Here is a 230,139-nt window from a genome sequence, read left to right on the forward strand (position 1 = left end):
CGGGGGGGGGGGGGGGGGCGCCCGCGCGGGGGGGGGGGGGGGGGGCGGGCGCCCCCCCCCCCCCCCCCCCCCCCACCTTGCGTGGTCTCGGGCTGCGGGTTCGTGGTGGTCGCTCACTTGTGCGTGCGTGGCGGGCTTCGCGGTCACCGTGCGGTGGGTGGTCTGGCTGCCGCGCTGGGGTTGCTGTTCGTCGGCGCGTCGGGCAGGCCTGGGTTCGTCGTGGTCAGGCGGACGAACCGCGCCGGTTGCTTTGTTGGGGTCTTCCTTGCTCAGCGGGCGGCGCAGAAGGTTTCGAGGGCTGCTTTGTCGGAGGGGGTGAGCCATTCGTAGGTGCCTCGGAGGTGGTCGGCTCTTTGGTCCACTGTGGTGATTGTTGCTGTCATGTCGCCCCACGGCATGGAGATGTGCAGGAGGGTTCGGACGATGTTCGGGGGGAGGTGGACGCTGGTCGCGGGGGTGGCTCGCAAGAGCAGGCCGGTGGTGGATACGTCTTCGACGTGGCCGGAGAGGGCTACGAGGCGGCGGCCCGGTTCGGTGTTCAGCTGGGCGGTGCCGGTGGCGGCGTACGTGCCGGGGCGGCGGGTGGCGCCCCGGCGCTGGACCACGTCGGTGGGCGGGTCGCCGGTGAGGGTGAGGGTGCCGTCGCGCAGTTCCGCCTCGACCCAGGTGACGCCGGCGCTGCTGACCAGCTCGAGGATGCCGAAGCGCCGGGTGCCCGGGCCGTCCGGGTCGAGCACCGGGATCGGCGGGAGCTCGGCCAGGAATGCCGCGCTGACCTCGGCCAGCACGATCAGTGCGAGCGGCTGCTCGCCCGGGCATCGCAGCAGGAGGGTGCTGCCCGCCGGGACCGTGACCATCGGATCTCCCCGCCTGTAGGGTCGGCTGTCCTCCGGACGGTCTCACGGGCGGGTCACGGCCGGTGGGCCCGTTGCGGACCCGTCATGCTTCCGGCGTACGCACCAGGGCCTCCGTGACGGTTCTCGTCCAGACGTCGGGGTGGGTGAACCAGAAGTCGTGCGGTACGGCCGGCACGGTGGAGAACCGCCCGTGCGGGACGAGTTCCGCGAGCTGGGCCAGGGGCCAGGACGGGCGGATGTCGTCGCCGGCGGCGATGAAGTGCATCGGCACCTCGCAGCCGGCCAGTCGGCGCCACAGGTCGGGCCGGTGGATCCATTCGGTGAATGACTCGCCGAGCGCCCTGTGAACGTCGCTCACCCACTCGATGCCGACGGCGGGCTCCGACGCCTTGCCGGCTTCGTACGCCTCGGACCAGGTGCGGTCACGGTGGGGACCCCTGCCGGCGATGCCGACCACCGCCGTCACCACCTCCGGATGCTCGAGCGCGTAGCGCACCGCGAGGTCGCAGCCCCACGAGTGGCCGAGCACGAGCCAGGTGGACGCTCCTACCGCCGTACGGATGCTCTCGAGGTCTTCTATCGCCTCGTCCATGGTGTGCGGGCCGCCGGTCGAGCGGCCGACTCCGCGAGGCTCGGGATACCAGGCGCGGTGACCTCGCGGGGAGATGTCGTCCCGTTCCAGGTACTGCACGCAACCGGGGCCGCCGCTCAGGACGACGACATCAGGACCTTCGCCCGTCACTCCCACATGCAACACGGCAGATCCAACCCGGACGGTGCGAGGCTGCATGGCCGTGAACGCTACCAACCACAGGCGGGCGCGACGAGGCGCGGAAGCAGAATCTGACCGGGCGTCCTCGGCTCCGGACGGCTAGATGTACGTCAGCGGGCAGCCATGGCGCAGCGAGTGCTCCGCGGCTTGCCGGAAGAGTGCCACGGAGAAGGTGAGCGGATCGTCGATCGCGAGGGTCAGCGCCAACGGCCCGCTCGGCAGGTCGGCGGTCAGCCCGATCTCGGCGGCGACCGGGGCGATGGCCGTGCGCAGCCGCTGGGCGCTGAACACGGTTGTCACGTCGTCGTAGGAGCTCTCCACCGGGAGTTCGATCAGGCCGGGAAAGTCCACCGGCACGATCAGGGTGGCGTCGAGAAACTCCGCGACGCCGTGGCGTGCACACATGTCGGCGAACTCGTCCATGCCGAGGATGAACTTCTCCTCGAAGCCCTGGCGGGCTGTGGTCGGCGGCCCCGGATAGGGCGGCAGACCTCGTGCCACGAGTGCGTCGTTCAGAAGAGGTGCGTACTCCTTCTCCGCCCAGCTCGCGGCGCTGACGTCGACCAGGTACAGGCCCACGTCGGGAACGTTACCGTCGGCCGCCGGGTCAGCCGGCGGCGGGGAAGCGGGCGGAGAACGCCGACCGCACCGGGGTTCCCTTCTTGTCGTCCATCACGGCGAAGACCACGTCGTCGAACCAGCCGGCGGTGTCGAGCAGCGCCCCGGCGAACGCGTCGGCCACCATCGCCGGGTCGTTGCGGAAGACACCGCAACCCCATGCGCCGAGTACGAGGCGCCGGTGGCCGTGGGCGGCTGCGACGGCGAGGACGCGGCGGGCCCGTTTGGCGAGGATCGCCGCGACCTGGTCGGCGCGGTTGCGGGGTACCGCCCCGCGGTTGGGTGCCGCCGCGGTCAGGAACGACACCTGATAGGCCGTCTCCAGGAGGTGGCCGTCGTCGTCGCGGAAGACCGGCACGCCGGGCGAATGGATCACCCGGTCGCTGTAGAGGTTGTCGCTGCTGGCGCGGTGGACCGCGTAGAACTGGGGTACGGCGGTGAGGCAGCGGTACAGGGCCGACGATCGCGCGAGGCTCTCCTCCTGCGCCTGGGCTCCCGTGCGGAAGCCGCCGCCGGGGTTCTTGGCGGACGCGAACACCAGGGCGGCCACCGGACCGTCGGCGGCCATCCGGCGGGTGGCCGCCAGGGTGCTTTCCGCCGTGACCGACACCGCGGGGGCGGGGCCGGCCGGTGCGGGGGCCGGCAGCGGTTCGTCCGGCTGGTACACCGATGTGCCCGCGACCGCGGCTTGCATCGCCGGCGCCAGGTCGACCTTCTGCCCGCGGGGCGTACGGTAGGCGCCGTCCTGAAGGATCTGCAGGGTGTCGCGGGCGATCTCCCGCAGGTGGGTACTCACGCCGACCGATTCTGTCCGACGCCGGCTGCTACGGCGACTCGTTATCGGGTGAACGGCCGGCGGCCGACCGGAACATCGCGAGCAGGTGCCGGGCCGGTTCGCTGTCGGGGTCGAACGTGAACCAGGGGGCGACCACGAAGTCCGGCGGGAACGACAATGCCCGGCCGTTGCGGCATCGGAAGCAGAAGGCGATCTCGGCGAGGGCCGTCGGGCCGTTGCGGAGTCGCATCGCATAGTGCGGCAGGAAGCACCGCATCGGCTGCGCCTCGGGCAGCGTCGCGGCGAGGGCGAGGGCCGCTTCGGCTTGCTCGCCGTGCCAGACCTCGAGGACCACGCCGCGTACGGGCGTCCGTCCGTCCCAGCCGCGGGAGTGGTCGGGTCCGACCCGGATGACGTCGATCTCCCGGACCCGCCGGGGGTCTGCGATCACTGGCACGGCACCAGCCTGCCATGCCCGCGTGACCCGCATCGATACGATCCCGGCATGCCGCGGAAGTACCTGGGCCCCGTCCCCGACGCCGAATGGCGATCCCTGTTGAGCGAACACCTCGACCGTGCGGACGAGTTCCGGGTGCACATGCCGGACGGCGACGGGCCGCTCAGCTACGGCCGTAGCGAATTCCTGGGGTTGCCCGCCGTGCAGGTCGGGCCGTGGAGCGGGATGCGCGACGCCATCGAGATCAGGGGTGCGATGACGCCGGACGCGAGGGCGCTGTTCCGGCGGATCGAGGTGTCGATCGAGTCGTTCGACCCGGAAGGCAAGCTGTGGGACTACGAGCTCGTGGAGAACGGGACCGTGGTGCTCTCGATCGGCGACTACCACGACCTCCAGATCGACGTTCCCAACTAGGAGATGACCCCGCACGATGGGGGGATGTCGCTCACCACGCCCGCGCCCCGCCACGCCGTCGTCATCGGGGGCAGCCTCGCCGGGCTCTGTGCCGCCCGTGTTCTCGCCGACCACGTGGAGAGTGTCACCGTCGTCGACCGTGATGATTTTCCGGCCGGGCCGGCCGTACGGAAAGGGCTTCCGCAGGCCCACCACCTGCATGTCCTGATCCCGGCCGGCCAGAGCGCGCTCGACCTGCTCTTCCCCGGTGTGATCGCAGGCCTTCACGAGTACGGTGCGGTGCCGGTCGCGGCGCCCACGGAGGTGCTGTACCTCAGCCCCACCGGCTGGCGGGACAGGTTCCCCGCCACTCACCGGCTCGTCGGCGCCAGCCGGGAACTGATCGACTGGGCGCTGCGCCGGCGTCTGGTGCAGGACGGACGGGTTCGGTTCCGCACCGGGCACGAGGTCGTGGGTTTGGTACCGGCTCGAGGGGCGCAGGCTGTCGGAGGCGTGCTGCTGCGCGGCCGGTCCCCGGGCTCGGCGCCGGAGGAACTGGCGGCGGATCTGGTGGTCGATGCCAGCGGGCGCGCCTCGCATGCCACGGAGTGGCTCGACCAGCTCGGGTACGGGCGGCCCGAGGAGAGCCGGGTCGAGTCCGGTCTGGCCTATGCCAGCCGCCGCTACTCGCTGCCCGAGGGGGCGACCGGCGGGTGGAAGAACATCCTCCTGATGCCCAAGGCGCCGGAGGTCCGGCGGGGCGGGGTGCTGTTCCCCATCGAGAACGGGAGGTGGATGGTGACGCTCGGCGGGCTCGGCGGCGACGTCCCGCCCACCGACGAGCAGGGCTTCCTGGAGTTCGCGCGCGGATTGCGCAGCACGGTGCTCTACGAAGCGATCCGGAACGGGACCCCGGATTCCCCGGTTCACGGCTACCGGCGTACGGCCAACCACCGCCGTCACTACGAGGCCATGCCGCGCTGGCCGGACGGTTTCCTGGTGACGGGCGATGCCGCCTGCACCTTCAACCCGGTGTACGGCCAGGGAATGACGGTCGCCGCCCAGGCCGCCGTGCTGCTGGACAGGCACCTGCGCGCCCACCCGGGCACCTTCGGCCGCGCCGCGCAGGCGGCGGTCGCGCGGTGCAGCGAGGCCCCCTGGCGGATCGCCACCGGGGCGGACCTGCGGTTCCCGACCACCGTCGGACCCCGGCTGGGCCGGGCGGCGCAGCTGGCCAACCGGTACCTCGACCGCACGTCCGATGTGGCCAACCGCGACGGGTACGTCGCCCGGGCGCTCGCCGACGTGCTGTACCTCGTCGCACCGCCGGCGGCGTTGTTCCGCCCCGGGGTCGCCCTGCGGGTCCTCCGCGGCAGGCGCGGCCCGGTTCTTCAGTCCCCGCCGGCGGCCTAGGGACGGGCAGGCGGGTGAGCGCTGAGATAGGCGGCCGCCCGGCGCGCCGAGGCGCGGGACATCCACGCGTCCTGGATCAGCTCGGCGAGCTCCCCACGTGTGACCTCGCCGACCCGGCACGTCCGGAGCAGCACCGACGGATGGCCGTCGAAGTGGGCCGTGGTGAAGAACGGCGACGTCTCGTCCTGGACGAGAGCGTGCTTGTCCGCCTCCGACTCGACCCAGAAGACGACGACGTCCGTGTAGCGCTCCCCCGTCTCCGGGTCCACCGCGTCGGGCCGGGGATTGCGGAAGAAGATGAACGACTTCCCGCCCACCTGGTAGACCGGGTTGTCGCGGCTGCCGTACTCCACCTTCACGTGCGGCATGGTCATCGCGAGCTCGTGGATGTCGTCGACCCGAGCCGGCCGGTCGTTGTCCCGGGACACGCCTCACCGTAACCGATGCAGTCCTTCTTGACCGACCAGTCAAGCACCTCTAGGGTGCTGTTGACTGATCGGTCAAGAACTGGGAGAGACGCCGTGCTACACACGACCCGGGTGGCCGCCGTGCCGGTCACCGGCCGGCACACCATCAACACCTACCTGCTGCTCGGACGACGTCCCGTCCTCGTCGACGCCGGCACACCCGGCAAGGCCGGCACGATCGTCGAAGGCCTCGCCCGGCACGGCGTCGACCCGGCGGACCTCGCGCTGATCGTCCTGACCCACGCCCATCTCGACCATTTCGGATCGGCGGCCGAGCTGCAGCGGCTCACCGGCGCACCCATCGCCGCGCACGCCGCCGACGCCGGGCCGTACCGGAGTGGACGGTCGCGCCGGCCGTACCGGCCCACCGGGCCGATGGGCCGGCTCATGGCCCGCGCCCGGCCGCTGTACGCCCGGATCGAGCCGGTCGAGCCGGACATCCTGCTCGACGGCCCCACCTCGCTCGCCGACTTCGGCGTCGACGGCCGCATCATGCCCACCCCCGGGCACACGGCCGGGTCGGTGTCCGTCCTGACCGACGAGGGCGACCTGGTCGCCGGCGACCTCATCGCCGGCTCCTTCATGGGGCTCATCCCCCGCCGCCCGGCCAACCCGCCGTTCCACGACGATCCGGCACGCAACCTCGCCAGCCTGCAGGCGATGCTGGCGCTGCGGCCGCGCGCCCTGCACGTGGGGCACGGCGGCCCGCTCGACCCCGGCCGCGTCGCCCGATGGGCGGCCCGCGAGCAACGGCGCCTCACCTGACCGGCGCCTTGCTACCTTTGCCGGGTTGCGCGAAGGAGGCGGCTACATGGCGAAGGACACGCGCGAGCGCATCGTGACCGTCGCCCGCGACCTGGTGCACGGCGCGTCGCTCGCGCAGGTGAGCACGGAAGACGTGTGCAAGGCCGCGGGCGTACACAAAGGCAGCCTCTATCACTTCTTCCCGTCCAAGAACGCTCTCGGCGCGGCGGTCCTGGAACGGAACTGGGACATGATGAACGCGGTCCTGGAGGCGGCGTTCGCCGACGACGTCGGACCGCTCGAGCGCATCGACCGATTCGTCGACAGCTTCGCCGAACTGCTCGCCGAGATGCGCGGGCGGATGGGAGCCACGCCCGGCTGCCCGCTGGGCGGCCTGGCCGCGGAGATGGCCGGGTACGGCGACGACGCCCGCACCCAGGTCACCCGCATCCTGGCGGGCTGGACCCGCTACTTCACGGTGGCGATCACCGAGGCCAAGGGGCGCGGCGAGATCGACCCGGCCCTGGACGCGGGCGATGCGGCGATGCGGCTGCTGGCCCATCTGCAGGGGCACGCTCTGATGGCGAAGGCGTACGACGACCCGGAGGCGCTCCGCCGCGCCAAGCCCGGCCTGCGCATGCTGCTGGGCGCAGGTTCGGCCCGCGGCTGACGGCCCGGACCTTAGGACACGGTCCCGGACCAGACGATCAGGAGCTTGCGGATTCCGGTCTGGCGGGTCACCGCCTCGGCAACCCCGTCGAAGGTCGTGCGCTCGAACCTGGGTCCTGCGATGACGCAGACGGTCCAGCCCCGGGCGTGGCGGTGCGCCACCGCCAGGGGCCGGTCGGCCAGGGGCCGGGGCTGACCGGCGTCGCGGAAGGTGGCCATGACGTCGGAGCGGGGGCCGGGCAAGCTCATGCGATCGAGGATCACCCCGCCGGCCACGTAGGCGCAGCGGCGGCCGGGACGTCAATGCGGCGATATCAGGGGCGTCATTTCGGCGACATTCGACTACCCTGTCGACCGTGACCACCAACGCCACCCTCCGCGCCGTCCGCATGGGGATGCTGATGAGCCAGGACGACTTCGCCCGCGCTCTGCGCGCGGCCGGGGACCGCGCCGGGGTGCCGAACGACGCGAGCAAGCGGCTGGTCCAGCGCTGGGAGGCCGGCCAGATCGTCGCTCCCCGGCCGGTGTACGCCCGCGCCCTCGAGGCCGTCACAGGGCTGCCGATCGCCTCGCTGGGTTTCAGCGTGCCGGTCCCCCAGGCTCGCGTGTCCGGCGACGGCCACGGCGGTCACGACGTGGCAGCAACGCCGACCAGCCCCGCACCGGTTCGTTCCACGGCGGCCGCCGCCGTCCCGGCTCCCAACTACTCGGGCGTGTGGCTCAGCAGGTACGACTTCTACTCCTCGAGCCGGGACAGCACGTACACGGGCGAGCACTTCGTCGTGGTCCTGCAGCACGGGGACCGCCTGACGGTACGCAGCCTCCCCAGCTCCGCCACATCCTCCCTGACGATGGACCTGACCGTGGACGGGCCGGTCGTCACCGGCACCTGGGTGGAGCAGACCGAGGCGGACGGCTACTACCGGGGCGCTCGCTACCACGGGGCCATCCAGATGCTGGCCGAGCCGACGGGGCGCCGGATCCGCGGCAAGTGGGTGGGCTTCGGCAAGGACATGGACGTCAACACGGGCCCCTGGGAGCTGGTCTTCCAGGATGCGTCCACCGGCCAGGCCACACTGGCCGCGTACAACCGTCCCACGGCCGAGTAACACGCGTCAGCCGGCGGCGAGCCGTTCCAGGGTGGGAACCACCGCGGCCGGGGCGGGCATCGCGGCGATCTCCGCCGCGACCTCCTGGGCGGCGCGCCGCAGCCCGTCGTCCGTCACCAGCCGGTTCAGGTCGGCCGCGCCGATGGCCTTCGCCTTGACGGCGAGGCCGGCTCCGCGCTGGGCCAGCAGTTCGGCGTTGTGCCTGCGGTCGCCCGCTCCGGGCGTGGTCAATTGAGGTACGCCCGCAGCCAGCCCGCCCAGCACGCTTCCGGCACCGGAATGGTGAACGAAGCCGGCGGCGTACGGCAGCACCTCGTTCAGCGGCACCCGGCCCACCGCCCGCACGTTCGGTGGGAGGTTGCGGGTGACCGCCGGGCGGACCAGCACGAACTCGGCGTCCACCCGTGCGGCTGCGGCGATGACCGCGGGGCCCGGGTCGCCGTCGTTCGGGCCCTCGAGGGTGCTGCGGCTGACCAGCACGCGGGGCCGGTCGCCGGGGGTACGCAGCCAGTCCGGGACCGGGCCGCCGCCCGAGAACGGGACCGGCCGCATCGCCACGGCGTCCGGGGACGGGGTGACGCGCAGGCTCGGCGGGGTCACCGCGATGGTCAGCGCCGGGGCGGGGAGGTCGTGGCCGGCGAGGGCCGTGCTGCCGGCCACTGCCCGGAAGAGGTCGGTGGCCGGCCACAGCGTGTTCTCCTGCAGCACCGACGGGACGGACAGGCGTCCGGCCACGACGGCGCCGGCCTCGCCCAGCGACTCGTACACGATCAGGTCCGGGCGTTCGCGCGCGGCGAGCGCCAGCAGCGGGGCGACCAGGGCGAGGTTGGCGCGGCCGAAGAGTTCGCCGACCATGGCGTAGCCCGCCGTGCCTCTCATCTCGGCGCGGGCGATGCCCGGGTGGCGCAGGGCGACCCGGATCGCGCTCCGCGGCAGGCTGAAGCGGGCGCCGATGTCGGCCGTACGCAGCCCCAGGACGTCGGGCGGGAAGCCGCCACCGGCCAGGGTCACCTCGTGCCCGGCGTCCCGGCACGCTGCGGCGAGCGGGATCAGGGGCAGCAGGTGGCCCTGGAGCGGCGCCGCGACGAACAGGATGCGCATGAGCCGCGTTATAGCACGTGCGACCTCAGGCGCCGCTGGTGACCAGGGGCTTGAGCGCCGCACCGACCTGGGTGACGAAGCCCGGCCGGTGACCGTTACGGATCAGGTTGATGGTGATTCCGTCGATGCCGGCGCCCAGCACCTTCTCCTGGAGCTGCTCGGCGACCTGGTCGGGCGTGCCGAGGAAGGTGCGGTTGCGGCGGTCCTCGGGCACGGTCTCGGCGAGCTCCTTCACCTCCTGCCCGGTCTCGCCCACGATGCCCATGACCAGGTAGCTGGTCGCGAGCGTGGCCGGGTCGCGGCCGATCTCCTCGCACCGCTGCCGGAGCACGGCGACCTTGTGGGGCAGGTCGGCGACGTCGCAGATGATGTTCATGTGGTCGGCGAAGCGGGCGGCCAGCCGGAACGTCTTCTGCTCACCACTGCCGCCGAGCATGATCGGGATCGTCGGGCGCAGCCGGGGATTGTTCATGGCGCCGCGGGCGGTGTACCACTTGCCGTCGAGGACGGCCGGCTCGCCCTTCAGCATCGGCGCGATGATGGTCAGCGCCTCCTCGAGCCGCTCGAAGCGCTGCCCGAACGTGCCGAACTCGAAGCCGTAGTCGTGATGCTCACGCTCGAACCAGCCGGCGCCGATCCCCAGGATCGCGCGGCCCTTCGAGACCACGTCGAGGGTGGTCACCGTCTTCGCCAGGAGCGCAGGATTACGGTACGTGTTCCCGGTGACCAGTGTGGACAGCTGGATCGTCGAGGTGGCCGAGGCGAGCGCGCCGAGCGTCGTGTACGCCTCCAGCATCGCGTTCTCAGGCGCACCGATGCCCGGCAGCTGGTAGAAGTGGTCCATCACCAGGACGGTGTCGAATCCCACCGCCTCGGCCTCGCGGGCCTGAGCGGCGACCGTGTCGAAGAGGTCCTCGACCGGCACGCCGGGGTAGGTGAAGTTGGGGATCTGGTACCCGAGCCGGATGCTCACAGTGCCTCCGCTATGTAAGAGGGCTATCACTTGCTAATGTAAGACGTCACTTACATCTTCGGCAAGCGGAGGCGGGCGTGTCGGCGGACCGGGGATACCACCACGGCGACCTCCGCGCGGCGCTGATCGAGGCCAGCTTCGCCCAGCTCGCCGAGGGCGGCGGACTCCCGCGCTTCTCGGTCGCCGCCGTCGCCCGCCGGCTGGGTGTGAGCACGGCCGCGCCGTACCGTCATTTCCCGGACCGGACCCACCTGCTCGGCGCCGTCTCGGGCGCCGCCGCCCACGACCTGGCCGCGGCGATCGCCGCCGCCGCCGACGCGGCCGGCACCGACCCGGCCGACCGCCTGGCCGCAGCGGCCGGCGCCTACGTCAGGTACGTCGCCCGCACCGGCGCCGGCTTCCACGTCATCTACGCCGGCGAGTTGCACGCCCTGCCGGACGAGACCCGGCGCGACCGGACCCGAGCCCTGATGACCACCCTGCTCGACCTCGCCGCCGCGACCGGCTGCCCGTCGTATCAGGAGGCGGTCCAGCTGGTCGAGGCGACGATCGCGGTGGCGCACGGCTACACCTCGCTGTACGCGGACGGCTTCTTCGCCCGGAAATCGATCTCCGTCGACGCGATCGCCGCCCGGGCCACCACGGCAGCGCGCGCCCTCATGACCGTCGACTAGGTTGACCCGGTGGATACCCAGGTCTGGGAACGTTCCCCGGCCCTCAGGGTGAACCGGTCTCGTACCCGTTCGGGTGGAGGACCGGCGGCGAGCACCATGTCGCCACGATGTCGATCGGGCTCGGGGTCCGGCACGGCGTGCATCCGGACGCCGGAGGCCGCTGAGCGCCGCGAGCCCGTCCTGCTGGTGACACACGGCGCCGACGACGAGCGCGACACGGACCCTGGGAACGCCGCCGGCCGTAGGCGCCTACAGAGCCTGCGGGTGCCGGGCCAGCGGGTGACCCAGGAGGCGGTTGAATCCTCTGTGGAGCTTGGTGCCCGGGCGGCCGGCCGCCTCGTAGGTGACGGTGCCGCCGTTGTGGAAGGTGAAGGTCACCGCCACGGCGTTGCCCCGGGTCTCGAGCCACGCCCCGGTGACGCCGTTCGCCGGCACCCAGATCGGCGGGCCGGCGTCCGTCTCGATCGTGTACTCCAGTGAGCGCTGGAAGGCGGGGAACAGCAGCAGCGGCGAGATCACCACGGCGGTCAGGACGTACAGGATGCCGCCGAAGAGCTCGTAGGCGTCCGTCAGCAGCATGCCGAGGCCGAGGACCGCCATCACCGCGCCGACGGCGGTGATCCAGCCGGTGACCGCCGCCGCCGGTCGCAGGCCGGCCCAGGCGATGAGCAGCCAGAAGGGGCAGCAGGTCAGGGCCGCCACGAAGCCCCGCCACGCGCCCCATTCCGCGAGGCCGTACAGCTCGGCGAGCCGGCTCTTCACCTCCGGACGCAGGTGGGTGACCCGCCAGCCGCCCCCTTCGCGTGGCAGGTCGAGCCGTACGGAACCGCCCGGCGTCGCCCGGACGTTCGTGATCCTCCCCATGGCGGTGAGGATAGGGAGAACGGGGCCCGGGCCACGTCAGTAAGTTCACGGAGGTGACGCACGTATTGGTGACCGGGATGTCGGGCGCGGGCAAGAGTACGGTGCTCGAGGAGCTGGCGCGGCGGGGCCACGACGTCGTCGACACCGACTACGGCGGATGGGTGCGCCCGGACGGCGACTGGGACGAGCCGCGGATGGCCGCTCTGCTCGCCGATCGCCCGGAGGTCGTCGTGTCGGGAACGGTGGCCAACCAGGGACGGTTCTACGACCGCTTCGACCATGTCGTCCTGCTGAGCGCTCCGCTCGACGTCCTCCTCGATCGGGTCGCGACCAGGCCGGCCAACCCGTACGGGAGAACGGCGCAGGATCGGGCCGAGATCGAGCGGTACGTCCGGGAGGTCGAGCCGTTGCTGCGCGCCGGTGCCACTGTGGAGCTCGACGGCCGGCTGCCGGTGGCCGAGCTGGCCGACCTCGTCGAGCAGCTCATCCGGCGACCGTCACGGCGGCGGTGATGTCCTTGCGGGTGTCGCCGGGCCGGAGCGCTCCCCCGTAGAGCAGTCGGATCAGTTTCTCGTCGAGGCCGGAATACTTCGTCGGCATCGCCCAGTACTCGCCGTAGAAGACGCTGTCCGGGTGGTCGTCGGCGTCTCGCATGAGACCCATGCTCTGCGTCAGTTCCTCACGGATCAGGTGGCAGCGGACCCGGTCGCCGATGCCCGTGGTCCTGATCAGCACCGTGCCGTTGCTGATGGTGTGGTCGCCGCGCCAGGCGACGGTGAAGAAGCCGTCGTTGCCGGGGACGTAACTGGGTTCGACGGAGCGGAAGCGGCTGACAGGGCCGAAGTACATGCGGATGTCGGCGGTCGAGTCCGTGGTGAGCCGCAGCCGCGTGGTGGCCGACAGCTCGTTGAAGTCGGCGACGACGCGCTGCAGACAGGTACGGGCGGGAGCGTCCGGCTTGCCCTCGAGGCGGACCGTCACGACCGGCTGGGACCACTTGATGACGACCTTGACGTCGTCGCCGTACTCGGCGCCCAGCGCGATCTTGAAGAAGTAGGCGAGCGTGGCCTTGCTGACCCGGGGCTTCGGTGGGGCGGGCGGCGAGGCGGGTGCCGGCGCGGACGCCGACGCCGCGGGGCCGGAGGTCGCCGGGGCGCCGGCCGCACGGGTGGGGCCGGCGTCGCAGCCGGCCGTCGCGAGGACGGCGGCCAGCAGCGCCGGGGACAGGAGGCGGAGCAGCGCCGGACGCAAGCGGGTCCTCCGGGGTCGCAGTGCCAGGATCCCGGCATCCTACGGTTTCCCCGCCACCGCGTGGAGTCAGGCGGGAAGCCACCGTTTGCGGTCCGCCGGAATGCCGCGCGGTGGCGCCTTCGGCAGGAACCAGACCGGGTTGGAGGCGGCGACGAGCCGGTTGTCGGCGAGCCGGACCTGGGTGCGGACGTACGCCCCGGAACCGGGCTTCACGGTGAGCCGGTAGCGGCCCGACGCCAGGGATGCCGCCGGGAGGCGCTGCACCTTCACCGCCGGGGTCAGCCGGCGGGCGCCGGCCAGATCGGTCACCCCGGTGACGACCTCGAGAACCGAGCCGGCCGGGAGGTCCGTCGCCACGGCGTCGACCTTCACCTTGGCCGCCTTGGTGAGGTGGACGGCGCCCATGGCGTCGCGGTCGCCGACCTGCAGATCGAGTGAGCCGCGGTAGTACAGCGGGTCGGCGAACCAGGCGGCGCCGCGGCGCAACGCCGGCAGGACGTCGCCGCGCCGGCGGGTGGGAGCCCAGGCGTACGTGAGGAACCGCTCGGTCTGCGCCAGCCAGTCGTCGCCGTCGTGGTCGTCGCTCGCGCCCACGGCCGTGAAGAAGAGCGCGTTGCGGGCCGCCACGTCGTACACCCACAGCAGGTCCTCCTGCGGGTCGCGGCCGATCTCGATCAGGTCGGCGCCGAGCTTGTCGCGGTCGATCATGAGTTTGGCGAGGCTCTCGCGGGTCTCCACGTCCATCGGGTGGTTCCAGCAGACGATGCCGCCGTGGGCGTGCAGGAACTTGATCATCGCCGCGGTGGCCGCCGGGTCGTCGTCGCGCTCCGGCGGGGACGGGAAGGCCGGCAGCGTCTCGTCGCCGCCGTACCAGTTGAGGTGGCGGACCAGGGAGATCTCGTACGCGCGGTAGTGCTTGACGTCGGCGTACTCCTGGTCGTAGTTCGCCAGGACCTCCTCGCGCAGGTCCTCGCCCGCCTGCCCGGCGCGCCGTTCGCGGGTGAAGGTGAGCCGGTCGACGACGAAGCCGGCCTCGAGGCCCGCGCCGGCGGCGGCACCCACCCGCAGTTCGCGGATGCTGTTGTCCACCGCGACCAGGTCGGGCCAGAGCCGCCGGATGTCGTCGGCGAGCCGCAGCGTGAGCCGGTTCCACAGGCCGGAGGCCACGGGTACGTCCACGACGCCGAGCAGGTCGGTCGTGGTGTATCCGGGCTCCGCGGCGGCACCGATGCGGTACTGCAGGATGTACTCGCCGGCGGGCCGGCCGCCGCGCGCGGGGTGGTAGGACAGCCTCATCTCCAGCAGCAGCGCGGCGCCGGGACCCGCGCGTTCCGGCAACACGTCCAGGCCCAGGACCGTGTCCGCGATGCAGGTCGAGTACGTGGAGTTCCACGCCGACCCGACCTCCCACAGGATGCCGCCTTCGGGCGCCGCGCCGACCGCCGAGAGCCGCAGCGCGCCGTCCCCGAAACCGGCGGTCGCGATGGACAGCGCGCCGTCGGTGCGCTGGGTCCAGGTCCAGGCGAGGCCCTTCTCGAGCTCCGTCACGTCGTCGAACCGCACCACGCGCCGATAGTCGTGGGCGGCGATGCGCCAGTCGTGGTCGGTCCACCACACCAGGTCCACGCCGTGCTGCCGGGCCTGCTGCAGGTGCGCCTCGTAGCTGGCCATGCCCTCGCTGAACGGGCCGTGGATGTGCATGGCCATGCTGACCGGTCGCAGGGGCGGCCCGGCCGCGAGCGACGGGCCGCCGCCGACGGCCGCCAGCCCGGCGCCGGTCGCGGCCGCCGCGAGGACGGTACGGCGGGAGACGGGGCGGTTCTCGGACATGACACGACTGTGCCGACCGGGCCCGCGGGCCGAAGGAGATCCGCCGAAATCGAGTCAGCCGGCCCGGGGCCTGCTAGGCGGGCAGCCCGTCGAGGCGGGCGAGCACCTGCAGCATCACCTCGTCGGCACCGGCGCCGATCGACGTGAGCCGGCTGTCGCGCAGCAGCCGGGCCGTCCAGGTGTCCTCGAGGTAGCCCATGCCGCCGTGGAACTGCAGACACCAGGTGGCCACCTCGCGGACCAGCCGCCCCGCCTTGAGCTTCGCCACCGTGGCGAGGCGGGTGATGTCCTCCCCCGCCATCAGCGCCTCGCAGGTGATCAGGTTGTGGCTGCGCAGCAGGTCCACCTCCGCCTGCAGTTCGGTGAGGCGGAACGCGACGTATTGGCGGTCGGCCAGCGGGGTGCCGAAGACCGTACGGTCGCGGATGAACTCCCGGGTGCGGTCGAGGGCGTACTGGCACTGGCCCACGGTGGTGTACGCGGCGAACACCCGCTCGGTGACGAACTGCCGCATCTGCTGCTGGAAACCGCGCCCGGCCTCGCCGATGGTGTTGGCGACCGGTACGCGCACCCCGTCGAACGCCAGCTCGGCGGTGTCCGAGCAGCGGTTGCCGAGCTTGTCGAAGGTCCGGACGACGCTGAACCCGGGCAGGTCGGTCGGCACGACGATCTGCGACATCCCGCGGTAGCCGCCCTCGTCGGAGGTGCGCGCGAGCAGGCAGAGCCAGTCGGCCTGGGCCCCGTTGGTGATGTACGCCTTGCGGCCGGTGATGACCCAGTCGTCGCCGTCGCGCACGGCCCGGGTCCGCAGCCGCGCGACGTCCGAGCCGGTGTCCGGTTCGGTGACGGCGATCGCGGTGACCGCGGTGCCGGCGACGGCGGGTGCGAGGTAGCGCTGCTTCAGCTCCTCGGACCCGTACTCGTGCAGCGAGGGGGTGGCCATCATCGCCTGGACGCCGAGGGCCATGCCGACGCCGCTCGCGTGCATCCGCCCGTACGCCTCGGCGGCGACCAGCTGGAAGCTGTGGTCGGCGCCCTCGCCGCCGTACGCCGGGTCGTACTCCAGCCCGAGCAGGCCGAGCGCCGCGGCCTTGGGGAACAGGTCGTGCAGCGGCACCTGCCCGGCCGCCTCCCACCCGTCGACGTGCGGGTTGACCTCGGTGTCGACGAACCGGTGGACGCTGTCGGAGAAGGCGCGATGGTCCTCGTTGAGCCGCATCCGCCGACCGTAGCGAAGCGCCGCGGCCAAAAACAAGCACGCTTGCTTGTTTTCGCCCGCTGTGCCAATGTCACCCCCATGAGCCTGCGCGTCGGCAACTGTTCCGGCTTCTACGGCGACCGGCTCGCCGCGATGCGCGAGATGCTCGAGGGCGGCGAGCTGGACGTCCTCACCGGCGACTACCTCGCCGAGCTCACGATGCTGATCCTCGGCCGGGACCGGGCCGCCGACCCGGCAGCCGGCTACGCGCGGACGTTCCTCGCCCAGCTGCGCGACTGCCTGCGGCTGGCCCTGGACCGCGGCGTCCGCATCGTCAGCAACGCCGGCGGCGTCAACCCGCCCGGGCTGGTCGCCGCCATCCGCGGCCTGGACCTGCCCGCGAAGGTGGCGATGGTGCGCGGCGACGACCTCACCGCGCGGGCCGGGGCGCTGGGGCTCGGGTCGCCGCTCGGTGCGCACGCGTACCTCGGCGCCTTCGGGATCGCCCGCGCGCTCGCCTCGGGCGCCGACGTCGTCGTCACCGGGCGGGTCACCGACGCCTCGCTGGTGGTCGGGCCGGCGATCGCCCACTTCGGCTGGGACCGTACGGATCTCGACGCGCTCGCCGGGGCCACCGTGGCCGGTCACGTGATCGAGTGCGGCACCCAGGCCACCGGCGGCAACTACCCGTTCCTCGGGGAGATCGCCGATCCCGTCCACCCGGGCTTCCCCGTCGCCGAGATCCGGCGCGACGGGTCCAGCGTCATCACCAAACACCCGGGCTCCGGCGGCGCCGTCACCGTCGGCACGGTCACCGCCCAGCTCGTGTACGAGGTGGGCGACGCCCGCTACGCCGGCCCCGACGTCACCACCCGCCTCGACACGGTGTCGCTGCGGCAGGCCGGTCCCGACCGGGTCGAGATCACCGGCGTACGCGGTGAGCCCCCGCCCCCGGATCTCAAGGTCTGCCGCACCTCGATCGGCGGCTACCGCAACGAGATGACCGTGGTGCTGACCGGGCTGGACGTCGAGGCGAAGGCCGCGCTGTTCCGCCGCCAGTTCGAGGCCGCCCGCACCGCCGAGCCGGCCGAGCTCACCTGGCACCTGGCCCGGCTCGACCGTCCGGACGCGCCCACCCAGCAGCAGGCGTCCGCGCTGCTCACCGTCGTCGCCCGCGACCCCGACGAGAAGCTGGTCGGCCGGGCGTTCAGCAAGAGCGGCGTCGAACTGGCGCTGGCGTCGTACCCGGGCTTCTTCAGCACGGCACCACCCGGGCGCGCCCACCCGTACGGAATCTTCACCGCGGGTTTCGTGCCGCAGAGCGTCGCGGAGCACGAGGTGGTCCTGGACGACGGGAGCGTCGTGCGGATCGATCCGCCGTCGGTGACCCGGCCGCTGGAGCCCCTGCCCGGCCCGCCGCCCGGCCCCGCACCGTACGAGGCGCAACCGTCACGGCGGCTGCCGCTGGGAACCGTGGCCGGGGCACGCTCGGGCGACAAGGGCGGCGACGCCAACGTGGGCGTCTGGGTACGCGACGACGCCGCGTACCCCTGGCTCGCCGCGCTGATCACCGAGCGCAAGGTCCGGGAACTGCTGCCGGAGGCGGCGCGGCTGCCGGTGCGGATCACCCGGCTGCCGGGCATCCGGGCTGTCAACATCGTCATCGAGGGGCTGCTCGGACGCGGCGTGGCCGACCAGGCCCGGTTCGACCCGCAGGCCAAGGGGCTGGGCGAGTGGCTGCGGTCGCGGCACGTGGACATCCCCGCATCGCTGCTGGCCGCGGCCGGCGAGGAGGAACAGTGACGATCCTGCGGTCCGCCGTCGAGCCGGACACCGAGGAGGCCCGCGCCGCGCGGCAGGCCATGCTCGACGCTCTCGAGCAGATCGCCGCCGAGACCGCCACGGCCGTCGCGGGCGGGGGCGAGAAGGCGGCCGCCCGGCACCGGGCACGCGGCAAGCTAACCGCCCGGGAGCGCATCGAGCTGCTGCTCGACCCCGACTCACCGTTCCTGGAGCTGGCCGCGCTGGCCGGCTACGGCTCGCCGTTCACCGTGGGCGGCAGCGTGGTGGCCGGCATCGGCCTGGTCAGCGGCGCCGAGTGCCTGCTGATCGCCAACGATCCGACGGTCAAGGGCGGCGCGAGCAACCCCTGGTCGCTGCGCAAGACGTTGCGGATGCACGAGATCGCGCTGCAGAACCGGCTGCCGGTGATCAGCCTGGTCGAGTCCGGCGGCGCGGACCTGCCCACGCAGAAGGAGGTCTTCATCCCCGGCGGGGCGGTGTTCCGCAACCTCACCCGGCTGTCCGCCGCCGGGATCCCGACCATCGCGCTGGTCTTCGGCAACTCGACGGCCGGCGGCGCGTACCTGCCGGGCATGAGCGACCACGTGGTGATGATCGAGAACCGGTCCAAGGTGTTCCTGGCCGGGCCGCCGCTGGTCAAGGCGGCCACCGGCGAGGAGTCCGACGACGAGTCCCTGGGCGGCGCGGCGATGCACGCGAGCGTCTCGGGCCTGGCGGACCACTACGCGGTGGACGAGCAGGACGCCATCCGCCTCGGCCGGCGGATCGTCGCCCGGCTCAACTGGCGCAAGGCCGCCGGCCCGGTCACGGCCACGCCCCGACCGCCCCGGTACGCCGCCGACGACCTGCTCACGATCGTGCCGCCCGACCTGAAGTCCCCGTTCGACCCCCGCGAGATCATCGCCCGGATCGTCGACGACAGCGACTTCGACGAGTTCAAGCCCCGCTACGGCAGCTCGCTGGTCACCGGCTGGGCCGAGCTGCACGGCTTCCCGGTCGGCATCCTGGCCAACGCCCGCGGCGTGCTGTTCAGCGCCGAGGCGCAGAAGGCGGCCCAGTTCATCCAGCTGGCCAACCGGTCGCACACTCCCCTGCTGTTCCTGCACAACACCACCGGCTACATGGTCGGCAAGGAGTACGAGCAGGGCGGCATCATCAAGCACGGCGCCATGATGATCAACGCGGTGTCGAACTCCACCGTGCCGCACATCTCGCTGCTGGTCGGCAACTCGTACGGCGCCGGGCACTACGGCATGTGCGGCCGGGCGTACGATCCGCGGTTCGTCTTCTCCTGGCCCAGCGCGCGGTCGTCGGTGATGGGCGCCCAGCAGCTCGCCGATGTCACCTACCTGGTGTCGAAGGCGTCCGCGCTGGCCCAGGGCAAGCCCTTCGACGAGGACGGTGCGCAGGTGGTCCGGCACGCGATCGAACAGCAGATCTCCGCGGAGGCGATGCCGATGGTGCTCTCCGGCCTCGTCTACGACGACGGCATCATCGACCCCCGCGACACCCGCGACGTCCTCGGCGTCGCCATGTCCGCCGTCCACACCGCGCCGGTCCGCGGGACCGACGCCTTCGGCGTCTTCCGGATGTGAGCCTCGCCATGACCGTTACGAGTGTGCTGGTGGCCAACCGCGGCGAGATCGCCCGCCGCATCTTCGCGACCTGCCGGCGCCGGGGCCTGGCCACCGTGGCCGTCTTCTCCGACGCCGACGCGGGCAGCCCGCACGTCCGGGAGGCGGACAGCGCGGTGCGTCTCCCCGGTGTCACCGCGGCCGAGACGTACCTGCGCGGCGACCTCGTCATCGACGCCGCCCTGCGTGCCGGCGCCGACGCCGTCCACCCCGGATACGGCTTCCTGTCCGAGAACGCGGACTTCGCCCGTGCCGTGCAGGACGCGGGGCTGACCTGGATCGGCCCCGGTCCGTCCGCCATCGCGGCGATGGCGTCCAAGGTGGAGGCCAAGCGGCGGATGGCCGTCGCCGGCGTACCGGTGCTGGAGCTGCTGGACCCGGCGACGATCACCGAGGCCGAACTGCCGGTGCTGGTCAAGGCCGCGGCGGGCGGCGGCGGGCGGGGCATGCGCATCGTTCGTACCCTCGACGACCTGAAGGACGCCGTGGCGTCCGCCGCCCGCGAAGCCGCCGCCGCCTTCGGCGATCCGGAGGTCTTCTGCGAGCGCTATCTGGACTCGGGGCACCACATCGAGGTGCAGGTCCTGGCCGACGCGCACGGCACGGTGTGGGCGCTGGGCGAGCGCGAGTGCTCGCTGCAGCGCCGCCACCAGAAGGTCATCGAGGAGGCCCCGGCCCCGCTCGTCGACCGGATCGGCGGCGACCTGCGCGACCGCCTGCTCACCGCGGGCCGCGAGGCCGCGGCGGCGGTCGGCTACCTCGGCGCCGGCACGGTGGAATTCCTCGCCGACGACGCCGGCAACTTCTGGTTCCTCGAGATGAACACCCGCCTGCAGGTGGAGCACCCGGTCACCGAGTGCGTCACCGGCACCGACCTGGTCGCCCTCCAGATCGACATCGCCGAGGGGCGCCCGCTCACCGGTCCGGAGCCGGCCATGACCGGCCACGCCGTCGAGGCCCGCCTGTACGCCGAAAGCCCCGCCGACGACTGGCGGCCCCAGACCGGCACCGTCGTCACGTTCGACGTCCCCGGCGTCACGGCGCGGTTCGGGCGTACCGGCGCCGACGGCATCCGCCTGGACTCCGGCGTCGAGGAGGGCAGCGTGGTGGGCCCGCACTACGACGCCATGCTCGCCAAGGTCGTGGCGTACGCGCCGACCCGCGAGGCCGCGACCCGGCAGCTCGCCGCCGCCCTGCGCCGCGCCCGCGTGCACGGCGTGACCACCAACCGCGACCTGCTGGTCGCGAGCCTGCTCCACCCGGAGTTCCGGGCCGGCACCGCCGGCACGAGCTTCTACAGCGACCACCCGCCGGCCGCGCTGACCGACGGCAAGGGGCCTGACCTGGACCTGGCGGCCCTGGTGGCGGCGCTCTCCGACGCCGCCCGGGAGCGCGGGCCGCTGCTGAGCGCCGTGCGCAGCGGATTCCGCAACATCCCGGTCGGCTACCGCAGCCGCACGTACGCCGCGGGCGAGCAGGAGCTCGAGGTCCGCTACCGCTTCGGCCGCGACGGCCTGGAGGTGCCCGGCACCGCCGGCGTCACCCTGGTCGACGCCACCGCCGAGGCAGTCGTGCTGGACCAGGACGGCATCCGCCGGCGCTGGACGGTGGGCCGCTTCGACGACCGCGTGGTGGTGGACGGGCCGCAGGGCACCGCCGAGCTGCGCCGGGTCCCCCGCTTCGTCGACCCGTCGGCGCAGCCGCCGGCCGGGGCGCTGGTCGCGCCGATGCCGGGTACGGTGGTCCGCGTCGACGTCAGCGTCGGCGACACCGTCACGGCCGGGCAGCCGTTGCTGCGGCTGGAGGCCATGAAGATGGAACACGTGGTGCACGCCCCCGAGGCGGGCACGGTGACGGAGCTGCCGGTCCGCGTCGGCCAGCAGGTCAGCCAGGACACGCCCCTCGCCGTGCTGGCCGCCGATGGCTGACGACTCCGCCCCCAAGCAGGACCGGTCCCGGGCGACACGCCGGCGCCTGCTCGAGACGACGATCCGCTGCCTCGCACAGCACGGCTGGGAAATCTCGACGGTCGCCTTCGTCGCCGCGGAGGCCGGCATCAGCCGCGGGGCGGTCCAGCATCATTTCCGTACGCGCGAAGCCCTCATCCTCGCCGCGCTGGAGCACATGTTCGAGGAGCGGGCGGCCCTGCTCGACGCCCTCGACGACCCCGGCGGCACCGGCCCCGACCGGGTGCACGCGATCGTCACCGGCCTGGTCGACGCCATCGGCGGCGAACTCTTCCGGGCGGCCCTGCAGGTCTGGACGGTGGCCGCCGCCGACCCCGAACTCCGGTCCGCGGTCGTACCCCTCGAACGCCGCTTCGCCCGCGGGGTGCACCAGCGCGCCGTACGCCTGCTGCGGGTCGACGACAGCGACCCGGGCGTACGCGGCCTCATCCAGGTGACCCTCGACCTGGCCCGCGGCCTGGCCCTGGCCGACGTCCTCACCGACGACTCCCGCCGCCGCGCCCGCGTGGTCCGCGCCTGGTCCGACCAGCTCGCGGCCGCGTTGCCGGCCGGTTCCCTCCGGTCAGGCAACCAGCCGGGTTGACGTCGTGTCGCCCCACACGGCCAGCTCGCCGCGCGCCAGGCACACCATGAGCACACCCTCGGGGCCGACCAGCGCCCACGACTCGACGTCGGCGTCGGCGCCGACCGACAGCTCCGCCCCGCTGCAGAAGACGATCCGCAGCTCGCCCCCGTCGAGCGTCCACGCGGCCCGGACAGTGTCGCCAAGCAGCACGGCGAGCACGTCGGACGGGTGTTCGCCCGGCTCGACGTCGACCCGCCCGCCCGGCGCGTCCAGGTGCGCGACGGTCTCGACCAGCACCTGAGGGCCGCCGGAGAAGCTGAGGACGACGGCATGGCCGAGCCGCACGTACTCCACCTTGCGCCCGATCAGCACGTCGATCGACCGCGGACGTCGCGGACGCCGCCCGGCCCGCATATCGGCCACCATGACTGGCAACATGAGAAAGCCTCCGTCGGCTCGTCGAACTGGTGACGGGACCGTAGCGGGGGGTTTCATAAGAGAGCCTTAACGGCTCCGGAGAGATTCGTGAAGCGCCGGCTCGCGTGGCCTTCCGGAGTGGCTACACGCCGTACGACTGCCAGTGTCCGGGCGTGCCGTGCTCCCCGGCCGCGTGCTGCGGGTAGCCCTCGTAGGTGCCGGGCGCGGGGTACTGGTTCGCGGCGTGCGTGGGCTCGTAGGTCGCGGACACGGGCGCCGGGGGTACCGCCCCCGGGAGCCCGGACGGAAGATCCTGGTACGACCCGTAGGGCGCGACGGGGGCGGGACCGGCGGACTCCGCACCGGGATACGGCGCCGCCATCCCGTGAACGGGATATGCACCGTCGGCAGCAACAGGCTGCTGCGCCGCCGGCGGCGGCGGGAAGCCGGCACCGTACCCGACCGGCTGCGAACCCTCCGGTGCGAAGCCGGCACCGTACCCACCCGCCTGCGCCGCCGCCGGCGGCGGTGGGAAACCCGTGCCGTACCCGACCGGCTGCGCCGCCGCCGGCGGCGGTGGGAAACCCGTGCCGTACCCACCCGCCTGCGCCGCCGCCGGCGGCGGTGGGAAACCCGTGCCGTACCCACCCGCCTGCGCCGCCGCCTGCGGGAAGCCGGCGCTGTGCCTGGCCGGCTGGGCCGTGAACGCCGCGAATCGGGCGGCTCGCGCGGCCTTGTGGGAGCGCCGGACATGAACGACCGCCCAGATCGGCGCCGCGAACGCGTAGTAGAAGACCCAGAATTCGTCCGGCTCCGCCACCACGAGGTACACCGCGTAGCCCAGGAACCCGACGCTGAACAGTCCGTCCACGACCCGGGCGCCCGTGGACAACCCGAACCCGCGAACGGCGAGCACGGAGAGCACCAGGCCGCTGATGAAGAGCAGGCCGATGTAGGCGTGGAACTCGCCTTCTGACATGCACAACTCCGATCACGAGGACGGGCTGTCCACCTTCTGATCGTTTGAGTGCATCGCGGGTGCATTCCGGGTGCAGCGAGGTAGCGGAGCCGAGACTCAGTGCAGAAGTGGACGGCGACCCGCGAGCAGCCGATCGCGGCGAGCCAGTCGAGCAGCGGCTGCGTCGTCGTCCGTACGGCGTCGGGGTTGAAGGAACGGATGCCCCATTCGGCCGCGGTGCCGATGGGCCGTCGTGCTCCCGCACGCCGGAGGTGCGGGCGCCCTGCCATGGGGGCCGAAGGAGCCGCAGGGTGGTTCCGGCCATGACGCCTCCTCGGTCCCGCTCAGGAGCACGGTACTGTCGTCACTCATCGATACACCTGATCATCACGGGGGCGGGACGTCTTGCGAAGCACGCGCACCACAGTCGCTCTGATCGCGCTGGCCCTCGCGGCCACCACGCTCGCCGGCTGCGAGGACGACACCGGAACGGCCGCGCCGGCCGCCGGGTCCGCCGCGGCCCCGGCCCCCACGGGTACGGGCGTCGCGGCGCTGAGCGCGGACGAGATCCTGCGGCGGGCCAAGGCCGCGCTCGCCGGCGCGAAGTCGTACCGGGCGAAGGGCAAGCTCGACCAGGGCGGCCAGCAGACCGCGATCGACCTCAAGGTGGACGGGCCGGACTTCACCAGCGTCATGTCCTTCGGCAAGGCCAAGGTCGAACTTCTGGCCGTCGGAGGCAAGAAGTACATCCGGCCCAACGAGCAGTTCTGGACCATGTCGACCGATGCCCGGCAAGGCAAGGTCCTGGCCCGCAGCTTCGGTGACCGCTGGGTCGCCGGGGCGGACCAGGACCGCTCGTTCGCGGACCTGTTCGCCATCGGTTCCGCCGACGAGTTCCTCGAGCCCACGGGGGCGCTCAGCAAGGGACCACAGAAGAGGGTCGGCGGCGTTCCGGCCATCGGCCTCACGGACGCCGGCGATCCCGACTCCGTGTTCTACGTCGCGACGACCGGCGAGCCGTACCCGCTGCAGCTGACCGGCAAGGGTGGCTCCGTTCTGGTGTTCAGCGACTTCGGCAGGTCCTTCCCCGACATCCAGGCACCGGCGGCGGACAAGATCGTCGACCTCGGCAAGGTCGCGGGCAAGTAGGAGGAGTAAGGACCGTGCCCGAGGTGAGCGTCCGCGAGATGCAAGAACGCGAATTCGACGACTGGTACGAGGAGTCCACTCGTTTCCTGGCCGCGTCGCAGGTGGCCGGCGGTAACTGGCCCGCGGAGGAAGCGCTCGAACGGGCGCACGAATCTCGCCGCGCCCTGTTGCCGCAGGGCCGGGCCACGGCCGGCATGGTGTTCCTGCGGGCTCTCCGGCCGGACGGCACACCCGTGGGCGCGGTGTGGCTGGGGCTCACGCATCCCCGGGGCGTACCGGACTGCGCTTTTCTGTATTTCCTCGAGGTCGGGGAAGCCCATCGTGGAGCGGGCTACGGACGGGCGCTGCTGGAGGCAGCTGAGGAATTGGCACGGTCGCGAGGAGCGAACTCGCTGGAGCTGAACGTCTTCGGTTACAACGACCCGGCGGTCCGCCTGTACGAGACCGCGGGATACCGCGTGGTCACTCAGCAGATGAGGAAGTCCTGGGACGGTCACCGGACCTGACCTCGTCGCGTCCGGCGGCTGCCGCACGGCGATGACGCCGGGGCGTCCGGCGTTCGGCGTGGTCTTCGCCCGCGGGCCGGGTCTGCTGGCCGGCCTCGCCGCGGCCGGGCTCGCCGGGAGGCGGGTGCCTGTCACGCGCCTCCGATCGGCGGGATCAGCCGTTCTCCTCGAGAATCTCGCGGACCTCGGCGAGCATCCGGAAGATCTCGATGCGGCCGTCGAGGAAGCCGGTCCGGTAGTCCGGGCCCGTCTGCGGGTCCTCCGCCTTCCCGGCGTCCCGGAGCCCCGCGAAGGCGTCCTCGCGGCCGGCGCCGTACGCCCGCAACGCGTCGTCCATCTGACACCTCCTCGCCGATCCGCGCGCCAATCTCGCACGCCGCCGAGGAGTCCGGCACCGGCCGACCATCCGACCCCGGGCCGACCGATCCGCCAACCACTCGACGGACAGTGATCAGGCGCTGACGCAGGCACGACATCAGCCCGCCGAGGCGGGTGAGACAGGATGTGAGCGCCAACTGCTTTTGTAGGATCCCTACAACAGAGACGCTCAGCCATGCGCGTTCGGGACATTGGTGTACCCGGTGGTTATCCGAGAGGGTGTAGGCAGAGCAGGCGACTCCGCGACCCGGATGTCGCCTTCTGCGCGTGCCTAGTGGGGGGACTCAGCCGGTGTTCAGTCGTGTCGCCATCGTCAACCGTGGAGAGGCCGCGATGCGGCTCATCCACGCCGTCCGGGACCTTTCCGCACAAACCGGTACGCACATCGAGACGGTGGCGCTCTACACCGACGAGGATCGCACCGCTACTTTCGTGCGCGAGGCCGACCTCACGTACCCGCTCGGGCCCGCCTCCGCCCGGCCGTACCTCGACCATGCGGTCCTGGAGCGGGCCCTGGTGGAGAGCGGGGCCGACGCCGCCTGGGTCGGGTGGGGTTTCGTGGCCGAGGACCCCGCCTTCGCCGAGCTCTGCGAGAAGATCGGCGTCACGTTCGTCGGGCCGAGCGCCGAGGCGATGCGCAAGCTCGGCGACAAGATCGGTTCCAAGCTGATCGCCGAGGAGGTCGGCGTACCCGTCGCGCCGTGGAGCCGCGGCGAGGTCGCCACCCTCGAGGACGCGCTGCGCCTCGGCGACGAGATCGGCTACCCGCTCATGCTCAAGGCGACGGCGGGCGGCGGCGGGCGCGGCATCCGCAAGGTCTCCTCGGGCGAGGAGCTGGCCGACGCGTACGAACGGACCAGCCAGGAGGCGCTGCGCGCCTTCGGCTCCGGGGTGGTCTTCCTGGAGCGCCTCGTCTCCGGCGCCCGGCACGTCGAGGTGCAGATGATCGCCGACGGCCAGGGCACGGCGTGGGCGCTGGGTGTCCGCGACTGCTCGGTGCAGCGCCGCAACCAGAAGATCATCGAGGAGTCCGCCTCCGCGGTGCTGAGCCAGGAGCAGGCCGCCGAGCTGAAGGCCGCCGCGGTGCGCCTCGCCCTGGCCGTCGACTACCGGGGCGCCGGCACCGTGGAGTTCTTGTACCACCCCGGCGAGAAGCTGTTCGCCTTCCTCGAGGTGAACACCCGCCTGCAGGTGGAGCACCCGATCACCGAGATCACCACCGGCACCGACCTGGTCCGGCTCCAGCTGCACGTCGCGGCGGGCGGCCGGCTCGAGGGCGAGCAGCCGGCCGAGCTCGGTCACGCCGTCGAGGCCCGGCTCAACGCCGAGGACCCGGACCGCGACTTCGCGCCGTCGCCGGGCCGCATCGCCCGGCTGGTGCTGCCCGCCGGCCCCGGCATCCGCGTGGACACCGGCGTCAGCGAGGGCGACACCATCCCCGCGTCCTTCGACTCGATGATCGCCAAGATCATTGCGTACGGCCGGGACCGGGACGAGGCGCTGGGCCGCCTGCGCCGCGCGATGGCCGAGACCACCGTGATCATCGAGGGCGGCGCCACCAACAAGAGTTTCGTGCTCGACCTGCTCGACCAGCCCGAGGTGATCGACGCGAGCGCCGACACCGGCTGGATCGACCGGGTGCGGGCGGAGGGGCGCCTGGTCAACCACCGGCACTCCGCGATCGCCCTGGCCGCCGCCGCCATCGAGGCGTATCAGGACGAGGAGGAGGTCAGCCGGCAGCGGCTGCTGGCCACCGCGCACGGCGGCCGCCCGCAGGTGCAGCACGAGAGCGGCCGTCCGCTGGACCTCAAGCTGCGCGGCGCGAGCTACCGGGTGAACGTCGCCCGCATCGGCCAGAAACGCTTCCGCGTCGGCGTCTCGGCCGGCGGCGACCTGCACTGCGTCGACGTGGAGATCGAGCGGTTCGACGAGCACAGCGGCCAGATGCTCGTCAACGGGCATCGCTTCCGCCTGGTGTCCGCGACGCACGGCCCGATCCACCTGGTCGAGGTCGACGGCGTCACCCACCGGATCAGCCGCGATGAGGGCGGCGTCGTGCGCTCCCCCGCGCCCGCGCTCGTGGTGGCGACGCCCCTGGCCGTGGGCGACGAGGTCGAGGCCGGCGCGCCGATCCTCGTCCTGGAAAGCATGAAGATGGAGAACGTGCTGCGGGCGCCCTTCCGCGCACGGGTCCGGGAGTGCCCCGTCTCGGTGGGAAGCCAGGTCGAGACCGGTACGCCGCTGCTGCGCCTGGAGCCCCTCTCCGACGGCGACGACGAGGCGGCGGCCGGTCCCGCCGGCGAGGCGGGCGTCATCGACCTGCCCGCGGAGCCGGCCGGCGTACCCGCGGCCGACCGGGTCGCTCGCGGCCTGCAGGACCTGCGCAGCCTGCTGCTCGGCTTCGACGTCGATCCGCAGGACCGCAAGCGCGTGCTGTCCGGCTACCTGGCGGCCCGCACCGAGCTCGGCGGCCGGCCGCTGCCGGGCGAGATCGATCTGCTGACCGTCTTCGCCGACCTGCTCGAGCTGAGCCGCAACAAGCCCGGCGGCGACTTCGAGGTCGAGCCGGGCAGCCCGGTGCACAGCCCTCGCGAGTATTTCCACAGCTACCTGCAGAGCCTCGACGTCGAGCGGGCGGGCGTCACCGGCAGCTTCCAGGCCAAGCTGCACCGGGTGCTCGCCCACTACGGCATCACGGCCCTGGACCGTACGCCGGAGCTGGAGTCGGCGGTCTTCCGGATCTTCCTGGCGCAGCAGCGGGTGTCGGCCGACGTCGCCGTCGTCTCGGAACTGCTGCGCGAGTGGCTCGCCGGGCCGCAGCCGCCCGAGGAGCTGAGCGAGCGTGCCGGCCTGACCCTGGAGCACCTCATCGAGGCCACCCAGGTGCGCTTCCCCGCGGTGTCCGACCTGGCCCGGGGCGTGGTCTTCCGCTGGTTCGCCCAGCCGCTGCTGCGCCGCAACCGGGCCAAGGTGTACGCCGAGGTCCGCGAACACCTGCGCCACCTCGACGCGCACCCGGACGCGCCGGACCGCACCGAGCGGATCCAGTCCATGGTGGCCAGCTCCGAGCCGCTGGTACGGCTGATCGGCCAGCGCATCGGGCGGCCCGGCTGCGACCACGCGCCGCTGCTGGAGGTGCTGACCCGGCGCTACTACGGCAACCGCGGGCTGTCCGAGGTGACCGTCCACGAGACGGCCGGGTGCCGGTTCGTCGTGGCCGACCACACCGGCTCGAACGGCGTGACGCGCGTGGTCACCACCGCCGTCGACATCGCCGCGGTGCCCGACGCGGTGGGTGCGGTCGGCACGCTGGCCGCCGGCGTCACCGATCGCGGGCTGGTGGCCGATCTCTACGTCACCTGGGCCGCCCAGCCCGACGCCGACGCGATGGCCGTGCGGCTCGCCGGGCTGCTCGCCGAGCACCCGCTTCCCGCCGCCGTCCGCCGGATCACCGTCACCGTCGTCGGCAGCCGCGGTGCGATGCACCACCACTTCACCTTCCGCCCCGACGGCACGGGCTTCGCCGAGGACCGCCTGATCCGCGGCCTGCACCCGCAGATCGCCCAGCGCCTGCAGCTGCACCGGCTGCGCGAGTTCGACCTCACCCGGCTGCCCTCGGTGGACGAGGAGATCTACCTGTTCAAGGCGGTGGCCCGCAGCAACCCCGCCGACGAGCGGCTCATCGTCATGGGCCAGGTCCGCGACCTCACCCCGCTGCGCGAGGCCGACGGCCGGCTCGTCGCGCTGCCGGCGGTGGAGGACGCGATCACCACCGCCGTCGACGCGATCCGCAACATCCAGGCGCAGCGCCCGCAGAACAAGCGGTTCGACACCAACCGGATCATGATGTACGTCTGGCCGGCGACCGAGCTGTCCATGGACGAGCTCAACGCGCTGGTCCAGCGCATCCTGCCGACCGCGGCGGGCGCCGGCCTGGAGGAGGTGCAGTTCCTGGCCCGGCAGCGGCGGGCGTCCGGGGAGCTGACCGAGGTCGCCGTACGGATCACCCTCGAGCCCGGCGGCGCCCAGCTGCACGTCGGCGAGCCGTCCACCGAGCTGGTGCAGCCGCTGGACGACTACCGCCAGAAGGTGTTGCGGGCGGCCCGGCGCGGGAACGTCTATCCGTACGAGCTGACGGGCCTACTCGGCGACTTCCGCGAGTACGACCTGAACGACGAGCGCGTGCTGGTTCCGGTGGATCGGCCGAAGGGCAGGAACACCGCGGCGATCGTGGCGGGCGTGGTGACGACCCCGACCGCACGACACCCCGAGGGCGTGACCCGGGTGGTGCTGCTCGGCGACCCGACCAAGGCGCTGGGCGCGCTGGCCGAGCCGGAGTGCGCGCGGGTCATCGCGGCGCTGGACCTGGCCGAGCAGATGCGGGTGCCGCTGGAGTGGTTCGCGCTGTCGGCCGGGGCGAAGATCTCGATGAGCTCCGGTACGGAGAACATGGACTGGGTCGCGGCAGCGCTCAAGCGCATCGTCACGTTCACCCAGTCCGGCGGTGAGATCAACATCGTGGTCGCCGGGATCACCGTGGGCGCCCAGCCGTACTGGAACGCCGAGGCGACGATGCTCATGCACACCAAGGGCATCCTGGTGATGACGCCGGACTCCGCGATGGTGCTCACCGGCAAGCAGTCGCTGGACTTCTCCGGCGGCGTCTCGGCCGAGGACAACTTCGGTATCGGCGGCTACGACCGGGTGATGGGCCCCAACGGGCAGGCGCAGTACTGGGCGCCGGACCTGCCGGCCGCCCGCGACGTACTGATGGCGCACTACGACCACACCTATGTGGTGCCGGGCGAGGCGGGGCCGCGGCGGGCGGTCACGAGCGACCCGGCCGACCGCGACGTGTCGGACTTCCCGCACACGATCGCGGGCAGCGACTTCGCCACCGTCGGGGAGATCTTCTCCGCCCGGCACAACCCGGACCGCAAGAAGCCGTTCGACATCCGTACGGTGATGCGCGCCCTGTCCGATCAGGACCACCCGGTCCTCGAACGCTGGGCGGGCATGGCCGATGCGGACACCTCGGCGGTGCAGGACGTCCACATCGGCGGGTGGCCCGTCTGCCTGATCGGTATCGAGTCGCGGCCGGTGCCCCGGCGGGGCTTCCCGCCCGCGGACGGCCCCGACACCTACACCGCGGGCACGTTGTTCCCGCGCTCGTCGAAGAAGACCGCGCGGGCCATCAACGCGGCATCCGGTAACCGGCCGCTGGTGGTCCTGGCCAACCTCTCCGGGTTCGACGGTTCGCCGGAGTCGATGCGCAAGCTGCAGCTGGAGTACGGCGCCGAGATCGGCCGGGCGATCGTCAACTTCCAGGGCCCGATCGTGTTCTGTGTGATCTCGCGCTATCACGGCGGCGCGTTCGTGGTCTTCTCCAAGGCGCTCAACCCGGCCATGACGGTGCTCGCGCTGGAAGGCTCGTTCGCCTCGGTGCTGGGCGGCGCCCCGGCCGCGGCGGTGGTGTTCTCCGGCGACGTGAACAACCGCACCGCGACCGACCCCCGGGTCACCGAGCTGCAGGCCCAGGTCGCGGCGGCCAGCGGCGCCGAGCGCGCGGCGCTCAACGCCCGCCTCGCCGAGGTGCAGTCCTCGGTGCGCGCGGAGAAGCTCGGCGAGGTCGCGGCCGAGTTCGACCGCGTTCACAACATCCAGCGCGCGGTCGAGGTCGGGTCGGTGGACGCGATCATCAGCGCCGCCGAGCTGCGTCCGAAGATCATCGAAGCCATCGAGCGCGGCATGGGCAGCTGACGCCCGAGGCGTACGGAAGGGGCGGGGCCGTTCGGTCCCGCCCCTTCTTGCATTCCCCATCGGTAAGTTGTAGCTTACCGTTCGTGCCTACTTACCAAGCAGACGACGGCTGGGACGCGCTGGGCGACCCGACCAGGCGCGCCATCGTGGCATGCCTCGCCGAGCGTCCCCGCGCGGTCGGCGAGCTCGCCGACGAGCTGCCGATCAGCCGGCCGGCCGTGTCCCAGCACCTGCGGGTGCTCAAGGACGCCGGACTGGTCAGCGATCGCGCGGAGGGCACGCGCCGGGTCTACCGGCTCAACCCCGCAGGCGTGGCGGCGCTGCGCGATCAGCTCGACATGTTCTGGAACCGCGCGCTGAGCAGCTATCAGGACGTCGCCGGAGAAGCGAACGAGGAGAAACCATGACCGAGACGTCAGCCCCGGTGGTGCACCGGCAGATCGTCGTACAGGCACCGATCGACCGGGCCTTCACCGTGTTCACCGAGCGGTTCGGCGACTTCAAGCCCCCGGAACACAACCTGCTGCGGGCCCCGCTCGCCGAGACCGTGTTCGAGCCCAGGGTGGGAGGCCACATCTACGACCGGGCGACGGACGGCAGCGAGTGCCACTGGGCCCGGGTGCTCGTCTACGAACCCCCGAACCGGGTGGTCTTCAGCTGGGACATCAACCCGCAATGGCAGGTCGAGACCGAGCCGGAGAACACCAGCGAGGTCGAGGTCCGCTTCGTGGCCGAGACGCCGGACCGCACCCGCGTCGAGCTCGAGCACCGCCACCTCGACCGGCACGGCCCGGGCTGGCAGTCCATCAGCGATGGTGTGTCGCACGAGGAAGGCTGGCCGCTCTACCTCGCCCGCTACGCCGCCCTCTTCCCCGCCGGCTGACGACCTCGCGGGCCGGCCGGGTCCACGGCGTCAGTCGTCGTAGCCCTCGTCGGCCCGCTCCCGGCGCAGGTGGGCCTCCGCGCGGCGGGCCTGGTCGCCCTCCTCGGCGGCGAGTCCGGCGTACATGCCCTTCACCTTCTCGAACGGCTGGCCGGGCGGCAGGAGCGGGACCGCCGGGTCCACAGTGGCGTCGATGACGACCGGGCGGTCCGCGGCGAGGGCGGTCTCCCACGCCGCGGCCATCTCGCCGGGTGACGACACGCGCAGGCCCTGCAGGCCCAGCAGTTCCGCATAGCCCGCGTACGGCACGTCGGGGAGCTGCTGCGAGGTGGTGAAGCGCGGCTCGCCCTCCATCTCGCGCTGCTCCCAGCTGACCTCGGCGAGATCCCGGTTGTTCAGCACGCAGATCACGAAGCGGGGATCGGCCCAGTCCCGCCAGCGGGCGGCCACGGTCACCAGCTCGGCCAGGCCGGTCATCTGCATCGCGCCGTCGCCGGTAAGGACCAGGACCGGGCGCTCCGGCGCCGACAGCTTGGCGGCGATCCCGTACGGCAGACCGCACCCCATCGACGCGAGCGTGCTGGACAGGTGCGCCGGCACGCCGCGGGGCAGGCGCAGGTGACGGGCGTACCAGTAGACGACCGATCCGACGTCCACCGCGATGCGGGCGTCGTCCGGCACGCGGCCGGTGAGCGTACGGACGACGTACTGCGGGTTCATCGGCTCCGCCGGGGCATCCGCGCGTGCCTGGGCGATCTCGTTCCAGCGGCGCACCCACCCCTCCACCCGGTCCCGCCATGCGCGGTCGTCGCGGGCGGGAACCATGCCGAGCAGCGCCCGTACGGTCTCCCCCGCATCCCCCACCAGCGGCACCTCGACCGGATACCGGACGCCCAGCTGCCGGCCGTCGATGTCGATCTGCACCGCGCGCGCCTGGCCCGGCGCCGGGTAGAACTCCGTCCACGGGTCGTTGGTGCCGATCAGCAGCAGCGTGTCGCAGCCCCGCATCAGCTCCGCGCTGGCGGTCGTCCCGAGGTGACCCATCACCCCGGTGTGGTACGGCAGCGCCTCGTCGAGCACCGGCTTGCCCAGCAGCGAGGTCGTGATGCCCGCGCCGAGGCGGCCGGCCAGCTCGACGATCTCGTCCGCGGCGCCGTACGCACCCTGCCCGACCATGATCGCGACGCGCTCCCCCGCGGACAGGACCTCGGCCGCGGCCCGCAGGTCGTCCTCGTGCGGGACGACCCGCGCCGGGCGCAGACCGGGGCTGGTCATCATCACGCCGTGGCGGTGCGTCTGCGGGTCCGGGGCCGGTGCGGTCTGCACGTCGTGCGGCAGGATCACACACGTGGGGCTGCGGGTCGCCAGCGCCGTACGGAACGCACGGTCGATGAGCATCGGCAGCTGTTCCGGGGCATGCGCCGCCTGCACGAACTGCGCGCACACGTCGCCGAAGAGCCGGACCAGGTCGATCTCCTGCTGATAGGCGCTGCCCAGCACCGTCGACGCCTGCTGGCCCACGATCGCGACCACCGGCTTGCCGTCGAGCTTGGCGTCGTAGAGGCCGTTGAGCAGGTGGACCGCACCCGGGCCCTGGGTGGACAGGCAGACGCCGGGGCCGCCGGCGTACTTCGCGTGCCCCACGGCCATGAACGCCGCGGCCTCCTCGTGGCGCGCCTGGACGAACTCCGGCTTCCCGGCCCGCCGCAACGCGCCCATCACGGCGTCGATCCCGTCCCCCGAATAGCCGAAGACCCGGTCGACGCCCCACGCCGACAGGCGCTCCACCAGCAGATCCGACACCGTACGGCCCGCCATGCCCGCTCCCCCTCCGCAGAATCCCCTCCCCCGCTTTCCCCGTATTCGCCACGGCAAGCTTCCCGGGCCCCTGCTGGTGGTCGACGGCTGCAAGAATGGCGGCCCGTAGCACACGGGAGGGGGGCCGCCGTGGAGCAGACGATGATCGGCCGGGACGCCGAGTGGCGCACCGCGACCGAGGCGCTGCGCTGCGCCGGGGACGGCGCCCAGGTGATCGAGGTCGTCGGCGAGCCGGGTATCGGCAAGACCCGGCTGCTCGCCGAGCTGGCCGCGCACGCGCGCGAGCGCAAGCTGGTCACGCTCACCGGCCGGGCCACCGAGTTCGAATCCGAGATCCCGTTCGCCGTGCTCACCGAGGCGCTGGACGACCACGTACGACGCCACGGCGAGAGCCTGCGGGCCCGGCTCGCCGAGGACGACGTGCGCCGGCTGGGTGAGATCCTCGACGGACTCCGGAGCGGGCCGGCGCTGGGGCCCGCGTCCCCGGGTGGCGCCGCCGAGCGCTACCGGACCCTGCGCGCGCTGCGCCGGCTCCTGGAGATCAGTGCCGAGCCGGAGGGGCTGGTGCTGATCCTCGACGACGTGCACTGGTGCGATCCCGCCACCACGGATCTCGTCGACTACCTGGTGCGCCGGCCGCCCGCGGGGCCGGTGGTGCTGGCGCTCGCGTACCGGCCGGCGCAGGCACCCGCCCGGCTGGCCGCCGCGCTCGCGACCGGCCACGCCGCCGGCCGGGTCCACCGCCGGCTCGCCCTGAAACCGCTGCGCGAGGCGGATGTGACGCGTCTGCTCGGCCCCGGCGCCGACCCGCGCGACGCGGCGTACCTGTTCCGGCTCAGCGGTGGCAACCCGCTGTATCTGGACGCGCTGCGCCGCTGCGGTACGACGGCGGTCGGCGCCGCCCGTACCCGTGACGACCTTGACCCGGCGCTGGCGGCCCTGCCCCCGGAGGTGCGGGCGGCGCTCGGCGCGGAGTGGGAGAGCGTCGGGCCGGACAGCCGCCTGCTGGCCTCCGCCGCGGCCGTGGCCGGCGACGAGTGCGAGCCGGTCCTGCTCTCCGAGGTGGCCGAGCTGCCGCCACCGGCGGTGCTGCGCTGCCTCGACGAGCTGGTGGGACGCGACCTGGTCCACGTGGTGCCGGGCACCGGGCGGTTCCGGTTCCGCCACCCGCTGGTGCGGCACGTCGTGTACGCGTCGGCCGCCGCCGGGTGGCGCCTCGGCGCGCACGCGCGGGCGGCCGCGTACCTGGAAAGGGTGGGCGCGCCGCCGCAGGCCCGCGCGCACCACGTGGCGCGGTCCGCGGCCAGCGGCGACACCGGGGCGGCCATCACGCTGATCTCGGCGGCGCGGGCGGTCGGCGCCCAGGCCCCCGCCACCGCGGCCGAATGGACGCAGACCGCGCTGCGCCTGCTGCCCGGTGACACCGCCCGCGCCGGCCTGCCGGACCGCGCCGAGCTGGTCACCTACCTGGCAGAACGGCAGGCGGCGAGCGGATGCCTCGCCGAGGCGCGGCAGACCATGGGCGTCGTCCTCGACGAGCTGCTGCCCACCGGCCATCCCGCCCGTCCCGGCGCGGTCGCGTTCACCGGGATCCTCATCCGGCTGATCGGCCGCCACGAGGAGGCGCAGGCGCTGCTCACCGCCGAGCTCGAGCGCCGGCCCGACGCCGACAACTCCGACGTGCTGCTCCAGATCGCCACCTACGCGCTGATGCGCGGCCAGCTGCGCGAGGCCGACGAACGCCTGCGCCAGGTGATCGCGCTGGTCCCGGAGAGTGCGGCGGCCGCGATCGCGCGGGCCATGCGGCCGATGGCCGGATACGCGGCCGGGCCGGCGGACCGGGCCGGCGAGCAGCCGGGGCCCGCGACGGCGCTGCTCGACACCCTCGAGGACCACGACATCGGCCGCCAGCTCGACGTCTTCGCCTGGCTGTGCTGGACGGGGCTGGAGATCGAGGGGCCGCGCGACTCGCTGCGGCGGCTGCTGCGCTGCCGGCGGATCGCGGTCCGGGTGGGCCACAGCTTCGTGCTGCCCTACCTGCTCGCCATGCAGGCGCTGATGCAGGCCCGGCTGGGCCGCATCGGTGACGCGATGCGCGCCGCCGAGGAGGCCATCGGCATCGCCCGGCTGCTCGCCGCCGCCGAGCCCTTGGCCCTGGCCCTGCTGACCCAGTGCTGGCTGCTGCGCTGCGCCGGCGACTACGCGGCGGCGGTCGCCACGGGCGAGCAGGCGGTCGCGGCGGCGGCGGAGAGCCGCGGCTGGCTCGCCACCGCCCGGGCGATGCTGGCCTTCAGCCGCATCTCCGCCGGGGAGACGCGGCGCGGGGCGGCCGACCTGGTGGCCGCCGGCGGCGGACCCGAGCTGTCGGCGCTGTACCCGCACAACCGGCTGATCGCCTGCAGCGTGCTCAGCGAGATCGCCACCCAGCTGGGTGAGCCCGAGTCCGCGGAGCACTGGGCGGATCTGGCCGACCGCGTCGCGGATCCGCGGCACCGGATGTCGCGAGGGCTGGCGCTGCTGGCGAGCGTGTTCCCGGCGGCCGCCACCGATCCGGGCCGCGCCGCGAAGGTCGCCGAGGAGTCCGGCGAGCTGCTGGCCGGGGCGGAGCTGCTCCTCGCGGCCGGACGCGCCTGGCTCACCGCGGCGGGCCTGAGGCTGCGCCTCGGCGACGAACCGGCGGCGCTGGACGACCTCGCGCGGGCCGAGGAGATCGCCGGGCGTACCGACGCGGAGGATCTGCACGCGGCGGTGCGGCGGCTGGCCCGGCGGCTGCGCCCGGACGCGCGGCCCGCCGTGTCGGGTGCCGCGGACCTGACCCCGCGGGAGGCCGAGATCGCCGCGCTGATCGCCGGCGGTCTGTCCAATGCCGAGATCGCGGGCCGGCTCTATCTGAGCATCCGTACGGTGGAGACGCACGTGTCGCGCATCTACACGAAGCTGGGCGTCACCACCCGCGCCGCCGCGGTCAGCCTGCTGGCGCGCTGAGCGTACGTACGGGTCTTCGCGTACGGGTGCACACGGATGTGCCCGCGGAACCCGCCTGGCAGCCTGATCCACGGGCCGCGCCGGGCGGTCCGGCGGGGGGACGACCATGCGGCAGACCGAGACGGGCACGTTGCGACAGGCGCTCGCGCGGTGCCGCGGCGAGGAGCGCTGGTCGGTCGTCGAGATCGCGGGCGATCCCGGCATGGGAAAGTCCACTCTGGTCGCCGGGTTCGCCCGCCACGCGGCCCGGGCCGGGTGGCAGGTCGAGCTGTGCCGGGCCGGGAGCGACGGACCGCCGGCGTCGACGGTCACCCGCGTCACCGCCAAGCCCCGCCTGCTGGTCCTCGACGACGTGCATCAGGCCGGCCCGGCGTCCGCGGCCTTCATCGCGGAGGTGCTGCGCCGGCCGCCGGCGGGCTGCGCGCTGCTCGTCCTGACGCACCGGCCCCGGCAGCTCACCGGCACGCTCGCCGCCGAGCTGGCGACCGCCGTGGCCGCCGGGATCGCGCAGCGCATCACCCTCGGGCCGCTGACCGCGGCCGAGGCGGCGGTGCTCGTGCCGGCGACGCGCCGGCGGCCCGAGCTGCTCGAGGCGGCCGGCGGCAATCCGCTCTACCTGCTCGGCGCCACGGGTACGCCGGTGCCGGAACGCGTACGGGCCGCCCTGGTGCCGGAGCTGCTCGCGGGCTCCGCGACCGAGCGCCTGGTCGTACGGGCCACGGCGGTCGCCGGCGACCCGGCCGACGCGGAGCTGATCGCCGCCGTCGCGGGCTGCGAACCGGCGGCCGTGCACCGGGCGCTGGACCGGCTCACCGCGGACGACGTGCTGCGTACCGCTGCGGACGGCGCGGGATTCCGCTTCCGCCATCCGGTGGTCCGGGCGGTCGCGTACGAGTCGGCCCCCGCGGGCTGGCGGCTGGCGGCGCACGCGCGGGCCGCCGGGGCGCTGCGCGTGCGCGGGGGGTCGCCTGCCGCGCAGGCCCGCCACCTCGAACACTGTGCCGCGCCGGGTGACGAGGCTGCCGTCGAGACGCTGAGCCGGGCCGCGGACGAGGCCGCGTACCGGGCGCCCGCCGACGCGGCGCGCTGGCTCACGGCGGCGCTGCGGCTGCTGCCGGACGGGCCCCGCACCGCGGACCGGCGTGCCGGCCTGCGCCTGAGGTGCGCGCGGGAGCTGGGCCTCGCCGGCCGGCTCAAGGAGAGCCGTACGCACCTGCACCGCCTGCTCGCCGAACTCCCCGCCGCCGACCAGGTACGCCGCGCGGAGGCCACCGTGCTCGCCGCCCGTACCGAACAGCTCCTGGGCCGGCATGCCGAGGCGGACGCGTTGTTGCGCCGCCAGTTCCGGGAGCCGCACGCCGAGCCGGCGAGCGCACTGGCCGGTGCCGCCATCCTGCGCAGCGACCCCGCCGCGGCATTGCGCTGGTCCACGGTGGTCCTCGGGCACACCGCCGACGGGATCCACCGGGCCGCGGCGTCCGCCATCCGCCTCCTGGCCGGGCGCATGGGTGACGGCGTCGCGGACGACTCCGGCCTCGACGAGGCCGCGGACGTGCTGGATGCGATGCCCGACGACGAGCTCGTCACCGTGCTGCATCTCGCCGGCTGGGTGGCCGAGGCGGAGCTGGCGGCCGAGCGGCTGGGCGCCGCGCTGCGGCACACCGACCGGATGCTCGCCGTCGCCGCCGCCGCGGACCGCTCCGACGCGCTCGCCGCCCTGCACGGGATCGCCGCGCGCGCCCGGGTGCTGACGGGTGACCTCCGCGGTGCCGCCGGCGCGCTCGACCGGGCGGACGACGCCGCACGCCGCAGCGGCAGCCCGGCAAGGCTGGCCGAGGCGACGGCGGCCCGCGCGTGGCTGCACCTGTGGCAGGGAAACGCGTCGGCGGCCCGGTTCGCCGCGCTGGCGCACGAGCAGGACGGCGCGGTGGCCCGCCGCCTGGCCGGCGACGAGGCCATGCTGCGGGCGTGGCAGCGGCTCGGCGACGACCCGGCCGCCGCCGGCAGCATGTGCCGCGCCGTCGCCGCGCCCGGCACCGATCCGCTGGTGCGGATGCGATGGCTGCAGCTGGCCGCGTCCACCTGCGCGGACCGCAAGCTTCCCGCCGCCGCCTCGCTCTGCGCCGAATCCGCGCGGCGGCTCGCGGCCCGGGCGTCCGGGGCGCGGCTGCGGGGGTACGCGGACCTCGCGCTGAGCGATTCGCTGCTGGCCACCGACCCGCGGGCGGCGGCCGCGGCGGCCGGGCGAGCGGCGGAGGTGCTGACCCGGGCCGGCGACCCGCTCGGCGCGGCGCAGGCTCGGCAGCGTCAGGACACCGCAGGGGCGGCCGGCGAGGAACCGGCCGGGCTGGCCGCCCTGACGGAACGCGAGACCGAGGTCGTCACCCTGGTCGCCGAGGGGCTGACCAACAAGGAGATCGCCCGCCGGTTGTTCCTCAGCCCCGGGACGGTGTCCATCCACGTCGGACGCGCCTACGCCAAGCTGGGCGTGTCCCGCCGGGCCGCGGCCGCCGCACGGCTCGCGGGCGCGGGGCTCACCGCTACGCGGACGCCGGACGAACGTCCCTAGACCCGGCGCAGCACCGAGACCACCTTGCCGAGCACGACCGCCCGGTCACCGTCGATGGGCTCGTACGCGGGATTGCACGGCTCGAGCAGGACGTGGCCGGAACGGCGCCGGTACACCTTGACGGTGGCCTCCTCGTCGATCATCGCCGCGACGATGTCGCCGTTGTACGCCTCGGACTGCTGCCGGACCACCACCACGTCCCCGTCGCAGATGGCCGCGTCGATCATCGAGTCGCCGCGTACCCGGAGGCAGAAGAGGGTGCCGCGGCCGACCAGGTCGCGCGGCAGCGTGAGGGTCTCCTCCGGTGTCTCCTCGGCCAGGATGGGGTTGCCGGCGGCGATGACGCCGACCAGCGGCACCGCGACCGTCGCCGGGTCCCGCTCGGTGCGGGTCTCGCTCGCCAGGAACATGCGGACGTCCAGCTGGCGGGTCGCCGTCCGGCCCCGGCGCAGGAGTCCGCGCTCCTCGAGGGCGCGCAGGTGCCGGCTGACCGACGAGGTCGACGCCAGGCCGACCCGGTCGGCGATCTCGCGGCTGGACGGCGCGTAGCCGTACCGGACCACCCAGTCGCGGATGGCGGTCAGCACCGCCCGTTGCCGGGACGTCAGCCCGGACGTGTCGAAGTCTTCACCGGCTAGCACCTGGCGATCTTCGCCCATCCGCCGCCCGCGCGGGCCGCGGCACGCCGCCGCGGGTCACGGGTCGCGCACCTGCACGATGCGCTGCAGCTCGTCGGCGAGGACCCAGATCCGCGAGACCCGGCCGGATCCGTCCAGGGTGAGGACGTCGATGCCCAGGCCGCTGACCGTACGCCCGGTCGGCGGCAGATCACCCAGGGGCGTCCGCCACAGGCCGGTGTGCCGCGCCCGGTGGCGGAACGCCACGGTCAGTTTCCCCGGCGCCGCCATCCGGTCCACGATCTCGATGACGTGCTCGGTGAACGCGGCGTGCAACGCGGCCGCCCGCGCGACGAGGTCGGCGACCGGCATGGGTGCGTCGTTGATGATGACGGGGTCGGTGTAGACGCGGGCGAACGCCCGGACCGGGTCGTCCCGCTCCGACGGCGGCACCCGCCACAGGTCGAACAGCTGCTGCTCGAGTTCCACGGTCTCCACCGGCCCAGCGTCCCGCGCGCCGCCGCCGCCCGGCAAGAGGCGGTGGCGGCTACGGCACGGTCTCGGGCACCAGCCGGAAGATGCGGATCTCGCGGCCCTGGGCGCGCTCGGCGTAGGCGTCGTAGCCCGGCCAGATCCGGCGCACCTGCCGCCAGAGCCGGTCGCGTTCCGCACCGGTCGCCAGGGTGGCGCGTACGGCCACCTCGCGGTCGCCGACCGTGACCCGGGCGGCCGGGTTCGCGAGCAGGTTCGACGACCAGGCGGGGTGGTGCGCCTGCCCCCAGTTCGAGCCCACGACGACGTAGGCCTCCGCGTCGGTGTCGTACAGCAGCTGCTGGGTGCGGGGCAGCCCCGACGTGCGGCCGGTCGTGGTGATGAGCAACGTCGGCAGCTCGTGGCGGCCCAGCACCGACCAGCGGCCGCCGGTGAGCCGGTAGATCCGGCGGTCCAGGGGTGACAGCCGGCGGCCGAGCGCGGCGAACCAGCGCCGCTTGCCGAGGCGCCGCAGGAGGGAGGTGTAACGCGACATCCGCTCAGTATCGCCGAGACGAGGCGATTGCCAAGATCAGCGGCCGGCCACCGAGATGTCACCGTCCGCCACGTCGGCCGGGCGGGCGCTGCTGGCACCGCTGAGCACGAGCCGGGCCGGGTCGCGGTAGCCGTCGACGACCTCGATGCGCTGCACCGCACGGGCCACCGGGATCGTCGTCTCGTCGCGCCAGATCCGGCCGGCGTGCAGCAGGTGGGTGGAGACCGCCGTGACCGCCGGGTCGGTGCTGGTGGCGTACACCCGCCAGGTGAGGGGATCGACCCGCTCCATGTCGCGGACCCGGAGGCCGGCGGCGACCTCCCGGCGCTGCCAGCCGGAGGGCGTCCGCACGGCTGTGTACGTGTGCACCGCGCCCGCCTCGTCGAGCTGCATCCACACCACGAACGGGGTCAGGCCGCCGGCGGTCGAGCCGACGAGCTGGATGTAGTCCGGCGACCGCGGGTTGGTCGCCTGCAGCGGCGTCTCCACGACCCGCAGATGCTGTTCCTGGTCGGCGTCGTCGATGCCGACTCCCAGGTCCGCACCGTCGGCCGAGCGGAAATGCAGATCTCCGGGGCTGAACCGGACGTGGTAGAGGTTGCGGTGGTAGCGGTCGTGCAGGTGTCCCTCCGGGCCGCCGCCGGCCAGCGTGTAGACGATGTCCACCCGTTCCGGGCGGCCGGGCGCAGCCGGTTCGTGGCGCAGCTGGCCGATGTAGACCTCGTTCATGTTGTCGGTACGCGTCTGCGGCGCGATCGCCCACCGCTGTCCCGTCAGCTGCTCGCAGCTCTGCCACGTCCGCCCGTCGTCGGTGGAGCGGACGTACTTCATCGGCCGGAAGTCGGTCGGGTACCGGTCGTCCAGGTCGCCCGCGGTCTCCCGGACGAAGACGAAGATCGCGCCGGCGTCGGTCCGGAACACCATCGGGTACGTGGCGCCGAGCCCTTCAGGGATCTGCGTGTCGGTCCAGGCGCCCTCGATGGAGTGCGGTTGCGGGGAGCGGGCGTACCAGAGCTCGCGGTTGTGCATGCCGCGGAAGACGAGCAGGTGGCCGTCGGCGGCCTGGATGAGCGTCGGGTAGTTGTGGGTGTCGTTGCCCCCGTCGGCCACCTTGACCGGCGCCGACCAGGTCGCGGTGCGGTGGTCGTACGCCTGGACGTAGTTGTCCTCGTACTGCCCGGCCCAGGAGATGAAGGTCTTGCGGGCCTGCGGGTCGTACACGCCGCCGTTGGTGGGCCGGCGGTCGGTGCGGGCCGCGACGCCGGTGGCGACCGTCGTGACGGACATCGGCGGCCGGCGCGCGCCGTGGTCGGCGCGGGCGGGGGCGGGAAGGGCCGCCAGCACGAGGACGGTCACGGCGCAGGTGGCGGGCAGACGGTTCATCGGACCTCTTCTCGGATGCGGGCGGGCAGGCGCTGGACGCCGTCGACCCGGCGCGGGATGCGTAGCGGGTCGTCCTCGCGCAGGACGGGCGGCAGGAACGCGTCCGGCACGTCCTGGTACGTCACCGGGCGCAGCCACCGGCGGATCCCGGTGGCTCCGACCGAGGTGTGCAGCGCGTTGGTGGTGGCGGGCCAGGGACCGCCGTGCTGCTGGGCCCAGGTGACCGCCACGCCGGTGGGCCAGCCGCCGAAGACGATCCGCCCGGCCCGGCCGGCGAGCGCGGTCACCAGCGCGGCGATCAGGTCCGCCTCGGTGTCCGGGTCGGCGTGGACGGTCGCCGTCAGGGCACCCGGCAGCAGGCCGAGCGTCGTGGTCAGCTCGGCGGTGGAGCCGTACTCGACCACCAGTGCGGCCGGGCCGAAGCATTCCTCCAGCAGCTCCCCCGGCCGGTCCGCGAGATCGTGCGCCGCGACGGCGAGCACGACGGGGTGCACGCGGTAGCCGTCCCCGGCGGCGCCGGCCGGCGCGATGATCGGGCGTACGCCGGGCACCCGGGCCAGGGCGGCCGCGACCGTGGCGTAGCCCTGCCGGATGCGGTCGTTGAGCAGCGGGCCGAGGTGAACCGCGGAGACGGCCGCGGCCAGCGCATCGTCCAGGCCGTGACCCTTGGGCAGCAGGATCAGGCCGGGCTTGGTGCAGAACTGGCCCGCGCCCAGCGTGAGGGAGCCGGCGAAGCCGTCCACCAGGGCCGGGCCGCGGGCCGCCAGGGCGCCGGCGGTGATCACCACCGGGTTCAGCGAGCCCAGTTCGCCGTAGAACGGGATCGGGTCGGGGCGGGAGTTCGCCAGGTCGTACAGCGCCCGGCCGCCGCCGAGCGATCCGGTGAAGCCGGCCGCCCGGATCGCCGGGTGCCGCACCAGGCGCCGGCCGGCCTCGGTGCCGTGCACCAGCGCGAACGTGCCCGGGGGCGCGCCGGCGCCGAGCAGGGCCGCGCCCACGATCTCGCCGGTACGCCGGGACAGGCCGGGATGGCCCGAGTGCGCCTTGACGACCACCGGGCAGCCGGCCGCGAGAGCGCTGGCGGTGTCCCCGCCCGCGACCGAGAAGGCGAAGGGGAAGTTGCTGGCGGCGTACACCGCGACCGGTCCCAGCGGGATCAGCATCCGGCGCAGGTCGGGGCGGGGCGCCGGGGCGTACCCGGGATCGGCGTGGTCGACGATCGCCTCGTGGAAGGCCCCGTCGCGCACCACGGCCGCGAACATCTCGAGCTGCACCCGGGTGCGGGTCAGCTCGCCGCCGAGGCGGTCCGCGCCCAGCCCGGTCTCCGCGTCGGCGAGTTCCACCAGCTCGGCACGGTGGTCCTCGAGGGCGGCGGCAGCGGCGTCCAGCAGGCCGGCGCGCCGGTCCGGCGATAGTGCCGCCAGCGCCTCCGCGGCGGCCCCGGCCGCGCACCCGGTGGCGTCGACCTCGGCGTCGGCGGTGTGCGGCACCGGAGCGCCGACCGGTTCCCCGGTGTAAGGGCTCCGGCCCTGATCGGCCGCGTCGCTCATGCATCACTCCCCATGTGTGTTCACATATGTGGACGGCAACCAGCAAGTTGTCATCTGTTCACGCATAGGATGATGACGATATGCTGGCCATCGATCAATAGCCATCCCTGAAGTGAGGCGATCGATGCACCCCCAGCGCATCCTGATGACCGGAAGCTCGGGCAAGGTGGGCACGCTGCTGCGCACGCGGCTGGCCCGCCCGGACCGCGTCCTGCGCCTGCTGGACGTCCGCGAGCCGGAGGACCTGCCCGGCACCGGGCCCGAGGAGCGTGTCACCGCCTCGATCGACGATCTCGGTGCGGTCGTCGCGGCCTGCGCGGACGTGGACGCGATCCTGCATCTCGGCGGGCAGAGCCGCGAGGCCGGCGCCGAGGAGGTGTTGCGCCTCAACGCGTACGGCACGTATTGCGTGCTGGAGGCGGCGCGCCGCACCGGCGTGCGCCGCGTGGTGCTCGCCTCGTCGAACCACGTCGCCGGATTCCACGATCTGAACGAGCACCCCGACGACGTGCCGGCCGACGCACCCGCGCGCCCGGACACGCTCTACGGCTGGAGCAAGGCCGCGGTCGAGGCGGCCGGCAGCCTCTACCACGACCGGTACGGCATCGACGTGGTCTGCCTGCGGATCGGCATGTGCGCGCCGGAGCCGCCAGGGCTGCGCGGCCTGGCCATGTGGCTGTCCCCGGACGACTGCGCGCGGCTGGCCGAGGCGGCGCTCAGCACGCCGGAGCCGGGATTCCGGCAGGTGTGGGGCATCAGCCGCAACACCCGCCGCTGGCTGTCCCTGCGCGAGGGCGAGGAGATCGGCTACCTGCCGCAGGACGACGCCGAGCAGTACGCGGACAAGCTCGTGGCCGAATTCGGCGAGCCGGACTTCGCGGGGGACCCCACCCTCTCGCGGATCGGCGGCTTCTGGTGTGACACCCCGATCGGTGAGCGGATGTGAGTCAGCGGATGCCCTCGCGGCGCAGCGTGGCCGCGAGGGCCTGGGTCCGCGCGGTGAGGGCGGCGGTGACCCGCTTGAGCTCGGCGCCCTTGGCGAGCCGCGCCGGCATCGAGCAGGAGATCGCATCGGTGGCCGGGATGCGGTAGTCCACAGTGGCCGCTACGCACGCCACACCCTCGGTGCCCTGCTCGCGTTCGAAGGCCCAGCGGCGCCGGCGCACCTCGTCCAGCTCGGTCAGCAGCGCGTCGAGGTCGGTGATGGTGTGCGGGGTGTAGCGCTCCAGCGTGCTCGGCAGCAGCGCCTTCACCTCGTCGGTGGTCAGGTCGGCGAGCAGCGCCTGACCGAGGGCGGTGAGGTGGGCCGGGAGCCGGCGACCGACCCGCGACACCACGTGCACCGAGTCGCGCGACTCCCGGCTGGCCAGGTAGAGCACGTGGGCGTCGTCGCGGCGGGCGTAGTGGATCGTGTAGCCCAGCTCGGCGCGCAGGTCCTCGAGCGCCTCGTACGCGTACATCAGCGCGGGGTCGCGGTCCAGGTACGCCGTACCGGACAGCAGGGCGTGCGGGCCCACCCCGAACGCGGAGCCGCCGTCGTCGGTCTCCACCCACTTGAGCTCGCGCAGGGTGCGCACCAGCGCGTGCAGGCTGGAGCGCGGATAGCCGGTGCGTTCCTGCAGCTGCGACAACGTCAGCCGGGTCGGCGAGGCGGCCAGCGTCTCGAGGATCTTCACCGTCCGCTCGGCCGACTTCACCGGCGACAGGTCGCCCGCCTCTGGCATGGTGCCCGCCTCCGCTTCCATCGATGACCGCTGTTGACCGCCATGCTACCGGACGCTAACTTGACGGTGATTCGCAATCACACTTACGAATGCCATCCACATACATGGACAGGAGGCAGAAGCGTGCCCGACCGCACCGCTCCCCGCCGCGTCGGCGCTCTGCTCGCCCTCGCCCTCGTCGCCGGCACCGTCACCGCTTGCGGCGGCGACGGCACCGAGCAGGACCCGAAGGGCGCTCTGCAGATCTGGATCCGCAAGCCCCCGGGCTCCGCGACCGAGCAGACCACCAAGGACCTGGCCGCCCGGTTCACCTCGGCGAGCGGCGTACCGACCCGGGTCACCGCGCTCTTCGAGGACTTCGAGACGAAGCTGCAGCAGGCGGCCGCCCAGAAGCAGCTCCCCGACATCGTCATCAACGACACCGCCCAGCTCGGCACCCTCGTCAAGCAGGGCCTGGTCCGCGAGGTCGACCCCGGCATCGCCGGGGGCGCCGACCTCACCCCGATCTCCTGGGACGCCGCGAAGGGCGCCGACGGCAAGCGCTACGCGGTGCCCTTCTCCGCACAGTCCTTCGCGTTGTTCATCCGCAAGGACTGGCGCGAAAAGGTGGGCGCGCCGGTGCCGGCGTCCTGGGACCAGCTCGAGGAACTCGGGCGCAAGTTCACCACCGGCGACCCGGACGGCAACGGCAAGGCCGACACGTACGGCTTCGTCATCCCCGGCTCCACCAAGCGGGGCTACACCTCCTGGTACGCCACGAGCTTCCTCTGGTCCGCCGGCGGCGACTTCCTCACCGCCGCCGGCGGCAAGTACCGGGCCGCGGTGAACAGCCCGCGGTCGGTCGCGGCGATCGACTACCTCAAGAAGGAGTTCTGCACCGACAAGACCGTCGTACCGGGCGCCGTCACGCTCGAGACCACCCAGGCCCACCAGGTCTTCGAGAGCGGCAAGGGCGGCATCTACTTCACCGGGCCCTACAACATGGCCCGCTTCGACAAGAGCCTCGGCAAGGACAAGTACGAGGTGGTGCCCCTGCCGGCGGGCCCGGGCGGCAAGGCGGTGTCGCTGGCCGAGGGCGAGAACCTCTACCTGATGGCGGGCTCGGCCCACGAGGACGGCCAGCGCAAGTTCGCCGAGTACGCGATCTCCCCCGAGGGCCAGGCGCTGGGCATGGCCGGCGACACCGACGGCACCATCGTGCGGCTGCCGGTGAACGCCAAGGTGCAGCTCGCCTCGGTGCGCAAGGACGCCCGCTGGAAGACGTTCGAGCAGATCTACAAGACGGCGGGCCGCTACACCCCGGCCGTACCCGACTGGACGCCGCTGCGCCAGGCCTCGGCCGACTCCTTCAACGCGATCTTCGCCGACTGCGCCGGCGACACCCGGGGCGCCCTGGACAAGCTCGCCACCACGCTCGACGAGGAGCTCGCCAAGCAAGAGGTCAAGGGGTGACCACCCTGACCCCGGCACCAGCGCGACCGGAGGCCCCGGCCTCCGGCGTGCCGGCCCGCCCCCGGCGCCGGCGCCGGCGCGGTCTCGTGCTGCCGTGGCTGTTCCTGCTCCCCGCCCTGATCCTGTTCTCCGTCTTCAAGTTCGTCCCGATGGCCCGGGCCGTCGACATGAGCTTCCACGAGGTACGCCCGTACCTCGGCGACCGGTGGACCGGCGCGGACAACTACAGCACCATCGTCACCGACGCGGCGTTCCGCGACGCCGTCCGCCACACCGTCGTCCTGGCCGCCGGGCAGACCGCCGGTTCATTGATCGTGGGGCTGGTGCTGGCCCTGCTGCTCGAGGGCACCGCGCGGCACCTGTGGTTCGTACGGACCGCGGTGTTCCTGCCGACGGTGGCCGCCATGGCGGTGGTCGCCGAGGTGTGGCGGGTGCTCTACTACCCGGCGCCCGAGGGGCTGCTGAACTCGGTGCTGGGGATGTTCGGCGCGGGCCCCTCCGCGTTCCTCAACGCCGAGGACACCTCGCTGTGGTCGGTGATGGCGGTCGGGATCTGGCGCGGCGCACCGTACGACATGATGATCTTCCTCGCCGGTCTGGCCGGCGTCGACCGCGCGCTGTACGAGGCCGCCGGCGCCGACGGTGCCGGGCCGCTGCGGCGGCTGTGGCACGTCACGCTGCCCGCCCTGCGCCCCGTCCTCGTCATCCTGCTCACCCTCGCCGCGATCCGCGGCCTGCGGGTCTTCACCGAGATCTTCCTGCTCACCAACGGCGGGCCGAACGGCTCCACGGAGGTGCTCATGACCCTGATCTACAAGCTCGGGCTGGAACGCAACGAGCTCGGCGTCGCCGCCGCCGGCTCCATGGTCCTGCTCGGCGCGAGCGTGATCCTCACCCTCGCGGTCCAGGCCGCCCGCGGCAGGGGTACGCGATGAGCTCCCGGTTCGACTCGGCGCTGGGCTTCAGCAGCCTGCGCGGACCGCTGGCACGCCTGGTCCAGGTGCTGCTGTACGCGGTTCTCGTGATGATCTTCGCCGGTCCCCTCCTCGCGATCCTGATCGGCGCCTTCAGCCCGGTGGCCGACCCGAGCCGGCTGACCCTGTGGCCCCGGCACCTGACGCTGGCCAACTTCTCCGCCGCCGTCGACCGCGGCGTGCTGGGCTACCTGCTCAACTCGTTCATCGTCGTGGGCTTCGGCCTGCTGCTGCAGATCCTGGTCAGCGTCTCCGCCGCGTACGCCCTGGCTCGGCACCGATTCCCCGGCCTGCGGCTCGTCACCCTGCTGATCCTGTCCACGATGATGCTGCCCGAGGAGATCCTGGCGATCCCGTTGTCGCTGGTGCTGGCGGACGTACCGGTCGTGCACGTGAACCTGATCGGCACCCTGGCCGGGATGATCATCCCGGTCGCCGCCTGGGCGTTCTCGATCCTCGTGATGACCGAGTTCATGAAGGACATCCCGCTCGAGCTCGAGGAGGCGGCCCGCCTCGACGGCGCCGGCGACCTGCGGATCCTGGTGACCGTCGTGCTGCCGCTGTGCCGCCCGGCGCTCGGCGTCATCGGCATCTTCGGCTTCACCATGATCTGGGACCAGTACATGCTCCCGCTGCTGGTGGCCCGCGACGCCGCCCAGTTCACCCTGCCTTTGGCCCTGCGCACGCTGCGAACCGACGAGCAGGCCGGCCTCGGAGTGCTGCTCGCCGCCTCGCTGCTCGCCCTGCTGCCCTCGGTGCTCGCCTTCCTGGCGCTGCAGCGGCAGTTCCTGAGAGGCCTGACCTCCGGTGCCGTCAAGGGCTGACGCCCGCCCTGCGAACAGATCAAGGATGCCCATGCGCCTGCACGGCCTGCTCTCCTTCCCGCTCACCCCGTTCACCGCCGGCGACACCGTCGACGCCGGCGTGCTCGCCGAGCACGTAGCCCAGCAGATCGCGGCCGGGCCCGCGGCCCTCTTCGTGGCCTGCGGCACCGGCGAGTTCACCGCGCTCGGCATGGACGAGTACCGCACCGTCGTCCGGACCGCCGTACGCGAGGCGGGCGGGCGGCTGCCCGTGTTCGCCGGGGCGGGCGGGGGTCCGCGGGCGGCCCGTGAGTTCGCCCGGGCCGCCGCGGAGGCCGGCGCGGACGGGTTGCTGCTGCTGCCGCCGTACCTGGTCGCCTCGCCGCCGGCCGGGCTGGTGCGCCACATCGCGTACGTGGCCGCGGCGACCGGGCTGCCCACGGTGGTCTACCAGCGGGCGAACGCGGTCCTCGACCCGGCCGCGGCGGTCGCCCTGCTGGAGGTGCCGACGGTGATCGGGATCAAGGACGGGCGCGGCGACGTGGACGCGATGACCCGGCTGGTCACCACGGTGCGGGCCAGCGGCCATCCGCGCGCCGCCGACATGGTGTTCCTCAACGGGCTGCCCACCGCCGAGGTGACCGCCGCCGCGTACCGCGCGATCGGGGTGCCGAGCTACTCGTCGGCCGCGCTGAGCTTCGTGCCCGACCTCGCCGTGGCCTTCCACCAGGCCGTCGAACGCGGCGACGAGGCGGCCTGCCGCACCCTGCTCAGCGAGTTCTTCCTCCCGCTGGTGGCCCTGCGCGAGCAGGTGCCCGGGTACGCGGTCGCACTGCCCAAGGCCGGCGCACGGCTGGGCGGCCTCGCCGTGGGCCCGGTCCGGCCGCCGCTGGTCGACCTGTCCGCCGAGCACGTGGAGCGGCTGGCCGCCCTGATCGGCGACGGCCGGGCGGCACTGCGGCGGCTGCGGACCGCCCCGGCGGTGGCGGCATGAGCGTCCTCGGTGTCACCGGGGTCACCATCACACCGATCGCCTTCCCCGATCCCCCGCTGCTGAACGCGGCCGGCATCCATCAGCCGTGGGCGCTGCGGGCCGTCGTCGAGGTCCGCGCCGCCGACGGCTCGGTCGGCCTGGGCGAGACGTACGGCGACGCCCCGCACCTGGCCCTGCTGGACCGCGTAGCGCCGCTGCTGGACGGCCTGGACGTATTCGACCTCCACGGTTTGCGCGCCCGCGCCACGGCGGCACTCGGCGGCACGGATGCTCCCGACCGGCACGGGCTCACCGGCGCGTCCAGCGCCGGCAAGACGGTGGCGCGGGTCGTGTCGCCGTTCGAGGTCGCCCTGCTGGACCTGCAGGGCCGGTTCACCGGCCGCCCGGTCCACGACCTGCTCGGCGGCCGGGTCCGCGACCGGGTGCCGTTCGCCGGATACCTGTTCTACAAGTGGGCCGGGCACCCCGGCGCGCCCGCCGACGAGTACGGCGAGGCCCTCGACCCGGCCGGCATCGTCCGGCAGGCGCGCCGGCTGATCGACCGGTACGGCTTCGGCTCGCTGAAGCTCAAGGGCGGCGTGTTCGCCCCGGAGGAGGAGATCGCCGCGATCGAGGCGCTGCACGACGCCTTCCCCGGGCACCCGCTGCGGCTCGACCCCAACTGTGCGTGGGGTGTGGAGACCTCCCGGCGGGTCGCCGGCAAGACCGACGGACTGCTGGAATACCTGGAGGATCCGACGCCCGGCCTGGCCGGGATGGCCGCGGTGGCCGCGGAGGCGCCGATGCCGTTGGCCACCAACATGTGCGTGGTGCAGATGGCGGACCTGCCGGAGGCCGTACGCCGCGGGTCGGTGCGGATCGTCCTCGCCGATCACCACTACTGGGGCGGGCTCACGGAGTCCGCGCACCTGGCCGCCGTCTGCCGTACCTGGGGACTCGGCCTGTCCATGCACTCCAACAGCCACCTCGGGATCAGCCTCGCCGCCATGGTCCACCTGGGCGCCGCGACGCCGGACCTGACCTACGCGGCGGACACCCACACCCCGTGGCAGCTCGGTGCCGACGTCGTCGCCGAGCCGCTGGCGATCACGGGCGGGGCGGTGGCCGTACCGGACGGGCCCGGGCTCGGCGTGACCCTGGACCGCGCGGCGCTCGCCCGGATGCACGCCGACTACCGGGCGTGCGGCATCCGGGAACGCGACGACACCGGTTACTTCCAGCGGTTCGAGCCGTCGTACACCCGGCGACGGCCGCGATGGTGAGCGCCGCCGGGCACGCGTACCCGTGGGACGTGCTGGGCGACCCGGACTTCCCCGGCCGCGTCGCGAAGGCCGGTCTCGATACGGTTACGCTCGCCTCGACGTATCACAGCACCCGGGCGGCGACACCGCTGCATCCGGCGCGCCGGCTCGTGGACGCCCGCCACGCGGCGCTCTACCGCCCGGTGCGCGAGGCGGTCTGGGACGGCCATCGGCTGCGCCCGGCCGCGCCGGACTGGGTGCCGGAGCCGGACGCCTTCGGCGCCGCCGCGGCCCTGCTGCGCTCGGCCGGGCTGCGGGTCACCGCGTGGATCGTGCTGACCCACGACACCCGGCTCGGGCTGCGGCACGCGGACGTCGCGGTGGTCAACTGCTTCGGCGAGCCCTATCCGTACGCCCTGTGCCCCGCCCATCCCGACGTCCGCCGGTACGCGGCCACCCTCACCGCCGAGGCACTGCACGACATCCCGGTGGACGCCGTGTCCCTGGAGGCGTGCGGCCAGCTGGGGGTCGATCACCTCGGGCACCACGAGAAGACGGCCGGCGCCTTCACCGCGTACGAGAAACGGCTCTTGTCGGTGTGCTGTTGCACCGCCTGCCGCGCGGCCTGGCGAGCGGCCGGCGCGGACGACGACGGCATGGTGGCCGCGCTGCGGACGGCGCTCAGCGGTGGTGCGCCGCTGGACGACGAGCTATCGGCGCTGATTCTGGCGATCCGCCACGCGCACACGGACGCGTTGCGGGCGGAAGTGCTCGCTGCCGCGCGCCTCGCCGCACCCGGAGCACCGGTCGTGCTGCACGCCAGCCCGGATCCGTGGGCCACCGGCCCGTCGCCCGGGCTGACACCCACCGCCGCCGGCGACGTCGACGCCTTGCTCGTGCCCGCGTGGCCTGCCGACGAGGCCACCGCCGCCCTCGTCCGCGACGCCACGTCCTACGGCAAACCCGTGGACGCCTACGTGACAGTGCTGTCCGATGTGGACCGGTCCGCACTCGTCGCGCACGTGCGCCGGTTGCGGGACGCCGGGGCCGGCCGGTTCAGCCTCTACCACCTCGGCCTGGCACCGGCCGGCCGGCAGCCCTTCTTCGCCGACCTGCTGGCGGCGGTTCTTCCTCACCCTCGAACCGGGAGTTGACATGGGTTCCCTTCGCGCCGGCGTCGCCGCCGCAGCCCTGGCAATGGTGGCCGCCCTGAGCCACGTACCGCCCGCGACCGCCGCCCCCACCGCCGGCGGTGCCACGGTCACCGTCGACGCGCGGCAGCCCGGCGGACGGCTGCCCGCCGACCTGGTCGGCCTCTCGTTCGAGATGCGCGAGCTCGGCATCGGCAACCTCGACGCCCGCCGGGGGACCCTGGCCCAGCTGCTGCGGACCCTCGGCCCGGGCAACATCCGGATCTCCGGCAACACCCTCGACCGCGACGGCATCTGGCTGCCCACCGGCCAGGCGCTGCCCGACCCGCAGCCGGAGTGGCTCCAGCACGTCGTCACGCCGGACGACATCAGGCGCCTCGGCGGATTCCTCCGCGCCACCGGCTGGCGGGCCGAGGTCGGCATCAACCTCGGGCGCTGGGACCCGGTGGCGGCGGCGGACCAGGCCCGCGTCCTGCACAAGGTGCTCGGCAGCAAGCTCGTCGCCGCCGAGTGCGGCAACGAACCGGACCAGTGGGTCGGCAAGGGCTTGCGCCCCGCCGGATACGGCTACCCGGACTACCTGAAGGACTTCGAGACCTGCGCGGCCACGGTCGGCCCGCAACTCCCCCTCGCCGGCCCCGACGCGGCCTCGCCCAGCACCTCCTGGGCCGCCGAGCTGGCCCGCGACACCCACGGCCGGCTGAGCATGATGATGCTGCACCAGTACGCGATGGACCCGTCGGGCACCATGGACCGGCTGCTGTCGCCCCAGACGTACGCGAACCAGCTCCGCTCCATCACCCCCAACCTCGACGCCGCCAAGGCGCTCGGCATCCCGCTGCGCGTCGACGAGACGAACTCGGCATGGGGCGGCGGCATCGACGGCGTCAGCAACCGGCACGGCGCGGCGCTCTGGGCGCTCGACTACAGCCTTGAGCTGGGTCAGGCCGGGGTGGCCGGGCTCAACTTCCACGGCGGCCTCGGGGTCTGCAACGCGCCGATCTGGAACGGCAAGTGGCAGCTCTACACGCCCATCTGCGCACCGGGCAAGGCGGCGGAGCTGGCGCAGATCTACCGCGTCCAGCCGATCTACTACGGGCTGTGGATGGCCCGGCAGGTGGGCCCCGGCCGATTCCTGCCGGTCACGGTCACCACCGGGCGAAACCTCAGCGCGTACGCCGTGCGGGGCGACGACGGCAGGCTGCGGCTGGCCGTGATCAGCAAGGAGGACCCGGCGGCCGGACCGGTCCACGTGGACCTGGCCGTGGGCGGGGGCGACGGCACCGCCCACATCCTGACCATGGCCGGCAGCAGCCTGACCGCCGCGGACACCGCGGTGCAGGGCGCGCGGGTGGACAGCGCCGGACGGCTCACGCCCGGCCGCGGGGACCGCGTCCCGGTGCGCTCGGGAACGCTGTCGCTCGACCTGACGGCGGGCTCGGCGGTCGTGATCACCATCGGGTAGTAAACCGTGGCCGTTTCGCCACCTGTCCGCCCGTCCGGCTCCGCTGGTTGGCTGAGTGCCGCACCACCCGGACAACCAGGAAGGACCGTCCATGTCGAACGTCCGTACCCGAGCCGCCGCCCTGCTCGGCACGATGGCGCTGGCCACCGGCGCCCTCGTCGGGATCTCCGCCGGCCCGGCCAGCGCCATCCCCCGCACGAACTACTGCGGGAGCGCGTACGGCTTCCTCAAATCGTGGCCGATCAACTGGCGCGCCTCGACCGGCGGCTACATCGACGTCTACTACAACAACACGAACGGCTACAACTGCGTCATCGCCCGCACGAACGACAGCGTCATCGACAGCGCCTGGGACATCGTCGTCGCCGCCCGCAAGAGCGGCGGCACCTGGAAGACCGACGGCGACAAGCCGGGCCAGCACTACACCAAGTACGCCGGACCGCTCTACGTCTACGCGCCCGGCAGCTGCATCGACATCGGCGGCAGCTTCGAGACGTCGGGCGGCGGCGGCGCCACCGGATACGACAACGTCCACTGCGGCTGAGCGCCGTCCGGCGCGCGGCTGATCAACGGTATCGGAGGTCGGCGGAGCTGCCGAACAGCTCCGCCACTTCCCGCGACAGCTTGGTCTCCAAATCCCGGATCGAGGTGTAGGTGATGCACCGCTGTCCCTTGATGTCGAACTTGAGATCGGAGGCGTCCCTGCACACAAGGACGGTCGGCACACCGCATCCCCAGGCGAAACCGACTTCGAGATAGACGTTGGGATTGGCACCGGTGACGTCGGCGACCACGAACTTCGCTTTCGCGATCCGGTCCTTGAGCCTTTCCACGACATCGCCCACGAAAGCCAGCTCGTCCATCCGCTCGCAGAGCATTCCGCAGGCACGCACCGACGGTGCGATGCCGTAGTAGAAATGATCATCGAAATTCTCGTCGAAAGGCATCGCCACGAAGGCATGGCTCCGCGCGCCCGAGTCGACGCCGACGGTACGGAGACGATCTCGTTTCTCCCGCCCGCGAGCATCCGTGTCCGTCGCGGCGGGCTCGACCCGCCGGTCCGGCAGCAACGCCGTCAGCAGTCGATCCATCCGCTCCGCTCGCCGCGGGTCCCGCTCCAGGAAGGTGACTTCCCGGAGGTCGGGCGAAGTCTCGCGAGCGGACACCGCTTCCACGATGCCGGCCACCTCCGAGTCGAAGGACTCCGCCTCGTCCAGCCCGAAGCCGGGGCCGTGCAGCGTCACACAGATCTCGCTGATCTCCATCCCGAGCCGGTGGGGCAGCGACACCGCTCGACGTCCGAATTCCCGGATGGCCCGGTAGTCGAACTGCGCCAGGCCGGAGACTCCCAGGAAGATCACGCATTCGGCGGCAATGGAACCGCGCGGCAGGACGACCAGATGAGCTCCGGGCAGCGGCAGGTCCGGTAACGCTATCCCGAGTGTCGCCCCGACCTTCGCGTCGACGCCGTAGGAATACTGCGCGTGCTTCACGACCAGCAACTGACTCGGTCGTACCAAGGCGTCGGCGACCTCGACGCGAATGTGAACGGTGGGCCGGTTCATCGTTCGTCCACACCCCCGGCCCGGCAGGAAAAGATCTATTCGGCGAAGCCCGTACCGGCCTCCAACCGCCATCATGGTACGGCGGCCCGGCGCCCGGAAGTCCCCGGATTCCGTACCGGTGTCCTAGTGTGACGCATAGCCATTCCTGGACATCGATCAAAGGGGATCCGATGAGGTCGAGGCTGTCCGTCGTCGCCGGTGCCGTCCTGCTGGGAGCCGCACTCGTCGCGCCACCCGGCGCGGCGGCCGCGCCGGGTGCTCCGCAAGCGCCGTCCGCCGCGCGGCTCGCCGCCGGTGTACCCACCGGTCTCATCCCGGACCGGCCCACCCCCCAGGACGTGGGCCGCGCACTGACCCGCGTCGCCCGGGCCGCCGACGGCCGGGTCCGCCTCGGCATCGCCGGCCGCAGCAACGAGAACCGCCCGCTGCGGCTGGCGACGGTCGGCACGGGGCCGGCCCGCCTGCTCTACGTCACCCAGCAGCACGGCGACGAACCGCTCGGCACGCCCGCCGCCGTACGGGCCCTGTGGGCGCTGGGCGTGCCCGACACCGCATGGCACCGGTGGCTGCGGTCCCGGGTCACCGTCGACATCGTCGTCCAGGCCAACCCCGACGGCGCCGTCCGCAACCAGCGGTACAACCACGACCCCGCCGCCACCGGCGAATACTCCGAGCCGGGCGTCGGCTACGACATCAACCGGTTCCACGACCCGCTCACGCCGATCGAGGACAACCCCGTACCCGAGGCGCGGGCGATCCTGAACCGGTGGCACGCCACCCGCCCGCAGATCGTGGTGGATTACCACATGCAGGGCCGCTACCGGCAACCCGACGGCCGCGAGACCACGGCCTCGATCCTGTGGCCGACCACCACGCTCGCGGGCGAGGCGGCGGTGGCGCGGTCGCGGCAGCTGGCGGTCCGGAACCACGACGCCATGACGTACCTGGCCGGCGCCTACGTCAGCCGGTATCCCGGCGGTGACTACGAGGGCATCGCGCGGAACGCGTACGGGATCTTGGGAAGCGCTTCTCTGCTCGTGGAGCTGTCCGACCTCCCGGAGGCACAGGTGGACTTCCAGATCCGCACCGCGTTCGTGTCGATGATCGCCACCGCCCAGGGCGCAGCGGACCGCAGCATCTGGCGAGCCGACCCGGCGCGCGCCGACACCATCCCGGAGCGCGGGCCGGCACTGCCGGGGATGACCACGCTGCGCCGCGCCGACGCCGCGTGACGCCGCGGGTCCGGGAGGTCCGTGACCGGCTCGCCCGGGAGGGGCCTGCCTGGACCCGGAACCACGAGCGGGACTTCGAGACGGTGAGCCTGCCGACGGCCGACTGCGACCTGCTGCGGGACCTTCTCGTGCATGAGAACGTCGGTACGGTCATCGAGGTCGGGCTGGCGTACGGCAGCTCCGCCCTCGCCATCGGGGAGGCGCTCGTGACAGTCGGCTCCCCGCGGCCGCGGCACCTCGTCATCGACCCGTTCCAGCAGGAGGAGTACGCCGGCGTCGGATGGGACCTGCTTCGCTCGGCGGGCCTGCACTCGATCGCCACCCTGGTGACCGAGCCCTCCTCGATCGCCCTGCCGCGGTTCGCGGGCGAAGGCATGACCGCCGACGCGGCGTTCGTCGACGGCAGCCACCGGTTCCACGAGGTGTTCCTGGACCTGTACTACCTCCGCAAGATCGTACGGCCGGGGGGACTCGTGGTCCTCGACGACGACTGGGCGCCGTCGGTGCGGACGGCAGCCCGCTACTACGAGCGAAATCTCGGCTGGACCGTGCTGCCGGACGCCTTCACCGGGGGCACGGTCGCGACCGTCGGCGGCGATCCCGCGGCGGAGGCGGTGCCGAGGTGCCGGGCGCTGCGGCTCCCCGATCCCTGCGTCGAGCCGCCGTTCGAGGCCTTCCGCCCGTTGTGAGCGGTCAGGGGCGGGAGGTGACGACACCGAGCGTCGCGTGGCCCAGGGAGCCGTCCAGCGGCCAGGTGCGGACGGTGAAGTCGCCGGTCTCGCGCAGCGGCCCGACGGTGAAGTCGCCCGGCCCGAACACCACGCCCCGATAGGCGACCGCGTCGCTCTGTGCCCGGCGTACCTCGATCCACAGGCCCGGTGACGCGCCGGCTTCGCGGGTGGTCATGGCGAAGCCCGTGACGCGCAGCGCGACGAACTGGTCCGGCGTACCCGGAAGGCGCAGGTCCTTGTCCTGGCCGACCCGGTCGTAGGTCACCTGCCGGCCGGGGGCGTCGATACGGGTGCCGCCAAGCACCTGCCGGGAGGAGACGGCGGCCGCTACCCGCAGGGTCGATGTGGCCTGGATCGGCGCCAGCACCAGCGTGTACGTGCCGTCGCGCGTCAGTTCCGGCACCGGCACCCGGAACGTCGGCCGCACCTCGGGGCTCTCCGCGCTGAAGACGGCGACCACGGCGCCGGTGGGATCGAGGACCGTCGCGCGGCTCGCGTAGCCTCGCCAGGTGCCGTCGTCGAGCGGGATGTAGAGGCCCACCGCGAGGTTCTGCCCGGCCCGCCCCTCGAACGGGTAGCAGACGGCCTGCCCGGGCCGGGTGGTGACGGCGTACGCGGTGTCACCGTCGACGGTCAGCGGGGCCCGTGTCTGGCAGGCGTCCGCGGTGGACGCCGCGGCCGGGGTGGCCGCGAAGCCCGTGGTCAGCGCGGCCAGCGCGACGGCGGCCAGGATCCGGATTCTCTTCATGTCTCCACCCTCTTCGGTGCGCCGGTCACCGGCCAGGGATGTCGACGAGTCTTCATAGGACGTTGTCAAGCGTTGAGAACGAGAAATCCGGCGGTGCCGCAGGAGCGGCGCCGCCGGATCTCGTGACGTGCTTACCGGACCTTCGGGGTCACCGTCCGGCCCTTGCCCGCCCCGGCCACGTTGACGGCCTGGACGGTGCACCGGTAGCGGGAGTTCGCCGCCCCGGTGAAGGTGAACGAGCGGGCCTTGCCGGAGACCGTCGTGACGATCGCCGCGCCGCGGAGGCTGCCGTCGGCGTTCAGCCGCTGGCGGGTGATCCGGTACGCGGTGACCGAGGCACCACCCGTCGAGGTGGGCGCCGTCCACCGCAGGGACGCGGTGCGCGCTCCCCCGGCCTTCCCGGAGGTGCCGGTGAGGCGCTCCGGGCTACCGGGAGCCGTCCGCGGCGTGACCGTGGCCGAGGCGCGGGAGAAGCCGCCCGTACCGATCTCGTTCACGGCCCGCACCCGGAAGCGGTACGCCTTGCCGTTGGCGAGCCCGGTCACCGCCAGGACGGAGGCCGTCGCCGGCGCCGTCCGGATGCCGCCCACCTGGGCGCCGGACGTGGTCAGCACCTGCACCTCGTAGCGGACGATCGGCGCGCCGCCGTTGTCGGCCGGAGCGGTCCAGCGGACGATCGCGAGGCCCTTGCCGGCCGTCGCCGCGCCGATCGACGGGCTGCCCGGCGCGGTGCGCGTGGCCGGCGTGCCCGGCGTGCCCGGGATGTTCGGCGTGCCGGGCGTGCCCGGGGTGCTGGGCGTGCCCGAGCTCGAGCCTCCGGCGGGCGGAGTCGTGCCGCCGGAAGTCGTCGTGCCGCCCGGAGTGGTGGTGCCGCCCGGAGTGCTGGTTCCGGTGCCGGTTCCCGGCACGACGCGGTTGGAGACCGCCGAGAACTCGCTCGCTCCGGCGGCGTTCACCGCGCGGACCCGGAAGGCGTACGCCGCACCGTTGTTCAGCTCCGAGAAGGTGAGCTCGGTGGCGTCCGCCGAGGCCACGTCCACGCCGAGCACCGTGCCGGTCTCATCCTCGAGCGCCTGCACCTCGTAGCCGTAGATCGCGGTGCCGCCGTCGTTCGCCGGCGCTGTCCAGTGGACCACGGCCGTGCCGTCGCCCGCCGTGGCGGTGCCGATGACCGGGGCGCCCGGGGCCTTCGGGAGGACCGGGTCGGTCGCCGGCGGGACTACGACCGGAGCCGGGTCCGTGGTGCCGGGGTTCGTGGTGCCGGGGTTCGTGGTGCCCGGGTCCGTGGAGCCCGGGTTCGTGGAGCCCGGGTTCGTGGTGCCCGGGTCCGTCGTGCCCGGGTTGGTGTCGACCGGTCCGGGCTGCTCGGGGGTGGTGGTGCCGCCCTCCTGCGCGCCGCCGTTCTTCGGGGTCCCCGTCTCGCCGTTCTCGGCGCCGTCGCCCTTCGTGCCCTGCGGTGCGGCGGCGACCGGGGTGACCGGCGCCGAGGCCGCGGTGAACTCGCCCGGGCCGTCGGCGGTGTTCGCCCGGATCCTGAAGGTGACCGGTACGCCGTTGCTGAGGTCGCGAACGACCAGGCTGCGGGCCGTGGCGGGCGCCTCGGTCAGCACCGTGCCGGTGGCGTCCGTGCGCTCGATGGTGAAGCCGGTGATCGCCGCACCGTCGGTGTTGGCCGGCAGCGTCCAGACCAGCGTGGCCTGCCCGTCGCCGGCGAAGGCGGAGATGCCCGCGAAGGCGACCGGGGCCGTGACCTCAACCGTACGGTCGGCGAACGCCAGCTTCTCGATGTTGCGCAGGGTGTCGGTGCCGTTCGGGCCGGACACGATCAGGGCGTCGCCGAAGGGCTGCACGGCGTACTGGTCGCTGGTGCCCGAGAAGACGGCCGTGTCCTGGCCCGCGGACGGGGCGGTAAGGATCTCCCGTACCAGGAAGATGTTCCCGGGGTTGATCCGGCCGGCGAAGACGTCGGCCTGGAGCTCGGCCATGCTGCGCGCCGAGCGGATCTCCTTGCCGTCCGCGTCGCGGACGCTGAGGCGGACGCTCAGGTAGCGGTCGCCGTCGATGATGTCGTTGCCGCCGCGACCCTCGATGGTGTCGTCGCCGGCGCCGCCGAGCAGGATGTTGCCCTCGCCCCACACGTCGCCGTGCAGGTCGCAGGGGCGCCCGGTCTGGTTCGCCACCGCCGAGGCCGGCGTCGGCAGGCTGGTCACCACCTTGTCGAGTCCGATGATCCGGGCGATGCCCGCGGCGTCCAGGGCGTCGCAGCCGAGGAAGCCGCCGCCGCCGACCTGCGACGGGGTCACGTTGTCGCCACGCAGCACGTCGTCGTGCGCACCGCCGGAGAGCGCCTCGACCTCGTTGTAGCGGTCGCGGACGCCGACCGTGAGGATGTCCAGCGGGATCAGCGGGAGGTCCAGGTCGGAGTTCATCGGCTGGTCGTCGCCGCCCTGGTCGGGGCTGGACGCGATGGACCAGTCGTAGCCGGAGCCGCCGGCGTTCTTCTCGATGCCGGGGCCCTGGACCCCGATGTCGTCGCCGCCCTCCATGTCGTAGTCGTCGTCGCCGCCCTGGCCGATGAGCACGTCGTTGCCGGGCTTGTTGGTGTCGTCGAGGAAGAACAGGCTGCCGCTGTCGCCCTGCAGCAGGTCCGGCGAGTTGCCGCCCTCCTCCCAGTCGTCTCCCGAGTCGCCCCAGGCCGCGTCCTCGCCGTCGCCGGCGATGAGGAAGTCGTCGCCCTCACCGGCGAAGGTGCTGTTGGCGTTGGCCCCGCCGTTGGTGAAGTCCTTGCCGGAGCCGCCGTTGACGACGTCGAGACCCGGGCCCGCGTCGATGGCATCGTTGCCGTCGCCGCCCTTGGGCATGTCGTCGCCGCCGAGGTCGGTGATGACGTCGTTGCCCTCGCCGCCGAGCGCCACGTCGTTGCCGGCGCCGCCCTCGATGACGTCGTCGCCCTCGTTGCCCCAGACGGTGTCGTTGTCGTTGCCGGCGGAGACGCGGTCGCGTCCCTCGGTGCCGTTGTAGACGGACTGGGCGTTGATGCCGGACGGGTCGACGCTGTTGCGGGCGCGGTACTTGATGGTGCCGTCCGGCATGCGGATCAGCAGCGCCTGCTCGTCGCAGTCGGTGCCCGGGTCGTCGGTGACCCGGTTGCCGGCGGCCGCGTAGCCCTCCGGCGTACCGGCCAGGTTGCCGAGCTGGAACTTGCAGTCGGAGGTGGAGAAGACGTCGGCCCGCAGGGTGTGAGCCGTCGTGTTGCGCATGATCAGCTCGGCGAACGAGTTGCCCTCCAGCTGGGTGCGCAGGTTCATGCCCGGCGTACGGGCCAGGTAGTAGAGCCGGTCGCCGTTCTGCAGGGCGGTCAGCTGGGTCTCGAAGACGTAGTCGAAGGTGCTGCCGAGCAGCCCGCCGAACGGCTGGGTGGTCTCGGCGAGGCCGCCCACCCACAGGTCGACGTCGTCGAGGCCGGAGGTGGCCGTGGTCCAGGCGCCGGTGGCGTTCATGAACGCCGCCGCGTCGTCCGGCGTCACGTCGCCCGGCTGCGGGTCGACGATCGCGCGGGCGGCCGCCCGCTTGCCCGCCACGGTGCTCGCGGCGCGGATCGAGGGGTGGCGGCCGTACGCGGCCACGAAGTTGATCAACGACTCGGGGTGCTTCAGGTTCTCGCCGAAGTCGACCCAGCTGCCGTACGGCGCCAGCCGGCCGTCGTTGGTGCGCTCGTACAGGCTGCGGCGCAGGGCGTTCAGCGACGGCACGCCCTCGGAGCGGCCCCGGGCGATGTTGATCGCGGCGAGGTCCATCGGCAGGCCGAGCAGGTTGTCGCGCAGCGTGTCGGTCATGAACTCGTCGAGCTCGTTGCCGACCTGGCCCGACATGCCCGTGACGATCTCGCCGGCCGCCTGCTCGGGGCTCATCGTGTGGCCGTTGGTGTAGGCGGGCGGGTTGAGGAAACCGTCGAGCAGCGACATCGAGTCGTCGGAGCCGTCGTCGGCGGTCCGGGCGATCGTCTCGGTCAGCATCGAGTGGCCGAAGCGGTAGACGGCGTGCGCGAACTCGGCGTAGATCGCCGGGTTGAGCTCGCTCTGGGTGAAGGCGAACGGCTGGAACGGGTTGATCGCCGGCTGGATCTTGCGGGCGAACTCCTCGAAGACCAGGTGCTGGTACTCCATCTCGTTGATGAACCGCGCGGCCTGGAAGATCCGCTCGCCGTTCCAGTCGTCGCCCAGCTTCCACTCGGCGAGCGCCGGGCCGCCGTCCTCGGTGAGGACCCGCTCGATGTCACCGACGAGGCGCTCGTGCTCGGAGTGGAAGATCTGGTGAATGGAGGTCAGGCCGATGTTCTCGTTGGCCCGGCCGTCGCCGGCGATGTAGTGGGCGTTCAGCATCTCGTCGTCGTACGTGCCGGCGGGCTGGCTCGCGAAGTCGGCGGAGGCGGTGCTGTCGTCGTCGGGACGCGGCGCCACCGGCGCAGTGGCCGGGTTGTGGTCGCTGTCGACCGGCGACGGGTCCGCGTTGTGCGCGATGTCGGTGAGGAACGGCGTGTCGAAGTGCAGCGTCTTCGCCGGCACCGGCACCGGGTTCGCCCGGTCGCCCTCGACCAGGCCGTCCGCGGTCACGTACTGCGGCAGGCCGCGGGCCGGGCCGGGGACGAACTTGCCGTACGCGTCGGTGAGGATCGTCGGCACGTTGAGCACGTCGGCGTCGGTGAGCGCCAGGCCCAGCAGGTCACGGGCCTGCTGCTTGGTCTCGGCCCAGGTGGGCAGGCCGCCGGCGGCGCCCGACAGCAGCCGGCCGGTGGCCACGGTACGCCCGGCCGGGTCGAGCGCGTACTCGCGGAGGAAGACCTGGTGCGCGGCGTGCGAGGTGTACGCCTGGGACAGGTCGACGAACGGGGTGTCGGTGTTCTCGGCGTCCTGCACGTCGTCCGCGGTGCCGAGCTTGCCGTCCTCGCCCGGCTGGTTCGCGGCGCGGGTCAGGGCCATGAACCGCATCGACGGGGGCACGTAGCGCGCGTCGCCCGGCTTCGGGTCGTCGGCCGTACCCGGGACGCGGTCGGCACCGGCGATCAGCGGGTCGTCGGCACGCAGCGGGACGATCACCGTGCCGCCGCCCTTGACGGTCTGGTCGATGCCGTGGTCGAAGAACTGCCCGAAGAGCGTGAACCACGAGTTGTACGGGGCGCTGAGCCCGACGTCGGTGGTCACGTTGGGGATGAAGAGCGTCTGGCCGTCGAGAGCCGGGGTCGCGCCGCCGGGGGTCTGGCTACGGACCGGGTTGCCGGCCGCCGCGACCGCCGCCGGGTTCGCGGCCGTCTGGTCGGCGATCAGGTTGCTGATCAGGCGCGGCTGCGAGTCGACGACGGTGTTGTTCGCCTTCTTGTCCGCGTACGTGGTGGGGAAGGCGGGGCTGCCGGGGCCGAAGAGGCCGGCCGGGGCGTTCTCCGCCGCCTTGAAGTCCTTGCCGCCCAGGCGGGGGAAGAGCTGGTCGGCCGCACCGTTCGTCTCCTGCCCGGCGACGAGGTTGTTGCAGGAGCCGTCGACCGTACGCAGGCCCATCGACAGCAGCGGGCTGGGCAGCTGGTTCGGCCCGGTGCCGAGCAGCGCGCCGCAGGGACCGGTCGCGCTCGTCGTGGCCGCCGCGTGGGCCTCGGCGATCTTGATCTGCTTGAGGATGTACGCCAGGTCGGCGGGGGTGACGGTGAAGCCCTGACCGGCCGGCGCCGCGGTGGCCGGCGTGGCGATCAGGGTCGTGGCGAGCAGGGCACCTACGGCGATGCTGAGGGGAAGCTTCATGGACGCGTTCTCCGGGGAGTCAGGGGGAAGCGCTTGATGGCACCCATCCTGGAGATCGCCGGTGTGGTCGCCCTCAGGTCTGCCTGAGCACGGGCTGAAGCCGCCCCCGGAACACCGGGGACGGCTTCAGCGCACGCCACAGGTCAGCCGTGGTGGCCGCCGTGACCGCTCGAGTGCTCGGACAGATCCGGCACGCCCTGCGACAGGTCCACGCCGGGCCCGGGCAGGTTCGGGGAGACCGATACCCGCTCGGCGGCCACGCCCGCGGCCCGCCCCAGCGCCTCGCGCACCGCGAGGACCTGGCCGTCGCTGATGATGGCCCCGAAGTAGCGCACCGTCAGACCCGACTCCTGCACCGTCGAGACGTAGTGGTTCAGCGAGTCCGACAGCATGCCCTCCCGGTCGGCGCGGTCCCGCACCTCGGCCGGTGAGATGCCCGGGGCGGGGACGACCGCGAAGGTGAGGTCGTGCACCAGCACCGGCTGGACCAGGTAGAACGCCACGGTGCGCGGCTGGTGGTCGCGCATGAAGGCCTCGGCGTCGGGAACCGACGTGTTCTCCGGCAGCACGAACGTCATCTCCGGCACCAGGTACTCGAGCATCTGCGGGCTGAAGACGGCGAACGTCGCCTCCGACAGCTCGCCCATGCCCGCCGCCCGCGCCGATGCCCGCAGCTCGCGGGTGATCTGCCCGCGATCCGCGCCCTTGGCGGGGTGGATCGCGATGGCCGCCCGCTCGCGCACCATGGCACCGTCGAAGGTCGTCGTGGCGAGCTCGTCGCCGGCGTCGTCGTTGACCACGCCGGCGGGCTTGAGCGCCGGCTCGGCCTCGGCGGTGGCGAACCAGCCGCCGGAGCGGAGCAGGAGACCGCCGCCCACCAGGATCAACGCGACCAGCAACACCCGCCACAACCGGGTGCGGAGCGTCATCAGGGCGGTCATCAGGTGCCCAGCGGGTAGCTGGGGGCGTACACGACCGGCTGCACGGGCTCCTCGTCGTGGTACGCGGCGTCCGATTTGACCGGGTCGTTGGTGTTCACGTCGCCCACCGCAAACTGGATCATCATGTCGTTGTCTTCGTGAATGAGGTTGTGGCAGTGCGTCATGTACCGGCCGCCGGCGTTGCCGTCGCCGGTGGTGAACTGCATGAGCGCGGTGACGGTCTCGTTCTCGCCCAGGTAGAAGACGTCCTTGCCGCCGCCCTCCCAGGCGTGCGCCTTGCCGTCCGGCGTCGTGTTCCGGGCGATGATCTTGGCGTCGATGAGGTGGATGTGCAGCGGGTGGTACCAGCCACCCGACTCGTTGACCAGGGTCCACTGCTCGACGTCGTACGGCTGCGGGTTGGCGAACACCCGCTGGAAGTTCGTCTTCTCGACGTCGTCCCAGGTCTCGCCGTTGACGGTCCAGATGCCGTGTTTGCGCTCCAGCCGCATGGTCCGGTGGGCCTTGGCCATCTCCGGCTTCAGCTTGCTGACCTCGATCGCACCCCGGTTCTGGAACGGCTGCGGGCCCAGGTCCAGCGTCTTGGGGATCACGTACGGGTCCGGACCGGCCGGGTCGGCGACGACCTCGAACTGCATGACCTTGCCGGTGTTGGCGAAGTCGATGTTGTTCTTGTTGCTGAGGTTGCGCAGTTCGATCTTCTGGCCCGGCTTGTACTTCCGGAAGTCGATGAGGATCTCGTACCGCTCCGCGGCCGCGTGCCGGTAGGAGGCGACGGCGTTGACCACGGGCGTCATGCCGGCGTCATTGCCCACCACGTACAGCGGGTCGCCGGTGCTGAGCGCGAACCGGTACGACCGCGAGATGCTGGCCACCAGCATCCGGAACCGGTACACCCGCGGCTTGACCCGCATCTTGGGCCACGGCACGCCGTTGACCATGATCACGTCGCCCATGAAGCCGGCGTTGTCACCGAAGTCGAAGGCCACCGTGCCGTCGGCGTTGAACGCCATGTCGCTGACGATGCAGGGGACGTCATACTCACCCTGCGGCAGCTGGGCGCGCTCGTACTGGTCGCTCAGGTGGTACTGCGCCGCGAGCCCGGAGAACACGTTCTGGGCGGTCGTCATGTGGTTGTGGTCGTGATACCAGAGCGTGCGCGCCTGCTGCCAGTTGGGGTACTTGTACGTCTTGCACTCCCCCGGCTTGGTCTGGTCGTTCGCGTACCCGTCGTACTGCGGGAGCGACGCCGAGCCGTGCAGGTGGGTGACGGTGCTGAACGGCTTGCCGTGCAGCGGGTTGACGGCCGGCAGCTTGTTCGCGATCCGCACCTCGCTGCGGGTTCCCTGCGGCACCTTGATGGTCGGGCCGGGGAAGATGCCGTTGTAGCCGGCGATCATGGTGGTCAGGCCGGGAAGGATGTTCGCCTGGGCGGTGCACTGGGTCAGCCGGTAGCGGTGGAACGGACCCTTCTCGTCGACGCCCTGCTCGGTCGGCATGAGCACCGGCGGGCGCCGGAAGAGGTTGGTGAACGGCGTGGGGGTGTTCTTCGCGGCCAGCGTGCTGGCCTTGGCGATCACCTCGCCGCCGCCGGCGGCGACGATCAGCCCTCCGCCACCGACCGCCAGCGCACCTTTGAGCAGGCCGCGCCGGCTCATGTTTCCTTGAGTCATCCGAACTCCCAGCGAGATACGAGCAGGTGATGCGAAACCTTAGGAACGGGCTCTGAGGTGCACCGTTGGAAATTCTGGAGGCGGGGCTGGATCGACGGGCGTCTCTTCAGCCCGGCCTCAGCGCGGAAAGCCCGGCGGCCCGGAATCGTTCAGCCCGGCCCTCCGCTGCCGATTTGAGCCCGGCGAGGAGGTGGGTGATGCGCGTCTGCGTGCTCGGACAGATGACGGTGACGGACGGTGACGGCGTAATCCTGCCCGCCGGTGAACTGCCGCGCCGTGCCCGGCAGGTGCTGGCGGTCCTCGCCGCCCGCCACGACCGCATCCAGTCGAAGGACGCGCTCGCCGACGCGGTGTGGGGCACGAAGCTGCCCGGCAACCACGTGGCGGCCCTCGAGCACTACGTCTCGGTCATCCGGCGGCGCCTGCAGCCCAGCGGCAACGCCGGGTCCTGGTTCATCGTGACCCGCAACAGCGGCTACCTGTTCGACACCAGCCGCGCCGCGCTCGACCTCGCCGAGCTGCGCGCCGCGATCCGCAGCCTGGACGAACTGCCGCCGGACGGTCAGGAGCGCCTCGCCGCGCACGCCGGAATCCTCACCCTGGCCCGGCAGCTGCCGTTCCCCGAGGACCCGTACGCCGACTGGGCCGAGGCCGCCCGCTCCGAGGTGCAGTTCGCCGCCGTCAACTCGCTGCTGGAGCTCGCCAAGGCCGCCCTGGCGAACGACCCCGCGCGCTCGCTGCGCCTCGCCCTGGACGCGATCGAGATGAGCCCGTACCTGGAGTCCGGCTACGAGGCGGCGATGGCGGCCGCGGTGGCCATGGAACGCCCGGACGAGGCGCTGCGCATCTTCGACCGCTGCCGCCGGGTGCTCGACGAGGAACTCGGTGTGCCGCCGTCGCCGGGGCTCGTACGCCTCCAGCGCGCGGTGCTGGCCGAGCGGCACGCCGTCACGGCCGCCGCCGAGCCCGCACCGGAGCCGGATCCGCGCCCGGCGAAGCGCGCGCCCGCGCTGCGCAGCGTGCCGGCCCCCGTGACCCAGGAACGCTTCCTGGGCCGGACCACCCAGCTGAGCGTGCTGTTCGGCCCGGACGCGCCCCGGATGGTGCACGTCGTCGGGCCGGTCGGCTCGGGCAAGTCCGCCTTCCTGGCCGAGGTCGCCCGGCACGCGCCCGGCCGGACCGGCGTCGGGCACGGCGGCGCGTCGGCCGGTGTGCTGAGGCTGGCCTGGCTGCGTGCCGCCCTGTTGGATCTGGGCGCCGACCCCGACGTGCTCGCGGTCGTCGACGCCGCCGCCGACCGGCCGCTGCGCCGCGACGAGCTGGAGCTGATCGGTACTGTCCTCGCCGGTCCGGAACCGGCGTACCTGGCCGTCGACGACGCCGCCGACCTGGACCAGGTCAGCGTCGCCGAGCTGGCGTGGCTCAACCGGCACTGTCCCACGCTGCGCATCGTGCTCACGTACTGCTATCCGTCCCAGATCGTCGGCCGCCCGCTGGCGACCCTGAACACCCCCGTGGTGCTGCGCCTGTCCGCGCTGACGGCCGACGAGCTGAAGCCGCTGGGCGATCCCGGCCTGGCGGAGCGCAGCGGGGGCATCCCGGCCCTGGTGGCCGTCGACTCCCAGCCCGCGGAGATCACCCACGCGGTGGCGATGCAGATCGCCCGGCAGCGGACGCGGTGGATGCCGGAGCTGGCCTGGGAGGTGCTGCGGTCCTGCGCGGTGCTCGGCCCGCTGAGCACCGCCGACCTGGCGCCGATCACCGGCCGCACGGTGCCGGAGCTGCTCTCCTGCATCGACAGCCTGGTGCACGCCAACCTGCTCAGCGAGGGGCCGGAGGGCGAGGTGCGGCACCGCAGCTCGGTGATCCGCGACGCCATCGCCGAGCAGGTGTCGTCCGCCTCGAGCGCGCACCTGCGCAAACAGCTGGCGGCGGCCTCCTGAGTTCGGAGACCGCCGCCTTCTGCACGGCTACGCCGTGATCCGGTGCTTCGTCAGTTCGTGACCGTGACGTTGACCAGCTGTCGTGCCCCGGTCGAGGTGACCAGCATGACCGTCCGGACGGTGCCGGGCGACGGGCCCGTCACCCGGAGGCTGAACGCCCCGGCGGCGTCGACCACCTGCGGCGTACCGATCACCCGGCCGTTGAGGTTGCTGCCCAGCACCGCCGCGAAGCGCTGTCCGGCGATCAGGTCGCTGGTGCCGGAGATCCGCCACTCGTTGCTGCCGGTGCGGTACCGGACCGTGATGCCCGAGAGGGTCTCGGGCTGCGGCCGCACGACGACCTGGTCCACGGCGATGCCGGCCGGGTTGCGCACGGTCAGCTCGAGCACCACGGGGTCGTTGTCGTAGACGTACGCCGCGTTCGGGCCGGGCACCGCCGGCAGCGCCTGCACCGGGTAGGTGAACGTGGGACGGGCGGTCGTCGCGCCGGACAGCGTCACGGCGGGACCGGACACCTGGCGCCACGAGTACGACTCCACGGCCGCGGAACCCGAGCCGTCCAGCGTCACCGCCCGGCCCCGGACCACGGTCTGGTCCGCACCGGCGGCGGCGGTCGGAACGGCCGCCTGGGTGACGGTGACGGTGATCGAGACCGGGATCGCGGCGCCGCCGGGACCCGTCACGGCGAGGCTGAAGGTGTAGTCGCCCGGCACGGTCGGCACGAACGTGGTCAGGGCCGCGGCCGGGTCGGCCAGGGTGACCTGCGGTCCGGCGGTCTGCGTCCACCGGTACGTGTCGATCTCGCCGGCCGAGGCGCGGCCGTCGAGGCGCACGGTCTGGCCGATGATGGCCGGGGTGTCGGCCGTCGCGGCGGCCACCGGGGCGCCGGGGCGGAACGTGCGACCGGTGCTGATCAGGTTCATCGTGGCCGAGCCGCCGGCGGACGACGTCACCGTGATGGTGGCGGGGGGCGCCACGACGCCGCTGAACGGCGAGTTCCCGAGCGGCCCGAAGCCGGTCACCGTCAGCTGCGGACGGGCACTGCGGTCGCTCGAGCTGGCGTCGACGCTCAGGGTCTGCGCGTCGGCGTCGTAGTCGACGTCGTCGACCCGGACGACGTCCACCAGCGCGCGGGTCTTGTGAGTCGCCGGCTGGTCGCTGGCGTTGACGACCTCGATCTTGGTCCCCGCGGGGATCGGGCCCGTGACCGGGAAGCGGCCGTAGTAGTGGCCGTTGGCGCCCCGCAGCCGGGTGCCGCGGAAGCCGAGGGCGGGGTTGCCGACGACCTCGATGACCTTGTCGGGCTCGCTGGTGGCGAAGACCTCGACCACGCCGGTGCCGTCCGAGCCGAGGCTGTAGGTCGCCTGGTCGATGTCCACGCCGGCGTTGGTCGCGTAGCGGCCCTGGATGCTGAACAGGTCGGTGAAGCCCACCTGCGAGATGACCGCGCCGGTCAGCGGGTCGAGGCGCTCGATCCGCACGAAGTTGGTGTTGTACGGGCTGCCCACCACCTTGTGGTCGACGCCCGGGTCGCCGATGTAGCCGGCCGGAGCCGCCGGGGCGACGGCCGGGTCCCACTTGAGGAACGGGCCGATCCGCGAGTTCAGCGCCCCGCCGAAGGCGCCGGGCGTGATGCCGACGTCCTCGGTCATGTTGACGCCCTTGTCGCCGGCGACGATGTCGTCGATGCCGTACGGGTGCACGATGCGGTAGCGCTCGCCCGCAGGGGCGTCGAACCGGATCCGGACGCGGCCGAAGACCATCTGGTCGCCCTCGCGCACCTCGCCGGCGGCCCAGGCGCCCTCGAGGTCCATGCCGATCGTCGCGCGTACGCCGTTGTTCAGCGTCATGTCCACGCCGGCGAGCTGGTAGAAGAACTCGTCGGGGAAGTTGTCCGGGTACGAAACCGGGGCGTCCGGGTTCGGCACCGTGTCGGGCAGCGCGGGGCAGAGCGGGTCGTCGAGCGTGACGCACGCTTCGAGGCGCACGTTGTTGCTGTCGCGGTACCACGCCGGAAAGCCGTGCTCGGCGATCGGGCCGACCTGCACGAGCTTGCCCGCCCGGGGGGCGGCGGGCGTCACGACCGTGGCGGCCGCGGTGCCGGCTAGCGACGCGACGACCGCCACGGCGGCGCCCACCGCTACCGGCAGGCGAGCCAGTGTCTTCTTCATGGGACTCCTCAGCTGTCTCTGGAGAGTCACACCATGCGGACGACGCCCGTGGTCCGGCTGAGGTCCGGCTGAGTCCGGGCCGGGGGCTTGCGCTCAGGTAGCGGAATGATGTGTCATTCCGTTATGCCGCGCACCGCTGAGCCGGGCCGCCGGGAGGCGATCCTGGACGCCGCCCACACCGTCTTCGCCCGCAAGGGATACGCCGCCGCGGGCATCGCCGACCTCGCCGGCGAGCTGGGGATCGGGCACGGCACCGTCTACCGCTACTTCACGAACAAGCGGGACGTGGCGGCCGCGGTGCTGGACCGGGCGCTGGAGCGGATCGCCGCGGTGGTGGCCGCCGAGGACGCCGCCGCCAGCACCACCCTGGACGAGTACCGGGACCAGGTACGCCGGATCGGCCTGCGGCTGTACCGCCTCTTCGCCGACGACCCGGCGCTGGCCCGGCTCGTCTTCATCGACCTGGCCGCCGTCGACGCCGACCTGCGCGACCGGGTGATGGTCGCCCAGGAGCTGTTCGCCGCCTACACCGCCGCCTATCTCACCAACGGCGTCGAGCGCGGCTTCCTGCGCGCCGGGCTGGACGTCGACACGCTGTCCCGGGTCATCAACGGGATCATCGTCGCGGGCGCCGCGGAGGTCGCCCGCAATCCCGGTCACGCCGCGCTGCGGGACCGGTGGATCGAGGCTGTCGTCACCCTCATGTTCGGCGGCCTCGCCCGCCGGTGACCCCCGGAGGTACCCCATGGTCCAGGTCGACGTCTTCTGGTCGTACGCGATCGGGGCCGGCTACGGCACGGCCGCAGCGGCGTCGGCGGCCGCACGGCCCGCGGCACGGCTGCTGGACGACCGCCGGTTCGCCGCCACCGTGCTCTTCCTGGCCTGCGTCTTCGCTCCCAGCGGGATCTGGCTGCTGTGGCGGTTCACCGGCTGGGAGACGATGTACGCCGCGAGCAGCCCCGCCGACCTGCCCGGCTGGCTGGTCGCGGCGTTCGCGCTCACCAACGTCACCCAGGGCGTGCTCGGGTACGTCGCCGCGCGGGAGCTGTGGCGGCGAGGCCATCGCTACCTCGCCTGGCTGCAGATGCCGCTCGGATACCTGGCGATGTTCTTCGTGCTGGCGCACGGCTGGGACGGCACCGGCTACCGCCGCTTCCTCGCGCCCACTCCGCAGGCGTGGCAAGCCGGGACCGGCCCGGACCTGTCCGCGTTCGCCGGCAGCGACGTGGGACTCACGCTGCTCGGGATGGGCGTGGTCCTGGTGCCGCTGCTGCTCTGGCTGCAGGCCTCCTGGTGGGCCGAGGCCGCCGGGGACCGGCCCGCGTCCCGGGCGGCTCTGGTGGGGCTGTTGCTGGTGACCGTGTTCGGCCTGGGGCTCGGCACGGCGGCCGCCGCGACCGCGCTGCTGACGCTGCTCGGTCCGGCCGCCGGCGGCGCGGCGGCCCTGGTCCTGGTGATCGCGGTGTTGCATCCGGCCGGTCTGGGCGGCCGCCTCGCCGGCCGCTTCCCCGCCCCGGCGGGCGGTCCGCGCCAAGGATGATCATCGCGCGTCGTCGAGCACCCCGCGGCTGCGGGCCAGGGCGCTGAGCGCCACGTGCAGGTCGCCGACGGGCAGCGAGGCGTCGGGATCCTCGAACCAGCGCGCGATCGAGGCCCCGCCGGCGATGGTCAGCAGGAAGCCGGCGAGATCCTCGGCCGGCGCCGCCGTTCCCGGCACGCCGAACACGGACCCGAGCGAGTCGGCCAGCCAGCGGCGCAGCGCGAGCCGGTAGTCCGCCAGCTCCGCCCGCGCCGCCGAGCAGGCCGTTTCCTCGAGCATGCTGATGCCCACGAGCAGGCGCAGGTCGTGGGGATGGCGATCGAAGACCTCCGCCACGGCGCTCAGGAACGCGGTGAGCCGCCGGGGCACGTCGGCACCCGGCACGACGGTCCCGGGCAGCCCGGCCACCAGCGCCTGCCGGGCCCGCTGGAGCACGGCCAGGTAGACGCCCTCCTTGCTGCCGAAGTGCCAGTAGATCGAGCTGGCCGGCAGGCCGCACGCCGTGGAGATGCGCGAGATCGACGTCGCGGCGTAGCCGTGCCGGGACATGAGCGTGGACGCCGCGTCCAGGATCGCCTCGCGGGACGGCGTGGTCCGCCCCCGGGTCGCCGTGTCGTTCATGAGCAGACCCTATGACACCGGCGGGAAAACATAGACAACGATCTCTCTGTCTGGAACGCTCGATACAGAGATGTCCGCTTCTCCGACGCCGCAAGGAGTCCACCATGGACGACCGCGCCCTCGATGACGTCCACGTCTTCCCGGCCGACCTGGAACGCCGGCCGGATCCCTACCCCTGGCTCGCCGAGCTGCGGGCCGCGGGGCCCGTCCAGCGGGTACGGCTCCGCGGCGGCACCGACGCCTGGATGGTGACCCGGCACCGGGACGTGCTCGCGGCCGCCGGCGATCCGCGGCTGTCCAGCGATCCCCGGCGGGTCGCCCCCGGCACGCGCATGCTCGGCACGCCGACGATGCCGTCGATGCTGACCATCGATCCGCCCGATCACACCCGGCTGCGCCGCCTGGTGTCGCGTGCCTTCACCGCGCGACGGGTGGAGGGACTCCGGCCGCGCGTCCGCGAGCTGGCCGAGGAGCTGATCGACCCGATCGCCCCTCGCGGTCACGCCGACCTCGTCGCGGACTTCGCCTTCCCGCTGCCCGTGGCGGTCATCTGCGAGCTGCTCGGCGTACCGTTCGCGGACCGGGCCTTCTTCAGCCGGCAGAGCGCCGAGATGCTCCGGCCGCCGGTCGACGCGCAGAGCGCCGCGCTCGCCGACGCCGCGCGGCAGAGGCTGCGTGACTACCTCGCCGGTCTCGTCCGCAGCAAGCGGACGGACCGCACCGACGACATGCTCGGCGACCTCGTGACCGTCGGGGAGGAGCAGCGGCTCACCGACGAGGAACTCATCTCGATGGCCGTCCTGCTCCTGGTCGCGGGGCACGAGACCACGGTCAACCTCATCGGTACGGGCATGCTCCTGCTGCTGCAGCGGCCGTACGAGATGGCCGCCCTGCGCGCCGACCCGGCCCTGCTGCCCCCGGCGGTGGAGGAGTTCCTGCGCTACGACGGCCCGGTGATGACCGGCGTGGTCCGGTACACGACCGAGGAGGTCGAGATCGGCGGTCGCACCATCCCGCCCGGCGAGGTGGTGCTCCTGTCGACCGGCGCCGCCAACCGGGACCCGGAGCGCTTCGACCGCCCGGACGAGGTGGTCCTCGACCGCGAGGACAATCCCCACGTCGCCTTCGGTCACGGCCTGCACTTCTGCCTCGGGGCGGCGCTGGCCCGGATGGAGGCGGTCGAGGGCATCGGCGTCCTGCTGCGGCGGCTCCCCCGGCTGACCGCCGCGGTGCCCGCGGAGCAGCTGCGATGGCGGCCCAGCCTGCTGCGCGGGCTGCAGGCGCTGCCGGTCACCTTCGATCCCGTTGCGCGGTGATCATTACTGTGGGCCCATGAAGACCCAGGTCCTGGTGGTGGGCGCCGGCCCGGTCGGCCTGACCACGGCGCTGCTGCTCGCCACCGCCGGCGTCGACGTCGAGGTGGTCGACGCCGGCGCCGGTCCCGTGACGCAGTCGCGCGCCACGGATCTGCACGCCGCGACGCTGGAGGCGCTGCGGCCGAGCGGCCTGACCGACATGCTGCTGCCGCTGGGCCGCCCCACGCACCGGATCGTCGTGCACTCGCCGGACGGGCCGCTGGGCGGCTACGGGACCGACCTGGTGCGCTCGGCGTACCCGTACATCCTCACCGTGCCGCAGTGTGCCACCGAGGGCGCCCTCGACGACCGGCTGGCCGCGGTGGGGCGGCGGGCGCGGCGGAGCACCAGGATCGACCGGTTGTCGTGGGGACCGGACGGGGCCACCGCCGTGACCGCCGGCGGGGAGACGATCCGGGCCCGCTGGGTGGTCGGCTGCGACGGGATCGGCAGCCGGGTGCGTACGGACGCCGGCATCGCCTACCGTGGCACGACGTACCGGCACCCCTATCAGCTCGCCGACCTGCGCGCCGGCTGCCCCCTGGACGCCGACGCGGTGCACATGGTGCTCGATCCGGCGGGACTGGTCGCGGTGCTCCCCATGCACCTCGAAGGCTGGCGCCGCGTGCTCGTGCAGTTGCCGGCGGGGCAGCGCCCGGCGGACACCGAGCCGCTGCCCGACCTGCTCCACCACGCCGAGCGGCGCGGGGTGCCGCTGCAGGTCACGGACGTACGGTGGCACAGCACCTTCCGCATCCACCGCCGCCTCGCCGCCACGTTCCGGCGCGGACCGGTCCTGCTCGCCGGCGACGCGGCGCACGCCTGCAGCCCCATCGGCGGACAGGGCCTCAACCTGGGACTCCGCGACGCGGTGACCCTGGCGGGCACCCTCGCCGGTGTCGTGCACGGCCGCGTACCGGAGCGGCACCTCGACAGCTGGGCAACCGCGCGCCGCGCCCGCGCCCGCCAGGTGCTCGGCTGGACCGACCTGGCCACCCGCACCACCACCGTGCGGTCCTCCCCCGGCCGATGGCTGCGCGACGCCGCGGTGGCGGCCACCTTGCGCAGCACCGCCGGACGCCGCCTGCTGGCCGGGACGGTCGCCGGCCGCTGAGGGCGCACGATCGAGATGCGGCGACATCGGCGCGCTTCTATATTCGGCGCATGCGGGCAGCTTTGGGTACGGTCCTGATCCTCGCACTGGCGGCGGGCTGCGGCGGAGTCGGCAAGTCCACCTCGAAGCCCGGCGACAACGCGACGGCGACGCTCACGATGATGGGCTTCGGCACCGGCGACGAGATCGCGCGGACCCGCTTCGACCTCGCTGACGCCGCCATCGCGCCGAGCAGCGCGAAGGCCTCCGAGGGCAGCTTCAACGCCCAGCAGTTCCTGTCCGCCGTGGCGTCGGGGACACCGCCGGACCTGGTCTACATGGAGCGGCGCCTGCTCGGCACGTACGCCGCCAAGAAGGCGATCATGCCGCTCACCGACTGCGTCCGGCGCGAGCAGATCGACATGAGCCAGTACCGGGAGGCCGCGGTCACCGAGGCCACGCTCGGCGGCAGCCTCTACGGCGTGCCGGACTTCTTCAACAACCGCGTTCTCATGATCAACGACGCGGTCGTGCGGGACGCCGGAGTCGATCCCGCCGACCTCACCGGCGGTGACTGGCAGGCGCTGTCCGCGGCTTCCGCCCGGATGGCGTCGGTCAGCGGCGGGCGGCTCCGGCGGATCGGCTTCGATCCCAAGATCCCCGAGTTCCTGCCGATGTGGGCACACGCCAACGGCGCCGACATGGTCAGCGCCGACGGCCGGACCGCACGGCTCGACGACCCCAAGGTGGTCGAGGCGCTGACCTACACCGCCGACCTCATCAAGGCCCAGGGCGGCTGGGCGACCTTCAAGTCCTTCCGCGACTCCTTCGACTTCTTCGGCGCCCGCAACCAGTTCGCCACCGGCCAGCTCGGCGCCTTCCCGATGGAGGACTTCTACCTCAACGTGCTCGCCGAGAACTCCCCCAAGGTGAAGCTCACCGTGGCGCCGTTCCCCGGTACCGACGGCCGTCCGGTCGACTGGATCACCGGCAACGCCTGGGCGATCCCGGCGAAGGCCCGGCACGCCGGCCAGGCCTGCAAATGGATCAAGACCATGACGGACAGCGGTACGTGGATCGCGGCCGCCAAGGCGCGGGCCTCGGCGCGGCAGGCGGCCGGCAAGCCGTTCACCGGCGTCTTCACCGGCAACAAGAAGGCCGACGAGGTCATCTTCCGGGACGTGGTGAAGCCCAGCGGCAACCCGGCCTTCGACACGGCCGTGCAGACCGTCCTGCGGACCCAGGAGTCCGGGTTCGCCACACCCGCGCTCGCGGCCGGCGAGGAGTTCAAGGCCGCCTGGCAGGAGGCGGTCAACCGGGTGCTCGACGGCAAGCAGCAGCCCGCCGAGGCCCTGGCCCAGGCCCAGCGGCAGGCCCAGGCCGCACTGGACAAGGCGAACAGCGGTTCCTGAGATGCCCGCCGCAAACCGCCGCCGCGAGACCTGGGCGGCGTTCGGATTCCTCTCCCCGTGGATCGCCGGCTTCCTGATCTTCATGGCCGGGCCGATGGTGGCCAGCCTCGTGCTGTCGCTCACCGACTACGACGTGCTGACCAGTACCGACTACGTGGGCGCGGAGAACTACCGGCAGCTCCTCGCCGACCCCAAGGTGCGTACCAGCCTCGCCAATACGCTCGTCTACACGCTGCTGCACGTGCCGCTGACGATGGCCCTGTCGCTGGCGCTGGCCATGCTGCTGGTCCGCGCCGGGCGCCGGTCGGCCGGGTTCTTCCGGACCGTGTTCTACCTGCCGACCGTCACCCCCAAGGTGGCCGTGGGCGTGCTGTTCCTGCTGCTGTTCAACGGCCAGGTCGGCCTGGTCGACGAGGTGCTCGGGTGGGCCGGGATCGACGGGCCGAACTGGACCGCGGACGGGCCGTGGATCAAGCCGGGCCTGGTGCTGATGGGCGCCTGGAGTCTGGGCAGCACGGTGATCATCTACCTGGCGGCGCTGCAGAACGTGCCCCGGGACCTGTACGAGGCGGCCGAGATGGACGGCGCCTCCCCGTGGGCACGGTTCCGGGCGGTGACCGTACCGATGATCAGCGGAGCGTTGTTCTTCACCCTGATCATCAACACGATCAGCGGGCTGCAGACCTTCGACGAGGTCTACACCGCGTTCTACGGCAGCAGCAACCAGCAGTCGTACGGCAACGACGCGGCGCTCTTCTACGTCGTCTACCTCTTCCAGCAGGCCTTCCAGTTCCTCCACATGGGATACGCCTCGGCGCTGGCCTGGCTGCTGTTCCTCATCATCGTGCTGATCACGGTGGTCCAGGTCCGGGTCGGCGGGCGCTTCGTCCACTACGAGAGCGAGTGACGCCATGACCGGACGCCGGCGGCCGTACCGATGGGCGCTGTGGCTCGCCCTGGCCGTCGCCGCCGTCGTCTTCGTGTACCCGTTCGTGTGGCTGGTCAGCGCGTCGCTGAAGCCGCGCTCCGAGGTGTTCGACAACGCGCTGATCCCGCACGACTGGGCACCGGAGAACTACGCCACCATCTGGTCGGCGGCGCCCGTGCTGACCTGGCTGCTCAACAGCGTCGTGGTGGCGGTGGCGGCCGCGGCCGCGGTGACCGTCTCCAGCGCCGTCGTGGCGTTCGGCTTCGCGTACTTCCGGTTCCCCGGCCGTCATGCGCTGTTCGGTCTGGTCATCGGCACCATGATGCTGCCCGGCGCGGTCACGGTGATCCCGACGTACCTGATCTGGAACGAGCTGGGGCTGGCCGCCACGCAGGTGCCGCTCTGGGCGGGCAACCTGTTCGGCAGCGCGTTCTACATCTTCCTGATCCGGCAGTTCTTCCTCGGCCTGCCGCGGGAGCTTTTCGAGGCGGCCCGGGTGGACGGTGCCGGCTACTGGCGGCTGTTCTGGCGGATCGCCGTGCCGCTGTGCCGCCCGGCGTTGATCGTCTCGTTCGTCTTCGAGCTCCGGGCGAGCTGGTCGGACCTGCTGAAGCCGTTGATCTACCTGCGTGACCCCGCCCTGTTCACGATGCCGCGCGGGATGAAGGCCGTTCTCGACCAGTTCGGCCAGGCGGGCGAGGCGCGCTGGGAGGTCGTGCTGGCGGGCGCGGTGCTCACCACCGTACCGATGATCGTCGCTTTCTTCCTGTGCCAGCGGTACTTCGTGGAGGGTGTGGCCACCCAGGGCCGGAAGGGGTGACGGCTTTCCTGCGGCCTTGCCAACGGCACCGGCGAGCGAGATTCTGAGGCTGTGCCGCCATGCGCCTGCCGATCGAGGAGGGGCCATGATCAAGCCACGTATCGTCGTCGGGGCCGACGGGTCGGCCGGCGCGACCGCCGCGGTCCGGTGGGCCGCCGCCGAGGCCGCGCTCCGCGAGGCGGATCTGCGCGTGGTGACGGCGTTCCACCGCCACCATCCCGTGCTGCACGACACCACCGACCCGCAGGCGCGCCAGGCGCCGGACGACGACACCGCCGCCGTGCTGCACGCCGCGGTGGTGGTGGCCCGGTCGGCCGCGCCCGGCGTCGAGGTCCGCGGGCTGGCCCTGCCGGGATACGCGGCCCCGGTCCTGCTGCACGCCGCGGAGGTGGCCGCCCTGCTCGTCGTCGGCTCCCGCGGCAACCGCAGGATGCCCGGGATGCCGACCGGCTCGGTGGGCAACCAGGTGGCGACCCAGTCGCTGGGCTCGGTCGTGGTCGTCCGGGGTCGTTCCGGCGCGGACACCGGACCCGTGCTCGTCGGTGTCGACGACAGCCCCGCCTCCGGACCGGTCATCGGCCGCGCCTTCGAGGAGGCGTCGCTGCACCGCGCCCCGCTGCTCGCGATCACCGTGCGCACCGGACCGGGCGAATCCACCGCCGCGGAAGACCAGCTGGCCACCTGGCAGGAGAAGTATCCCGAGGTCACGGCCGAGGCGGAGGTCGTCACCGGCCGACCCGACAAGGTGCTCGCCGAGCGCTCGGCGCAGGCCCGGCTGGTGGTGGTGGGTCCGCGCCGGCACGGCTTCGAGGGCGTCCTGCTGGGCGAGGTCGGCACGCGCCTGCTCCACCAGGCCGACTGCCCGGTGCTCATCGCCCGCTCCTGAGCGTCCCCGGGTGCCGGTTCGCGCGTTCCAGGTTGCCGACGTGGTGCATGCCTTCATCGGGCGGACCGGCCGCCGATCAGGTCCGGCGGAAGGAGGCCGGCCCGTGGACACCGTCGAAGAACTGTCGATCGCGCTGTTGGCGATCGAGGACCGCATGATGTGGGACGCACCTGCCACCTACCGGACCGCCACCGAGCTGGAGCGGCGGGCGGCGGCTCTGGGCGACGAGACCCTGGTCGTCCGCGCCCGGCTCTGCCGGACCAACATGCGGCTGCGCATGGGCGAACTCGCCGGCGCCAACCGCGAGATCCTCGAGATCCACGAGTGGGCGGTCGCGCACGACGACCGCATGCTGCAGGCGCGTACGCACCTGGTGTGGGCGAACATCCACCGGCTGCTCGGCGACGCCGCCAAGTCGCTGGAGCACTCGCTCAGCTCGGTGGAGCTGCTCGACGAGACCGCCACGCCGCACATGCAGGTGTGGCACGTCACGAAGCTGGCCGACGCGCTGGGCTTCGCCGCGTCGATGTCCGACGCGCGGGTCCGCTACGCCCAGGCCGAGCAGATCGCCCGCGACCTGAACGAGCCGTGGCTGCACATGCAGGTATTCAACAACCACGCCTACCTCGAGCACATCACCGGCAACCCCGAGCGCGCCGGCGACGTGGTCCGCCGCCTCCTGGCCCACGCCGACGAGCACGGCTTCGAGGTCGACGCGGCGATCCTGGACACCGTCGCCTCGATCCAGATCACCAACGGCCGGTACGCCGAGGCCGAGCGGACCATGCAGCTCTGCCTCGCGCGGCACGAGACCGGCGAGCGGGACGACGCCGACGCCCTGGCCGAGTACTTCCTGACCCTCGCGAAGGCTCAGCGCGGGCTCGGCGCGACCGACCAGGCCCAGGGCAGCCTCGACGCGTCGCGCGCCGAGTGCGTCCAGCGGGGTCTGCACGAGGTGCTCGTACGCGTCAAGCGCGAGCAGGCCGAACTGCACGCCGCACGAGGCGAGTTCGCCGCGGCGTTCGCGATGCACAAGGACTTCTTCGAGGCGCACGAGCAGCTGCGATCCCAGCAACAGGAGGCGCAGGCCCGTACCCGGCAGGCGATGTTCGAGACGGCCGAGGCCCGCGGCGAGGCCGAGCGCTTCCGCGAGCAGGCCCGCCGCGACCCGCTGACCGGGCTGCGCAACCGGCGCTACGTCGACGAGGAGCTGCCGGGGCTGATCGCCTCCGACGCCCAGCTGACCGTGGCGATCGTGGACCTCGACCACTTCAAGCGGATCAACGACCAGCTCTCCCACGACGTCGGCGACCGGGTGCTGGTGCAGGCGGCGAAGATCCTCGACGCCGAGCTGACCGAGCTCTGCCCGGACGGCTTCGTGGCCCGGCTCGGCGGCGAGGAGTTCCTGCTCGTGCTGCCGCACACGCCCGTGGACGTGGCGGCCGCACGGCTCGAGCAGGTGCGCCTCGGTGTGGGCTCCTACCCGTGGGAGGAGACCACCGAGGGCCTTCCCGTGACGGTCAGCATCGGCGCCGCGGGCGTGTTCGAGGCCGTCCAGCGGACCCAGCCCCACCTGCTCTCGCTCGCCGACCGCAACCTGTACGCGGCCAAGCGAGCCGGCCGCGACCGTGTCGTGACCGGCTCGGCTCCGCTGCGTGACGCGGCCTGATCAGGCGTACGTGTACCAGGCCTTGTGGTCCAGCAGGTCCGACGGGCGGACGTTGTTCCACGGCGCCATCGTGTCGTTGAGGTCGATCACGTTGGGCGTCCCGCCGGTCGGCAGGTAGCCGGAGCTCGGGTGGGCGGCCTGCCAGTCCGACCAGATCTTGTCGATGTGGCAGTGGTGCAGCCAGAAGACCGGGTCGTTCGGGGACGTGCCGGCCGTCATGTCGCCGCCGACCCACACGTGCACCTTGTTGTGCAGGTTCGGGCCGCGCCATCCCTCGACCTGGTTGCGGAAGCCCGTGGCCGAGGTGCTGTTCCACGGCGCCGCGTCGTACGTGCTGATGGCCAGCACCGACTGGAGCTGGGCGGCGGTCGGCAGGGTCTGGCCGTTGGCGCCCAGGGCCCGCCGCAGGAAGTTGCGGCTGTCGGTGCGGACGTTCACCGTCCAGTTGCCGCTGCTGAACGCGAAGGGGCCGGTGGTGACCCGGCCGTCGCTGCTGCGGCCGTTGCCGCCCATGAAGTCGGCGGACCAGATGGACGAGGTGGTGTCCCGGTCGACGGTCCAGTTCCAGTACGGCAGGTTCACGCTCGGGTCGATCGCCTGCAGCGCCCGCTCGAAGTCGAGCAGGAACTGGCGGTGCCAGGGCAGGAACGACGGCGACCGGTGGCCCACGCGGACGCCGTTGTCGCTGTCGCTGAGGATGAAGCTGTTGTGGGTACGGACGAACTCGTCGTACCGGCCGTTGCGCTTGAGCGCCAGGACGGCGTTGACGAAGTTGCGCCGCTCGGTGGCGGTCAGGTCACGCTGATTCTTGCGTACGCCCATGGGAATCGAAGCCTTTCGTCGTCTGCGGAGGGTCGCGGTGTGATCAGCCGTGGTGCAGGGGCACCAGCTGGGCGCCGTCGAGCTGGTCGACGGCGGCGCGGGCGACCGCGCGCAGGGACTTGAAGGTCTCGTAGTGGTTCGACACGCTGGTGTACGTGCCGTCGGCGTTCACCATGACGTGCAGCGGCTTGCCGTCGATCAGCACGTGCGGCATGGCCGGCGCGGCGTCGCGGCTCTGGGCCCGGAGGCCCGCCGGGGCGGCCTGGATGCGGCGGCCCTTGTACGTCTCGTCGAGGCCGGTCGCGCCGGTGCCCTCCACGGCCGCCTGCGAGCCGCTCGTGGTCAGCACCTGGACGGCGAGCGCGCCCGTGCCGACGGCGACCGTTCCGGCGGCCGCGAACTTCAGCAGCTCGCGGCGATTCATCGTGCTCATGTCTGTGTTCCTCCCCCATACGGTGACCCGGCCCACACAGAAGATTCTGAGGTTGAGGAGCGCAACAACCTGGTTTTCTGCTGCGAAATTCGGCTAGTTCCGAATTTTCTTCGGCGGGTCAGCGCGGCGAAGCTAGCAACGCGATCTTGGTCAAGCAACTCCGCCAGAGCCTTTCGGGCACCGCACGAGTGCGCTCAGTTGCTTGCGAGCTCACGTATCGACGCAACGCAACGGGAAGTGGCCGATGGACGGCACACTTCCCGTGGCAGATTTCCATATGTGGATGTGACGGTTCGTGAGGTGAGTTACCTCATAGCAGTCGGAGAGTCACGATCGATCATGAACACTGTTACCGGGATCCGAGCTCGGGCCCGACGGCGAGCCGGGCCCCCGGCTTGCGGCCCCGGCCCCAGCCGATCTCGCGCCGGTAGCTGCCCAGCAGCCCGGCCCGCGCGAGGTGCTCCTCGTCGCGCAACGGGGAGTCCTCGGGAGCGGGATGGGTCAGCGGGGCGACGAAGAGCGCATCCGCCGGACAGTGCGCCTCGCACATGAAGCACGTCTGGCAGTCGCTCTGCCGGGCGATGACCGGGACGCCGCCCGGGCCGGCGTCGAAGACGTTGGTCGGGCACACCGCGACGCAGACGTCGCAGGTCACGCAGCGCTCGCCGGAGACCACCTCGATCACGACGCCACCGCCGGCTCCCGCGGCACGCGACCGGTGACCGGCTCGGGCCGCGTCCACAGCCGGTCCAGGCCCCCCACGGCCAGCCGGTGATACTGCTCCGGGTCGAGCTGGGGGAACTCCTCGCGCCGGGCCATCCCGCGGCTCTCCGTGCGCGCGAGCGCGCTCGCGTACATCCAGCGGGCGTGCGCGACCATCGCGGCCGCCTGCCGCAACCCCGGAAGGCCGGCGCCTCCGGCGACCGCGGCCGAGCGCAGGGCGGCCCAGACCTCGTCCAGCTCGGCCAGCGCGGGCCGCAACCGGTCGCCGTGACGCAGATAGTTCTTGTCGTACGGGTGGACCTGGCGCCGCACCACCTCGAGAGCCTCGGCGCGCCCGGCCCCCGCGCCCCCACCGGTGGGCCGGATCCCGGCGCCGCCGACGCCGGTGAGCCTGCGCTTCCTGGCGGCCGCGCCCAGGCTCGTCGCGAAGGCGGCGGCGCCCCGCCCGGCGAACGTGCCGGACGACATCGCCCACGCCGAGTTGTGGCTGCCCCCTCCGGTGAAACCGCCGCAGACCAGCTCGCGGGTGGCCGCGTCGCCGGCCGCGTACAGGCCGGGCACGGTCGTGGCGCAGTCGTCGGCGACGATGCGGATGCCGCCGGTGCCGCGCACGGTGCCCTCGAGCAGCAGGGTGACCGGGAACCTGTCCGTGAACGGGTCGATGCCCAGGCGGTCGAAGGTGAGGAAGAAGTTCGGCTGGCCGAGCCGCATCTGCTGCTGGACCTCCGGCGTCGCCCGATCGATCTGGCACAGCACGGTGCCGGTGCGCAGCAGCTCCCGGGCGATGACCGAACGGCCGCCCTGACTGCCGGCGCCCGGCAGCGGGCTCCCGTCGTGCCGGAAGAAGGTCGCGAACCCGTAGTACGCGGTCTTGGTCACCGATGTGAAGGCCGGGGCGATCGCGTAGGCGGTGGAGAACTCCATCCCCGACATCTCCGCCCCGGCCTCGGCCGCGTACAGCGCCCCGTCACCGGTGTCCACGTCACAGCCCAGCGCCTTGCTGAGGAACGCGCAGCCGCCGGTCGCGAGCACGACGGCGCCGGCGCGTACGCGGTAGTCGACGCCGTGCTGACGCCGGTGCCCGCGCACTCCCGCCACCGCGCCGGCACCGTCGGTGAGCAGCTCGGTGACCGGGCTGTGGTCGAGGATGCGCACCCCGGCCCGCCTGATCCACGAGCGCATTCGGCGCATGTACTCGGGCCCCTGCAGACCCCTTTTGTACGGCCGGCCGCCGACGACCGGGAACGGGTACCGGGCCTGGGCCTCGAGCCGGTTCATGTTCTCGTACGTCTGGTCGAGCACGCGTGCCATCCAGCGACGGTCCTGGAGGAAGCCGCCGAGCGCCTCGCGGCTCGCCATGGCCTTCTCCCGCTGCTCGGGCTCGGGCTGCACGTACCAGACCCCCGTACCGCCGGACGCGGTCGGGCCGCTCGTGCCGCAGTAGCCCTTGTCCAGCAGCAGGACGTCGGCGCCGGACTCCGCGGCGGTCAGCGCGGCCCAGGTGCCGGCCGGCCCGCCGCCGACCACGACGACGTCCGCGGTGAGATCGAGGTTCGCGGGGGTGACGGTCATGGATGAGGACATGGGAGCAGCGTTAACCCTCAAATCCTATCTGTCAACTAGGTCTTTACCCCTGGGACGGACCATCACGGTGCGTGACCTCACGGTACGCCGCCCGCACCTGGTTGACCGCTGACCAGGTCGGGTACCATGTGCCGCATTCGCAGGACGCGCGATCGACATCGTGACCGGGCTGCGCCGCCGGGGATCGCGGCGCGTCCACACGGTGAGTAGTGGGCCGGGTCCGAACAACGGACGAAGGAGGTCACGATGCGATCGCTCGCCGGACGCTACCGGGTGGATGAGCCCGTCGGTCGTGGCGGCAGCGCGATCGTGCACCGGGGCTACGACAAGACGCTCAAGCGCCCCATCGCCATCAAGCTCTTCTCGCCGTACCGGCCGGGCAGCACCGAGCCCTCGGTCGACGTGCTGCGCGAGGCCCGGACGGCCGCCGGCCTCAGTCACCCCAACGTGGCACGCGTCTACGACTACGGCGAGGCGACCGAGAACGACCAGCGCGTGCCGTACCTGGTCATGGAATTCCTCGAGGGCGAGACCCTCGCCGACGAGCTGGCCCGCACGGGCGCCCTCGACTGGCGCCGGGCCGCGGCCGTCTGCCGGGACACCGCCGCCGCGCTGGCCGCCGCCCACGAACGCAACCTCGTGCACCGCGACGTCAAGCCCCGCAACGTGATGCTGACCCCGGCCGGGGTCAAGGTGCTGGACTTCGGCATCGCCGCGGCCGCCGGTCAGAACAGCTTCGACACCCACGGACGGCTCTGGGGCACCCCGGCCCACCTCGCGCCGGAGCAGCTGCGCGGCGAGCCGACCTTCCCGGCCGCGGACGTCTACGCGCTGGGCCTGCTGATGTTCGAGTGCCTCACCGGCGCCCGCGCCTGGCCCGGCGCCAGCGTCGGGGAGATCCTCGCCGCCCGCCACGAGCGCCGGGCGCCGCGCCTGCCCCGCATCCCGGGACTCCCCCGTGAACTGACCCGCCTCTACGAGGCCTGTGTCGCCGAGGAGGCGGACCAGCGCCCGTCGGCCGCGACGGCGGCCGAGATCCTCCGGCGCGCCGCGGCCCCGCTGCCCAGCGTGCGTCCCCCGGTCGCGGTCATCGGCGATCTTCCTGCGGTGCGGCGTACGCGTTCCCGCCGCCGCGCCGCCGTCACGGCCTCGATAGCGGTCGCCGCCGCGGTCTTCAGCGTCGTCGGGCTGCAGGTGGCCAACGGCTACTCGGCACCGCACGGGCGCCAGGCGGAGGCGGCCGTCAAGGCCCCGGCGGCCGGCGGCGTCACGACGATCCGCACGCCGCAGGTCTCCGCCCGGCCGCCCGCGCCCAGCATCACGCCGCGGCCGACCACGGCGCGGCCCGCGCGTGATGTGCCGGTGCAGGCCGAGCCACCGGTCCAGCGGCGTACGGAGCCGCCCGCGCAGGAGGCGACGACCGGGCCGGCCACCTCCCCGGCCACCTCGCCCACGCATCGCCCGTCACCGCCGACCCGGCCGTCGAGCCGTCCCACCACCACGCCACCGACCAGGCCGTCCTCGACGCCCACGCACACGCACACGCCGAGCGACCCGCCGCCGACCACCTCCGAACCGGAGCCGACGGAGACGGCCACCACGCCGCCTGCCACCGAGTCGACCACGAGCCCGCCGCAGTCGTCGCCCGAGCCGGTGGACCCGCCGGCGTCCGCGGCAGGCGTGCAGATCGTGCTGGTCGGGACGAGCCGCTGAGACGCCGCTAAGTGCCCGGCGGGCGGTGCCGATCAGGGAATGTGGCCTCGTTCAACCGCTTCCGCACCGCTCTGTCCCGGATGACCATCGCCAGGGCGCTGCGTACCGGATTCGCAGTGCTCATCGTCCTGCTGGTGGTGTCGGCCCTCGTCTCGGCGGCCTTCCTGCTGCAGGCCACCGGCCGGATCGGCGACCTGGCGAAGAGTGGAATACCGGCGATGCGCCTCACCGGTGAGATCGACGGGCTGATGAACAAGTACCGCAAGGAGCAGTGGGAGTATCTCGCCGCGCCGCCCGACGACGCGGACACCCGCAAGGACGCCGTCGACTCCATGGCCGAGGAGGACGCCGACATGCGGGGCCTGATCAAGGACCTGCGGGCCGTGCCGACCAGCGCCGCGACCCGGGCGAACCTCGCCCGTTTCGAGGGCCACTGGACGGAGTACGTCAGGATCACCGCGGCCGAGGTCACGCTCGGCGAGGCCGGCAAGGCCGCCGAGGCCCGCGAGACGTTCGACGCCGGACCGGGAGACGAGCATTGGGACGGCCTGAAGGACAGCCTCGCGGCGCTGCGTGATACGCAGACCCGCGAGTCGGCCGCGTCCAGCCGGGACGCGGACCGCCAGGCGATCATCGCCTTCGCCGTCCTCGCGGCGCTGCTCGTGGCGGCGGTCGCCATGGCCCTGACCGTTCGCCGTACCCTGACCCGCCGCATCACCGACGGCCTCGACCAGCTGTCGGTCGCGGCCCGCGGGATCTCCCGCGGCGAGCTGGACCAGCGGGTACGGGTGGAAGCCGACGACGAGGTGGCCCGGGTGGCCGCGGCGTTCGAGGACATGGTCGCGTACCTGACCGCCAAGGCCGAGGTCTCGCAGCGGATGGCGGCGGGGGATCTGGCGGTGGAGGCACCGGCGGCGTCAGCCGGCGACCGGCTGGGCAACGCCTTCACGGCGATGATCGACAGCCTGAACGCCTCGGTACGGCAGGTGCACCGGTCCATCACCGCCCTCGACGACGCCTCCGCGGGGCTGGGCGGCGTGTCGGACGAGATCCGCGCGGCGGCGGTGGACGTCGTGACCAACGCCGAGCGTCAGGTCGAGCTGCTGCACACGGCGCAGCAGGCGGCCCGGCAGACGTCCGGTTACGTCGACGAGGGCGTCGGCACCGTCACGAACCTGACCCGGGTGATGCGGGACCTGGACGAGAAGGCCGCCCGCATCGGCGGCATCGTGGACGCCATCACCCGCATCGCCGGACAGACCAACCTGCTGGCGCTGAACGCCTCGATCGAGGCGGCCCGTGCCGGAACCCAGGGTGCCGGCTTCGCGGTCGTCGCGAACGAGGTGCGCAACCTCGCGGAGGAGAGCGGCTCGGCGGCCAAGACGATCGCCGCCCTCGTCGCCGAGATCCAGCAGACGAGCGCCGAGGCGGTCACCGTGGTCGACGCCGAGGCCCGGGGAGCCTTCGAGCGCATCGCCGGCGGCACCGCCGAGCTGCACTCGGCCCTGGAGGCGGTGGGCTCGTTCGCCGGCGCCAACCGGAGCTCGACCGAACGCATGGCGGCCGCGACCGCGACCGCTGCGGATTCGGTACGCCAGCTCACCGAGACGGCGTCGGGCCTGCGCGAGGTGGCCGGCCAGTTCACCGTACGCGACGCCTGACCCGGGCGCGCCTGTCCGGGCCGTGCGAGGTGCCTGTACCTTGGGTTCGGCGTATCGACGGGCGTGGTGGGGACGTGGTGACGGGTCGACCGGGGGCGGAGGTCGCGGCGTTGTCGCCGCGGGATCCGGCGAGCATCGGCCCGTACCGCCTGGTCGGCCGGCTCGGCGAGGGCGGCATGGGCACGGTCTACCTGGCCACCGACGCCGCCGGGCGCCGGGTGGCCGTCAAGGTCGTGCGCAGCCACCTCGCCGCCGACCCCGAGTTCGCGCAGCGGTTCCGCCGCGAGATCGACGGTGCACGGCAGGTGCCGCCGTTCTGCACCGCCGAGGTCCTGGACGCGGATCCCGGGCACCCGACGCCCTACCTCGTGGTCGAGTACGTCGACGGGCCCAGCCTGGCCGACGTCATCAGCCGGGACGGTCCGCTCACCGCGTCGAACCTGCACGCGCTGGCGATCGGGGTGGCCACCGCCCTGACCGCGATCCACGGCGCCGGGGTGGTGCACCGCGATCTCAAGCCCCGCAACGTCCTGCTGCCGCCCGGCAGCCCCAAGGTCATCGACTTCGGCATCGCCCACGCGCTGCAGTCGACGAGCCGCCTCACCGCCGAGAACCAGCTCATCGGCACGGTCGGTTACATGGCACCCGAACGCTTCAACCCCCGGCCGGGTGCCCCGGTCGAACCCTCCGCCGACATCTTCTCCTGGGGTGCGGTCGTCACCCTGGCCGGTACGGGCCACGAACCGTTCCGCGCCCCCTCCCCCATGGCCACGGCGGCCCGCATCATCAACGACGAGCCGAACCTCGACGGCCTGCACGGTCCCCTGCGCGACCTGGTGGCCGAGGCGCTCGACAAGGACCCGGCCCGGCGCCCGACCGCCCGCCAGCTCCTGGACCGCCTGCTGAACCCCGGGACGGTCGCCCACGGCACCACGGTCCTGCAGGACCAGCCCGATCTCCGCGCCGCGGTCGAGGCGGTAACCTGGCGGTACGCCACGCCCGCCGCGGCGGCACGCCGTCGCCGCCGGATCGCCACCGCCGCCGTCGCGGTCGCCCTGCTGGGCGGGGCGGCCGTGGCCGTACCGTTGATCCAGCATCGTGGGTCGCCCGGCGGAGACGCGGCACTTCCCGCGGGATCGGCGAGCCCGTCGCCGGCACCCTCCACCACGCCGTCGGCGGCCGAGGCCGCCGACTGGGTCGGGGAGCTCCAGCAGAGCTTCGGCAAGGACGAGCCGGTGCACCTGCGGTTCGCGCTCAAGGCCGACCACGGCACCATCCGGTACCCGCGCCTCGGCTGCTCCGGCACGGTCACCGTGACGGAACGCACCAGCGAGAAGATCGTCCTGGTCGAGCGGATCGACGATGGCCCCTGCAGCAAACGCGGCGACATCGTGCTCTGGCCCACCGGGCCGGACTCGATGCTGCTCGACTACAAGTCCGCCAACGGCCAGTACACCGCCCGTGCCTCGATGACGAGGAGCTGACGCTCAGGCCGCGGCGACGATGGCCGACCGCCGCCCCGATCGCGCCGGCGTCTCGGACCCCCCTTCCCACCACGCGACGGCCTCTCGCAGCAGGCTGTCGCGCGTGCGGCGGGCCAGCTCGGCGTCGTGCCAGGCGGCCCGTTCCGCGACCACCGCCCGCTGACAGCGCTGCCGCAGCCAGGCCACCGCGGCACGGGCGATCACCAGCTCCTGGTCCACCGGGTGCAGCCGCGGGTCCCAGCCGTTGCGGCCGGCCAGCGCGTCGGCCACCGCGACGGCCGGCAGGTCGCCACGGTCGGCCGCGGCCACCACCGCACGGTGCAGGAAGCGCTCGCGGGCCGCGTACTCGTCGCAGGTGGGCACCGGCGCGGGCGAGCCCCACGCCGCCGCCGCGACGGCTCTCCGCAGCCGGGCGTCGGCGTCGAGCCACGCCTGCCAGGCCGCGTCGACCTCCTCGGTGGAGCGCTGCCACACCTCCTGCCAGCGCTCGGCGGTCGCGGCGGCCCGGTCGGCGGCGACGCGCACCTCCTCGGCGTACCGTTGCGCCCGGGCGGCCTCCGCGGCCTGGCGGGAGCGCTCCGCGCGCAGGTGCTCGCGGTGCCCGCGCACCGCCGTGACCAGCTCCCGCGCGGCCTGCCGGGGATGACGCATCCCGGCCGGGCTGCCCAGCAGCAGCAGCGCCGGGAGGGTGAGCACCATCAGTGTCGCCCAGATGACCGCCGGGGCAGGGGTGAGAAGCATGTCCGCGACCACGTTCATGTCGATTGATCCGTCCGCTCGAGCCGATGAGGGGGCTGCGACCACACAGCGGCGCAGCGGCCGGCCGAGTGGTCAGGCGGACACGGCGGGCGGCGCGCGCGAACCGCGGGCTCCCGCGGCGAACTGAGTGGCCAGCGCGGCGGTGCGGTCGGCGGGCGCGGCCGCGGACTCCGTCGCGGACTCGGCTTCCGGCTGCTCGGCCTGGGCCTCGGCGGGGGCGGCAGCGCCGGTGACGGCGGCCCGCGGCGCGGCCGTCGCCGGTTGCGGCGCGGCGGCCAGGGCGAGGAGGACGACCAGCAGGACGGGTAGGAGCGCCGGCATCAGCCTCGCACGCCGCCCGTTCCCGGTCATGCGTCCACTCTAGCCATGTCCGTCGGCGACTCGCTCATTCGATGCGCAGGAAGTCGCCGACCCACTGAGAGCCGTTCCAGGTGCCGCCGTTTGCGTTGAGCTGGAGGTTCGCCGTGCCGGACAGCAGGTTCAGGTCCTCGTAGTCGTAATGCGGTTGTCCGCCGACCGTGAAGGTGACACTCACCCGGACGCCGTAGATCGGGCGGGGATCCGTGCGGGTGACGGTCACCACGGCGGGCCCTGCCGTGCTGCCGGTCGTACGGAGGAGGTCGCCGACCCAGCGCGAGCCGTTCCAGGTGGCGCCGTTGCCGTCCAGGCTCAGGGTGGTCGAGTGGTCGAGGGTGCCGGTGTCCTCGAAGTCGTCGTGCCACTCGTCGTTGATGAGGAACTCGGTGCGCACCCGCAGGCCGGTGATCGTCCGGGGATCGGTCTTGGTGATCCGTACGGCGTCCGGGGTCTCGGTGCCCGCCACCCGGAGCAGGGCGACGCCGTGGGACGGCACCGTGGTGGTGTAGCCGCCGGAGAAGGTGCCCCGGTCGGCCCGGGCGTGCAGGTCCCGTACCGTCGCGGCGCCGGTGCCGAGCCCGATGTCGCGCCAGTCGACGCGGACGGGAGCCGCGGCGGCGGCACGGTTCCACAGGGCCACCACCCGTACGCCCGAGCCCTGCACCTTCTTGGACCAGACCTCCTGGTCGCCGAGGTCGCGCACGCGGCGGCCCTGCGCCCCCAGCGGGTCCTGGTCCACCGCGATGACCTCGGGGTTGGTGAGGATCGTGCGGGTGGCCGCGTTCATGGCGGTGAGGTCGTTGCCGGCGATGAGCGGCGCGGCCATCAGCGCCCACATGCTGAAGTGGGTCTGGTACTCGGTGTCGGTCATGCCGTTGCCGCTCGTGCTGCCGGTGCCGTAGTTGCCGACCTGCAGCATGTCGGGGTCGTTGAAGTAGCCGGGGTGGGCGTACATCGCGTAGTCGTTGTTGATGTCGATGATCCGGTCGACCGGCAGCAGGCCGCTGCCCGGGTTCGTGGTGTACTCGTCACCGATGTCGCCGGTGGTGCGCGCCTGGTTCCCGGTCTTGGGTTGCCACGGCTTGAACTCCCAGGCGCAGATGCTGTAGACGATCTGACGGCCGGAGGCGGCGAGGGCGTCGCGCATGGTCTGGTACTGGCTCTGCTGGTCCAGCTGGGCGTTGCAGTTGTCGTACTTGAGCAGATCCACGCCCCAGGAGGCGTACGACCGGGCGTCCTGGTACTCGTGGCCCTGGGAACCCGGCCGCCCGGCGCAGGTGAGCGTGCCGCGGTCGGAGTAGACGCCGAACTTCAGCCCGCGGGCGTGGATGTAGTCGCCCAGTGCCTTCATGCCGCTCGGGAACCGGACCGGGTCGGCGACGATGTTTCCCGCACTGTCCCGGCTGGACTGCCAGCAGTCGTCCACGTTGATGTAGCGGTAGCCGGCTTCGCGCATCCCGGTGCTCACCATCGCGTCGGCCTGCCGGCGGACCAGCGCCTCGTCGATGCCGCACTGGTACCGGTTCCAACTGTTCCACCCCATGACCGGGGTCCGCTCCAGGCCGTTGTCCAGCGCCGCCGCCGGACTGTGACGGGCGTCGACAGCCGCCGTGCCGGCGAGCATCAGCGGGATCAGCAGGGCACCGAGGGCGGCACGGGACCGGGAGGGTCGCACGGGGACTCCTTACGTCGACGAACGTCGATGTCCCGTACAGTGTGCCCTCGGTGGAAAAGGTCCACAAGTGTTCGGTCGTGTTCAGCAGTGCTTGTGGAGGCGGATCGTGGTGCCGGCCGGGCACGAGTGCACGCGCACCAGGTCGCACAGGTCATGCGTCAGGATCAGGCCGAAGCCACCCGGCCGGTCGCGGTCCGGCATCCGCCGGCCGGCGAGCGGATCGGTCAGATGACCGGTGTCCTCCACCTGGCAGACGAGCATTCCCGGCTCGGTCCAGACGGTGATCCGCCCGCGGCCCGGCGTGTGCTCGATCGTGTTCGCGGCCAGCTCGTTGGCGGCCAGCACGAGTTCCTCCGTACTGTCCGGGGAGAGGACCGCGGACGCGTGCCGCCGCACGAAGCAGCGGACCGCGGCCAGCGACGAGTGCTCACCGTAGGAGAGCGTCTCCGCGTCCGCCGGCGGCGCCGGCAAGGCACGGTTGAAGGCGGACGCCGTCTCCAGTGGATCGGTGTAGCGGTCGCTGACGCGGATGTCCCCGAACTCGATCATCGTCGGATGGGTGCGCCAGGCGTCCTCGATCACCGAGCCGTCGAGCCGCGCGGCGTCGTACGGGCACAAGATCGCCGCGTCCCGGCCGGCGAACACGGCGTTGATCAGCGCCTCGTGCGTGGCGCACGCCGGATACTCGAGTTCGGTGCGGCCCGGCCAGATCGGCTCGCCGACCATCGCCACCCGGCGCCCGGGGTGGTCGGCCGCGAACTTCGTCAGCAGGCGCGGGAGGATCCGGCCCGGGTTGCGGCCGGCGACCGCCATGTCGGCGAAGACCACCCGGTCCGCGACGTCGGTCAGGGCGTCCCGCAGCAGGCCGAGATTGGTCCCGGGCACGGCGACGAGGACCGGGTTCTGCTCGGCCACCGCGGACCGGACGAACTCGGTGGTGCCGATGACGTACTCGTCGTCGCCGCGGTACAGCAGCGCGGGGTGGTCGAAGCCTGAATCGAGCCGGAGGCCGTTCATGCGGTGGATCCCTCTTCGCACACGAAGGTGCCGTCGATCATGCGGAGTCCCTCTCGGTATCCGCGGTCTGGTCCTGGCCGAGCCGGCTGCCGTGGAAGTCGAGCAGCCGGATCAGGGCCGGTGAGCTGCCCACGAGCCGCAACCGGCCGCCGGCACGGTCCGCCGCCTTCGCCAGGATGCCGGCGGCCGCCGTGTCGGCGAACCGGAGACCGGACACGTCGACCACGGCGTGGCCGTCGCCCGGCAGGTCGTCGACCAGCCGCGTGACCACCGTACTGAGCGCCTGGCGGTTGAACATGTCCGCCTCGCCCTCCAGCCGCAACCCGTACGGGTGACGCGTGCGCCGGATGCGCAGCGTGGAACCCGGGTCGAACGGCATCCCCGTACCGGCGGCCCCGGGGTGCGCGCCCGCGTGCCGGCGCAGGCTGAGCGGGTCGAAGAGCCGGCGGTCGTACGCGCAGACACCCAGCAGGTAGCCCTCAGCGAAGAACGAATTGAGCTCGGCTTCATAACGGGGCAGATGTTCGGCACCCGGCAGCGGGCGGCTCGCCCAGGACATGTCGGCGATCAGGCGCAGCCCCGCGAACCCGTCACGGCGCGCCCGCTCCTGTTCCTCCCGGAGGCACGCGAAGGCCGCGGCCGGGTCGAAGGCGCCGCCGACGAGGAAGGACGCCTCCGCCGTCGAGGCCCGGAGGCTGCCCGAGGCCACCGCCTCGGCGGCGGGCACGCCACGGCGCTCGATACCGGCGATCACCGCGTCGGGATCGGCGCCGGAGTAGATGACACGGTCACACTCCCGGAGGCCCGCGCGGACGACACCGGCCAGCGTGTCCAGACGCGCGGCCTCGTCGTCGACGATCCAGCAGACGTGATCGCCCCGGGTGACTCGATCGAGTAGTGCTGCCCCGGTCACGGAACTTCCCTCGTCCTCTCGGTTACGTGCCGTACACCGTACTCGCCGCACGGCGCGGCGGTGGTGACCCGATGGGGTGAAAGAGCGGCGCCAACCTTCCGCATCTTCCGGCAAACAGCCGCTGTTACAGTCCTTTGATGGCGCAAGAGCTCTACTCCGTCGAGCAGGTCGCCGAGCGGCTCGGGCTGCACGTGCGGACGATCCGCAACTACGTCCGGGACGGCCGGCTCAAGGCGGTCCGGATCGGCAAGCAGTACCGGATCGCGCACGCCGACCTGCAGGCGCTCACGGGCGGCCCGCCGGCCGGCGACGCCGCGGAAAACGCCGGCGGACAGTCGGATGTGGAGGTTTCCACCGTCGTGGCGATCGACGCCGTCGGCCGTCGGGCGGCGGACCGGGTGAGCAACACGGTCGTGGCCGCCGCCGAGGGGCTGCGCGTCCAGACCATCTACGACGAGGAGCGCGCCCACCTCAAGGTCGTGATCTTCGGAGACCTCGAGGCGACCGCGGCCATGCTGCAGATCATCGACACGCTTCTGGAAGCGAACCGCAACGCCCTCTAACGCTCCCGCCGCCGGGCCCGGAGCCAGGCGATCCCGGCACCGGCGGCCGCGACCACGATCAGCCCGAGCTTGAACCCGGCCTTGCTGAAGGCGAGGTATCCGAGCCCGCGCACCATCGCCCCCGTCCACCAGGAGGGATCGGTGAGGCGCGCCCGGTCGGCGCGGATCTGCCAGCCGGCCAGCCACCAGCCGAGCGCCACGAGGGCCAGGCCGGCCGCGCCGGCCAGCACGGCGGCGATCACCAGCCGTCTGCGGTTGCGGTCACGGTTGTCGGTCACGGCATCGACCGTACGAGCCGGCGACGGCCCTGCCATCCGGCGCCGGACGGAATCCGGTCTCTAACCAAGGGGGTACGCGGTGGCGCCGCTGCCGATGCCGGCGATGAGCATCGTGCGGCCGACGTGCAGGCGGCTCGCCGGCCCGGGTGTGGTCGCCGACCAAACCGTCCTTCCGGTTGCCGGGTCCAGCTCGTGCAGCACGGAGTCGTGCGCGCCCGCGAAGAGGCGATCCCCGGCGGCGGCGACGGTGGGATTGAGCAGCGGGCGGCGCCACCGTACGGCTCCGGTGCCGGCGTCCATCGCGACCAGGCCGGCATGGCGCAGGGTGAGCTCCTCGCTGGTGACAGCCGCCACCACCAGCCCGCCGGCGAAGGCGAGCCCGTCCACCTCGACCGTCACCCCCGAGTCCTGCTCGGTGAGGCCCTGCACCGGCCCGCCCGGGTGCTCCACGAGGGGCACGGACCAGGCCCGCCTGCCGGTACGGGCATCCACCGCGACCAGGATCCATCCCCGATGGTCGAGGATCACCGCGTACGCCCGGTCGCCGTGGCCCCAGAGGGTGACGCTGTTGTCGGGTGCCGGGGACAGACGCGTCTTCCAGAGCACCTTGGCGCCCGGGGTGTCGATGCCGTAGAGCCACGACTCGTCGTCGTGGCCGACGACGACGCAGAACCCGCCGCCGGGGCCGGCGACCTGCTGATAGCCGAAGTAGTCGTCGATGTGCAGGCCCCATCGCCGGCGGCCGGTGCCGGCGTCGTACGCGATCATCGTCGAGCCGGGGCCGTCCGAGGCCGGCAAGACCAGGAAGAGCCCTTCCACGCCGGCAACGCTGTTCGCCCGGGCCGGGCTGCGCCAACGGACCGCTCCCGTGCCGGCGTCGAGGACCCGGTAACGCTCGCCCTCGTCGACGGCCACCATGGCGGTGCCGATCGCGGCGACCCGGTAGACGACGCGAGGTCCGCTGCGCCAGCGCTCCTTGCCGGTCTCCGCGTCCAGAGCCACCACGGCATCGGTGTGCCCGCTGACGAACGTGCCGTCCACGAGGACGGCGTTCGGCACGTCGTCGCTGTGCCAGGCGGGTTCGCCCAGGCCGACGGGACGGGGTGGCGGCGCGGGTGAGGTCCGGGGGACTTCCCGTCGTGCCGTACCCCAGAACCCACCGCCGATCGCCGCCGCCGCGGTGACGGTAGCGCCGGCGAGCAGGAGCCGCCGGGACAGTGCCGGCCGCCGGACGGCACCGCCGAGCAGCAGCCGGCGGCACTCCTCGGCGGTCGGCCGCTTGGCCGGATCGGCGCTCAGCAGCCGCATCAGCAGCGGGGCGAGCTCCCCGGCCCGGCGCGGCGGACGGATCTCATGACGCGTGTACGCCACCAGCATCGGCAGGTACCCGTCGCGCTGGAACGGCCCGCTGCCCTCGATCGCGTAGTACAGCGTGGCGCCGAAGCCGAACACGTCGGCGGCCGGGCCGGGCGGCAGCCCCTTGGCCTGCTCCGGGGCGAGGTAGCCCGGGGTGCCGAGCGCCACGCCGGTCTCGGTGAGGGTCTCGGCGTCGGGCAAGACGGCCAGCCCGAAGTCGGTCAGGCGCACCCGGTCCCCCTCGGAGACGAGCACGTTGGCCGGTTTGACGTCGCGGTGGGTGATGCCGGCACGGTGGGCCGCCTCGAGCGCGGCCAGCAACTGCACCGCGATGCCGACGGCGCGGCCGACCGGCAGCGGGCCCTCGTCGGCCACCACGTCCTTCAAGGACCGTCCGTTGACGAGCTCCATGACGATCCACGGGCGGCCGTCGTGCTCGACGATGTCGTACACGCTGACGATGCCGGGATGGTCCAGCGCCGCGGCGGCGCGCGCCTCGCGCAGGCTGCGCTCGCGACCCTCGGCCACGGTCCGGTCCGAGCTGCCCCAGCCGTGCCGCAACTCCTTGACGGCGACCCGCCGGCGCAGCACCTCGTCGCGGCCCGACCAGACCACTCCCATGCCGCCGCTGCCGATGCGCTGCAGGAGCCGGTAGCGGCCGCCCACGACGACACCCGCCGCGGGATCGGTGACCTGCTCCGGTGGGTCGGCGAAGGGCGGCACGGCGCCACGCTAGCCGACGCACGCCAGCGGAACGATCTCAAGAAAAGCTCAAAAAAAGAGCTCATGACTCTCAGTTGCAGGCCGACTACAAGGCGCAACACCGCAACCTCAAGGAGTCCTCATGGTCACTCGTATCGTCCAGACCCTGGTCAGCACCACCGCCGGCGACGACGACGAGGGCGCCACGGCCGTGGAGTACGGCCTCATGGTGGCGCTCATCGCGGTCGTCATCATCGGCGCGGTCATCCTGCTCGGCGACAACCTCAGCGGCATGTTCGGTGGCGTGGCCGACCAGGTGCAGGCGCCGACCCCGTGAGCCGGGAGGGACGTGGCCGGCACACGCGGCCGGCCGCGCCCGCCCCCGGCGACCATGGGGCGGCGGCGGTGGAGATGGCGCTCGTCCTCCCCCTCCTGCTGCTGCTCCTGTTCGGGATCATCGACTTCGGCCGCGCGTTGAACGCCCAGATCACCCTCACCGAGGCGGCGCGCGAAGGGGCCCGCGCCACGGCCATGGGACTCGACGGCCGCGCCCGCGTCACGTCGGCCGCCGGGACCGTCACGGTCGACTCGCTCCAGATCAGTTCGTGCGCCGGCAACACCGGCGCCGATGCCGTCGTGCGCGTCTCGCACTCGTTCCGCCCGGTGACCCCGGTCGGTTCCCTGATGAGCTTCTTCGGCGGCCGGTCCGACGGGTCCTTCCCCATCGTCGCGCGAGGAGTCATGCCATGCGTCGGGTGACCGTACGGCGCCGGCCGGGACGCGGCGACGACGGCGCGATCGCCGCGACCGTCGCGATCCTGCTCGGCGTCGGCGTTCTGCTCGGCGTCGCCGCGGTCGTGGTCGACGTCGGCCGGCTCTACGCCGAACGGGAACAGCTGCAGAGCGGCGCCGACGCGGCGGCGTGGGCCGTGGGCGAGGGCTGCGCCACAGCACCCGCCGAGTGCGCGAACCAGTCCCCCACCGCGGGCCGGTACGCCGACGGCAACGCCGCCGACGCCGCGACGGCGGTGACCGCGATCTGCGGCACCGGTCCGGGCCTGGCCCCGTGCCCCGCCGCGGCGGGCAACCGGACCGGCTGCCTGGGCACCGTTCCGCAGGACACCCCGTACGCGGAGGTCCGGGTCGAGACCCGGCTGCCCGACGGCACGAACGTCCTGCCGCCGGTGTTCGCCCGCGCCCTCAGCGGCGGGGACGACGGCACGAGCGTCGGCGCCTGCGCGCGGGTCGCGTGGGGGCCGCCCCGGGTGGCCGAGGGGTTCGGCGTGACGTTCTCGCTGTGCGAATGGCGGCAACTCACCGCGGACGGTACGACGTTCTGGCCGGCTCCGTCGGTGGGCGTACCGCCGTCCACCGCCGAGCGCGTCATCCGGCTCAAGGACGCCCAGGGGCTGAACACCTGCCCGGCCGGCCCGTCCGGCTGGGACCGCCCGGGCGGCTTCGGCTGGCTCGACGACCCCTCCGCCTCCTGCGCGGTGACCGTCGAGGCGGACGGCACCTTCGGCGGCAACACCGGCAACTCGGCGTCGAGGCCGTGCCAGACCGCCATGGCGAACGCCCTGGCGGCGCACAGCGTCGTGCTGATCCCGGTCTACGACACCGTGCGGTCCCAGGGCGCCCTGACGACCTATCACCTGGCCGGCTTCGCCACCTTCGTGCTGACCGGGTACAAGCTCTCCGGCTTCTCCGCACGGTCCTGGCTGAGCGGCCGGCGGCTGTGCAGCGGCGCCGAACGGTGCCTCTACGGCTACTTCGTGCGGGGCCTCGTCCGTACGACCGGCGCGCAGATCGGCGGGCCGGACCTCGGCGCCGCGATCGTCAACCTCGTCGGCTGAGACGGTCCTCGTCCGCGACACAGGAAGGACAGACATGAGACGGCGGCTTCTCGCGGTGCTGGTCGCGGCCCTCCTCGCCGGCGCCGGCTGCCTGGCGGTGGTCGCGTACGTGCGCGGCGCCGACAAGCGCGCCCTCGCCGGCCGGGAGGCGGTCTGGGTGCTCGTCACCAAGCGGCAGATCCCGGCCGGCACCAGCGCGACGGCCATCCGCGACGGCGGGTACGCCGAACGCGTCGCCATGCCGGCCTCCACCGTGCCGCCCACCGCCCTCGGCGAGGTGGACGAGCAGCTCGACGGGCTGGTCCTGACCGCCGACGTGGCGGCCAGCCGGCTGCTGCTGCGCGGGATGTTCGCCGAGCCGAGCCAGGTGACCGGCGGGCTCGCCGTACCGGAGGGCAAGCTCGCGGTCAGCGTCCTGGTGAGCGCCGCCGCGCGGGTCGCCGGGTTCGTCCGGCCGGGCTCGCGGGTCGCCGTCTTCACCACCTTCACCGTGCGCGAGGGGCACGGCCGGGTGCCGGCCGGCGACGGGCTGAGCAGCGGCCACGACTACAACCAGGCCACCCGCCTGCTGCTGCCGCGCGTCGAGGTGATCGCGGTGGGCGAGCGCGGGGCCGCCGGGGTGGCGACCTCCGGCGACACCCCCGCCCCGGACCCGTCGGCACCGGCGAGCTCGTCCGCCGCCAAGGCCGGCGCCGGCATGCTGGTCACCGTCGCCGTCACCCAGGCCGAGGCGGAGAGGCTGGTCCACGTCTCGCTGACCGGCGTGCTGTCGCTCGCGCTGCTGGACGACACCGCCACCGTCGAGCCCGACGAGGGCGTCGACAACAACTCCCTCTTCCCGTGACGGTGCCTGCGATGACGATGACCATCTACTGTGAACCGGGCCCGGACGCCACGTTCCCCGGGTCCGCCGAGCCGGCGTACGCCGTACCGGAACCGTCGCTGCTGCCGGCGCTGCTGGCGGACCGTCCCGAGGCGCAGCTGGTCGTGCTGGGCCCCGGGGTGCCGCTCGCCGAGGCCGTCGCGTTCACCACCCGCCAGCGCGTGGAGCGGCCCGCACTCGGCGTCGTGCTGTTGCGCGAGCAGGTCGAGGTGACCGTGCTGGCCGAGGCGATGCGCGCCGGCATCCGCGAGGTCGTCGCGGCCGGCGACCGCGCCGCCGTGGACGCCGCGTGCGCCCGTTCCCTGGAGCTGACGCGACGGCTCAACCCGGCGGCGCCGGCGGCGGGCGCACAGGTGATCACCGTCTTCGCGGGCAAGGGCGGGGTCGGCAAGAGCACGGTCGCCACCAACCTGGCCGTGACGCTGGCCGCCGGCGGGCGCCGCCGGGTCTGCCTGGTCGACCTCGACCTGCAGTTCGGCGACGTCGGCATCCTGCTGCAGCTGCCGCCGGACCGCAGCCTGGCGGACGCCGCCGCGATGGCCGGCCGGCTGGACGAGGACGCGGTACGGTCGCTGATCACCCCGTACCGCCCGGGTCTCGACGCGCTGCTGGCCCCGGCCGGCCCCGCCGAGGGCGACCAGGTGGGCCGGGAGCTGGTCACCGAGCTCCTGAGCGTGCTCGCGCCGATGTACGACTTCATCGTCGTGGACACCCCGCCGTACGTCAGCGACCAGGTGCTGGCCGCCCTGGACCGCACCGACTGGTTCGCCCTCGTCGTGACGCCGGACCTGCCCGCCCTCAAGAGCGCCCGGCTGACGCTCACCACCTTCGAGATGCTCGAGTACCCGGCGGACCGCCGGCTGATCGTCCTGAACCGGGCGGACTCGGAGGTCGGCCTCACCGTCGCGGACGTCGAGAAGGCGCTCGGGCAGCCGGCCGCGGTGCTGATGCCGTCGTCGCGGGACGTGCCGATGTCGGTCAACCGCGGCGTGCCGCTCGCCGCCGACCGGCCCGCCCACCCGGTGGCCCGGGCGATCGCCGATCTCGCCGCGCGCTGCGGCGCCCGGGACGACGCCCCGGCGCGCCGCCCGATGGCGCGGCTGTTCGGCCGGAGGCGCTGAGATGGGCCTGAGCGAACACCTCTCCCAGCGCCAGCGGCCCGGGGAGCCGGCCCGGCCCGAGACCGGCCCGGCGCGGGCGACCGCCGGGCGGCCCGCCACCGACCCGCTCGCCGACGTCCGGCAGCGCATCCAGCGCCGGCTCGCCGAGCTGCTCGGCCCCAAGCTGTACGACGACATGGGCGCGGCGGACGAGCTGGAGCTGCAGGTGCGCCGTACGGTCGCCGAGCTGCTCGCCGCCGAGGAGACCCCGCTGACCAGCGCCGACCGGGCGCGGATCACCGGTGAGGTGACCGACGAGATCCTCGGGCACGGCCCGATCGAGCCGCTGCTGCGCGACCCGACGGTCAACGAGGTGATGGTGAACGGCCCGCACCGGATCTACGTCGAGCGCGGCGGGCGCCTGGAGGAGGCCGGTACGGAGTTCGCCGACGAGGCCCACCTGCGCCGGGTCATCGACCGCATCGTGTCACGGGTGGGCCGCCGGGTGGACGAGGCCAGCCCGATGGTCGACGCCCGCCTGCCGGACGGCAGCCGGGTGAACGCCGTCGTGCCGCCGATCGCGCTCGACGGCTCGTCGCTGACCATCCGCAAGTTCTCCCGCGACCCGTTCACCGTCGAGGACCTCATCGCCTTCGGCACCCTTACCCGGCAGACGGCCGACCTGCTGCGGGCCTGCGTGCGCGGGCACCTCAACATCGTCGTCAGCGGCGGCACCGGCTCCGGCAAGACCACCACGCTCAACGTGCTCTCCGGGTTCGTGCCGGCCGAGGAGCGGATCGTCACCGTCGAGGACGCGGCCGAGCTGCAACTGCACCAGGACCACGTGGTACGCCTCGAGTCCCGCCCGCCCAACGTGGAGGGTCGCGGCGCGGTGACGACCCGGGACCTGGTCCGCAACGCGCTGCGGATGCGGCCGGACCGCATCGTCGTCGGCGAGGTCCGCGACGGCGCCGCGCTGGACATGCTGCAGGCCATGAACACCGGCCACGACGGGTCGCTGACCACCCTGCACGCCAACACGCCGCGCGACGCCCTCGCCCGGCTGGAGACGATGGTGCTGATGGCCGGCATGGACCTGCCGGTACGCGCCATCCGCGAGCAGGTCGCCTCGGCCGTGCACCTCATCATCCAGGTGAGCCGGCTGCAGGACGGCAGCCGGCGGATCACCCACGTCACCGAGGTCGTCGGCATGGAGTCCGGCACCGTCACGCTGCAGGACCTGTTCCTCTTCGACATGCGTGCCGGCACCGACGCGGCCGGGCGGTTCCGGGGCACGCTGCGGCCCACCGGCCTGCGCCCGCGGTTCCTGGAGCATCTGGCCGCCCACGGGATCACGGTCCCGGTGGACGTCTTCCAGGCCGGTCCCCGGTGATCCGGCCCCTCGTCGCGGCCGCCGCCCTGCTGACCGTGACCGTCCTGCCGGCGCACGGCGCGGCCGCGGCACCGCAGGCCACGCCGGGCATCGTCGTCACCGGCGTCCAGCCGTCGCCCGGCGCCGTGGAGTTCTTCGTCTCCGGCCGGCACCTGCCACCGGGAAGCACGCTTGCCGGCGCGCAGGTGACCGTGACCGCCGACGGTGTCACGCTCGCGGCCCGGGGCCGTACGGTCGCCGGCACATCGGGACAGGCCCCGGCCCGCGCCGTCGTGCTGGTCCTCGACACCAGCGGATCGATGGCGGGTGCCCGGCTGGCGGCGGCCCGCGCGGCGGCGCTCGACTACGCGGCGGCCGCACCGGCGGACATCCGGCTCGGGGTGGTCACCGTCTCCGACGACGCCGCCGTGGCGCTGCGGCCCACCACCGACCGGGCGGCCTACCGGGCCACTATCTCCCACCTCGCCGCGAAGGGGCGGACCGCCCTGTACGACGGTGTCCTCACTGCCCAGGAGCTCCTCGACACGCAGGACCTACTGGAGCGCCGCATCATCGTGCTCTCCGACGGCGCCGACACGTCCTCGCGACTTTCCGCGGAACGGCTGCTGTCCACCGTGGCGCGGGCGGACTCCACGCTCGACGCGGTGGCGTTCGGCGCCGGGGCGGACCGGCAGCGCCTCGACGGCCTCGCCGGCGCCACCGGCGGCCGGGTCCTGGCCGCCGCCGACGCTCCCGCGCTGCGCGCGTCCTTCCGGGACATGGCCGAGAGCCTGACCGCACCGATGGTGGTACGCGCCACCGTGCCGGTGGAGCTGGCGGCGCGAACGGCGCAGATCCGGGTCGACGTCCGGCTCGGGGGCCTGGCGATGCGCGCGGACGCACCGGTCACCTTCCGGGCCGACCCCGCGGCGGCGCCCGGGCCCGTGCCCGTCGTGTTCCCCGGGTCCCGGTCGCCGGGACCGGCGCCGACGCTGGCGGTGGTGGCGGCGGCCGTCTTCCTCCTCGCGCTGCTGGCGCTGCGTCCCCTGTTCGGGCGGGGGCGGGTCCGGCGACGCCTCCGGGAGCTGGACCGGTTCGTCCCGGCGGGCCGTGGCGCACCGGCGGACGCGGCCGCCGGCGGCAGCGGGCTGGTCCGTGCCGTGATGGAGGTGTCGGAGCGCGCGGTCCAGAAGCCGGACCGGCACCGGCGCCTGGAACTGATGCTCGACCGTGCGGGCAGTTCGCTGCGCCCGGCGGAATGGCAGCTGATCCGGCTCGGCTGCGCGCTGGGCGGGGCGGTCGCCCTGCCGGTCGTGCTGCCGTGGTGGGCCGGCGTACCGGGCGGGCTGCTGGCCGGGTGGGGAGCGGCCGGGCTGCACCTGCGGCTGCGCGCCACCCGGCGGGCCCGGTCGTTCGCCGCGCAGCTGCCGGACGCCCTGCAGCTGCTGGTCGGCTCCCTGCGCTCCGGCTTCTCGCTGCCGCAGTCGCTGGACGCCCTGGTCCGGGACGGCGCCGAACCGATCGCCGGGGAGCTCGGCCGGGCGCTGGCGGAGACGCGGCTGGGCGGTGACCTGGAGGAGGCGCTCGAACGCGTCGCCGAGCGCAACGCCAGTCAGGATCTCTCATGGCTGGTCATGGCGATCCGCATCCAGCGCGAGGTGGGCGGCAGCCTGTCCGAGGTGCTCGAGACCGCGGTCGGCACCATGCGGGAGCGGGCTCGCCTGCACCGGCACGTCCGCGCGCTCTCGGCGGAGGGACGGCTGTCCGCCTGGATCCTCTTCGGCATGCCGATCGTGCTCGCCGCGTGGATGTTCGCGTTCCGGCGCGAGTACCTGCGCCCGCTCTACACCGAGCCGCTGGGGCTGCTGATGCTCACCGTGTCGGTGATCGGCGTCCTCATCGGCGGCGTGTGGCTGCGCAAGCTCGTCAAGGTGGAGGTGTAGCGTGCCGCCCTCGGTCCTGCTCGGCCTCGGCCTGGCCGCCCTGACCGGCGCGGTGCTGGTGCTGGCCCTGGCCCTCGCCGGCGCACCGTCCGGCGCGGCGGTCGCCCGGCTGCTCGAGTCGGCGCCCCGCCCGGATCCGGCGACGTTCGTGGCGCCCCGCGACCGGCCGCTCGCCGAACGGCTGGGTGCGCCGCTGACCCGGCAGCTGGGCCGGCTGGGCACCGTGCTCACTCCGTCCGCCGTCGTGGCACGCCTGCAGCGGCATCTGGACTATGCCGGGAACCCGCCGGCGCTGCCGCTGCAGCGGGTCGTGCCGCTCAAGGGCGTCACCCTGGTGGCCGGAGCGATCGTCGGTGCCGGCTTCGGCGGGCTGCTGGGCGCCGCGGGCGGGGCCCTGGTCGGTGGCGTGCTGGGGGCGGTGGCCGGGTTCCTCGGGCCGGATCTGCTGATCTACAACATGGCGCTGAAGCGGCAGCAGGAACTGCTGCTGTCCATGCCCGACGTGCTCGACACGCTGGTCATCAGCGTCGAGGCCGGCCTGGCCTTCGACGCGGCTATGGCGCAGGTGGCGCAGCACGGCCGCACCCCGATGGCGCGCGAGCTGCTGCGCGTCCTGCAGGAGATGCAGCTGGGCGTCGGACGGGCCGCCGCGCTGCGCGCGCTGGCCGCCCGGACCACCGTCCCGGAGCTGCGCACGTTCGTCACGGCGGTGGTGCAGGCCGGCGAGCTGGGCATCCCGATCGCCGGGGTGCTGCGCGAGCACGCGTCCGAGATGCGGGTACGGCGCCGCCAGCGCGCCGAGGAGATCGCTCAGAAGGTGCCGATCAAGATCTTGTTCCCGGTGTTGTTCTGCCTGTTCCCGGCCCTGTTCGTGGTGATCCTCGGACCGGGCGTGCTGCAGATGATCCACGCGTTCGCGCGGTGAGAGGAGAGCCATGGCGAAGGTTCTGGTGGTCGACGACGACCCGTCGATCCGGCAGTTGCTCAGCGACGTGCTCGAACTGGACGGTCACGAGGTCCACGTCGCCGTCGACGGTGCGGACGGGGTGCAGGCGTACGCGAACCTGCGCCCGGACTTCGTCGTGCTGGACGTCATGATGCCGCGCCTGGACGGCTACGAGGTGCTGCGCCGCATCCGTACCGCGGAGGAGTCCACGGTTCCGGTGCTGCTGCTGTCCGCGGCTCCCGACTGCGCCGCTCGGGGCCGGGAGATCGGGGCGAGCTACTACCTCGCCAAGCCGTTCACCGCGGACGAGGTGCTGTACCTGATCGACGGCGTCCTCGGGCACGAGACCCCGATGGCGGACGTGAGGGCGGCCGTCGACGTCGCCCGCGGCCGCGGCTACTCCGGCTACACCTGACGCGCCGGGCGGACACCTTCCGTCCGCCCGGCGCCAGGGGTAGGCCCCTACGAGGCGGCCACAGTGGAGAGCGCCGAGTTCTCACCGGCGGTGTACGCGACCACGTGGTACGCCGAGGTCTTCGCGCTCGGCTCGGGGTCGGTCCACTGCTCGGTACGCGTACCGGCCACCAGCCCGATCCGGTCGACCAGGTGCACCTCGCCGGCGACCGTGCCCTCGATGAGGTACCAGGCCTGCACCGACACCGCGCCGGCCGGCGCCTCGACCGTGTAGCTGCTGGTGATCCAGCCGTCCGCCGAGTCGGTCGTGGCCCGGTTGCTCGTGGCGAGGTTGTCGACCGTACCCGTGGCGGTGGTGAACTTCAGCCCGGCGCGGACCCAGCGGCCGGCGCCCATGGCCTTGGCCGACACGACCGAGGTGTACGCCTGGCCCGGCGTCGCGGCCAGCGCCCGGCCGGCGAAGCTGACCTCACCGGTGCCGCCGGAGGTCAGCGACATGGCGCCCGTACCGGCGGCGCCGGTGCCGTCGACGCGGTCCAGCGTGGTGCGGAATCCGGCGGTCCACCCGGCGGTGCCCGCGGCGGCGTCCTCGAAGCCGGCCTCGTCGGCCGTGAGCAGGTTGCCCGGGATCGCCGCGCTGCCCACGGGCAGGTCGGCGGCGAGCCGGTCGTCGCGGTACACGCGGTAACCGGCGACCGGGCGGCCCTCCAGCGCGTACGACTCCTCCCAGCTCAGGGTGGCGCCGCTCGCGGTGAGGCCGGACGGCGCCTCGGGAGCCAGGGCCACCGTGCGGTAGGCGCCGGCGATGACCCGGGTCACCGCGTTGGTCTCGCCGGCCGGGCCGGTGAGCACGGTGTTCGACGGTACGGTCGGCGCGCGGCGGGCACCGAGCTGGATGCCGTACCAGGTGGTCCTGCGCCCGCCGTGGTCGCCGACGACGTTGCCGTAGATGCGGTCGCCGTCGCCGATCGACAGGCCGATGCCGGCCGTGTCGAAGAGGCCGGCGCCGGTGTCGTAGCCGGTCGAGCCGCCCCAGCCGGAGTTGTGGACCCGGTTGCCGATGATCGTGTCGGGGGCGTTCTTAGCGTGCCCGTAGCTGCCGATGACGAGGATCCCGGACCGGCCGGAGTAGCGGACGACGTTGTCACGGACGACGTTGTTGCCGCCGGGACGCACGACGTGGTCGCCGGCGGCCGTGCTGTGGTCGTCCCAGCCGCCGGCGGTGCCGGCCGTGCCGTCGGCGTCGCGGTAGTCGTCGTACACGATGACGATGCCCGCGTCCGCGGCGTAGCTGATCCGGTTGCCCGAGATCACGGAGTCGCGCGGATTGGTGATGTCGCGGTTCTCGCCGCTGTGGTCGTACCCGCCGTTGGTCTTGAGGCTGATCTGCGCGCCGTACAGGTCGTTGTCGGCCACCGTGGCCTGGACCACGCCCTCGAGGTACATGGTGCCGTAGAGCGACGTGTCGCCACGGGCGTCCGCGACGGCACGGTCGGCCGTGACACTGTTGTGGCGCACCGTGGTACGGATGGCATTGGTGAAGTCGAAGCTGTTGCCCCGGATGGTCTTGTCGAACTGGTTGTCCTCGACGACGACGCCGTCGTTGCGGCTGCCGCCGCCCACGTTGTCCTCGTCGCCGGACTCCGCGCCGCCCCAGTTGTCGAAGCGGTTGTCGACGATCCGGACGTCCTTGACCCCGTCGCCGACCCAGACCTTGAAGTACTCGAGGTTGGTGAAGCGGACCTGGCGTACCGTCCACCGGTCGCCGACCGCGATGCCGCCGCCGGCGTTGGTGCTCGCCAGGTCGCCCCGGGGGCCGCGGAAGTCGCAGTACGCGCCCGGGCGGCCCGGCAGGTCCCGGCGGACCGGCGCACCGGCACCCTCGCGGCAGTTGCCGTTGACGGTGAGGTCGGAGACGAGGTTGCTGCTGCCCGCCCGGCGGGTGTGGTAGTCCCAGCTGATCAGGTAGCCGTACGTGAAGTTCTGCCAGTTCGCCGTGATCATCGAGACCGTGGTGTCGGTGATGCCCCGGCCCCGCAGGTTCACGTCGGGCGGCAGCTGCAGGCCACGGCCCAGCCGGTACGTGCCCGCACCGAGCAGGACGGTGGCCGGCCGGGCGGCCCGGAACACGGATCCGTCGGCCTTCAGCACCGCCGGGACGACCAGGGTGGCCGCCTTGGCGACCGCGGCCTGCAGCGCGGCGTGGTCGTCGCCCCCGGACGGGTCCGGCGCGAAGACGCAGGCCGCGTCGAACCGGCAGTCGCGGGCCTTCATGGCCGCGGGCGCCACCGTCGCCTCCAGCGAGTACCGGGACGGGTGCGCGGGTGCGGCCTGAGCCGGCCGGCCCGCCAGTCCCGGGATCGAGACCAGGGGCAACAGGGCGGCGGCAGCCCACCGCCGGGCGAGACAGGTCATGCGAGCCCTATCGGGTCGCCACCTCAACGGCAGGTCAACCCGGGGTCAGCTCCGGCGCAGGCCGGGCGGGCCGGTCCAGGAAGTCGGCCAGGAACGGCAGGAAGCGGGCGAGCGGGCCGGTGTCCTCCGCGGCGGCCAGCTCGCCCAGGTAGTCGCCGTGGTTGCCGGGCAGGATCAGCGTGCGGGCGCCCGGGATGAGCGAGGCGAGCCGGACCACGTGCTCGACGCGGATCACGTCCCGGTCGCCGGCCACGACGAGGGTCGGCGCGGCGATCGAAGCGACGAGGGCCTCGGGCCAGTCGGTGAAGCCGGTCAGCATGAGCTCACGATCCAGGTGGAACATGAGCTCGGCGTGCGCCGGGTCGCCGCTGACGGCAAGGTCCGCCTCCCGGTAGGGCTCGGGCAGGTCGGCGTACGTCGCCGCCGCCAGCCCGTCCCAGAACCCGTCGGCCATGCCGTCGCGGCGGAACGGCGCGGATGCGACGACGAGCCGGCGTACGGCGGCCGGGTGCCGGACGGCCAACTGCATCGCGACCTGACCGCCGTTGCTGAACCCGAGCACGTCGACCGGCCCGGTGGCGAGTTCCGCCAGCAGCGTGGCGACGCCGTCCGCCGATCCCTCGAAGGATGCGGGCCGATCGCCCGGCCCGGTACGTCCGTGTCCCTGCAGCTCCACCGCCAGCATCCGCCGGGAGTCGCGCAGGGCCGGGATGAGCCGGCCCCAGGTGGACTCGATCGTCGATCCGCCGCCGTGCACGAGCAGCAGCGGCGGCCGGGAGGCGTGCGGTGTCCCGTGCCACTCGAAATAGAGCGGAAGATCGGCCGAGGAGTAGCCGTACTCGTCGCTCATGGCAGCGCCGGCAGGTCGTCGATGCTGCGGGCGTTGCGCGTGGCCCGGTAATGCGCCAGGTCCTCGTCGCTCTTGCGCTCCGCCCACCGGACGAGCAGATCGCGGTCGCCCACGTACTCCATGAGGGGGACCTGGTAGCCGCACGAGTCGCTGATCCGCTCGACGGCCACCTCGATGACCGACCGCAGGCCGCGGGCCGGCTCGCCGGGGAAGTGCGCGAGCAGGTCGGCGAAGCCGGCGTCCTGCGGTGTGACCACCCTCCCCCGCCCGTGCAGCCGGACGATCTTCGGCGGTCCCTGGAACGCGCACAGCATCAGCGTGATGCGCCCGTTCTCGCGCAGGTGCGCGATGGTCTCCGCACCGCTGCCCGTGTAGTCCAGATATGCGACGCGATGCTCGTCCGGGACGGCCAGGCAGCCGGCGCCGCCCTTCGGAGAGACGTTGACGTGCCCGCCCGGGCCGCTCGGCGCCGTGGCGACGAAAAACATCGGCTGCCCGAGGACGAACTCGCGCAGCCGGCCGTCGATCGCTTCGTAGACCTTGCCCATGGGCCCGATCGTTTCAGCAACCGCCCGCCACGGCCAGTGCCCCCTGCGGGATGCGCCGCCGTGCGAGGATGTGCCGCCACCTTCCGACGAGAGCAGAGTAGAGGGTCAATGCGTACGACGCGCTTCAAGCTTCCGGTGCTGCCGGCCGTGGCGGTGGTCGCCGTGGCTGTCACCGGTACGGCATTCGCCGTCGGCACCGCCTCCGCCCAGACGACGACGGCCGCCTCGGACGCGGCCCTGGTCGCGACGCTGGACCAGGTGCTCGCCGACTCCCGCCTGGCCGGCTCCACCACCGCCCTGCAGGTCCGGGACGCGGCCAGCGGGTCCGTCATCTACTCCCACAACGTCGACCAGCGGGTCATCCCGGCCTCGAACGAGAAGCTGATGACCTCGGCGGCGGCCCTCGAGGTGCTGGGGACGGGCTACAAGTTCCACACGTACGCCCGCTACTCCGGCACCAAGAGCGGCACGACCGTCTCCGGCAACGTCTACCTCAAGGGCCAGGGCGACCCCACGCTGACGTACGCCCAGCTCGACGCCGTCGCCAAGGCCGTCGCCAGCGCCGGTATCAAGAAGTTCACCGGGTCCCTGGTCGCCGACGACTCCTGGTTCGACCGCACGCCGCTGGGCCTGGACTGGTCGTGGCAGGACGAGACGTACGCCGACAACGCCCCGATCTCTGCGCTGACGGTCGCCGCGGACGCCAACTACAACACGGGTGCCCTCTCCGTGCAGACCAAGCCGGGCAGCGCGGCGGGCCGGGCGGGCGTCCTGACCGTCACGCCGGCCAACTCGGTCGTGAAGATCGTCAACAACACGGTCACCGGTGCGGCCGGCACCTCCACCACCATCTCGGCCACCCGCGGGCACGGCACCAACACCGTCACCCTGGCGGGTTCGATCCCGCTCGGCGGTGCCACGAGGACCAGCCTCGTCTCGGTGCAGGACCCGACGAAGCTTGCCGCGGGCGTGTTCCGCGACGCCCTCAAGCGCCACGGCGTGACCGTCTCCGGCTCCACCACCACCGGAACGACCCCGACCTCCGCCAAGACGATCACCGACCACGCCTCGATCACGCTCGGCCAGCTGCTGCCGTACTTCCTGAAGCTGTCCAACAACGGCCACGCCGAGCTGCTGACCAAGGCGATGGGCCGGGCCAAGAAGCCCGACGCGGCGGGCAGCTGGGAAACCGGCCTGGCCGCCTCCGCCGAGGCGCTGAAGAACATCGGCGTCGACACCAGCAAGATCACCATGGGTGACGGCTCGGGCCTGAGCCGCCGCGACTGGCTCACCACCGCCCAGATCGCCACCCTGCTCCACGCCGCCCAGTCCCGCCCGTGGTTCAGCACCTGGTATGCCGCGCTGCCGATCGCCGGTGACCCGGACCCGCTGGTCGGCGGCACCCTCACCAACCGGATGCGCGGCACCCCCGCCGCCGGGAACCTGCACGGCAAGACCGGCACCCTCTCGGGCGTCAACGCGCTGTCCGGCTACGTCGCCGACCGCGGCGGACGCAAGCTGATCTTCTCGTCCATCTCCAACGCCGCCAAGTCCAACGTCAGCGAGGTCCTGGACAAGGCGGCCGTGGCCATGGCGAGCTCCGGCGGGCCGGAGGCGGCCTCGCTGCGGGCCCGGGAGCTGCCGACGGTCAAGCCCCACGTCGTCACCCGCGACGGCGAGGACGTCGAGTGCTCGTGGGTGCCGGACGCCTGCTAGCCGGATTCCTCCCGGGCACCCGGTGGCGGAATGCGCCGGCGTACATCCGCCACCGTGCCCGGGCCCGGCTGCCAGGCAGACACCCAGGCGTGGTCGCTCGGCGGCACGACCATTCCGTCCTCGAGGAAGGCGTAGCGCCCGTCGAGCACCCGCCGTGCCGCCTTCACGTCCAGCGCGTCGGTGTTGTCCCAGAGCGCGGTGAACAGCGCCTCGGCCCGGAGCCGGGCCTGGCGGCAGAACAGGTCCGCCAGCTCGGCACCCTCCGGCCGGTCGCGTCGCTCGGCCCGGGCACGTACGCAGGTCGCCGACATCGCGAACAGCTCCGCCCCGATGTCGACGATCCGGCCGAGGAAGCCCTGCTTGTGCTCGAGCTTTCCCTGCCAGCGGGACATCGCGTAGAACGTCGAGCGGGCCAGTTTGCGGCAGGCGCGTTCGACGTATCTGAGGTGGACGGCGAGCGGGCCGAACTCGGCGTACCCGGTGGGGGTCTGACCGCGGCCCACCGCCAGGGTCGGCAGCCAGCGTGCGTAGAAGGCGCCGGCCCGTGCCCCGGCGCGGGCCTTGCGGCCCAGCCCGGCGTCGGGGTCGACGATGTCACCGGCGACCGACAGGTGCGCGTCCACCGCCTCGCGGGCGATGAGCAGGTGCATGATCTCGGTCGAGCCCTCGAAGATGCGGTTGATCCGCAGGTCGCGCAGGATCTGTTCGGCCTCGGCCGGGCGCTCGCCGCGGGCGGCCAGCGAGGCGGCCGTCTCGAAGCCGCGCCCGCCGCGGATCTGGACGAGCTCGTCGGCGACCCGCCAGGCCATCTCGCTGGCGAAGAGCTTGACCAGCGCGGCCTCGATGCGGATGTCGTTGCGGTCGTCGTCGGCGATCAGGCAGCTGAGGTCCAGCATCGACTCCATCGCGTACGTGGTCGCCGCGATGAACGCCAGCTTCGTGGCCACCGCCTCGTGCTTGCCGACCGGGCGGCCCCACTGCACCCGTTCCGCCGACCACTCGCGGGCGATCTGCAGTGACCGCTTGCCGGCGCCGACGCACATGGCGGGCAGCGACAGCCGGCCGGTGTTGAGCGTGGTCAGCGCGATCCGCAGGCCCTTGCCGAGGCCGCCGATGACGTTCTCCGCGGGCACGAACACGTCGTGGAAGCGGGTGACGCTGTTCTCCAGCCCGCGCAGGCCGAGGAACTCGTTGCGCCGTTCGACCGTGATGCCGGGTGCGTCGCCCTCCACCACGAACGCGGTGATGCCCTTGTCGGGCACCCGGGCCATCACGACGAGCAGGGTGGCCACCGTGCCGTTGGTGGCCCACAGCTTCATGCCGTTGAGCCGGTAGCCGCCCTCGACCGGTTCGGCGACGGTGCCCAGCCGGGCCGGGTCGGAGCCGACGTCGGGCTCGGTGAGCAGGAAGGCGGACACCTCGCCCGCCGCGAGCCGGGGCAGGAAGGCCTTCTTCTGCTCGGCGCTGCCGAAGATCTTGAGCGGCTGCGGCACGCCGATCGACTGGTGCGCGGACAGCAGCGCGCCGACGGCAGGGCTCGCCGAGCCGACGAGGGTGAGCGCCTTGCAGTAGTGCAGGTTGGACAGTCCGAGGCCGCCGTACTCCTTGTCGATCTTCATGCCGAAGGCCCCGAGGCGGGCCAGGCCGTGGAAGACCTCGTCCGGGATGCGGGCCTCGCGCTCGATGCGGGCGCCGTCCATCTCGGAGCGGACGTACGCGTCCAGCGCCGCGAGGAACTCCTCCGCGTCGGGGCGCGGCTCCGGTGCCGGCCATGGATCGATGAGGTCGAGCCGGAAGCGCCCGAGGAACAGCTCCTTACCGAAGCTGGGCTTGCGCCACTCGGTCTCCCGGGCGGCCTCGGCCACCCGGCGCGCCTGCTTCTCCGAGACGTCGGCCGGCTTGCGCTGCGTCGTGGTCACGGCTTACCCCCTTGACCCGGGTACGGCTACCGCCACGCTACCCATCCGCGTTACCGAGCGGTAGCTCCCCGCATCCGCCGACGAAATGTTTAAGAGTGTTGACAATAAGTCATTCCATCGACAACGCTCCATCGAAAGAGCCTCAGGAGGAGCGATGAAACCTTTGCACCGGTGGGTGGCACTGGTCGCGGGAGCGGCCACCGTGGCGGCGGCGATGATGACGGCACCGGCCAGTTTCGCGGCGACGAGCCCGGGGGTCTCCGTGCTGGTGGCCTGCTCCGCCCCGGCCTGGGCGGAAGGCACCGCGTACGCGGCCGGCGCGAAGGTCACCTACGACGGACGGCTGTACGAGGCCCTGGTAACGCACACCCCGCCACCGGGCGCGGGCTGGAACCCGGTGGCCGCCCCCTCGCTCTGGCGCGACCTCGGCGCGTGCGACGGCGGCACCCCGCCCACCACACCGCCCACGACCCCGCCGACCGTGCCGCCCCCGGCCACCGGCGGCCTGGCCACCGCCCCGTACGTCGACATGGGCGCCTGGCCCACCCCGACACTATCGACGATGGTGAGCAGCGGGAACCTCAAGAACGTGACGCTCGCGTTCATCACCGCGTCCGGTTGCAAGGCGATGTGGTTCAACGCGTACGACCCGAGGGCCGGATGGGCCAAGGACCAGATCGACGCCGTCCGGGCCCGCGGCGGTGACGTGAAGATCTCGTTCGGCGGGGCCACCGGCATCGAGCTCGCCCAGGCGTGCACCAGCGTGGCCGCCCTGCAGGCCGAGTACCAGGCCGTGGTCAGCGCCTACGGCCTCAAGTACATCGACCTCGACATCGAGGGAGCCGCCAGCGCAGACCCCACGTCGGTCAACCGCCGCTCGCAGGCGCTCGCCGGGCTGCAGCGCGCCAACCCCGGCCTGCGTGTCTCGCTCACCCTGCCGGTGCTGCCGGAGGGCCTCACCGCGGACGGGCTCAACGTGGTCCGCTCCGCCCGGGACGCCGGCGTGGCCGTCGACCTCGTGAACGTCATGGCGATGGACTACTACCGCGCCGGGGACTACGGCGATCTGGCCGTACAGGCGGCGAACTCGACCTTCGCCCAGCTCAAGTCCCTCTATCCCGGCTCGGGCGACGCCCAGGTCTGGAAGATGGTCGGGGTCACCCCGATGCTCGGGCAGAACGACGACGGTCACGTGTACGACCAGAACGACGCGCGCCAGCTGGTGACCTTCGCCCAGGGCAAGCACCTCGGCATGCTGTCCTTCTGGGAGCTGACCCGCGACCGCAACGCCTGCACCGGCGCGCTCTACATGTGCACGAACATCCCGCAGGCGCCCTACGACTTCAGCCGGATCTTCGCCGGGTACACGGGATAGCGGGGGCTACCCGGCCGGACAGCCCCCGTTGCCCGGCCGGGTCAGACCTGGAACCCGGCGACCAGCTTGTGCAGCTCGTTGCTCATCCGGGCCAGGTCCGTGGAGGCCTGCTGCGCCTGGGTGACACCGGTCGCGGTGGTGCGGACGGCGACGGCGACGCCGGCCATGTTGTCGGCGATCTCCCGGCTGCCGGACGCCGCCTCGGCGACGTTACGGCTCATCTCGGAGGCCGTCGCCGTCTGCTCCTCCACGGCCGCGGCGATGAGGTTCTGCGAGTCGCTGATCCGGCCGATGACGTCGCTGATCCGGCCGATGGCGCCCACCGCGCTGTCCGTGTCGGCCTGGATGGACTGCACCCGGCGGGCGATGTCCTCGGTGGCCTTCGCGGTCTCCTGGGCCAGGTCCTTGACCTCGCCGGCGACCACCGCGAAGCCCTTGCCCATCTCGCCGGCGCGGGCCGCCTCGATGGTGGCGTTGAGCGCCAGCAGGTTGGTCTGCTCCGCGATCGCGGTGATGACCTTGACCACGTCGCCGATCTCCGCCGAGGACGTGCCCAGCTTGCCGACCGTCGCGGTGGTGTCCCGGGCCGCCGTCACCGCCTCGGCGGCGGTGCGGGCGGCCTCGCCGGCGTTGCGCGCGATCTCCTGGATCGACAGGCCCATCTCCTCGCTGCCGGCCGCCAGGGTGTTGACGTTGCCGGAGACCTGATCAGCGGCACCGGTCACCACGTTGGCCTGGGCGTCGGCCTCCTCCGCGGAGGCGGCGATCTGCGTCGACACGACGGACAGCTCCTCCGAGGCGGCCGACAGCGTGCCGGCGTGCCCGGCGATGGTCGACACGGTCTCGCGCAGGGCGGCGGCGGTGGTGTTGAGCGCCTCCCCCAGCCGGCCCATCTCGTCCTTGGAGCGAACCTCGGCCCGGGCGGTCAGGTCGCGCTGCGCGAGACGGTGCAGCGCCGAGACGACCACGGACAGCGGGCGTACGACGGAACGGGTCACCAGGATGCTCATGAGGACCGCCAGGACGAGGGCCACCGCCAGCGACACGCCGAGCACGGTCAGGCTGGTGATCCGCGCCTGGGCCGCCTCCTTCCGCAGGGCCGTGACCCGCGTGTCGACCGACTTCTCGAGCTCCGCGGTGATGTCCAGGACCGCGCCGTACGAGTCGGCCGCCTCGCCGCCGTTGATGCTCTTCATCACCTTGGCACGGGCCTCCTGGGTGTCCGGCTTCAGCCACTCCATGAGAGTGTCGTCCCACTTGAAGAAATCGTCCCAGGCCGGCTTGAGCTCCGCGAACTTCGCGCGCTCCTCCGGCGTCATGTCGCTGGTGTGGGCCGCCGCGTACGTGGCGTAGATGGAGTCCTTCGACTTCAGCTCACCCTTACGGTTGTAGCCCTGCGGCCCGGTGGCGTACGCGTACCCGAACGCTCCGGCGTCGGCGGCCACGAGGCCCTGCCAGCCGGTGACGTCCGCCGCGTAGTACTTCATCAGCTGGACGTCGTCGCGTACCTGCTCCATGGCGGCCAGCCGCCGCTGAGCGTCGTCCTGCTGGCGCAGGCCCCACCAGCCCGCTCCCGCGGCCGCCAGGATGAGCACCGTCAGCACGCAGAAGGAGAACGCCAGCCGCTTGCCGACGCTCACGTCACGAAAATGCCGCACAACCAACTCCACGCCTTGAACGGTTAAGTAACTACGTCCTCATGATCGGCAGGTTCGCCGGAGCGCAAAGGTCTGATTTTGGTGCTAACCGGTAATAAGGCTCCCCGGCTTCTGCGATGGTGACCCTCAGAAGTCGTCACGAGGGAGTCATGCATGCCGCCGACCTACGAGGGGCGCCCGCTCGCCCGGCCCGACGAGGAGCTCGCCGACCAGGGCCTGGCCTTCGACCTCGGCACCCTGCTGGACCGCCGGCAGATCCTGCGGGCGCTCGGGATCGGGGCGGCCACGCTCGGCCTGGCCGCCTGCGGCGACGACTCCACCAGCCGCACGCCGAAGTCGTCGTACTCGCCGGCGGCCGGGATCGGTGAGACGCCGGACGAGACCGCCGGCCCCTATCCCGGCGACGGCTCCAACGGCCCGGACGTGCTCGAGCAGAGCGGGGTCGTCCGCAAGGACATCCGGTCGAGTTTCGGGACGGCGAAGGGCACGGCCGAGGGCGTGCCCATGACGCTCGAGCTCACCGTCAACGACCTGGCCAACCGGGGACGGCCGTTCGCCGGCGCCGCGGTCTACGTGTGGCACTGCGACCGCGAGGGGCGGTACTCGCTGTACTCCGACGGGATCACGGACCAGAACTACCTGCGCGGCGTGCAGATCGCCGACACGGACGGACGGGTGAGCTTCACGAGCATCTTCCCGGCCTGCTACAGCGGGCGCTGGCCGCACATCCACTTCGAGGTCTACCCGACGCGGGCCGACATCACGGACGCGACGAAGGCGATCACCACGTCCCAGGTCGCCCTGCCGAAGGAGACCTGCGACAAGGTCTACCAGCAGCCGGGCTACGAGGCCTCGGTGACCAACCTCGGGCAGATCAGCCTGGCCAAGGACACCGTGTTCGGCGACGACTCCGCCGCCCTGCAGCTCGGCGCGGTGTCCGGCGACGTGGGCACCGGCCTGACCGTCTCGCTCGGCGTCGCCGTCGACGCCACCACCGCACCCACCGGTGGACAGCTGACCGGCGACGGAGCGCCCTCCGGCGCGCCGGGCGGTCAGCCGCCGGACGGCCCCCGGCCCAGCGGTCCGCCGCCGTCCTGATCGCCGCGTATCACCGGGGCCGGGGACCGAGCCGTTCCCGGCGGCCGACGAGGAAGGTCCGTTCGGTGTCGGTGCGGGCCAGCGCGATCGCCTCGTCGTAGGCGTCTGCGGCCTCCGCCACCCGGCCGAGGCGCACCAGGAGGTCGGCGCGGGTGGCCGGCAGCAGGTGGTAGCCGGGCAGCTCGATGCCCTCCAGCGCGGCCAGCGCCATCGCCGGGCCGTGCACCTCGGCGACCGCCACCGCGCGGTTGAGCGCGACCACGGGCGTCGGCGCCAGCGTCTGGAGCTGGTCGTAGAGCGCCAGGACCTGCGACCAGTCGGTGGCGGCACCGTCGGTGTGCACGGCGTTGATCGCCGCCTGGATCTGGTACGGCCCCGGCCGGTTGCGCCGCAGGCAGCGGCGGACCAGCTCGTGCCCCTCGGCGATGAGCGTCCGGTTCCACAGCGAGCGGTCCTGGTCCGGCAGCAGCACCAGGTCGCCGGCCGGGCCGAGCCGGGCGGGGCGGCGGGCCTCGGTGAGCAGCAGCAGGGCGAGCAGGCCGAGGACCTCCGGCTCGTCGGGCATCAACGCGGCGAGCTCGCGGGCCAGCCGGACGGCCTCGGCGCACAGGTCCGTGCGGATGAGGGGGCCGGAGGTGGCCGCGTACCCCTCGTTGAACATCAGGTAGAGCACCGTCAGCACCGGCGGCAGCCGGTCCGGCAGCTCCTCGGCCGCGGGAACCCGGTACGGGATGCCCGCGTCGCGGATCTTCTTCTTGGCGCGCACGATCCGCTGCGCGATCGTCGCCTCGGGCACGAGGTACGCCCGCGCGATCTCCGGCACCTCGAGCCCGCCCAGCAGGCGCAGCGTGAGGGCGGTGCGGGCGTCGGCGGCGAGCGCCGGGTGGCAGCAGGTGAAGATGAGCCGGAGCTGGTCGTCCCGCACGGGTCCCACCTCCCGAGGCTCGTCCGGCTGGTGCAGCAGCAAGGCTTGGGCGTGCCGCGCTTCGCGGGTCGACTCGCGGCGGAGCCGGTCGACGGCACGGTTGCGCGCGGTGGTGACGATCCAGGCGCCCGGGTTCGGTGGCAGGGTGTCCCACTTCTCCAGGGCCACTGCGAAGGCGTCCTGGACGGCCTCCTCGGCGAGGTTGATGTCGCCGAGGAGGCGGACGAGCGTGGCCACGCAGCGGCCGTACTCCGCCCGGTAGACGCCGTCGAGGTCCATGTCGGTACGCCGGTTCGCGATCAGCTCTCGGGCTCGTCCTGGAACGGCCGCACCTCGACCGGGCCCATGCAGGCCTCCGCGCATTTGGCCGCCCAGGCCAGCGCCTGGTCGAGATCCTCGCAGCGCAGGACCCAGAAGCCGCCGAGCTGCTCCTTGGTCTCGGCGAACGGTCCGTCGGTCATGGTGGTCCGGCCGTTCTCGGCACGGACGACGGTGGCGTTGTCCGCCGGCAGGAGACCCCCGCCGAAGACCCATGCGCCGGCTGCCTGCAACTCGCGGTTGACCGCGTCGACCTGGGCGTAGGCCTTCTGCATCTCCTCTTCGGAGGGGAGCGGCTGGCCCTCGACCATGTGTACGGCGAGCAGGTACTGCTCCATGACGTTCCTCCGGATCAAGTGGACGGGTGAATGGTGGCAGAAGTGCGGTGGCAGCGGTACGGGTCAGGCCGGCAGGCGGCGCGCCACGGCCGGGATGACGATCGCGGCGGCGACCAGGTGGGTGAGCATCAGCAGCGCCCTGGTGCCGGTCGCGGCGTCCACGATCAGGTCCGGGACCAGCGAGAGCACGGTGAGCACCACCGTCGTACGGACGAAGGCACGGCGCGGGGCACGGGCCGTCCGCGCCAGGACCGCGGCCAGGGCCAGGCCGACCATCGAGAACACGGCGGTCAGCACGGCGAAGCCGGGAAGCGGGATCGGAGCCCCGCCGACGTTCAGGCTGACGCCGGCGGCCCGCCCGGCGGCCGCCACGGTCATGGTCGCCGCACTGGCGGCGGCCGCTGCGGCGACCCCGGTCCCGATGAGCGCGACGAGGCGCGAGTCGGCGGCGCGGGTGGTCTTCGCGGTGGTGGTCATCGTGCCCTCCGGTGATCCGGCGACCGGCTCCGTGCCGGCCTCTCACCAGGGCTACGAACGCGGGCCGCCCCGATCGACAGGGCGGCCCGGATTTCTCGGAAGTTTTTCCGCGGCGCTCGGCCGCCGCTTCACCGCCCGCGTCACACCGCGACGGGAGCGGCCGTCATCGCCGTGTTCCGGCCCGGCGCAGGGTCGCCGACCACACCGTCGGTCTCCAGCGCGAGGAACGCCTCCACGACATGCGCGGGGAACTGCCGCCCGCTGCCGCGGCGCAGCTCGGCACGGGCCTGGTCCGCCGCCAACGCCGGGTGTCCCGGACCGGCCATGCGCATCACGGCCCAGGCGGCGCAGACACCGATCGCCGCGCTGGCCGGTACGGGCACGGCGTCGGGGCGCCGGCGGGCGACCTCGGTCACGATCGTGGCCCAGTCCTGGATGTGCTGGTCGAGCTCCACCAGCTCGGCCGGGACGACGTCGGCCGGGGCGGGCAGGGTCCGGTCGGCCGGGTCGGCGATCACCACGCGGTCGCGGCCCCCGCGCTTCGCGGCGTACAGGGCGCCGTCGGCGGCGTTGACGAGCCGGTCCGCCGCGACCGTGTGCGGTGGCACCACGGCAGCGCCGCCGACCGAGACGGTGACCGCGATGGGCGTACGGCCGTCGACGAGCACCGGCGCCTCGTTCATGCGCTCACGGATGCGTTCGGCGAGGACGCCCAGGTCCTCGTGGCCGGTGGCGGCGGCCAGGACGGCGAACTCCTCGCCGCCGAAGCGGGCCACCACGTCGCTGCCGCGGCAGGTGCTGCGCAGCCGGCGGGCGACCTCGACGAGCACCTGGTCGCCCGCGGGGTGGCCGTACGTGTCGTTGACCCGCTTGAAGTGGTCCACATCGATGAGCAGGAGCGCGAACGAGCCGCCGTGCCGCGACGACCGGTCGATCTCCACGCGCAGCTGCTCGGACAGGAAACGGCGGGTGTAGAGGCCGGTGAGGGCGTCGGTGATGGCCAGCCGCCGCTGCGCCGCGATCAGGCCGGCCATCCGGATGAGCACGAGCAGGAACAGCACCCCCGAGGCGCCGACCACCACGAGGTCGGAGCTGTTGGCGCCGCGCAGGTTCTGCACCACGAGGACGGCCGGCGCCATCGAGGTGGCGATCCCGAGCAGTACGAGCCGGAACGTGGTGGCGCCCGAGCGGCTCTGCGTCGGTTCGGCCGCGCGCCGCATCGACGGGTGCAGCCCCGCCGCGCCGAGCGCGACGTAGCTGAGCATCCAGATGGCGTCGGGCCAGCCGCCGTCGGCGAACATGCCCATGAGGGTGAGCAGGCCGTAGGTGGTGTCCGCGACCAGGGTGAGGCCGAGGAACGCCAGTAGCAGCTGGTAGGCCGGCTGACGGGCCCCGCCGCTGAGCAGGAGCCGGATGGCCACGGTCAGCACGCACAGGTCCATCGTCGGGTACGCCGTGGCCGCGATCCGGTCCACCGTGCCGATGCCCGGGGTGGTGACCGTCGGGTGGATCAGGAAGACCCACCACAGCACCCCGACGCCGACCGCGAGGATGGTGGTGTCGACCAGCGCGGCGACGTTGCGTTCCGGGGAACGCTTCCGGTTCAGCCGCACCAGCGCGGCGGCGACGAACACGTATTGGGAGAGATAGAGGACGTTCGCCAGCGGCGGGTAGCTGGAATCGTCCTGCGAGGCGACGTAGTAGGTGATGTCGCCGCCGAGGTACATCAGCTGGCCGGCGGCGAGCAACCACCAGATCGAGGAGAGCCGCGGCCGGTGCCGGCGGATGCCCGCCACGATCGCGACCGCCGACGACCCGCTGATCAGGCAGTAGAGGAACGTCTGGAGGCCCGCCGCACCGAGGGCGGGAACCACGTAGTAGGCGGCCAAGAGTACGAGAGCACCCGCCGTCCATACGACCCAGGCCCACCGCCACGCGTCCGGACGCGCATCACGAGAAGTCACGACACCTATCCCATCATCGGGCGTTCACCGATCGGTTGTGCCCGGGTTGCCCCGGGGGAGCCGTCAGCCGCCGGTGATCGACCAGTGCCAGGCCTCGGAGGGCAGGTTCACGAAGCCGTACCGACCGGCGTTCGCGGCCAGCCACCGGAACGCGTCGCTGTCGCGGCCGATCGTCCGGCCCCCGGAGCTGATGTCCACGGCCAGGCCGAGCTCGTGCAGCGACCGGCCGGGGATCGCCGTGGGCACCCGGCACGAGGAGGCCGGCGCCGTCCAGACGTCCGGGCAGCCGTTGATCTTCCGCAGCTTGATCTGCTGGTCCCTGGTGCGGAACCCGCCGCCGGACAGGGAGATCCCGTCGGCCTGCGCGTCGGCGAGCATCCGCCGGAACGCGAACGCGACGCTCTTGTGCACGGTGATGCCGTTGACGGTGGTGGTGTCGGCGACGGTGAACCGGGCCCGCACGTCGGTGACGACGTCCCGGCTGAGGACGGCGGCCTGGCCGGCGAGCTCGGCGGACTTGTCGAGCGCGTTGAGCCGCAGCTGGTTGGTCCGGATCGCCGCGGAGATGCGCTGGTACGCGGCCACCACGCTGTCGAGCCGCGCGGTGGCGGTCCGGGCGGCGGCCTGCGCCGCCCTCAGCGCCACGGCGGCCTTGCGCGCCTCGACACTGCGGGTGCTCGCCGACTGCACGGCGACGGCGACGGCGCTCTTGGCCCCCGCCACCGCGGCGGCGTTGCGCGGCCGCTGCTGCGACACCAGGGTCAGCCGGTTGCGGGCGCTGGTCAGCCCCTCGCGGGCGACGGCATAGCTGGTACGGGCGGCCGCGTCGGCCGCGACGGCCGTGGTGAGGGCGGCCTGCGCGGCGGTGTGCATCTCGCGGCTCTTGATGACCCGGGTGGACTGGGTCCGGAGGGAGTCCCGCTGGGCGGCGAGCGTCGTGCGTACCCGGACGTAGGCCGCGGAGGGCGTCAGGCTGTGGTACATCAGCGAGGACCACTGCTGCGCGACCTGCGGGACCGCGGCCGAGGTGGGTGCCGGCGCGCCGGCGAAGGTCAGCACGGCGGCAAGGGCCGTGACCAGCAAGAATCGAATTCGCGATGTCGTCATCGGCGTGCGCTCCTCGGCCTGGACGGTCAGGGGGCGGGACAAGGACGAACACCGGATGGTCCGTACGTACACCGAACCGCCCGCGACGAGGCGCCGTCGCGGGGCGGAGGTGGAGCCCCGAGCTTTCTCCGGACGAGTCTCGGAGCGCAGGGGTGCAGCTCCGGGCCGGAGCCGGGAGCGGGAAGGTTGCCGCGGCCGGCGCTACATCCGCCCGACCACCTGGCGGGCCAGCGTGGTGACCCGGGCCACGTCGGCCTCCGGGGTGAGGGTCCGGCCCTTGAGGTACTGCACCGCGACCGTGACGTACAGGTCGCCGGCGAGCACCTTCACCTCGGTCTGGCCGCGGTGATAGTACGAGTACGCCTTCTGCCCGAGGCCGCTCACGTCCTTGGCCTCGGGGCGGACCTTCCGGACCGTCGCATACTCCTTGGCGGCGCCGTTCGACGGCTTCGCGAGCTCCAGGTAGACCCACGATTCGGCCGAGGCGTCCTTCCATTGGCAGAACCGCGAGGTGCCGACGGCGTTCGGCTGCGCCTCGCCGACCGGGCCGCCGAAGAGGGCCTCCATGTCTGCGCGGCTGAGCAGGCCGCAGGCGTACGCCTCGTCCTCGTAGCCGGCGGCCGGAGCGGCGGTGTCCGCCCCGGTTGCGGTCCCGGCGTCCGGGGCCGTCCCGTCCGCCCCGGCCGCCGGAGCCTCCGTGTCGTCGCCGGGCGCGCCGCAGCCGGCGAGCGCGAGAACTCCGAGCATCAGTGCACTTGTCAGAAGCTTCTTCACGCCTGAGAAGGGTGCTGCAGCGACCGGGCCGCCGCATCCGTGCCGGCACGTAGACGGAGATCTACGTGCCGGGGCCTCACTGCGGCCAGGAGTCCTCGATGCGGTGCAGCGTCGTCGCGGTGTCCGCGCCCTTGATCCACTCCGTCATGCCGGTCCAGAAGGTCCCGGCGCCCACCGCCGCCGGCATCAGGTCCGAGCCGTCGAAACGGATGGTCACCGACTGGTCGGTGAGCAGATCCGCGGAGAGCTTCTCGACGGAGGTCTGGGTGTTCGCCGGGTCGAAGCCCTTGTTGGCGCTGACCGCACCACCGATCTTGGCACGCTCGTTCGCCCATTCCGGGGTCGACAGGTATGCGGCCACGGCCTGCACCTCAGGCCGGTCCGTGAACGCGCCGACGAACTCGCCCGCCACCAGGATTTGCCGCCCCTTGGCCGGGTCGATCGGCGGCAGGGCGAAGGCGAAGATGTCGCCGTCGGGGGCGACGGTGGCGCTCTTGGGCCACAGGTCGGCGTAGATGGACGCCTGGCGGTGCAGCGCGCACTTGCCTGCCAGGATCGGCAGGCCGGCTTCATCGAAGGAGGTGGAGACCACGCTCCTGACACTGCCGTAGATGTACGCCGGGTTGCGCAGGATCCGTCCGACGCGCTCCAGCGCGGTGGCCACCCGGGGGTCGTCGAACGGAATCTTGTGCGCCACCCACTGGTCGTAGACGTCCGCACCGAACTCGCGCAGCATCACGTCCTCCAGCCAGTCGGTGACCGGCCACCCGGTCGCCACGCCCGACTCGATCCCCACGCACCACGGCTTGATGCCGTCGGCGGCGATCCGGTCGCTGAGGGAGATCATTTCGGCCCACGTCGTCGGTACCTTGTAGCCGCGCTGACTGAACATCCTGGGCGAATACCAGACGTACGACTTGACGTTGGCGGTGTAGGGCGCACCGTAGAGGACGTTGTCGACCGTGCCGTACCGGCTCCAGTCGGGCGAGAACCACTTCGCGACGTTCTCGCGTACCGCGGCCGGGGCCGGCTTGACCGCTCCGGTGCGAGCCAGGTCGGCGAGCAGCCCGGGCTGCGGAATGATCGCCAGGTCCGGAGCGCCGCCCTGCTGGACCCGCCGCCGGAGCTCGGCCTCGAACTCGTCGTTGCCCTCGAACCGGATGGTGATGCCGGTGCAGTCCTCGAACCGCTCCCACGACTGTTTGGCCTGCTGGATGCCGAGGCCGCGGATCGTCGCGAACATCGACACCGAGGTGCCGGAATGGCCGAGGTAGCCGGCGTATGCCTCGCATCCCGACTCGACCGCCGGGCCACCCCCGGAGCACCCCGTGGTGCCGCCGACAAGGATCAGAGCGGCAGCAACCGCTGCACGAAACCTCATGTCATCGCCTTCAGCTGGTCGAACCGCACGACGGTGTTCTTGCCTTGGGCCTTGGCGGCGTACATCGCCACGTCGGCGTCGCGGATCAGGGCGTCGATGTCGGTGTGGCCGTTCCACAGCGCGACCCCGATGCTGGCCCGGGGCCGCAGCTCCACCTCGGGGAGGATCAGCGGTTCCCCGATGCTGGTGAGCAGGCGGTCCGCCACCGCGTACGCGTCGCCGGGCTTGGCGAACCCGTCGAGCAGGACCGCGAACTCGTCGCCGCCGAGGCGGGCGGCCGTGTCGTCCGGGCGCTGCAGGCCGTCGCGCAGCCGCTCGGCGACGGCGACCAGCAGGACGTCGCCGACGCCGTGGCCGTACAGGTCGTTGATCTCCTTGAACCCGTCGAGGTCCACCAGGATGAGCGCCATGTGGGTGCCAGGTCCGCTGCGGGCGAAGGCGTCGGTCAGCAGGTCGCGCAACAGGGCCCGGTTGGGCAGCCCGGTGAGGTTGTCGTGGTACGCCTGATGCTTGAGTCCGGTGAACGCGTCGCGCAGTGCCACGAGGGCCGCGTTCAGCGCGTGACCCATCTGCCCGACCTCGTCGTTGCCCCGTACGGTGAGCCGCTGGCTGAAGTCGCCGCGCCCCACCGCGGTCAGCACGTCGACGGCCTCGCGCAGCGGCCGGGACAGCGTCCGCGCCGCCAGCACCGACAGGGTGATCGCGGCCAGCGCGCCGGCGACCAGCGACAGCAGCATCCACCGCTCGGTGGCCCGGCTGCGCGACAGGGACTCGCGGGCGCCCGTGGCGACGGACTCGACGAGCTGGGTGAGCACGGCGTCGGCGCGGGTCTTCACCGAGCGTGCCACCGCCTCGGACTGCACCAGCAGGATCGTGGTGGCCTTCTGCCGATCGCCGCGCCGGCTCGCGTCGAGGGCGGTGTCGCGGGCGGTACGCCACAGTTGCAGCAGCGATCCGAACGCCTCGAGCGCCCGCTGCTCCGGCCGGGCGAGGTGCAGCCGCCGCAGCTCCACCAGGTCGACGTCGAGCCGGTCGTCGGTCGTCGCGATCATGGTCTCGTACTGGTGCCGGTAGAAGCCCGGCTCGGACAGGATGTGGGAGACGACGGCCTCGAGCTGGGCGCCGACGGCCGAGCGTGCGTCGGTCATGTGGGACAGGGCCAGCACGTTGGTCCGGTACTGGTAGTCCTGTTGCGCCGCGAGGTCCCTGATCCGCAGCAGGCCGACGACGCCGACCGCCGCGAACACCGAGGCCACCACCAGGGCGACGCTCACGATCTTGGTGCTGATCCGCAGGTCGGCGAAGGCCTGGCGGGCCTGTGTGACGGGGCGCAGCAGACTGCCTCTCGACAAGAGGTGCCTCCCCCCGACGCATCACCGACTCCGGACTCTCCTCCCATCGGTCGCGGGCGCCGCCAATCAAGCGAATAGCTGATCACCGGATACGGACGCCACTAGGCTGGCTTAGCCGGGATGCTTTCGCTGGCCGAGCAGGGAGGGTGGTGCCATGCCCGGGCGCCGACGAGGCCCGCTCAGCCTGGTCCTGGTCATGCTCCTGGCCCTCCTCCCGGCCTGCGGGGGCGGCGGCAAGGACGACGGCGGGGCGGAAGGGTCCGACGACAAGGTCGAGGTCTTCTCGTGGTGGGACGGGCCCGGCGAGAAGGAGGGCTACGAGGCCCTCATCGCCTATTTCAAGCGGAAGAATCCGACCATCGAATTCGTCAACGCCGCCGTGGCGGGCGGTGCCGGGATCAACGCGCGGGCCGTGCTCGCCAGCCGCCTGGCCGCCGGCGATCCGCCCGACTCCTACCAGATCCACGCCGGGCTGGAGCAGACCGCCGACATCAAGGCCGGCAAGATCGAGGACCTGTCGGCCATGTACGAGCGGAACGGCTGGCGGAAGTTGTTCCCGGCGGCGCTGCTCGACGCCACCACCATCGACGGAAAGATCTATTCCGTTCCGGTGACCATTCACCGCTCCAACGTGCTGTGGTTCAACATCCGGACCCTCAAGAGCGCCGGCATCACGAAACCGCCGACGACCTGGTCCCAGTTCCTGAAGACGGCGGGGCGGCTGAAGGCCAGGAACATCACGCCGTTGTCGATCGGCCCCGGCTGGACCCAGAAGCACCTGCTGGAGAACGTGCTGCTGGGCGAACTCGGACCCGAGAAGTACACGGGACTCTGGAACGGCAGGACGAGCTGGCTCGGCGCGGACGTCCGTGCCGCCGTCGCGGTGTTCGCCAAGGTGCTCGCGGCCTCGGACATCAAGACGTTCGGCGGTGACTGGCAGTCGGCGCTCGACAAGATGATCGAAGGCGGTGCGGCGTACACCGTGATGGGCGACTGGGCCGACGCGTATCTGGGCCGGGCGAAGGGGCTGAAGTTCGGGACCGACTACGGCGCCGTGGCCTCCCCCGGCACCAGCGGGGTGTTCAACTTCCTGTCGGACACGTTCACGCTGCCCAAGGGCGCCCCGCACCGCGACGCGGCGGAGAAGTGGCTCAGCGCCTGCGCCTCCCTGGAGGGCCAGGAGGCGCTCAGCGTGAAGAAGGGATCGCTGCCGGCCCGCCTCGACACCGACCGCACGAAGTACCACGACTATCTGGCCACGGCGCTGGCGGCCTGGCAGGACCCGGCCACGGTGGTGGTGGGGTCGGCGACCCACGGTGTCATGGTCGACCCCGCGCGCAGCACCGAGATCGACACCGCGCTCGCCACGTTCGTCGACGACGGCGACCTCGACGCGTTCGTCCGCTCGCTCGCCAGGACGTACGCGGGCTACCAGCCCACCGTGCAGGGCTCCTGAACCGGTCAGGCTGGCACCTTCGCCGGTTCGGCGGCGTACTCCTCGCGCAGCTCCTCGGGGCTCACCGCCGGGCCGAAATGCCAGCCCTGGCCCAGGTCGACCCCGACCGCCACGAGGGCGGCGGCGTCGCACTCGGTCTCCACGCCCTCGGCGACCACGGTGGCACCGGTGGCCCGGGCCAGGTCGACCAGGGAGTGGGTCACGACGCTCAGCACCGGGTCGGCCCCGATGCCCGTGACGATGCTGCGGTCCAGCTTGATGACGTCCGGCTGGGTGACGACGATGTGCCGCAGCGACGAGAAGCCGGCGCCGACGTCGTCGATCGCCAGCCGCATGCCGCGCGCCCGCAGCGGGGCCAGCACGGCCTTCAGGGCGTCGTAGTCCTCGACCGGCTCGTGCTCGGAGAGCTCCAGCACGACCCGGTCCAGCGGGAAGCGCTCCAGCAGCCGGGTGCACGCCCTGGTCAGCAGCGTCGCCGGCGAGACGTTCATGGTCACGTAGTGCGGCACCAGGCGGAGGTGCTCCGCGGCGCGGCGCAGCGCCAGCAGCTCGAGCCGGTGCCCCTCGCCGATGGCGTGCGCGTCGGCGAAGCAGCGGTCCGGGGGCAGGTCCCACTCCCGCGGGAAGCGGCTCAGCGCCTCGGCGCCCACCCGGCGCCGGCTCGCCAGGTTCACGATGGGCTGGAGCAGCACGACCGGCCCGCCGGCGTCCAGGATCGGGCCGAGCCGCTCGGCGATCTCCGCCTGGCGGACGTGCTCGCGCAGGGTCGGCTCGATGATCATGGAGGCGGCGTGCGACAGCACGTCCATGAGCGCCCGGTCCCTGGGGGTGAGCGCGGGGTTCGAGTCGAAGCCGGCCGCGCAGAAGGTGCCGTAGACGGTCCCGTCACTGAGCACCACCGGCACCGAGACGAAGCTGCGCAGCCACGGGATGTGGGCCCCCGGAAGCTCCATGGCCTCCGGGTACGCGGTGACGTCCGCCATCACCGGTGGCAACCGCCCGTCCAGGATCGCCTGGCAGAACGAGTTCTCCTGCGGCTGCGACATGCCGGCGCGGAACGCGTTCGGGATCGTGGATTCGACCGCCTCGAGGTGCTGCGTCGTGCCGTCCAGGCGGGTGAGGAAAGCGACGCCGAGACCGAGCGACTTACGCGCGGTCTGCAGCAGGTCGGTGAGCTGCTGCGTCGCTTCCTTGTGCTGCTCGGGCACGTCGCCTCCCTTCGCGGCTTCTCAAGCTGACGTCAGAGACAATCGGCGGCTCGGCGGCCTTCTTGAGAGCCTGCGGCCGCTAGTCGCCGGGGCGGCGTACCACCAGCAGGGCGATGTCGTCCATCGGATCGTGACCGGCGCCGACGGTGAGGATGTGATCGCACATCGCCTCGGCCGGTCCCGGCTCGGCGGCGAGGGCGAGCCGGTCGATGCCCACGTCGATCACTTCGCCGCGGCGTTCGACGAGCCCGTCGGTGTAGAAGACCACGGCCGCACCCGGCGGGACGTCCACGACCGAGGTGTGCCGGGCCGCCGGGGGGTTCCCGACGCCCAGCGGCCGGTCGACGCGGAGGTCCAGGAGCCGCGCGGGCTGCCCGGGGACGGCCAGCATCGGCAGCAGGTGCCCCGCGGAGGAGACGTGCATCGCCGACCGGTCCGGCGCGATGAGGGCGTACGCGGCGGTCGTGAGCGATCCGGCCTCGAAGTGGTGGACCTTGCGGTCGAGGGCGGTGAGCACCTCGGCGGGGTCGTCGCTGATCAGCGCGTACGCCCGCAGGGCACTGCGGATCCGGCCCATGACGACCGCGGCCGGCAGCCCGTGGCCGGAGACGTCGCCGATGACCGCGCCCACCCAGCCCGACGGCAGCTGGAACACGTCGTACCAGTCGCCGCCGATGCCCAGGTCGTGACCGGGCAGGTAGCGTGCCGCGAGGTCGAGGCCGGGCAGCTCGGGCAGCCGGCTGGGCAGGAGGCTGCGCTGCAGGGCGAGCGCCGCCTGCCGGTCGAGGATCTGCAGCCGGGTCTGTGCGGCCTGCCCGGCCCGGTCGGCGACGAGCTGCAGCAGCTGGATGTCGTCCGGGCCGAACCGCCGGGGCACGAGGGTGCCGACGTGCAGGACGCCGACCAGCTGACCGCCGACGACCATCGGCACGCCGAGCAGGGACCGCAGGCCCTTGTCGATCAGCAGCGGGTTGACGACGCTGTCCGGTGTCACGTCCTCGATGATCACCGGCCGGCGGCCGGCGGCGACCCGCCCGGCGAAACCCTGGCCCACGCCGATCCGGAAGCTGCGCCGGACCTCCTCCTCGAGGCCCTTGGCGGCGGTCGCGACCATCTCGTTGGTGTGGCCGTCGACCAGCAGGATGACGGCGGTGTCGACCGACAGCAGTTCCCGCGCGCGGTCCAGCAGCTCGTCGAGCAGCTCCGCGACGTGCAGGTCCGACAGGGAGGCGTCGGTGATGGCGGTGATACGGCGCAGCCGCTCCTCGTCGGTGATCGGTTCGATAGGCGCCACGCACGCAGCCTAGACGGTCATCAGGCTCCGGCGACGGGCACCGAAGCACGCGGGCGGCGAATAGGGGTCCGGCCGGCGGGGCCGGGCGCGATCAGCCTCGCACCCGGCCCCGGCCATGATCAGTCCCGCCGCGCCAGGAACCCGGCGGCCTCCACGAACGGGCCCGCGTACCCGAGCGCCATCGTGAGCGGCAGGCTCGGGCCGAGTGCGACGGCGAGCGGCAGGGGCAGGACCCGCGACCGGTACGCCGCGACCGCGCCCAGCACGCCACCGGCCATCCAGGCGAGCAGCCCGGCTACGAACAGCATGGCGCGGGCCGGACCCGCGCCCACCGGACAACCTTCCCGGCCGGCCGGGAGGACGTCCCGGCCCGTCAGTCGATCGTGCCCAGGCCCTGCGCCCGCGCGGCCGCGATGGCCGCCGCCCGGTCCGGAGCACCGATGCGGGGCAGGATCAGCGACACGGTGTTCGCCACCGTCTTGTCGCTCACCCCGGGCCGGCGGGCGATCGCCTGGTTTGCCCGGTCCGGCGGCGAACAGGTCGAGCACCTGCCGCTCGCGCTCCGACAGACCAGCGGCGATCCCGGATCCGCCGGAAACACGTGCCGCCGCGGCGGGAGCCTCGTTCTAACCGATCGGTGTCTCCTCGTAGCGAGCCGGGCGGCGTAGCGTGACCGGCAGCGACACGCAGAAGGGTGGAATGCGTGCGGACGATCTCGGTCGACACCGATGCCGACGGCCGGCTCACCGTGTTCCTGCGCGGCGATCTGGACTTCACCAATGCGTCCCAGGTCGCCGGGGCGGTGCAGGAGGCGATCCACCGTGGCCGCCCGGCCGCCGTGCGGATCGACCTCGCCGACGTCACCTTCCTGGACTCCTCCGGCATCGGCCTGCTCGTACGAGCCATGAAGGCGGCGGAGGAGGGCGGCGCGGGTTTCCGCGTCGCGAACCCCACGTCCAAGGTCCTCGACCAGCTCTGGCTGTCCGGCCTGCTGGAGGCGTTCGGCCTGGCCGACCCGGCCGAGGACCCGTGACGGACCACGGATACCTGCAGCGCCTGGCGGAGATCGAGGCCCAGGTGAGCCAGGCCGCGCTGCGGCCCGAGGTCGTGTGCGAGCGGGCCGCCGGGCTGCTGGCCGGGCGGATCGGGTGCCGCATCGACGAGGCCCACGCGCACCTGCGGCACCTGGCCAGCCAGCAGGCCCGGGAGGTCACCGCCGTCGCGTCCGGCGTGCTGGCCGTACTCGAGACCCGCGAGTCCACGCCCTCGGGAGCGCTGCACCGCAGCGCGGAGGAGGCCCTGCGGGTGCCGCACGCGCCTCCGGAAGCGCGATCCCGTGCACGATCGGAACCCTCCCCCACGGCACGACGGGAGTGGGCCGGCGTCGTGCAGCAGGTGCTCGACACGGTGCCCGGCGAGTACATCGTCGTCACCGCGCTCCGCGACGACACCGGGCAGATCACCGATTACGAGATCGTCGCTGTCACCCGTACCGTGACCGGCCGGTCGGGATACACCGGCCCGCAGCTGATCGGCCGACCGGTCAGCGAGGTCTTTCCCGCGATCGTGGGCGGGCCGGTCTGGCGGGCGTGGTCGGCCGCGCTGGACGACGGCCGGCACCGCCAGGTCAGCGGGGTGAGCTCGTTCCACCGGGACGACCACCACGCGGAGCAGCACCTGTCGGTCCGGGTCCGGCCGGTCGGGCCGGGCCTCATCACCACCTGGTCCCGCGCCGACGAGCAGGCGCGGCTGGCCGAGCGCATCGCGCAGACCGAACGGCTGGGCAACCTGGGCTGGGGCGAGTGGGACCTGGTCACCGACGCCACGGTGTGGTCCGACGAGATGTACCGCATCTACGAACGCGACCCGGCGCAGGGCCCGTTGCCACGCGAGGAGTCCGACGCGCTCGGCCTGCCCGAGGACGAGCCGCTGCGGCGCCAGGCCGCGGAGGCGTTCGGGCGCGGCGAGACCGTCGACCTCACCGCCCGCACCCTCATCAACGGCCGGATCAAACACCTGCGGGCCGTCATCGACGCCGTCCGCGACGCCGACGGCAGGCCGGTGAAGGTGTACGGGATCATCCAGGACGTCACCGCCCGGGAGACCAGCCGGCTCAAACTGGCCGAGGTGCAGCAGCAGCTGCGCGAGCACCAGCAGAGCCTCGCGGCCGAACACCGCCTCGCCGCCCGGCTGCAGCACATCGTCCTGCCGATCCCGGACGCCCCGATCGAGTTGCCCGGACTGCGCGCCGCGGTCAAGTATCTCCCGGCCGAGCAGGCCAGCCGGGTCGGCGGCGACTGGTACCACGCGGCGACCGCCGGTGACGGCAGCATCGTGCTGGCCGTGGGCGACGTCGCCGGTCACGGCCTCAAGGCCGCGGCCACCATGGCCCAGCTGCGCCACGCGCTGGCCGCCCTCGCCGTCACCACCACCTCGGACCCCGCCGCCCTCCTCGCGCACCTCAACAGGTTGCTCTACGCGGGCGACCCGGAGACCGGTACGGCCACCGCGGTCATCGCCCGCTACGATCCCGGCACCCACGAGCTCACCTGGGCGCAGGCCGGCCATCCGGCGCCGCTGCACGCCCGGGCGGGCACCGTCACCGAGCTCCCCCGCCGCCGTGGCCCGCTGCTCGGAGCCCTCCGCGGCGCCGAGTACCGCACGTCCGTCGCCCACCTCGGCCCCGGCGACGTGCTGCTGCTCTACACCGACGGCCTGGTCGAGCACCGCTCACACACGCTCGACGAAGGGCTGGCCCCGGTCCTGAGCGTGCTGCGCCGCGTCACCGCCGAGCCGGGAGCACGGCCCCTGGAGGACCTGCTCACCGGCCTGCGCCGCGCCAACCCCGACGACGACACCTGCCTGCTGGCGGCACGCCGGCATCCCGGCCCGCCACCAGACCTCGGAGCCCACCGTGGCTGACTCTCCCGCTCCCTGGCCACTGCTCGCCCGCGACTTCGACACCGGCAGCCTGGTCGCGCTGCGCCGGGAGGTCGAGCACTGCGCGCAGAGCAACGGCCTCACGGACCTGGAGCTGTACCGGTTCGTCGTGGCCGTCAACGAGATCACCACCAACGCGGTCCGCCACGGTGGCGGGCGGGGACGGCTCGAGCTGTGGCGCACCACCGACCGCCTGCACTGCCGGATCACCGACCAGGGCGCGGGCATACCCGCCCGGTACCGCCCGCCCCGGCGCCCGGCGGCCGACGCGGTCGGCGGACGCGGGCTGTGGCTGGCCCGTAACGGCATCCCCGAGTTCGCCATCCGCACCGGCACGTCCGGCACCGAGATCACCCTGTCCAGCGCGGCGACCGCCCCGTAGCGGGGACGGATTTGATTCCCGGTGCCGGCGGGGCGAGCCTGGGGGGATGTCTCTGGTGCGCTCCGCCGGTTTGCAGAAGTTCCGGCAGGTCGTCGAGTCCCTCGGCGGGGACGCCGTGGGCTGCGCGCGGCGGGTGGGGCTGCCGGTGGAGGCCCTGGACACCGACGAGCTGCTGGTGGAGGACTCGAAGCTGGCGGCGGTGCTGGAGGTGGCGGCCGCCGACCTCGGCCGTCCCGACCTCGGCCTGCGGGTGGGCCAGATCCAGGATCTCGGCCTGCTGGGGCCGCTGGCGGTCGCGATCCAGCATTCGCCGTCCGTCGCCGACGCCCTGGAGTGCACCTCGCGTTACCTGTTCGTGCACGCCCGGGACCACAGCGTCGAGGTCGTCGAGGATCCGGAGGGGGCCCGCGGCGTGGTCGCCCTGCGCTACGCGTTCCCCGGGCGGCGGCCGCTGCCGCAGGCCACCGACATGACGGTCCTGTTCCTGCACCGCACGGTGATGTTCCTGGCCGGCGGCCCGTACGGGCTGAAGTCCGTCGACCTGCCGCACGAGCCGGTCGCGCCCCGCGGTCGCTACGAGGAGGCGTTCGGCGCCCGCGTGCGGTTCGGCCGTCCCGTGGCGGTGCTGCGGCTGCCGTCGAGCCTGCTGTCGCGCACGCTGGACGGGGTCGACGCGACCGTACGGGGCCTGGCGCTGGCCTTCCTGTCGCGGCAGTCCCCGGCGGCGGGCCGGGCGGCGGTGACGTCGCGGGTACGGGCGGTGCTCGATCAGTCGCTGGGCACCGGGTCGACCGATCTCGCCGACGTCGCCAGTGTGCTGGCGGTGCATCCGCGCACCCTGCAACGGCAGCTCGCCGCGGAGGACACCTCGTTCGGGGCCGTGCTGGACTCGGTGCGCCGGACCCGGGCGCGGTCGTACCTGACCACCACGAGCATGCCGTTGGCGCAGGTCAGCAACCTGGTGGGTTTCGCGGAGCAGGCGGTGCTGACGCGGTGCGCGAAGCGGTGGTGGGGGCGTACGCCCTCCGAGGTCCGGCGCGAGGCGCGCAACCCGTCCTGATGTGTCGCGCAGGATCAAATGCCTGTCGCGTACGATCAAGTAATTCCGATCGTGCCGCCTAGGCTGAAGGCCATGGATTTCAGTCCCTCCCCGCGGGCCGCAGCCCTGACGGAGGCGGTCCGCGCCTTCGTCCGCGACGAGATCGCCCCCGTCGAGCGTCAGCTGCACGAGCGGGCGGCCGAGATGCGCCGGCAGCACGGCGGGTCCGCCCTGTGGCACGCGCCCGACGAGGTGCGCGACCTGCAACGCAAGGCCCGCGAGCGGGGACTGTGGAACCTGTTCCTCCCGGCCGATCACGGCGGCCTGAGCAATCTGGACTACGCCCCCGTCGCCGAGGCGACCGGCTGGTCGGCCCTCGCCCCCTTCGTCCTCAACTGCAACGCGCCGGATTCCGGCAACGCCGAGGTGCTGTTGCGCTACGGCTCGCCGGCACAGCGGGAGCGGTGGCTCGAGCCCCTGCTCGACGGGCGGATCCGCTCGGCGTTCGCGATGACCGAGCCGGCGGTGGCGTCCTCGGACGCGACCAACATGCAGCTGACCGCCGTCATCGAGGGCGACGAGGTCGTTCTGAACGGCCGGAAGTGGTGGACGACCGGCATCGGCCATCCCGACTGCGCGGTGCTGATCGTCATGGGTCTCAGCCACCCGGACGCTCCCCGGCACGCCCGGCACTCGATGGTGCTGGTCCCCCGCGACGCTCCCGGCGTGAAGGTGGAGCGGATGCTCGACACGATGGGGTTCTTCGACGAGCCGTTCGGGCACGGCGAGGTCTCGTTCACCGACGTCCGGGTGCCGGTCAGCGAGATCGTCGCCGGGCCGGGCCGGGCGTTCGAGATCGCACAGGGCCGCCTCGGGCCCGGCCGGGTGCACCACGCCATGCGCATGATCGGGCTGGCCGAGCGGGCCCTGCACCTGGCGTGCGAGCGCGGGCTGTCGCGTACGGCCTTCGGCCGGCCGCTGGTGGAGCTCGGCGGCAACCGGGAACGCATCGCCGATGCCCGCATCGCCATCGACTCCGCACGCCTGCTGATCCTGCACGCGGCGTGGAAACTCGACCGGTACGGCCCCGCGGGCGCCGTCAGCGAGGTCAGCGCCATCAAGGTCGCCGCGCCCACCGTGGCGCAGCAGGTCGTCGACTTCGCCATGCAGATCCACGGCGGCGCCGGCCTCTCCAGCGACTTCCCCCTGGCCGAGGCGTGGACGGCGGCGCGCGCCGTGCGTCTCGCCGACGGCCCGGACGAGGTGCACAAGAGCACCGTCGCCCGCCGGGAGCTCGCCAAGCACGGAGCCGGCCGATGAGCGCGCGCCGGGTCCTCATCACCGGCGGCGCGTCCGGCCTGGGCCGGGCCCTCGCCGTACGCCTCGCGGCCCGCGGGGACCGGGTCCTCGTCACCGATCTGGCGCCCGAGCACGACGTGCCGCCGGGTGCGCTCTACCAGCGCCTGGACATCACCTCCGGCGCCGACTGGGCGGCGGCCCTCGAGCGGGTCCGGGACGAGTTCGGCGGGCTGGACCTGCTCGTCAACAACGCGGGCATCGCCGCCGGCGGGCGGATCGACCGGCTCGGCGACGCCCACTGGCGGCGCGTGCTGGAGATCAACGTCCTCGGCACGGTCAACGGCTGCCATACCTTCGCGCCGATGTTCAAGGCGCAGGGAGGCGGCCACGTCGTCAACGTCGCCTCGGTCGCCGGTCTCATCCACGCGGCCGCGATGAGCTCGTACAACGCCAGCAAGGCGGCGGTCGTCGCGCTGTCGGAGACCCTGCGCTACGAGTTGGGCCCCTGGGGCGTGGACGTCAGCGTCGTCTGCCCGTCGTTCTTCCGTACCAACCTCGCGGCGTCACTCGGCGGCGACGACCCGCTCATGGACACGATCGCGGCCAAGCTCATCGCCCGGGCGCCGCTCGACGCCGCGGAGATGGCCGAGCGGGTCCTGCGCGGTGTCGACGCCCGGCGCTTCCTCATCCTGCCGGACCGGCCGGCCCGGCGCATGTTCTGGACCAAGCGCCTCCTGCGTCCGCTGTACGACCGCCGGATGCTCGCCGGCGCCGCCCGCTTCCGGCAGGCCGAGCGGCGTGCGGACAGCGGAAGGGAGCCGCGGTGACGGGCCGGGGCGTCGTCCTGATCACCGGTGCGAGTTCCGGCCTCGGCGAGGAGATGGCCCGCCAGTTCGCCGCCCTCGGATACGACCTGGCGCTGTGCGCGCGGCGTACGGACCGGCTCGGCGTGCTCGCCGGCGAGATCCGTAGCGCCACCGGGCGGCGGGTGGAGACCGCCGCGCTGGACGTCACCGATCCGGAGGCGGTCGCGAAGGTCTTCCACCACTTCGCCGCCACCTTCGGCAGGCTCGACCGGGTGATCGTCAACGCCGGCATCGGCAAGGGCGCCCCGCTGGGCACCGGGCGGCCCGACGCGAACCTCGCCACGGCGATGACCAACTTCGTCGGCGCCCTGTCGCAGTGCGAGGCCGCGCTGGAGATCTTCCGCCGGGAGCGGGGCGGGCACCTCGTCCTCATCTCGTCGATGTCCGCGCTGCGCGGCATGCGCCGGTCGATGACCACCTACGCCGCCACGAAGGCGGGCGTGGCGGCGATCGCCGAGGGTCTGCGCTCGGAACGCATCAGGGGCCTCGACGTCTCGGTGATCTACCCGGGTTACATCCGCTCGGAGATGAACGCCCACGTCGAGCAGAAGACCCGTTTCATGGTCGGCACCGAGAGCGGCGTACGGGCCATGGTCCACGCGATCGAGAAGCGGCGCACCAAGGCGTACGTGCCCGCCTGGCCGTGGGTGCCGCTGGCCGCCGCGATGAAGCTGCTGCCCCTGCGGGTCGTCCGGCGGCTCGTGTGAGCGCAGGCGAGGTTCGCGCGGAGGACGCGTTCGACGTGGCGGCCATGGCCGCCTGGCTGGCGGGCAACGCGGCTCCCGGCGATGCCGGCGTCGACCTGGCCACGCTGCCCGAGGTACGCCAGTTCTCCGGCGGTGTGTCCAACCTGACCTACCTGTTGCGCTACCCCGGCGGCGACCTCATCCTGCGCCGGCCACCCAAGGGCGAGCATCGCAAGGGCGCCCATGACATGGCCCGCGAGCACCGGGTCCAGAGCCAGCTCGCCCGGCACCTCCCCTATGTCCCCCGGACCGTGGCTCTGTGCGAGGACACCTCGGTCATCGGTACGCCCTTCTACGTCATGCAGCGCCTCGACGGCCCGATCCCGCGCAAGGAGCTTCCGCCCGGCGTACGGCTGGATCGCGAGCAGACCGCCACCCTCTGCCGCAACGTGATCGACCTGCTGGCCGACCTGCATGCGGTCGACGTCGCCGCCACCGGGCTGGCCGACCTGGGCAAGGGCGACGGGTACGTCGGCCGGCAGGTCGCCGGCTGGTCCGAGCGCTACCGCCGGGCGCGCACCCGCGGCACCGGCTCGTTCGAGGCGGTGATGGACTGGCTGGACCGCAACCAGCCCGCCGACCGGCCCCACACCCTGGTCCACAACGACTTCCGTTTCGACAACGTGGTGCTGGACCCCGCGGATCCCACCCGCCCCGTGGGCCTGCTCGACTGGGAGCTCGCGACCGTCGGCGATCCCCTGCTCGACCTCGCCAACTCGCTCGGCTACTGGGTCCAGCGCGGCGACGGACCGCTGATGCGGCTCTTCCGCCGCCAGCCCACCCACCTGCCCGGCATGATGACCCGCGAGCAGGTCGTCGCCCACTACTGCGCCCGCACCGGCGCCACGGTCACCCGCGCCGAATGGGCCTGGTACGAGGTCTTCGGGCTCTTCCGCGTCGCCGTGATCGCCCAGCAGGTGTACCAGCGGTACGTGACGGGCCAGACGACGAACAAGAAGTTCCGGTACTTCGGGATCGCCGTCGCGGTCCTCGAGCAGCGGTGCCGGCGCATCATCCGGCGTACCCGCACGATGTCACCGCGAACCGCCGCCGTACAGATAGGGCCGTCCCGCCAGGGGCGGCGTTCGACGAACGAGGAGCCAGCCGCATGAGCCGCATCAACAGTCAGTACCGGCTTGCCGCCCGCCCGGTCGGGTTGCCGAAGCCGAGCGACTGGAAGTACGTCGAGGAACCGGTCGCCGAGCCGGCCGAGGGCGAGCTCCTGATCCAGGTCCTCCACCTGTCGCTCGACCCGGCCATGCGCGGCTGGATGAACGAGGGCAAGTCCTACATCCGCCCGGTGGAGATCGGCGAGGTCATGCGCGCCGGAGGGGTCGGCCGGGTGATCGCCTCCCGCCACCCGAAGTTCGCCGTGGGCGATCACGTGTCGGGCACCCTCGGCGTGCAGGAGTACTGCCTCTCGGACGGCCGGGGGCTGACCAAGGTGGACCCCGCCCTCGCGCCGCTGCCGGTCTACCTCGGCGTGCTCGGCATGCCGGGCATGACCGCGTACTTCGGGCTGCTCGACATCGGCCGCCCGCAGGCCGGCCAGACCGTCGTGGTGTCGGGCGCGGCCGGTGCGGTCGGCACCGTGGTGGGCCAGATCGCCAAGCTCAAGGGCTGCCGGGTGATCGGCATCGCCGGCGGGGAGCGCAAGTGCCGGCTCGTCGTCGACGAGCTCGGGTTCGACGCCTGCATCGACTACAAGTCCCAGGACGTGCGCAAGGAGCTGCGCGAGCTGGCGCCCGACGGCGTGGACGTGTACTTCGACAACGTCGGCGGCGACATCCTCGACGCGGTGCTCACCCGGCTGGCCCGGGGCGCCCGCATCGTCATCTGCGGCGCCATCTCGCAGTACAACGCGACCGAGCCGGTCAAGGGCCCGGCCAACTACATGTCGCTGCTGGTGAACCGCGCCTCGATGACCGGCATGGTGGTCTTCGACTACGCCGACCGGTACGCCGAGGCCGCCGCGGAGATGTCGGGGTGGCTGGCCGAGGGCAAGTTGCGGTCGCTGGAGGACGTGGTGGACGGCGGTGTCGAGGCGTTCCCCGACACCCTGCTGCGGCTGTTCCACGGCGAGAACACGGGCAAGCTCGTGCTCAAGGTGGCGGACTGATCGACGCCGGATGACGGCTCAGGCCGGGGCGCGCCGACGGCCGCCCCGGCCCGCCTTCTCGGCGTAGAGCTGGGCGTCCGCGTGTGCGTACAACGCGTCGAAGTCGTCGCCGTCCGCGCCGAGCGTGGCCCGGCCCACGCTGGTCGCCGTGCGCTCGGCCAGGGCATCACGTAGCTGTTCGGCGACGGCTGCGGTGTCCCCCTCGGCCAGCAGCACCACGAACTCGTCGCCGCCCAGCCGGCCCACGGCGTCACGCGCGCCCAGATTCGCGGTCAGCGTGGCAGCCACCCAGCACAGCAGCTCGTCCCCGGCGGCGTGGCCGCGCTGGTCGTTGACCTGCTTGAAGCCGTCCAGGTCGAAGATCAGCAGGGATTCCGCCGGCCCGGCGGCGAACCGCTCCTCGAAGCCGCGCCGGTTGAGCACCCCGGTCAGCACGTCGACGCGGGAGAGCTCGGTCAGGCGCCGCCGCTGCCGGGCCGCCGCACGGCCCTGCGCCCCGCACGCGATGGACACGGCTACGGCGCCTGCGAGGTGCAGGGCGCCGTACCAACCGCTCGGCACGCCCACGTTGACCGCGACGGCGACGTACACGGCGGCGTAGAGGCTCAGGACCGGGACCGCCACCCGGGCGGGGCTGCTCAGCGCGATGAGCGGCATCGGCACCAGGATGCTGAGTGCGCAGACCGTGCCGGCCCCGCCGTTGAGCGTGCTCAGCGTGCCGCCCATGAAGGCCATCACGACCGCGTACGCCAGCATGATCTGCCGGACGCCGCGTGCCCGGCTGAGCCGGCCGGCCCCCGCGATCAGGCCGGCCCCGACGACACAACCGGCGCCGGCGATCAGGCCGATGGCCAATCGGTGCGGCTCCGCACCGGCGAAGGCGGCGGCATAGAGCACGCCGATGCAGGAGTCGAACAAGGCGATCCAGCCCATATCGGCGATGGAACGGCGCCGCCGCTCCCGGCGGGAGACCCGCATTCCGGGGACACGCCGGGCGGCCGTGTCCGCCACCGTGGCCGGGGACGGCAGGGGGCGGTTGCGGGCCTGCTTGTCCGCGTACACCCGGGCGTCCGCGATGCGGCGCAGCTCGGCCGGCGTCGTGGCGTCGTACGGGAAACAGGCGTGACCGATGCTCGCCGGGACGACCCCGTCGAGCGAGTCCCGCAACCGCTGGACGACGGCGGTGGCCGCGTCGGGACCCGTGCCGCTCAGCACGGCGGCGAACTCGTCACCACCGATGCGGCCCACGGCGTCGGGTTCCCGCAGTCCCTGCGAGAGCCGATCCGCGGTCCACGTCAGGAGCCGGTCACCCGCCTGGTGCCCGTACCTGTCGTTGATCTCCTTGAACCGGTCGAGGTCGGCGAAGACCAGCGTGAGCGGTTCGCCGGAACGCTGCGCCCCGGCGAACGCCGCCTCGAAACGCTCGTCGAAGCCGCGGCGGTTGAGCGCCTGGGTGAGCGGGTCGATCCGGGACACCGTCGCCAAGCGCCGGCGCAGCGAGACCAGCGCGCCCGCGTGCCGCACGCAGAGGTAGCCGAGGCCGCCGAAGGCCAGCGTGTACACGACCGCGTATCCCGGTGGCGCCGGGTCGCCGAGCAGGACGACCGCCCAGTACGCCGCCGCGCCGATCAGCCCCAGCACCGCGAAGGCCCGGGGCGGCGTCACCAGCGCCAGGAAGATCAGCGAGAACGGCAGCAGCGCGCCCAGCGGGGCGGCCACCCCGCCGTCGAGCAGGCTGAGCAACGCGGAACCGAGGATAACGCTGAGGACACCGGCGATCCGCACCGGGACCTCGGCCCGCGAGGCGGCCACCGCACCGGCGAAGCACCAGGTCAGCCCGCACACGAGCAGCATCGCCGCGGACACCGGCAGCATCGCCGCACGCTCGGGGTGGGCCGGGCTCGCCAGGACGTAGGCGATCGCGATCACGGGGCCGCCCAGCCCACGGATCGCACCGGAGCGGATGGCGCGTACGCGCGCGGGCGCCGCGGTGGCGCCCCTTGCTGCCATCTCCGCGGTCCCCCGATCGGCTTTCGGTACGCCCTTCCGATCGCCCGGAGGCGCCGACACCTGAGGATCGAGCCGCCTCCGGCTCGGGCTGCTCCCAGCAGATGCGGCTCGCTATCGCACAGCCGGGCCGAACCTGCGGGGAATGTACCCCGTTCCGGGCCGCAGATGCGAAGCCGTAGGGTGGTCGGTGTGACGGTCTTTCGCATCGGCGAGGCGGCGGAGCTGCTCGGGGTCAGCCCGGACACGGTACGGCGCTGGGTCGATGCGGGCCGTCTCCCGGCGCAGCGCGACGAGCACGGCCACCGGGTGATCAGCGGGCCCGAGCTGGCCGCGTTCGTCCGCACGGAGGACGCCGACCCCGACGGCAGGCTCGGCGCGTCGTCGGCGCGCAACCGGCTGCGCGGCATCGTGACCGCGGTCGTCCGCGACACGGTCATGGCGCAGGTGGACATCCAGGCCGGCCCCTTCCGGGTGGTGTCGCTGATGAGCCGGGAGGCGGTCGACGCGCTCGGCCTCGAGGTCGGGTCGGTGGCCGTCGCGGTGATCAAGTCGACCACCGTGGTGGTGGAGCGTTCCACCCCCGGCGCGGGACAGGGGAGGGACAGTTGAGGACACTGCGGATCGCGGCGGGAATCGCCGCGCTGCTCGCTTTCGGGCCGGCCGGCTGCGGCGACGGCGGCACGGGCACGGCTTCGCCGGGCGGGAACGCGAGCTCCGCGACCGGCACGGTCACCGTGTTCGCCGCGGCGTCGCTGACCGAGTCGTTCACCACGATCGGCAAGCAGTACGAGGCCGCGCATCCCGGCTCGAAGGTGACGTTCAACTTCGCCGGGAGTGCCGCGCTCGCGACCCAGATCGACCAGGGCGCGCCGGCGGACGTCTTCGCCTCGGCGGCGCCGAAGAACATGGCGGCCGTCGCCGATGCCACCGCTCCGGTCACCTTCGTGAAGAACCAGCTCGTCATCGCGGTCGCCAAGGGCAACCCGAAGAGGATCGCCGGGCTGGCGGACCTGGCCGAGCCGGGCCTGAAGGTGGCGCTGTGCGCCGAGGCGGTGCCGTGCGGGGCCGCGGCCCGGACGGCGCTGGACACCGCCGGGGTCAAGGTCACGCCGGTCACCCTGGAACAGGACGTGAAGGCGGCGCTGTCCAAGGTCAAGCTCGGTGAGGTCGACGCGTCGCTGGTCTACCGCACCGACGCCAAGGCCGCCGCGGGGGACGTGGACGCGGTCGAGTTCCCCGAGTCGGCCAAGGCGATCAACGACTACCCCATCGCCGTGCTGAAGGGCGCGAAGAACCCGACCGGCGCGCGGGCGTTCGTCGACTACGTGCTCTCCCCCGACGGCGTGAAGGTGCTGACCGAAGCCGGCTTCCAGGCGCCATGACGCCGGACCGGAGCGGCCGCGTGCCGGTGGCCCTGCTGCTGCCGGCCGTGGCCGCGGTCGTGTTCCTGGTGGTGCCGCTCGCCGGGCTGCTCGCCCGCACGCCGTGGGCGAGCCTGCCGCAGCGGCTCACCGCGCCGGGCGTGCTGAGCGCGTTACGGCTCTCGGTGCTCACCGCGACCCTGGCGACCCTGGTGTGCATCGCGCTGGGCGTACCGCTGGCGTGGCTGCTGGCGCGGGTCGACTTCCCCGGCCGCCGGCTGGTCCGGGCGCTGGTCACCGTGCCGCTGGTGCTGCCGCCCGTGGTGGGCGGCATCGCGCTGCTGCTGGCGCTGGGCCGGCGGGGCCTGCTCGGCTCCTGGCTCGACAGTACGTTCGGGATCACCCTGCCGTTCACCACCGCCGGCGTCGTCGTCGCCGAGTCGTTCGTCGCGCTGCCGTTCCTGGTCATCGCCGTCGAGGGGGCGCTGCGCGGGTCCGACACCCGGTACGAGGAGGCCGCCGCCACCCTCGGCGCCACCCGCTGGACCACGTTCACGCACGTCACGCTGCCGCTCGTCGCGCCGGGCATCGCCGCGGGCGCGGTGCTGTGCTGGGCCCGGGCGCTGGGCGAGTTCGGCGCCACGATCACCTTCGCCGGCAACTATCCGGGCATCACCCAGACCATGCCGCTGGCCGTCTACCAGACGATGGAGAGCGGCGACCTGGACGGCGCCGTGGTGCTGAGCCTCATCCTGCTCGCCGTCTCGGTGACCGTCCTCGCCGCCCTGCGCGACCGCTGGCTGACCGCGCCGTGACCGATCCCCTGCTCGACGCCCGGCTCGTCGTCCGCCGCGACGCGTTCGTCCTGGACGCGGCCCTGCGCATCCACCGCGGCGAGACGGTCGCGCTGCTCGGGCCGAACGGCGCCGGCAAGACCACCGCCCTGCGGACGCTCGCCGGCCTCACCTCGCTGTCGGCCGGCCACGTCACCCTGGACGGCCGCGACCTGGACCGGCCGGAGGCACGGAACTGGACGCCGCCGGAGCGCCGCCCGATCGGTGTGGTGTTCCAGGACTACCTGCTCTTCCCCCACCTGAGCGCCCGCGACAACGTCGCCTTCGGACCCCGCCGGCACGGCGCGGACCGGCGCGCCGCCCAGGCCGTCGCGAATCGCTGGCTGGAGCGCGTCGGCCTCGCCGAGTACGCCCGCCGCAAGCCCCGCCACCTGTCCGGCGGGCAGGCCCAGCGGGTCGCGCTGGCCCGGGCGCTCGCCGTCGACCCGGTTCTGCTGCTGCTCGACGAGCCACTCGCGGCCCTGGACGCGCGGACCCGCCTCGACACCCGCGCGGAGCTGGGCCGGCACCTCGCCGCGCACCCGGGCGCCACCCTGCTGGTCACCCATGACCCGCTCGACGCCCTGGTGCTGGCCGACCGGCTGGTGATCCTCGAGCACGGCCGGGTGGTCCAGGAGGGCGATGCCGCGGCCATCACGGCCCGGCCGCGTACCGACTACGTCGCCCGGCTGGTCGGGCTCAACCTCTACCGCGGCCGCGGCGAGGGCCATGCCGTCGGCCTGGCCGGCGGCCTCACCCTCACGACCACCGACACCGTGCACGGCGACGCGTTCGTGGCCTTCCCGCCCACGGCGGTCGCCCTGCACCCCCGGCAACCGGACGGAAGCCCGCGCAACACGTGGCCGGCCGTGCTCGCCGACATCCAGCGGCACGGCGACAACCTGCGCATCCGCCTCGACGGCCCGATCACGGTCGCCGCCGACGTCACCCCGGCCGCGGCCGCGCACCTGCGCCTGGAGCCCGGCCGGGAGCTGTGGGTCGCGGTCAAGGCGAGCGAGACCCGGGCCTACCCCGCCACGCCGGAGTCCGTCAGGTGAGGTCCAGCCCGGCGCGGACGATGCTGTCGGTGTCGATGCCGTGGTGCCGGTACACCGCGTCGAGCGCGCCGGACTGGCCGAAGGCGCTCACCCCGAGGTGGCGCGCCGGCCGGCGGTGCACCCCGGCGAGGAACGCCAGCGTGTGCGGGTGGCCGTCCAGCACGGTCAGCAGCGGCGCCGCCCGCTCGGCGGGGAACGCAGCGTCGAGGATCCAGGTGTCGGCGCTGCCCTGCCCCGCGCGCGCCTGCATGGCCGCGAAGAGCAGGCCGGGGCTGGTCACACAGACCACGTCGGCGGGCGTGCCGAGCGCCGCCAGCCGGTCGGCGGCGGCGAGGGCCTCGGGCACCAGCGCGCCCATCGCGGCGATGGTCAGCGCCGGCTGCTGCGGCGCGCGGCGCAGCAGGTACGCGCCGGCCACGACCTGCCGCCGGCGCCGTTCGCGGGCCGCGGGGTCGGCCGGTACGGCGGCCAGCCCCTGGTCCACCGGGCGGGAGGAGAGCCGCAGGTAGGCGGAGCTGCCGCCGGGCCGGCCGAGGCGGGCGAGTGCGGCGAGCAGCGTCCATTCCAGGTCGAGGGCGAACGCGGGCTCGTAGCTGACGCACCCGGGCTGCTCGACGCCGATGGACGGGGTCTTGATGGACTGGTGCGCACCGCCCTCGGCGGCCAGGGTGACCCCGGCGGGGGTGCCGACCAGGATTGACTGGCCGCCCGCGTACATGCCGAACGACCACGGCTCGAGGGCGCGCTCCACGAAGGGGTCGTAGACCACGCCGATCGGCAGCAGCGGCTGGCCCCAGCGGCTCCACGTGGCACCCAGCTCGCCGAGCAGGCCGACCAGGTTGACCTCGGCGATGCCGAGCTCGATGTGCTGGCCGGTGGGGCGTTCCCGCCAGTGCAGGATGGTCTCGGGGTCGTCGTCGAACCAGTTGCGGCGGTCGTCGGTCGACCAGACCCCGACCTTGTTGATCCAGCCGCCGAGGTTCGTGGAGGACGCCACGTCGGGTGCCGCGGTCACCACCCGGCGCGCCACGGCGGGTGCCTGCCGGGTCAGGTCGAGCAGGGCCCGGCCGAGCCCGGCCTGGGTCGAGGAGGTGCCGGAGGGCGTACGGCCGAGGTCGGCGGGGACGTCCGGGGCCGGCTGCGCGGCCACGGGTGTGCGCTGCAGCCGGGCCGCTACCTCGGCACACAGCTTCCCGGGCGCCGACTCGGGCGCGAAGCGGGCCCACGGCGCGTCCACGGACATGCCGACGCGGTCGCCGAGCTCGCGCAGCTGCGCCTCGGTCAGCATGGAGGAGTGGTTCTGCGGGTGGCCCTCCGTCGCGAGGCCGTACCCCTTCACCGTGTACGCGAAGATGACGGTCGGGCGGCTGTCGTCGATCGCGTCCAGGGCGGCGCCCAGCGTCTCCAGGTCGTGCCCGCCCAGGTTGCGCAGCGCCGCCACCAGGGTGCTGTCGTCGAGGCCGCCGACGAGCTCGCGCAGTGCCGGTGCGCCGGGGCCGTCGCCCGGCAGCCGGTCCCGCAGCTGCTCCGCCGAGCAGCGCAGCAGCCGCTGGAACTCGGCGTTGGACATGTCGTCGATCCGCCGGCGCAGCGCGTCGCCGCCGGGCCGGTCGAAGATCGCGCTGAGCAGTCGGCCGTACTTGGCGGTCAGGACCTGCCAGCCGGCGGCCTCGAACATGGCCTGCAGCCGGGTCGCGGCCACATGCGGCACGACCCGGTCCAGCGACTGGCGGTTGAGGTCGACGATCCAGCAGACCTCGCCGAGGCCGGCGACCATCGGATCGAGGATCGCCTCCCAGCACGCGCCCTCGTCCAGCTCGGCATCGCCGACCAGCGAGTACTGGCGGCCGGTGCCGGTGGACGCGCCGCAGGTGTCGACGTACCGGCGGGCCAGCGCTCCCCAGATCGGGGCGGTGGCGCCGATGCCGACCGAGCCGGTGGAGTAGTCGACCGGGTCGGGATCCTTGATCCGGCTCGGGTAGCTCTGCAGCCCGCCGAAGGCGCGCAGCGTGGTCAGGTACCGCTCGTCCAGGCTTCCGAGCAGGTAGTTGATGGCGTGCAGCACCGGCGAGGCGTGCGGCTTGACCGAGACCCGGTCGCCCTCGGCCAGGTGGCCGAACCACAGCGCCGTCATGATCGTCGCCATCGACGCGCTCGACGCCTGGTGGCCGCCGACCTTCAGGCCGTCGGTGTTGGGCCGGACCCGGTTGGCGTGGTCGATCATGGCGGTGGCGAGCCACAGCACCCGCTGCTCCACCTCGCGCAACACGGCGACGCGATCCGCGACGGCGGGCTCGGCCATGGTCATTGCCACCTCCATGTAGTGCTCAGAGATCCGCGAGCAGTTTCGCGGGTCGTTCGACGCAGTCGGCGACGTAGCGCAGGAAGCCACCCGCCGCGCCGCCGTCGCAGACCCGGTGGTCGAAGCTCAGCGACAGCTGGGTGACCTTGCGGACCGCGAGCTGCCCGTCGACCACCCACGGCTTGTCGACGATGCGGCCGATACCCAGGATGCCTGCCTCCGGGTGATTGATGATCGCATTCGAGCCGTCGACGCCGAACACCCCGTAGTTGTTGAGCGTGAAGGTGCCGCCGGTCATCGCGGCGGGCGGCAGCGTGCCGGCGCGGGCCAGCCCGGCGAGCCGGCTCACCTCGGCGCCCAGCTCGGCGGTGCTCATCAGATGCGCCCCCTGCACCACCGGCACCACGAGGCCACGGTCGGTCTGCGCGGCGAAGCCGAGGTTGACGTACGGCAGCCGCAGGATCTCCCCCGCCGCCAGGTCGACGGTCGAGTTGAGCTCGGGGAACCGCCGCAGGCCCGCGACGCAGATCCGGGCCAGCAGGGCGAGCAGGCCCACGCCCCGGCCGGCGAGCGCGTTCTTCGCCTCGATGAGGCCGGTGGCGTCGACGTCGACCCAGGTGGTCGCGTCGGGGATCTCGCTGCGGCTGCGGCTCAGCTTGTCGGCGACCGCTCGCCGCACACCCCGCAAGGGGATCCGTTCGACCCCTGCCACGGGCGCGGCCACGGCGGCCGGCTTCGCGGCGGCGATGGCCTGCTCGACGTCGTGACGCCGGATGACGCCGTGCGCGGCGCCCGGCACGACGGTGGCGAGATCCACCCCGTGCTCGCGGGCGAGCTTGCGGACCAGCGGCGAGATGACCCGGGGCGCGACCGGCCCCGTCACCACGGCCTGTGCCGCCGTCCTGCCCCGGCGCGCGCGGCGCCGGGAGGCGGGGGCGTGGCCGGTGCCGTACCCGATCAGGACGTTGCCGGATCCGGCCCGTTCCTCGGTCCTGTACTGCTCGGCGGCAGCCGAGACGGGGGCGGCCACCGAGATCAGCGGTGCCCCGACGGCCACGACCGACCCGGCCTCCGCGTGCAGCACCGAGACCGTGCCCGCGTACGGGACGGGCACCTCGACCACGGCCTTGGCCGTCTCGACCTCGACCACGACCTGGTCGACGGTCACGGTGTCCCCGGCCGTGACGTGCCACTGGACGACTTCCGCCTCGGTCAGGCCCTCGCCCAGGTCGGGCAGGCGGAAGACCTGCTCGCCGCTCACGCCGCGGTCCCGGAGTGACGCAGGTCCGGCTCGTCGTCGAACTGCAGGCGGTCCACGGCGTCCAGGATCCGGTCCACGGTGGGCAGGTGGGCGTGCTCCAGCTTCGGCGGCGGGTACGGGATGTCGTACCCGGTCACCCGCAGCACCGGCGCGGCGAGCGAGTGGAAGCAGCGCTCCTGGACCCGCGCGGCGATCTCCGCGGCGACGCCCGCGAAGCCCTGCGCCTCCTGGACGACGACGCAGCGGCCGGTACGGCGTACCGATCGCATCAAGGTCTCGTCGTCGAACGGCACCAGCGTGCGCAGGTCGACCACCTCGAGGCTGATCCCCTCGGCGGCCGCCGCCTCGGCCGCCTGCAGGGCGAGCGGCACCGTCGGCCCGTACGCCGCCAGCGTCACGTCCGTGCCGGAACGCCGGACCGCGGCCTCGCCCATCGGGGCGGCCGACCGGGTGGTGAGGTCGACGTCCGCCTTGCTCCAGTAGAGCCGCTTGGGCTCCATGAAGACGACCGGGTCGGGGTCGGCGATCGCGTCGCGCAGCAGCCAGTACGCGTCCTCGACGGTGGCCGGCGTGACCACCTTGAGGCCCGGCGTGTGCGCGTAGTAGGCCTCGCTGGAGTCGCAGTGGTGCTCGACCCCGCCGATGCCGCCCGCGAACGGCACCCGGATGACGATGGGCATCGTGAGCGCGCCGCGGGTCCGGTTGCGCATCTTCGCCACGTGCGACGCGATCTGCTCGAAGGCCGGGTAGGCGAACGCGTCGAACTGCATCTCGACGACCGGCCGCATGCCGCCCATGGCCAGCCCGACGGCGAGCCCGACGATGCCGGACTCGGCCAGCGGCGTGTCGAAGCAGCGTTCCTCGCCGAACTTGCGGGTGAGGCCGTCGGTGATCCGGAAGACCCCGCCCAGCGGACCGACGTCCTCGCCGAAGACCAGCACCGACTCGTCGTCACCCAGGGCGTCGCAGAGGGCGGCGTTCAACGCCTGCGCCATGCTCATCTCGGTCATGTCACGCCTCCCCGGCGTCGAGTTCGGCGACGAGCTGCGCCCGCTGCTCGCGCAGCTGAGCGGTGCGCTCGGCGAAGACGTGATCGAACAGGGTCCGCGGGTCGGTCGGCACATCCGCGTTCAGCGCGGTCCGCACCCGCTCGGCGAAGGTCTCGGCCTCGGCCTCGGCGGTCCGCACGGCCTCGTCGTCGATCAGGCCCCGGTTCATCAGGTACGTCCGCAGCCGGGCGAGCGGGTCGGCGGCGGCCCACCGGGTCACCTCGTCCTCGTCCCGGTAGCGGGTCGCGTCGTCGGCGTTGGTGTGCGCCTCCATCCGATAGGTGTGCGCCTCCACCAGGTAGGGGCCGCGGCCGGAACGGGCGTGCTCCACGGCGGTGGTGAGCACCGAGAGCACGGCGAGCAGGTCGTTGCCGTCGACCTGCTCGGAGCTGATGCCGTACCCGATGCCCTTGTACGCCAGCGCGGGCGCCGCGCTCTGCCGGGCCAGCGGCACCGAGATCGCGTACCCGTTGTTCTGGACGAAGAAGACGACCGGCGCGCGGCGCACGGCGGCGAAGTTGAGCGCCTCGTGGAAGTCGCCCTCGCTGGTGCCGCCGTCGCCGATGAGCGCCATCACCACGCCGTCCTCGCCCTTGCGGCGCAGCGCCTCGGCGAGCCCGACGGCGTGGATGGTCTGGGTGGCCAGCGGCGTGCACTGCGGCGCCACCCGGGTCGCCGCCGGGTCGTAGCCGCAGTGCCAGTCGCCGCGCAGCAGGGTCAGCACCTGGGCCGGGTCGAGGCCCCGCGCGACCAGGGCGACGCTGTCGCGGTACGTCGGGAACAGCCAGTCGTCGTCGCGCAGCGCGAGAACGGAGGCGATCTGGCACGCCTCCTGGCCGCGGCTCGACGGGTACACGGCCAGCCGGCCCTGCCGGGTCAGCGCGGTGGCCTGCGTGTCGAACCGCCGGCCGAGCACCATCCGCCGGTACGCCTCGACGAGCCGGTCGTCCGCGGGCCGGCGGTGCCCGGCCGGTGCCGCCGTCTCGGTGCCGTCCTCGGCCACGAACCGCACAGGCTCGGCCGACGGCAGGAGGTCCTCAAGCTGCATGGCGACGCTCGCTCTCTCTGGACGCCTGATCGCATCAGCGTGGATTCGAGGCGATGTACGGTCAAGAGGGCCCGATGATCAACGACAGATTGCCGAGATCGGCGGATAGGAGTGACCAGATGTCCACGGAGAAGCCTCCTGCGGAGGGTCCGGCTGGACGTCCTGCCGGACCGCTCGACCCGACCGACGCCGCGCTCCTGGGCGAGCTGCAGCGCGACGGCCGGCTCTCCATCCGGGCCCTGGCGGAACGGACCCACATCTCCCGGTCGAACGCGTACGCCCGGGTCGCCCGGATGGTGGAGGACGGCACGATCCGCGGCTTCGCCGCGCTGCTCAACCCGCGCAGCATCGGGCTGGGCACCACCGCGTACGTGGCGATCACGATCGACCAGACCGCCTGGCGCCTGGTCGCCGCCGGGATCCGCGAAATCCCGTACGTGGAGCACTTCGCCCTGATCGGCGGCGACCACGACGTCCTCGTCCTGGTCCGCACCCCGGACAACACCGCGCTGCGCGACGTCGTGCTGGACCGCATCCAGGACATCCCCGGGGTGCGCACCACCCGCACGTGGCTGGTCTTCGAGGAGGAGACCGGGCGCGGCGTCACCGGATCTCCACCGGTGTAACAGAACCGAAGCGGCACCGCATCCACTGTGCACAATGTGCGCAGTTCACTTGTCCTATGCTGACGGTGAGAGAGCTCTTACCCGAGCCCGCGCGGAGTCGCCATGACCGCTGACGGGTCCGTTCCCGCCGCCATCGAGGACGCCTACCCGGCCTACCTGGGGACTCTTGCCCGCCAGGACGAACGCTCGGCCGTCGATCTGGTCCTGGACCTGTGCACGCCCGACATCGACACCGAGAAGGTCCTGCTGCACCTGGTCGCACGGGCGATGGTGCAGGTAGGCCGCTGGTGGCAGAGCAACGTGTGGACGGTGGCGCAGGAGCACGGCGCCTCGCACATCACGAGCCGGGTCGTCGCCGCGCTCGCCGCCACCGCCGGACGCCCCGCTCCCGACCGGCGGGTGGTGGTGGCCTGCGTCGAGCACGAGCTGCACGCGACACCCGCCCTGCTTTTCGCCGAGACCCTGCGGCTCCGGGGCTGGAACTGCACTTTTCTCGGCGCCGACGTCCCCACCGCGCACCTGGTGAACTTCCTGCGCCACCAACCGCCCGTCGCGGTGGCGCTCAGCTGCAGCCTGCCCATGCGCCTGCCGGGAGCGGACCGGACCATCGCCGCGTGCCGGCGCATCGACATACCCGTCATCGCCGGGGGCCGGGCCTTCGGCGCCGACGGACGCTGGGCCGCCCGCCTCGGCGTTCCGTGGGCGCCGAACGGAGCCGCCGCGGCCGCCCTCCTGGACCGGCCGCGGCTGCCCAGCGCCGTCGTCAGCCGGCGGGTTGGCGACGAGTACCTCGCGCTCGTCACCCGGCGCGGCCGGCTGATCCACGAGACACTTCGCCGGCTGCGCGTCGCCTACCCGGAGCTGACCGCCGAGGGCAACCCGCTCGACATGACGGTCACCGACCTGGGATACATCGTCGATCACCTCGCCGCGGCGGCGTACATCGGCGATCCGGCCCTGTTCACCGATTTCACCGGCTGGCTCGCCTCCGTGCTGGGCAGCCGGGGCATACCGGCCGACTCCGTGGAAATGGCCCTGACCGAGCTGGGCCGCCTCCTGCGGGACCATCCCCGGAGCCGCCGCTACCTCGAGGCCGGGCACACCGCGTTCCGGCTGGCGTCGATCCTGAGCTGATCCCCGTACCGGTGCTCAGAGGAGGCCGAGACGGCGCACGGCGTCGCGTTCCTCGATCAGCTCGGCCACGGACGCGTCGATCCGCGCCCGGGAGAATTCGTCGATGTCGAGCCCCTGCACGATCTCGTAGCGACCGTCGCGGCCGACGACCGGGAACGACGAGATGAGGCCCTCCGGTACGCCGTACGACCCGTCCGACACGACGGCGGCAGAGGTCCAGTCCCCTTCGGCGGTGCCGTTGACCCAGTCGTGGACGTGGTCGACGGCCGCGGAGGCGGCGGAGGCGGCCGAGGACGCGCCGCGCACCTCGATGATCTCCGCGCCGCGCTTGGCGACCCGGGGGATGAACTCGTCGGCCAGCCAGGACCGGTCCTCGGTGAGGTCGGTCAGGCTGCGGCCGCCGGCCTGGGCGTGGAAGATGTCCGGGTACTGCGTGGCGGAGTGGTTGCCCCAGATCGCGACCTTCGTGAGCTCCGACACCGACACGCCGAGCTTGCGGGCGAGCTGCGCCAGCGCCCGGTTGTGGTCGAGCCGGGTCATCGCGGTGAAGCGTTCCGCCGGCACGTCGGGGGCGTGGGACTGGGCGATCAGGGCATTGGTGTTGGCCGGGTTGCCCACCACGAGCACCTTGACGTCCGCGGCGGCCCCGGCGTTGATCGCCTCGCCCTGCGGCTTGAAGATGCCCCCGTTGGCCTCGAGAAGATCACCGCGCTCCATGCCCTTGGTGCGCGGCCGCGCGCCGACCAGCAGGGCGACATTCACACCGTCGAACGCGGGCTTCGCGCTGTCGAACACGTCCACGCCGGCGAGCAGGGGGAAGGCGGCGTCCTCGAGCTCCATCGCCGTGCCCTCGGCGGCCCGGACGGCGGCCGGGATCTCGAGCAGTCGCAGCCGCACGGGCCGGTCCGGGCCGAGCATCTGCCCGGACGCGATCCGGAACAACAGGGCGTAGCCGATCTGTCCCGCCGCCCCGGTGACGGTCACGGTGACCGGTGCCTCTGCCATAGCCGTTCTCCTGCCCCTCGATGAATGATCTCCTCGACCCTAGACCTGGCGCGGGCTCGCCGGACTGTGATAAACATCTTGGCAATAGCTTTCCACTTGGAAAGTTGATGCAGTACGGAAAGCTCAGGCCCGGGGAGATTGAGAGCCATGACCGACTACGACGCCCGCGAGGCGCGCGCCGCCCTGGCGGACATCGACCTGCGCACCCGCCAGGCCGTCGCCGCCGACGTGCCGGCCCCCTGGTTGCACATCGCGCTGTCGGCGGTGTGGATGATCGCTATCGGGTTCCTCACCGACCGGCCCTCGGCCGCCGGGATGCCCGCCGCGCTGGTCGTCGCGGCCCTCTTCGTCGGGGGCTCGCTCATCGTCAACCACCGCCGCCCGGTCAAGTCCCGCCCGCGCTACTGGGGCGCAGCCCGCTGGTCCGCCACGGTGATCTACGTGGTTCTCGGCGGTGCGTTGTGGCGCCTCGCCTACGGTCTTCTCGAGCCGCACACCGCGCTGCCGCGCACCCTCGCCGGCGTCGCGGTCACGGCCTACCTGGTCGTGGCGGCGTACGTCCTCAACCGGTGGCTGGGCCGCCGGGCGTGAAAGCACCGTCCGATCCCCCGCGGCCCGACCCGGTGCTGTCGACGACGACCCGGCTGTCCCTGGTGGCCTTCCTCGCCGCCACCACGGACGCCGAGTTCGCCAGCGTCCGGGACACCGTCGGGCTGACCGACTCCAACCTGTCCAAGCACGCCACCGCGCTCGAGGCCGCCGGCTACGTCACCGTCCGCAAGGGATACGTCGGCCGCCGCCCCCGCACGTGGCTCGCCCTCACCCCGGCCGGCCGCCGGGCGCTCAAGTCCCACGTGGCCGCGCTCAACGCGATCCTCGCCGACGCGGGGGAAGAGCTCCGGCGGGTGGACTCGAACCACCACCGTACGGATTAACAGTCCGCTGCCCTGCCGATTGGGCGACGCCGGATCGATCATGTGAACGGTGCGATTCTGCCGACCGGCCGCCCCTCGGCGCGAGCGATTTACCTGCGCCGGACCGCTTGCCGAAGGGCAACCGTTCGGGTGAATCCATGCCGGTGGTGCCGGGAATGTCAGGCACTATGCCTGGAGCGGGGGAACGACACCGCACCTGGGGAGGGTCCGAATTTCCATGCCGGACGACGACTTCGCCGCGACCGGACTGCTGGCCCGGCTCCAGCTGCTGCTGCAGGCGGTTGCCGCAGCGCCGGGTGACGTCACCGTGCTCGAGCTGGCGCTCGCGCAGGCGATCGCGGCCACCGGGGCCGACAGCGCGGTGCTCGGCCAGCTGAGGCACCATCGGGCCGCCATGGCGATGATGGAGTTCCGGGCCGGTGGGGTGATCCACCGTGGGGGCACGCTCCTGGTCGGGCCGCGATATCCGCTGACCGACGCCATCGCCCGGGAGGAGTCGATCTGGCTCTCGTCGCTCCCGGAGATCCGGACCACGTACCCGACCGCGGGCCGGTTGTGGGGACGGGCCTTCGCTGCGGTGCCGCTGATGGTGCGGCACGTACCGGTGGGGGCGATCGCGGTCATCCACGACACGGGCGCGCACGACTTCACCGGCAGCGAGCGGCTCTTCCTGCGGGCGGTGGCCGACGTCTGCGCGCCCATCGTCTCCGATCTCGCGTGCCGGGGCGGCCCGGCGGAGAGCACCTCATGGCCGGCCGGCCTGTCGGACCGGCCATGAGGTGAGCCGCCGCCGGGCCGGTCAGGCGCCCTCGGGGGTGGCCGCGAAGATCCTGCTGCGGCGGATGTCCTCCTCCGTGATCAGCATGAGGTCGTCCCGGCCGACCTGGCCCGGGAGGGCGACCAGGCGGTTCGCCTGCCGCAGCCGGGCCCGTTCCAGCGCGTTGCGGACGCTGCGCGCGTTCGCGAAGCGGGGCATCGTCCGGCGGCGTTCGAGATATTCCAGGAATGCCGCACGACCCGCCTCCGTGAAGCAGTAGTCGTCACGGGTGAGCATGAGCTCGGCGATCTCGGCCAGCTCGTCCGTGGCGTAGTCCTCGAACTGGATGTGGTGGGCCACGCGCGAGCTCAGTCCGGGGTTCGAGGAGAAGAACGTCTCCATCCGGTCCTCGTAGCCGGCGAAGATCACCACCAGCGAGGCCCGGGCGGACTCCATCTCCTGGAGCAGGATCTCGATGGCCTCCTGCCCGTAGTCGCGCTCGTTGTCCGGCCGGTACAGGTAGTACGCCTCGTCGATGAAGAGCACGCCGCCGGCCGCCCGGGCCAGGGCCTCCTTGGTCTTGGGCGCAGTGTGCCCGATGAACTGGCCGACCAGGTCGTCGCGGGTGACCGGATGCACCCGCGGCGCCCGCAGGTAGCCCAGGGCGTGCAGGATCTCGGCCATCCGCAGCGCCACGGTGGTCTTGCCGGTGCCCGGGCCGCCGGCGAAGCTCATGTGCAGCGACGGCCTGCTCGCCGAGAGACCGAACCGCGCGCGTGCCCGGTCGACCATGAGCAGGGCGGCTATCTCCCGGATGCGCCGCTTGACCCCGGCGAGGCCGACGAGCTCCGAGTCGACGGCGGCCAGGACCTCGCGTACCCGGGCGGCGGCCTCGTCGGCCTGGATGTCGACCTTGGCCTGCGGGTCGAGGACCGGCGTCTCCGGCTCCGCCGTCGCCGTCGCCGCCGGCGATCCGGGGCGGTGCATCGCGAAACCCGGCGTCGTCACCGTACGTCCTCACCGGCACGGCGGTAGCGGGCACCGGCCGGAGCCTCGGTCGCGTACGAGTGCACGGCGTAGCGTTGCACCCGGTTGCTGCCCTCGCTGCGGTCGAGCCGGAAGCCGGGTTCCTCGGCAGGGCGCTGGACCACGAAGCTCATCGCGGTCGTCTGCCGGCCGAGGCGCGCGTCGTAGGCCAGCACCCGCACGTAGTGCTGGGGGAAGGTCGCGCGGCAGTCGTTGATCTCGCGCACGACGCCGTCCGGCTCGGCCAGGTCGAACATCGGCAGCCCCCACAGCTCCCAGTAGACGTTGCGGGGATGCGGGTCGTCGGTGTACTCCACCGAGACCGGCCAGCCGTTCAGCAGCGCGTAGCGGACCTGCGCGGCGATCTCGTCGTCGGTCAGTTCCGGCAGGTAGGAGAACGATCCGTGGCGCAGATACATGGCGGCTCCTAGACGCTCGGGGTGGGTACGGCATCGGGGGCGTCGGTGGCGGTGTAGTCGAAGGTGACATCGCCCCAGGTGGCGAGCGCGACCTCGAGCGGCCGGTTGCGCTGCGCGGCGGTCCGCAGGATGTCCGGGCCCTCCTTGATCAGGTTGCGTCCCTCGTTACGCGCCTTGACGACCGCCTCGAGCGCGACCCGGTTGGCCTCCGCGCCGGCGGCTATCCCGAGCGGGTGGCCGATGGTGCCGCCGCCGAACTGCAGGATCGTGTCCTCGCCGAGCAGGTCGAGCAGCTGGTGCATCTGGCCGGCGTGGATGCCGCCCGAGGCGACCGGCATCACGCCCGGCAGGCTCGCCCAGTCCTGGTCGAAGTAGATGCCGTTGCCGTGGTCGGCCGGTACGTGCGGCAGGCGCAGCGTGTCGTAGAACCCCTTGGTGGTGTGGGGATCCCCCTCGAGCTTGCCGACGATCGTGCCGGCGTGGACGTGGTCGACGCCGATCAGCCGGCACCACTTGGCGATCACGCGGAAGCTCACCCCGTGCGTCTTCTGCCGGGTGTACGTGCTGTGCCCCGCCCGGTGCAGGTGCAGCAGGACGCTGTTGCGGCGGGCCCAGTGCGCCATCGACTGCATCGCCGAGTAGCCGACCGTCAGGTCCATCATCACGATGACGCTGCCCAGCTCCTTGGCGAACTCGGCGCGCTCGTACATGTCCTCGACCGTCGCCGCGGTGATGTTGAGGTAGTGCCCCTTGATCTCGCCGGTCTGCGCCGTCGCCCGGTTCACGCCCTCCATCGCGTACAGGAACCGGTCGCGCCACCGCATGAAGGGCTGGGAGTTGATGTTCTCGTCGTCCTTGGTGAAGTCCAGGCCACCGCGGCAGGCCTCGTACACGACCCGCCCGTAGTTGCGCGCCGACAGGCCCAGCTTCGGCTTGATCGTCGCGCCCAGCAGCGGGCGGCCGAACTTGTTGAGGATCTCGCGTTCCATGACGATCCCGTGCGCCGGTCCCTGGAAAGTCTTCACGTACGCGACGGGGATGCGCATGTCCTCCAGGCGCAGCGCCTTCAGCGGCTTGAACCCGAACACGTTGCCGATGATCGACGAGGTGAGGTTGGCGATCGAGCCCTCCTCGAACAGGTCGATGTCGTACGCGACGTACGCGTAGTACTCCCCCTCGCGGCCCGGCACCGGATCCACCCGGTAGCACTTGGCCTGGTAGTGCGTGTGGGCGGTCAGCCGGTCGGTCCACACGACGGTCCAGGTCGCCGTGGACGACTCGCCCGCGACGGCCGCCGCGGCCTCCACCGGGTCCACGCCCGGCTGCGGGGTGACCCGGAAGAGGGCCAGCACGTCGGTGTCCTTCGGACGGTAGTCGGCGTCGTAGTAGCCCATGCTGGCGTAGCTGTGCACACCCGGATCCCACCGGGCCGGCTCGGCCTCGCCGGACGTCAGGTCGATCGACACTGGCTCCTCCTGGCTGGTTCGGCCCGGATGCCCCGGGCTCGCCGGTCCACCGTCTCCCGGCTGCCCTTGAGTCGTCCAGCGAGTGTTTGCCGTGGACACTTGAGCGATCACTTGGCTAAGGTGGCGAGCCGTGACCCCCGCCCGGCTGCAGACCTTCCTGGCGGTCGTCGATCACGGCTCGGCGCGGGCCGCGGCCGAACGCCTGTCGGTGACCGAGTCGGCGGTGTCGGCCGCGCTGGCGGCGCTGCACCGCGAGGTGGGCGTACCGCTGTTCGAGCGGCACGGCCGGGGGCTGCGCATCACCGAGTCCGGCCGGGTCTTCGCCGGCTACGCGCGCCGCATCCTCGGGATGATCGACGAGGGGATGAACGCCGCCCGGGAGAGCGGCGATCCCGAGCGGGGACGGGTCCGGCTGGGCGCCGTCACCACCGCCGGCGAGTACCTGGTTCCGGGTCTGCTGGCGTCGTTCCGTACCCGTCATCCGCGGGTGGAGGTGACGCTCGACGTCGGCGTCCGGGATCGGGTCTCCGCCCTCCTGGCCGACCACCGGCTCGACATCGTCATCGGCGGCCGCCCGCGGCCCGGGCGTGGCCTGGGCACCCGCGCCACCCGGCCCAACGCGCTGATCGTCGTGGCCGCGCCGGGCCCGGCGCCGGACCTCTCGACCACGACCTGGCTGTTGCGCGAACCGGGCTCCGGGACCCGCGACACCACCCTCGCACTGCTCGACTCGCTGCAGCTGCGGCCGCCGACCCTGGCCCTGGGGTCGCACGGTGCCGTGGTCGCCTCGGCCGTGCTCGGGCTGGGGGTCACGCTGGTGTCGGCCGATGCCGTCACCGCCCACCTGCGGCAGGGATCGCTGCAGCGGGTCCCGGTGCGCGGAACGCCGCTGGACCGGCCGTGGCACGCCGTCACCGCCGCCGCCCCCACCGCCACCGCCCGGCTGTTCCTGGACCACATCACCGATCCGGACTCCGCCGGTGAGCTGGCGTTCCGGGCACGCCGTCCCACGCTCACCCCCGCGGCCCCCCGTACGGGTGAGGCCTGACGGCGCCGGCCCGCCTAGCGTCGCCTCCATCGCTGGCGAAGGAGGCCGCCGTGCCCGAGGTGCACACGACGCTGACCCGCTACACCATCGAGCAGGAGCATCGGCATCACGACTCGACCGGTGACTTCTCCGGCCTGCTGAACGCGATCAGCACCGCGGTGAAGATCATCGCGAACCACGTGAACAAGGGCGCGCTGGTGGGCGCGCCGAAGAACCTCGACGTCATCAGCAACGACGTGATGATCGGCGAGACCGAGTGGGCGGGTCACCTCGCGGCCGTGGCGTCCGGCCGGACGCCGGAGATCCACCGGATCCCGCCGTCGTACCGGCGCGGCAAGTACCTGCTGGTCTTCGAGCCGCTCGACGGGTCCGGCGGCATCGACGTCGACATGGCGGCCGGCACGATCTTCTCCATCCTGCGCAGCCCCCGCCCCGGCGAACCGGCCGAGACCGCCGACTTCCTGCAACCGGGCACCGAACAGGTCTGCGCCGGGTTCGCGCTGTACGGCCCGGCGACCATGCTCGTGCTCACCACGGGCGACGGCGTGGACGGCTTCACCCTGGACCGCGACATCGGAGCCTTCGTCCTGACCCATCCCGGGATGCGGATACCCGGGCACACCAACGAGTTCGCCATCAACGCCTCGCACGAGCGTTTCTGGGAGCCGCCGGTCAAGCGCTACGTCGCCGAGTGCCTGGCCGGCCGCTCCGGGTCCCGGGAGGTCGACTTCACCATGCGCTGGGTCGCCTGCCTGGTCGCCGAGACCTTCCGCATCCTCACCCGCGGCGGCGTCTTCCTCGACCCCGCCGACGGTGGCGCCGGCCGCCCCGACCGGCCCCGCCTGCTGTCCGCGGCCAATCCCGTCGCGTTCCTCGTGGAGCAGGCCGGCGGCCTGGCGAGCACCGGGCGGGGACGGCTGATGGACCGGGTCCCCGGCAGCCTGCACGAGCAGGTTCCGCTGATCTTCGGCTCGCGCCAGGAGGTGGCGCGCATCGAGCGCTACCACCGCGACGGCGCCGAGCTGCCCGGCGACGACTTCTCGCTGTTCAACACCCGTTCCCTGTTCCGTACGTGACGCTAGGAGCAGCCGTCTTGTCAGTCAGACACCCGGTCATGGCCGTCACCGGTTCGTCCGGTGCCGGCACGACGTCGGTCACCAGGACGATGCAGCACATCTTCCGCCGCGAGGACATCACGCCCGTCGTGGTCGAGGGCGACTCGTTCCACCGCTACGACCGGACGCAGATGCAGGCCGAGATGGCCCGGGCCGAGGCCGAGGGCAATCACCACTTCTGCCACTTCGGACCGGAGGCCAATCTGCTCGAGGACCTCGAGGAGCTGTTCCGGGGCTACGGCGAGAGCGGCTCCGGCAAGGTGCGCAAGTATCTGCACGACGAGGAGGAGGCGGCACCGTACGGGCAACCGCCCGGCACCTTCACCGCATGGGAGGACATCCCGCCCGGCACCGACATGCTGTTCTACGAAGGGCTGCACGGGGCCGCCGTCACCGACAAGATCGATGTAGCGCGGCACACCGACCTGGCCGTCGGGGTCGTACCCATCATCAACCTGGAGTGGATCCAGAAGCTGCACCGCGACCGGACCGCGCGGGGCTACAGCAGCGAGGCGGTCGTCGACACCATCCTGCGCCGGATGCCGGACTACCTGAACTACATCTGCCCGCAGTTCTCCCGTACGCACATCAACTTCCAGCGGGTGCCCACGGTGGACACGTCCAACCCGTTCATCGCCCGCCACATCCCGACGGCCGACGAGAGCTTCCTCGTCATCCGGTTCGCGGATCCCAAAGGCATCGACTTCCCCTACCTGCTGGCGATGCTGCACGACTCCTTCATGTCGCGGCCCAACATCATCGTCGTGCCCGGCGGCAAGATGGAGCTGGCGATGCAGCTGATCCTGACGCCCATGGTGCTGCGCCTGATGGACCTGCGCCGGCGCGCCGGCTGACCGCTCAGAGCGCGGTCGGCACGGTCACCTCGACGGTGGTGCCCCGGCCCGGATGCGACCCGATCCGCAGCCGGCCGCCGAGCAGGTGCACCCGTTCCGCCATGCCCCGCAGGCCGTAGCTCGACGCCCGGCCCGGCGCGTCGAACCCGCATCCGTCGTCCGTGACGCTGAGCATGACCATGTGACCGTGCTTGGCCAGGCGGATCACGGCCCGGCCGGCCCCGGCATGCTTGACGACGTTCTGCACCGCCTCCTGGGCGATACGGAACAGCGACGTGCCGACATGGTGCGGTACGGGGAAGTCCGCCGCCTCCACCTCGACCCGCAGCCCCGGCACGGCCCGTGCCATGGCGGCCAGCCCGGCCGCGAGCCCCTGGCCGTCCAGGACCGGGCTGTGCAGCCCGGTGATCGCGCTGCGGGTCTCCCCCAGCGCCAGGTCGGCGAGGGAGCGAGCCGCCGCGACCTGCTCGGCCACGTACCCGACGTCGCCGTCGCCGAGGGCCACGTCCGCCGCCGAGAGGTGGAACGTCAGGCTGGCGATCGCCTGGGTGAGCCCGTCGTGCAGGTCGGCGGCCACCCGCCGGCGTTCCGCCTCCTGGGCCGCGACCGCGCCGGCCACGACGGCGTCCCACTCCTCCTGGTGGTCGCGCATCGCGGCGAGCGCGGTGGCGGCGCGCACCCGCAGGCCGGCGAGGTCCGCGACCCGCTGCGCCGCCTCCACCTCGGCCGCGCTGAACTCCCGCCGCCTGCGGCTGTGCACGGCCAGCACCGCGCAGCTGCCGCCACCGGCCACCCGCGCCGGTACGCACAGCCGCGACACCGCCTGTCCCGGGCCCAGGCCGAGCACGTCGCGGTGCCCGGGATGCCGTGGACGGTCCGCGGCGCAGTACACCGGCACCCCTTCCGCCGCCGCCCGCCCGGCGATGCCCGATCCCTCCGGCACCCGCAGCGGCGGCCCGGTCGCCGGCGCCCAGGGATGGCTCGCCGCCAGCACCAGGTCACCACCGTCCCCGGCGAGGAACGCCAGGCAGCCGTCGGCGCCGAGGGCGTCGGTGAGCAGCCGCGCCACGTCGGCCAGCATGGTGGTCAGGGCCGGCTCACCGGTCACCGACCGCGCCACCGCGGCGATCAGCGCATCCATCAGTGGAAGAGACCCTCGCGCAACGCCGTCGCGACGGCGCCTCCGCGGTCCCGTACCTCCAGCTTCCGGTACAGGCCGCGCAGGTGGGTCTTGACCGTGTCGTCGCTGACGACCAGGCGCGCCGCGATCGCCTTGTTCGACAGCCCGCCGACCAGCAGGCCGAGCACCTCGCTCTCCCGCTGCGTCAGGCCCAGGCGGGCGCCCGGCCAGAATTCCCCCTTCTGCACGTGCGCGGCCGAGGCGGCGATCCTCCCGGCCAGCCCGGGATCGATGACGATCTCGCCGAGGATCACGTTCTCCAGATGCCGCACCAGCTCCCGGGCATCCACCCGCTTGAGCAGGTAACCCGACGCACCCGCCCGCAACGCCTGGTAGAGGTACTGCTCGTCGTCGTAGACCGTCAGGAAGACGACCTTCGCCCGGTCGTCGAGCTCCCGGATCGCCTTGCAGACGTCGAGGCCGCTCGCCCGCCGCAGCCGCACGTCACAGAGCACGATGTCCGGGCGCGCCTCGGCCGCCGCGCGAACCGCGCACGGCAACTCGGTCGCCGTGCCGATGACCTGCACCCTGTCCGGGAAGCGGGACAGCATCGCGGAGACGCCGTGCAGCACCATCTCGTGGTCGTCGACCAACAGGACGCGGATCGGCGGCATGAACCCACGGTAGCGGCAGCCATCGATGGATTCACCCTCGGCCGGTCCTCAGCCGAAGGCGGCGTCCCGGACCGGGCGCGGCAGCGCGGCGTCGAGGTAGGTGCTGGTGCCGCTCTCCCGCAACTCCTCGGCGGCGCGGACGAGTGCACCGTAGGCCGCCCAGGCCAGGCTGCCTCCGGTGGACACCCGGCGCACGCCGGCCTCCGCGAGCTGCGGCACGGCGGGGCCGTGCCGCAGCGCCAGGACATTGACCGCGCCGCCGACCTCGCCGACCACCCGGGCGATGTCGCTCAGGTCGGTCAGCCCGGGTGCGTACACGCATGCGGCGCCGGCATCCCTGTACGCGGACAGGCGCGCGATCGTGTCGGGCAGATCCTCGATCCCGTAGAGGTGGTTCTCCGCCCGCCCCGTGAGCACGATGCCGTACCTGTCGCACACGCTCGCGGCCGCGGCGATCCGTTCGACGGCCACACCGACGGGTTCGACACGGCCCGCGCCGGGGTCGTAGTCCTCGATCGACACGCCGCTGGCACCGGCGTCGGCAAGCATGCGTACGGTCTCGGCGACGCCCGCCGGATCGTCGGCGTACCCCCGCTCGGCGTCGACCGACACCGGCACTGTGACGGCCGCCGTCAGGGCGGCGACGTGTGCGACCAGCTCGTCCAGCGTGACGTGCTGGTCCGCGCGGCCGAGCGAGGCGGCGAAACCGGAACTGGTCGTGGCCAGGGCCGGGAAGCCGAGGTGCTCGAGCAGCCGCGCGGAGGGCACGTCCCACGGGTTCGGTATCACGAAGGTCCCGGCGGAGTGCAGCCGGCGGAAGGCGGCGCGAACGTCCTCGATCACGGTGGCCGATCCTACCGAAGCCGTCACCAGGTGCCGCTCTTCGACGTCTTCGCGCCGCTGTTGCGGACGGCGTCGATGATGTCGTCGACCAGGTCGAACGCGAACAGCGACGCGGTCGCCTCGATGAACAACGTCATCGCCACCGGGTTGAACACGAAGGTCTCCAGCACGTTGAAGCCGGTCGGCGCCCCGAAGTTCAGGGCGGCTCCCCCGGCGCTCAGACCGCCGGACGTGGCGGCCTGGGTGGCCACCCCGCCCGCGGAAGCGCCGGCGTTGCCGGCCTCGCCGGCCGCCTTGGCGCCCTCGGCGGCCGCCTTCTGCCACTCGGCGCCGGTGGGCGGCCGCGGGTTGATGTTGCCGGTGCCGAACCAGCCCTGGGCGAAGCCGTAGCTGGCCAACCCGAACACCAGGCCGGTGACGAACCCGGCAAGCGCGGACTTCCAGGTCTTCTCCCAGATGTCGCCGGCCGAGCCCTGACCGCCGGCCCAGCCGGCCGCGAAGCCGGTGGCGGCGCCCAGCAGCAGCCCGCTGACCGCACCGGCGAGCAGGTGGGTGGCGAGCGCCTTCGCGCCGAAGGCGGCGGCGAATCCGGCACCGGCGAGCGCCCCGCCGAGCGCCGCGGCCCCGGCCAGGGCCGCGCCGAGCAGGATGCCCAGGGCGATGTCGCCACCGGCCTGGGCCGCGGCTATGCCGCCGACCACCGCCCCGGCCGCCATCGCGGCGAACACCCCGATCATCGCGCCGAGGCCGATCAGGCCCACGCCGAACGTGACCACGGTCAGGACCACCACCGCGACCACCGCCAGGATCGCCAGCGCGATCTGCCACCAGGCGCGGCCCGCCGGGTCCCGCAGGGTCACCGGGTCGTTGGCGGCGTACGCGTACCGGTTGAGTCCGGCCGGGTGCCACAGGTCCGGCGCGACCGTGTCGGGGACCAGGTAGCGCCCGAGCACCGGGTCGTACGGGCGGGCCGCCGAGAGGTAGATCCCGAACTCCGGCACGAGGTCGTACGCGTCGTACGTGGACCGGGGCGGCTCGCCGGCACCGACGGCGGTGAGCCGGCCGAACGGGTCGTAGGCGAGCCGCTGGAGCACCGTGCCACCGCCCGAGGTGACGAGCGTGACCGACCCGCGATGGTCGGTGTGCCACAGCGCCACCGGGCCGCCCGGGGTGAGCTGCCCGATCCGGCTGCGCCCGTCGGTGACGAACAGCACCAGCTGCCCGTCGCGGACCTCCACGAGATCGTCGAGGAGGACCACCCGCCGGGTCGTGCCGCCGGCGCTCGTCTCCCGGACCGCCTGCTCGTCGAAGGCGCCGTAGGACAGGGTGACGGTGGCGGCGGCGCCGGTCATCGCCGTGAGGCGGTCGCGGCCGTCGTACGTGAACGTCCCGGCCGGACCGCTGACCTGCCGCCCGGACGCGTCATAGTCGTAGCTGCCCCCACCGGCGGTGGTGACCGCGGTGGGCGGTGCGCCGCGCTCGCCGTAGACGAAGGTGCCCACGTCGGAGCGGGACACGATGTCACCGCCCGGGCCGTACGCGTAGTCGATCGCGGTGCCGCCCGCCGGCTCGGCCCGGACGAGCTGGTAGAGGTCGTCGTGGGTGTACGCCCACCCGGTGGCGCCGGTGACGTGGCCGGACAGGTCCCGGGTGAGGTCCTGGCGGTCGAGCACGACGTCGGCCGCGTCGCGCGTCTCCGCGGAGATCAGCCGCGACAGCGCGTCGAACTGCCGTTCGGTACGGGCACCGCCGGCGTACGCGGTGCGCACCGGGCTGCCCGCCTCGTCGTAGTCGATCGCGTCGATCACCCCTGAGACGGACCGCAGGAAGCCCCGCCGGTCGTACGCGTACGTGAGCACCGGCCCCGGCACATCGCCGGCCGCGCCCGGGTAGCCGATCGACGCCACCCGTCCCAGCCGGTCGGTGCGGCGCCGCACGGTGTACGCGTCCCCGCCGGTCAGCACGATCCGGCGGGTCTCCACCTCGCCGCGCACGTCGTAGTCGAAGCTGATCGAGCCGCGGACGTCGTCGACGCCGGCGAGCCGGCCCAGCCGCCGCCCGGGCGCACCACCCACCCCCACGTCGGCGCGGTCGAGGTAGCGGTAGCGGACGTCCGGCCGCCCGGTGGCCCGCGTGAGCACCACCCGGTTCAGCTCGTCGTACTCCTGATCGGCGAGCTGACCGGCGGCGTTGTGGCGCCGGACGAGGTTGCCCGCCGCGTCGTGCACGAACACCACCGTGCCGGCCGACGGATCGTCCACCCGGATCCGGTGGCCGAGCAGGTCGTAGTGGACGGTGGTGGCACGCCCCTGCGGGTCGGTCACCACGGTCGGCTGATCCCGCAGGTCGTACGCGTACGTGGTGGTGAGCTCGGAGGCCCCGGCGCGGCTGACCACCCGGCCCACCCGCCCGGCCGCGTCCAGGTGGAAGCTGGTCGGGGTGCCCTCGTGCGGGCCGCCGGCCCGGGTGTCCTCCTCGTCGTAGAGGTCGGAGCGGCCCGGCAGGTGCATCCCCACGCGGAACCCGCCGCCGGGCAGGGTGACCCGGGTCGGCCGGCCCAGCACGTCGTACTCCGTCGCGGTGTGCGGCAAGGCCGCGGTGGGTCGCTGCGGATCGGGGCCGGCGGGGCTGCGGTACGGCAGGTACGTGCGCGCGGCCAGGCCGCGGGAGTTGCGGTGGATCGCCTCGCCGACCACCCACGTCCCGTCCCCGTCGAGGCGGGCTACGCCCACGTCGTGGCCGTCGGAGTCGAGGAACCGCCGGGTGGTGACCTTATCGCCCCGGTCCGCGGCCGGATACTCCTCGGTCTCGACGGCGGGCCCGGCCGGATCGAGCAGGTACCGGTAGGTGACGGTCGGCGCCGCCGGGTCGTCGCCGGGCCGGAACTCGGCGGCCAGCCGCGCGAGCGGGTCGTAGGCGTTGCGCCGCGTCCCGCCGTTGCCGTCACCGAGGCTCGCCAGCCGCAGGGCGCGGCGGTCCACCTCGGCGCCGATGTCGTTGCCGCGCGCGTCGATCCGGCGTACCGGGAAGAGCCGCTCGGGGTCCAGGTGCAGGGTGACGGGGTTGCCGCGCGGGTCGAGGCTGACCATCACCCCGGGCGCGGAGCGGTCGTAGCGGCGGGCGTACACCCACCAGCCCTCCTCGCCGGCGCGGCGGTGGTAGCCGAGTGCCGCCGGGTCGACCGGGACACCGGCGTACACGGTGGCGACCTGGTCGTCGCGCAGGGCGAGACGTTCCTCGGAGGTCACCAGCCCCGCTGCCACGAAGCCCTCGGGCAGACCGGTGAACGCCGGGCCGTCGTACCGCAGGACCCGTGCGTCGACGATCAGGCCGTCGCCGTCCATCTGGGTGATCCGGTACGGCTTGTCGACGATCCAGGCCGCCGTGTCGATCGCGTACGCGGTGAGCGTCCGCAGCTCGGCGGTGGCGCCCGGGTCGGCGGCCAGTTCGTTGCGCTGACGCTGCTCGGTGACGTTGCCGTACTCGTCCCAGGCGACGGTCGTGGTGATCGTGCTGCGCCAGGCGGCCGCGGCGCCGTCGAGGTGGTCCTCCCGGCGCTCGGCCAGCCGCGGCGTGACGGTCACGCCGTCCCCGTGCGCCTGCCAGTCCTGCCGTACCTCGAACAGCGGGTCGTCGACGTCCGGATCGGCGTCCGCCGGATATCCGGCGGAGCGGATCACCCGGCCCCGCAGGACCTGGGCGGCGAGTCGTTCCGCGGCGGTGGGCGGCCGGTCGGCGCGCTCCGGGGTGCGTCCCAAGTGGAATTGCGTCCGCTTGAGGATGGACGCGACGGAGGCGTCGCCCTCCTCGACCTCGTCCACCACCGCGAATCCGAGGAAACGGCGCAGCGCCGGGTCCCAGTGCCCGTCGTGGTAGCGGAACCGGCTGATCCGGTCGGCGCCGGCCGGGTCGGTCTGCGTGACGCGGCGCACCACCGGGACCGGGAACGGCAGCGACGTGGTCCACGTGCGTCCCTCGGCCGCGTCCCTGCGGGACTCGGCCGCCGAGGTGGCGTACTCGATCGTCGTCGCGTGGCCGAGGCCGTCGTCGATGCGGTTCAGCAGGTACGGCTTGGCGTCCAGGTCGAGGTGGTACGCGGCGGGCCGGGCGCCGTGCCGGGTGGACAGCAGCAGCCCGGTGCAGCCGATGCCGCGCAGGTCGACGGGTTCCACGCGCTCCGCGGCGATGCCGGGCACCGGGCCGACCGTCACCTCCTCCTCGAACGCCGTGCCACCCCGGTTCAGCCAGATCCGCACCGCGTCGGTGTCGACGTACACCAGGTCGGCGCAGCCGTCGCCGTCGACGTCGGTGAGGAACAGCCGCTCGGTGCGGTAGCCGGCGGGCAGGATCGGGCTGCCGGCCATACTGCGCGGCGTACCCCAGCGGTTGCCGCCGAGGTTCGGCCAGTAGCGCACCAGGCCGTTGCGGACCTCGACCAGGTCCACCGGCCCGGCCCCGGTCATCGGGGCGACGTGCATCTCGGGTGCGCGCAGGTCGACCCCGGCGAGGGGGTCGCCGCCGCCGATCACGCGGCGGTCGACCGACCGCCAGTCCTCGCCACCGCCGTCGCTGCCCGCGGTGGTCAGCACGCCGGCCACCAGGCTGACCAGGTCCGCGGCGCCGTCGTCGTCGAGGTCGAGCAGGCGTACGCCGGCGTCCAGCGGGGTGAAGGTCGGCGCGTACGGGCTGACGACCGGCGCGCCGAGCACCCCCGCGCCGTCCACCGGGTAGCGGTGGCGGCGGCCCGCCCCGACGCCGACGAGGTCGACCCGGCCGCGTCCGGTGAGGTCGGCGGCGAACAGCGCGGTCCCGGACGCCCACCCGGGCAGGCCGCTACGCCCGAGCGGTCGCGGCGGGTCGAAGGCCAGGTCCCCGCGGTTGCGGGCCACCGTCGGCACCCCGCCGAGAACGACCGCGTCGGGCAGGCCGTCCCCGGTCAGGTCGGCGAGGGTGCCCTCCGGCCGGGCCAGCGCGGCCGCGAGGGCCGCACCGGTGGCCCGCAACCCGAACCCGGAGGTGGTGTAGCCGAGGGCGAGCCGAGGGAACGTGGCCACCTCGCCGGCCGGGCCGTGGCCGGACAGGGTTATCCCGGCGAGCAGGCTGTGCCCGGTGGGCCGGCCGGGCACGTAGTCCAATGTGTAGCGCCGCAGCAGGGACGGCGCCTGGGCCGGAGCGTGCAGTTCCAGCGTCGTGCAGCGGCGCGTGATCGTCCGGACGAAGCCGGCCCGCCCGTCGAGCACCGGATCCGGCCGGTTCTCGTAGCCGAGCTCGAGGCGGTACGCGGCCCAGGCGACCGACCGCAGCAGCCCGTCGCCGTCCCACGTGTAGCCGATCTCGTCACCGGACGGGCGGATCGAGCGTTCCACCAGCCAGGTGGCGACGCGGGCCGGATCGTCCGGGTCGGCGATGCGGGCGGCCGCGGTCGTACCGGCGACGTGGCGGACGCCGGAGCGGTCGGTGAGCGAGAACCCGTCGCCGTCGCGGTGGATCCGCCAACCGAGCCCGTCGGTCTCCGGCACGAGACGACCGGGCTCGCCGGGGACGTCGACGAGCCTCCCCGCGCCGGCCAGGGTGTACGCGCCGGCGGTCCGCTCCACCCGTACCGTACCGATGGACCAGCCCAGCCCGAACTCACCGTTGCCGAACGCGGTGCTGTACTGCAGCGTCAGCTGCGGGGTGTGGCCGTCCACGCCCTGCGGCAGGTCCAGCGGTACGGCATAGCCGCCGCCCCCGGTGTTCAGGTCCGGCGTGAAGCTGCCGCCGATGCCCCCGACCGCGCCGCCGCCCTTGGGCAGGGCCAGCACGTCGGGGCCGGCGCCGTTCACGCCGCACCGCGCGGGGTGAAGTCGTACTCGACGAACAGCAGGATGTTCTCGACGGCGGCGCGGTCGCCGGGGCCGGCGGTCGTGGCCAGCGTCCACTCCCCGCGGACCGCCGCGGTGGCCAGCGCCGCCAGGGCCGGGTCGCCGGAGGGCACCCGGCCGGTGGCGTCCGGGGTGACCTCGGCGGTGGCGCCGCCCGGCGCGGTGATGGTGAGCGGCACCGGGGCGGAGCCCAGCTCCTGCACCGAGATGCCGCGCACCTTCGGGTCGAGGTGGTGGTGCGGCAGATGCTCGGGCCCGACGGTGATCGTGGCGGTGCCCGCGGTCTGCCACACGTAGAAGCGGTCCGGGAAGTCGTTGCCCAGGGTGAACGAGGTGGTGGCGCGCAGCGCCTCGGCGGGCACCGGCCGGGCCGCGACGTCGGCGGCGAGCGCCCGGTCGAACTGCGCCTCGTAGTGGAAGGTGACCTGGACGTCCACGATGAAGCGGAAGTCCACGTCGTTGATGTCCGGCGGGAACCGCAGCGTCCATCCCGACGCCATCCCGACGCCCTCGAAGACGTTCAGTAGCTCGGGACGCGGCCGGAACATCATGGCGTCGTTGCGGGTGTACGCGCTGAGCAGCATCGTGTCGACGTCCTGCAGCCGCCACTTCGTCTCCCCGCCGAGCGCCCGGTACTGCGAGACGCCGCTGTTGGTCAGCGTGCCGCGCAGCCCGCCGGGCGGCACCAGGCCGATCAGGGAGACCTCGACGGCCTGCACCCGGTGGTTGTACGAGCCGGGGTAGCCACGTTCCAGATCGGACAGCAGGGTGTCGAAGTGGATCTCGCCGGTGCGCCGGAACCCGGTCGCGAACGCGTACGGGAACTGCTCGGCCAGCGAGACGGTGTGGCTGGCGCGCAGCATCTTGTGGGTGGTCCGGGTGATCCGGTCGTACGTGAAGTAGTCGATGTCGGCGAGCAGCTGGTCGGAGCCCAGCATCCCGGCGGCCGCACCCGCGGAGTAGTCGAGCCGGATCCGGTCCACCGTGGCGTCGAAGTCGAACTCGTACGCCCGCTCCATCAGCCGCGCGATCCGCGTCGCCCAATAGAGGTAGCGCTGCGCCTGCTGGTGCATGAAATCGGCGAGCGCGCGCCACACCTCGGGGGTGAGCACACTGGACTCGAACACGGCGGCGAGCTGCTGGGCCTGCTGCCGCCGCAGCGCCGCCGCCTGCGAGGACAGGACGGCCGCCTGCGACCGCGCCTGGGAGAGCGCCACCTGGTCGCCGGCCTGGGCGGCGGCGATGCCGAGCTCGTTCGCGGTCTGCTGCATGCGCAGCAGCTCGTAGTCGCGGCTGATCTGGCCGAGCCGGTTGCGGTCGGCCGCGATCACCTCGTGGATGTCCCGGCCGTCGCCCGGGATGGGATTGTTCAGCTCCCAGTTGTTCTGCGAGCTGTACCAGGCCATGTCGGTCTCGAGCCAGATCTGCTCGTTGGCCATCGCGTTGTACGCGCTGCGGGCCGCGTCCGCGTTGGCCTTGCGGGTGTTGGCCAGCGTCTGCGCGGTCTTCGCCAGGGTGACCTCGGCCTGGGCGGCCACGGCCTGCTGCCGGGCGACGGCCTCGTCCGCGGAGGCCGCGGCGGCGGCCTGGTTGAGCTGCGTCCGGGTGAGCTTGCCGGAGTCGTACCGCTCCATGAACTGGATGTAGTCCCGCTCGGCTGCCTGCGCCTGCTGGCCCAGGAACCGGGCGGCGTTCTGCAGATAGTCGAAGGTGAACGGTGGCACGAACGCCGCGGGCACCCCGAACCAGTCGAGGTTCGCGGTCAGCTGGTGCACCTTCGCCGCGATGTCGAGCACCACGGCGCCCAGGCCCGCGTCCAGCCCGTCCGGCAGCGTCGCCGGGTCGGTGAGCAGCGTCGCGACGAGCGTGCCGGTGGCGGCCAGCGCGGCGTGGGTGAACACCGGCGCGTCACCGGGGGTGCCGTCGGCGGCGACGATCCCGCCGTAGGCGGCCAGCGCCTTGGCGAACTCGTCGGCCTTGTAGAGGGCGTCGCCCTCCCCCAGGTGCGTCTGGGCGATCCGCAGCCACAGCGCCGGCGCCTCCAGCTCGGCGTTCAGGTACGGGTAGTCGGCGGCCCGGTACAGCCACGTCCGGGCGGCGGTCCAGTCGCCGAGCCCCGCGTACGCCTCGGCCAGGCCCACCGGGACCACGTAGTAGAACAGGTGCGCGAGCTGCACCGACAGGTCGGCGGCGGTGAACACGACGGCCTGCAGGTCGAAGAAGGACTTCGCGGCGAGCCGGGACTCGTACCCGGCGGCGAGCAGCGACTCGACCGCCGGGGTCTTCGCCTTCTGCCAGCTGACCGTACGGATCTCGGCACCGAGCAGCACCCCGGCGCTGTACGTGACGGCCCGGTCCGCCTGCTCGATGGTGCTGTCCAGCGGGCGGCTCGACCAGGCGGTGGCGACGAGCGGGTCCCGGACGACGAGCTGCGCGCCCTGCCCGAGGGTCTGCTGGACGTCGATGCTGCTCGCCTTCCGGTCGAGCTCCTGGACGGCGACGAGCGGCGTGATCCCCCGGTTGTTGCCGTCCCTGCCGTTGCCGGAGCGGCCCAGCGAGCGCACCACGTCCAGGGCGATGCCCGCCTGGCCGGCCGCGACGCGGGACCGCTCGTCGGTCTCCTTGAAGGCGCCGTCGGTCTTCGCGACGTCGCCGCGGGCGGCGCTGACCACGGCGAGGTTGTGCGCGGCCTGGGCGGCACCGAGGGAATCCTGCGCGCCCTGGAAGCCGTCGAGCGCGTTGGAGAGCAGCTTCTCGGCCCGGTCCAGGTTGCCCAGCTGCACGAACGCGGCACCGGCGTTCAGCAGCAGGCCGGCGCGGGCCGACCGGTCGTCGCCGGCCATGTCCGCCGCGGTGGTGAGGTACTTGACCGCCGACTCGTAGTCACCGTTGTCGAAGGCGTACTGGCCGAGCGCCGCGACGTCGGCGAATCGTCGGCTCTTGTCGCTCCCCGCGTGCGGGACGGCGCGGGCGCCCTCCGCGAACTCCCGGACGGATCCCGGGTCGATGTCGGCCTGGATGACGGGCGGGTCGGGGATGCCGGGAACCAGGTCGGCGAGCAGGGTGGCGCTGGCGCGCACCATCTCCTTGAGGTGCGACAGGTCGTGCGGGGCCGCGTACCGGTCCCCCAGCCCACGGGGCCCGCCCGGCGCCAGCAGCCGGAAGATCCGGTTCCGGACGGCCTGGTAGACGGGTACGGCGTCCTGGTAGTTGCCCGCCAGCACGAGTCCGTGGGCGCGGTCCGTCTCCGCGCGGATCTCGTCGAGTACACCCGTCCGCGGCGAGCCGGCCGTCAGCACCGTTTCGGAGAGGGTGGCCGCGAGGGCCGGATGGGCGGAGTAGAGCAGGGTCGTGGAGGCAATGGCCATGAGAGCTCCCCGGAGTCGCTGGTCGACGGGTGTCGGACACCCGGTCTACCGCTGCGTAGCCACCTCATGACCTGTTGTGTCGGAGATCCTGCACCCGGCCGCAATGCGTTTGCCCGGTCCCGTCCCTCGTGAGACGTTTCGAGCATGATCCCTCAGCCGGACCGCCGCCTCGTCGACGCCGGCCTCGTGCGGCGGCTGATCGCCCGCCAGTTCCCGCAGTGGGCCGGGCTGCCGGTACGGCCCGTCGCGAGCAACGGCTGGGACAACCAGACCTTCCATCTCGGTGACCGCATGTCGGTACGGCTGCCCACCGCCCGGGAGTACGCGCTGGCGGTCGAGAAGGAACACCGGTGGCTGCCGGTACTGGCGCCGCGGATGACGTTGCCGGTTCCCGTACCGCTGGCCCAGGGCGTGCCCGGCGACGGCTTCGCCTTCCCCTGGTCGGTGTACCGCTGGATCGAGGGCGAACCCGCCGCCACGGGGGCCATCGGCGACCTGACCCGGTTCGCGGCCGACCTGGCCGCCTTCCTCGTCACCCTGCGGCGCGCCGACCCGGCGGGAGGTCCCGGGCCGGGGCTGCACAACTGGTTGCGCGGCGGGCCCCTGCAGGTCTACGACGCCCAGGCCCGGCAAGCGATCGAGGCGCTCGACGGTCAGGTGCCCCGGGACACCGTCACGCGGATCTGGGAGACGGCGCTGGACGCGGCCTGGGACCGCCGGCCGGTGTGGTTCCACGGCGACGTGGCCGCGGGCAATCTCCTGGTCCGTGACGGTGCTCTGGCCGCCGTCATCGATTTCGGCACCTGCGGCGTCGGTGACCCCGCATGCGACCTGGCCGTCGCCTGGACGCTGCTGACCGGGGCGAGCCGCGAGGCGTTCCGCGCCGGGATCGGCGTCGACGCCGGCACCTGGGCCCGCGGGCGAGGCTGGGCCCTGTGGAAGGCGCTGATCACGTACGCCTCGGACCCGCACGCGAAACGCGTGGTCGACGAGATCGTGCAGGAAAGTTGAACGCCGACGAGCCCGGCCGCCCGTGATGGGCCGGCCGGGCTCGTCGCGTGCGGGTAGGCCTCAGGCGAGGTCGAACCGGTCGAGCTCCATGACCTTGGTCCAGGCGGCGACGAAGTCCGCCACGAACTTCTCGCGGGCGTCGTCGCTGGCGTAGACCTCGGCGAGGGCCCGCAGCTGCGAGTTCGAACCGAAGATCAGGTCCACCGCGGTGGCGGTCCACTTCACCTGGTCAGTGGCCAGGTCGCGGATCTCGTACACGTGCTCCTCCGACTCCGACGCCTTCCACCGGGTGCCCGGGGACAGCAGGTTGGCGAAGAAGTCGTTGGTCAGCACGCCCGGCCGGTCGGTGAGGACGCCGTGCCGGCTGCCGCCGACGTTGGTGCCGAGCGCCCGCAGACCGCCGACGAGGACGGTCATCTCCGGCGCGGTGAGGTTCAGCATGTACGCCCGGTCGACCAGCAGGACCTCGGGCTGGGTCTTCTCGCCGCTGCGCAGGTAGTTGCGGAACCCGTCGGCCCGGGGCTCGAGGACCGTGAACGACTCGACGTCGGTCTGCTCCTGCGAGGCGTCGGTGCGGCCCGGGTGGAACGGCACGGTCACCTCGACGCCGGCGTCGCGCGCCGCCTTCTCGACGGCGGCCGAGCCGGCCAGCACGATCAGGTCGGCGAGCGAGATCTTCGCGCCGCCGGCCTCGTTGAACTCCCGCTGGATGCCCTCGAGGGTGCTCAGGACCGTCGCCAGCTGCTCGGGCTGGTTGACCTCCCAGCCGCGCTGGGGCTCGAGGCGGATCCGGGCACCGTTGGCGCCGCCGCGCTTGTCGGTGGCCCGGAAGCTGGCGGCGGAGGCCCAGGCGGTGGCGACCAGCTGCGCGGTCGTCAGGCCGGACTCCAGCACCTTCGCCTTGAGGGCCGCGACGTCGGCGTCACCCACGAGCTCGTGGTCGACGGCCGGCACCGGGTCCTGCCACAGCTGCGCCTCCGGCACCCAGGGGCCCAGGAAGCGGCTGACCGGGCCCATGTCGCGGTGCAGCAGCTTGTACCAGGCCTTGGCGAAGGCCAGCGCGAACTCGTCCGGGTTCTCGAGGAAGCGGCGCGAGACCTTCTCGTACGCCGGGTCGAAGCGCAGCGACAGGTCGGTGGTCAGCATCGTCGGCTTGTGCTTCTTCGCCGGGTCGTGGGCGTCCGGGATGATCTCCTCGGCGTCCTTGGCAACCCACTGCTTGGCACCGCCGGGGCTGGTGGTGAGCTCCCACTCGTTGCCGAACAGGATCTCGAAGAAGCGGTTGCTCCACTGCGTCGGCCGGTCGGTCCACGTCACCTCGAGGCCGCTGGTGATGGTGTCACCGGCCTTGCCGCTGCCGTACGTGCTCAGCCAGCCGAGGCCCTGCGCCTCGATCGGGGCACCCTCGGGCTCCGGGCCCACGTGGTTGTCGGCGACGCCGGCGCCGTGGGTCTTGCCGAAGGTGTGGCCGCCGGCGATGAGCGCGACGGTCTCCTCGTCGTTCATGGCCATCCGGCGGAAGGTCTCCCGGATGAAGTGCGCCGCCGCCAGCGGGTCCGCGTTGCCGTTGGGACCCTCCGGGTTGACGTAGATGAGTCCCATCTCGGTCGCGCCGACACCCTCGGTCATCTCCTTCTCGGAGACGTAGCGCTCGTCGCCCAGCCAGGTGTCCTCCGGGCCCCAGAAGATCTCCTCGGGCTCCCAGACGTCCTCGCGGCCGAAGCCGAAGCCGAAGGTCTTGAAGCCCATCGACTCGAGTGCGACGTTGCCGGCGAGCACCAGCAGGTCGGCCCACGAGATCTTCTGGCCGTACTTCTGCTTGACCGGCCAGAGCAGCCGGCGCGCCTTGTCGAGGTTGGCGTTGTCCGGCCAGCTGTTCAGCGGGGCGAAACGCTGCCCGCCGTCGCCGGCCCCGCCGCGGCCGTCGTTGATCCGGTAGGTGCCGGCGGCGTGCCAGCTGAGCCGGATCATCAGGCCGCCGTAGTGGCCGAAGTCGGCCGGCCACCACTCCTGCGAGGTGGTGAGCACGTCGACGATGTCCCGCTTGAGGGCCTCGACGTCGAGCTTCTGGAACTCCTTGGCGTAGGCGAAGTTCTCGCCCAGCGGGTTGCTCTTGGACGAGTGGGCGTGCAACACCGACAGGTCGAGCTGGTTGGGCCACCAGTCCCGGTTCGTCCGCGGCCGGCCACCGGTCTTCGGCGTCGGCGAGTCGATCGCCGGGTTCTCGCTCTCGCTGCCGTGAGCGGTCACGGAGTCGTGCGCGACCGGACAGCCGGCCGCCTCCTTCTTGTCCACTCCCTGCGCGCTGGAGGGAGCGTTGTCCTGGGTGTCGCTCATCTGCTTCCTTCCGAACAGTCGGGGCAGGTGCCCCAATAAACGACTTCCGCCTCGTCGACCGTGAACCCGTGGTCGTCCGAGGCGGTGAGACAGGGAGTGTCACCGACGGCACAGTCGACGTCGGCGATCGCGCCGCAGGAGCGGCACACGATGTGGTGGTGGTTGTCGGCCACCCGGGTCTCGTAGCGGGCGGTGGCGCCGGCGGGCTGGATGCGGCGCACCAGCCCGGCGTCGGTGAGCGCGCGCAGCACGTCGTAGACCGCCTGGTGGGAGACCATGGGATGGCCGGTCCGGACCAGCGCGATCACCGTGTCGGTGTCGACGTGCGGGTGGTCGTGCAGGGCGGCGAGCACCGCCAGCCGGGGTCGGGTCACGCGCAACGAGACGGCTCGCAGCTGCGCCTCGAAGTCGGACGTCACCCGATGAACCTTAGGACCCTTCTCTGGAATAAATCAAGTTTACGCGCGGCCCGTCGCCCGCGTTACGGTGCGACCATGGCGGCTCGATACCACGACGACGTCGGACCCGGAGCGGGGATGTGCCCGCCGCGGGCCGCGTTCACCTCCGACGCGGCGCAACTGACCCTCGACGGGGTGTGGCGGTTCCGGCTGATGCCGACGGCGGACGGGACCGGCGACGGGTTCGAGCAGCCCGGCTTCGACGACGGGCGGTGGGACCGGCTGCCGGTGCCCTCCCACTGGCAGCTGCACGGGTACGGCGCCCCGGCGTACACCAACGTGCACTACCCGTTCCCGGTCGACCCGCCGTACGTGCCCGACCAGAACCCGACCGGTGATTACCGGATGGCGTTCGAGCTGCCCGCGGACTGGCCGGCCGGACCGGCGGTGGTGCGCTTCGACGGGGTCGACTCCTGCTACAAGGTCTGGCTCAACGGGGTGGAACTGGGCCACGCCAAGGGCAGCCGGCTACCTGCCGAGTTCCCGGCCGGGCCGGTGCTGCGGCCGGGCCGCAACGTGCTCGCGGTCCGGGTGCACCAGTGGTCCGCCGGCAGCTACCTCGAGGACCAGGACACGTGGTGGCTGTCGGGCATCTTCCGGCCGGTCCGGTTGCTGGCGAGGCCGTCCGGTGGGCTCGGCGACATCGGGGTGCACGCCGGCTTCGACCACCTCACCGGCCGCGGTGTGCTGCGCGTCGACACCCCGGCGCCGGCCCGGCTCACCGTCGCCGAGCTGGGACTGGTCGATGTGGACGCGGCCGGGCCGCACGAGGTCGGCGGCGTGCGGCCGTGGTCCGCCGAAAGCCCCGCCCTGTACCGGGCCGAGGTGTACACCGCCACCGAACGGGTCGAGCTCATGGTCGGCTTCCGGACCGTCGCGATGGTCGACGGCCGGTGGGCCGTCAACGGCACGCCCCTGTCGCTGCGCGGGGTCAACCGGCACGAGTGGCACCCGGACACCGGGCGGGCCCTGACGGTGGACGTCATGCGCGAGGACCTGCTGCTCATGAAGCAGCACAACATCAACGCCGTCCGTACCAGCCACTACCCGCCGGCGGCGGAGTTCCTGGGGCTCTGCGACGAGCTCGGCATGTGGGTGATCGACGAGTGCGACGTGGAGACGCACGGCTTCTCCGTGGTCGGGTGGCGGGACAACCCGAGTGACGACCCGCGGTGGGAGCCGGCGTTGCTCGACCGCGCCCGGCGGATGGTGGAGCGCGACAAGAACCATCCCAGCGTCATCGCCTGGTCGCTGGGGAACGAGGCCGGCACCGGGCGCAACCTGGCGGCGATGGCCCGGTGGATCCGCGACCGTGACCCCGGCCGGATGATCCACTACGAGGGCGACCGGGACAGCGCCTACACCGACTGCTACAGCCGGATGTACGCCGACCCCGCCGAGGTCGCCGTGATCGGGCAGCGGGAGGAACCGCCCACCCGCGACCCGTCCGCCGACGACCACCGGAGGCAACTCCCCTTCATCCTCTGCGAGTACGCGCATGCGATGGGCAACGGCCCCGGCCGGCTCGCGGAGTACCAGGCGCTGTTCGACACGTACCCGCGATGTCAGGGCGGTTTCGTCTGGGAGTGGATCGACCAGGCGGTGCGGCGCCCACGCCCGGACGGCACCGGTGACTTCTTCGCCTACGGCGGTGACTTCGGCGAGCCGCTGCACGACGGCACCTTCATCGCCGACGGCCTGGTCTTCCCCGACCGCACCCCGTCCCCCGGGCTGATCGAGCTCAAGAAGGTCTTCGAACCGGTACGGATCACCGTCGACCCGGCCGCGGCCACGGCCACCGTGGAGAACCGGTACGACGTCCGCGACACCGCCCACCTGACGTACGAGTGGCAGCTGGCGCACGAGGGCGTACCGGTCGCCGGCGGGCGCCTGGACGTGCCGGTCCTCGCCGCCGGGGCCGGGGCCACCGTCGCGCTGCCGGCACCGCCGGGCGAAGGCCTGCTCACGGTACGGGCGGTGCTCGCCGCAGACCAGCCGTGGGCCCCGGCCGGACACGAGATCGCCTGGGTTCAGGCGCCGTGGCATCCCTCCCCGCCGGCAGCCGTGCACCGCACGGCTCGGCGTCCACAGTCCCGCGAGGACCTGGTCGAGCTGGGGTCCGGGGCTTTCGATCCGCGCACCGGCCTGCTGGTCCGGCTCGGCGACCTGCCGGTGACCGGCCCCCGGCTCGACCTGTGGCGGGCGCCCACCGCCAACGACGAGCCGCCACGCGCGGTCCGGCACGCCGTCGGCCCCGGATGGCGCCGGATCGGGCTGCACCGGCTGCAGCATCGGCTGATCACCGCGGGGATCGACGGCGACGCGTACGTCGTGCGCACGCGCGTCGCACCGGCGGCCACCGACCTGGCCGTGCTGACCACGTACCGATGGACCGCGCACGATGACCGCCTGACCGTCCACGTCACGACGGAGCCGGTGGGTGCGTGGGAAGGCGTCCTGCCCCGGGTCGGCCTCCGGCTGGCGGCGCCGGCCCGGCTCGGCGAGGTGGAGTGGTTCGGCGGCGGCCCGGGCGAGGCGTACGCCGACAGCCGGCAGGCCGCCCGGATCGGCCGGTACACCCGGCGGATCGACGACATGCAGACCCCGTACGTGTTCCCCCAGGAGAACGGCAACCGCACCGCCGTGCGATGGGCGCGCATCACCGGACCGGGCGGCCCAGGGATGCGCATCGACGGCGAGCCGACGTTCGACCTGACCGTACGGCGGTGGACCAGCGAGGACCTCGACGCGGCCGGCCACCCGTACGATCTGCGGCCCCGCGACCAGGTCTTCGTCAACGCGGACCTGGCCCAGAACGGCCTGGGTTCGGCGTCGTGCGGTCCGGGCGTCGCCCCCGGGGACCAGCTGCCGGCCGGCCGGAGCTACCGCTTCGCCGTCACGCTGAGCCCTCTCGCATGATCCTTCGTGGCGGCGCGAGTCGGTGTGCCGACACCACCGGGCCGGTCGATGTTCCCGGCCGCCTCCGTCTGGGACACTGGGGGCGTGCGCGGCCCCATCCGGCAGCGCCCTTTGAGCGCCCGCGAGGCAATGACGCTCATTGTTGCGTTCTGTCTCGGGAAGCCAGATGTCGCGCCGTCCAGGCCCGTCAGTCCCGTACCGAAGACCCCCGGCCGGCATCCGCACGGCCGTCCTGGCCCCCCTGCTCGCCGCCGACGCCGCGGCCGCTCAAGGCCGCCGCTTCCTCACCGAACACCTCGCCGCGTGGCAGCTGCACGGCCGCCTCACGGACCGGGCGAAGCTGCTGACGAGTGAGCTGATCACCAACGCCGTCCGCCACGCCCCGCCACCGCTGGGGATCCACGTCGACCTCGACGCCCACCGCCTGCGCGTCGAGGTGTACGACTCCAGCGCCACCCCACCCGCCCTCACCCGGCCCGACTTCAGCCACCGCGGTGGCCGCGGGGTGTGGCTCGTCGACGCCATGAGCAGCCGCTGGGGCCACCGCCTGCACCCGCCCGGCAAGGCGGTCTGGTTCGAGATCGACCTCGCCACGGACCGGTGACCGCTCCCTACGGCGTCAGCCGGAACTCGTTGCCGTCCGGATCCGCCATCAGCACGCCGCCGTCCTCGTCGTCCTCGCTCAGGGTGGCGCCGAGGGCGATCAGCCGGTCGACCTCGGACGGCCCGGCGGTGAGCTCGAAGAACAACCGGTTCGGGCCGATCGCCGGCATCAGCGGCGGACCACCCCAGGTGATCTTCGGGCCGCCGTGCGGCGAGCGGATCGCGGTCTCCTGGTCCTGATCCCAGACCAGCGGCCACCCCAGCGCCTCGCTCCAGAAGTACCCCACCTGCTGCGAGCCGTCGCAGGACAACGCGCCGATGAACCCGCAGTCGGCGAGGAACCCGTTGCCCGGCTCGATGACGCAGAACTCGTTGCCCTCCGGGTCGGCGAGCACGACGTGCCCCTCCTCGGGGCGCTGGCCGACGTCGATGTGCTGAGCGCCGAGCTCGAGAGCCCGGGCGACCGTCCGCTGCTGGTCCTGCGCGGACGTGCTCGTCAGATCGAAGTGGATCCGGTTCCTGCCGGCCTTCGGTCCCCCGGCCGGCAGGAACCGGATCCGGAAGCCGGTGTCGTCGGCGGGAAGTAGGTCGGCACCGGCGATCTCCCAGCCGAGCACTTCGGACCAGAACCGGGTCAATCGCGGCGGGGAGCTCGCACGGAAGCAGAGCGCGGACAGGCGGGAAGGCATCCGGCACCCTAAGCCGGAACCCGCCTCGTCCGCAGCCGGTTTACGCGCCGCGCAGGGTGCCGTACGGGCCGGCGACCGGGGGCAGCTGCTTGGGGCGGCCCGGCTCCGATCCGGTGCCGGCGGCGAAGCTGCGGCCGGCGGAGAACCCGCCACCGAACACGAGGCTGCCGGTGAACGGCTGGAGCGGTGACCGGCACAGCGTGCCGGCCGGCGGAAGGGCGACGCGCAGCAGGTACGCGTCGACGGCACGGGTGACGCAGGTCGAGGTGCCGTACGCGGTGTGCCCCCAGTTGTCGCTGGTCAGCAGCCGGCTGTTGGGCAGGCGCTGCGCCGACGAGACCGCCTGCCGGTAGTTGGTCGCCGGGTCCCAGTAGTTGCCGACGAACAGCACGGGTGCGCTGGTGACCCGGTTGAACGGGCCCGTGTAGGCGTCCTCGTCCTGCGCGGTCCAGGTGTCGGTGGCGCACTGGACGCTGCCCCAGCCCCACGCCCGCCCGAAGTAGGGTGCGCGCCGGTCGGCCGCCGCGGTCAGGGCCGGCCAGCTCGCCGCGTCCGCGGGGTGCAGGCCGTCGGTGCACATCACGCCGGCGAACGCTTCGAGGGAGTTGTCGTACGGGAAGTCGCGCGCCGGGGCCCGCAGCCGGGTCACGCGCTCGAGCAGGGACTGCCGGGTGGCCGCGCGCAGCCGCGCCTTGCCGGCCGGGTGCTCCTGCATGTCCGCCACCTGGGCGGCCACACTGGTCACCAGCTCACCCGCGACGGGGGTGTAGAGCAGGCTGAGCGTCAGGCCGATGAAGGTCGCGTACGTCAGGCGGACCGTGCCGTTGACCGGGTCCTTGCCCAGCACGAGGGGCTTCGCCCGCAGCCGCCGGGCGATCGTGGCGAAGTGCTTCTCGGGGTTGCCGGCCGCGAACTCGCACCGCTTCGTCCCGGCCTTGTCGCAGCGTTCGAGCAGCTTCCGCAGCGCGCGGTACGCGCCGTCGGCCGAGCGCAGGCGATCGTCCTGCAGCCGGCCGCCCGTCGTCTCGGTACCCACCCAGGACACCGGGTCGATCACGCCGTCCAGGGCGAGGGCGCGGACACGGTCGGGGAACATGTTCGCGTAGTACTGCCCGAGCGCCGTGCCGTAGCTGAAGCCCAGGTAGCTGAGCTTCGCGTCGCCGAGGGTGCGCCGCAGCACGTCCATGTCGCGGGCCGCTTCGGCGGTGGACATGGCCCCGGCCAGCTCCGCGCCGGTGGTGGAGCACGCGCGGCCGACGGTCTGGGCCGACCTCACGTAGCCGGCCTCCTCCTTCTCCCCGTACGGGAAGAAGGAGTTCATCCGTGCGAGCGCGACGGCCTGGTCCCGGGTCGAGGAGAAGCACTTGAGGTTGTCGCTCGCACCCACGCCGCGCGGGTCGAATCCGACGATGTCGAACCGGTCGAGAACGGTGTCGCTGAGGAATTCCGGCGCCAACGCCGCCATGTCGGTGCCGGAGCCGCCCGGCCCGCCGGGATTGACGAAGAGGCTGCCGATGCGGGCGGCCGGCTTGCGGGCCGGGACCCGCACGACGGCGATCTCGACGGTCGGGCCGTCCGGGTCGTCGTAGTCCAGGGGCAGGTGCGCGGTGGCGCACTGCGCCTTCCCGTAGCACTTGAACCAGGCGAGGTCGGGGGCCGGCACGCGGTCGACGCGCTGCATCTCCTGCTCACTGGTCGAGTCGGGAGCCACGGCGGCGCCGACGGCCACCGGGGCGGCCTGGGCACCGGCGGGCGCGATCAGCGACGTGGCCAGTATCAAGGCTCCCGCAACGGCCCCGGACAGGCGAGGGCTGAGCGACATCGGATCCTCCTGGCGTACACGGCCCGGCGCGCATCCTCGCCCGGCAGGGAAGGACGAACCTATTCACGTACGAACCCCCGCGACACCCGCGAAATCGCCTCTTTTACCGCCAAGTCGGAACCAGTTGATCACCGTTCGGAGGAGGCGGCACGCCGCGGTTCAGCGGGACATGGAGATCAGCTCAAGATGAGCTCAATCCGGTCCAGCGGCGGCGCCCGGCGGACGATGACGCGAACGAGGCGGCCCGGACCAGGAGGGCCCGTTCCCGCAAGGAGCGACATGGTGAGTCGAGCAGGACGGACGTGGCGAGCGGCCGCATTGCTGGCCGGACCCCTGACCGTCGCCGGCCTCCTCGGGGTCGCGACGCCGGCCGCCGCCGCCAGCGGCCCCGCCACGCCCGTCTCCGTCATCGTGCGTACCGGATCGGTGCAGGACTCCGCACGGGCGCAGGCGGCCGTGCGGGCCGCCGGGGGCACCGTCGACCGGCCGCTCGATCTCATCTCCGGCTTCGCCGGCCACGTCGCGCCGGCGGCACTGCCGGCCCTGCGGGCCACGCCTGGCGTGACGGGGGTCACGGTCGACAGCGCGGTACGCCTCAAGGCGGACAAGTGGCTCGACGACGGCGGGAAGAACGCGCCGGTCGACGCCATCAAGAAGGCGGCCGGCGCCAAGAAGACGAGCAAGCTCGTCGACGTGGCGGCGCTGACCGGTGCGGGGGTCGGCGTGGCCCTGATCGACTCCGGCGTGGCGCCGGTCCGGGGCCTGGACCAGCCGGGCAAGGTGATCAACGGCCCGGACCTGTCCTTCGAGTCCCAGGACCCCGACCTCGCCAACCTGGACACCTACGGTCACGGCACCCACATGGCCGGCATCATCGCGGGCAGCGACCCGGCGACCCCGGACGGGACGCCCCGCTTCGACGGATTGGCTCCCGGAGCGCACCTGATCAGCCTGAAGGTGGCCACCGCGGACGGCGCCAGCGACGTCTCGCAGGTCATCGCGGCGATCGACTGGGTGGTCGCGCACCGGGACGACCCCGGGCTCAACATCCGGGTGCTCAACCTGTCCTTCGGTACGGACTCCGCCCAGGACGCGGCGCTGGATCCGCTGTCGTACGCGGTCGAGGCGGCATGGCGCAAGGGCATCGTCGTGGTGGTCTCGGCGGGCAACGACGGCGCCGCGGCGCCGCGCTTGACCATGCCGGCGGCCAACCCGTACGTCATCGCGGTGGGCGCCGCCGACGCGGCCGGCACGAGCACGCGAACCGACGACACCGTGGCGACGTTCAGCAGCCGCGGAAGCACCAGCCGGCACGCCGACCTGATCGCCACCGGGCGGTCCGTGATCTCCCTGCGTGACCCCGGCTCGTACGTCGACACCGAATACCCGTCGGCGCGCGTCGCCGACGCCGGGGGCGAGGAGCGATTCTTCCGGGGCAGCGGTACGTCGCAGGCCGCCGCGGTCGTTTCCGGGTCGGTGGCGCTGCTGCTGCAGCAGCGCCCGTCGCTGACCCCCGACCAGGTCAAGAGCCTCCTCGTCCGGTCCGCGGACCCGCTGCCCGGTGCGGATCCGGTCGCGGCCGGCGCCGGACAGCTCGACATCGCCGAGGCGGCGACCCTGCTCCCCGACAAGGACTCGGCCCAGGACTTCCCGGCCGCGACGGGCCTCGGCTCGCTGGAAGGCTCCCGCGGCACGAATCACGTGGTCGACGGTCTCACGGGGATCTCGCTGCGCGGCGAGACGGACATCTTCGGCGCCGCCTGGAACCCGAGGAAGTGGTCGCACGAGGCCAAGGACGGCAAGGCCTGGAAGTCCGGCTCCTGGAACGGGTCCGTCTGGACCGGCGGCGCCTTCAAGGGTGAGTCGTGGGCGGCGAAGACGTGGAGCCCGGCGCCCTGGACCGGCGCCAACTGGGCCGGACGTTCCTGGGCCGGTTCCGGCTGGGAAGGGCGGTCCTGGGCCGGACGGTCCTGGGCCGGACGGTCCTGGGCGGGGCGCTCCTGGGCCGCCGGCACCTGGTGCGGGCGGTCCTGGGCCGGCCGCAGCTGGGCCTGACGGCTTTCCTCACAATCCCCCCGCACGACGCCGATAGAAGGTAGTAGTAGGCCGGACAAGGAGGTTCCCATGCGGTTGCGGCCGACCCGCGTGGGCGCCCTCACGGTGCTCCTCGCCACCGTCTGCCTGGCCGGCCAGATGGTCTGGCTGGCCGGCGGCGTGCCGACCCTCGAAGGCCACCTCGTCACCCTCGCGGCCCTCACCGTGCTGTTCGCCGTCACGGACAAGTTCGTCGTGAGCCTCCCGGTCCGGCGCGGCTACCACAACATCAGCCTCAGCGAGATCCCGCTGGTGCTGGGGCTGATCATGGTGCACCCCGCGCTGCTGGTCGCCGCGCGGATCGCCGGCGGGCTTCCGGGCCTGGCGACCTTCCGCCGCCAGCGGGGCGCCAAGCTGGCGTTCAACACCTGCCTCTTCGCCACCCAGGCGACCGTGGCCGGCGTGGTGTTCCACCTCGCCGCCGGTGCGGCAGACCCGCTGGGGCCGGTGGGATGGCTCGCCGTGTACGGGGCCACCTTCGCCTCGGACCTCGTGTCCATCGTCCTGATCACCGCCGTCATCGCCCTGCAGGACGACAGCCGGCGGTGGCGTGATCTGCTGCGGGCGGACATCCGCGGCCTGCTGCAGCTGCCGCTGGTGGCGGTGACGACGACGATGGGCCTGGTGACCGCGGTGGTGGTGCACGACCGGGCACCCGCCGCCGGGCTCCTCGCCGTCCTCGCCTTCGCCGTGTACCGGGTCTTCCAGCGCTATGCCCGGCAGACCCAGGGCCACGCCCAGGTGGAGGCGCTCTACGACTTCACGCAGGCGGTCACCGGCGCCCGGGACGCCACGGAGGTCACCCGGGTGGCGCTCGGCCGGGTCCGCGACCTGGTCCGGGTCGAGACCGCCGAGCTCCTGCTCCTGCAGGGCGACAGGGCCGTACGCCTGCGGGTGACCGGCCGCGACCGGTTCCGCCGGGACGTCGTCGGCGTCGCCGGCGACCATTGGTGGCGTCCCGCCGCATCGGGAAGGCCGATCCGGGGCGAGAACGCCATGGCGGTTCCCCTCGACCTCGACGACGTCGGCGCGGTCCTCCTCGTCGCCGGACGCCTGCCCGAGGTGCCGCCCTTCACCTCCGATCAACTCCGGCTGCTCGAGGCGCTGGCCCGCCACGCCGGGGTGGCACTGCGCAACGCCCGGCTGGTGGAGATGCTGCGGCACACCGGCTTGACCGACGCCCTGACCGAGCTACCGAACCGGCGCCGGTTCGTCACCGACCTGCAGGAGACGCTCGACGCCGCGCGAAGCACCACCCGGCGGGTCAGTGTGCTCCTGCTCGCGCTGGACCGCTTCAAGGACATCAACGCGGGTCTGGGTCACGACGTCGGCGACCGGGTGCTGCGCGAGGTGGGCAGCCGGCTCCGTGGCGAGCTCGGCGGGCAGTACATGGTGGCGCGCGCCGGCGGCGACGGGTTCGCCCTTCTGGTCACCCACGCCGCGACGCCGGCGGACGTCCTGGCGGTGGCGCACCGGGTCCGCGAGGTGCTCGAACGCCCCGTCGACATCGACGACGTCGCCATCTCCGCGCAGGCCAGCATCGGTGTGGCGTACGCCCCCGACCACGGTCACGACGCCGAGCGGCTGCTCCAGCGTGCCGATGTCGCCCTGCACGCCGCCAAGGACGCCCGCAGCGGCGTACGCATCTACCGGCCCGAGGACGACCGGCACACCCCTCGCCGGCTGCGGCTCATGGGCGCGCTCCGGGCGGCCGTCGAGAACGGGGAGCTGGACGTCGTGTACCAGCCGAAGATCTCCGCGGTCACGGGGGCGGTCATCGGTGTCGAGGCGTTGAGCCGGTGGGAGCACTCCGACGGACCGGTGTCGCCGGACGAGTTCATCCAGCTCGCCGAGCGGTCCGGGTTGATCGGGCCGCTGACCCTCAACGTGATGGACAAGGCTCTGGCCGAGTGCGCGACCTGGCGCGTGGCCGGGCACGACATCTCGATGGCCATCAACGTGTCCCCGCTCTCCCTCGCCGAGCCCGCCTTCGCCGACGACGTCGAGCAGGCGCTCCAGCGCCACGGGTTGCCGGCCGGGGCCCTCACCCTGGAGATCACCGAGGGCGCGGTCATGCAGGACCCGGCCCGCAGCATGGTCACCCTGCACGCCCTGCACCGGCTCGGCGTGAAGCTCTCCATCGACGACTTCGGTACCGGCCATTCCTCGCTGGCGCGCCTCGCGGAGCTGCCCATCCACGAGGTGAAGATCGACAAGAGCTTCGTCCAGCACCTGACCAGCGACCGCAGCAAGCGGGCCGTCACCGATGCCGCCCTGCATCTGGGCCGCGCGCTCGACCTGGTCGTCGTGGCGGAGGGCGTGGAGACCGAGAGCGACCACCGATATCTGTGCGAGAACGGCTGCGACGTGATCCAGGGCTACTTCGTCGCCCGCCCGCTGCCGGCCCCGGAGCTGACGGACTGGCTGGTCACGCGGCGTCACGCTGCGGAAACGGCGGGCTCCGCCTCCTGATCGTGCATAGGACACGCGTGTCCTGGGCAAGTATCGGCCGTGACACTGTCCAACCCGGCCCAGCCCGAGGTCGACGACGCCCTGGTGGGGGCCTTCCTGACCGCCAGCCGCGCCCTCGTCGGCGTCGCGGCACGCTCGCTGGCCGCCGGCACCTCCGACATCACCCTGTCCCAGCACCGGGCCCTGGTGCTGCTGGCGTCGCGCGGCCCCCAGCGGATGGCCGACCTCGCCTCGCTGCTGGGCGTCAACAGTTCCACCGCGACCCGGCACTGCGACCGGCTGCAACGCCGCGGCCTGCTCCAGCGGGACCGCTCCCCGGATGACGGCCGCGCCGTCCGGGTCTCGCTGACGGACGCGGGTCACCGGCTGGTCCAGCAGGTCACCCAGGCCCGGCGCGCGGAGATCAGCCAGATCCTGCGGGCCATGCCGGACCGGTCCCGGCAGCATCTGATCGCGGCGCTGCACAGCTTCGCCGAGGCCGCCGGTGAGGTGCCCGAACAGCACTGGACGCTGGGCTGGGGCACCGAGTCATGACCACGAGGAGAGCGACCCGCCTGGGAATCGCCGCCACGGCCCTGCTGCTGTTCTGGGCCGGGGTGGCCTACCAGGTCTCGGGGCCCACCGCACCGGAGGACTATCGGCGCACCATGGTGCAGGTCGCGGAGGCCACCCACGATGCGGCCGGCACCGGCGCCCTGGTGGCCCGCCAGCAGCTCGCCGGCCAGGTGTTCCCCACCTTCGCGGACACCGCCTACGACGATGCCTCCACCGCGCTGGCCGGCGCCGCGCGCCAGCTCGCCGCCGAACCCCCGCCGGACCCGGCCGGGACAGCGATGCGGGACCGGCTGGCCCCGCTGCTGCGGGACACCGTCAAGGACCTCGGCGACGCGGCCACGGCCGAGGGCGACGACCAGCGGCGCGGCGCCGCCGACCGGCTCGACCGCCACGCCGCGGACCTCTCCCGGCTGCTGAAGGATTGGGGCGCGGCGTGAAGCGATTCCTGGCCGTCGCCCTGGGCATCCTCACCGCCATCGGCGGCTTCGTCGACATCGGCGACATCGTCGCCAACGCCGAGGCCGGCGCCGGCTTCGGCATCGCCCACGCCTGGGTCCTGCTGGTCGGCGTGATCGGGATCTGCGCGTACGCCGAGATGAGCGGCCGCGTCACCACGGTCAGCGGCCGTCCCGTCTTCGACCTCGTCCGGGAGCGTCTCGGCCCCCGGGTCGCCCTCGCCAACCTGGCCGGCTCGCTGCTGGTCACCGTACTCACCCTCGGCGCCGAACTGGGCGGCGTCGGACTCGCCCTGCAGCTGGCCACCAGCGTGAACTACCTGCTCTGGGTGCCCGTCGTGGCCGTCGTGCTCTGGGTCGTGCTGTGGCGCGTCAAGTTCGACGTCCTCGAGAACGTCTTCGGCCTCACCGGCCTGGTGCTGATCGTGTTCATCGTGGCCGTCGTCAAGCTCGGCCCCGACCCGGCGCAGCTGTGGCATCAGGCGACCCGTCCCGGGCCGACCGGCGGCGAGGACTGGGGTACCTACTGGTTCGTCGCCGTCGCCCTGTTCGCGTCCGCCCTGACGCCGTACGAGGTGTTCTTCTTCTCGTCCGGAGGCGTGGAGGAGCGCTGGACCAGCAAGGACCTGATCCGGTCCCGGATCAACGTCTTCGTCGGCTTCCCGCTCGGCGGCCTGCTCGCCTTCGGGATCATGATCACGTCGGCGACGGTGTTCCAGCCGCAGGGAATCTCTGTCAACACGCTGGCCCAGGTGGCCATGCCGGTCGCCCTCGCCGTGGGGAAGCTCGGGCTCGCCGCCGCGATCCTCGGGTTCTTCGCGGCCACCTTCGGGGCCGCCATGGAGACCGGCCTCTCCACCGCCTACACCGTGGCGCAGTACTTCGGCTGGGCCTGGGGCAAGCTACGCCGCCCCCGCCGGGCCGCGCGGTTCCACACCGTCCTCATCGTGGGCATCCTCGTCGGCGTCGCCGTGCTCATGACGACCATCGACCCGATCCAGCTCACCGAGTACACCCTGGTCTTCAGCGCGGTCGCCCTGCCGCTGACGTACCTGCCGATCCTGGTGGTCGCCAACGACCGCGGCTACCTCGGCGACCGGGTCAACGGCCGCCTCGCCAACGCCGTCGGCAGCGTCTACCTGGTCCTCGTGGTGGCCGCCGCGCTCGCCGCGATCCCGCTCATGCTCGTGACCCGGATGGGAGCCGGCTGACATGCTCATCGCCCTCGACCTGCTCGACCGGCAGATCCTCGACCGCGACGGCCAACCCGTCGGCAAGGTCGACGACATCGAGCTCGCCGCCACCGCCGACGGCACGCTGCACGTCGCCGCGCTGCTGGTCGGCCAGCAGGCCCTCGGCGACCGGATCGGCGGCCGCCTCGGCGCCTGGATGGCCGGCACCGCCCGCCGCCTCGCCCCGGACGACCGCAAACAACCGGCGCGTATCCCGTACGACCTCGTCGCCAAAGTGGACAGCGCGGTGAACCTCAGCGTCCGCCGCGAGCTGCTCCCCGACGCACCACTGGAGACGTGGCTGCGCGACCACCTCATCGACCGCATTCCGGGAGCCGACCATGCCGGCTGACGCACCCCCACCGCCCCGTGTCGGCGCCCTCATCGGCCGCGAGGTCCGCCACCGCGAGGGCCACCCGCTCGGACGCATCGCCGACCTCGAGACCGAGCGCGGCCCGGACGGCCTCGAGCGGATCACCGCGGCCATCGTCACCAGCGGCCGCTGGGGGCGCCTGCTCGGCTACGAGCGCGACCAGCACACCGGACCGTGGCTTGTCGAGCAGCTCGCCCGCTACGTCGTACGCCGCCACACCCGGCGCATCCCGTGGGAGGAGCTGCGGCTTCCCTGACCGGCACCGCAATTCTTACCGTCCTCTGACCATTGCCGGAGGACCCGTCCGCACGCGATCGGCCCGCCGTACCGCTGCCCGACGCCCCGACGCGGGGTCGCCGACGCATCGACCGCAGGGAGGATCAGCGTGCGGACCACACCAGGACGAGCAGCACTGCTGTCATCACGCCGGACCAGGATCGCGACCGCGATGGCAGTGCTCGCCGCAAGCGGAGCTCTGACCGTCACGTTCGTGACCAGCGGCGGCAGGGGGACCGCGGACGCGGCCACCGAGCTGAACCAGTTCGTGCCGATCGAGAAGGTGGCTGCGAACGTCACGCCGCCGAGAACCCGTGCCACCGGCTCGAAGGGCCGTTTCGTCGTGGACTGCGGCACCAACGGCAACGGCAAGTTCAGCCCGGACAACCCGGTGGCCCAGCCGGGCATCAAGAACGGCGCCGAGCACGTGCACGACTTCGTCGGCAATCTGGCGATCACGGCGAACTCGTCGGACGCCGACCTCGAGGCCTCGGGCACCACGTGCAGAAACGGCGACAAGTCCTCGTACTTCTGGCCTGTCGTCCGTATCGACAAGTCCGTCAGGTCCGCGGCCGACACACGCCGGGCGCTCGCCGGCACCACGCCCACAGTGGCGTGCCCGAGCGTGCGGGACCGGCTGCCCGCCGTACCGGTCGGGGCATGGAACTCGGTGCGGGCCGGGCTGCACTCGCTCGACCAGGCGACCGCCTGGGCTAACGGTCGCATGGCGGCGAGCCGCGGACGCATCGACGCACGCGCCAACGAGGCTTTGCTGGCCTCCTTGCGCACGCGGCGGGCCCGTCTCATCAGGGCGCTCAGCGAGAGCATCGCCGCCGCGGGCGGCCGCACGACCGGAATGGTGTCGCTCGTGGAATGCGACGTGAACTACGACGGCATGCACGCCGCCATGCGCCACACCGCCGCCGACATCAAGGCCACGCCGCAGGTGCAGTGCCCGGCCGTACGCGACAAGCTTCCCGGCATCCCCGCCGAGGCGCTCGACGAGGTGAACCGGAACCTGGCGGAGCTGGACCGGCAGATCTCCGAGGCCGACGAGCGCCTCGTCACTACGCGCGGCCAGGGCGACGCCGTCCTGGGAACGCTCAAGGCCAGGCGCATCGCGGCCCTCGACCGCATCGCGACCGCCATCGGCCGCCGCGCCGACCGGCCGCAGGGCCTCGACGCACTCGCTGCCTGCACCTTGAGCGGGCAGACCGGCGAGGCCCCGAAAGCCCTGCCGGACCCGCAGGGGCCCAACCTCGAACTGCCCAACAACACCGGCGGCATCGTACGGCCGGCCTCCGTGCTCATCGAGTACCGCGGCAACGCCACCAGCAAGGTGACGCCCATGCCCAAGTTCCTCCGCGCGCTGACCGGCGACGCGAAGCCCACCAGCCGCGGCCCGGCCAACGCCCGCGCCGCCTGGACGTGCTCCGGCTTCGCGGACCGGCTCTCCGACCGCTATCCGATCTGCCCGGCCGGCAGCAGGGTGCAGCGCGTGCACGACTTCCCCGGGTGCTGGGACGGCAAGAACATCGACAGCGCCAACCACCGCAGCCACGTCGCGTTCGCCGACCGGACCACCGGCGCCTGCCCGGCAACCTTCGTGGCCATCCCCCAGCTGCGCATCACGATCTCCTACGACATCCCCCGCGACGTTCAGGTGCGGGGTCAGTACGCGCTGGACTCCTTCCCCGAGGAGGACCACAACCCCTTCTCCGACCACGACGACTTCATCAACGTCAACACCGACCGCACGATGCGCCGGATCGCCGCCTGCATCAACACCGGCCGGGCGTGCCGGGGAGATCATGGGTAGGTGACGGCGGCGCTGGCGATCCTGGTCGCGGGGTTCTGGGCAGGGATGATCAATGTGGTGGTCGGTTCGGGCACGCTGGTGACCTTCCCGACGCTGCTGCTGTTCGGATACCCGCCGCTGGTCGCCAACGTGTCCAACAACATCGGCCTCGTCGGCGGCGGCATCACCGGCACCTTCGGCTACCGCCACGAGCTCGGCGAGCACCGCCGCGAGCTGCGCAGCCTGCTGCCCGCGGCGGTGCTCGGCGGCATCACCGGCGCGCTCCTGCTGCTCGTCCTGCCGGATGACGCCTTCAGGACGATCGTTCCCGCGCTGATCGCGATCGGCCTGTGCATGGTGGTGTGGGGCCCCGCCCTGCAACGGCGTGCCGCCCGCGGGCGGGACACCACGGCGGGCTACGGCCGGCTGGCGACGCTCTCCCGGCCCCGGCTCGGGACCGTCGCCGGTGGCGTCTACCTGCTCGGCATCTACGGCGGCTATTTCGGCGCGGCGCAGGGCGTGCTGATCGTCGGGCTGATGAGCGTGCTGACGTCCGAGGACCTCCAGTCGATCACCGCGCTGAAGAACCTGCTCACCACGGGCGTGAACGCGATCGCCGCGGTGACCTTCCTGATCGTGTCGCCCGGGTCGGCGGACTGGACGGCGGTGCTGCTCGTCGCGGCGGGCGCGACCGCCGGCGGGATCGTCGGGGCCCGGTTCGGCCGCCGGCTGCCGCCGCTGCTGCTGCGGGCGCTGATCGTGGTCATCGGGGTCGCGGCGCTCCTGCGCCTGCTGATCCTCGGATGACCGCTCAGCCGCCGTACTCCTCGACGATCTGCGCTCCCGGCCCGTCGTCCCAGTACGCCGTGACGACCGAGGCGTGCGAGGGGCCGGCGAGCCGCACGACGACCAGCGTGTTGCTGCGCCGGGTCATGCTCGCCACGTAGCCCGGCAGCGGCTCGGTGTCGACCACGTCGATCCGTGTCGGCGAGTACGCGACGATCACGTCCCCACCCTCGGCGTTGACCCGGTAGCGCGGTCGGCGATCCGGCGCGGAGGGCGACGGACTCGCGGACGGGCTCACCGACGCCGACCGCGAGGGCGCCGGCCGCGTGCGCGTCGGGGTGGTGGGCGGCCGGGTCGGACGGGCCGACGTGCGGCTGGGTTTCGGCCGGGGCGCCGCGGGCGTCGGTGTGGGGTCGGGCAGTCCGAACCGGACCTCGGTGTACCGGCGGTTGACGTCGATCGCCACCGGCGCCTCGTCGGTGATCGCGGGCGCGATGCCGACGCGGACCCCGAGCCAGGACACGGTGACGGCGGCAACCGCCGCGGACAGCCACGCGACGACGAATCTCCAGCTCCGGCCCATGATTACATTCTGCCTTAACGATCGATAGATTATGACTATGGCTCACGTACTGGTGATCGAGGACGACCGCGATGTCCGGGAGGCCATCGACCGCTCACTGTCCGTGACCGGACATGTCGTACGCCTCTGCGCGGACGCGCTCGACGGCCTGCGGGAGCTGGCGAGTTCGCGTCCGGACGTGGTGGTCCTCGACCTCAACCTGCCGGACCTCGACGGCGCCACCGTGCTGCGCCGCATCCGGGCCACGTCGGCGGTGCCGGTCGTCGTCGCGACCGCCCGCGGCGCGGAGAGCGAGATGATCCGCCTGCTGCGGGCGGGTGCGGACGACTACGTGGTCAAGCCGTACTCCGCCGAGCAGCTCGAGGCGCGGATCGCGGCGGTGCTGCGCCGCGGCGCCGGGCCGAAGGTCACCACGCTGACGGTGGGCGGCCTGGTGCTCGACCGGGAGGCGCGTACGGTCTCGCTCGACGGCGCGCCCCTGCAGCTGTCCCGGCTCGAGTTCGATCTGCTGGCGTACCTGATGCAGCGGGCCGGCAAGGTGGTCACCCGGCGCCAGGTCCTCGACGACGTGTGGTGCTCGGAGAGCCGCTCGCTCGAGACGGTCGACGTCCACGTGACCTGGCTGCGTCGCAAGCTGGGCGAGCGCGCCGCCGCGCCGCGTTACCTGCACACCCTCCGCGGGGTGGGCATCCGCCTGTCCGCGCCGGAGAACGCCGGCTGACCTACCGCCGGGCATGCGCACCGCCCAGCCGCCGCCAGAATCGCGGCCGGCGTTCCGCCCGGGGCGGCGCGTCCTCGCCGGCGACGCCGAGGGTGAGGACGACGCGGGCCCCGCCCAGCTCGCTGCGGCCGACGTCGAACCGGCCGCCGGTCTCGGCGGCGAGGCGCCGGGCGATGTCCAGGCCGAGCCCGGTGGAGTCGGCGTCGCTGGCACCGCGGGACACGGCGGCCTCCGGGTCACGGAAGCCCGGCCCGGCGTCCTCCACCGTCACGGAGACCTCTTCGGCGCCCGGCTGGACCGACACCCGGCAGGCGGCCGTCTCCGGGGTGTGGTGGAACACGTTGCCCAGCAGCACGTCCAGCGCCTCGGCGACCACCGAGAAGGCGGCCGGCACGGTGATTCCGGCCGGCGGCGGCTCGGCCTGCCACGGCCGGCCCTGGTCCTCGGCGAGGGCGCCCCAGAACTCCGTCCGGTCGGTGACGACGGCGGCCAGGTCGCAGCGCAGCCGCGGTCGCGCCGCGAGCGGGCGGGCGGCCTCGACGATCACTGCGTTGATCTCGTTCTCGAGCCGGTCGACGACCCGCAGCTGACGGTCGCGGTCTGCGCCGGCCGGCAGCGCCTCGGTGTTCAGCCGCAGCGCCGTCAGCGGCACCCGGAGCCGGTGGGAGAGGTTGGCGGCCAGCGCGCGCTCGGTGGCCAGCAGCTCGGCGAACCGGTCGGCGAGGACGTTGAGCGCGCCGCCGACCTCCTCGATCTCCCGGGGGCCGCTCGGCCGTACCCTTGCGTGCAGGCTGCCCGCCCCGAGGCTGGTGGCGGTCCGGGCCAGGTCGCCGCTGGCGCGTACCACCCGGGCGGCGAGCCGGTCCGCCAGCAGCGTGGAGACGCCCACCAGGACGATCGCCTCGCCGAGGAGCACGAGCCACGCCAGGCCGACGCCGGCCCGCAGCGAGCTCGACGGCACGTACACCTCGATCACCGCGATCAGGCCCTCGGGCAGCGCCACCGGGCGCAGGTACGCCCGCCCCCCGGCGACGTTCACCGTGCCGGCGCTCTGCTGCTGCCGTACGTGAATGATCGCGCCGGGGGCGACCCGGGAGGTCCCCACCGTGCCCAGCGTCGGCAGGTGTGCCGCGAGCCGGCCCTGCTGGCCGGCCTCCGTACTCATGATCGAGTTCAGGACGAGGTCGCGGTCCGTGGCGACCACCACCACGGCCGACAGGCCGAGGGCCTGCCGCTCCGCCTCGCGCAGCGCGCGGTCCTGGGCCGCCGTCTGCACGAGCAGCGCCAGCGGGATGACGAACGCCAGGGCCACCAGCGTCGTCACCGCGAGGGCGACGCGAACGTAACTGCGTCTCATTCCAGGAGCACCGCCGGTCGAAAGATCAAGTGCCGACCATAGCGGCCGGGGACGATCCGCGCCCACCACGGATCCGTCCCCGGCCACCTCCCCGCCCTAGAAGGTCAATGCCCGAGACCGCGGGGCGCCGGCGGCCGGCTCGATCGTCGCCTGCACCCCGGTCAGCTTCCACGCGGCGTACGCGGCCACGTCGGTGTGGGTGTCCAGCGCGGCGGCGCTGACGTTGTCGATGGTGTCGCAGTCCTTGTGGTAGCAGGGGTCGAAGGGCTGCCCCGCCTTGCCGTGCCACTTCGCCGCCTGGGCCTGGCTCATCGCCGGTGCGAGGCTCAGGGTGGCCGTACCGCCGCTGGGGATGCCGGCCGCCATGAACGAGGCGTGGTCCGACCGGCCGTCGACGCTGACGCCCTCGGACGGGACCTGTTCGGCGGCGAAGCCCTCCTCGAACGCCTGGGTGATGAAGGCGCCCCGCGGGTCGTCGTCATAGACGAAATAGCCGGGATTGGGCGAACCGATCATGTCGAAGTTCAGGTACGCGGTCAGCTTGGCCTGCTCGGCGGCCGGCAGCGACGCCACGTACGCCTTCGACCCGGCCAGGCCCTCCTCCTCCGCGCCCCACCAGCCGAAGCGGATGGCCTTGTCACCCTTCGCGCCGGCGGCGGCATAGGCGAGGGCGACCTCCAGGATGCCCGCCGAGCCGCTGCCGTTGTCGTTGACGCCGGGCCCCTCGGCGACGCTGTCCAGGTGCGCCCCGAGCATGACCACCCGGTCCGGGTCCCCGCGGCCGGGCAGGTCGGCGATCAGGTTGAACCCGGTCCTGCCGCCGAAGGTGAACTGCTGGATCCGGGTGCTGTACCCCGCCGCGTCGAGCTTGCCCTGCACGTAGTCGAGCGAGGCCTTGTACCCGGCCGTGCCGTGGGCCCGGTTGCCGCCGTTCGCGTCGGCCAGGCGGGCGAACTCCTTCAGGTGCGCCTCGACCTCGGCACCGTCGATGTCCGGCGCCGCGACCGGCTGCGTGAGACCACGGCCGGCGGCGGCCGCGCTGACGGCGAGGCGGTCCGGGGCGTCCGGTTGCGGGATCCCGCCGGTGACCGCGTAGCCGGCGGTGACGATCGCCCCCGTTCCGAGCACCGCGAGCGTCACCGCACCGAACACCGTCGCTCGCAGCGCGGCCCTGCTTCTCCTCGCATGGCTCACGAGCGGTCCTCCCAGGAGCCGTATCGATCTTCGTGACGCTGGGAGTCTCGGTGCCGGCGCCTTAAGGGCACCGGAAGATTCGCTATCGGAGCGGTAACGGCGGCATGCCGGATTCGATGGCGAACACGCAGTACCGGCCCTTGCCGGACAGCTTCGCCGTGTACATCGCGGTGTCGGCGTCGCGCAGCAGCTCCTGCGGGTCGGCGGTGGCTGCCGGCTGGGTGGCCACGCCGATGCTGGCGGCTACGGCGACCGTCTGCCCGCCGATCTCGAACGGACTGGTCAGCGCGGCGACCAGCCGGCCGGCGAGGGTGTTCGCCTCGCCCGCGTCGTGGTGCGCGACGACGATCGCGAACTCGTCGCCGCCGATCCGGGCGAGGAAATCACCGGTACGCAGGCCCGCGCTCATCCGGCTCGTCGCGGCGGCCAGGAGCGCGTCGCCCGCGGCATGGCCGTGCGTGTCGTTGACGTCCTTGAATCCGTCCAGGTCGACGTAGAGCATCGAGAGGAAGCCCTCACCGCCGGGTCGCTCCACGAGCGTGTCGAGGTGACGGAAGAGGCCCGAGCGGTTGGCGACCCCGGTCAGCATGTCGGTGAACGCCAGGCGCCGCAGCTCCTCCTGCCGGCTCATCAGCTTCTCCTGGCTCGCCCGCAGCTCCACCTCGCGCAGGCGCAGGTTGCCCACGGTGGCCCGCAGCTCCATGGTGAGGCGGTGGTTGTCGCGCATGCTCAGCAGCTGCCGGATCACCACGACGACGACCAGGACGGTCGACAACGTGTACAGCATCGGTCCGACCGTGCCGCGCTGCACCGTGACCACCAGCGACGCGGCGATCGCCACCGTCAGCGGCACGTACGGCAGGGCGACCCAGGTCCGGGCCGTACCGACGATCCGCAGGGGCCCGCACCGGTGCTGCAGCCCCGCCGCCAGCCCGATCAGCAGGAAGCCGCAGATCCAGCCGAAGTCGGCGAAGCTCGAGCTGGTGTACGTCCCGCTCTGCATGAGATAGGCGAAGCCGCTGTCGGCGACCGCGAGCGCGAGATAGCCGGCACCGAGGACGCCGAAGACCAGGCGCTGGGCCCCTCGCACCTGCCCGAGAAGGATGAAGATCATGCTGCCCACGATGACGTCACCGGCGGGGTACGCCATCGTGACGAGCCATTCGAAGGTGCTCCCGGCGCCGGCGGCGTAGAGCGGGCCGAGAACCGTGGCCCAGCTGAGGTAGAACATCGACCCGGTGATGAGGAGGGCGTCGAGCAGCATCCGGACCGTACCGCGCCGCAGGTCGACGAAGGCACCGGCGCCGGCGACGGTGAGCGGCACCAACGCCAGGAAACCCAGGTCGGCGAGGGAGGGGAACGGCACCTCGATGCCTTGCACGTTCTCGTACCACGTCCAGAGGAACTGACCCGCCGACCAGGTCGCCGCGCCCAGCCCCAGCATCGCCCAGGCACGCCGGCCCCGGCCGCGTGTCCGCCGTGCGCTCCGGCCGCACGCGATCGCGGCGTAGAGGGACGCTCCCGCCTCGGCGACGTTGGCGAACAACGCGGCGGCAGCGGGGCCTCCGGCGGTCGTGAACAGCCAGAAGCCGGCGATCAGCACGGCTACAGCGTGGATGCCCACGACAACGGCGTTCGCACCGCGGACTGCGTACCTCAACTCCCGCAACCCTGCGTCCCTCCTCACTCCGGCCGGCTGGTCGGCGACGCTCACGGTCACCGACGGTCTGCGGGTCGTGGCGCCTGATCGGCACGACGGCCGCCGAATGAAGGGTTCCGGGCCGTGCCGCCTTCCGGGTCCGGTTGCTTTTCGGTTGGCATCGGGTTGCGGACCTGCCGGCGGCATGACCGTCCCCGCCGGCGGGTAACCACGGGGAATGGCCACCAGGACACGACAGCTGACCGCCGCCGAGCGGGACGCGATGCCCGACAGCACCTTCGCGTTCCCGCGCGTCCGCAAGGAACCGCTCAGCGACGCCCGGCACGTGCGCAACGCGATCGCCCGCTTCGATCAGGTGCGCGACGTGACCGACTCGGAACGCGACGAGGCCTTCCGCCGCATCAAGCGCGCCGCCAAGAAGTTCGGCGTGGACATGACGGAATCCCGCTGGCAGGAACTCGGCAAACCGGCCGCCGGAACCCCCGGCCGGTCGAAGACCGACCTGTACGCCGAAGCCCGCCGCCGCGGCATCCCGGGCCGCTCGTCCATGACCAAGGCACAACTGGAACGCGCCCTCTCGAAGGGCTGAGGCCCACCGCTGGGAGCCGTCGGCGGTACCGGCGTCCCACCGGCGCTGACGCTCGTCGAGATCCATCTCCCGCACATCGGCGCGGCACCCCGTTCATCGAGCCGCCGCTGCTGATCGTCGGGAATTGTCGTTCGTTCAAAGCTGTGAAATACGCGCCCGTGCCACCGTTTCGGGACATCTGTTATTTCGTCGAAATCGCATTCAGGCGCCAATTGAAAATGATCAGAGCCGCCTGCTCTTGCCGCCACCCACCCGCATGGTGAAGCCTCTGTCGCATAGGCATACATCAATGCGTTGACCGAGGGGGAAACCGTGGACACAGCTGGGATAAGGCGGCACGAGCTGCCGCGCCGGGCCGTACTCAGGGCCGGTGCCGTCACCGCGGGCATCATCGGGGCCGGAGCCCTGATGTCTGGGCCGGCCGTGGCCAAGGGGCCGGGGACCGACGCCGTGCAGTCGCAATGGCGGTGGTGCAACCGGTGCCAATGCCTTTTCTACGGCGGCGGGACCACCACGGCGTGGTGCATCCTCGGTGGGGGCCACGACTACGGCGGCAGCGGCAACTACATCGTCACCCACACGTCCGGGCCCGGCCAGGCGGGATGGCGCTGGTGCAACAGGTGCTACTGCCTCTGGTACGGCGGCAGCGCGTCGGACGGGCGCTGCCACAACGGCGGCGTCCACAACCGCAACACGAGCGGGGACTACCGGGTGGCGTACGGCACTCCCCCGTCCGGTGAGCAACCGGGGTGGCGGTGGTGCAACAAGTGCTACTGCCTGGCGTACAGCGGCAACGGCACGGGATACTGTCCGGCCGGCGCCGGGCACGACTTCAGTGGGAGCGGGGCCTACTACCTGCCCTACGGGTGATCCGGCGGCCGATCATTGTGTACGGTGGCGCGGCCGCGGACCACCGGCGGCGGCACAGCCGCGTGTCCCCGCGCCACCGGCTCGGCGACGAGCGGGGCCGGTGGGGCCGGCGGCTCGGCGGCGGCCGGACGGGGACGGCGGCGCCGCAGGTACGCGGCCACGGCGACCAGCACGGCCGCGCCGGCGACCGCGATCCACAGCAGCACTGCCGTGCGGGTCAGGCCCGGGTCCTTCGCGGGTGCCGGGGACGGCGGCGCCGCCACGATCGCGTCGCCGGTCAGGGTCAGGTCGCCGGTGTCCACGCGTACGGACAGCCGCGCGGGCAGTGTGGGCGGGGTCGGGAGTTCGACGAGGTAGCGGCTCCGCAGCACGGTCGACACCTGGTCCAGCGCGGGTATGACGACGGGGTCGCCCGCGGGCGCGAAGAAGCCGCCGGTGGCCGCCGCCGCGGTCGCCCAGTACGGGCCTGCACTTGCCGCTCCGACCACCACGAGCACGGTGCCGCTCTGCCGGAACGTGTCGCCGAGTCCGGCGGCGTCCTCGCCGCGGGCATCCGTGCCGGTCGTGTAGAGGACGACCAGCCGCCGGCCCAGCGCCGCGGCCGGGAACTGCCGCATCGCCAGTCTCAGCGCCGCGGCGGTGTCGCGGGCGCCCCGGGCCGGCACCGACGTCAGCGCACGAACCGTGCCGCTCGGACCCCGCTCCGGTCCGGCGATCACCGCGGCGGGGGCCGAGTCGGCGATCACGACGGCCTGGGTGGTCGGCGGGGCCTCGAGGATGAACCGGGCGGCGGCGCTCTGCCACGTCGGCAGCGTGGCGGCTCCGGCCACCGACGTGTCGACGACCAGCGCCACGGCGAGCCCGTCGGACACGAGCGGGACCAGGTTCGCCTGCTGCGGCACGCCGTCGCGGGTCACCGTGACGCTCGGCCTGCCCGGCCGGGTGCCGGCGCTCAGGTCGACGACCAGGGCCGTGCGGTCGCCGCGGACCAGGGCCGCGGTGATCGGCAGGGCGACCGGGGCGGCCGCCGCCCCGGGGGCGGGCCACTGGATCGCCGTGACCGCCGTGAGCAGCACCGCCAGCAGTGCCGGGGTACGCCGCCGGCGGAGCTCAGACCTTGTCCGCGAACACGATGACATTGTCCCGGTAGCTTCCTCGAGAGCGGTCGAAGCTTCCGCCGCAGGTGACGAGCCGGAGGGTGGCGTCGAGGCTGGGGGCGTACACGAGATCGGTCGGGAATTTGACCTTGGGCACCCGCGACACCCCGGTGACCCGGAACGTCACCGTGCTGCCGTCGGCGCGATCGACGGCGACCCGGGTGCCGGGCCGGACGGTGCCGAGGCGGGCGAAGATGCCCGGGCCGGCGCGGGAGTCGACGTGGCCCAGGATCACCGCGGGTCCGGGCTGGCCGGGCCGGGGGCCGCGCACGTACCAGCCGGCCACGTCCGGGCTCTCGGGGACGGCGACGCTGCCGTCGGGTTGCAGGCCGAGCCGCTGCACCACACTGTCCACGTGCAGCGCCCCGATGCGCAGGCGCACCGGCGGGGCCACGGCGGTGTAGGTGCGCGCCGACCGGAAGCCCTCCGCCGCGACCGGCGCCGTGGCCACCGGCACCACCCGCGTGGCGGTGCCGGGCCGGGGCGCGCGCCGCGGGGCACCGGTCAGCACGGTGATCAGGACGAGCGCCAGGCATCCCAGGGACACCGTCCGGGCGTACACGGGCATGTCAACGGTTTACCACGGCGAGCCCGCCGTAACCGGTCTGAGCGCCGCCGCGTGGCAGGCGCGCGGCGACGGTCGCGCCGAATCCGTCGGCGAGCCGGCGGGCCAGGGCGAACATGTGCTCGTACGTCTTGTCCGCGACGTCCTGCGCGTTCCGGTAGTCCCGGGCGGCGTACGCGTCGGCGTGGTCGAGCAGCATCTGGTCGTGTGCCTGCAGCGCCGCGGACAGGTCGGCCGGTGACAGTCGCCCGCCCGTGGCCGGGGCGAGCACGGCGGCCATGCGCGTCTCGAAGGTCCGCAACTGGGACCGCGCCTCGTGCCTGCGGTCGGGTTTGCCGGCCGCGGTGGCGCCCGCGTACGCGACGAGCAGCTCCACGTGCGACGCCCACAGTGACTGGAACCGCCGCGCGGTGGGCGCCCCGAACAGGGTGTCGACCGCGGCCGCCAGATCCCGTGTGTTGCCGTTGATCATGTCGGCGGAGGCGTCGAAGTCCGCGGTGTTCGTGACCGCCGCACGGGTGACGTCCTCCAGCAGCACGGCGTGCTCGGCCAGCACCTTGCCCAGCTGGGAGCGCAACCGCCAGATGGGCGTACGCAGAGTGGCGCGGTCACGGGCCGGCAGCAGCGCGTCGGCCAGCGTCAGGCCGAGGTCGTACGTGTGCTGGTATCCCTCCCGGTACAACCGGTCCGACTGCGCGTAGTCGTGTGCCGCGTACGCGTCGGCCTGCTTCGTCAGATGGTTGACGTGCATGACGACCGCCTCGCGCGCCGCGTCCGCGGGGAGCCGGCCGTGCGAGGCGCCCGCGAAGAAGGTGGCGAGCTTCTTCTCGAACCCGACCAGATCCTCGCGTGCGCGAGCCTTGGCGGCTTCGTCCTGTTCGGCCACGGCGCCCGCGTACGCGAACAGCGCGACGACGTGCTGCGACCACAGGGGCCGGAACTTCTCCCCCGTGGCGGCGCCGAAGAGCTGCCCGACCAGGGCGGTCATCGCATCGGTGTTGCCGCCCAGGGCGGCGTTCGCGGCCTGGGCGAAGTTGTCGTCACCGCGGATCCGGCTGCGCATCAGGTCGGCCGCCAGCACCGAGTGCTGCCCGAGCAGCGCCTGGAAACGCACCGCCTGATCGGCCGCGGTGGCGGCGGGCGCGCCCTCGGTATGAGCATGCTCGTGACCGGTATCGGCCACCGGCGCCGCTCGCGACCCGACGGCGGCCGGCCCGGCCGCCAGGACCACGGCCAGCGCCGCGCACAACATCGCGACCAGGTGCCCTCGGTGACCGATTCTGCCTATCCGCATTTGCCTCGCCGTCCGTCAGTCGTGCAGGAACGGCAACCATGAGCGCGACGCGCCCGGGCGGTTGCCGACGGTCATCCCGCCGCCGACCCTACGCTGGCATCGACGCCGGTCGAGTCCTCCGAGCGGAGATCCTCACCGCCCTTGTGGACCATCCGGCATCACCCGAAATCCGTGCAACGGGAGATGAAATCCCCGTACGTGGGCGAGTACGGTCGAGAGGGCCGCTGACCTTCGCAACCTCCGAGGTGACGGCATGGCGCCGCAGGAACAACTGGTGGCCGGGCGGTACCGGCTGCTTCGCACGCTCGCCACCGGGCGGATGGGCCGCGTGTGGCTGGCCGCCGACGAGGTCCTGCACCGCCAGGTCGCGATCCGCAAGTGCGTGCCGCCCGCCGGGCTGGGCGCCGACGAGCAGGAGGTGGTCCGCGAGCTGACGATGCGCGAGGCGCGGGCCTTCGCCGGGATCGGCAACCCGAACGTGGTCAGCGTCCTCGACGTGCTGCCCGACGAGGACGAGCCGTGGATCGTGATGGAGTACGTCGCCTCCCGCTCGCTGCTGCAGGTGATCGAGGAGACCGGTCCGCTGCCGCCCGCCCGGGTCGCGGCCATCGGCCTGGCCGTCCTGCACGGGCTGACCGCCACGAGCGGCACCGGCGTGCTGCACCTCGACGTCGAGCCGGCGAACGTCCTGATCGGCGACGGCGGGCGGATCGTGCTGTCCGACTTCGGTCCGCCGGCCACCGAGGACGGCGCCCGCCCGCCGGGCCACACCGGATCACCGAGGTACGTCGCTCCGGAACGGCTGCTCGGCGGGGACCGGACCCCGCAGGCCGACCTGTGGTCGCTGGGCGCGACGCTCTACCACGCCGTGGAGGGTCATCCTCCGTACGCCGGACGGCCGCCCCGGCGCGCGGGGCCACTCACGGGCGTACTGGAAGGTCTGCTGCAGCACGACCCCGCGGCCCGGCTGCTGCCCTCCGACGTGGAGGAGAGGCTCCGCCGGGTGGCCGGGCCACCGGCGCCGCCCCCGCCGCCCTCCGCCGCCGCAGAACGCCCCCGGCTCCGGCGTGTCCGCTGGGCGACGGCGGCCGCGACGGCGGCCGTCATCGCCGCGGTCGGGGCTGCCGCCAGCACCACCGGCAAGGGCGACCCGACCGGCACGCCGACCACGGCGACGGCGTCTCCCACCGTCCGGCGGGTGGTGGTGCTGCCCGGCGACTTCACCTGGTGGAACGACCCCACGGGATTCCGGGTGGCCGTGCCCCGGGGCTGGCGGCACAGCCGGGATCCCACGGGCGAGCTGACGTTCACCGCCCCGCAGGGCGGGCTCACCCTGAGCATCGGCAGATCCACCGCACCACCCGGTAACAGCGTCGCGGCGCTCACCGCCGAGGAGGGCAAGGCGCGGCCCGCCTCGTACCGGAGGATCAGGATCGAGAACGGCGTGTGGGAATACACGGTCGAGGACCGGTCCGGGCGGCAGATGCGCGTCCTGCGGCGGCTGCTGACGGTCAAGAGCCATGGGTACGCCGTGGAATGGCGGACGCCGACGGCGGCGTGGACGGCTCAGTTGCCGAAGCTCACCGTGGTCGTGGACAGCTTCGGGCCCGTGCCGGGGCGATAGCGGACCAGGCCCCGCCGAGCAGGTCCTGGATCCCGGTCACGGCGGCGCCGCGTCCAGACCACGTTCCTGTTCCCGGTGACGACCAGCGCCGCCGACATCACGGCCCTGCTACAACCGCGCCTCGACGCCGTCTACATCGGCGGCAAACCGGTCAGCTCCCTCACCGGGCTCGACAATCAGCTCAACGACCTGTTCAAGGTCGCCCAGGAGATCGGGGTCGCCGATGGGCACGCCACTGTCCGGCATTCCGCACCGCCGCCTGAACCGGCTCACCGGCGAGTACGTGCTGGTTTCACCGCACCGCACGGCCCGGCCGTGGCAGGGGCAGGTGGAGGATCCGGTGCCGGACAGCCGGCCCGCGTACGACCCCGATTGCTACCTCTGCCCTGGCAACACACGGGCCGGCGGGGCCCGTACGGCGCGGTACTCGTCGACGTACGTCTTCGACAACGACTTCGCGGCGCTGCTGCCCGACACCGCGCCCGCGGCACCGGCGTCCGGCGGCCTGCTGGTGGCCGAGGCCGAACGCGGGATCTGCCGGGTCCTCTGCTTCTCCCCGCGCCACGACCTCACGCTCGGCGGCATGGGTACGCGGGAGATCCGGCAGGTCGTCGACGCCTGGACCCAGCAGTACACCGAGCTCGGCGCGATCCCGTGGGTCGCCCACGTCCTGATCTTCGAGAACCGCGGGGCGATGATGGGCGCCAGCAACCCGCACCCGCACGGCCAGATCTGGGCCGAGGAACGGTTGCCGAACGAGGCCGTGAAGGAGTCGGCGCGGCAACGCGCGCACGACGGCTGCCTGCTGTGCGACTACCTGGCCGCGGAGCTGGCCGACGGCGAGCGCCTCGTGGCCTCGAACGACGAGTTCGTGGCGCTGGTGCCCTTCTGGGCCGTGTGGCCGTTCGAGACGCTCGTGCTGCCGCGCAGCCACGCCGGGTCGCTGCCCGGCCTCACCGAGCCGGCGCGCGACGGGCTCGCCGACATTCTGGGCCGGCTCACCCGCCGCTACGACCGCCTGTTCGGCGTCACCTTCCCGTACTCGATGGGGCTGCACCAGACGCCGACCGACGGGGCCGAACACCCCGAGTGGCACCTGCACGGTCATTTCTATCCACCGCTGCTGCGCTCGGCGACCATCCGCAAGTTCATGGTCGGCTACGAGCTGCTCGCCGGCCCGCAGCGCGACATCACGCCGGAGAAGGCGGCCGAACAGCTACGCGAGTTGTCCGAGGGGAGTCCCCGATGACATCGACGCCCCCGCCCGGTTCGTGCTCGACGACGGCTGGTTCCGCCATCGCCGACGGCAGCCGGGGGTGGAGATCCCGCCCTGCTCCTCCGGCGGCTCCCGGGTGGACCTGGGGTGCCGGAGCGTACCGACCGGATATGGTCCAGTGACTGCAACGACGCGCTGGAAATCCAGCTCATCCAGCGGTGGACCGGCACGCTGCTGCCTCCCGAGCTGATCGGCGCCCACGTGAGCCCGACCGTCTCGCACACTACCGGGCGCGTGCACACCCTCGATTTCCGTTCGTTGTGGGTGCACGGGGAGGCGGTGTACGCCCTCGCCGCCACCGCGACCGGGGTGTGGTCGCCGCCGGGGCGCGTACGCCTGCCCGGCCTGCACCCCGCCGGCGTCTACCGGATCTCGCCGTTGCCGCCGGCCGACCGGCCGGAGGGACCCCACCCGGGACGGCCGGACGCTCGCCGTCGCCGGGGTGCAGGCGGCGGCGCCCTTCCCCGAGCGCCTCGTTCTGGTCCGGGCCCACCGGGTCCGACCGCACATCGGCTTCCTTCGCGGTCAGAGGGCGTGATAGCCGCCGTCGTGGTAGAGCAGCGGGGCGTGCCGCTCGGCGAGTTCGGCCTCCATCACCCGGCCGATGACCAGGTGTGATCCGCCGGCGGGGTGCCGGTGCTCGATCGCGACCCGCAACCAGGCCGCCGCGCCGTCGAGCACGGGTTCCCCGGTGGGCAGCCGGCGCCAGCGCGTCGGTGCGGCGAACCGGTCGATCCCGCTGGTGGCGAAGGTGTGCGCCAGCTCGGCGCGCTCGGCGCCCACCAGGTGCACGACGGCCGTGCCGGCGTCGCGCAGGTGCGGCCAGCTGCTCGCCGTCGCGGAGATGCTGAAGGAGAGCAGGGGCGGATCGGCGGACAGCGAGGCGAGCGACGTCACGGTGACACCGGCGGGGCCGCGTCCCGCGTCGGTGGTCACCACGGCCACGCCCGCGGCGTGGCGCCGGAACACCTGACGGAACAGCGCCGCGTCGACCGGCACCGCCGGGGTCGACCAGGAGGTGAGGACAGTCATGAGCAGCTCCGTTCGGGCTTTGACGGGTGCGTGGGCCGAGCCGGGCCGAAGGCTTCGTCGCCGCCGTCCTTAATTCATACTATGCCGCTAGGATTAAGAGGCAAGTTTGCGCCGTACTGAAATAAGGGCTCAGCAGGAGTGCGGCGCGGCGTACACGTGGTCGAGGGCGACCGCCCCACCGGCCACGGCGAGCACGTTGTCCGGAAAGCTCGTGATACGAACGGTTTCCGCGGCATCGGCGCCTGCCGACGCCCAGGCCGCCGCCTCGGACCGCACGATCGCGAGGCAGCCGGGCAGCCGGTTCGCTCCCGCCTCCACGACGACGAGCACCTCGGGATCGAACAGGTCCAGCAGCAGACCCGCGGCCCGGCCGACGAGGCGGGCGCGCTCCTCGAAGATGGCGACGGCCCCGGCGCTGCCGCTGACGGCCGCGCTGATCAGGGCACCGAAGTCCGGCCGGTCGATCAGCCCGGCATCGAGTGCACGGCGCGCCAGCGCCTGCTCCGACACGGCGGCCTGGAGGCAGCCGGTGCGGCCGCAGGCACAGGCCTCCCCGCACCCCTCGACCGGCAGGTGGGCGACGGCACCCGCGGCCGACCGGGGGCCGTGATGAACGATGCCGCCGGCCGCGAACGCCACGTCCACGACGTTGCCCACGAAGAGATGGACCGCACTCTCCCGCGCCCGGCGGGCCACGTCACCGAAGAGCTGTTCGGCCTTGAGCAGCGCCCGGGAGTTGCTGTCGACGCGTACGGGCAGACCGGTCGCCTCGGCGAGGACCGCACCGGCCGGGACGTCGCGCCACCCGAGGAACGAGTGCTCGACGACCGTCCCGCTCGCCACGTCGACCCAGCCGCCGGCGGCCAGGCCGAGGCCGAGAATCCTGCGCCGGGCGCCGTACTCGCGGCGGAGGGCGGCGACGCTCGAAGCGATCGCGGACAGGACGCTGCTGGGATCCCGGCGGCCGTGCGCACTCCACCGGCTCGCGACGACCCGCCCCCGCAGGTCGAGCAGCGCGACCGTCACACGGGGTACGGCGATGTGCACCCCGATGACGGCGGCACCGTCGGTGTCGATGTCCACCGGCACGTGCGGCCGCCCGACACCCGGCGGCCCGGCCGCTTCCGGCACCTCACGGACCAGCCCGCACTCGAGAAGGGATGCCACGACACCACTGACCGAGGCCGCGGACAGGCGAGCCGCCCGGGCCACCGAACTGCGGGCGATCGGGCCGTGATCCAGGATCGCCCGCAACACCGTCCCGGCCGAGCCCCGCGGCCCGCGAGCGGCGGGCACCGGCAGGTCACCACGCCGGGTCGTACGCCCGGCGCCGACCGGTCCGGAACCACCTCGCCGAGAGTGGATCATCGATCGAGACTAACGCGAGTCGTCGCCCCGAACGGCATCATGTTACGGGTTGTTGTACACCCGGTAATGGTGATCCCTGTTCACACTTCCGCGGCCCGGACGTGCAGCCAGCGGCGGCGACAGGCGTCACGAACCCAACATTCACGTCACGTTCAGCGCCTAGCCTTTCCTTCTCCGCACCCGACGGCGGATGACGGAAGGGAGTGTGCCGTGGCGAAGAAGTCGAAGAAGGACAAGAAGAAGAGCAAGAACAAGAAGAAGTGAGCCGCTGGAGCGTGCCGGGTGCGTCCGGCACGCCTCCCGCCGGCAGCAGCGCCGTCAACGGTGCGGTCACCGCCTGTTGGCGCGGGTTTCGCGTGAGCTCGGTGTCAGCGGCACCGCCGCCGCCCGCAGCATCGATGTATGTCTTTCTTTTCGCCCGTGAGTCGCCGCCGTTTCGTGGCCGCCGCAGGTGGTGCGGTGGCCGGCCTGATCGCCGGTCCCGCGCTCGTCGACCCCGACGGCAGGGCCCGGGCCGTACCCCGCCCGGGCGCCGCCGGCCCGCTGCCTTCGCACATGTTCACGCTGGGTGTCGCCTCGGGTGACCCGGCTCCCGACGGCGTCGTGCTGTGGACCCGGCTCGCGCCGGACGCGCTGCACGGCGGTGGCATGCCGAACCAGTCGGTGCCGGTCACCTGGGAGGTCGCCGACGACGACCGGTTCGCCGCCGTCCGCCGCCGGGGCACCGCCACGGCCGAGCCCGCCTGGGGCCACAGCGTTCACGCCGAGGTCACCGGCCTCGAACCCGACCGTGTCTACTTCTACCGCTTCCTGGTCGACGGCCAGGCGTCCCCCGTCGGCCGGACCCGGACGGCACCCGCCGCCGGAGCCGACCTGCAGCGGCTGCGGTTCGCGTTCGCCAGCTGCCAGGACTACCAGTCCGGCCGGTACACCGCGTACCGGCACCTGGCGGCCGAGGACATCGCGTTCGTGGCGTTCCTGGGTGACTACATCTACGAGAACCCGCGCAATACGGCCGCGTACCGCCAGCACGACGGGACCGGCGAGCCGTACTCGCTGACCGACTACCGCAACCGGCACGCCTGTTACCGCAGCGACCCCGACCTGCAGGCGGCGCACGCCGCCGCGCCGTGGATCGTCACGTTCGACGACCACGAGGTCGACAACAACTGGGCCGGGCTCGTCCCGCAGGATCCCGCCCAGCAGAGCGCGGACGTGTTCCGGGCGCGCCGCGCCGCCGCGTTCCAGGCGTACTACGAGCACATGCCGCTGCGCCGTTCGTCCCTGCCGAGCGGGATCGACATGCGGGTCTACCGGCAGATCACCTTCGGCCGGCTCGCCACCGTGCACGTCCTCGACACCCGCCAGCATCGCACCGATCAGGCCACCACCCTGGCCCAGGCCGACGACCCCGCCCGGACGATGACCGGCGCCGAGCAGGAACGCTGGCTCACCACCGGCATGAGCCAGTCCGGCACCCGGTGGAACCTGCTCGCCAACCAGGTCATGTGGGCGTCCAACGACCGTACCGCCGGGTCCGCACAGAGCTTCGACTTCGACAACTGGGACGGGTACCGCGTCCAGCGCCGCCGGCTGCTCGACTTCTTCGGCTCCGGCGCGACCAGCAACCCCGTGGTGCTGACCGGAGACCGGCACGCCACCTGGGCCTGCGATCTGCGCCCCGACTTCGACCGTCCGGACACCCCGGCCGTCGGCGCCGAGATCACCGGCACCTCCGTCACGTCCGGCGGCGACCCGGACACCGCCGCGTTCCACCGGACCTTCGACCCCATCAAGGCCGAGAGCCCGCACTGGAAGTACATCGACAACCGGCGGGGCTACATCCTGTGCGACCTCACCGGCGGGCGGTTGCTGGCGTCCCTGCGTACGGTCAGCACCGTCTGGGCGCCCACCGCGACCGTCACCACCGCCGCCGAATTCCAGGTGACCGCCGGCCGGCCCGGCCTGGAAGTGGTCCGCCACGACACTCCGCAGCCCCTCCCCTCCTCAGCCCTGCGCCGCTACGCCGTGGACCACGACCAGTTCTGAGCCCTACCGCGGGAGCGGGGGCAGCGCCGCACTGTCGAGCCACTCCGCGAACAGGCCGCCCAGCGGTTCCCTGGCGAAGCGCTGGGCGTGCTCGCGGAACTGCGCGGTCGTCACGGTCGCGTACTGATGGTCGGCCACCCAAGCCCGCAGGAGCGCGAAGAACGACTCGTCACCGACCTTCTTCCGCAACGCGTGCACGGTGAGCGCGCCGCGCTTGTAGACGAGCGGGTCGAACATCCGGTCGACGCCCGGATCCGCGACGACGACGTCCCTCGGGCGGGCCGCGACGCGGTCGTACCACTGGGCCGCGAGGGCGTCCGTCGGCAGGCCGCCGCACACGCCCGACCACAACCATTCGGCGTACGTGGCGAAGCCCTCGTTGAGCCAGATGTGCCGCCAGTCCGCGACCGTGAGGCTGTTGCCGAACCACTGGTGCGCCAGTTCGTGCACGACGAGCCGCTCGTGCGTACGCCGCCCGTCGACATGGTTCCTGCCGAAGACCGCCATGCCCTGCGCCTCGATCGGGTCGTCGAGCTCGTCGTCGGCGACCACGACGACGTACTCCCGGAACGGGTACGGCCCGAAGAGCCGCTGCAAAGCCTCCATGATCTCGCCGTGGCGGCCGAAGTCGTGCGCGAACCCGGCGCGGAGCGCGGGCGGGATCGCGGCGCGCTGGACGACTCCGCCCCGGGCGAGGTCGACGAGCTCGTACCGTCCGATCTGGACGCTCATCAGGTAGGGGGACGTGGGCTCGCGGCGTTCGTACACCCAGGTGGTGCGGCCGGCGCCGCGGCGGCGGGACACGGGATCGCCGGTCACCAGGACCGTGTACGGCGAGGCGGTCGTCAGCGCCACCCGGAAGGTGGCCTTGGCGCCGGGCTGGTCGTCGCACGGGAACCAGGACGGCGCCCCGTTGGGCTGGCTGGCGACGAGCACGCCGTCGGTGAGTTCGTCCCAGCCGATGTCGCCCCACCGGCCGGAGACGGGTACGGGGTTGCCCGCGTACCGCATCTCCACCCGGAAGGTGTCCCCGGTGCCGATCGGGCGCTCGGGTTTGACGTGCACCTTGCCGGGCCGGTGGGCGTGCTTCGCCGGCCGGCCGTCCACCCGGACGTCCTGGACGCGGAAGCGGCCCAGGTCGAGGGTGAGCCGCGACAGCGGCTGGGTGGCCACCGCGGTGACGGCCGCCCGGCCGGCGAGGCGGTTGGACTCGACCCGGTAGTCGAGGTCGAGGTCGTAGTGCCGCACCCGGTAGCCGCCGTTGCCGTGCTCGGGAAGGTACGAGTCGGTCGAGCGGTCGGCTCCGGGCGTGGCGCCGCGGGCCCCCGTCGGCGTCATCGGCCGCCTACCTCGCCGGCCAGGTCGCGATCGGGTTGCCGAGCCACCGGGTGTCGGCGGGCACGGCGTCGCCGCGGGTCACCAGCGAGCCGGGGCCCACGGTGGTCCGCGCGCCGATGCCGGCGCCGGGCAGAACGATGCCGTGCGGGCCGAGTGCGGCTCCCGCGTCGAGGGTCACGTGATCCATGCTCATCACCCGATCATGGAACAGGTGGGTCTGCACGACACAACCGCGATTCACCGTCGCGCCGTCGCCGAGACGTACCAGGTCATACTCGGGCAACCAGTACGTCTCCAGCCAGACGCCGCGGCCGATCTTGGCACCGAGTGTCCGCAGCCAGGCCGCGAGCAGCGGCGTTCCGGTCGCGAAGCGGACCAGCCACGGCGCCGCGAGCACCTCGACGAAGGTGTCGGCCAGCTCGTTGCGCCACACGAACGAGGTCCACAGCGCGCGGTCCGCGACCCGGAACCGGCCGACCAGCAGCCACTTCGCGGCCGTCGCCACGGCGGCGGCCGCGATCGCCGCGACGAGCATGACGGGCCCGGCGGACAGCGCGGCGGCCCACCATCCGCCCGCCCGGGCCACGAGCCCGAGCGCGGCGAGGACGCCGCACGCGAGGGCGGCGGCCCACATCACCGGGACGATCCGGCACAGCTCGATCGCGGCCCGGGCGAGCTTCAGCCGCAGCGGCGGGTCGAAGGTACGGCTGGTGTCGGCCGCCTCGACGGTGCGGCGCAGGGGCATCGGCGGGGCGCCGAGCCACGACGAGCCCTTCTTCGCCTTGCGCGGCGCCGACGACAGGACGCCGACCAGGCCACGCTTGGGCACCGTGCGGCCGGGTGCCGCCATCCCGGAGTTGCCGAGGAACGCCTGCTTGCCGATGCGGGCGGGGGCGACGCGCAGCCACCCGTGGCTCAGCTCGTACGTGGCGACCATGGTGTCGTCGGCCAGGAACGCCCCGTCGGCGACCGTGGTCATCGCCGGGAGCGCGAGCACCGTGGACGCCTCGACGCCGCGGCCCACCTTCGCACCGAGCAGCCGCAGCCACACCGGCGTGAAGAGGCTGGCGTACAGCGGGAAGAGGCCGACCCGGGCCATGCCCATCAGCCGCTCGGTCGCCCACACCTGCCATGCCACCCGGCCCTGCACCGGGTGGTGGCCGGCACGCACGCCGAGGCTCAGCGCCCGGACCGCGACCAGGATGAGGAGTGCGTAGCCGGCGACGTACGCGACCGTTCCCAGCGCGACGGCGGCGAGCAGCGGGCCGACGGCCGGGCGGACGACGGCCGTCCAGCCGACCAGCGCGAGCGCCGGCAGGGCGGCCAGGACCGGCACCAGGCCCATCAGCTGGGCGGTCAGCCCGTACGCGAAGACCCAGAAGCGGGACCGCATCCTCGACCGCGGGGGCCGCTGGGCGGGCCACGAGGCCGGTTCCTTGACGGCGGGTGCCGCCGGCGAGCCGGCCCAGCGCTGGTTCGCCGGCACGGGGCCGGCCACGGTCGAGCCGGCGGCGATCCGCGCACCCTTGCCGATCCGGGCGCCGGGCATCAGGGTGCTGCGGGAGCCGACCCGGGCGCCGGCGCCGACGCGCACCTTGCCGATGCGGACGACGTCACCGTCGACCCAGTGACCGGCCAGGTCGACCTCCGGCTCGATGGCCGCGCCGCGGCCCAGCTTGAGCAGGCCGGTGACCGGGGGCGCGGAGTGCAGGTCGACGTCGGGGCCGATCTGGGCACCGAGGGCCCGCGCGTAAGTGATCATCCAGGACGCCCCGGCGACGCTGGTAGCTCCGGTCAGCTCGGCGAGCCGTTCGGCGGCCCAGAGCCGCAGGTGCACGCTGCCGCCGCGGGGGTAGCTGCCCGGGCGTACGCCGCGCAGCAGCAGCCGTGCCCCGCCGGCGGCGAGGCCGATCCGGCCGAGCGGGCTGAACAGCAGCACCCAGCCCAGTGCCACCCACCACCAGGACGCGACCGGGGCCCACGGAACCGGTGCGACCAGGGCGAGAACGTTGCCGAGTGCGGCCAGCACAGTCAGCCAGCGCAGCCCGACCAGCGCGAGCATCGGCAGCATGAGCAGGCCCTGGACCAGCCCGGCGCGCCGCGGGGTCGGCCGGACCTCCCTGCGGGTCACCGCCGCGGTGCCGAGGGCGTCGAGCACCGCCGCCAGCTGCGACAGCCTCGGGTTCAGATAGATGTCGGCCACCGAGACCTGCGGGTGCCGGCGCCGGATCCACGCGACGAGCTGCGCCGCGTTCAAGCTGCCGCCGCCGTGGTGGAAGAAGTCGGCGTCGGCCGCGGTGGGGCGTAGGCCGAGGATCTGCTCCCAGCCGCCGGCCAGCCAGGCCTCGGTCGAGGTCAGCTCCCCCGCCGCTCCCGCCGGGTCCGCCGTGGTGGGCAGCGGCCAGGGCAGGGCGGCACGGTCCACTTTGCCGGACGTCCGCGTCGGCAGCGCGTCCACCGTGGCCAGCAGCGGCACGAGCGCGGCCGGAAGCTGCTCACGAATCCGCTGCCCGGCCGCCTCCACATCGAAGCCGGCGCCGTCGAGCGGCACCACATAGCCCACCAGCAGCTGGTTGCCCGCGGCGGTCCGCTTCACGGCGGCGGCCGCACCCGCGACGCCGGGCAGCGCCTGCAGCGCGGCGTCGACCTCGCCCAGCTCGATCCGGCGGCCGCCCAGCTTGACCTGCTCGTCGCCGCGGCCGACGAAGACCAGACCCTCGGGCTCGGCCCGGACGATGTCCCCGCTGCGGTACGCCCGTTTCCAGCCCAGCTCCGGCAGCGGCGCGAACTTCTCGGCGTCCTTCTGCGGGTCCAGGTACCGGGCGAGCCCCACCCCGCCGATCACCAGCTCGCCGGTCTCGCCCATCGCGACCGGCTCGCCGGCCGGGCCGACCACCGCAAGCTCCCACCCCGCCAGCGGCAGGCCGATGCGCACCGGGCCGTCGCCGGTCATCCGTGCGGCGCAGGCCACCACGGTCGCCTCGGTGGGCCCGTACGTGTTCCAGACCTCGCGCCCCTCGACGGCCAGCCGCTCCGCGAGCTCGCTCGGGCACGCCTCGCCGCCGAAGATCAGCAGCCGGACGTCGTCGAGCGCCTCGACCGGCCACAGTGCCGCCAGCGTGGGCACCGTGGACACCACCGAGATGCGCTGCTCGACCAGCCACGGGCCCAGGTCGACGCCGCTGCGCACGAGCGATCGCTCGGCCGGGACCAGGCACGCGCCGTGCCGCCACGCCAGCCACATCTCCTCGCACGACGCGTCGAACGCCACCGACAACCCGGCCAGCACGCGGTCGTGCGGGCCGATCGGCTCGTCGTTCTCGCCGCCGAGGAACAGTTGTGCCTCGGCGTCCACAAAGGCCGCCGCCGCGCCGTGGCTGACGGCGACGCCCTTGGGGGTGCCGGTCGAGCCCGAGGTGAAGATGATCCAGGCGTCGTCGGCGGGGCCGGGCCGCCCGGTTCCGCCGGCGGGGTCACGGCGGAGCGACACCGCCAGGTCGTCGCCGAGCACCGCGCACACGTCCGCCTCGGCGAACACGAGTTCGGCCCGTTCCGCGGGATCGTCGGCGTCGACGGGCACGTACGCCGCTCCGGCCGCGAGCACGCCGAGGATCGCGAGGTACAGCTCGGCCGTGCCCGACGAGATCCGGATGCCCACCCGGTCGCCGGCGCCGATGCCGTGCCCGGTCAGCGTCGCCCGTATCGCCTCGATCCGGTCCGCCAGCTCACCGTACGACAAAACGGTCGTACCGTCGTCGAGAGCGGGGGCGCCGGGGTGCATCCGCACCGTCTCGTCCAGGATGTCGACGAGCGTGCGGCGGACCGGGTGGGACGAGGAGCGGAACACCGCCGGGGCCACCGGCGCGAAGGCGATCGGGGGAAGGTCGACCAGCCGCAGATCAGTCGCAACGGTCACCGGGCGTGCACCATCTTCACCTCACGGGTCAGCGTCAACCAGGCGTGCGGAGTGCGAACCCGCCCTGGGCAGCCTTCCACGGTACGACGCGGGAACGTGAAATGACGGCACCGCGGTGGATTGGTGCCGGATGCCACAGCGAACGTCGCCCGGAAGTGGGCCCTCAGCGGGCGGCTTCCAGGGCGAGCGCCACGGCCCCGACGAGCGGGGCATCGTCGACGAACCGGGCCGCGGACAGGCCCGGTGGGAACGGCACGGCGCGGCGTACCGCATCGGCCACCCGGGGCATGATGTGGGCGGCCGCACCCATCATGCCGCCACCGATGACCACCCGCTCCGGATCCAGGGTCACGCACAGGTTGGCGATGGTCCGCGACAGCGTGTCCACGACCTCGTCGAGCAGGCCGGCGACCCGCGGTTCGGCGCCCAGCTCGAACAGTTCCGCGGCGGTCACCGGCCGGCCCAGCAGCTCGGAACCGCGCCGCGCCAGGGCGCTGCCGGACACCGCTTCCTCCAGCGGGGCGTGGCCGTCCGCGAAGGACGGATCGGCGGCGCGGTCGCGCAGATAGCCGATCTCGCCGGCCGCACCGTGCGCACCGGTCAACACCCGCCCGCCCGCCACCAGCGCGGCCGCCAGGCCGGTGCCCAGGTTGACGTAGAGGCCGACGTCGACTCCCCGCAGCGCACCCCACCGCAGCTCGGCCGCGGCCCCCGCATTGACGTCGTTGTCGATGGCCACCGGGGCGTCGCCGAACTCCGCCCGCAGCAGCTCCGGCAGGGCCATGCCGTCCCACCCCGGGACGTTCGGCGCCAGCCGTACCCGGCCCCCGCGCAGGACGCCGAAGGTGGACACTCCGACCGCCGCCGGGGCGGTCAGCAGTTCGCGAGCCGCGTCGAAGGCACGGTGGACCGCCTGCAGCGCGCCCGCGCCGCCGAGGGTCCGCAGCCGCACCGTGGTGTCGGGGCGGCCGTCGGGCGAGCCGACGGCCGCCGTGGCGAGCGCGATCTTGGTGCCACCGAAGTCGATCGCCAGCACATGGCCCGTCATCGGGGCCGGCCCCGGCGAGCCAGCGAGTCGAGCGCGACGGCCACCGCCAGCACCGCGGCGGTCACCATGTAGCGCACGGAGGAGTCCACATTGAGCAGCAGCATCCCGTTGGTGATCGATTGGATGACCAGGATGCCGAGCAGCGCGGCGTACGGGCGTCCTCTGCCGCCGAACAACGACGTGCCGCCGATCACCGCCGCGGCGATGGCCATCAGGAGGGTGTCGCTGCTGCCCGAGCTCTGGTTCACGGCGGCGAGCCGGCTGGCGGCCAGGATCCCGCCGCACGCCGCCAGCATCGAGGCGGCGGCGAACGCGATCAGGCGGATCCGGCTGACGTTGATGCCCGCGCGCCGGGCCGCCTCCGGGTTCCCGCCCACCGCGTACATGTGGCGGCCGAACACGGTGTGCCGCAGCACCAGGTCCAGGACCACGACCAGAGCGGCGAAGATGACCAGCAGGAGCGGGACGCCGCGGTCGGCCGACAGGACCGACACGACGGCGGCGAGCGCCACGGCGAGCCCGCCGACGCGCAGCGCCACGCCGAGGCCCGAGGTCACCGGGAGCCCGGCCGCCGCCCGCAGCCGGCGGGTCACCACCGCGCTCGCCGCCGAGACCGCGACGATGAGCGCCGAGATCAGCCAGGCCGCCCACGCCGGCAGCCAGGTGTCGCTGAGCTTCGCCAGGAACCCGTCGAAGGGCAGGTTGATCGTCCCGCCGCTGCCGAGCAGGTAGAGCATGAGGCCCTGCCAGCCGATCAGCCCGGCCAGGGTGACGACGAACGACGGCATGCCCAGCCGGGTGAACATCCACCCGTGCAGGAGCCCGATCAGTGCGGCGCCGGCGAGAGCGGCGCCGATCGCGGCGGCCGGGTTCCAGCCGTGGTGGACGTACAGGATGGTCATGATCACCGCGCACAGCCCGCTCACCGAGCCGGCCGACAGGTCGATCTCCCCCAGCAGGACCACCATGATGATGCCGAGCGAGATCGTGCCGGTCGCGGCCATCTGCAGGGCCAGGTTGGTCAGGTTCTCGGCGGACAGGAAGCGGTCGTTCAGCGAGCCGAACACGATCGCGATCAGGACCAGCCCGGCGGCGACGGGCCAGGCTCCGAGATCGGTACGCCCGCTGCCGAGCAACGGCCTCAGCGGCCGGCGCAGCAGCACTGCCAACGCGGTCATGAGACCCCCTCCGTGGTGACGCCGCCGGTGATGGCTGCCACGACGGCCTCCGGGGTGGAGTCCGCCGTGCGGAACTCGCCGGCGTTGCGCCCGAGCCGCAGCACGACGATCCGGTCGCTGACCGCGCGGACGTCGGCGAGGTTGTGGGAGATGACGAGCACGGCGAGTCCGCGGTCCCGCAGCCGCCGGATCAGGTCGAGCACCTGGGCGGTCTGCTCGACGCCGAGGGCGGCCGTGGGCTCGTCGAGGATCACCACCCGGGGCTTGCCGACGAGCGCGCGGGCGATGGCCACCGACTGCCGCTGGCCGCCGGAGAGCATGGCCACCGGCACCCGGATGTCGCGGATCCGCACGTCGAGGGAGCCGAGGAGGTCGCGCGCCGTCCGCTCCATCCGGATGGGCCGCAGCAGCGACCAGCGGGACCGCTCGTCGCCCAGGAACAGGTTCGCGACGACGTCGAGGTTCTCGCACAGGGCCAGGTCCTGGTGGACGGTCGAGACACCCAGCTGGCGCGCCTCGTGCGGCGTGCTGATGCGGACCGGCCGGCCGTCCTGCTCGATCGTGCCGTCGTCCGGGGTGACGACCCCGGAAAGCACCTTGACCAGGGTCGACTTGCCCGCGCCGTTGTCGCCGACGAGGGCGACGACCTCGCCGGGCGCGAGGTCCAGGCTCACCCCGGCGAGAGCCTGGACCGCACCGTACCGCTTGGCGATGGAGCGTGCGGAGAGCACTACTTGATCCCCGCCTTGGCGCACGCCGCCGCGACCGGCGCCGTGCAGATGTCCGCCGGCTTGTAGAAGCCGTCCTTGACGATCGTGTCCTTGACCTTGTCGGCGGTCACCGCGATCGGATCCAGCAGGTACGCGGGGATCTGCGCCGTACCGTTGTCGGCCTTCGCCGGTGCGGCCGGCTTCTCGCCATGGGCCAGGGCCACCGCCAGCTCACCCGCCTGCTCCGCCTCGCGGCGGATGTCCAGGTAGATCGTCATGTACTGCTCGCCGGTCAGGATCCGTTGCACGGCCGCGAGTTCGGCGTCCTGGCCGGTGATCGGCGGGAGCTTCGCATAGCCGGCCCGCTTCATCGCGGCGATGGCCCCGCCCGCCATGCCGTCGTTGGCGGAGAGCACCCCGACGACGCTGTCGCGCCCGAGTGCGGTGATGGACTGCTCCATCTCCTGCTGGGCCTTGTCGGGGCTCCAGTCCGGGGTGTCGAACTCCCGGCCGATCGTGACCTTGCCGTCGAGGACCTGGTGCGCGCCCTTCTTGTAGTCGGCCGAGCTGGGGTCGGTCGGCGAACCGTTGATCATCACGATCTTGCCCTTGGCGGTCGTGCCGGCGGCGGTCAGGGCGTCGAGGAGCGCCTGCCCCTGCATCTCTCCGACCCGGACGTTGTTGAAGGAGACGTAGTACTCGTACGAGATGCTGGAGATCAGCCGGTCGTACGCGATGACCGGGATCTTCTTCTGCTTCGCCTGGTTGACCAGGGGGGCGACGGCACCCGCGTCGACCGCGTCGAGGACGAGCACGTCGGCGCCCTGGGTGAGCGCCGCCTCGACCTGTTGCTGCTGCTTGGCGGCGTCCTGGTCGGCGTTGGAGTAGAGCAGCTTGCACTCCGCGCACAGCGCCTTCACCTTGGCCTCGAAGAGCGGCCGGTCGAACGCCTCGTAGCGGGTGGTCTTGGACTCGGGGAGGAAGAGCGCGATGGTCGGCGCATCTTTCCCGCTCGGTTTGTCATCGGCATCCGTGGTGCCGCATGCGCTCACCAGGACGGCGGCGGTGGCGGCGACTGCGACGAACCATCTGGCTCTCACGGCGCACCCTTTCCTCGGGGGGTTTGCCATGCATCGTCGGACACCGCGCCGCTCTTGGCAATGACCTTTACAAAGTTAGTGAGTGACCTTTACGAAGTGGTGTGGCAGCCTGATGGGCGTGCAGAGCAGTGCGACGGCCAGTACGACGAGCGTGCTCCGGGTCATGAACGAGCGCGCGGTGTTCGCGGAGGTCTTCCGCCTGGGCAAGGCCTCACGCCCCGAGCTGGCCCGGGTGACCGGCCTGTCCAAGCCGACCGTCGCCGTGGCGCTCAGCAACCTGGAGAGCGCCGGACTGCTGCGCCAGGTCGGTCTGCGCGCCGGACCGGCCGGCCGCTCCGCGCTGCTCTACGAGGTGCGCCCCGAGGCCGGGCACGTGCTCGCGGTCGACATCGGGCGTGCGTACGTGCGGGTGGCCCTGGCCGACCTGGTCGGCGAGATCGTCGCCCGCAAGGAGGAGCCCTCCCGGGGGTCGGACACCGGCGACCTGGTCACCCAGCTCACCCGGCTCGCCGACGACGTCACAGGCATGGCGGGCATCGCGCGCGGCGACGTCACGCTGGCCGTCTTCGGCACCCCCGGTATCCACGACAAGGCCACCGGTTCGCTGCACCTCGCGCCCAACCTGCCTGGCTGGGAGCGGCGCGACAGCGTCGCCCGGCTCGCCGACGTCACCGGATCGGCCTACGTGGTCGAGAACGACGTCGACCTGGCAGCCGTCGGCGAGGCCACGTACGGGCTGGGCCGCGGGATCCGGCACTTCGTCTACTTCTCGATCGGCACCGGCACGGGCATGGGCATCGTGATCGACGGACAGCTCTACCGGGGCTTTCGCGGCGCCGCGGGCGAGATCGGATACCTGCCGATCGGCGACGGCGATCCGCTGCTGGACCAGCCGGAGTCACGCCGGCGGGGCATGTTCGAGTCCGTCGCCTCCGCGGCCGGCGTGGTGGGCACGGCGCGGCGGTTCGGCATGACCGGCGCGGAAACGGCGAAGGACGTGCTCGACGCGGCGCGCGCCGGCGACCCGGCCGCCCGGCAGGCGGTGGACCGGCAGGTCGAGCATCTGAGCCGGGCCCTGGCCGGCGTGGCGGCGGTGCTCGACCCGGAGCTCGTGGTGCTCGGCGGCGGCGTCGGCGCCCACGCCGGCGACCTGCTGACCCGCCCGGTCGTCGAACGGCTCCGGCACCTCGTCGCGCTGCACCCGCCGCGCATCGAGATCTCCACGCTGGACACGGATGCGGTGCTGCTCGGCGCTCTCGCGGTGGGGCTGACCGGCGCCCGGGACCTCGTGCTGGAACGCACGGCGGCCCCGGGCAGGCCACGCTAGTACTGGGCGAACACCTTCGTGTAGGCGTACGCCGATTGCGAGACGCCGCTGCACGAGTCGGCGTCGCTGCCGCCGCCGCAGGGCCGGTCGCGGTTGATCGCCCAGAAGGTCAGGCGGGCGATGTGGTGCTGCTGGGCGTACGCCAGAATCGTGCGGAAGTCGGCGAGGGTCACCGTCTCGTCGTCCTCGTCGGTCCTGCCGTTCATCGACGAGATGCCGATCTTCGAGTACGCGACGCTGTCGCTGTAGCCGTACGCGTTCTTGACGGCCTTCTTCAGCCCGTCGGCCGCACTGACCGAGGCGGCGCCCATCGTGCCGCTGTGGCCACCGAAGTCGAACGGCATGATGGTCCAGCCGTCGTTGTTCAGGCCCGCCGCGGCGCCCTTCCTGATGAGATCGACCCCGGTGGCGTCGGGACCGCTGGGGGTGGTGCCGAAGGTGATGAACGTCTTGATACCGGGGTTGCCGGTCTTGACGATCTTCAGCGCGTCGACGACCCGCTTGCGGACCGTGCCGTCGGAGAACTCGGTCGCCTCGATGTCGATGTCGATCGCCTTGAGGTGGTACGCGTTGACGACCTTCTGGTACGCCGCGGCCAGCGCCCCGGCCGACGAGCACTTCTCCCCCAGCTTGTCGCCGCTCCAGCCGCCGAAGGAGACGACCACGTCGCCGCCGGCGTGGCGGATGGCGTTGATCTTCGCCTGATCGTCGCCCCCGGTCAGCGGCCGGGTGCCGTCCCACCGCGGGTTGCATCCCCCGTCGGAGAGGATGAAGGCGAGGGTGAAGAACTTGATACCGGTCGCCGACATCACCGACGTCGGGCTCTGCGGGTTGCCCCAGCCGAAGTACTCGTACGGCGCGACCGCCATGCTGGGCGCGGCGACCGTGGCACGGGCGGCCGGCGCAACCGGCACCAGCGCGACAACTATGAGCGCGGTCATGCTTAGCCGTCGTAAGGGATTTCGCATCGGTCCTCCGAGGGGTTGGGGACGCTACGCGATCGTGATCCGGAAGATCTTGTCGGATCCGTCGGCCGCGCCGCCGTTGTTGTCGCAGTTGGTGGTGGTGAGCCAGAGCTGATCGGCGCCGGGCACCTTGACGACCGTGCGCAGCCGCCCGTACGTGCCGACGTAGTACGACGTCGGCGTCCCGGTGTTCTCGCCGTCGAGCAGCGGGATCCGCCACATGCGTTCCCCGCGCAGGGCCGCCATGTAGACGACGTCCCGGACGATCGCGATCCCGCTCGGCGAGGCGGTGCTGACGGGCCACTGGCGCTTCGGGTTCTCCATGCCCGAGACGCTGCAGGTCCCCTCGCAGACCGGCCAGCCGTAGTTGCGGCCCGGCTTGATGAGGTTGAGCTCGTCGTACTGGCTGTTGCCGAACTCGGCCTCCCACAGCCGCCCCTGGGAGTCCCAGGCGAGGCCCTGCGGGTTGCGGTGGCCGTAGCTGTAGACCAGCGAGCCGGGGAACGGGTTGCCGGGCGCCGGCGTGCCGTCGGTCCTCATGCGCAGGACCTTGCCGTTGAGCGAGTTCTTGTCCTGCGCGAGATCCGGGGTCTGCGCCTCCCCGGTGGTCGCATAGAGATATCCGTCCGGACCGAACCCGAGCCGGCCGCCGTTGTGATACCGGCTCTTCTTGATTCCGGTCACCAATGACGTGTACGCCGTGAGCGAGGTGCCGTTGTACGTCATGCGGGCGATGCGGTTGCCCTCCGACGCGGTGTGCATGAAGTACACGAAGTGGTTCGTGTTCCACTTCGGGTCGACGGCGACGCCCAGCAGGCCGCCCTCCCCGTCGGTGGTGACCGTGTTCGGCACGGTGCCGACCTGGGTCCGTACGCCGGCGAGCGTGACCTTGAAGACCTTGAACGAGTCGCGCTCGGTGACGATCGCCGTCTGGCCGTCGGGCAGCCACGCGATCCCCCACGGGATCGTCCATCCGGTGGAGATGGTGGTGATGCTGGACGGCACCCCGCCGCTGCACGACGGCGTGGTGAAGGACCTGGCGTTGCTCGGTGCCGACACGTTGCCGGCGGCGTCCTTCGCCACGACGGTCAAGGTGTACGCCGTGTTGCAGGCGAGCCCGGTGACCCTGGTCGACGTGACGGTGCCGACCGCCTTGAGCACCGAGCCCCCGCTGCGGACCTCGTACCCGGTGACCCCGACGTCGTCCGTCGCCGCCGTCCAGGACGTGTCCACACTGCTGCCCGCGACGTTGGCGGTGGTGAAACCGGACGGCGCCGCCGGCGGCTGGTGGTCGGAGCTCGGCAGTGTGGTGCACACGGCTTGCGGGCTGCTCGTCGACACGTTGCCCGCGGCGTCGCGGCCGAAGACGGACAGCCGGTACTCGAAGCCCGGCTGGAGGCCGCTCAGCGTCGCCGAGGTGGCGCTCCCCGCCGCTTCACCGATCTTGTTGCCGTCGTGATAGATGTCGTACGCGACCACGCCGACGTCGTCCCGCGACGCGCCCCACGTCAGCGTGAGGCCCGTCGCGGTGACGGCGCTGCAGGCGGGCTGCCCGGGCGCGGTCGGCGGTTGCGTGTCACCCGGCACACCGACACTGAGCGAGTCCACATTGGGGCCGCCGTCGGCGGTGGCGGCGGTTGCCCGGATACGATCCGTGCCGGCCGTCAGCCCGACGGTGAACGTCACGGTCCGCCAGGTGTCCCAGCTTCCCGTGCCCGGGAACGACAACGCGGTGCGGACCAGCGTGCCGTTCACCGAGACGTCCATCGGACGGTCCACGCCGGTGCCGTTGGCGTACCGGATCGCGACGCTGACGTTGCCCGCCGATGCGGCAGGGACCGACCAGTCGACGAAGCTGCCCGCGACGTTGTCGTAGTTCACGAAACCGGTGCCGGTGAACCCGGGATGGTTCGACTCCACGGCACCCCGGGAGATCGCCGCGCTCTCGGCCTCGTAACGGACGGCCGCGGCGTGCGCCGGCGGCGTGGGAGCGAGGACGACGGCGATCACGCCGGCGACGATCAGGCCTCTTCGCGAGCTCATCGATCCCTCCCGGCGTCAGCTGTTGACGAAGGCGGTCGCTGCTGCGGCGCCCTTGCTGTCGATGGCGCTGTTCGACTCGACGGGGCTCGGAACGCTACCGGGGAAGACGATGTACGTGACGCCGTTGTCGACGCCGCCGTTCTCCGGATTCGCGTTGATGCCCAGCGCCCGCGCCGTCGCGTACGACGCCTCGCCGATGATGTTGCTGGGCCCCTCGTCGGCGAAGACCGCGTACACGACCTTGTTGTTGTAGATGACGGCCGCCACGCTGCCCGGCTTGATGCCGGCGCTGGAGTAGTTGAACCGCGAGCTCGGCAGCGGGATCACGAAGTAGTGGGTGCTGTCGGCCTGGAACGACCGGCCCCGCGACGTCTCGAACGAGGTCTGGTCCTGGTACCACGGATCGGTGTCCTCGTTGCAGTTCGACGTCCGTACGCCGTCGCAGTCGATGTCCATGTCGGCCTTCCAGAAGTAGGCCGACCCCTTCTTGCAGATGTTGACGGTCGAGGACGCCTCGTCGTCGGTGGCGTACTTGCCGTGCGAGACCACGGTGCAGGAGCTCACCTTCGCCAGCAGCTGACTGGCGCTGGGTCCGGACGCTGCCCGTGCCGGTGAGGCCAGGACCACGGTGGCGAGCAGACCCAGCGAGACGATGGCAGCCTTCAGTTTTCGTTGCACGCGCTCCTCCAGGGAAGTAGCGAGGGGATGGGGGGAAGAGCTGGTTATGTTCAGTGGCCGATGACTCTGGTGGCCACGTTCCAGCCGGACAGGCGCACGGAGGGGGTGGCGCCGGCAAGGTCGGCGGTGCGATAGGTGGCGGTGAGAGTGGTGCTCTCCCCCGGCCAGAGGCTCACGTCGTTGTCGCTCCAGCGGACCGGCAGCACCGGGGCGCCGGCCGCGCCGAGCACGTGCGCGTCGACCATGAAGGCGGGGACCCTGCCGGTCGACGTGTTCCGCAGTGTCACCGTCGTGGTGGTCGTGCCGTCGGCGCCCGCCGCGGAGGCGGCGGCCGCGGTCACGGTGGCCGGCGCCATCCCGGACAGGCCGGACAGGTTCGCGTAGCTGGTCGTCGGCACGTAGTACCAGTCGTTGTTCGCCCAGTCGATGACGTCGTCCTTCGTGGACAGCCAATACACGTTCCGGCCGATCTCGTGGCCCGAGCGGTCCTTGAGCACCAGACGGGCCAGGTACGTGCCCGGCAGTCCGCTGACCGGCGGCACGGTGAGGGCCACCGTCCGGCCGCCGTCACCGGGGACGTCGACACCGGCGACGCTCTTGAGGTACTTCTGCGTGCCGTCCACGGTGAACAGCGCGGTCTCGACGGTCAGGCCGGTCTCGGCACCGTGGCGGTTGTTGACCACGACCACCGAGTGGTTGTCGTAGGAGTACTGGACGTGCAGCGGCTCGTTGGCCTTCTTCGCGCCCCAGTAGGCGCCGTTCTGGTCCAGGTAGTAGTCGAAGAGCTGCCAGTGCAGGGAGGTCCAGCCGCTGTTGAGCATCCAGTAGACGACGCCGGTCGAGGGGTCGCTCGCGTCGCGGAAGTTGCGCCCGTACGCCTCGAACTGCGCCCGTACGGCCTCGTACTGGGCCAGCTGCGCCTTGCGGACGTAGTCCTCGAGGCCGGTGGGCGCGCCGTACCGGCCGGCGAGCGCGTTGTCGAAGATCTTCAGGGTGCCGAAGGTGCTCGACGGCGACCGGTGGTACTGCTTCGCGCTGAAGTTGCGCCACAGCGTGTCCAGCTCGGCGGGCGACGTCATCCGCCGCAGCGTGTCCAGCGTGGGGATGTCCGGGCCGGCGCTGGTCTCGGAGTTGAAGCCGGCCGCGCCGCCCTCCCGCTTGGCGTACCAGTAACTCGGCGGCACCCAGTCGTACGGCCCGGTCATCTTCATGCCGGACGGGCCGGTGATCGGCGCGGAGTCGTCCGAGGCCGCGGCCACGATCGGCGTCGGCCAGTCGGTGGCGCGCAGCGCGTCGACGTAGTTCTTCTCGATCCTCGCCGACGGCGGGAAGTCGCTGCCGATGAGGAAGGAGATGACGCTGGGGTGGTCACGCAGGCGGGCGGCCTCGGCGGCCATGGAGTCCTGGGCGACGACGTAGTCGGCCTCGGACCACGGTTCGCCCGGCTCGCCGCCGTTGACGTCGCCCTCCCACTTGTCGCAGCACTCCCAGCCGGGCAGCGTCAGGATGCCGAGCCGGTCGGTGAGGTCGAAGAACTCGCCGGCCTCGAGGTGGCCCTCCAGCCGGACGGTGTTCAGGCCCAGGTCGCGTACGTATCGGAGCTTGTCCTCGACGTATCGCGCGTCCCAGCGCAGGAAGAGGTCAGGGGACCAGCCCGCACCGCGGATCAGCAGCGGCCGGCCGTTGATGCTGTACGCCCGCGCCCCGCTCGCGTTCAGCGGCGCCTTGACGTCGCGGATGCCGAAGCTGTCGTGGGCCCGATCGGAGACCACGCCCGCGACGTCGGCCGACACGTCCAGCGGGTAGAGCGGTTGCGCGCCCATCCCGGCCGGCCACCACACCTGCGGGTCGTCGACGCCCAGGCGCTCGAACGTCACGGTCCTGGTCTCGTGCGCGGCGAGGGTGACCGGCTGGCTGAGCGTCGAGCCGGCAAGAGTCGCCCGTACGGTCGCCGTCACGGACCCCGCCGTCTGGTTCCGTAGGGCCACCTTGGCGGTGAGGTCGGCGTGGTCGAGCGAGGGAACGGCGAGGCCGGTGACGACGTACGCGTTGTGCACGGCGACCGGGCCGGTACGGCGTACCACCACGTCGCGGACGATGCCCATGTTGCGGTCGGGCGGCGTCTGGGTCCAGTCGATCCAGCCCGAGGTGAGCTGCTTGGCCGGATCGTTCGGGTACACCTTGACGGCGATGCTGTTGACGCCCGGGTGCACCAGGTCGGTGATGTCGAGCTCGTGGCGGGTGTACTGCCCGGCCACCCGGTCCTTGGCGGCCACCAGCGTGCCGTCGACCCACACGTCCGCCTGCGAGACGACCCCGCTCAGGTCGACGACGGTGCGCAGCCCGGTCTCGGCGCCGGCCACCAGGTCGGCCCGGTACCACCACGGCACCTTGAAGTCGGCCGTGTTCACCGACTTCATGGTCGTGGAGTAGAACGGGTCGGCGTACCGGCCGGCGGCCAGCAGTCCGGCGAAGACGGTGGACCGCGGCGAGACGGGAACCCAGCCGGCCGTGGAGTAACCCGGGCGCGACACGGCCGCGTCGTCGGCGACCTTCGCCGAGGTCTGCATCAGGAAGCCGGGGATCACGCCCGACGAGCCGGCCACGCCGGGAAGCGTGAGGACGGCGCCGCCGGTCACGGCCCCGGCGGTCCGGGTCCCCGCGATCCTGGCCCTGGCGGTCCGGGCGTCCGCGCCGGCGAGGACGAGAACGAGGACGAGCGCGCAGGCGGTGAGTAGTGATCCCTTGGCCAGCTTCACCGTGAGCCTCCCCGGGCACCGTGACGGCGCGTGATGGGCGTGCGATGGTACACACCCACGCGGATTGTTAGGCAACTTGCCTGACAATTGCGTCACGGTATCGAGCCCTGGTCACGCGCGCAAGAGATCGGGTCTTGTCGATTTGAAACCGCCTTCCGCTCACAGAGCCGGCGGCAATGCCGATATTCCGGACGTGGAGACCGCCCCCAGCGCCGCCGCCGAGCTCACGACCCTGGTCGAGGAGGCGGCGCGGCTGGTCCGGGACCCCCGGCGCCGGGTCGCGCTCGCCCGCGAAGGCCTCGACCGCGCCGTGGCGCTGGGCGACGACGTGGCACGCGTGCGCTGCACCGCGATGGTCACCGAGTTCACCGCCCGCCACGGCCACCCGGTCGACGCGCTGCCCACCGCGCTGAAGCTGGTGGCCGAGGCGGGCACGCTGGGCGATGACCAAGCGGCCGCCCAGGCGCACCACACCGCGGCGATGTGCCTTCACATGCTCGACTGCGTACCGGAGTCGATGGAGCATGCGCACGAGGCGCTGAGCTCGTACCGCAAAGCCGACGACGCCTACGGCGAGGGACGCGTCCTCAGCCTTGTCGCCGCTCTGTGGACCGATATGGGCGAGCGCCTACAGGCGCGCGAACTGCTCGAGCAGGCGCACGAGCTGTTTCTCGCCTGCGGCGACGAGAGCGGCGCCGCGACCATGCTCGCGATGACCGCCGAAGCGCAGCGCGAGACCGGTGACCCGGTCGCCGCCGCCGGGACCTGCGAGCGTGCCCTGCGGCTCTTCGAGAACGCGGGAATGCCGCTGGACGCACTGCGCGCGATGACCGCGTACGCGCAGGTGCTGGCCGACCTGGACCGGCCCGCCGACGCCGAGCGGTGGCTCGACCGCGCCGGGACGCACAACCGCCTGCCCGGCGGCGCCGTCGCCAACGAGGGGTACGAGCTGGAACGGCTGCTGGTACTGGTCCGTACGGTGCTGACGCCCGCCGGGCGCTGGGAAGCGGCGCGCCGCACGCTGGAGCAGGCGATCGCCGTCGCCGAGGACCTGCATTCCCTGCGATCCGGCGCGCTGGCCGAGTCCCTGCTCGCCGAGGTTCTGCACACGACCGGTGACGACGCGGGGGCCTACCGGCACCTCCTTCGCTGCCGCGAACTGGCCGACGCCGCCACACGGGGTGCGCACGACCGCCGGATCCGGGCCCTGCGGGTGCGCTTCGAGGTCGAGCAGGCGCAGCGCGAGGCCGCGCGGTATCGCCGGCAGACCGAGGAGCAGGCCGCCGTCATCGCGGAGCTGGAACGGCTCAACGCGGAGGTGCTGCACCTGAGCCGGACCGACCCGCTGACCGGGATCGCCAACCGCCGCCGGATGACCGAGTACCTCACCGACCTGGCGAACCTCAACCAGCGGTACGGCGCACCACCGCTCGCCGTCGCCGTCTTCGACGTGGACAAGTTCAAAGTCGTCAACGACCGGTACGGCCACGAGACCGGCGACCGCGTCCTGGTGGCCCTGAGCCGGCTGACGGCGGACCACCTGCGAGCCACGGACCTGCCGGCACGGCTCGGCGGCGACGAGTTCGTGATCGTGATGCCGGGCATCTCCCATGAGGACGCCGTGCGGGCCTGCCAGCGCCTGCTCGAGGCGGTGCGCAACCACCCCTGGGAGCAGCTGTCGGCGGGACTGGCGGTCCGCATCTCCATCGGCGTCGCCGACGGCTCGGGGCTGATCGACCCGGACGAGATGTTGCGCCGCGCCGACGCCGCTCTCTACCGCGCCAAGGCGGCCGGACGCGACGCGGTCGCGAGTTCCACGGCGCACTGATCAGCTTCTATTGATTTACATCTATGACACGCGTATGTTGCGAGGCTGTTAGGAAAGTTTCCTAAATATGTGGAGGACATGATGCGCCTCTCCCGCCTCGCCGTCCTCGCGATCCCGATCCTGCTCGCGATCGCGCCGGCGACAACCCCCGCACACGCCGCCCCCGTCACGGCGGCCGCCTGTCAGCAACAGAGCTTCCTCGAGGGCGACCACTACAGCGCCGTCCAGATCGCCCAGGAGGCCAAGAACGCCGGGTTCGCCGGGCAAGACTGGACGATCTCGGTGGCGGTGGCCCTCGCCGAGAGCGCCGGATGGACCCGGGCCCGGCTGATCAACACGGACTGCAGCGTCGACCGGGGACTCTGGCAGATCAACAGCTTCTGGCACGGCGAGGTCTCCGACTCCTGCGCGTTCAGCCCGTCCTGCGCCGCGAACGCCACGCACACGATCTGGGCCGCCCGCGGCTGGACCGAGTGGACGACCTACAACAACGGCGCGTACCAGGCCCACATGGCCGAGGCACAGGCCGCGGTCAACCAGGTCGGTGGCGGCGGAGGCGGCGGCGGCACCCCGCCACCGGCCGGGGGCACATGGCAGCCGAACACCGCGTACACCGCGGGACAGCAGGTCAGTTACGGCGGGCGGAACTACCGCTGCCTGCAGAGCCACACCTCCCTGCCCGGCTGGGAGCCGCCCAACGCCCCGGCCCTCTGGTCTCCCGCCTGACCTCCACGGTCCCTACCGCTCAGATCGGGCCCCGCTCGGCCGAATTTATGACGTCGTATCGGCGTGAAGAAGCGGGACCGGTGATGGCGGAACAGGCACCGACGCGGCTGGTTCGCGCGAGCGGCCTCGTCGCTGCCGCCACGGCGGTTCTCCAGGCGGCAACGCTGGTGCGCAGCGCCCTTCCGGCCTGGCTGCCGCTGCCGGCCGCGGCGGCCTCCCTGCTGCTGGCCGCCGCCGCCTGCGCGCTGCCCGCGCGGCAGGCGGCGGCCGGCACCGTCCGCCGGTTCTGGGGCCGGCTGACCGCGGCTCTCGCCGTCGGCGGCGGGACGGTCGCCGGCAGTGGGCACCCCGACGTGGCGCGATACGGCTTCGGCGCCGCCATCGTGCTCGCGCTGTGGGCCTTCGCCGGATTGCCGGCCGGCCCCTTCCCGGCCGCCCGCCGGCGGGAGATGTGGTTCGACATCGCGGCCGTGGTGTTCGCCGGCAGCCTTCTCGCCTGGTACTTCCGCACCGACGACGCCGGTTCGTCGCCCGGGGGGCGGCAACTGATCATCCTCGCGATCCTGGTCATGATGGTGGCGGGCCGGGTCGCGCAGGCCGGCGCCCGGACGGTCGACCGGCTGGCCCTGCGCAGCCTGGGCTGGGCGATGGCCGCCGTCGTCGGGGTCGTCGCGTACGTCCCCGTGCTGGACGGCCGCCCGGGGGCCGCCGCCGTGGTGATCGCCGCTCCGCTGGTCGGGCTCGCGGTGACCGCCGCCGCCCGCTCGCAGGGGGCGGCGACCGACCGGGTGCCGGGCTCCGGCAGGCGGGTCCGGCGGCCCACGCTGCTGCCGTACGTCGGCGTCACGATCATCGACGTCCTGCTGATCAACGCCGTACACCGGTCGACGTCGCAGATCATCGGGCTGACCCTCGGTTCGATCGGCCTCACCCTCGTGGTCGTGGTACGCCAGGTGCT

At 72.8% G+C, this 230,139-nt stretch carries 193 protein-coding genes, 1 tRNA gene and 1 pseudogene (1 of these 195 only partly in view); 100 read left to right on the forward strand and 95 right to left on the reverse strand.

Annotation, left to right across the window (positions count from 1 at the left end; all coding sequences use genetic code 11):
• Positions 1-269: 269 nt before the first annotated feature.
• From ACIBO8_RS19990 to ACIBO8_RS20010, 5 genes are all read right to left on the reverse strand, one after another.
• Positions 270-857, reverse strand: a complete 588-nt coding sequence (locus ACIBO8_RS19990; RefSeq protein WP_396116743.1) for a hypothetical protein — start codon at positions 855-857, stop codon at positions 270-272.
• Between the two features lie 82 nt (positions 858-939).
• Positions 940-1,614, reverse strand: a complete 675-nt coding sequence (locus ACIBO8_RS19995) for an alpha/beta fold hydrolase (RefSeq protein WP_396116744.1) — start codon at positions 1,612-1,614, stop codon at positions 940-942.
• 114 nt (positions 1,615-1,728) lie between these two features.
• Positions 1,729-2,208: a hypothetical protein gene (locus ACIBO8_RS20000; RefSeq protein ID WP_396116745.1), complete on the reverse strand. Its 480-nt coding sequence runs from the start codon at positions 2,206-2,208 to the stop codon at positions 1,729-1,731.
• Between the two features lie 28 nt (positions 2,209-2,236).
• Complete coding sequence (locus tag ACIBO8_RS20005) at positions 2,237-3,043, reverse strand: TIGR02452 family protein (protein WP_396116746.1); 807 nt, start codon at positions 3,041-3,043, stop codon at positions 2,237-2,239.
• Positions 3,044-3,071: 28 nt separating this feature from the next.
• Positions 3,072-3,479, reverse strand: coding sequence for a hypothetical protein (locus tag ACIBO8_RS20010; RefSeq protein ID WP_396116747.1), 408 nt, complete (start codon positions 3,477-3,479; stop codon positions 3,072-3,074).
• Between the two features lie 48 nt (positions 3,480-3,527).
• Between ACIBO8_RS20010 and ACIBO8_RS20015 the strand changes: the two genes are divergently transcribed.
• Complete coding sequence (locus ACIBO8_RS20015) at positions 3,528-3,893, forward strand: hypothetical protein (protein ID WP_396116748.1); 366 nt, start codon at positions 3,528-3,530, stop codon at positions 3,891-3,893.
• Positions 3,894-3,917: 24 nt separating this feature from the next.
• Positions 3,918-5,285 (forward strand): NAD(P)/FAD-dependent oxidoreductase, encoded by a 1,368-nt coding sequence (locus ACIBO8_RS20020; protein WP_396116749.1) that lies wholly within the window; start codon positions 3,918-3,920, stop codon positions 5,283-5,285.
• On the opposite strand, the gene ACIBO8_RS20025 is transcribed toward ACIBO8_RS20020, so the two are convergent.
• Complete coding sequence (locus ACIBO8_RS20025) at positions 5,282-5,713, reverse strand: MmcQ/YjbR family DNA-binding protein (RefSeq protein WP_396116750.1); 432 nt, start codon at positions 5,711-5,713, stop codon at positions 5,282-5,284. The two genes, ACIBO8_RS20020 and ACIBO8_RS20025, sit on opposite strands and share 4 nt — an antisense overlap.
• A 93-nt stretch (positions 5,714-5,806) precedes the next feature.
• On the opposite strand from ACIBO8_RS20025, the gene ACIBO8_RS20030 reads away from it, so the two are divergent.
• Together ACIBO8_RS20030 and ACIBO8_RS20035 are read left to right on the forward strand one after the other, a co-directional pair.
• The gene (locus tag ACIBO8_RS20030) at positions 5,807-6,517 is read left to right on the forward strand and encodes an MBL fold metallo-hydrolase (protein ID WP_396116751.1); all 711 of its coding nucleotides are present in this window, start codon (positions 5,807-5,809) and stop codon (positions 6,515-6,517) included.
• A gap of 46 nt (positions 6,518-6,563) precedes the next feature.
• On the forward strand, positions 6,564-7,166 hold the full coding sequence (locus ACIBO8_RS20035) for a TetR/AcrR family transcriptional regulator (RefSeq protein ID WP_396116752.1): 603 nt from the start codon (positions 6,564-6,566) through the stop codon (positions 7,164-7,166).
• Between the two features lie 11 nt (positions 7,167-7,177).
• Here ACIBO8_RS20035 and ACIBO8_RS20040 read toward each other — a convergent pair whose 3' ends face one another.
• Complete coding sequence (locus tag ACIBO8_RS20040; protein WP_396116753.1) at positions 7,178-7,414, reverse strand: hypothetical protein; 237 nt, start codon at positions 7,412-7,414, stop codon at positions 7,178-7,180.
• A gap of 140 nt (positions 7,415-7,554) precedes the next feature.
• Between ACIBO8_RS20040 and ACIBO8_RS20045 the strand changes: the two genes are divergently transcribed.
• A complete protein-coding gene (locus ACIBO8_RS20045; protein ID WP_396117104.1) occupies positions 7,555-8,274 on the forward strand; it encodes an XRE family transcriptional regulator in 720 nt (239 codons plus the stop codon).
• 6 nt (positions 8,275-8,280) lie between these two features.
• Here the strand turns inward: ACIBO8_RS20045 and ACIBO8_RS20050 are convergent, their stop codons facing one another.
• Together ACIBO8_RS20050 and ACIBO8_RS20055 are read right to left on the reverse strand one after the other, a co-directional pair.
• Positions 8,281-9,375, reverse strand: coding sequence for a glycosyltransferase (locus tag ACIBO8_RS20050; RefSeq protein ID WP_396116754.1), 1,095 nt, complete (start codon positions 9,373-9,375; stop codon positions 8,281-8,283).
• A gap of 25 nt (positions 9,376-9,400) precedes the next feature.
• Positions 9,401-10,348 carry an LLM class F420-dependent oxidoreductase gene (locus tag ACIBO8_RS20055; RefSeq protein WP_396116755.1) on the reverse strand — a complete coding sequence of 316 codons (948 nt, stop codon included), beginning with the start codon at positions 10,346-10,348 and terminating at the stop codon, positions 9,401-9,403.
• Between the two features lie 77 nt (positions 10,349-10,425).
• Between ACIBO8_RS20055 and ACIBO8_RS20060 the strand changes: the two genes are divergently transcribed.
• Positions 10,426-11,022, forward strand: a complete 597-nt coding sequence (locus tag ACIBO8_RS20060) for a TetR/AcrR family transcriptional regulator (RefSeq protein ID WP_396116756.1) — start codon at positions 10,426-10,428, stop codon at positions 11,020-11,022.
• Between the two features lie 249 nt (positions 11,023-11,271).
• Here ACIBO8_RS20060 and ACIBO8_RS20065 read toward each other — a convergent pair whose 3' ends face one another.
• The gene (locus ACIBO8_RS20065) at positions 11,272-11,886 is read right to left on the reverse strand and encodes a hypothetical protein (RefSeq protein WP_396116757.1); all 615 of its coding nucleotides are present in this window, start codon (positions 11,884-11,886) and stop codon (positions 11,272-11,274) included.
• Between the two features lie 53 nt (positions 11,887-11,939).
• Here ACIBO8_RS20065 and ACIBO8_RS20070 point away from each other — a divergent pair, with 53 nt between their 5' ends.
• Positions 11,940-12,398 (forward strand): AAA family ATPase, encoded by a 459-nt coding sequence (locus ACIBO8_RS20070; protein WP_396116758.1) that lies wholly within the window; start codon positions 11,940-11,942, stop codon positions 12,396-12,398.
• Here the strand turns inward: ACIBO8_RS20070 and ACIBO8_RS20075 are convergent.
• From ACIBO8_RS20075 to ACIBO8_RS20085, 3 genes are all read right to left on the reverse strand, one after another.
• Positions 12,370-13,137: a DUF2927 domain-containing protein gene (locus ACIBO8_RS20075; protein ID WP_396116759.1), complete on the reverse strand. Its 768-nt coding sequence runs from the start codon at positions 13,135-13,137 to the stop codon at positions 12,370-12,372. The two genes, ACIBO8_RS20070 and ACIBO8_RS20075, sit on opposite strands and share 29 nt — an antisense overlap.
• 66 nt (positions 13,138-13,203) lie before the next feature.
• Complete coding sequence (locus ACIBO8_RS20080; RefSeq protein ID WP_396116760.1) at positions 13,204-14,967, reverse strand: hypothetical protein; 1,764 nt, start codon at positions 14,965-14,967, stop codon at positions 13,204-13,206.
• 73 nt (positions 14,968-15,040) lie between these two features.
• On the reverse strand, positions 15,041-16,186 hold the full coding sequence (locus ACIBO8_RS20085; protein ID WP_396116761.1) for an acyl-CoA dehydrogenase family protein: 1,146 nt from the start codon (positions 16,184-16,186) through the stop codon (positions 15,041-15,043).
• A gap of 78 nt (positions 16,187-16,264) precedes the next feature.
• On the opposite strand from ACIBO8_RS20085, the gene ACIBO8_RS20090 reads away from it, so the two are divergent.
• The 4 genes from ACIBO8_RS20090 to ACIBO8_RS20105 are packed head-to-tail and all read left to right on the forward strand — an operon-like array spanning position 16,265 to position 22,152.
• Entirely contained in the window at positions 16,265-17,968 is a 1,704-nt protein-coding gene (locus tag ACIBO8_RS20090) for an acyclic terpene utilization AtuA family protein (protein ID WP_396116762.1), read from the forward strand.
• Positions 17,965-19,563, forward strand: coding sequence for an acyl-CoA carboxylase subunit beta (locus ACIBO8_RS20095; protein ID WP_396116763.1), 1,599 nt, complete (start codon positions 17,965-17,967; stop codon positions 19,561-19,563). The genes ACIBO8_RS20090 and ACIBO8_RS20095 overlap by 4 nt, the downstream gene beginning before the upstream one ends.
• Positions 19,564-19,571: 8 nt before the next feature.
• Complete coding sequence (locus tag ACIBO8_RS20100; RefSeq protein ID WP_396116764.1) at positions 19,572-21,530, forward strand: biotin carboxylase N-terminal domain-containing protein; 1,959 nt, start codon at positions 19,572-19,574, stop codon at positions 21,528-21,530.
• A complete protein-coding gene (locus ACIBO8_RS20105; RefSeq protein WP_396116765.1) occupies positions 21,523-22,152 on the forward strand; it encodes a TetR/AcrR family transcriptional regulator in 630 nt (209 codons plus the stop codon). Before ACIBO8_RS20100 ends, ACIBO8_RS20105 begins: the two co-directional genes overlap by 8 nt.
• Here the strand turns inward: ACIBO8_RS20105 and ACIBO8_RS20110 are convergent.
• Together ACIBO8_RS20110 and ACIBO8_RS20115 are read right to left on the reverse strand one after the other, a co-directional pair.
• Positions 22,132-22,560, reverse strand: coding sequence for a DUF6188 family protein (locus tag ACIBO8_RS20110; RefSeq protein ID WP_396116766.1), 429 nt, complete (start codon positions 22,558-22,560; stop codon positions 22,132-22,134). The genes ACIBO8_RS20105 and ACIBO8_RS20110 overlap by 21 nt on opposite strands.
• Before the next feature lie 133 nt (positions 22,561-22,693).
• The gene (locus ACIBO8_RS20115; protein ID WP_396116767.1) at positions 22,694-23,530 is read right to left on the reverse strand and encodes a hypothetical protein; all 837 of its coding nucleotides are present in this window, start codon (positions 23,528-23,530) and stop codon (positions 22,694-22,696) included.
• Between the two features lie 384 nt (positions 23,531-23,914).
• Between ACIBO8_RS20115 and ACIBO8_RS20120 the strand changes: the two genes are divergently transcribed.
• The gene (locus ACIBO8_RS20120; protein ID WP_396116768.1) at positions 23,915-24,658 is read left to right on the forward strand and encodes a hypothetical protein; all 744 of its coding nucleotides are present in this window, start codon (positions 23,915-23,917) and stop codon (positions 24,656-24,658) included.
• Between the two features lie 14 nt (positions 24,659-24,672).
• Entirely contained in the window at positions 24,673-25,164 is a 492-nt protein-coding gene (locus ACIBO8_RS20125) for a GNAT family N-acetyltransferase (protein WP_396116769.1), read from the forward strand.
• A 154-nt stretch (positions 25,165-25,318) separates the two neighbouring features.
• Here ACIBO8_RS20125 and ACIBO8_RS20130 read toward each other — a convergent pair whose 3' ends face one another.
• Positions 25,319-25,501 (reverse strand): hypothetical protein, encoded by a 183-nt coding sequence (locus ACIBO8_RS20130; protein WP_396116770.1) that lies wholly within the window; start codon positions 25,499-25,501, stop codon positions 25,319-25,321.
• A 332-nt stretch (positions 25,502-25,833) separates the two neighbouring features.
• Here ACIBO8_RS20130 and ACIBO8_RS20135 point away from each other — a divergent pair, with 332 nt between their 5' ends.
• From ACIBO8_RS20135 to ACIBO8_RS20145, 3 genes are all read left to right on the forward strand, one after another.
• A complete protein-coding gene (locus tag ACIBO8_RS20135) occupies positions 25,834-31,302 on the forward strand; it encodes a biotin carboxylase N-terminal domain-containing protein (RefSeq protein WP_396116771.1) in 5,469 nt (1,822 codons plus the stop codon).
• An 83-nt stretch (positions 31,303-31,385) separates the two neighbouring features.
• A complete protein-coding gene (locus tag ACIBO8_RS20140) occupies positions 31,386-31,709 on the forward strand; it encodes an ArsR/SmtB family transcription factor (protein WP_396116772.1) in 324 nt (107 codons plus the stop codon).
• Positions 31,706-32,185, forward strand: coding sequence for an SRPBCC family protein (locus tag ACIBO8_RS20145; protein ID WP_396116773.1), 480 nt, complete (start codon positions 31,706-31,708; stop codon positions 32,183-32,185). Before ACIBO8_RS20140 ends, ACIBO8_RS20145 begins: the two co-directional genes overlap by 4 nt.
• Positions 32,186-32,215: 30 nt before the next feature.
• On the opposite strand, the gene ACIBO8_RS20150 is transcribed toward ACIBO8_RS20145, so the two are convergent.
• On the reverse strand, positions 32,216-34,003 hold the full coding sequence (locus tag ACIBO8_RS20150) for a thiamine pyrophosphate-requiring protein (RefSeq protein ID WP_396116774.1): 1,788 nt from the start codon (positions 34,001-34,003) through the stop codon (positions 32,216-32,218).
• A 129-nt stretch (positions 34,004-34,132) separates the two neighbouring features.
• Between ACIBO8_RS20150 and ACIBO8_RS20155 the strand changes: the two genes are divergently transcribed.
• Together ACIBO8_RS20155 and ACIBO8_RS20160 are read left to right on the forward strand one after the other, a co-directional pair.
• On the forward strand, positions 34,133-36,988 hold the full coding sequence (locus ACIBO8_RS20155) for an ATP-binding protein (protein ID WP_396116775.1): 2,856 nt from the start codon (positions 34,133-34,135) through the stop codon (positions 36,986-36,988).
• Between the two features lie 106 nt (positions 36,989-37,094).
• Positions 37,095-39,557 carry a LuxR C-terminal-related transcriptional regulator gene (locus ACIBO8_RS20160; protein WP_396116776.1) on the forward strand — a complete coding sequence of 821 codons (2,463 nt, stop codon included), beginning with the start codon at positions 37,095-37,097 and terminating at the stop codon, positions 39,555-39,557.
• On the opposite strand, the gene lexA is transcribed toward ACIBO8_RS20160, so the two are convergent.
• Genes lexA through ACIBO8_RS20185 form a run of 5 tightly spaced genes read right to left on the reverse strand, consistent with a single transcriptional unit; the run spans position 39,554 to position 44,134 of the window.
• A complete protein-coding gene (lexA, locus tag ACIBO8_RS20165) occupies positions 39,554-40,198 on the reverse strand; it encodes a transcriptional repressor LexA (RefSeq protein ID WP_396116777.1) in 645 nt (214 codons plus the stop codon). The two genes, ACIBO8_RS20160 and lexA, sit on opposite strands and share 4 nt — an antisense overlap.
• Before the next feature lie 54 nt (positions 40,199-40,252).
• Positions 40,253-40,672, reverse strand: coding sequence for an ester cyclase (locus tag ACIBO8_RS20170; RefSeq protein ID WP_396116778.1), 420 nt, complete (start codon positions 40,670-40,672; stop codon positions 40,253-40,255).
• A 49-nt stretch (positions 40,673-40,721) separates the two neighbouring features.
• Complete coding sequence (locus tag ACIBO8_RS20175) at positions 40,722-41,201, reverse strand: nitroreductase family deazaflavin-dependent oxidoreductase (RefSeq protein ID WP_396116779.1); 480 nt, start codon at positions 41,199-41,201, stop codon at positions 40,722-40,724.
• Positions 41,202-41,237: 36 nt separating this feature from the next.
• Positions 41,238-42,584 (reverse strand): BNR-4 repeat-containing protein, encoded by a 1,347-nt coding sequence (locus ACIBO8_RS20180; RefSeq protein ID WP_396116780.1) that lies wholly within the window; start codon positions 42,582-42,584, stop codon positions 41,238-41,240.
• Positions 42,581-44,134 (reverse strand): aldehyde dehydrogenase (NADP(+)), encoded by a 1,554-nt coding sequence (locus ACIBO8_RS20185; RefSeq protein ID WP_396116781.1) that lies wholly within the window; start codon positions 44,132-44,134, stop codon positions 42,581-42,583. Before ACIBO8_RS20185 ends, ACIBO8_RS20180 begins: the two co-directional genes overlap by 4 nt.
• A 145-nt stretch (positions 44,135-44,279) precedes the next feature.
• Between ACIBO8_RS20185 and ACIBO8_RS20190 the strand changes: the two genes are divergently transcribed.
• Positions 44,280-45,080, forward strand: a complete 801-nt coding sequence (locus ACIBO8_RS20190; RefSeq protein ID WP_396116782.1) for an NAD-dependent epimerase/dehydratase family protein — start codon at positions 44,280-44,282, stop codon at positions 45,078-45,080.
• Between the two features lies 1 nt (position 45,081).
• On the opposite strand, the gene ACIBO8_RS20195 is transcribed toward ACIBO8_RS20190, so the two are convergent.
• A complete protein-coding gene (locus tag ACIBO8_RS20195) occupies positions 45,082-45,858 on the reverse strand; it encodes an IclR family transcriptional regulator (RefSeq protein ID WP_396116783.1) in 777 nt (258 codons plus the stop codon).
• Between the two features lie 123 nt (positions 45,859-45,981).
• Between ACIBO8_RS20195 and ACIBO8_RS20200 the strand changes: the two genes are divergently transcribed.
• The 8 genes from ACIBO8_RS20200 to ACIBO8_RS20235 all read left to right on the forward strand — a co-directional run bounded on the left by ACIBO8_RS20200 (position 45,982) and on the right by ACIBO8_RS20235 (position 54,482).
• A complete protein-coding gene (locus ACIBO8_RS20200) occupies positions 45,982-47,310 on the forward strand; it encodes an extracellular solute-binding protein (RefSeq protein ID WP_396116784.1) in 1,329 nt (442 codons plus the stop codon).
• Positions 47,307-48,245, forward strand: coding sequence for a carbohydrate ABC transporter permease (locus tag ACIBO8_RS20205; RefSeq protein WP_396116785.1), 939 nt, complete (start codon positions 47,307-47,309; stop codon positions 48,243-48,245). The genes ACIBO8_RS20200 and ACIBO8_RS20205 overlap by 4 nt, the downstream gene beginning before the upstream one ends.
• Positions 48,242-49,108, forward strand: a complete 867-nt coding sequence (locus tag ACIBO8_RS20210) for a carbohydrate ABC transporter permease (protein ID WP_396116786.1) — start codon at positions 48,242-48,244, stop codon at positions 49,106-49,108. The genes ACIBO8_RS20205 and ACIBO8_RS20210 overlap by 4 nt, the downstream gene beginning before the upstream one ends.
• A gap of 31 nt (positions 49,109-49,139) precedes the next feature.
• Positions 49,140-50,081 carry a 5-dehydro-4-deoxyglucarate dehydratase gene (locus ACIBO8_RS20215; RefSeq protein WP_396116787.1) on the forward strand — a complete coding sequence of 314 codons (942 nt, stop codon included), beginning with the start codon at positions 49,140-49,142 and terminating at the stop codon, positions 50,079-50,081.
• Positions 50,078-51,343: an enolase C-terminal domain-like protein gene (locus tag ACIBO8_RS20220; protein ID WP_396116788.1), complete on the forward strand. Its 1,266-nt coding sequence runs from the start codon at positions 50,078-50,080 to the stop codon at positions 51,341-51,343. Before ACIBO8_RS20215 ends, ACIBO8_RS20220 begins: the two co-directional genes overlap by 4 nt.
• Positions 51,337-52,476: a hypothetical protein gene (locus ACIBO8_RS20225; protein ID WP_396116789.1), complete on the forward strand. Its 1,140-nt coding sequence runs from the start codon at positions 51,337-51,339 to the stop codon at positions 52,474-52,476. Before ACIBO8_RS20220 ends, ACIBO8_RS20225 begins: the two co-directional genes overlap by 7 nt.
• Before the next feature lies 1 nt (position 52,477).
• Positions 52,478-53,938: a hypothetical protein gene (locus ACIBO8_RS20230; protein ID WP_396116790.1), complete on the forward strand. Its 1,461-nt coding sequence runs from the start codon at positions 52,478-52,480 to the stop codon at positions 53,936-53,938.
• A 91-nt stretch (positions 53,939-54,029) separates the two neighbouring features.
• Positions 54,030-54,482 (forward strand): hypothetical protein, encoded by a 453-nt coding sequence (locus ACIBO8_RS20235; protein WP_396116791.1) that lies wholly within the window; start codon positions 54,030-54,032, stop codon positions 54,480-54,482.
• Positions 54,483-54,504: 22 nt separating this feature from the next.
• Here the strand turns inward: ACIBO8_RS20235 and ACIBO8_RS20240 are convergent, their stop codons facing one another.
• On the reverse strand, positions 54,505-55,503 hold the full coding sequence (locus tag ACIBO8_RS20240; protein WP_396116792.1) for a hypothetical protein: 999 nt from the start codon (positions 55,501-55,503) through the stop codon (positions 54,505-54,507).
• Between the two features lie 170 nt (positions 55,504-55,673).
• On the opposite strand from ACIBO8_RS20240, the gene ACIBO8_RS20245 reads away from it, so the two are divergent.
• Positions 55,674-56,735 (forward strand): M14 family zinc carboxypeptidase, encoded by a 1,062-nt coding sequence (locus ACIBO8_RS20245; RefSeq protein WP_396116793.1) that lies wholly within the window; start codon positions 55,674-55,676, stop codon positions 56,733-56,735.
• Complete coding sequence (locus ACIBO8_RS20250; RefSeq protein WP_396116794.1) at positions 56,732-57,424, forward strand: class I SAM-dependent methyltransferase; 693 nt, start codon at positions 56,732-56,734, stop codon at positions 57,422-57,424. Before ACIBO8_RS20245 ends, ACIBO8_RS20250 begins: the two co-directional genes overlap by 4 nt.
• A 4-nt stretch (positions 57,425-57,428) precedes the next feature.
• Here the strand turns inward: ACIBO8_RS20250 and ACIBO8_RS20255 are convergent, their stop codons facing one another.
• The 4 genes from ACIBO8_RS20255 to ACIBO8_RS20270 form a co-directional block, all read right to left on the reverse strand.
• Entirely contained in the window at positions 57,429-58,214 is a 786-nt protein-coding gene (locus tag ACIBO8_RS20255; RefSeq protein ID WP_396116795.1) for a hypothetical protein, read from the reverse strand.
• Between the two features lie 131 nt (positions 58,215-58,345).
• Positions 58,346-64,003 carry a peroxidase family protein gene (locus ACIBO8_RS20260; protein ID WP_396116796.1) on the reverse strand — a complete coding sequence of 1,886 codons (5,658 nt, stop codon included), beginning with the start codon at positions 64,001-64,003 and terminating at the stop codon, positions 58,346-58,348.
• A gap of 143 nt (positions 64,004-64,146) precedes the next feature.
• Entirely contained in the window at positions 64,147-64,932 is a 786-nt protein-coding gene (locus tag ACIBO8_RS20265) for a hypothetical protein (RefSeq protein WP_396116797.1), read from the reverse strand.
• 11 nt (positions 64,933-64,943) lie between these two features.
• Complete coding sequence (locus tag ACIBO8_RS20270) at positions 64,944-66,617, reverse strand: multicopper oxidase family protein (protein WP_396116798.1); 1,674 nt, start codon at positions 66,615-66,617, stop codon at positions 64,944-64,946.
• A gap of 197 nt (positions 66,618-66,814) precedes the next feature.
• Here ACIBO8_RS20270 and ACIBO8_RS20275 point away from each other — a divergent pair, with 197 nt between their 5' ends.
• Positions 66,815-68,560, forward strand: coding sequence for a BTAD domain-containing putative transcriptional regulator (locus ACIBO8_RS20275; protein ID WP_396116799.1), 1,746 nt, complete (start codon positions 66,815-66,817; stop codon positions 68,558-68,560).
• 50 nt (positions 68,561-68,610) lie between these two features.
• On the opposite strand, the gene ACIBO8_RS20280 is transcribed toward ACIBO8_RS20275, so the two are convergent.
• The gene (locus tag ACIBO8_RS20280) at positions 68,611-70,731 is read right to left on the reverse strand and encodes a PKD domain-containing protein (RefSeq protein WP_396116800.1); all 2,121 of its coding nucleotides are present in this window, start codon (positions 70,729-70,731) and stop codon (positions 68,611-68,613) included.
• A 123-nt stretch (positions 70,732-70,854) separates the two neighbouring features.
• On the opposite strand from ACIBO8_RS20280, the gene ACIBO8_RS20285 reads away from it, so the two are divergent.
• On the forward strand, positions 70,855-71,460 hold the full coding sequence (locus ACIBO8_RS20285; RefSeq protein WP_396116801.1) for a TetR family transcriptional regulator: 606 nt from the start codon (positions 70,855-70,857) through the stop codon (positions 71,458-71,460).
• A 16-nt stretch (positions 71,461-71,476) separates the two neighbouring features.
• Positions 71,477-72,271 (forward strand): hypothetical protein, encoded by a 795-nt coding sequence (locus ACIBO8_RS20290; protein ID WP_396116802.1) that lies wholly within the window; start codon positions 71,477-71,479, stop codon positions 72,269-72,271.
• Here ACIBO8_RS20290 and ACIBO8_RS20295 read toward each other — a convergent pair whose 3' ends face one another.
• Positions 72,272-72,892, reverse strand: coding sequence for a TetR/AcrR family transcriptional regulator (locus ACIBO8_RS20295; protein WP_396116803.1), 621 nt, complete (start codon positions 72,890-72,892; stop codon positions 72,272-72,274).
• A gap of 104 nt (positions 72,893-72,996) precedes the next feature.
• On the opposite strand from ACIBO8_RS20295, the gene ACIBO8_RS20300 reads away from it, so the two are divergent.
• The 7 genes from ACIBO8_RS20300 (at position 72,997) to ACIBO8_RS20330 (ending at position 81,055) form a co-directional block, all read left to right on the forward strand.
• A complete protein-coding gene (locus tag ACIBO8_RS20300; RefSeq protein WP_396116804.1) occupies positions 72,997-74,208 on the forward strand; it encodes a cytochrome P450 in 1,212 nt (403 codons plus the stop codon).
• Between the two features lie 16 nt (positions 74,209-74,224).
• Positions 74,225-75,361 (forward strand): FAD-dependent oxidoreductase, encoded by a 1,137-nt coding sequence (locus tag ACIBO8_RS20305; protein ID WP_396116805.1) that lies wholly within the window; start codon positions 74,225-74,227, stop codon positions 75,359-75,361.
• Positions 75,362-75,411: 50 nt separating this feature from the next.
• Positions 75,412-76,752: an ABC transporter substrate-binding protein gene (locus tag ACIBO8_RS20310; RefSeq protein ID WP_396116806.1), complete on the forward strand. Its 1,341-nt coding sequence runs from the start codon at positions 75,412-75,414 to the stop codon at positions 76,750-76,752.
• 1 nt (position 76,753) lies between these two features.
• Positions 76,754-77,659, forward strand: a complete 906-nt coding sequence (locus ACIBO8_RS20315; RefSeq protein WP_396116807.1) for a carbohydrate ABC transporter permease — start codon at positions 76,754-76,756, stop codon at positions 77,657-77,659.
• 4 nt (positions 77,660-77,663) lie between these two features.
• Positions 77,664-78,500, forward strand: a complete 837-nt coding sequence (locus ACIBO8_RS20320; RefSeq protein WP_396116808.1) for a carbohydrate ABC transporter permease — start codon at positions 77,664-77,666, stop codon at positions 78,498-78,500.
• 85 nt (positions 78,501-78,585) lie between these two features.
• Positions 78,586-79,386: a universal stress protein gene (locus ACIBO8_RS20325; protein WP_396116809.1), complete on the forward strand. Its 801-nt coding sequence runs from the start codon at positions 78,586-78,588 to the stop codon at positions 79,384-79,386.
• A gap of 103 nt (positions 79,387-79,489) precedes the next feature.
• Entirely contained in the window at positions 79,490-81,055 is a 1,566-nt protein-coding gene (locus ACIBO8_RS20330) for a diguanylate cyclase (RefSeq protein WP_396116810.1), read from the forward strand.
• Here ACIBO8_RS20330 and ACIBO8_RS20335 read toward each other — a convergent pair whose 3' ends face one another.
• The 4 genes from ACIBO8_RS20335 to ACIBO8_RS20350 all read right to left on the reverse strand — a co-directional run bounded on the left by ACIBO8_RS20335 (position 81,056) and on the right by ACIBO8_RS20350 (position 84,617).
• Positions 81,056-81,877 (reverse strand): tyrosinase family protein, encoded by an 822-nt coding sequence (locus ACIBO8_RS20335; RefSeq protein WP_396116811.1) that lies wholly within the window; start codon positions 81,875-81,877, stop codon positions 81,056-81,058. It abuts the gene before it with no gap.
• 43 nt (positions 81,878-81,920) lie between these two features.
• Positions 81,921-82,310 carry a tyrosinase family oxidase copper chaperone gene (locus ACIBO8_RS20340; protein ID WP_396116812.1) on the reverse strand — a complete coding sequence of 130 codons (390 nt, stop codon included), beginning with the start codon at positions 82,308-82,310 and terminating at the stop codon, positions 81,921-81,923.
• A 349-nt stretch (positions 82,311-82,659) separates the two neighbouring features.
• Positions 82,660-82,995: a 4Fe-4S dicluster domain-containing protein gene (locus ACIBO8_RS20345; protein WP_396116813.1), complete on the reverse strand. Its 336-nt coding sequence runs from the start codon at positions 82,993-82,995 to the stop codon at positions 82,660-82,662.
• Positions 82,992-84,617 (reverse strand): FAD-dependent oxidoreductase, encoded by a 1,626-nt coding sequence (locus ACIBO8_RS20350; protein ID WP_396116814.1) that lies wholly within the window; start codon positions 84,615-84,617, stop codon positions 82,992-82,994. The genes ACIBO8_RS20345 and ACIBO8_RS20350 overlap by 4 nt, the downstream gene beginning before the upstream one ends.
• A 246-nt stretch (positions 84,618-84,863) precedes the next feature.
• Here ACIBO8_RS20350 and ACIBO8_RS20355 point away from each other — a divergent pair, with 246 nt between their 5' ends.
• The 3 genes from ACIBO8_RS20355 (at position 84,864) to ACIBO8_RS20365 (ending at position 89,475) form a co-directional block, all read left to right on the forward strand.
• Positions 84,864-86,330: a protein kinase gene (locus tag ACIBO8_RS20355; protein WP_396116815.1), complete on the forward strand. Its 1,467-nt coding sequence runs from the start codon at positions 84,864-84,866 to the stop codon at positions 86,328-86,330.
• Positions 86,331-86,410: 80 nt separating this feature from the next.
• On the forward strand, positions 86,411-87,991 hold the full coding sequence (locus ACIBO8_RS20360) for a methyl-accepting chemotaxis protein (protein WP_396116816.1): 1,581 nt from the start codon (positions 86,411-86,413) through the stop codon (positions 87,989-87,991).
• A gap of 74 nt (positions 87,992-88,065) precedes the next feature.
• The gene (locus tag ACIBO8_RS20365) at positions 88,066-89,475 is read left to right on the forward strand and encodes a serine/threonine-protein kinase (protein ID WP_396116817.1); all 1,410 of its coding nucleotides are present in this window, start codon (positions 88,066-88,068) and stop codon (positions 89,473-89,475) included.
• A gap of 3 nt (positions 89,476-89,478) precedes the next feature.
• Here ACIBO8_RS20365 and ACIBO8_RS20370 read toward each other — a convergent pair whose 3' ends face one another.
• The 5 genes from ACIBO8_RS20370 to ACIBO8_RS20390 form a co-directional block, all read right to left on the reverse strand.
• Complete coding sequence (locus ACIBO8_RS20370; RefSeq protein WP_396116818.1) at positions 89,479-90,234, reverse strand: hypothetical protein; 756 nt, start codon at positions 90,232-90,234, stop codon at positions 89,479-89,481.
• Between the two features lie 72 nt (positions 90,235-90,306).
• Complete coding sequence (locus ACIBO8_RS20375) at positions 90,307-90,585, reverse strand: hypothetical protein (protein ID WP_396116819.1); 279 nt, start codon at positions 90,583-90,585, stop codon at positions 90,307-90,309.
• A 34-nt stretch (positions 90,586-90,619) separates the two neighbouring features.
• Complete coding sequence (locus tag ACIBO8_RS20380) at positions 90,620-92,266, reverse strand: glycoside hydrolase family 27 protein (RefSeq protein WP_396116820.1); 1,647 nt, start codon at positions 92,264-92,266, stop codon at positions 90,620-90,622.
• 81 nt (positions 92,267-92,347) lie between these two features.
• Positions 92,348-93,283: an anti-sigma factor RsbA family regulatory protein gene (locus tag ACIBO8_RS20385; RefSeq protein ID WP_396116821.1), complete on the reverse strand. Its 936-nt coding sequence runs from the start codon at positions 93,281-93,283 to the stop codon at positions 92,348-92,350.
• Between the two features lie 37 nt (positions 93,284-93,320).
• A complete protein-coding gene (locus ACIBO8_RS20390; protein ID WP_396116822.1) occupies positions 93,321-94,196 on the reverse strand; it encodes an MEDS domain-containing protein in 876 nt (291 codons plus the stop codon).
• Positions 94,197-94,333: 137 nt separating this feature from the next.
• Here ACIBO8_RS20390 and ACIBO8_RS20395 point away from each other — a divergent pair, with 137 nt between their 5' ends.
• Positions 94,334-94,759, forward strand: a complete 426-nt coding sequence (locus tag ACIBO8_RS20395; protein ID WP_396116823.1) for a helix-turn-helix domain-containing protein — start codon at positions 94,334-94,336, stop codon at positions 94,757-94,759.
• Here ACIBO8_RS20395 and ACIBO8_RS20400 read toward each other — a convergent pair.
• Together ACIBO8_RS20400 and ACIBO8_RS20405 are read right to left on the reverse strand one after the other, a co-directional pair.
• Positions 94,756-95,037 carry a hypothetical protein gene (locus tag ACIBO8_RS20400; RefSeq protein WP_396116824.1) on the reverse strand — a complete coding sequence of 94 codons (282 nt, stop codon included), beginning with the start codon at positions 95,035-95,037 and terminating at the stop codon, positions 94,756-94,758. The genes ACIBO8_RS20395 and ACIBO8_RS20400 overlap by 4 nt on opposite strands.
• Before the next feature lie 60 nt (positions 95,038-95,097).
• Entirely contained in the window at positions 95,098-97,116 is a 2,019-nt protein-coding gene (locus ACIBO8_RS20405; protein WP_396116825.1) for a serine/threonine-protein kinase, read from the reverse strand.
• A 121-nt stretch (positions 97,117-97,237) separates the two neighbouring features.
• Between ACIBO8_RS20405 and ACIBO8_RS20410 the strand changes: the two genes are divergently transcribed.
• From ACIBO8_RS20410 to ACIBO8_RS20450, 9 genes are read left to right on the forward strand one after another with little or no spacing between them, the layout of a single operon-like run.
• Positions 97,238-97,432, forward strand: a complete 195-nt coding sequence (locus ACIBO8_RS20410) for a Flp family type IVb pilin (RefSeq protein ID WP_396116826.1) — start codon at positions 97,238-97,240, stop codon at positions 97,430-97,432.
• Entirely contained in the window at positions 97,429-97,854 is a 426-nt protein-coding gene (locus tag ACIBO8_RS20415; protein WP_396116827.1) for a TadE family protein, read from the forward strand. The genes ACIBO8_RS20410 and ACIBO8_RS20415 overlap by 4 nt, the downstream gene beginning before the upstream one ends.
• Positions 97,842-98,948: a pilus assembly protein TadG-related protein gene (locus ACIBO8_RS20420; RefSeq protein WP_396116828.1), complete on the forward strand. Its 1,107-nt coding sequence runs from the start codon at positions 97,842-97,844 to the stop codon at positions 98,946-98,948. Before ACIBO8_RS20415 ends, ACIBO8_RS20420 begins: the two co-directional genes overlap by 13 nt.
• Before the next feature lie 34 nt (positions 98,949-98,982).
• Complete coding sequence (gene cpaB / locus ACIBO8_RS20425; RefSeq protein ID WP_396116829.1) at positions 98,983-99,792, forward strand: Flp pilus assembly protein CpaB; 810 nt, start codon at positions 98,983-98,985, stop codon at positions 99,790-99,792.
• Positions 99,793-99,803: 11 nt separating this feature from the next.
• A complete protein-coding gene (locus ACIBO8_RS20430; RefSeq protein ID WP_396116830.1) occupies positions 99,804-100,952 on the forward strand; it encodes a CpaE family protein in 1,149 nt (382 codons plus the stop codon).
• A 1-nt stretch (position 100,953) separates the two neighbouring features.
• Entirely contained in the window at positions 100,954-102,324 is a 1,371-nt protein-coding gene (locus ACIBO8_RS20435; RefSeq protein WP_396116831.1) for a CpaF family protein, read from the forward strand.
• Positions 102,321-104,246 carry a VWA domain-containing protein gene (locus ACIBO8_RS20440; protein WP_396116832.1) on the forward strand — a complete coding sequence of 642 codons (1,926 nt, stop codon included), beginning with the start codon at positions 102,321-102,323 and terminating at the stop codon, positions 104,244-104,246. The genes ACIBO8_RS20435 and ACIBO8_RS20440 overlap by 4 nt, the downstream gene beginning before the upstream one ends.
• 1 nt (position 104,247) lies before the next feature.
• Positions 104,248-105,171, forward strand: coding sequence for a type II secretion system F family protein (locus tag ACIBO8_RS20445; RefSeq protein WP_396116833.1), 924 nt, complete (start codon positions 104,248-104,250; stop codon positions 105,169-105,171).
• 10 nt (positions 105,172-105,181) lie between these two features.
• Complete coding sequence (locus ACIBO8_RS20450) at positions 105,182-105,607, forward strand: response regulator transcription factor (protein ID WP_396116834.1); 426 nt, start codon at positions 105,182-105,184, stop codon at positions 105,605-105,607.
• A 47-nt stretch (positions 105,608-105,654) separates the two neighbouring features.
• Here the strand turns inward: ACIBO8_RS20450 and ACIBO8_RS20455 are convergent, their stop codons facing one another.
• Genes ACIBO8_RS20455 through ACIBO8_RS20465 form a run of 3 tightly spaced genes read right to left on the reverse strand, consistent with a single transcriptional unit; the run spans position 105,655 to position 109,419 of the window.
• Positions 105,655-108,021 (reverse strand): right-handed parallel beta-helix repeat-containing protein, encoded by a 2,367-nt coding sequence (locus ACIBO8_RS20455; protein WP_396116835.1) that lies wholly within the window; start codon positions 108,019-108,021, stop codon positions 105,655-105,657.
• Positions 108,022-108,055: 34 nt separating this feature from the next.
• Complete coding sequence (locus ACIBO8_RS20460; RefSeq protein ID WP_396116836.1) at positions 108,056-108,871, reverse strand: alpha/beta fold hydrolase; 816 nt, start codon at positions 108,869-108,871, stop codon at positions 108,056-108,058.
• On the reverse strand, positions 108,868-109,419 hold the full coding sequence (locus ACIBO8_RS20465; RefSeq protein WP_396116837.1) for a pyridoxamine 5'-phosphate oxidase family protein: 552 nt from the start codon (positions 109,417-109,419) through the stop codon (positions 108,868-108,870). Before ACIBO8_RS20465 ends, ACIBO8_RS20460 begins: the two co-directional genes overlap by 4 nt.
• A 108-nt stretch (positions 109,420-109,527) precedes the next feature.
• Here ACIBO8_RS20465 and dacB point away from each other — a divergent pair, with 108 nt between their 5' ends.
• Complete coding sequence (gene dacB / locus ACIBO8_RS20470) at positions 109,528-111,135, forward strand: D-alanyl-D-alanine carboxypeptidase/D-alanyl-D-alanine-endopeptidase (protein ID WP_396116838.1); 1,608 nt, start codon at positions 109,528-109,530, stop codon at positions 111,133-111,135.
• On the opposite strand, the gene ACIBO8_RS20475 is transcribed toward dacB, so the two are convergent.
• Positions 111,132-113,054, reverse strand: coding sequence for an acyl-CoA dehydrogenase family protein (locus ACIBO8_RS20475; protein WP_396116839.1), 1,923 nt, complete (start codon positions 113,052-113,054; stop codon positions 111,132-111,134). The two genes, dacB and ACIBO8_RS20475, sit on opposite strands and share 4 nt — an antisense overlap.
• A gap of 154 nt (positions 113,055-113,208) precedes the next feature.
• On the opposite strand from ACIBO8_RS20475, the gene ACIBO8_RS20480 reads away from it, so the two are divergent.
• Complete coding sequence (locus ACIBO8_RS20480) at positions 113,209-114,429, forward strand: carbohydrate-binding protein (RefSeq protein ID WP_396116840.1); 1,221 nt, start codon at positions 113,209-113,211, stop codon at positions 114,427-114,429.
• A 41-nt stretch (positions 114,430-114,470) separates the two neighbouring features.
• Here ACIBO8_RS20480 and ACIBO8_RS20485 read toward each other — a convergent pair whose 3' ends face one another.
• Complete coding sequence (locus ACIBO8_RS20485; protein ID WP_396116841.1) at positions 114,471-116,069, reverse strand: methyl-accepting chemotaxis protein; 1,599 nt, start codon at positions 116,067-116,069, stop codon at positions 114,471-114,473.
• A gap of 171 nt (positions 116,070-116,240) precedes the next feature.
• Here ACIBO8_RS20485 and ACIBO8_RS20490 point away from each other — a divergent pair, with 171 nt between their 5' ends.
• The gene (locus ACIBO8_RS20490) at positions 116,241-117,185 is read left to right on the forward strand and encodes a 3,4-dioxygenase subunit beta (RefSeq protein ID WP_396116842.1); all 945 of its coding nucleotides are present in this window, start codon (positions 116,241-116,243) and stop codon (positions 117,183-117,185) included.
• A 10-nt stretch (positions 117,186-117,195) separates the two neighbouring features.
• On the opposite strand, the gene ACIBO8_RS20495 is transcribed toward ACIBO8_RS20490, so the two are convergent.
• From ACIBO8_RS20495 to ACIBO8_RS20530, 8 genes are all read right to left on the reverse strand, one after another.
• Positions 117,196-118,389, reverse strand: a complete 1,194-nt coding sequence (locus ACIBO8_RS20495; protein WP_396116843.1) for an RNA polymerase sigma factor — start codon at positions 118,387-118,389, stop codon at positions 117,196-117,198.
• Between the two features lie 20 nt (positions 118,390-118,409).
• Entirely contained in the window at positions 118,410-118,766 is a 357-nt protein-coding gene (locus ACIBO8_RS20500) for a YciI family protein (RefSeq protein WP_396116844.1), read from the reverse strand.
• 63 nt (positions 118,767-118,829) lie between these two features.
• Positions 118,830-119,243, reverse strand: coding sequence for a DUF6069 family protein (locus tag ACIBO8_RS20505; protein ID WP_396116845.1), 414 nt, complete (start codon positions 119,241-119,243; stop codon positions 118,830-118,832).
• A 140-nt stretch (positions 119,244-119,383) separates the two neighbouring features.
• Positions 119,384-121,207: a diguanylate cyclase gene (locus tag ACIBO8_RS20510; RefSeq protein ID WP_396116846.1), complete on the reverse strand. Its 1,824-nt coding sequence runs from the start codon at positions 121,205-121,207 to the stop codon at positions 119,384-119,386.
• Positions 121,208-121,270: 63 nt separating this feature from the next.
• Positions 121,271-122,314 carry a M15 family metallopeptidase gene (locus ACIBO8_RS20515; protein ID WP_396116847.1) on the reverse strand — a complete coding sequence of 348 codons (1,044 nt, stop codon included), beginning with the start codon at positions 122,312-122,314 and terminating at the stop codon, positions 121,271-121,273.
• Positions 122,315-122,515: 201 nt separating this feature from the next.
• A complete protein-coding gene (locus ACIBO8_RS20520; protein WP_396116848.1) occupies positions 122,516-123,088 on the reverse strand; it encodes a DUF3558 family protein in 573 nt (190 codons plus the stop codon).
• Between the two features lie 76 nt (positions 123,089-123,164).
• The gene (locus ACIBO8_RS20525) at positions 123,165-124,469 is read right to left on the reverse strand and encodes an ABC transporter substrate-binding protein (protein WP_396116849.1); all 1,305 of its coding nucleotides are present in this window, start codon (positions 124,467-124,469) and stop codon (positions 123,165-123,167) included.
• A complete protein-coding gene (locus ACIBO8_RS20530) occupies positions 124,466-125,821 on the reverse strand; it encodes a diguanylate cyclase domain-containing protein (RefSeq protein ID WP_396116850.1) in 1,356 nt (451 codons plus the stop codon). Before ACIBO8_RS20530 ends, ACIBO8_RS20525 begins: the two co-directional genes overlap by 4 nt.
• Positions 125,822-125,975: 154 nt before the next feature.
• Between ACIBO8_RS20530 and ACIBO8_RS20535 the strand changes: the two genes are divergently transcribed.
• A complete protein-coding gene (locus tag ACIBO8_RS20535) occupies positions 125,976-127,277 on the forward strand; it encodes an ABC transporter substrate-binding protein (RefSeq protein WP_396116851.1) in 1,302 nt (433 codons plus the stop codon).
• Positions 127,278-127,282: 5 nt separating this feature from the next.
• Here the strand turns inward: ACIBO8_RS20535 and ACIBO8_RS20540 are convergent, their stop codons facing one another.
• The 3 genes from ACIBO8_RS20540 to ACIBO8_RS20550 form a co-directional block, all read right to left on the reverse strand.
• Positions 127,283-128,485, reverse strand: coding sequence for an EAL domain-containing protein (locus ACIBO8_RS20540; protein ID WP_396116852.1), 1,203 nt, complete (start codon positions 128,483-128,485; stop codon positions 127,283-127,285).
• Between the two features lie 79 nt (positions 128,486-128,564).
• Positions 128,565-129,779 carry a PP2C family protein-serine/threonine phosphatase gene (locus tag ACIBO8_RS20545; protein ID WP_396116853.1) on the reverse strand — a complete coding sequence of 405 codons (1,215 nt, stop codon included), beginning with the start codon at positions 129,777-129,779 and terminating at the stop codon, positions 128,565-128,567.
• Between the two features lie 119 nt (positions 129,780-129,898).
• Complete coding sequence (locus tag ACIBO8_RS20550) at positions 129,899-130,111, reverse strand: hypothetical protein (protein WP_396116854.1); 213 nt, start codon at positions 130,109-130,111, stop codon at positions 129,899-129,901.
• A gap of 371 nt (positions 130,112-130,482) precedes the next feature.
• Between ACIBO8_RS20550 and ACIBO8_RS20555 the strand changes: the two genes are divergently transcribed.
• From ACIBO8_RS20555 to ACIBO8_RS20595, 9 genes are all read left to right on the forward strand, one after another.
• On the forward strand, positions 130,483-130,812 hold the full coding sequence (locus ACIBO8_RS20555; RefSeq protein ID WP_396116855.1) for an STAS domain-containing protein: 330 nt from the start codon (positions 130,483-130,485) through the stop codon (positions 130,810-130,812).
• A complete protein-coding gene (locus tag ACIBO8_RS20560) occupies positions 130,809-132,701 on the forward strand; it encodes a PP2C family protein-serine/threonine phosphatase (RefSeq protein WP_396116856.1) in 1,893 nt (630 codons plus the stop codon). The genes ACIBO8_RS20555 and ACIBO8_RS20560 overlap by 4 nt, the downstream gene beginning before the upstream one ends.
• The gene (locus ACIBO8_RS20565) at positions 132,694-133,101 is read left to right on the forward strand and encodes an ATP-binding protein (protein WP_396116857.1); all 408 of its coding nucleotides are present in this window, start codon (positions 132,694-132,696) and stop codon (positions 133,099-133,101) included. Before ACIBO8_RS20560 ends, ACIBO8_RS20565 begins: the two co-directional genes overlap by 8 nt.
• Positions 133,102-133,147: 46 nt before the next feature.
• The gene (locus tag ACIBO8_RS20570; protein ID WP_396116858.1) at positions 133,148-134,161 is read left to right on the forward strand and encodes an AraC family transcriptional regulator ligand-binding domain-containing protein; all 1,014 of its coding nucleotides are present in this window, start codon (positions 133,148-133,150) and stop codon (positions 134,159-134,161) included.
• 72 nt (positions 134,162-134,233) lie between these two features.
• A complete protein-coding gene (locus ACIBO8_RS20575; protein ID WP_396116859.1) occupies positions 134,234-135,460 on the forward strand; it encodes an acyl-CoA dehydrogenase family protein in 1,227 nt (408 codons plus the stop codon).
• Complete coding sequence (locus ACIBO8_RS20580) at positions 135,457-136,266, forward strand: SDR family NAD(P)-dependent oxidoreductase (protein WP_396116860.1); 810 nt, start codon at positions 135,457-135,459, stop codon at positions 136,264-136,266. Before ACIBO8_RS20575 ends, ACIBO8_RS20580 begins: the two co-directional genes overlap by 4 nt.
• Positions 136,263-137,012, forward strand: coding sequence for an SDR family oxidoreductase (locus tag ACIBO8_RS20585; RefSeq protein WP_396116861.1), 750 nt, complete (start codon positions 136,263-136,265; stop codon positions 137,010-137,012). The genes ACIBO8_RS20580 and ACIBO8_RS20585 overlap by 4 nt, the downstream gene beginning before the upstream one ends.
• The gene (locus tag ACIBO8_RS20590; protein WP_396116862.1) at positions 137,009-138,163 is read left to right on the forward strand and encodes a phosphotransferase family protein; all 1,155 of its coding nucleotides are present in this window, start codon (positions 137,009-137,011) and stop codon (positions 138,161-138,163) included. Before ACIBO8_RS20585 ends, ACIBO8_RS20590 begins: the two co-directional genes overlap by 4 nt.
• Positions 138,160-139,170, forward strand: a complete 1,011-nt coding sequence (locus ACIBO8_RS20595) for an NADP-dependent oxidoreductase (protein WP_396116864.1) — start codon at positions 138,160-138,162, stop codon at positions 139,168-139,170. Before ACIBO8_RS20590 ends, ACIBO8_RS20595 begins: the two co-directional genes overlap by 4 nt.
• A gap of 18 nt (positions 139,171-139,188) precedes the next feature.
• On the opposite strand, the gene ACIBO8_RS20600 is transcribed toward ACIBO8_RS20595, so the two are convergent.
• Entirely contained in the window at positions 139,189-141,180 is a 1,992-nt protein-coding gene (locus tag ACIBO8_RS20600; protein WP_396116865.1) for a diguanylate cyclase, read from the reverse strand.
• A 189-nt stretch (positions 141,181-141,369) separates the two neighbouring features.
• Between ACIBO8_RS20600 and ACIBO8_RS20605 the strand changes: the two genes are divergently transcribed.
• Genes ACIBO8_RS20605 through ACIBO8_RS20620 form a run of 4 tightly spaced genes read left to right on the forward strand, consistent with a single transcriptional unit; the run spans position 141,370 to position 144,432 of the window.
• Entirely contained in the window at positions 141,370-141,789 is a 420-nt protein-coding gene (locus ACIBO8_RS20605; protein ID WP_396116866.1) for a molybdopterin-binding protein, read from the forward strand.
• On the forward strand, positions 141,786-142,562 hold the full coding sequence (modA, locus tag ACIBO8_RS20610) for a molybdate ABC transporter substrate-binding protein (RefSeq protein ID WP_396116867.1): 777 nt from the start codon (positions 141,786-141,788) through the stop codon (positions 142,560-142,562). Before ACIBO8_RS20605 ends, modA begins: the two co-directional genes overlap by 4 nt.
• On the forward strand, positions 142,559-143,356 hold the full coding sequence (locus tag ACIBO8_RS20615) for an ABC transporter permease (protein ID WP_396116868.1): 798 nt from the start codon (positions 142,559-142,561) through the stop codon (positions 143,354-143,356). The genes modA and ACIBO8_RS20615 overlap by 4 nt, the downstream gene beginning before the upstream one ends.
• Positions 143,338-144,432: an ABC transporter ATP-binding protein gene (locus ACIBO8_RS20620; RefSeq protein ID WP_396117105.1), complete on the forward strand. Its 1,095-nt coding sequence runs from the start codon at positions 143,338-143,340 to the stop codon at positions 144,430-144,432. Before ACIBO8_RS20615 ends, ACIBO8_RS20620 begins: the two co-directional genes overlap by 19 nt.
• On the opposite strand, the gene ACIBO8_RS20625 is transcribed toward ACIBO8_RS20620, so the two are convergent.
• The 4 genes from ACIBO8_RS20625 to pdhA are packed head-to-tail and all read right to left on the reverse strand — an operon-like array spanning position 144,425 to position 150,092.
• Positions 144,425-146,740: a transketolase-like TK C-terminal-containing protein gene (locus tag ACIBO8_RS20625; protein WP_396116869.1), complete on the reverse strand. Its 2,316-nt coding sequence runs from the start codon at positions 146,738-146,740 to the stop codon at positions 144,425-144,427. The two genes, ACIBO8_RS20620 and ACIBO8_RS20625, sit on opposite strands and share 8 nt — an antisense overlap.
• Positions 146,741-146,759: 19 nt before the next feature.
• Positions 146,760-147,995 (reverse strand): dihydrolipoamide acetyltransferase family protein, encoded by a 1,236-nt coding sequence (locus ACIBO8_RS20630; protein WP_396116870.1) that lies wholly within the window; start codon positions 147,993-147,995, stop codon positions 146,760-146,762.
• A complete protein-coding gene (locus tag ACIBO8_RS20635) occupies positions 147,992-149,005 on the reverse strand; it encodes an alpha-ketoacid dehydrogenase subunit beta (RefSeq protein ID WP_396116871.1) in 1,014 nt (337 codons plus the stop codon). The genes ACIBO8_RS20630 and ACIBO8_RS20635 overlap by 4 nt, the downstream gene beginning before the upstream one ends.
• A 1-nt stretch (position 149,006) precedes the next feature.
• Positions 149,007-150,092: a pyruvate dehydrogenase (acetyl-transferring) E1 component subunit alpha gene (gene pdhA / locus ACIBO8_RS20640; RefSeq protein ID WP_396116872.1), complete on the reverse strand. Its 1,086-nt coding sequence runs from the start codon at positions 150,090-150,092 to the stop codon at positions 149,007-149,009.
• 119 nt (positions 150,093-150,211) lie between these two features.
• Here pdhA and ACIBO8_RS20645 point away from each other — a divergent pair, with 119 nt between their 5' ends.
• Together ACIBO8_RS20645 and ACIBO8_RS20650 are read left to right on the forward strand one after the other, a co-directional pair.
• Complete coding sequence (locus ACIBO8_RS20645; protein ID WP_396116873.1) at positions 150,212-150,718, forward strand: Lrp/AsnC family transcriptional regulator; 507 nt, start codon at positions 150,212-150,214, stop codon at positions 150,716-150,718.
• A 102-nt stretch (positions 150,719-150,820) separates the two neighbouring features.
• Positions 150,821-151,852, forward strand: coding sequence for a B12-binding domain-containing protein (locus ACIBO8_RS20650; protein WP_396116874.1), 1,032 nt, complete (start codon positions 150,821-150,823; stop codon positions 151,850-151,852).
• A gap of 15 nt (positions 151,853-151,867) precedes the next feature.
• Here ACIBO8_RS20650 and ACIBO8_RS20655 read toward each other — a convergent pair whose 3' ends face one another.
• Positions 151,868-152,857, reverse strand: a complete 990-nt coding sequence (locus ACIBO8_RS20655) for a malate dehydrogenase (protein ID WP_396116875.1) — start codon at positions 152,855-152,857, stop codon at positions 151,868-151,870.
• Between the two features lie 147 nt (positions 152,858-153,004).
• Here ACIBO8_RS20655 and ACIBO8_RS20660 point away from each other — a divergent pair, with 147 nt between their 5' ends.
• Both ACIBO8_RS20660 and ACIBO8_RS20665 read left to right on the forward strand, forming a co-directional pair.
• Positions 153,005-153,448, forward strand: a complete 444-nt coding sequence (locus ACIBO8_RS20660) for a hypothetical protein (RefSeq protein ID WP_396116876.1) — start codon at positions 153,005-153,007, stop codon at positions 153,446-153,448.
• Between the two features lie 62 nt (positions 153,449-153,510).
• Positions 153,511-153,792 (forward strand): winged helix-turn-helix domain-containing protein, encoded by a 282-nt coding sequence (locus ACIBO8_RS20665; protein WP_396117106.1) that lies wholly within the window; start codon positions 153,511-153,513, stop codon positions 153,790-153,792.
• On the opposite strand, the gene ACIBO8_RS20670 is transcribed toward ACIBO8_RS20665, so the two are convergent.
• Positions 153,754-153,826 (reverse strand) — tRNA-Asn (locus tag ACIBO8_RS20670). The genes ACIBO8_RS20665 and ACIBO8_RS20670 overlap by 39 nt on opposite strands.
• A gap of 183 nt (positions 153,827-154,009) precedes the next feature.
• Between ACIBO8_RS20670 and ACIBO8_RS20675 the strand changes: the two genes are divergently transcribed.
• Positions 154,010-154,570 carry a GAF domain-containing protein gene (locus ACIBO8_RS20675; protein ID WP_396116877.1) on the forward strand — a complete coding sequence of 187 codons (561 nt, stop codon included), beginning with the start codon at positions 154,010-154,012 and terminating at the stop codon, positions 154,568-154,570.
• A 21-nt stretch (positions 154,571-154,591) separates the two neighbouring features.
• Here ACIBO8_RS20675 and ACIBO8_RS20680 read toward each other — a convergent pair whose 3' ends face one another.
• From ACIBO8_RS20680 to ACIBO8_RS20690, 3 genes are read right to left on the reverse strand one after another with little or no spacing between them, the layout of a single operon-like run.
• On the reverse strand, positions 154,592-155,557 hold the full coding sequence (locus ACIBO8_RS20680) for an AAA family ATPase (protein WP_396116878.1): 966 nt from the start codon (positions 155,555-155,557) through the stop codon (positions 154,592-154,594).
• A complete protein-coding gene (locus tag ACIBO8_RS20685) occupies positions 155,554-155,994 on the reverse strand; it encodes a ribulose bisphosphate carboxylase small subunit (protein WP_396116879.1) in 441 nt (146 codons plus the stop codon). Before ACIBO8_RS20685 ends, ACIBO8_RS20680 begins: the two co-directional genes overlap by 4 nt.
• A gap of 8 nt (positions 155,995-156,002) precedes the next feature.
• Positions 156,003-157,460, reverse strand: coding sequence for a ribulose-bisphosphate carboxylase large subunit (locus ACIBO8_RS20690; protein ID WP_396116880.1), 1,458 nt, complete (start codon positions 157,458-157,460; stop codon positions 156,003-156,005).
• A gap of 130 nt (positions 157,461-157,590) precedes the next feature.
• Between ACIBO8_RS20690 and ACIBO8_RS20695 the strand changes: the two genes are divergently transcribed.
• From ACIBO8_RS20695 to ACIBO8_RS20705, 3 genes are read left to right on the forward strand one after another with little or no spacing between them, the layout of a single operon-like run.
• Positions 157,591-158,508, forward strand: a complete 918-nt coding sequence (locus tag ACIBO8_RS20695; RefSeq protein ID WP_396116881.1) for a LysR family transcriptional regulator — start codon at positions 157,591-157,593, stop codon at positions 158,506-158,508.
• A gap of 50 nt (positions 158,509-158,558) precedes the next feature.
• Complete coding sequence (locus ACIBO8_RS20700) at positions 158,559-159,584, forward strand: class 1 fructose-bisphosphatase (RefSeq protein ID WP_396116882.1); 1,026 nt, start codon at positions 158,559-158,561, stop codon at positions 159,582-159,584.
• A 17-nt stretch (positions 159,585-159,601) separates the two neighbouring features.
• Positions 159,602-160,477: a phosphoribulokinase gene (locus ACIBO8_RS20705; RefSeq protein ID WP_396116883.1), complete on the forward strand. Its 876-nt coding sequence runs from the start codon at positions 159,602-159,604 to the stop codon at positions 160,475-160,477.
• Between the two features lie 4 nt (positions 160,478-160,481).
• Here ACIBO8_RS20705 and ACIBO8_RS20710 read toward each other — a convergent pair whose 3' ends face one another.
• From ACIBO8_RS20710 to ACIBO8_RS20730, 5 genes are read right to left on the reverse strand one after another with little or no spacing between them, the layout of a single operon-like run.
• Positions 160,482-161,618, reverse strand: coding sequence for a GAF domain-containing protein (locus ACIBO8_RS20710; RefSeq protein ID WP_396116884.1), 1,137 nt, complete (start codon positions 161,616-161,618; stop codon positions 160,482-160,484).
• The gene (locus ACIBO8_RS20715) at positions 161,618-162,271 is read right to left on the reverse strand and encodes a response regulator (RefSeq protein WP_396116885.1); all 654 of its coding nucleotides are present in this window, start codon (positions 162,269-162,271) and stop codon (positions 161,618-161,620) included. The genes ACIBO8_RS20710 and ACIBO8_RS20715 overlap by 1 nt, the downstream gene beginning before the upstream one ends.
• A gap of 48 nt (positions 162,272-162,319) precedes the next feature.
• Positions 162,320-163,114 carry an isocitrate lyase/phosphoenolpyruvate mutase family protein gene (locus ACIBO8_RS20720; protein WP_396116886.1) on the reverse strand — a complete coding sequence of 265 codons (795 nt, stop codon included), beginning with the start codon at positions 163,112-163,114 and terminating at the stop codon, positions 162,320-162,322.
• A 23-nt stretch (positions 163,115-163,137) separates the two neighbouring features.
• Positions 163,138-168,939 (reverse strand): toxin TcdB middle/N-terminal domain-containing protein, encoded by a 5,802-nt coding sequence (locus tag ACIBO8_RS20725; protein WP_396116887.1) that lies wholly within the window; start codon positions 168,937-168,939, stop codon positions 163,138-163,140.
• Entirely contained in the window at positions 168,936-172,346 is a 3,411-nt protein-coding gene (locus ACIBO8_RS20730; RefSeq protein ID WP_396116888.1) for a hypothetical protein, read from the reverse strand. The genes ACIBO8_RS20725 and ACIBO8_RS20730 overlap by 4 nt, the downstream gene beginning before the upstream one ends.
• A gap of 144 nt (positions 172,347-172,490) precedes the next feature.
• On the opposite strand from ACIBO8_RS20730, the gene ACIBO8_RS20735 reads away from it, so the two are divergent.
• Positions 172,491-173,357, forward strand: a complete 867-nt coding sequence (locus ACIBO8_RS20735; RefSeq protein WP_396116889.1) for an aminoglycoside phosphotransferase family protein — start codon at positions 172,491-172,493, stop codon at positions 173,355-173,357.
• A gap of 60 nt (positions 173,358-173,417) precedes the next feature.
• Here the strand turns inward: ACIBO8_RS20735 and katG are convergent, their stop codons facing one another.
• Positions 173,418-175,694 carry a catalase/peroxidase HPI gene (gene katG, locus ACIBO8_RS20740; protein ID WP_396116890.1) on the reverse strand — a complete coding sequence of 759 codons (2,277 nt, stop codon included), beginning with the start codon at positions 175,692-175,694 and terminating at the stop codon, positions 173,418-173,420.
• On the reverse strand, positions 175,691-176,113 hold the full coding sequence (locus tag ACIBO8_RS20745; RefSeq protein ID WP_396116891.1) for a Fur family transcriptional regulator: 423 nt from the start codon (positions 176,111-176,113) through the stop codon (positions 175,691-175,693). Before ACIBO8_RS20745 ends, katG begins: the two co-directional genes overlap by 4 nt.
• Positions 176,114-176,188: 75 nt before the next feature.
• On the opposite strand from ACIBO8_RS20745, the gene ACIBO8_RS20750 reads away from it, so the two are divergent.
• The gene (locus ACIBO8_RS20750) at positions 176,189-179,071 is read left to right on the forward strand and encodes a glycoside hydrolase family 2 TIM barrel-domain containing protein (RefSeq protein ID WP_396116892.1); all 2,883 of its coding nucleotides are present in this window, start codon (positions 176,189-176,191) and stop codon (positions 179,069-179,071) included.
• A gap of 166 nt (positions 179,072-179,237) precedes the next feature.
• Complete coding sequence (locus ACIBO8_RS20755) at positions 179,238-179,675, forward strand: ATP-binding protein (RefSeq protein WP_396116893.1); 438 nt, start codon at positions 179,238-179,240, stop codon at positions 179,673-179,675.
• Positions 179,676-179,682: 7 nt separating this feature from the next.
• On the opposite strand, the gene ACIBO8_RS20760 is transcribed toward ACIBO8_RS20755, so the two are convergent.
• Together ACIBO8_RS20760 and ACIBO8_RS20765 are read right to left on the reverse strand one after the other, a co-directional pair.
• Complete coding sequence (locus ACIBO8_RS20760) at positions 179,683-180,363, reverse strand: VOC family protein (protein ID WP_396116894.1); 681 nt, start codon at positions 180,361-180,363, stop codon at positions 179,683-179,685.
• 40 nt (positions 180,364-180,403) lie between these two features.
• The gene (locus ACIBO8_RS20765) at positions 180,404-182,185 is read right to left on the reverse strand and encodes an alpha/beta hydrolase (protein ID WP_396116895.1); all 1,782 of its coding nucleotides are present in this window, start codon (positions 182,183-182,185) and stop codon (positions 180,404-180,406) included.
• A gap of 279 nt (positions 182,186-182,464) precedes the next feature.
• Between ACIBO8_RS20765 and ACIBO8_RS20770 the strand changes: the two genes are divergently transcribed.
• The 9 genes from ACIBO8_RS20770 (at position 182,465) to ACIBO8_RS20810 (ending at position 192,247) form a co-directional block, all read left to right on the forward strand.
• A complete protein-coding gene (locus ACIBO8_RS20770; RefSeq protein ID WP_396116896.1) occupies positions 182,465-184,240 on the forward strand; it encodes a S8 family serine peptidase in 1,776 nt (591 codons plus the stop codon).
• A gap of 69 nt (positions 184,241-184,309) precedes the next feature.
• Positions 184,310-186,751, forward strand: a complete 2,442-nt coding sequence (locus tag ACIBO8_RS20775) for a putative bifunctional diguanylate cyclase/phosphodiesterase (RefSeq protein ID WP_396116897.1) — start codon at positions 184,310-184,312, stop codon at positions 186,749-186,751.
• A gap of 39 nt (positions 186,752-186,790) precedes the next feature.
• Positions 186,791-187,285: a MarR family winged helix-turn-helix transcriptional regulator gene (locus ACIBO8_RS20780; protein ID WP_396116898.1), complete on the forward strand. Its 495-nt coding sequence runs from the start codon at positions 186,791-186,793 to the stop codon at positions 187,283-187,285.
• Positions 187,282-187,743, forward strand: coding sequence for a hypothetical protein (locus tag ACIBO8_RS20785; protein ID WP_396116899.1), 462 nt, complete (start codon positions 187,282-187,284; stop codon positions 187,741-187,743). The genes ACIBO8_RS20780 and ACIBO8_RS20785 overlap by 4 nt, the downstream gene beginning before the upstream one ends.
• Positions 187,740-188,972: an NRAMP family divalent metal transporter gene (locus tag ACIBO8_RS20790; RefSeq protein WP_396116900.1), complete on the forward strand. Its 1,233-nt coding sequence runs from the start codon at positions 187,740-187,742 to the stop codon at positions 188,970-188,972. The genes ACIBO8_RS20785 and ACIBO8_RS20790 overlap by 4 nt, the downstream gene beginning before the upstream one ends.
• A 1-nt stretch (position 188,973) precedes the next feature.
• On the forward strand, positions 188,974-189,345 hold the full coding sequence (locus ACIBO8_RS20795) for a hypothetical protein (RefSeq protein ID WP_396116901.1): 372 nt from the start codon (positions 188,974-188,976) through the stop codon (positions 189,343-189,345).
• The gene (locus tag ACIBO8_RS20800; RefSeq protein ID WP_396116903.1) at positions 189,335-189,622 is read left to right on the forward strand and encodes a PRC-barrel domain-containing protein; all 288 of its coding nucleotides are present in this window, start codon (positions 189,335-189,337) and stop codon (positions 189,620-189,622) included. The genes ACIBO8_RS20795 and ACIBO8_RS20800 overlap by 11 nt, the downstream gene beginning before the upstream one ends.
• Positions 189,623-189,814: 192 nt before the next feature.
• A complete protein-coding gene (locus ACIBO8_RS20805) occupies positions 189,815-191,461 on the forward strand; it encodes a DUF1996 domain-containing protein (protein ID WP_396116904.1) in 1,647 nt (548 codons plus the stop codon).
• Positions 191,462-192,247, forward strand: a complete 786-nt coding sequence (locus ACIBO8_RS20810; RefSeq protein ID WP_396116905.1) for a sulfite exporter TauE/SafE family protein — start codon at positions 191,462-191,464, stop codon at positions 192,245-192,247.
• A 4-nt stretch (positions 192,248-192,251) separates the two neighbouring features.
• Here ACIBO8_RS20810 and ACIBO8_RS20815 read toward each other — a convergent pair whose 3' ends face one another.
• Positions 192,252-192,809, reverse strand: coding sequence for a hypothetical protein (locus tag ACIBO8_RS20815; protein ID WP_396116906.1), 558 nt, complete (start codon positions 192,807-192,809; stop codon positions 192,252-192,254).
• A gap of 37 nt (positions 192,810-192,846) precedes the next feature.
• Between ACIBO8_RS20815 and ACIBO8_RS20820 the strand changes: the two genes are divergently transcribed.
• Positions 192,847-193,530: a response regulator transcription factor gene (locus ACIBO8_RS20820; RefSeq protein WP_396116907.1), complete on the forward strand. Its 684-nt coding sequence runs from the start codon at positions 192,847-192,849 to the stop codon at positions 193,528-193,530.
• 1 nt (position 193,531) lies between these two features.
• Here ACIBO8_RS20820 and ACIBO8_RS20825 read toward each other — a convergent pair whose 3' ends face one another.
• From ACIBO8_RS20825 to ACIBO8_RS20835, 3 genes and pseudogenes are all read right to left on the reverse strand, one after another.
• A complete protein-coding gene (locus ACIBO8_RS20825) occupies positions 193,532-194,887 on the reverse strand; it encodes an ATP-binding protein (RefSeq protein WP_396116908.1) in 1,356 nt (451 codons plus the stop codon).
• Between the two features lie 96 nt (positions 194,888-194,983).
• Positions 194,984-195,973 (reverse strand): annotated as a pseudogene (locus ACIBO8_RS20830) (M28 family peptidase); the annotation flags it as partial.
• 190 nt (positions 195,974-196,163) lie between these two features.
• Entirely contained in the window at positions 196,164-197,741 is a 1,578-nt protein-coding gene (locus ACIBO8_RS20835; RefSeq protein ID WP_396116909.1) for a diguanylate cyclase domain-containing protein, read from the reverse strand.
• A gap of 217 nt (positions 197,742-197,958) precedes the next feature.
• Between ACIBO8_RS20835 and ACIBO8_RS20840 the strand changes: the two genes are divergently transcribed.
• On the forward strand, positions 197,959-198,330 hold the full coding sequence (locus ACIBO8_RS20840) for a DUF6582 domain-containing protein (RefSeq protein WP_396116910.1): 372 nt from the start codon (positions 197,959-197,961) through the stop codon (positions 198,328-198,330).
• Positions 198,331-198,738: 408 nt separating this feature from the next.
• On the forward strand, positions 198,739-199,200 hold the full coding sequence (locus ACIBO8_RS20845) for a hypothetical protein (RefSeq protein WP_396116911.1): 462 nt from the start codon (positions 198,739-198,741) through the stop codon (positions 199,198-199,200).
• Here ACIBO8_RS20845 and ACIBO8_RS20850 read toward each other — a convergent pair.
• The 3 genes from ACIBO8_RS20850 to ACIBO8_RS20860 are packed head-to-tail and all read right to left on the reverse strand — an operon-like array spanning position 199,191 to position 202,216.
• The gene (locus ACIBO8_RS20850) at positions 199,191-200,276 is read right to left on the reverse strand and encodes a VWA domain-containing protein (RefSeq protein WP_396116912.1); all 1,086 of its coding nucleotides are present in this window, start codon (positions 200,274-200,276) and stop codon (positions 199,191-199,193) included. The two genes, ACIBO8_RS20845 and ACIBO8_RS20850, sit on opposite strands and share 10 nt — an antisense overlap.
• A gap of 34 nt (positions 200,277-200,310) precedes the next feature.
• Positions 200,311-200,925 (reverse strand): class F sortase, encoded by a 615-nt coding sequence (locus ACIBO8_RS20855; RefSeq protein ID WP_396116913.1) that lies wholly within the window; start codon positions 200,923-200,925, stop codon positions 200,311-200,313.
• A 1-nt stretch (position 200,926) separates the two neighbouring features.
• Positions 200,927-202,216, reverse strand: a complete 1,290-nt coding sequence (locus ACIBO8_RS20860; protein ID WP_396116914.1) for a hypothetical protein — start codon at positions 202,214-202,216, stop codon at positions 200,927-200,929.
• Positions 202,217-202,469: 253 nt separating this feature from the next.
• On the opposite strand from ACIBO8_RS20860, the gene ACIBO8_RS20865 reads away from it, so the two are divergent.
• The 3 genes from ACIBO8_RS20865 (at position 202,470) to ACIBO8_RS20875 (ending at position 205,734) form a co-directional block, all read left to right on the forward strand.
• Positions 202,470-203,840, forward strand: a complete 1,371-nt coding sequence (locus ACIBO8_RS20865) for a serine/threonine-protein kinase (RefSeq protein WP_396116915.1) — start codon at positions 202,470-202,472, stop codon at positions 203,838-203,840.
• Between the two features lie 223 nt (positions 203,841-204,063).
• Entirely contained in the window at positions 204,064-205,089 is a 1,026-nt protein-coding gene (locus ACIBO8_RS20870; RefSeq protein ID WP_396116916.1) for a UDP-glucose--hexose-1-phosphate uridylyltransferase, read from the forward strand.
• 114 nt (positions 205,090-205,203) lie between these two features.
• Positions 205,204-205,734 carry an alpha-galactosidase gene (locus ACIBO8_RS20875; RefSeq protein ID WP_396116917.1) on the forward strand — a complete coding sequence of 177 codons (531 nt, stop codon included), beginning with the start codon at positions 205,204-205,206 and terminating at the stop codon, positions 205,732-205,734.
• Here ACIBO8_RS20875 and ACIBO8_RS20880 read toward each other — a convergent pair.
• Together ACIBO8_RS20880 and ACIBO8_RS20885 are read right to left on the reverse strand one after the other, a co-directional pair.
• Positions 205,642-206,148, reverse strand: coding sequence for a flavin reductase family protein (locus ACIBO8_RS20880; protein ID WP_396116918.1), 507 nt, complete (start codon positions 206,146-206,148; stop codon positions 205,642-205,644). The genes ACIBO8_RS20875 and ACIBO8_RS20880 overlap by 93 nt on opposite strands.
• A 129-nt stretch (positions 206,149-206,277) precedes the next feature.
• A complete protein-coding gene (locus ACIBO8_RS20885) occupies positions 206,278-207,516 on the reverse strand; it encodes an ROK family protein (protein WP_396116919.1) in 1,239 nt (412 codons plus the stop codon).
• 420 nt (positions 207,517-207,936) lie between these two features.
• Here ACIBO8_RS20885 and ACIBO8_RS20890 point away from each other — a divergent pair, with 420 nt between their 5' ends.
• Entirely contained in the window at positions 207,937-209,565 is a 1,629-nt protein-coding gene (locus ACIBO8_RS20890; RefSeq protein WP_396116920.1) for an alkaline phosphatase D family protein, read from the forward strand.
• 3 nt (positions 209,566-209,568) lie between these two features.
• On the opposite strand, the gene ACIBO8_RS20895 is transcribed toward ACIBO8_RS20890, so the two are convergent.
• From ACIBO8_RS20895 to ACIBO8_RS20920, 6 genes are all read right to left on the reverse strand, one after another.
• Positions 209,569-210,903, reverse strand: a complete 1,335-nt coding sequence (locus ACIBO8_RS20895) for a M1 family metallopeptidase (RefSeq protein ID WP_396116921.1) — start codon at positions 210,901-210,903, stop codon at positions 209,569-209,571.
• Between the two features lie 7 nt (positions 210,904-210,910).
• On the reverse strand, positions 210,911-214,819 hold the full coding sequence (locus ACIBO8_RS20900) for a Pls/PosA family non-ribosomal peptide synthetase (RefSeq protein ID WP_396116922.1): 3,909 nt from the start codon (positions 214,817-214,819) through the stop codon (positions 210,911-210,913).
• Positions 214,820-214,982: 163 nt separating this feature from the next.
• Complete coding sequence (locus ACIBO8_RS20905; protein WP_396116923.1) at positions 214,983-215,867, reverse strand: ROK family protein; 885 nt, start codon at positions 215,865-215,867, stop codon at positions 214,983-214,985.
• On the reverse strand, positions 215,864-217,045 hold the full coding sequence (locus tag ACIBO8_RS20910) for a sugar ABC transporter permease (RefSeq protein ID WP_396116924.1): 1,182 nt from the start codon (positions 217,043-217,045) through the stop codon (positions 215,864-215,866). Before ACIBO8_RS20910 ends, ACIBO8_RS20905 begins: the two co-directional genes overlap by 4 nt.
• Positions 217,042-217,776, reverse strand: a complete 735-nt coding sequence (locus ACIBO8_RS20915) for an ATP-binding cassette domain-containing protein (RefSeq protein WP_396116925.1) — start codon at positions 217,774-217,776, stop codon at positions 217,042-217,044. The genes ACIBO8_RS20910 and ACIBO8_RS20915 overlap by 4 nt, the downstream gene beginning before the upstream one ends.
• The gene (locus tag ACIBO8_RS20920; protein ID WP_396116926.1) at positions 217,776-218,855 is read right to left on the reverse strand and encodes a sugar ABC transporter substrate-binding protein; all 1,080 of its coding nucleotides are present in this window, start codon (positions 218,853-218,855) and stop codon (positions 217,776-217,778) included. Before ACIBO8_RS20920 ends, ACIBO8_RS20915 begins: the two co-directional genes overlap by 1 nt.
• A 118-nt stretch (positions 218,856-218,973) precedes the next feature.
• Here ACIBO8_RS20920 and ACIBO8_RS20925 point away from each other — a divergent pair, with 118 nt between their 5' ends.
• Entirely contained in the window at positions 218,974-220,182 is a 1,209-nt protein-coding gene (locus ACIBO8_RS20925) for an ROK family protein (RefSeq protein ID WP_396116927.1), read from the forward strand.
• Here ACIBO8_RS20925 and ACIBO8_RS20930 read toward each other — a convergent pair.
• The 4 genes from ACIBO8_RS20930 to ACIBO8_RS20945 are packed head-to-tail and all read right to left on the reverse strand — an operon-like array spanning position 220,179 to position 226,627.
• Positions 220,179-221,123, reverse strand: coding sequence for a chitinase (locus ACIBO8_RS20930; RefSeq protein WP_396116928.1), 945 nt, complete (start codon positions 221,121-221,123; stop codon positions 220,179-220,181). The genes ACIBO8_RS20925 and ACIBO8_RS20930 overlap by 4 nt on opposite strands.
• Before the next feature lie 51 nt (positions 221,124-221,174).
• A complete protein-coding gene (locus ACIBO8_RS20935) occupies positions 221,175-223,190 on the reverse strand; it encodes a PQQ-dependent sugar dehydrogenase (RefSeq protein WP_396116929.1) in 2,016 nt (671 codons plus the stop codon).
• A gap of 15 nt (positions 223,191-223,205) precedes the next feature.
• Positions 223,206-223,868, reverse strand: coding sequence for a glycoside hydrolase family 75 protein (locus tag ACIBO8_RS20940; protein WP_396116930.1), 663 nt, complete (start codon positions 223,866-223,868; stop codon positions 223,206-223,208).
• Between the two features lie 50 nt (positions 223,869-223,918).
• A complete protein-coding gene (locus ACIBO8_RS20945) occupies positions 223,919-226,627 on the reverse strand; it encodes a glycosyl hydrolase 2 galactose-binding domain-containing protein (protein ID WP_396116931.1) in 2,709 nt (902 codons plus the stop codon).
• A 193-nt stretch (positions 226,628-226,820) separates the two neighbouring features.
• Between ACIBO8_RS20945 and ACIBO8_RS20950 the strand changes: the two genes are divergently transcribed.
• The 3 genes from ACIBO8_RS20950 to ACIBO8_RS20960 all read left to right on the forward strand — a co-directional run.
• Positions 226,821-228,455: a diguanylate cyclase gene (locus ACIBO8_RS20950; protein ID WP_396116932.1), complete on the forward strand. Its 1,635-nt coding sequence runs from the start codon at positions 226,821-226,823 to the stop codon at positions 228,453-228,455.
• Positions 228,456-228,536: 81 nt separating this feature from the next.
• Positions 228,537-229,181 carry a carbohydrate-binding protein gene (locus ACIBO8_RS20955; RefSeq protein ID WP_396116933.1) on the forward strand — a complete coding sequence of 215 codons (645 nt, stop codon included), beginning with the start codon at positions 228,537-228,539 and terminating at the stop codon, positions 229,179-229,181.
• An 83-nt stretch (positions 229,182-229,264) separates the two neighbouring features.
• Positions 229,265-230,139: the beginning of a putative bifunctional diguanylate cyclase/phosphodiesterase gene (locus ACIBO8_RS20960; RefSeq protein ID WP_396117108.1), read on the forward strand. Its footprint extends 1,747 nt past the window's final position; 875 of the gene's 2,622 nt are visible here — the first part of the coding sequence; its start codon is at positions 229,265-229,267; its stop codon lies off the right edge, out of view.

It is taken from the genome of Actinoplanes sp. NPDC049681 (assembly GCF_044465265.1).
Lineage (GTDB): Bacteria > Actinomycetota > Actinomycetes > Mycobacteriales > Micromonosporaceae > Actinoplanes.

What these genes read in the sequence shown, in the direction of transcription:
- ACIBO8_RS19990 (WP_396116743.1), bottom strand. Translation starts at nt 857, where the DNA reads ATGGTCACGGTCCCGGCGGGCAGCACCCTCCTGCTGCGATGCCCGGGC.
- ACIBO8_RS20015 (WP_396116748.1), top strand. Translation starts at nt 3,528, where the DNA reads ATGCCGCGGAAGTACCTGGGCCCCGTCCCCGACGCCGAATGGCGATCC.
- ACIBO8_RS20020 (WP_396116749.1), top strand. Translation starts at nt 3,918, where the DNA reads ATGTCGCTCACCACGCCCGCGCCCCGCCACGCCGTCGTCATCGGGGGC.
- ACIBO8_RS20035 (WP_396116752.1), top strand. Translation starts at nt 6,564, where the DNA reads ATGGCGAAGGACACGCGCGAGCGCATCGTGACCGTCGCCCGCGACCTG.
- ACIBO8_RS20040 (WP_396116753.1), bottom strand. Translation starts at nt 7,414, where the DNA reads ATGAGCTTGCCCGGCCCCCGCTCCGACGTCATGGCCACCTTCCGCGAC.
- ACIBO8_RS20045 (WP_396117104.1), top strand. Translation starts at nt 7,555, where the DNA reads ATGGGGATGCTGATGAGCCAGGACGACTTCGCCCGCGCTCTGCGCGCG.
- ACIBO8_RS20050 (WP_396116754.1), bottom strand. Translation starts at nt 9,375, where the DNA reads ATGCGCATCCTGTTCGTCGCGGCGCCGCTCCAGGGCCACCTGCTGCCC.
- ACIBO8_RS20065 (WP_396116757.1), bottom strand. Translation starts at nt 11,886, where the DNA reads ATGGGGAGGATCACGAACGTCCGGGCGACGCCGGGCGGTTCCGTACGG.
- ACIBO8_RS20080 (WP_396116760.1), bottom strand. Translation starts at nt 14,967, where the DNA reads ATGTCCGAGAACCGCCCCGTCTCCCGCCGTACCGTCCTCGCGGCGGCC.
- ACIBO8_RS20085 (WP_396116761.1), bottom strand. Translation starts at nt 16,186, where the DNA reads ATGCGGCTCAACGAGGACCATCGCGCCTTCTCCGACAGCGTCCACCGG.
- ACIBO8_RS20090 (WP_396116762.1), top strand. Translation starts at nt 16,265, where the DNA reads ATGAGCCTGCGCGTCGGCAACTGTTCCGGCTTCTACGGCGACCGGCTC.
- ACIBO8_RS20100 (WP_396116764.1), top strand. Translation starts at nt 19,572, where the DNA reads ATGACCGTTACGAGTGTGCTGGTGGCCAACCGCGGCGAGATCGCCCGC.
- ACIBO8_RS20105 (WP_396116765.1), top strand. Translation starts at nt 21,523, where the DNA reads ATGGCTGACGACTCCGCCCCCAAGCAGGACCGGTCCCGGGCGACACGC.
- ACIBO8_RS20110 (WP_396116766.1), bottom strand. Translation starts at nt 22,560, where the DNA reads ATGGTGGCCGATATGCGGGCCGGGCGGCGTCCGCGACGTCCGCGGTCG.
- ACIBO8_RS20115 (WP_396116767.1), bottom strand. Translation starts at nt 23,530, where the DNA reads ATGTCAGAAGGCGAGTTCCACGCCTACATCGGCCTGCTCTTCATCAGC.
- ACIBO8_RS20130 (WP_396116770.1), bottom strand. Translation starts at nt 25,501, where the DNA reads ATGGACGACGCGTTGCGGGCGTACGGCGCCGGCCGCGAGGACGCCTTC.
- ACIBO8_RS20145 (WP_396116773.1), top strand. Translation starts at nt 31,706, where the DNA reads ATGACCGAGACGTCAGCCCCGGTGGTGCACCGGCAGATCGTCGTACAG.
- ACIBO8_RS20150 (WP_396116774.1), bottom strand. Translation starts at nt 34,003, where the DNA reads ATGGCGGGCCGTACGGTGTCGGATCTGCTGGTGGAGCGCCTGTCGGCG.
- ACIBO8_RS20160 (WP_396116776.1), top strand. Translation starts at nt 37,095, where the DNA reads ATGCGGCAGACCGAGACGGGCACGTTGCGACAGGCGCTCGCGCGGTGC.
- ACIBO8_RS20175 (WP_396116779.1), bottom strand. Translation starts at nt 41,201, where the DNA reads ATGTCGCGTTACACCTCCCTCCTGCGGCGCCTCGGCAAGCGGCGCTGG.
- ACIBO8_RS20180 (WP_396116780.1), bottom strand. Translation starts at nt 42,584, where the DNA reads ATGAACCGTCTGCCCGCCACCTGCGCCGTGACCGTCCTCGTGCTGGCG.
- ACIBO8_RS20185 (WP_396116781.1), bottom strand. Translation starts at nt 44,134, where the DNA reads ATGAGCGACGCGGCCGATCAGGGCCGGAGCCCTTACACCGGGGAACCG.
- ACIBO8_RS20190 (WP_396116782.1), top strand. Translation starts at nt 44,280, where the DNA reads ATGACCGGAAGCTCGGGCAAGGTGGGCACGCTGCTGCGCACGCGGCTG.
- ACIBO8_RS20195 (WP_396116783.1), bottom strand. Translation starts at nt 45,858, where the DNA reads ATGCCAGAGGCGGGCGACCTGTCGCCGGTGAAGTCGGCCGAGCGGACG.
- ACIBO8_RS20210 (WP_396116786.1), top strand. Translation starts at nt 48,242, where the DNA reads ATGAGCTCCCGGTTCGACTCGGCGCTGGGCTTCAGCAGCCTGCGCGGA.
- ACIBO8_RS20215 (WP_396116787.1), top strand. Translation starts at nt 49,140, where the DNA reads ATGCGCCTGCACGGCCTGCTCTCCTTCCCGCTCACCCCGTTCACCGCC.
- ACIBO8_RS20220 (WP_396116788.1), top strand. Translation starts at nt 50,078, where the DNA reads ATGAGCGTCCTCGGTGTCACCGGGGTCACCATCACACCGATCGCCTTC.
- ACIBO8_RS20225 (WP_396116789.1), top strand. Translation starts at nt 51,337, where the DNA reads ATGGTGAGCGCCGCCGGGCACGCGTACCCGTGGGACGTGCTGGGCGAC.
- ACIBO8_RS20230 (WP_396116790.1), top strand. Translation starts at nt 52,478, where the DNA reads ATGGGTTCCCTTCGCGCCGGCGTCGCCGCCGCAGCCCTGGCAATGGTG.
- ACIBO8_RS20235 (WP_396116791.1), top strand. Translation starts at nt 54,030, where the DNA reads ATGTCGAACGTCCGTACCCGAGCCGCCGCCCTGCTCGGCACGATGGCG.
- ACIBO8_RS20240 (WP_396116792.1), bottom strand. Translation starts at nt 55,503, where the DNA reads ATGAACCGGCCCACCGTTCACATTCGCGTCGAGGTCGCCGACGCCTTG.
- ACIBO8_RS20245 (WP_396116793.1), top strand. Translation starts at nt 55,674, where the DNA reads ATGAGGTCGAGGCTGTCCGTCGTCGCCGGTGCCGTCCTGCTGGGAGCC.
- ACIBO8_RS20255 (WP_396116795.1), bottom strand. Translation starts at nt 58,214, where the DNA reads ATGAAGAGAATCCGGATCCTGGCCGCCGTCGCGCTGGCCGCGCTGACC.
- ACIBO8_RS20260 (WP_396116796.1), bottom strand. Translation starts at nt 64,003, where the DNA reads ATGAAGCTTCCCCTCAGCATCGCCGTAGGTGCCCTGCTCGCCACGACC.
- ACIBO8_RS20265 (WP_396116797.1), bottom strand. Translation starts at nt 64,932, where the DNA reads ATGACGCTCCGCACCCGGTTGTGGCGGGTGTTGCTGGTCGCGTTGATC.
- ACIBO8_RS20270 (WP_396116798.1), bottom strand. Translation starts at nt 66,617, where the DNA reads ATGACTCAAGGAAACATGAGCCGGCGCGGCCTGCTCAAAGGTGCGCTG.
- ACIBO8_RS20275 (WP_396116799.1), top strand. Translation starts at nt 66,815, where the DNA reads ATGCGCGTCTGCGTGCTCGGACAGATGACGGTGACGGACGGTGACGGC.
- ACIBO8_RS20280 (WP_396116800.1), bottom strand. Translation starts at nt 70,731, where the DNA reads ATGAAGAAGACACTGGCTCGCCTGCCGGTAGCGGTGGGCGCCGCCGTG.
- ACIBO8_RS20285 (WP_396116801.1), top strand. Translation starts at nt 70,855, where the DNA reads ATGCCGCGCACCGCTGAGCCGGGCCGCCGGGAGGCGATCCTGGACGCC.
- ACIBO8_RS20290 (WP_396116802.1), top strand. Translation starts at nt 71,477, where the DNA reads ATGGTCCAGGTCGACGTCTTCTGGTCGTACGCGATCGGGGCCGGCTAC.
- ACIBO8_RS20295 (WP_396116803.1), bottom strand. Translation starts at nt 72,892, where the DNA reads ATGAACGACACGGCGACCCGGGGGCGGACCACGCCGTCCCGCGAGGCG.
- ACIBO8_RS20300 (WP_396116804.1), top strand. Translation starts at nt 72,997, where the DNA reads ATGGACGACCGCGCCCTCGATGACGTCCACGTCTTCCCGGCCGACCTG.
- ACIBO8_RS20305 (WP_396116805.1), top strand. Translation starts at nt 74,225, where the DNA reads ATGAAGACCCAGGTCCTGGTGGTGGGCGCCGGCCCGGTCGGCCTGACC.
- ACIBO8_RS20310 (WP_396116806.1), top strand. Translation starts at nt 75,412, where the DNA reads ATGCGGGCAGCTTTGGGTACGGTCCTGATCCTCGCACTGGCGGCGGGC.
- ACIBO8_RS20315 (WP_396116807.1), top strand. Translation starts at nt 76,754, where the DNA reads ATGCCCGCCGCAAACCGCCGCCGCGAGACCTGGGCGGCGTTCGGATTC.
- ACIBO8_RS20320 (WP_396116808.1), top strand. Translation starts at nt 77,664, where the DNA reads ATGACCGGACGCCGGCGGCCGTACCGATGGGCGCTGTGGCTCGCCCTG.
- ACIBO8_RS20325 (WP_396116809.1), top strand. Translation starts at nt 78,586, where the DNA reads ATGATCAAGCCACGTATCGTCGTCGGGGCCGACGGGTCGGCCGGCGCG.
- ACIBO8_RS20335 (WP_396116811.1), bottom strand. Translation starts at nt 81,877, where the DNA reads ATGGGCGTACGCAAGAATCAGCGTGACCTGACCGCCACCGAGCGGCGC.
- ACIBO8_RS20340 (WP_396116812.1), bottom strand. Translation starts at nt 82,310, where the DNA reads ATGAGCACGATGAATCGCCGCGAGCTGCTGAAGTTCGCGGCCGCCGGA.
- ACIBO8_RS20350 (WP_396116814.1), bottom strand. Translation starts at nt 84,617, where the DNA reads ATGTCCTCATCCATGACCGTCACCCCCGCGAACCTCGATCTCACCGCG.
- ACIBO8_RS20355 (WP_396116815.1), top strand. Translation starts at nt 84,864, where the DNA reads ATGCGATCGCTCGCCGGACGCTACCGGGTGGATGAGCCCGTCGGTCGT.
- ACIBO8_RS20360 (WP_396116816.1), top strand. Translation starts at nt 86,411, where the DNA reads ATGACCATCGCCAGGGCGCTGCGTACCGGATTCGCAGTGCTCATCGTC.
- ACIBO8_RS20370 (WP_396116818.1), bottom strand. Translation starts at nt 90,234, where the DNA reads ATGAACGTGGTCGCGGACATGCTTCTCACCCCTGCCCCGGCGGTCATC.
- ACIBO8_RS20375 (WP_396116819.1), bottom strand. Translation starts at nt 90,585, where the DNA reads ATGACCGGGAACGGGCGGCGTGCGAGGCTGATGCCGGCGCTCCTACCC.
- ACIBO8_RS20385 (WP_396116821.1), bottom strand. Translation starts at nt 93,283, where the DNA reads ATGAACGGCCTCCGGCTCGATTCAGGCTTCGACCACCCCGCGCTGCTG.
- ACIBO8_RS20395 (WP_396116823.1), top strand. Translation starts at nt 94,334, where the DNA reads ATGGCGCAAGAGCTCTACTCCGTCGAGCAGGTCGCCGAGCGGCTCGGG.
- ACIBO8_RS20410 (WP_396116826.1), top strand. Translation starts at nt 97,238, where the DNA reads ATGGTCACTCGTATCGTCCAGACCCTGGTCAGCACCACCGCCGGCGAC.
- ACIBO8_RS20420 (WP_396116828.1), top strand. Translation starts at nt 97,842, where the DNA reads ATGCGTCGGGTGACCGTACGGCGCCGGCCGGGACGCGGCGACGACGGC.
- cpaB (WP_396116829.1), top strand. Translation starts at nt 98,983, where the DNA reads ATGAGACGGCGGCTTCTCGCGGTGCTGGTCGCGGCCCTCCTCGCCGGC.
- ACIBO8_RS20430 (WP_396116830.1), top strand. Translation starts at nt 99,804, where the DNA reads ATGACGATGACCATCTACTGTGAACCGGGCCCGGACGCCACGTTCCCC.
- ACIBO8_RS20435 (WP_396116831.1), top strand. Translation starts at nt 100,954, where the DNA reads ATGGGCCTGAGCGAACACCTCTCCCAGCGCCAGCGGCCCGGGGAGCCG.
- ACIBO8_RS20450 (WP_396116834.1), top strand. Translation starts at nt 105,182, where the DNA reads ATGGCGAAGGTTCTGGTGGTCGACGACGACCCGTCGATCCGGCAGTTG.
- ACIBO8_RS20455 (WP_396116835.1), bottom strand. Translation starts at nt 108,021, where the DNA reads ATGACCTGTCTCGCCCGGCGGTGGGCTGCCGCCGCCCTGTTGCCCCTG.
- ACIBO8_RS20460 (WP_396116836.1), bottom strand. Translation starts at nt 108,871, where the DNA reads ATGAGCGACGAGTACGGCTACTCCTCGGCCGATCTTCCGCTCTATTTC.
- ACIBO8_RS20465 (WP_396116837.1), bottom strand. Translation starts at nt 109,419, where the DNA reads ATGGGCAAGGTCTACGAAGCGATCGACGGCCGGCTGCGCGAGTTCGTC.
- dacB (WP_396116838.1), top strand. Translation starts at nt 109,528, where the DNA reads ATGCGTACGACGCGCTTCAAGCTTCCGGTGCTGCCGGCCGTGGCGGTG.
- ACIBO8_RS20480 (WP_396116840.1), top strand. Translation starts at nt 113,209, where the DNA reads ATGAAACCTTTGCACCGGTGGGTGGCACTGGTCGCGGGAGCGGCCACC.
- ACIBO8_RS20490 (WP_396116842.1), top strand. Translation starts at nt 116,241, where the DNA reads ATGCCGCCGACCTACGAGGGGCGCCCGCTCGCCCGGCCCGACGAGGAG.
- ACIBO8_RS20495 (WP_396116843.1), bottom strand. Translation starts at nt 118,389, where the DNA reads ATGGACCTCGACGGCGTCTACCGGGCGGAGTACGGCCGCTGCGTGGCC.
- ACIBO8_RS20500 (WP_396116844.1), bottom strand. Translation starts at nt 118,766, where the DNA reads ATGGAGCAGTACCTGCTCGCCGTACACATGGTCGAGGGCCAGCCGCTC.
- ACIBO8_RS20505 (WP_396116845.1), bottom strand. Translation starts at nt 119,243, where the DNA reads ATGACCACCACCGCGAAGACCACCCGCGCCGCCGACTCGCGCCTCGTC.
- ACIBO8_RS20515 (WP_396116847.1), bottom strand. Translation starts at nt 122,314, where the DNA reads ATGACGACATCGCGAATTCGATTCTTGCTGGTCACGGCCCTTGCCGCC.
- ACIBO8_RS20525 (WP_396116849.1), bottom strand. Translation starts at nt 124,469, where the DNA reads ATGAGGTTTCGTGCAGCGGTTGCTGCCGCTCTGATCCTTGTCGGCGGC.
- ACIBO8_RS20535 (WP_396116851.1), top strand. Translation starts at nt 125,976, where the DNA reads ATGCCCGGGCGCCGACGAGGCCCGCTCAGCCTGGTCCTGGTCATGCTC.
- ACIBO8_RS20570 (WP_396116858.1), top strand. Translation starts at nt 133,148, where the DNA reads ATGTCTCTGGTGCGCTCCGCCGGTTTGCAGAAGTTCCGGCAGGTCGTC.
- ACIBO8_RS20575 (WP_396116859.1), top strand. Translation starts at nt 134,234, where the DNA reads ATGGATTTCAGTCCCTCCCCGCGGGCCGCAGCCCTGACGGAGGCGGTC.
- ACIBO8_RS20580 (WP_396116860.1), top strand. Translation starts at nt 135,457, where the DNA reads ATGAGCGCGCGCCGGGTCCTCATCACCGGCGGCGCGTCCGGCCTGGGC.
- ACIBO8_RS20595 (WP_396116864.1), top strand. Translation starts at nt 138,160, where the DNA reads ATGAGCCGCATCAACAGTCAGTACCGGCTTGCCGCCCGCCCGGTCGGG.
- ACIBO8_RS20600 (WP_396116865.1), bottom strand. Translation starts at nt 141,180, where the DNA reads ATGGCAGCAAGGGGCGCCACCGCGGCGCCCGCGCGCGTACGCGCCATC.
- ACIBO8_RS20615 (WP_396116868.1), top strand. Translation starts at nt 142,559, where the DNA reads ATGACGCCGGACCGGAGCGGCCGCGTGCCGGTGGCCCTGCTGCTGCCG.
- ACIBO8_RS20625 (WP_396116869.1), bottom strand. Translation starts at nt 146,740, where the DNA reads ATGACCATGGCCGAGCCCGCCGTCGCGGATCGCGTCGCCGTGTTGCGC.
- ACIBO8_RS20635 (WP_396116871.1), bottom strand. Translation starts at nt 149,005, where the DNA reads ATGACCGAGATGAGCATGGCGCAGGCGTTGAACGCCGCCCTCTGCGAC.
- pdhA (WP_396116872.1), bottom strand. Translation starts at nt 150,092, where the DNA reads ATGCAGCTTGAGGACCTCCTGCCGTCGGCCGAGCCTGTGCGGTTCGTG.
- ACIBO8_RS20645 (WP_396116873.1), top strand. Translation starts at nt 150,212, where the DNA reads ATGTCCACGGAGAAGCCTCCTGCGGAGGGTCCGGCTGGACGTCCTGCC.
- ACIBO8_RS20650 (WP_396116874.1), top strand. Translation starts at nt 150,821, where the DNA reads ATGACCGCTGACGGGTCCGTTCCCGCCGCCATCGAGGACGCCTACCCG.
- ACIBO8_RS20655 (WP_396116875.1), bottom strand. Translation starts at nt 152,857, where the DNA reads ATGGCAGAGGCACCGGTCACCGTGACCGTCACCGGGGCGGCGGGACAG.
- ACIBO8_RS20660 (WP_396116876.1), top strand. Translation starts at nt 153,005, where the DNA reads ATGACCGACTACGACGCCCGCGAGGCGCGCGCCGCCCTGGCGGACATC.
- ACIBO8_RS20675 (WP_396116877.1), top strand. Translation starts at nt 154,010, where the DNA reads ATGCCGGACGACGACTTCGCCGCGACCGGACTGCTGGCCCGGCTCCAG.
- ACIBO8_RS20685 (WP_396116879.1), bottom strand. Translation starts at nt 155,994, where the DNA reads ATGTATCTGCGCCACGGATCGTTCTCCTACCTGCCGGAACTGACCGAC.
- ACIBO8_RS20710 (WP_396116884.1), bottom strand. Translation starts at nt 161,618, where the DNA reads ATGGATGCGCTGATCGCCGCGGTGGCGCGGTCGGTGACCGGTGAGCCG.
- ACIBO8_RS20715 (WP_396116885.1), bottom strand. Translation starts at nt 162,271, where the DNA reads ATGCCGCCGATCCGCGTCCTGTTGGTCGACGACCACGAGATGGTGCTG.
- ACIBO8_RS20730 (WP_396116888.1), bottom strand. Translation starts at nt 172,346, where the DNA reads ATGGCCATTGCCTCCACGACCCTGCTCTACTCCGCCCATCCGGCCCTC.
- ACIBO8_RS20735 (WP_396116889.1), top strand. Translation starts at nt 172,491, where the DNA reads ATGATCCCTCAGCCGGACCGCCGCCTCGTCGACGCCGGCCTCGTGCGG.
- katG (WP_396116890.1), bottom strand. Translation starts at nt 175,694, where the DNA reads ATGAGCGACACCCAGGACAACGCTCCCTCCAGCGCGCAGGGAGTGGAC.
- ACIBO8_RS20750 (WP_396116892.1), top strand. Translation starts at nt 176,189, where the DNA reads ATGGCGGCTCGATACCACGACGACGTCGGACCCGGAGCGGGGATGTGC.
- ACIBO8_RS20755 (WP_396116893.1), top strand. Translation starts at nt 179,238, where the DNA reads ATGTCGCGCCGTCCAGGCCCGTCAGTCCCGTACCGAAGACCCCCGGCC.
- ACIBO8_RS20760 (WP_396116894.1), bottom strand. Translation starts at nt 180,363, where the DNA reads ATGCCTTCCCGCCTGTCCGCGCTCTGCTTCCGTGCGAGCTCCCCGCCG.
- ACIBO8_RS20765 (WP_396116895.1), bottom strand. Translation starts at nt 182,185, where the DNA reads ATGTCGCTCAGCCCTCGCCTGTCCGGGGCCGTTGCGGGAGCCTTGATA.
- ACIBO8_RS20770 (WP_396116896.1), top strand. Translation starts at nt 182,465, where the DNA reads ATGGTGAGTCGAGCAGGACGGACGTGGCGAGCGGCCGCATTGCTGGCC.
- ACIBO8_RS20775 (WP_396116897.1), top strand. Translation starts at nt 184,310, where the DNA reads ATGCGGTTGCGGCCGACCCGCGTGGGCGCCCTCACGGTGCTCCTCGCC.
- ACIBO8_RS20785 (WP_396116899.1), top strand. Translation starts at nt 187,282, where the DNA reads ATGACCACGAGGAGAGCGACCCGCCTGGGAATCGCCGCCACGGCCCTG.
- ACIBO8_RS20795 (WP_396116901.1), top strand. Translation starts at nt 188,974, where the DNA reads ATGCTCATCGCCCTCGACCTGCTCGACCGGCAGATCCTCGACCGCGAC.
- ACIBO8_RS20800 (WP_396116903.1), top strand. Translation starts at nt 189,335, where the DNA reads ATGCCGGCTGACGCACCCCCACCGCCCCGTGTCGGCGCCCTCATCGGC.
- ACIBO8_RS20805 (WP_396116904.1), top strand. Translation starts at nt 189,815, where the DNA reads ATGGCAGTGCTCGCCGCAAGCGGAGCTCTGACCGTCACGTTCGTGACC.
- ACIBO8_RS20815 (WP_396116906.1), bottom strand. Translation starts at nt 192,809, where the DNA reads ATGGGCCGGAGCTGGAGATTCGTCGTCGCGTGGCTGTCCGCGGCGGTT.
- ACIBO8_RS20820 (WP_396116907.1), top strand. Translation starts at nt 192,847, where the DNA reads ATGGCTCACGTACTGGTGATCGAGGACGACCGCGATGTCCGGGAGGCC.
- ACIBO8_RS20825 (WP_396116908.1), bottom strand. Translation starts at nt 194,887, where the DNA reads ATGAGACGCAGTTACGTTCGCGTCGCCCTCGCGGTGACGACGCTGGTG.
- ACIBO8_RS20840 (WP_396116910.1), top strand. Translation starts at nt 197,959, where the DNA reads ATGGCCACCAGGACACGACAGCTGACCGCCGCCGAGCGGGACGCGATG.
- ACIBO8_RS20845 (WP_396116911.1), top strand. Translation starts at nt 198,739, where the DNA reads ATGTCTGGGCCGGCCGTGGCCAAGGGGCCGGGGACCGACGCCGTGCAG.
- ACIBO8_RS20855 (WP_396116913.1), bottom strand. Translation starts at nt 200,925, where the DNA reads ATGCCCGTGTACGCCCGGACGGTGTCCCTGGGATGCCTGGCGCTCGTC.
- ACIBO8_RS20860 (WP_396116914.1), bottom strand. Translation starts at nt 202,216, where the DNA reads ATGCGGATAGGCAGAATCGGTCACCGAGGGCACCTGGTCGCGATGTTG.
- ACIBO8_RS20865 (WP_396116915.1), top strand. Translation starts at nt 202,470, where the DNA reads ATGGCGCCGCAGGAACAACTGGTGGCCGGGCGGTACCGGCTGCTTCGC.
- ACIBO8_RS20870 (WP_396116916.1), top strand. Translation starts at nt 204,064, where the DNA reads ATGGGCACGCCACTGTCCGGCATTCCGCACCGCCGCCTGAACCGGCTC.
- ACIBO8_RS20880 (WP_396116918.1), bottom strand. Translation starts at nt 206,148, where the DNA reads ATGACTGTCCTCACCTCCTGGTCGACCCCGGCGGTGCCGGTCGACGCG.
- ACIBO8_RS20885 (WP_396116919.1), bottom strand. Translation starts at nt 207,516, where the DNA reads ATGATCCACTCTCGGCGAGGTGGTTCCGGACCGGTCGGCGCCGGGCGT.
- ACIBO8_RS20895 (WP_396116921.1), bottom strand. Translation starts at nt 210,903, where the DNA reads ATGACGCCGACGGGGGCCCGCGGCGCCACGCCCGGAGCCGACCGCTCG.
- ACIBO8_RS20905 (WP_396116923.1), bottom strand. Translation starts at nt 215,867, where the DNA reads ATGACGGGCCATGTGCTGGCGATCGACTTCGGTGGCACCAAGATCGCG.
- ACIBO8_RS20910 (WP_396116924.1), bottom strand. Translation starts at nt 217,045, where the DNA reads ATGACCGCGTTGGCAGTGCTGCTGCGCCGGCCGCTGAGGCCGTTGCTC.
- ACIBO8_RS20930 (WP_396116928.1), bottom strand. Translation starts at nt 221,123, where the DNA reads ATGACCGCGCTCATAGTTGTCGCGCTGGTGCCGGTTGCGCCGGCCGCC.
- ACIBO8_RS20935 (WP_396116929.1), bottom strand. Translation starts at nt 223,190, where the DNA reads ATGAGCTCGCGAAGAGGCCTGATCGTCGCCGGCGTGATCGCCGTCGTC.
- ACIBO8_RS20955 (WP_396116933.1), top strand. Translation starts at nt 228,537, where the DNA reads ATGCGCCTCTCCCGCCTCGCCGTCCTCGCGATCCCGATCCTGCTCGCG.